Raw genomic sequence first — 230686 nt, 5'->3', positions numbered from 1 at the left:
GCCGTCATCCCAACACCCAGTTCCAGACTGTTGGGCAGGGTGTGTACTGGGCCATCGTGACCATGACCACGGTGGGTTATGGCGATTTTGTGCCGCAGACCGTGCTCGGTCGTCTGCTGGCGGCGGTGGTGATGCTGCTCGGTTTCGGCATCATTGCCATCCCCACAGGCATCGTCACGGTGGAATCGATTCAGCAGGCCCGGCAAGACAGGCGCCCCTGCAGCAGCTGTGGTCATCGCGACCATCGCCGCGAGGCCAGCCACTGCGATCAATGCGGGGCTGAACTGCAGGGCTCCGCTCAGCTGCCAGTGAGCTGATCTAGGGCGGCGCGCGCGGCTTGTTGTTCGGCGTCACGCCGTGAGCGGCCCCATCCTTCCGCTTTCAGCTGCGGCGGCAGGGTCACGCTGCAGCGAAAGCGGCGCGGGTCACCATGGCGTTGGCTCATCTCTTCGCTGCTGTAGGTGGGCAGGCCCAGGCCTTCACCCTGACTCCACTCCTGCAGGGAGGATTTGTAGTTGCCGCGGTGCGGGTCGGAGAGAACCGCCTCAGCGCTGCGCTGCCAGTGGGGTGTCAGCCATTGCTGCACTCCTACCAGACCGTTGATCCTGTACAGCGCGCCGATCAACGCTTCGCTGAGTTCTGCGCGGATGGTGGCTGCCGCAGTGGCGTCGCCACTGGCTTTGGGGCCGATCTGCCACCAGCGCTCGATCTCGATGTTGGCGCCCAGCTCTGCCAGCCAGCGATCGCTCACCAGCTGGGCCCTCAGGCTGGAGCGTTCGCCCACTTGCATCTGTGGATAGGCGGAGGCGATGAATTCACTGGCGCTGAGACGCAGCACCGCATCGCCGAGAAATTCCAGCTGCTCGTGATGAGGGTTCAGGCCACTGGAGGTGTGGGTGAGCGCTTCCTGCAACAAGGCAAGGTCGGCCTGCCCAAGGGTCTTGGCGGACTGATTGAACACGTCCCAGAGCTGCTGCAGTGGCCGTGGTTCTTGGCTCATGTGCCCTGAGCAGTTTCTTCGAAAATACTTTTCCTAAATCTAGGCTGATGGCTCGAATTGTGGTTCTTAAGTGTATGAACGTTAGCTGTAAGCCCGGTTCTGTCTATATAAAAAACTTAAGTAAGAAGATTGTTTCTTAGTTGGCAAATAGTTTATAGCGTTTGAAAAGTGATTGCTGATCAGCCCAAGCCAGTTGTTGCGTTGCTTTCAGCTATATTCAAGCCGTTGTTGCGCGAAATTTAGAGAGTTTCTGTCAGGAAATTGGCGATTTTCTATTCTGAGTCATTGGAGTCGTCAATGAGAAGAGGAACTGGGAAATCTTCTTCAAATTTTTTGCGCACATGTGAAACGCGGGCAACCCAATCATTAGCAGGACTGTTTTTCTCATATCAATAGTGCAAGCTGAAGCGTTGACAAAAGTCTTCCAAGTAAAAGAAAAGATTGATTGCTAACCAAGGCTAGGTCGGATTGGTGAATCACGCTAATTCGAATATTTGCGTTAAAGATGGGTTGAATCTTAATATATTTTCATAATTAATCAAAGCTGATTTATCCATGGGAACCCAGCATCAGGAATATTTCTGCCAGTAAATTCGCATAGCGGTCCCCATCCGAATGAATTGTCAAGGTCGATCTCTATAAAATTTTTTTTATCTCTAAAATATTCTCTGACGTCAGATTGATGCTTTAGGAAAACTGACTTAGCTATCTCAGCATTGAATACTGGCTGACCATAGATCAGCACGTGGTGCATTGCTATATTCGGCATCGATAAAAATTGGTTGTTGATTGCAAACAGCTTTTCGACGCTTCTGGTCCACTGATCGACATTACGGGAAGTGTAAATAAATTTAGAATTTGGGAAATATAGATCTAGCTTGTCGTAGAGTATAGAATAAGGAGTGTCGGCAAACATATCATATTGATTATAAATAGCATCCTTCATGGATAGGGAGCCAGGAAATCGGCCGTAGTCGCCGTGGCAAGACTTAAAGCCCAATAGTTCAAACGCCTTGCATAGGCTTGCCGTGCCTGTTCTCTGAAGCCCAATTCCAAAATATTTCATATCTTCAGCGCTAAAGAACTGCAGGTAGGTCTTTTGTATTTTATCAGAGCTTTAGCCTTTAATGTTGGACTAAAAGACTCAAGCGAATTGTATCCAGCTGTTTGTCGTAGATAGATTAGCGTCCTGGCCGAGTGTGTTGGATCAAGTTCAAATCCAAGATTTGGAGCAGTGTGGATAGAATGTGGATAGGCGGTAGCACTGAATTTTCGAAGGTCAGTCAGTGGAAATTCAGATTTTGGTCAAGTGATTGAATAATAAATAATTACAAGAATAGATGCGTGCAACACTTTCGATAATGAGCAAAGTGCCCTTCATGGGTTGATCATCCAGCCTTAGATTGCAAGATAAAAAAATCATCAAAAATATAATAACTCTTTTGTTTAGATGGTTTTTGAGGGGAGTGCCGCGGGGCAGGTATGAGCTTCAGCCAGCGATACGTCTTGTCTCATGGACGTAGTAGCTGCACAGCAGTGATGCGTCTTTCTTAGTCGCGAGTGATAACCAGATAGCCAGTCGTGTTGGCGAACCTTCCCGACCAGAGCTCCTGTAGAACGCGGGGGCTCGGGCAACTTCAGCCCCTTGGTCACGATCTTCGCACCCATCTGATGGATCTGCTTGTGTGTGAACCCTGTGCGGGTCAGATCAGCAGCGTCATCGGTGTGGAAGGACTGGCGCGCCAGCAGGGCAGAATGCCTGATGCCGGGCTTCGATGCTGGCTCTAGAGGGAGCTGGCGCTGTTACGACAGGTTTCGATGCTGGCGCTCGACATCGGGTGGTTTTCGCCCGCTCTGGCGCGAATGTATTCCAGAGGTCTCCACGCTTGTAGAGGGTCCAACCGCCGCCATCGGCTACGGAGATCGAATCAATTGTCCGGACTGAATCGCCCTAATTAAGCGCAGAGCAAAACCGCGTCGTCGCGTTTCGTCCGGCATCGACCTGATCTATCTATCTCCGCAGATCGGGCAGGGATTCCGCTTTTTTGTGGGAATCAGCTTGCCTGCGTTTTGCTTAGGCGGTTGACAGTTTGAATCTTTTTGAGCCCAGTCAGAGCCCTGGGACGTCACCACTGGCGTGGGTCTGAAAGACCCGACTCTTTGCGTGGTGGTTTGGTGAAAGCAGGTCGTAAGCCGGGTTCTGTTCTCCTTCCCGAGGGAAGGGGGCAATCATCTATCTGGGACCGTCGTCTCCGGCGGCCTCTAGCGGCTCACACATCGGAACGGGACAGATGGCCAGTCGTCGTTCCTTGGCCTTGCTCCCGGCCGGGGTTTACCTAGCCAGCACCTCTCGATGCTGCTGGTGCGCTCTTACCGCACCCTTGCACCCTTGCCTGTGCCGGCGAACCGGCCATCGGCGGTGTATTTCTGTGGCACTCTCCTCACGGTCACCCGCACTGGGCGTTACCCAGCAAGCCTGGCCATCGGGGAGCCCGGACTTTCCTCAACCGCAGCTCAGCACGAGGCTGGTCTTCGGTTGCGATCACCTCTCCTGCTTTCAAACCCCATAATGACTTTTGATGGGGCTGTAGCTCAGCTGGATAGAGCGACGGTTTCCTAAACCGTAGGTCGTGGGTTCGAGTCCCGCCAGCCCCGTGATTCAGCCATGCCTTGCTTGGTTTACGGATGCTCTCAGGCTTGTTGACGAGATCTTTGAGCGTTTTTAGTGCGTAAGTAGATTTTTGATGGCGGCTAAGGCGCTATCCCTGGGCTGGTGCAAACCCTTGAGGGTAGTTAACACTACATTTAGTGGGGTAGCCAGGCTCGACGCCCTCGCTAGCGTAGGAGTAGTGAAACCGGCTCCATGACCCAGCTTCACGATCTACGGCTTCAGCTTCTGGTTCAACAGGAAAGCGAGCGCATCGCTGACTCGCAGCCCACTGAGCTCGATCTGTCGGTGGTTCAGGCGCGCTGTCTTTGTTGGCTGGCTCTTCTTGCAGAAGCCCATGATGACCAGGCCAGTGACGCCGAACGTCGTGGTGATACGGAGCAGGCCATGGGCTGGTTTGCAGATTCCATGCGATTGAGAGATGTGATCCAGGTGGTGACCTCGATCGAAATCCCTTTGCCAGGTCTCACCGAGGGAGATGGAGACAACCGTTTTGATGGCGGTGGAGACAGTGACGGCGGATTTTCTTCCGAACCACCGCTTGCTGCCTGATTGGATGTCATGATGGTTCTCGAGCTTCGGGTTCCACGTGCCAGAAGAGCCCTGCCAATGTCCTGACTGTCAACGCTTTTACCGAGAGCACGACAGGCTGATTCGAGAGAATCCCACGCTTCGTCAGCAGCAGGAACTGAGTTGGGCAGCCCTTCAGGCATTTCGAACACTCTCTGGTCGCGTGCTTGAGGATCTGCAGAAGCAGCATGGTCCTCGTACGGGCGATGCACAGGTGCATGCCACACCAGTTGGCAGTGCTGACGAACCCGCCGATGCGCTCCAGCAGGCCATGGCTGACATGGAAAACATCAATGCGCACCTTTTCTCAATTGAGGCGTTGATGGAACGCATTTTCGACGTGCGTGTGCCTGAAGAGATCGAGCAGAAATTTCGTGAACTTGCCGGTGAGCTTGCGCCCGATCCCCTCAACGCCGATCGTTTGCGTCTGAACCGTCTGTTGCATCAAACCCCTGATCTTCCCGATCGAGGTTGATTCTTCAACCCAATTTCACTCTCAAGCTGATTTGAGGTTTCCGATTTTGATGGGCACCGGTGATGGCATCGGGGGCTTTTCGTTGGCCAGGTCTCAGCGAATGTCGCAGGTGATCTCCACAGGCATCGCCTCCACGTTCCAGATTTCGCGGCAGTAGTCGCGAATGGACCGGTCGGAGGAGAAGAAGCCAGTGCGGGCCACGTTCAGCACACTCATCCGGTTCCAGTGCATGCGATCCGTCCAGGCGCGGCTGACTGCATCCTGGGCCCGCAGATAGGCCGCGAAGTCGGCCATCACGAAGAAAGGATCGTTTCCGGTGAGATTGTCGAGCAGCGGTCTGAACAGTTCGCCGTCGCCATTGCTGAAGTGACCCATCTCGATCAGCCGGATCGCTTCTGCCAGCTCCGGAATCGCTCCGATCACTTCCCTGGGGCGATAGCCACTCTTTTTGAGTGCAGCGATCTCTTCCACCGTCTTGCCGAACAGGAAGAAGTTTTCCGAACCCACACGGTCGCGGATCTCCACATTGGCCCCATCGAGCGTGCCGATGGTGAGCGCCCCGTTCATGGCGAATTTCATGTTGCCGGTGCCGGAGGCTTCCTTGCCGGCCGTGGAGATCTGCTCGGAGAGATCAGAGGCTGGATACACCTGCTCGCCGAGCTTCACGTTGTAATCCGGCAGGAAGACCACCCGCAGGCGACCGTCCATATCGGGATCGGCGTTGATCGTTTCGGCGATGCCGTTGATGAAGCGGATGATCAGCTTGGCCATGTAGTAGCCGGGAGCTGCTTTGCCCCCGAAGATCACCGTGCGTGGAGCCAATCCGTCGGCCTGACCGTTTTTGATGCGCAGGTATTGGGTGATGATCTGAAGCGCATTCAGGTGCTGACGCTTGTATTCGTGGATGCGCTTCACCTGCACGTCAAACAGGCTGGAGGGATCCACCAGAACGCCGGTATTGCGGTGGATGTATCCAGAGAGCTTCCGCTTCACCGAAAGCTTGGTGTCACCCCATTGTTCGAGGAAACCGTGGTCATGCTGACGTTCCTCAAGGCAGCGCAGCCGATCCATGTCGGTGATCCAGTCGGGCCCAACGTGCTCATCGAGCAAGGCTGAGAGCTCGGGGTTGGAAAGGGCCACCCAGCGACGGGGCGTGACGCCATTGGTCACGTTCGTGAACTTCTCAGGCCAGAGCGCTGCGAATTCCGGCATCAGCTGGTTTTTGACCAGGTCGGAATGAAGAGCAGCCACGCCATTCACATGGTGCGCGCCGATGGTGGCCAGGTGGGCCATGCGCACAGCCTTGCCACCGTCTTCATCAATGATCGACAGTTTGCGCTGGATCGCGTCGTTGCCGGGGTAGCGCAGGCGCACCTGCTGCAGGAAGCGGCGGTTGATCTCATAAATCAGCTCGAGGTGGCGGGGCAGCAGGCTGCTGAACAGGTTCAGGTCCCACTTCTCCAGGGCCTCCGGCAGCAGGGTGTGGTTGGTGTAAGCCACAGACCGGCTGGTGATGTCCCAGGCTCTGTCCCACTCCAGGTGGCGATCGTCGATCAACAGACGCATCAGCTCGGCCACGGCGATGGCAGGGTGCGTGTCGTTCAGCTGAACGGTCCAGTGCAGGGGGAAGTCCTCCACGGGAAGGCCCCGGCTGTCGAGGCTGCGCAGCATGTCTTGCAGGGAGCAGGACACGAAGAAGTGCTGCTGCTTTAAGCGCAGGCGACGTCCTTCATCGGTGCCGTCGTTGGGGTAAAGCACCTTGGAGAGGGTTTCGCTGCCCACCTTCTCTTCCACGGCGCCGTAGTAGTCGCCAATGTTGAAGGCATAGAAGTCGAAGCTTTCGGTGGCATCCGCGCGCCACAGACGCAGACGATCGCAGGTATTCACGCGGTAGCCCAGCACCGGCACATCGTGAGGGACACCGATCGCATGTTCCGAGGGGATCCAGCGTGAGCGGTAGCTGCCCTTGTCGTCGATATAGCTCTCTGTGCGGCCGCCGAAGCCCACGAAGCAGGCTTCATCGGGTTGGGGCAGTTCCCAGGGCCAGCCTCCCTTCAGCCATTTATCGGTGACCTCCACCTGCCAGCCGTCGCGGATCAGTTGGTCGAAGATGCCGAACTCATAACGAATGCCGTAGCCCGTGGCGGGAATTTCAAGGCTGGCCAGCGATTCCATGTAGCAGGCCGCCAGACGGCCGAGCCCGCCATTGCCTAGGCCAGGTTCTTCCTCTACCTCAAGAATCGGCTGCAGCGATTCGATCCCGAAGCGCTTCAGGGCTTCCTCAGCTTCCTTTTCAATCCCCAGGTTGAGCAGATTGTTGGCCAGCTGCGGGCCGATTAGAAACTCAGCCGAGAGATAGGCCACGGTTTTCTGGGGCCGGGCGCGAATCGCTTCCTTACTAGCCAGAAAGCGCGTCATCAGCCGGTCACGCACCGCATAGCTCAGCGCCATGTAGAGGTCATGGGGGCTGGCTGAGGGAGCGAGTTTGCCGAGCGTGAAGAACAGGTGCTCGGTCATGCCGTCAAACACGGAATCGGCATCGAGACCCGAGCGTTCAGGGTCGACGGAGCATCCCGGAGTCGGTAAACGCAGGTCGAGGGGCTCGGAGGTGCTCATCGCTTATCGGGAGGTGACTTGAGGTTGGCTCGGATCGCACCAGGAATGCAGGAAATTCAGGGTTTCCAGTCAGACCGTGTAGCCGTTGCGGCGGACGTTTGCAGGCCGTTGGCGCCTTGCAGCTGTACTCTCAGGACCAGTTCACGCCGTGATGCTTCCGCCGAAGCGTCAGCTTGAGCATTGCGGAAACCCGTTTAGGGATAAGGTCCCACCGAGAGGAATCGACATTTCTGATGCTCGCTGCTGCGATGCCGCCCTTACTCATGCCGCTGCTGGCTGAGATCTCGGCTCACGACCTGGAGATGGCGGAAACCCTGATCGGGGTGGCCCGATTTGTGCTGATCTTTGTGGCAGCCCGCATTCTCGCGGAAGTGCTTGTGCGTCTGCAGTTGCCAACGATTCTTGGAGAGCTGCTGGCCGGCGTGCTGATCGGTGCCTCGGGCCTGCATCTGCTGGTGCCTCCGGAAACCCAGGTGCAGCTCAGTCAGGGGTTGGTGGCTTTGGTGAGTGGTCTGGTCAATGTCCCCCCGGAATCGGTTCCTGAGATCTACAGCGAAAGTTTTCCTTCGCTCGAGTCGGTGGCTGAGCTTGGTCTTTATGCATTGTTGTTCCTTACCGGCCTGGAGAGTGAGCTGGAGGAACTGATTGCTGTTGGCGCTCAGGCCTTCACAGTGGCCGTCGTTGGGGTGGTGCTGCCCTTCGCTCTGGGCACCTGGGGCCTGATGGCGATCTTCCATGTGGATGCGATTCCTGCGATTTTTGCCGGGGCCTCGATGACCGCCACCAGCATCGGCATCACCGCCAGCGTCTTCGGTGAGCTGGGATTCCTCAAGACTCGTGAAGGTCAGATCGTGATCGGGGCTGCCATTCTCGATGACATCCTCGGGATCGTGATTCTCGCCGTTGTGGTGGCTCTGGCCTCCGGCGGCTCTCTCGAGATTGGTCCGATCGTGAAGCTGGTGGCTGCTGCGGTTGTGTTTGTGGTGGCGGCCATTGGCCTCAGCCGCAGCGCTGCGCCAGCCTTTGACTGGTTGATCGACAAGCTGAAGGCTCCTGGGGAAGTGCTGGTGGGTTCTTTTGTGATCCTGGCCATTAGTTGCTTCACGGCGACGGCGATCGGCCTGGAAGCTGCCCTGGGCGCATTTGCTGCTGGTTTGATCCTCAGCAGTTCAAAACACAACCGCGCCATTCAGGAGGCGGTCCTGCCGATCGTGACCCTGTTTGCCACGGTGTTTTTTGTGCTGGTAGGCGCCGGGATGGATCTTTCTGTGATCAATCCCTCCGATCCCTCCAGCAAAACGGCTCTGATCGTTGCCGGCTTTCTGCTGGTGGTGTCGATCATCGGCAAGATCGCCTCGGGCTGGGCCTTTGTCAGCAAGCAACCCACCCGTCGCCTTGTGGTGGGCCTGGGCATGATGCCCCGCGGTGAAGTCGGCCTGATCTTCCTTGGTCTTGGAACCAGCGCCAAGTTGCTGTCTCCCTCCCTGGAGGCGGCAATTCTGTTGATGGTGATCGGCACCACCTTCCTGGCTCCCATCCTTCTGCGTCTGGTGATCGGTGACGACAAGCCAGACGACGACGACAAGGTTGATGATGAGGTCGCGGCTGATCCGGTGGGTCTGCTCTGAGCTGATTGGTTGTTTCGGCGCGTAATTCAGTCCTTCCGCGCCAGCGATAGAAACAGGCTCCAGCCGATGGTGATCAGCGCCAGGCTTGAAGCCCAGCCAGGCCCGAGAGCCCATCCCAGCAGCAGCTGAATCAGCACACCAACAGCGAGTGCTAGCAGCAGACTGCTGATCACCAAAGCGGCCTGACGCCATGGTGCGCTTAGGGGCCCGCTTTCAAGGCTTGCTTCAAAACGGCTGAGTGGTGCGCTGAGCGGCAGATAGAGGGCGATAGCCCAGAACAGGCCACCACTGAGTGTGCTGCTCTGCAGAAGCAGGCCTGTGGTCTGATCGAGCATCGCGGCGAAGTCGGCCCGGCAGGGCGGTGGTGAAAAAGGATGCTTAGCATCGCCGCCACAAGCGGAAGGTGTGGTGAGCGACGCACAGCAACCCTGGTGGCAGTTTCAAGGTCATGCAGTGCATGGTCTCTGTGTCGGGCCTCAATCGGATTCGGATGCGGTTGATCTGCAGCGTCCCGCTGTGCTTCTGGTGCATGGTTTTGGTGCTTCCACCGATCACTGGCGCCACAACATTCCTGTGCTGGCTAGCACCCATGAGGTTCATGCCATCGATCTGCTCGGTTTCGGCCGCAGTGCCAAGCCAGCTGATTTGGCTTATGGCGGTGCTCTCTGGAGGGATCAGCTGGTGGCCTACGTGCGCGAGCGCATCGGCAGGCCTACGGTGATCGCGGGCAATTCTCTGGGTGGTTTCGCCGCTCTTGCCGCTGGTGCTGAATTAGGGGATGAGGCGGCCGGTGTTGTGCTGCTGAATGCGGCCGGCCCTTTCAGCGACGAACAGTCCGCGAAGCCCAAAGGCTGGTGGCCGAGTGCACGTCGCTCGATCAGTTCGGCACTGCTGAAAAATCCTGTGTTGCAGCGCTTGCTGTTTGAGAACCTCAGGCGCCCCGCCACGATTCGACGCACCCTCAATCAGGTGTACATCGATAAGACCAACGTCGATGACTGGTTGGTCGAGGCGATCCGGCGCCCCTCCCTCGATGCCGGAGCCTTCGGAGTGTTTCGCACGGTCTTTGATATCCCCCGCGGACAGCCGCTGGATGAATTGTTCGCATGTCTGAAATCACCCTTGCTATTGCTATGGGGGATCCGTGACCCCTGGATCAATGCCGCCGGTCGTCGCGCCAGTTTCCAGCGTCATGCGCCTGAGGCCACCACGGAGGTGGTGCTTGAAGCAGGTCACTGTCCACACGATGAGGTCCCCGATCAGGTCAACGCAGCATTGCTGGAGTGGTTGACCACTCTTGCTGGTGAAAACAAGCAGGATCTGCAGCCTTCTCGGTAGTTTCTGGCCAATCTTGGGTGTCCCGGTCCTGTGGCCATGACCTTTCGCCAACAGTCCGCTCCCTATCCCCACTGGGAGTTTGTGAATCCCAGCAGAGGTGATCGCCTGCGGGTTGTGCCCGAGCGAGGTGGCCTGGTCACCGAGTGGTCGTGTAACGGGCGCGAGATGCTCTATTTCGACCAGGAGCGCTTCGCCGACCCAGCCAAGAGCATCCGCGGAGGCATTCCAGTGTTGTTTCCGATCTGCGGCAATCTGCCCAATGATTGCTTGCCGCTCGCCAGTGGTGACTTCACCCTCAAGCAACATGGATTTGCCCGTGACCTTCCCTGGCAGATCGCCTTGCTCGGCGATCAGAGTGGCGTGATGCTCACGTTGAGCGATGGTGCCGAAACCCGGAAGGTCTACCCCTTCGGATTCAGGATCCAGATGGAGATCAGGCCGCTCAGTGACGCGCTCGACATCATCATCACCATCAGCAATACCTCTGAGTCTGAGAGTGAGCCGATGCCATTCAGCTTCGGCCTCCATCCCTACTTCAACGTGAGTGATCCCTCGCGCACGGCCGTGGAAGGTTTGCCTGGCCGTTGCTTCAATCATCTGGAGATGGCCGAAGCGCAGACGGCCAACCAGTTGAATCGCCTGGCTCAGGGGGTCGATTTCCTCACCCACGCTGCCGGACCGGTGACGCTGGTTGATGAGCAGGCAGGCACCAGGTTGCAGCTCCGGCATCAAGAGCCCATGGATCTCACGGTGGTTTGGACCGACCCCCCTCGAGCCATGGTTTGCCTTGAGCCCTGGACCGGCCCTCGGCAGGCCCTGATCAGCGGCGATCGAAGGCTGGAGCTGGGCGTAGGTGAGAGCACCACCCTGTCCTGTCGCTACAGCGTCAGCTAACCCATGTTCATGCACAGGAACAGGCTTTGGACCAGCCCGAGTCCAATGGCCACTGGCAGAACACTGTTGTGAGCGGGGATCAAGCTGCAGAGGCTGAGGCTGCACGCAAGATTGTGGTGATCGACGACGATCCCACCGGTTCTCAGACGGTGCATAGCTGTCCGTTGCTGTTGCGCTGGGATGTGCAAACCCTGCGTCAGGGACTTCGGCACCCTTCTCCGCTGCTGTTCGTGTTGGCGAATACAAGGGCTCTGTCGCCGGAGGCTGCGGCGGAGCGTAATCGTGAGATCGTTGCTTCGCTTGAGCAAGCTCTTGCCGCAGAGGGGATCAGCGATCAGCAGTTGCTGCTGGTCAGCAGGGGAGACTCCACCCTTCGTGGTCATGGGGTGCTTGAGCCGGCGGTTCTGGCTGAAGAGCTGGGTGATCGTTTCGGTGTGGTGCACGCCACCCTGCACGTGCCAGCGTTTCTTCCCGGTGGACGCACCACGGTGAACGGGGTGCACCTGCTCCATGGTCAACCGGTCCACACGACCGCCTTCGCACGCGACCGCAGCTTTGGTTTCAGCACCAGCAGCCTGGATTCCTGGCTGGAGGAAAAAAGTGACGGTGCCATTCCAGCTGCTTCGGTGCTGCGCTTGACGGGGCAGCAGCTCGACCGCGCTGCTGCTCACAGCAAAGGTGATCAGTGTGCTGATGGCTCGAACGGTTTCACAGCGCTGCTGAGCTGGCTTGAGGCGCTGGATGGCAATCGAGCAGTGATCGTCGATGCCCAGAGGCAGGAGCAACTGGATGTTCTTGGTGGGGCTGTGCAACAGCTGCAGGGACGGCGACGCTTCCTGTTTCGCTCTGCTGCGAGCTTGATCAACGGGCTGGTTGATGGGGGCAGACAGCCACTCGGTCCTCAGCCCATCAAGGCCGAGGAGTTGGTAAGGCTTCGGCGCCGTAATCCAAAGGGCGATTGGCTTCCCGGGCTTGTCGTGGTGGGCTCCCATGTGCCTCTGGCAGACCAGCAGCTGGAGACCTTGCTTTCCGAACCAGGTTGTTCCGGACTTGAACTGCCGGTGGCCCGGATCGCCAGGGTGCTTGAGGGGAGTACCACGGATTGGTTGTTGGCTGACCTGGAGCTCGAATGGCTGCAATGGATGCAGGCGGTTTTGGCTAAGCAACAAACACCCGTGCTTTACACCAGTCGTGGGGAACTGCAGTTCGGTGAGGGGCCGGCTGCCGATCGTCGTCGTTTGCGTTTTGGCATGGCTCTTGCTGAGCTCACAGCACGGCTGGTTGCAACGATCGCACCACAGCTTGGCTACTTGATCAGCAAGGGGGGGATCACCACGGGCAGCGTGCTTGCTGATGGGCTGGGCCTGGGAACAGTGCTGCTCGAGGGTCAGCTGATGCCAGGGCTTTCGATGGTGCGGCCGATGCCTGGCGAGGGCATCTCAGGTGTGATGGATCTTCCTGTGATCACTTTCCCCGGCAATCTTGGTGATGTCCACACACTTGCGCAGGCCTGGAGATTGATGGAACACGTTGAAACTGGCTGAAGATGTTTAACTTCAACGTCATGTTGACCATCCATATCGAGGAGAAATCTCGCCAACAAACCGTTTGTTTAAACTAGAGCGAATCGTGGTGCTAATGGTTTCAAAATTATTGCTAGATGCCAAGAGCTTTTGCTTGATGTTGCTTGTTCAGCACTCCCAGGATTGAGGGGTTTGAATATAGGAACGATCAAGTTTATGAACTGAATTACAACCCAGTAATTTCATTGTTCTCACAATGTCTGTTTTCAAGATTTCAATGGCGCGTGCAACGCCAGGACCACCTCCGGCAGCGAGCCCGTAAGCATAAGCCCTGCCAATCAGTACCCCTTTTGCTCCCAGGCAATAGGCTTTGACAACATCACTGCCGCGGCGGATCCCACCATCCAGTAACACATCGATCTCGCCGTTCACAGCCTTAACAATTTCAGGTAGAACACGAATCGTTGGTGCAACACTGTCTAACTGTCGAGCCCCGTGATTAGAAACAACCACAGCGTCCACGCCAAGATCGACAGCTTTGCGGGCGTCATCACCAATATGAACCCCTTTGATAATTAATTTGCCTCCCCAGGCTTCACGAATCCACTTCAGATCATCCCAGGTGACAACCGATTGCTCCAGTGCCGGCCCAATCTCGGTGTATCCCATCGGTCCGTTCTCAAGCACCACATTCGGGAAATTCATCAACCCTCCGTCTCCAAACCATTGACTGAGCCAGCATGGCTTTGCCAACATCTGCGGCAGAAATGGCAACATTGTTAGAGGGTTTTGAGATAGCAGTTCTTTGGTCCCGTTACGGACATCGAGCTCACGCAAGCCAGAGACCGGGGTATCGATGGTGAGTACGATCGCTGAAAATCCCGCAGATTTTGCGCGTTCAATCGTTTTGAGAGCGACATCTCGGCCTCCGAGCAGATAAAGCTGATACCAGGCAGGACAATCAGTAGCCTGTTTCACATCTTCCAGTCGGCATCCTGAAAGTGTTGAAAGAGTGTATCCAGTGCCTGCCTTGCCTGCTTCTCTTGCGGCAACAACCTCTCCTTGGGGATAAAACATCCTGCTGCTGCCAACAGGACCAAGCAGGAACGGCAATTTAAAGTTCTGACCTAACACTGAAATATTTAACTCAACTTCAGGGGTCGCAACTGCACATCGAGGCCTGAACAATATTTCATTGTAAGCGCTGCAATTTTGCGCCAAGGTCTGTTCTCTGTCAGCACCGCTGTCGATGTAGCCAAGCACCATTTTTGGCAGACGCTTTTTGGCAAGATCACGAAGATCCGAGACGTTGACCACTCTCGGGGCGGAAACATTCTGATTCATCCCAGTTAGTGGATAACATTAATTCTCGTGATCCTAACCCTTCATGCGGTATTGGTCATTCTCAGATTAAGTTCTGCATATTTTGCTATTCGCGAGACTTGTTTTTTCCTCAAGGCTTATTGATAGTTTTTGAGCTTAGACATTTTCCCGATACCTGGGTTGAAGCTATTGGTTGGATCTATTTTCTTGTAAAAATTCGACAGGTCTGTTTCGGCCTTGTACAAGTGACCGACATTATGTTCAGCAGGGTATTTGGCACCGGATTGATCGAGCAGATCTAAAATTTGTTTTTTCAATTTATCGGCATCAATCCCTTTCTTTACCACAAAGTCCCAGTGAAACACCATGCAAAGGAAATGTGCCATTTGGAATGATTCGGCCATCTGGGAGAGGATTTCATCAGGAAGAATGGCGTGCCACGTCTCGCAGTTGCGCGGCAAGGCGACATCAAGTGGAAGCAGTTCTCCGGAGTTGTCTTTGTTTAAGATCTGGTATCGAGCTGGTGCATTTCCAGCAACGTAGCGATGCAGTAAGGCCGCTTTTCCTTCGGATTCGCTGCATTCAAAATAGGCTCGCTCATCTTTATCTTTCCAGCTTTTTTGCAGTAATTCCTGAGTTTCTTGGATGGATTTGTCGCTGGCTAAAATAATCATGTGGTGCTCATATTGATTCCGATAATGTCTCATTTTGGATGGAAGATGATCGGGTGCAAGCCGTGCGATGCAATGCAGAGACTTGTCTGAAAAGTGATCTGGAAATAATGAGCTAGGCCATTGTGAGACAACTCGATCAACGTTTCTCTTGATTCCGAACAGCTTGGGGATGAATCCTGTGCCGAAATATTTGATTGCAAGATAAGCATCCTTGCAGTAAAGATCAGCGCCATCAAAATAACTACGATGGAGATACTCACCCATGTCGGGTAGATTTGTAAAATCTTTGAGAATCTGTTTGCGTAGTTCGGTTAAGTGTTGCGGATTATTCGTTCCCAGGTAAAAGACTTTCTCTTGTTTGGGTTTTGGAAATGTGTCAAGCCGGACAGCGAATACGGCCAGTTTTCCTGCACAACCACTGGCTTCGCGTAAGCGTCGTTGATCAGCATTGAAGCGTGCTGGGATTGGAGAGGTGATCTCTCGGACGCGCTTCTGGTAGTCATGGTCAGATGCCAGTCGATCACAATCTGCTAATTCATTTGTGTTGAAATTAGCTTGTTGAAGAGTGGTCAAAATGTTTTCAGGGCATGTACCAAGCTCAATGCCGAGATGATTGACCAGCTCAAGGGTTCCGTCTTGATTGAGACGCGCAAACAGCGAGTATTCCGTATAGGCCGGACCACGGTTGACAAGATTTCCGCCTGAGTTATTGCAAATGCCTCCAACGACAGATGCACCAATGCATGATGAGCCGATTACCGAATGGGGCCCTCTCCCCAGGGGCGCTAATGTTTCTTCTAATTGATATAAACTTGATCCTGCAAATGCAACGATTTGATCACCACCTTTTAAGAGGATGACCTTGTTTAAATTCAACGTATTGATGATCACGACATCTCTGTCGTAGTCATTGCCGTCAGGCGTGGATCCCCCTGTCAGGCCAGTATTTGCCGCCTGAATAATAATGATTTTATCAAATTTGACGCACAATTCTAAGGTTTGCCAAAGCTGCAACAGGTTTTTGGGTAGGACCACTGCACAGGCCATGCCATGGCCAACACGAATTCCTGTTCTGTAGGGTTTTGTTTGTTCGCGGTCGGTCAAAATCTGCTGCTGCCCGACAAGGGCAACCAAGCTGTTCTCAAGCTCCTGTAAACGGTCCTGCCTCATTGCTTAGCGGCTTCAGGCTGCAATTTGAAACGTTCATGCATGAATCTATTGGATTGGGGTTGTCGTAGCCTTCGTCCAGACATCCCGTTTCAGAGAGATGTCTCAGGTGATCGCTGCATACAGCTGGATTGGGATGCCGTGCCAGTGCCCATCTGTGTCTGTCTTGCGTGCCGCACATTTGGTTGACTCCGATCTTGAGTGGCTTTGTCCACTCAGCACAACCATGTCAACGTTATGAGTTCGTCATGTTGTGCTGAACATCTTCCAACCCTTTCATGTCAGTTGATCTGGCGATTCTTATGGCTTAACTTTTGTAATTTCTAGGATCATTCCAGTTTGTTTGCTTGGGTTATGTCGATAAATCAACTTCGCCTCAACTCCCTCAAGGATTGGATTAATAAGATTAACGCTTTTGTCGAGATTTGCAATAATATCTCCTTCTTTGAGAGTATATGAATCGTTTTCGGTTTCCCCGTCTGTAGTGTTGAATGTGTTGGTTTTTGAATCATATTCAATCAACGAATGGTATGGGATTCTATAAAGAAGTCTTCTTTCTGAAAGCCTTGATTTCCTGTTTATGATGATGTTAATAGGCTTGCCTTGTTTGCGATACTCTTTTGCAATATCATAAAGCCTGTTGTAAGTTTTTTGATTTGAGTCTTGTTCAATTTTCATGTCCGCAATCGTTTTTGCAAAGGGTTGGTCTGATGCAATATGTTCGACTGAGATCAGCAATGCTGAGGCAGCTATTGATCCGCTGATCAGCTTGCTGCTTTTGAGTGAAGGACTGAATCGAGAGTCAACAGCTGTCATCCACAGCCAGCCAATATTGATGGCAATGATCAGATTGACTGGTAGAGTGAGATAGCTATTTGAGTTAAACTCATACACAAAAGAGAGCGTAATGGTATAGCAAATTGCCGACACGTTAATAGCATCGAGAAGGTTGTATTGAAGTCGCTCTGAGGCTATACCGATGACTCGCATTAGAATAATGAGTGTAAAAATGTAGAATCGAATATCTGGTATAAACCCCTCCGGGATATTGTCGTTGTAAGCCCCTTCCTGTGCATAGACACTTGGTAGCAGCGATAAAAATAGATAGCTTGTGATGAAGGCTAAGCCTATGATGCATAGCCACAGCTCTAGATGATGTTTATGTTGGAACTTCGCGATCGCTTCTTGATTAATCGGCTGTAGCTCTTGTCGTGATTTTGTTGCCGAGATCAGTAGATTCGTGATTGCTGGTATAACAAAAAGAATAATTGCAGTGTCTTTCGTGAAGACTCCTAATCCTGCCCATAGAAGCGAAAAATAAAAGTCTTCTCTGTGCTGATGTTGCTGATAATTGATGTACGCATTGATATGCAGCACGAAGAAAAGGCATAGCAGCCTTTCTGAATAAATAACCTGAAAGAAAGCCGTTCCCGTTGAAGGATGAATGAGTATCAATATTGCAAGTAGCAATATTGTGGATTGTTGAGCTGTTTTATATGCGCATAGTTTGTTTAAAAACCTTACGCTTAAAAGTACGATGCTAATCAGTTCCATGGAGCTAACAAGCATCCAGGTTTTGATGTTGATGCTGAACCAGCTCAGAATATGGATGTCTTGATGGGCTAGTGGGAAAAAGCGAAAGTCTGTCCGACGCATTGTTTCCTTGATCAAGCTTTGCTTGATTGAGAAGTTATTGAGAAAATGTCCATCGATTAAATCTGGATACCAGCCGATCATGTCTGCATATAGATAGGTTGTTCCGGAAATCATTGCAATCGTGTAAGCGATAAATAAGACTGTTGTTAGTCGATTTTTGTTAACAAAATAGATGCTCTGTTTCAGAGGGGTTTCCATTGTGTTCCACCCTTCTGATGACTGCTTGATTCTGATTCTGATGATTTTTTGAATCAGGTTTCCCAGTAAGACAATCAGTGCGATTAGCCAAAGTTGATGGGCAATTCTCAGATAGCTATTGAGCAGTGATTCTCCTGCTGAGGATTCGGGTGTTGGCAGGATGGCAGGGCTACTGCTGATCCATGCGCAGACTGCCAATCCGACGATGCAGGCAACGATGAGAGGGGTGACAACGTATCTCAGGCTGGCTTCGTGGGAAGCTTTTTCGCCTTTGGTGTTGGTTGGACGCATGCGTTGCCAGTGCTTAAAGAGTTGTTGGAGATAAAGCTCTTCCCATTGAGTTTCTTTTTAATGACGTGCACCAATTCTCAGTGCTTCATGATTCGCCGCCACTTCCATGTTTGATTCATTTTAGTTGCGCAAAAAGAATTTTTCTGTTGGTCAACGCTGCAGATCATGGTCACTGGGTTGATGTTGGTGTTGGTTGTTTGATTGCCTTGGGGCTCAGGAATGCACAGGAAATCAGTAAGAATGAAGCAAGCCAGATATAGTATTGTGCAAATATGACGGCGTTGAATTGCAAGAATATTAATAACGTAATTGTGCTTGCAAACCAGAAGTTAATCTTTTCTTTGATCTGAGCGATCCAATTCATGGCGATCAGTACAACCATCAAAAGTCGTGTTCCATCGACTCCGGTCAGGATCATTCTGGTGCCTGTTGCGTTGCCGTGATCTCTGAAGTCACGGGTGGTTGAGAACAGCACGTTGAGCAGGAATCCTGAGGGTTGATCCAACAGGAACGGTATGGAAATGATGAGAGGTATTGCCAGGGCAATTGCGCCGTAGGTGATCAGCTGCTTGCCCTTGAATTGTTTGTCGCTTGAGACGCGTTCAGGCTCCAGGCCTAGGAGAAAGCTAGGTAGAAGTATGATGCCAATATGCTTCACACTGAGAGAGAGTCCAAACATCAGGGCTGAGAATTTTGGTCTGCGGTTGAGTTGTTGGCCTGCGAGCAGGATTGGCAGAATTGCCGCAAATTCAAGATGCTGAACGTTAACGATGTAGGCGCTCCAGCGGCCTAAAAGCAGAATGCTGCAGGCGATGAGTCCGGATATCGGTTTTCGCTGCTGGTTGTAGGTGCTGAAGGTAACAATGGCGATTCCCAAGTGGCAAAAGACATTGAAAGGTCTCCAAACCCTTATAAAATCAAAAAAGCTTTGGAAGCCAATTCGATCAAGAATGGCCACAAAGTAATAGCTTAGAGGTAAGTATGTGGGGTATTTGTTATTGTCCCGAAGCGATTTTCCAATAATTCTTGCGTAGGGATTGACTCCATCTGCGATTGACTTCCCTTCTTCCCAGACGTAGTAAATGTCCTTGCTGGTGAGGCGCTCTGCTCCTCTTAGTCCCCACAGATGATGAATAACGATGGTTGCTATAACAAGAGCTATGCCCAGAAGTAAAAGGACAGTTCTCTGAGATTTCATCGTTGATCTGTCCTTTTCGTGATGTTTGTTGCTTGTTCCTAGAAATGTTGAATGACTGCATCAGCAAAACCACTGCAGCTCACAGGTTCGACCGGCGGGTCCATCAGTCGGGCCAGGTCATAGGTCACTTGCTGGTCAGCAATAGCTGCACTGAGTCCTTTGGTGATCAGGTCGGCGGCTTCTTGCCAACCAAGAAACTCCAGCATCATCACTCCACTCAGGATGACTGAGCCAGGGTTGATGCGGTCGAGGCCTGCATGTTTTGGTGCCGTGCCATGTGTTGCCTCGAAGATTGCTGCTGTTTCACCAATGTTTGCGCCCGGGGCCATCCCCAGGCCACCCACCATTGCGGCGGCTGCATCGGAGATGTAATCACCATTGAGATTGAGGGTGGCCAGGATCGAATATTCCTGAGGTCGTGTCTGGATCTGCTGGAAGATGCTGTCGGCGATTCGGTCATCGACCATCACCATTTGTTTCCATTTTCCGCCTCCATGACTCGGCCCGATTGTGTCGATCACGCTTTGAACTTCTGAGTCGACTTCCGTTTTCTTTTCGGGTGTGAGGCTGTCGTAGCCGGGCTCGATCATGCGCGCGTTGGATTGCGCACTTAAGTCAGGATTTTCATCCAGGTTTCCGAGGATCCAGCTTTCCCGCTCGGTGATGCAAACGTTGCGAAATTCGGTCGTCGCGAGCTCATAACCCCAGTCGCGGAAAGCCCCTTCGGTGAACTTCATGATGTTGCCCTTGTGCACCAGGGTGACGTGGCGTTTGTCGCCTTCCAGACGCAGGGCGTGTTGAATCGCTTTGCGGATGTGACGTTGGCTGCCGTGCTTGCTGACCGGTTTGATGCCGATGCCTGAGCCTTCTGGGATCTGCCGCTTGCCGAGTTTGCCATTGGCAGGAATTACCACTTCATTCAGGTGCTTGCGAAGCTCCTGACCCACAAGGTCATCGGCCTCCCACTCCACACCCATGTATATGTCTTCCGTGTTCTCCCGGTACACGATCACATCGAGATCCTGAGGTCGCTTGTGCGGACTTGGTGTGCCTTCGTAGTAACGGCAGGGACGTACGCACGAGTACAGATCAAAGATTTGGCGAAGGGCCACATTCAGTGATCGGATTCCTCCACCAATAGGTGTTGTGAGCGGGCCTTTAATGGCAACGCCGTAGCTGCGGATCGCTTCGAGGGTGTCTTCGGGCAGGTACTGGTAGGTGCCGTAACGATCACAGGCCTCATCACCGGCGTAGACCTTGAACCATTCGATCTTTTTCGCGCCTGCATAGGCCTTGGCCACGGCTGCATCAAGCACTTTCTGCGTCGCTGGCCAGATGTCTACGCCCGTTCCATCGCCTCGAATGAAGGGAATGATCGGGTTGTCGGCCACCACGGGATGACCATTCTCGAAGCGAATCGGGGTGCCCTCTGTGGGGGCTGTGAGCTTCTCGAACTGAGCCATGGCTGGGTTGCCGCAGGGCGATCACGTTGTCGCGAGCCTATGACTTGAAGGGTGATCTCTAAAGTCTCTTTCGATCCGACCTCCATCCCATGCCGAAGTCAGAGGGAGTCTGGGTCGTGGCGGCCTGTTTCAACGAACAGGATGTGATCACGCGTTTTGTGGAGCGTGTGCTGACAGTGCCTGGTGTGGACCATTTGGTGCTGATCGACGATGGATCGTCCGACGCAACGGTTGAACGTATCCGCGTCTGGATGGAGGGTCATGCGCGCTCGCCCGTGACGTTGCTGGAACTCACCCGCAACTTCGGCAAGGAAGCCGCGATGCTGGCTGGCCTTGACCACGTCAACGGCCGTTGCGGCGCAGCTGTGTTGATTGACTCAGATCTTCAGCACCCTCCTGAGCTGATTGAAGAGATGGTCCGCCATTGGCGGGACGGAGCGGAAGTGGTGACTGCGGTGCGCGATGACCAGGATCAGGAATCACGTCTGAAGGTGGCCAGCGCGCATTGGTTTTATCGGGTGTTCAACAAGGTGGTGGATTCGATCGAGCTCCAGGAGGGGGCTGGTGATTACCGCCTGCTGGATGCCGCTGTTCTGGATGCAGTCACCCAGTTGCGTGAGTCCAGTCGTTTCTCCAAAGGGCTTCTCCCCTGGACGGGCTATTCGAGCGTGGAGCTGCCTTATCAGCGGGTCAGTCGGGTTGGAGGCCAAACGTCATGGAGTCCGCTCAAGTTGTTTGGCTACGCCTTCGATGGGATCTTTTCCTTCTCTGTTCTCCCCCTCAAGATTTGGACAGGGATCGGTGTTTTGGTGTCCTCGCTCAGCCTGTTTTATGCCTTGGTGATCATCCTGCGCACAGCCCTCTTTGGAGTGGATGTCGAGGGTTATGCCTCCCTGATGGTGGCGGTGCTGTTCATCGGGGGGATTCAGCTGATCGGCATTGGTGTGCTTGGGGAATACGTCGGTCGTGTTTATGTGGAGGCGAAGTCACGACCCCATTACTTCATCCGTCGGGTTCACAGGTCCTGAAGAGCACGCCATTCGCGCTGTCGCCAGGTTGAAGCGGCAAAGCCCTGGGACAGTGAGAATCCTGCTTTCACCAGATCGATATTGAGAGGAGCACTGGGGTGGGCCAGCAGCAGCGGTGGAGTGGCTCCTGGTTGTGGTTCCACACTGCTGAGCTCCCTCCATGCAGCCAGGATGGGAGCTCCTGCCATTTGGCCGGTGAACAGCACGCCGGCGAAGCTTTGGTTGCTGGCAAGCCCGTAGCGCCGGATGGCGGGCCGAGCTTGGAGGCTCAGTAGCTGGAGCACCAGCCACTTCAGCAGGCCTGACTGACGGATGGCTGCCCTCCAATAGCGCAAGGGAAGACCAGTGGGTAGCGGTTCCTCCGTCAGGCGCATCCAGGTGATGCCGTTGTCGCCAGCTCTGGCCAGAGCTGCCTTCAGTACGACTGGTACCAGGTGAATGTGTTGATGGCCATCCAGATGAATGGGTGCATCACCGCAGAAGCTGCGGAAGCGTTTGATCTGGGCGTCTAATTCCAGCCCCAGTTGGTCTTCGACTCGACGTCGGCAGGGATGTTGGCGCGGTAGCAGTGACAGCATCAACCACTGTCCAAACGATCGCTTCAGATAGCCGTGTGAATCCACAAGGTCAGGTACTAAAGCTGGCTCAGCGCTGGAAGGTCCTTCGGTGAGACAGAGGTGCAGACAGATCTGCAGCTGAGGATGGGTCTGCGTCAGCTTCTGCCACGCGCGAATGCCGTCGGCTGCGACAGGGCCATTGACCAGCAGACTGCTGCTGTCGAGCTTTCCTTGACTGGCGAGTTCGAGAATGGCCTGGTTGGTGGCAGGACTGAGTCCGAGATCATCGGCATGGCGTCGTGGGGTGACGAGGCAATCCCTCCGCCGCTGGCTGAACCGTGCAGCCCGCGACCAGATCAAGGCATTCAGGGCTGTGGGGGTGAACACCAGGATGGCGACCCGCACTGGCTCGCCCAACGCGTTGGGCAGGGCGAGAGGCAAGACGCCGCTCACCGTGAGGTTGACCACGTATTGAATGACCAGCCAGCGTCGAGCGAAGCGCTGGCCACCGGTTTCCGGGCGGAAGGTGAATCGTGCGTGTCCCAGATAGCCGGCCAGTGATGCAGCAAGAAATGCCAGGGGATTCGCTAGCCATAGCGGCATCAATAGGCTCAGTGCCAGAAGCACCAGGGCATGCACGGCTGCGGCTACCACCCCCACCAGTCCGTAGAGGCTGAGTCGGGAGCTGAGAGTGCTCGGAATCATGGTCGCAACCGTAACGGCCACTGGCGCTTCGGGTCGGCAGCCTTCAACCTGTGGTCATCGACGATGAACTGGTGAACGCAGGAGAAGCGGTAGACAGCGTGCAGCTCGCCCAGGCTCTGGCTTCGGCCGTGACCTTGGTGAGAGACCGTTTTCCGGCCGCGAGTGTCAATCTCAATCCATGGCGGGATGATCCTCAGACGCGCCGCTGGCAGGAGGATCAGACCCTTGATCTGGCGTTTCACTTCCCCGGTTGGAGTCCACGTCTCGAGTGCCGCAGTTTGCTTCTGCAGTTACGGCTTCAGCAGAAGTCCAAGCAGGATGGTTCGATGGCCGCGCCGGATCTGCTGGGGGTGTTGATGCGCGGCATGACCTACGACGGTGAACGCTGGCGTCTGGTGACGATGGGCGATTGGCAGCCCGAGGGCTCGCACCTGCCACAACCCGAGCAGGTTCAGCAGTTGCGGGGAATCTGTCGGGACTTGTTTGATTTGTTCTCCAATCCGGCAGCGACGGGCACAGCGGCGTAACCCTTCGCAACCCTTCGGACTCTTCGGCGAAGTTCGATTTTATGGTTGCCTATACCGATCAAGTCCATCCCATGTCCGTAGCTCTGGCTGCTCAGCTCCGTGAAGGCACCAAGAAAGCTCACACGATGGCCGAGAACACCGGTTTCGTTAGTTGCTTCCTCAAGGGTGTCGTCGATAAATCCAGCTATCGCAAGCTCGTTGCTGACCTCTACTTCGTTTATTCCGCCATGGAGGAAGAGGTGGATCAACTCAAGGATCACCCTGTTGTGGGCCCGGTGGGGATGGAGCAGCTGAACCGACGCGAGTCCCTCGAGAAGGATCTTGTTTATTACTTCGGTGAAAACTGGAAAGATGAGATCCAGCCTTCACCTTCCGCCGTGGCTTACGTCGAGCGGATCCACGAAGTAGCGAAGCAGTCCCCCGAACTGCTTGTTGGTCATCACTACACCCGTTACATGGGTGACCTCTCTGGTGGTCAGATCCTGAAGAACATCGCTCAGAAAGCGATGAATATGGATGGAGACGACGGTTTGCGTTTCTACGTTTTCGATGAAATTGCAGACGAGAAGGCTTTCAAGACCACATACCGGGCCACCATGGATAAGCTGCCGATCGATCAGGACACCGCTGACCGCATTGTTGAGGAGGCGAACAACGCCTTTCACATGAACATGCACATGTTCAAGGAGCTTGAAGGAAATCTGGTGGCGGCCATCGGCAAGGTGCTGTTCGGTTTCTTGACCCGCCGTCAGCGCAGTGGCAGCACAGAAACCGCCGCTGCTTGATGTCATCCACTGAGCCTTCGCCAGGGGGGTTCAACTCCATTCGGGTTCTGGTGCCTGGCACCGGAACCCGTTTTCGTTGTGGCGGACTGAGTGTCGCTTTGCAGACCGCACGTCTGCTCTCAACTCTGCGTCCTACCGAGATAGTGACCTATAAGGAACGCAGTGATTGCCATCCATACCTGGATGATGTGCTGCAGGCAGAACAGTCTCCTGGTGGGTCTCTTTGGATTGTGAGCTGGGGCTTTGACGTGCCTCGTTCACTCTCCCGTCTCCGCGGACGACCGGTCGTCTATCAGGCGCATAGCAGTGGATACGGTTTTGGTCTTCCCCCAGGGGTACCAGTGGTGGCGGTGAGTCGTAACACGCTCGGTTACTGGGGTGACCGTGCTCCACGCAACCCGTTGTTCTGGGTGCCCAACGCATTAGAACCACAGTGGCTGGAGCGGGGTGCACGTCCATCGTCATCCGACCGGGATCCGGTTACCGAGAGGCCGATTGATGTGCTGGTGCAGAAGCGCAAGAGCAGTCCCTATGTGTTGAACCAGCTGGTGCCAGCCCTGCAGGCACAGGGTCTGAGCGTGGAGGTTCAGAGCGGCTGGGTCGATGACTTGGTTGATCTGTTCAATCGCTCCAAGGTCTATCTCTATGACTCGGCGGAGTACTGGCGAGGCCATGGTGTGAGTGAGGGATTCGGCTTGCCTCCACTGGAGGCTCTGGCCTGCGGTTGCGTGGTGTTTGGCAGTTTCAATCATGCTCTTGCCGACACACTGACGCCTGGTGTGACCGCCCATCAGATCGGCCAGGGCACTCTGGAGAATGATCTGGTGCGGATCTCTGCGGCCGTTGCCAGCCCCCAACAGTGGCTCCCAGCTGCTGCGACCATCGAGGAGCTTCTGGCGGAATCCAGTGAGGCCAGGTGGTGCGAGCGCTGGAGGGCAGTTCTGTCGCAGCTGGATGATCTGGTTGTGCACGACGCCATCGGTTTGTCGTCTGCGCGTCTTTTGCGATCGCCGTCCACGCGGCGGCTGCGCTGGACTTTGCGCTGGGATCGCTTGCGCGACAAGGTGGCCAATCGGTTGTCCGGCTGACCTTGGCGTCAAGGCTGACTGATGGGTGCGAATTAAGGTTTTAGGCACGTGGATAGCGCCTTGAACGCTCAAGGTTGAAAGCTGAGGGCTTCAATGCCGTTTCAAAGCCAGACCTTGACCAACCTGCGCAAGCTGCTGGCTTATCTGCCTCGCCGGCGCAATCAGCAGCTCCTGGTGGTGATGGTGGCTGCCTTCTTTCAGGGGGTGATGGATGTTTTTCTGGTTGCCTTGCTGGCACGCCTGGTTGGATTGCTTGCCGGTAACAATCTGCAGGACAAGATTCCTGGGATCAAGGTTTTTGGTGGAGCCCTGTTGGACCAGGCGGGTTGGATCGTTGCTCTGCTGATCCTCACGTTCTGGCTTGCCTCTGGAGTGCGCTTCGGCGTCTCGCTGATGCAGAGCCTGCTCAGTGCCGAAATCTGGAATGACCTCGTGAACCGCGTCTACCTCACGCTGATGCGTCAGGAGTATGAGTTCTTCGTGGGAGGGAGGTCCAAAGGAATTGCTCTGCAGTTCAATCGGATTTTTAACAATGTTTCCACTGGAGTAATTGCTCCTTTAATCACCAGCTCTGGAAATCTTGTTTCGATTCTCTCTCTCATCACGGGAATTGTTCTCGTGTTGGGTGTTAAGGCATTCATCATTTTCTCATTAATGGTGTTTTCTTATGTGGTCGCTTCAAGGCTGATTACTCCCTATCTGCGTTTAGCGACGAAACAAAAAATACGTTATCGAAAGCGCATTTCAATGATTCTGAGTGAATCGATAGGATCAATGCGTGAGGTTCAGTTGTATGGAGCTGAAGGTTTTTTTGGGTCTCGGTTTGCAAGGGACGGTGGAATAGCAAAGCGTTATGACCGCATCAGCAGGCTGTTGCCGGATATTCCTCGATTGGTGATTGAACCTGCGGGAATCACAATCTTGTTTGCTGTATTTATAACGCCTTCTCTTTGGAGTGGAAATCTTGACTCTTTCCAGGATACTTTGCCGGAAATATCAGCGATTTTGATCGCACTGTTGAGAATTTCAGGGCCTTTGCAATCTCTGTTTCGTAGTGTCAATAAGCTTCGGGGTGGCCTGCCGCAAATGGAAGAAGCTCTCGATCTACTGCAACTGAATCCCGACCGGTTGCTGCTTGATTCGGCGGATGTTCCTTCCCCAAATGGTCTGGTGCCGCAGAGGTTTATTCAGCTCAAAAAAGTGAGCTTTTCTTTTCGGCAATCAGATGTTGATGTGATCCACGATATTGATCTAACGATTCCCAGCGGATCTAGGATTGCATTTGTTGGTAAAACCGGAAGCGGCAAAACTACGCTTGCTCATTTAATTCTTGGTTTGTACAAACCTTCGAATGGATCATTGTGCATCGACGGAATTCCTGTCACAGCCCAGGAGCTTCCAGCGTGGCAGGCTAATTGTTCGTTTGTGCCTCAAAACGTAAGGCTGACGAGTGGCAGTGTGCGAGACAATGTTGCCTTCGGACAGCATTCGGATTCGATCGATGATGCCCGTGTCTGGACCTCTCTTGAAGCCGCACAGTTCGATGATGTGGTGGGTGGAATGCCCTATGGGCTTTACACCATGGTGGGCGATGATGGAGCCAAGCTTTCTGGAGGGCAGCGTCAGAGACTGGCACTCGCCCGCGCCTTTTATCGAGAGGCCAAAGTTCTTGTGCTTGACGAAGCCACCAGCGCTCTTGATAACAAAACTGAGCATGACGTTATGCAGGCTCTCGATATCGTCGGTCGTCGCTGCACGACGATTGTGATCGCCCATCGTCTGTCCACAGTGAAGAAGTGCGATCGCATTTACGAAATCGTCGACGGTCGGATTGTGGCCAGCGGCAGTTTTGACGAGCTGTGTGAACGATCCGAGAGTTTCCGTGAAATGACCCTATTTGGCGCCACCTGAACCAGGTATGGCAGATTTCGTCGTTCTTTCGACCGCCGACTGGGATCATCCGCTCTGGACCAACAAACAGCATGTGGCGGCGGCGCTCGCAGATCTCGGTCATCGCGTGCTCTACGTCGATTCACTTGGCGTGCGTGGACCGCGTGTGGATCGTTCCGACTCGGGAAGGATTCTCAGGCGGCTAAGGCGTGGATTGCGTCTCCCTAGGAAGGTGCGTTCTGGGGTTTGGGTGGTCTCACCACTTGTTCTGCCTGGACAAGTCCGCGGCCTGGCGGGTTTGTTGAACCGCTGGAGCCTCAATCTCAGTCTGTTTGTGGCCGATCTGGTTCTCGACCTCCGTCGTCCGCTGTTGTGGACGTTCAATCCCCAGACCCGGGCTTATCTGCGTTTGAGCAGGTTTCATGCTGTTGTCTATTTCTGTGTTGACCGGATTCAGGCCCAGCCCGGCATGCCAGTTGACGTGCTGGAGGCGGCCGAGCGCAATCTCTGCGCTGCTGCCAACGCTTTGTTCACGACATCCCCCCAGCTGCACGCTGCTCTGGGATCTCTGAATGCTGGCAGCCATCGTTTCGGCAACGTGGCTGATGCCGACCACTTCGGTCAGGCACTTGCTGAGCATCTGCCGCGACCCGCCGACTGGCCCGCCTCCACTGGTCCGGTTCTGATTTTCATCGGTGCCATCGATGCCTACAAGTTGGAGCTGGAGATGCTGGAAGCGCTGATGGGGCGTACTCCGCAGTGGACTTATCTGTTCATCGGGCCTGTCGGGGAAACAGATCCAAACACGGATGTGAGCAGTTGGAGGCAGCTGGCCAATGTGCACCTGCTCGGCACGAGGAACTACAGCACCCTGCCGGCTTACCTGGCCCATGCGGATGTGGCCTTGCTGCCGCTGCAACTCAACGACTACACCCGGCACATGTACCCGATGAAGTTTTTCGAGTACCTAGCCGCTGGTCGTCCAGTGGTGGCGACTGCCATCCCTGCCCTGGAGGATCAGGCTGATGTGGCCATGCTCTGCCCCCCTGATGCGGTGGCGTTTGAAGCTGCGATCCATCGAGCTCTCGCACAACAGGGTCCCGTCCTGGAGCTGCGATTGGAACGAGCGCGGCTTCACACCTACAGCACGCGCACAAGGGCAATGCTCGATTGTCTGGATCATCACGGCTTGATGCCTGATGAACCGCAGGCGCCGCAGGCTCCTCCTTACCACGCGGTGCGTCGTCAATGGAGCCGCTCTCGCCTGTCTGCACAGCTCTTACTCACAGGTCTCACAGTGCTGGATCGTTTTGGACAGCAGCATTTGTCCGAGCGGGTCTTGAAGGGATGGCTGGAAGGGCATTCGACCAATATCGCCTTGTTAAGTGATCTCGCCAGTCGACGCCTGGCAGTGGGTGACAACCTCGGAGGTTGTCGTTTGATCGAAAGGATCTGGCAGCAAGACGGCGTTGCCGAGATTCTTCATCAGCTGTTGTTTCGCCGCAGTTCCCGCCCTGGTAGTCGTATCGATCAACTACTGCTCTTTGATGTGCTGGCCTCCAGCACCGCTCTGCCCCTTCATTACTCAGGTTATTGCAGAGTTGTCAGAACCTATCGGGCGATCGATGCCAAGGATGGCGAGGCCTTGCGTCGTGGTGTTGAGGGGCTGGAGATGATCCTGACTGTTCTGGAGGGGGATCCCGACACTTATCGCTGTTTGAAGCCCAATCGTGAAAACCGGGCGAAATTACTAATTTCAGCCCAACTCACCCGACTTCGGGCCTTGATGGCCTTGAACGACACCCCAGCTCTCGAGCAAGCCTCCCGCGAACTGCTGGCCAGTGCGCGACGCTATGACCCATTCGCTATTGATCTCACCACTGCAACGCGCATGACCCGCAACATCATGCGCAGCCTCACGATTGCAGCCGTGATGGCCTGGCATGCCGAAGATGCTGTTCGTTTTGATGCGGTTGTCGTTGAGATGGAACGTTTGCGTCAGGCCTGTCATGCCGATCGTTTCGACCTGATCGCCAACGAGACCCATGAAGACCACCGCGGCTTTGCTGAAGCGGTGGTCACCATGCTTGAGAACTGCCGGTGGTTGCCGCAGGAACCTGAAGCTCGTCCAGATTTGGAGCGGTTGGTGGATCCTGTGCTGTTGGTTTACTTCCCCGACCTTCGCCGCCAGCGGGCCGAGAAAGCTCGGCGCTTTCTGCAGTCGCTTAAGCCACTCTGATGGCGGGCATCCGGGTTGCGTTCACGATTGATTCCCTCAAGCTCGGTGGTGCCGAAAGAGTTTTGCTGCAGTGGGCCCGCTGGTGCAGGGACGAGGGTTGGCAGGTGGTGGTGATCACTCGCCAGGGGCCAGAGTTGGATGCCTACCCCGTGCCGTTGGGAGTTCAGCGTTGGGTGGAGCCACCATTGGCGCCGTTGCTGCGTTGGCTTGGCTGGTTTGCCTTTCCTTTTCGAGTGCTGGCTTTGCGGCAGCTGCTGCGTCGCCACGGCAGTGATCTCGCTGTGGGGGTGACCACCCTGCCGGCAGTCAAGCTGCTGCTGGCCAGTGCCGGTCTGCCGTTGCGAACGTTGATCTCAGAACGCAACTACCCTCCTGCCAAACCGCCTGCGATCCCATGGCGCTGGTTGCGTCGCTGCACCTACCCCTGGGCGGATCTGCATTGGGTGCAGACACGGGTGACCGGTGACTGGCTGCGTCAGCACTGTGGAGTTCGCAGACAACAGCTTGTTCCCAATTCAGTCAGCTGGCCACTGCCTGATCGTGATCCCCTGCTGGAGCCCGACGACTGGCTGGCGCCCGGGAAGCCGCTGATTCTTGCTGCAGGTACTAAAGCGCGTCAGAAGGGGTTTGATTGCTTGATGCCTGTTTTCTCAATACTCGCTCGCCGAGATCCGAGTCTTCACCTGGCGCTGCTTGGCCTTGCTCCAGGGCTGTATCAAGGCCTTGATCAGCAGCAGTGGTTGCGCCAAATGCTCAGCAAAGACTCAGATCTGCAGCAGCGTTTGCTGATGCCAGGGGTCAGCGGCAGCATGGCGAGTTGGTATGCCAGGGCAACGGTGTTCGTCCTGCCGTCGCGTTTCGAAGGTTTCCCGAATGTGCTGCTGGAGGCCATGGCTGCCGGTTGTGCCTGTATCGCCAGCGACTGTCTGACGGGTCCTGCTGATCTGATCCGCCATGGAGAGAACGGGCTGCTGTTGCCGATGGGGGCCAGTGCTGACGAATGGGTCGAGACGATCTCGGGCTTATTGGAGGACCCTGATCGTCGCCGTTGGATGGGCGAGCGGGCCCTGCTGGTGCGGGAGCAGTACGCCGAGCAGCGTCTGCGACGTGATTGTCTAGAGGCCATGCGGCGGTTGTGCCATGGATGATCTCTGGGTGGTGCTGCCTCACCTCGGCGCAGGAGGAGCCCAGAAAGTAGGCCTGCTGGCGGCTGAGCACTTTGCTACTCAGGGATACAAGGTGCGGGTGCTCTCGCTGCGACATGGTCATCCGATCAAACACCGTTTGCCGGAAAACATCACGACATTTGACCTTGGCCCTGATGACGATCTCAATGTTCATCCCTGGCTGAGGGACGTCTGGAATCGATCGCTACTTGCCCGCGCTCGTCGGTTCTGCGTGGCGCAGTGCATCAAGGTGCGGCGCTTGTTGATTCGGGTGACGATGGCACTGGTGCTGCGCTTCATGCAATGGACCTGGCCCCTCATCGAGGCCAAGATTCAGCCTGGTTCCGATGCCCTTCCCATTCGCTTGCTCAACTGGTGCATGAGAGGGGCTGGAGGGGTGATCTACCGCCGACTGCGCGAGCTGATGTTGGAGCATCGCCCCCGCCGCGTGCTGGCGCTGCTCACCAAGACCAACATTCTCTGCTGCGCTGCGGTTTGGGATCTTCCAATTCATCTCGTGGTTTCGGAACGCAATGACCCCCGACTGCAGCGTCTGGATCGACTTTGGAATCGCCTGCGCTGCGTTTATTACCGTCGTGCTGATGTGGTTACGGCCAATACCGAAGGCGTTCTGCAGGCTCTGCAGGAGATGGGGCACTGGCAACGCTTAGACCTGTTGCCCAATCCACTCCCTGCGGGTCTCAGTCTGCGAGAAGGGGATGGATGCTCCTCTCGGCGGCAGCAGGAAGTGCTGGCTGTGGCGCGGTTGGTTCCGCAAAAAGGACTCGATGTACTGATCCGTGCCTTTGCCCTGCTTCCGCGATCCGTCCGGCAGGGCTGGCGATTGACCCTTGTGGGGGATGGGCCAGAGCGTGAGGCATTGGAAGACTTGGTGGATCAGCAACACTTGCGCTCTGAGGTCCGCTTCGAGGGATTTCGATCAGATCCCCTGGACTTTATGCAGCGGGCCTCGATTTTCGCCTTGCCATCCCGGTTTGAGGGGATGCCCAATGCCTTGTTGGAGGCGATGGCAGCCGGTTTGCCCTCAGTGGTGAGTAACGCTTCGCCGGGTCCACTGGAGATGGTTCGTGATGGCAGAGAGGGTCTTGTGGTGGGAACGGACGACGATGTTGCTTTTGCCGCGGCGTTGCGGCGATTAATGCAGGATGCCGAACTACGCCAGCGCTGTGGCGACGCGGCTCGAGAGACACTGCGGTCTCTTGACTGGGTGGTGGTTGAGCCCCACTGGCGTTCGGTGCTGGCTCTGCCTGCACCGTGATGAAAGGCAGAGCCATGACCGTGGCTAGTCAGCGCCGCGAGCTGGAGAGGGAACGGGTGTTGGTGCTGGCACCCACGGCGCGGGCCGCCAGCGAAACCTTTGTTCGCGCCAATCTGCAGGGCCTGCCGTTTGCGGTGACGGCCTACTTCGGCGATGAGCGACCCCTTCATGCACCTTGGCGACTGACCTATGGCACTGCGATTTGGCTCAGTAAGCTGTTCACCCGTCTGTCGTGGCTGCGTCTGGCTGGCTGGCCTGCGGCAGTGGTGGTGCGTGCTTTGATCCGACGCCATCAACCGGATGTGGTGATGGTCGAGTTCGGCTTCGAGGCGGTTCGGGTGATGGAGGCGTGTGCTTGGAGTGGTGTGCCGTTAGTGGTGCATTTCCGTGGTTCCGATGCCTCAGCGCAGGGTCGCTTGGGCCTTTTGCGCGAGCGTTACAGGCGACTGCTGGACATCGCTGCGGGCGTGATCGTTAAATCCAGGCCGATGGCCGACACCTTGCTGACGCTGGGTGCACGATCCGATCGACTGTTGATCAGTCCCTCCGGTGCAAACAGTGATCTCTTTCATGGCAGTGAACCGGCTCAGACACCGCCTCGGTTGTTGGCGGTTGGTCGCTTTGTTGCCAAAAAAGGCCCTCTGCAGACGATTCGATCCTTTGCCCAGATGTGCCAAAGCCTTGGGCCAGTCACTCCTCAACCGGCTCTCTGGATGGTGGGCGACGGACCTCTGCTGAAGCAGGCGCGCATTTTGGTGCGCGACTTGGAGCTGCAGGAGCATGTCCGCTTACTCGGTGAGTGCCCCCAGGCCCAAGTGGCCGATCTGATGCGGCAGGTGCGGGGTTTTGTTCAGCATTCGATGGTGGCGCCCGATGGCGACAGTGAAGGCAATCCCGTTGCGGTGATGGAGGCACAGCTCAGTGGACTTCCCGTGGTGGCAACCCGCCATGCCGGGATTCCTGAAGTGGTGATGGACGGACAGAGCGGTCTGCTTGTTGAGGAAGGTGATGAGACCGCTATGGCGCAGGCGATGGCTCGGCTGGTGCAGGATCCAGCTCTTGCTGCACGTCTGGGAGACTGCGGGCGCCAGCGTGTTCAGGAGCGCTTCACTATCGAGCATCACCTTCAGCAGGTCTCCCAGCTGTTGCATCAGGTCATGCAAGACCGGTCGGAGTCGCTGTGATGACCGCTGATGCGATCCCAAGGCGCAGGTTGCTGTTGATCCGTGGTCTTGGCCACAGCGGCACAACGATTCTGGATCTTTCCCTGGGAGCGCATCCTCAGCTGGTGGGCCTGGGGGAGGCTGCACGGATCCTCGAGCGGCCAGCGCCTGGGGATGAGTCTCGTGGTCCTGCCCAGCTACGCCGTGAACTGCGCTTCAAGCGCTGCTGCACCTGTGGTGCAATTGCTGCCCAGTGCCCCGTGTGGGGACCGATGCTGGAATGGCTGCCAGCACATGACGGACACTCACTGGCAGAGAAAACGTTGCGGCTTCTGGATGGCGTGAAGACGAATCATCCCGAGGCGGTCTGGGCGGTGGATTCGTACCAAGACGACATGGTGCTTCCTTTCTTGGAGGATCCTGACCTGGACATTCGGATTGTTCATCTCACCCGGGATATTCGCAGCTGGGTTCATTCCCGCACCCGTGACGGCCGTCGTCGCCGGCAATGGTTGCCTGGTCTGAAGCCTCTGCTGCGCTGGTGTCGCGTCAATGCGCGGCAGGCATCGAGACTGGACTCCACGGGTCGGCCTGTGTACCGGCTTGGCTATGAACAGCTGGCGCTCGATCCGGAAGCAAGCCTGAGAAGGTTGTGTCAGTGGTTGGAGATTGATTTTGATCCTCGGATGCTGGCGCCAGCACAGCATTCCAACAGTCACATCCTTTCTGGAAATCGGATGCGATTTGATGCCAGTCGTGGTCAATCCATTCGCTACGACGGTGCCTGGTTGCAGCAGCCATCCGGACTTGCGCAAGTGGCACTGCTGTTCCCTTGGGTTGCTCGGCTGAACCGCAGGCTTGTGCATTCAGACGATTAAAAAGCTTTCTAACGAGCGGTTGAATTGAACAGTCTGTCGCTCAGGATTTAGAGACTTATTAGACCTATAAGTAATCGATTAAGTCGGACTTGGATCAGAGATGGCGAAAAATTCTCCCATATTGGCGATTTGGCCGTTCTTGGTAAAGAAGTTCATATTGGCTCAGGTCAATTCCGTATCGCGTTAGCTTTTTGCCGGTATCAATGTCAATCAGGTAATCGCCCTTTTTGGGTGTGTAAAGCATTCCTTTGCCAGCACCTTCTTTAACTTTATATTCTCTCGTGTCAACATCGTAATAAACAAGCCTGTCATAGGGAAGGGATTTCATTTGATCAGAATGTTGAAACCAGCCTTTTGAATAAATCAGTGTGATGGACTCGCCTCTTCTCTTTGCTTTGACGGCGAGTTTTTCGGTTTTGTTAAACGTTTTTCGCCATGATCTTTGTTTCCTGATAATAAATTCAGTGCTTTGGCGAAATGTTTCGGATTGACGATCTTCGAATGTCAGTAGTAACGCAGTTGCTCCTAGAGCAATGGCCTGTGCTTGGCGGGGGTTGACCATCTTTTGTAGTCGAGGAGCGGCCAGGCTTTCCCAAATCATCAGGATGTCCAGAACGGCTACGAACTGGATCGGCAGTGTCATGTAATTGCTTCCTTCGAGGCCGACTAATCCGAAAAGTGCAAATCCATAGGTCAGTGCTGCAAGGTTGAGGCCATCCAAGACAGTCGCTTCGACCCTATTGCGTTGGATGAGCCAGAGGCGAGTGGCGATAAAGCCGATAAAAACAATGAGGCGTGTATCGAGTGCAAGAGATGAGAAGCCTAGATGTGAGTCATAGCGCTGAACTCCCACGGCAATGCTTGGCAGGGCACTCAAAATCACAAAAGATGCAAGAAAGAAGGGGATCAGGCTGCAGATCGCGATTTCCAGTGCATATGCTTTTGCCCACATCGAGAGACTAAGTGAGTTCCAGCGAGGATAATTCTTGATTTTTCCAAGGCTCCCTAGAGCGATTGTTGTGATTGCTGGAATGGCGACTAGGATGATCGCTGTATCCTTGAAGAAGGGAATAAAAAGTGCAAACAGTAGGGCGGCTCGTCCATTCTTTGTGCTGCCTTCTTGTTGATATATACAGTATTGATAAGCAAATAATGCAAGCAAGCAAGTTAGCACCCTCTCGCTATAAATAAATTGAAAATAATTGAATGCGGTTGCACTTGTGAAGAGGAATAGGAGTGCCCCCATGATCATTATTGAAGCGCTGCATTTTCCTTTGTTTGCAAGCTCGACAATTTTGCATCCGAAGATAATCGTCGCGATTAGCTCAACGGCGCTGACGAGTGACCAGACTTTTGTGTACGGTGTTATCCAGCTCAAGATGTGAAGATCTTGGTGAGACAAAGGGAAGAAACGAAAATCGTTTCTTCTCATTGTCTCGCTGATAAAACTTTCTCTTAAGCTGAAGTTATTGAGTAAATGATCCGTGTAGATATCGTCGTACCAGGTGAGAATTTCCTTGTAAAACCAGCTACTCTCTTGTACCATTAAGATAACATATGCAGTGAAAATAATGGTCAATGCTGGGTGGTTTTTGGCAGCGCTTACTAGGCTTGACCACCAGCTCTTTGTGCTTGATATTTTGGTTTTTTTGCCGTAGCCAAGGCGTATTGATTGCAGTAAGACTGCTGCTAAAACAACTAAAATAAAGATGAATATTGTGTGTGAAATATTGTTGTAATCTCTAGCACTGGTGGTGAAATAAGTGGAAATTGTTTGGTGGAGCTGGTTGGCGCTTTGGCTTGCGCGAAGCCATAGTGATAAGCCTGTTCCGATGATTAAGGCGATGCAAGAGAGGCCAGCCAGCCAGCAACTCCAGCGTTGTTCAAACACAACAGTTTTTGTTTGCATTGTTAGTGAATCACGAGCTCTGGCATGCTCTTGACAGCGTCATCAATTGCTTTGACTTGAGTGAGAAAGCTCTCGAGTTGTCCAAGCGGTAAGGCGCTAGGTCCATCGCAGCGTGCAAGATCAGGCTCAGGATGAGATTCAAGGAAAAGTCCGGCGAGTCCTACGGCTATGCCTGCTCTGGCGAGCTCGACGATCTGGCTGCGACGGCCACCGGAAGCTGCTCCGCCAGGATCTCGGCACTGGAGGGCGTGGGTGACATCAAAAATCAGAGGAAGTTCATCACAGCACCGCTTCATCACTCCGAAGCCGAGCATGTCCACCACAAGGTTGTCGTAACCGAAGTTGCTGCCCCGCTCGCAGATCAGCAGCTGTTCGTTGCCGCATTCACGGAATTTCTCTACAAGGTTGCCCATCTGGGACGGGCTAAGAAATTGTGGTTTTTTGATGTTGATCACTGCGCCGGTGCGGGCCATTGCTTCCACCAGATCGGTCTGACGGGCGAGAAAGGCCGGTAGCTGGATGATGTCGCAAATTGCGGCTGCAGGAGCTGCTTGCTCAGCACTGTGGACGTCTGTAATCACAGGGATCCGATGGACTTCCTTGACCGCGTCGAGGATCTTCAGTCCCTCGTCCAAGCCAGGGCCTCGGTAGGAATGGATCGATGACCGATTTGCCTTGTCGTAGGACGCTTTGAAGACCAGCGGAATGTTGAGCCTTTGGCAGATCTGCTTGTATTGCCCTGCGATCTCTAAGGCGAAGTCTTTTGACTCCAAGACGTTGACTCCGCCGATCAATACAAATGGAGCGTCGTTAGCGAACGTGATCGACTCGAGGGTGACCTGCCGTGCGGTCATGGTGTCTCTGCTGAGGGCGGCAGCTTAGGTCTCACTCTTGCGTTGGCCGTAACCTTCGCTCTAGCGAGAGCAACCTGTGGTGACGGAGAGTTCGATTCCGATCTTTATTGGTTATGACCCGCGAGAGCGAGCTGCCACCAACGTTTTAATCGACAGCCTCTACCAATCGAGTTCTGCTCCCTTGGCGATCACCCCTTTAGTGACTCCACAGCTTGAAGCTCAGGGTTTGTTTTGGCGGGAACGTGACCCAAAGCAAAGCACTGCTTTTTCATTCACGCGTTTTCTGGTCCCTTATCTAATGGGATACCAGGGCTGGGCTCTGTTCATGGACTGCGACATGCTCTGCCGTGGCGACATCAAGGCGCTCTGGGATCAACGTGACGATGGTTATGGGGCCATGTGTGTTCAGCATGAGCATGTGCCTGGAGAAACAGTGAAGTTCCTTGGCGAGGTGCAGAGCGCTTATCCCAAGAAGAATTGGAGCTCGCTGATGCTGCTCAACTGCAGTCGTTGTACTCAACTCACTGTGGATTACGTCAACACCGCAACTGGTTTGGAGTTGCATCGTTTCCATTGGCTTGACGGCGATCACATGATCGGAGCGCTTGATTCGAAATGGAATCATCTGGTCGATGTTCAGGAGGCCCCCGCTCGGGCAGTGGCGGAAGGTGGACCGCGACTGCTGCACTGGACGCTTGGTGGTCCCTGGTTCAGAGAACAGCGCTCGATGGGAGGTGCATTGGCGGCTGAGTGGTTTGGCGCTCGTGATGACGCCATGAAGCTCTGGGATTAGACGGCCATGGAGTCTTTGACCATTCAACGATCGGTGGTGGCGGTCCCAGCCCGGCTCGCTTCATCGCGTCTACCTGGCAAGGTGCTGGCTGAAATCGGTGGCTTGCCGATGATTCAGCGGGTTTTGGATCGGTGTGCGCAGGCGGATGGGCCTGATGCCGTTGTGCTCTGCACCGACAGCAATCGCTTGCACGACCTCGCCACAGGCTGGGGTTATTCCGTGCTGATGACCTCTCAGAACTGCAGTTCAGGTAGTGAGCGCATCGCTTCGGTTGCTGATCAGCTTGTGGCGCTGGCTTGGGGAGAGCATGCTGAGCATTGGAATGCATCTCATCGGCATCAACGCCTTCAAAGCACTGCTGTGATCAATGTGCAGGGGGACCAGCCTTTTCTTGATTCTGCTGTTGTGTCGCAGATGGTTGATGAGTTTGCACAGCGTGATCCAGTGCCGGCTGTTGTTACTCCGGTGTATCGGCTCAATCCCGACACCATCCATAACCCTGCTGTTGTGAAGACGCTGCTCGCTCATGATGGACGGGCCCTCTATTTTTCCCGTTCCGCGGTTCCTCATGTGAGGGATGTTGATCCATCTGATTGGCATCAGCACGCGGATTACTGGGGGCACGTAGGGATGTACGGGTTTCGCGGGGATGTTCTGGCTGGCTGGGATCAACTGCCAGTGTCTCCGCTGGAAGATCTGGAACGTTTGGAGCAGTTGCGTTTGATCGAAGCCGGTCACACGATTGCCACGTTTTCTGTCGAGGGAACATCCTTGTCGGTGGATACACCAGAACAGTTGGGAGAGGCCCGCCGTCTGGCGGTTGGTGCCGACTAAATCACCATGCCGAGAATGTTGACCCGCCACTTGTTCAGGCTTTCTGCAGTTGCAGTCGTTCTGCTGATTTTGTTTTTATTGATTCAGGACTTTTATCTGCTGGATGCAGAACCTATTGGCGGAGATGCGGTTCAGAATGTTCGATCAGGTTTGAATCTGGCTAAATATGGTGTTTACAGTGAATCTCGAATTTCTGAACTAGTTGTTCCAGGATACAGGCGAGAACCGTTTCCTAATGTTGTGCTTGCGGTTTATTTGAGGGTTGCTGAGGCTGTTCAGCCAGGTTTTTTGGATCAGGTTGGAGAGCCTTTCAGTCAGTCTTTTCTTCTGTTCTTGAAGACTATCAATTTGTTCTGGGCGGGTTCTCTGTTTCTTGCACTGTGGTTGAGCTCTCGATTGGTTTTTACGCCAATGTATGCAGCTAACTTCTTGGCAGCTGCGCAAATTGCTTTAGTGAATCATTTTTTTGTGATTGGACAGATTCGGCGAATGAACACTGAGCTGATTGCTGCAGCTATTCTTGTTTGGTTGGGTGTCGTTTTGTTGGTGGCCTCGCGCCAAAAATCCAGACGATGGCTTTTGGCTGCTGGATTAGTGCTGGGATCGATGGCATTGACCAAATCTTCGGTTGCGTATGTAGCAATTTTAGTTTTGCCACTTATTGCTTTTTTGATATCAGGATTGAGTCAACGTTTTTGGAGTTTGCTGATTACTTTTTCGCTAGGTTTCTTGCTGATTGTTGGTCCGTGGGCTGTTCGTAACCAGATTTATTTTTCTAAGTTCGCCATCGCCAAAGGTGGTGGAGACGTGTTGCTGATTAGATCTGTTTTCAATCAGATGAATCTGCAAGAATTTCGTGATTCTTTCTATGCTTTTTCGCCGAACGTTGTTCGCCGTGATCTGTTGGGCCCCTTGATGGGGCTTTCTGATGAGGAGCTGTCATGTGACGGAAGGTTGGCTGTGTTTGAGCGTTATTTGGAATGCGATCGTGTGGCTTTAAAGCAAGAACGCTATGGGGATGTTCGTTCTCTTTATCAAAGGGGCAAAAGGGCCCTTCCTTACGAGTTGTCTCTCAATGACAGTGAGCGGAAGGCGTATGCACTGCGGGAATTTAGTAGGAATCCACTCAATGTTTTAACAACAAGCATTCCCCTTTCTTGGAGGGGCTTCTGGGGTTTTCGTTCTCGGTATTGGAATGGGGTTCTTTTGAATGCATTCGCCTTTCCTGCGCTTTTCCTTTCTCCTATTTTGTCGATTGTTCAGCGACGCCTGTCGTGGTTGATGGTGTCTGTCGTACCCATTTCCCTTTTTGGATTTTATGCTTTAGTGAGTCACTTTTTGCCGAGGTATTCGCTGCCAATTGCTCCAATTTCAGTGCTTTGTCTCACGATGTTGATGGTGAGTATTTTTGGTTGTATTTTTACACGTTTCCGCCCAGGAGAGGCCCCTCCAGTCAGGTTGATTTAGGGATCGACTTCTAATTTGCTTTACTTTGCGCGCTTATCAATCATGTCAGCAAGCAGCGCAAACATGGCAATGTTCAGACTGGCAAATCCAAGAAGAACGGTTTTATCTGTGAGATTGTTTAGGATTGTTAGGTCGTAGGCTCCGCTGATGACGAACAAGGCTCCCAGGACCACGATAAGGGGTGACAGCAGACGCATTGGTGCGAAGTACATGCCTGTGCGTAGGATTAATTGGGTGAATCTCAACGTGTCTTTTACTGGTTTGATATGGCTTTTACCGACTCGTTTGGCATAACTGATGGGTGTGAATTCAACGGCGTATCGATTTCTGAGAAGGCAGATAGTGATGGTTGTTGTAAAGCTAAAACCATCAGGAAGCAGCTTAAGAAAATCCAGAGCTCGATCGCGTCTGAAAATTCTCAAGCCTGAGTTCATATCAGGTACGTCAGTGCCGCACAGGAATGACACCCATGGCACCAGAATCATTTTCGGAATCGATCGGATCTTGGAGTAATCAACATTGGCTCCTATGCGAGCACCAACAACCATATCGAGGTCTTTCTTTGTAATTCTCTCGATCAGTTCTGGAATGCGTTCATTGGGATAAGTTCCATCAGCATCAGTGATGCAGATATAGTCTTTTTGGCTGCGTCGGATGCCTGTTTTTAAAGCGGCTCCATAGCCCTGGTTGCGTTTGTGATGCACGACCAAGACGTTTCTATTCTCCTCTTCGGATGTCAGCGCATTGAGAACATGTTCGGATCCGTCTGAAGATCCGTCGTTGACGCAAATAATCTCAATATCTTCGGACTCTGATTGCTTAACTGATGAAAGAATCGATTCAATGGTTTCGCGAATTGCGTTTTTTTCGTTGTAACAAGGAATGATTATTGAAGTCGACATCGATCGTTCTCTCGTCTTTTCACAGTAATTCACAGCTGCTTGCCTGCTGCCTCGATCACCGATGCAGAAAACTTGTAGGCCCCTCAAAATTAATTTTGACTGGTTTCCATTCGAGAGGTGCTGTTTGATGGATGTGGGTTAAGGCTCTATTTGCAGGTCATTGTCATGACCATCCCATCCAGCGGTCAGCCACTTCGCCTTTGGCCGATGCCTGTCCTTGCAATCTTCCCCCGTCGCTGAGAACAGTGCTCATGAAGGTCGGAACGGGTTTGACACTGCCGGTGATCTACCAGCCTCTGCTCCAATCCCTGGCGAAACAGTTTCATGATCAGGGTGAAGGGCGCCTGGCGCTTGTTGGTGGTGCGGTTCGTGATGCACTTCTGCATCATCAACTTGGCGAACCTTGGCGAGTACCTCCTGATCTTGATCTCGTAGTTGAGGGGTCCACTGATGGGTTGTTGAGTCGTCTTCAGGACACCTTTGGTCCTAAGAGGGTGACGAACGTGCTCGTGCATCATCAATTCGGCACGGCGGAGTTGCGGATCGATGGTGTTCTGATCGACCTCGCTGCAGCACGCACCGAGACTTACACAGCGCCAGGGCAGAACCCCTGTGTTCAGCATGGCTCACTGGACGAGGATCTGGCTCGTCGGGACTTCACGATTAATGCCATGGCGCTGGTGCAGGATCCAGACGGCAGTCAGCTACTGATCGATCCTCACGGAGGTCAGGAGCATCTGGCCCTGAGCCATCTCGCTTTCCTGCATGGCCGCAGCGTGGAGGATGACCCCACCAGAGTGGTCAGGGCAGCGCGGTATGGCGCAAGGCTGGGTTTTCGCCTCGCCCCGGAAGCTTTGCGTCAGGTGGAGTTCACCCTCTCTGTCTGGCCTTGGGCCTGGCAATTTGGCGATGCTGCCGATGTTGTGCCGCCGGCGCTTGGAACTCGGTTGCGCATGGAGTTGGAACTTCTACTGGATCGGGAACCCTGGGCAGAGGCCTTGGCTCTACTACAGGCTTGGTCCGCCATGCCGCTACTGGACCCCTGGCTGCAAACAGAGCCGAAGCTGACACGGCGTCTGGGCTGGGCTTCCCGTCTCGGACTTCCAGCCATGGCTGCACTGGTCGCAGCAGCCTCTGATCCGATTGCTTTGGCCCAGCGCCTGCAGATGCCTCTTCAGCAGCGGCGCTGGCTGGAGGAGCTGCTTGAGCTGCGCAGCTGGTTGTTGCAGGAGGTGTTCTCGCACTCCTGGTCCGACTGGGACGCCCTGGAGTGGACCCGAAAAATTGAAGCCGGACGCTGGTCTGTTGAGGCGGTTGCGCTTGCTGTGGTGGATAACCCACCTTGCCGGCGACCGCTGCTGCGCTGGTGGGGGCGCTGGCGGCATGTGGTGTCTCCGATCAGTGCCCGGGAGCTGATGGCAGAGGGACTGCGTCCCGGTCCTGAGCTGGGGGAGGCTTTGCGTCAGGCGCGTGAGCAGGTTTTGGCAACGATGCGTTGAGATCTTTTGGCTGATGTCAAGCCGAGGTCACTTGCTTTGTGGTGTCAGTCGTTGCGATCCCGCCAACCGTTCTGACGCAGAGAGCTCCAGTCGCCACGGGCTTGCAGGATTCGTTCCGCCAGCTCGCGCACGGCTCCATGGCCACCACCGCGACGTAGCACCGCATCGGCCTGATGGCGTAAGGGGCGACAGGCGTCGCACGGTGCAATCAGCAGGCCAACACTGGGGCGTACTGCTAGGTCATTGAGATCGTCCCCGAGGAACGCAGTGCGCGCTTTGCTCACCCCTAGTTGTTGCTGCAGGTGCGTCAGCGCGGGCGGTTTGTCCTTGATGCCTACCAGGCAGTGCTGGATGTCCAGCTGGCGAGCGCGCACCTCGGTGGCTCCGCCCATGCCTCCGCTGAGGAAAGCAAGCTGCAGGCCCTTTTGCTGCAACAGACGCAGACCGAGTCCGTCGCGCACATCAAACCGTTTCTGCAGCTTTCCTTGAGCATCGAACCAGAGCCCACCATCGGTGAGCACACCATCCACATCCATTACCAGCAGTTCGAGTGCAGCAAGTGGCCTGCGATGCCTGTACCAGTTCCACTCACGCAGTAGTCGTCGCATCGGATGGTCTCTGTTCAGGCGAGCCCCGCCTGCACCAGGTCATGCAGACGTAGCAGGCCAAGCAGCACGTGATGCTGATCCACCACCGGCAGCACCGAGATCGGTTTACGCCTGTTGTGCTCCATTCGTTGGATGGCATCAACCGCTAGCAGGTCGGTGGAGACGGTGATCGGGTCAGACGTCATCAGATCTTGAGCGTTGAGATTCGGCCAGCGTTCAGGGCCGTGGTCGCGCAGAGCCCGACGCAGATCGCCATCGGTGATCAGGCCTAAAAGGCGTCTGGGAGTTTGCGGATCCTCCACCCAACTGCTGCCGATGGCTCCCTGGGTGAGTCGGCTGATCACTTCAGGTAGAGGAGTGTCTGGGGTGATCGGTTGCAGGTTCGACACCGGCACCATCAGATCGGCGACGGTCATGGTGAGCTGCTTGCCGAGTGATCCGGCTGGATGATTGATGGCGAAATCGGCTGGTGAGATGCCTCGCCTTTGCATCCAAACGGCTGCCAGGGCATCGCCGATGGCCATGGCAACTGCCGTACTGGCGGTTGGAGCCAGGTTTAGAGGACACACCTCACGATCCACGGATGCCTCCAGCACCACATCGCTGCCATGGGCCAGAGAAGAGTGAGCACTGCCCACCAGGGCAATGCGCGCAGAGCCGCGTCGCCTCAGATGTGGCATCAGTTCCAGCAACTCAGCGGTTTCGCCACTGTTTGAAAGCAGTAAACAGACATCATCCGGAGCCACAACTCCCAGGTCGCCATGGAGCGCATCCAGGGGGTTGAGGTAAAGGGCCATGAGCCCGATCGACGAAAACGTAGCGGCGATCTTTCGTGCCACGATCCCGCTCTTGCCAACACCGGTGATCACCAGCTTTGCTTTGCGGTCGGCGCAACGCGCCAGCAGGCTTAAAGCTCCCTCCACCTGAACAGCACTCAGACGCTCTGCAGCCGCTGCGATTGCAGCCGCTTCTTCCTGCAGGCAGCGGGTAAGGGCGGACACGCTCAAACCGTAAAACTTGAGGCATTCTCAATCACGAAAGGGCTTTGCTCATTTCAGTTCTGGCAATCTGAGTAATCTCACGACCCGTCTCTCTTGGCAGGATTGACTCCTCGTCTGGCATCCCCCTGGGTTGATCTGCTGCTTCCACTTTCGCTTTCCGGTCTGTTGTGGGAGCGAAGCGGAAATCCAGCCGGGATGGTTTTGATCCTGGCGATCTGGTGTGGTCTCAAATTTCTGCGCTGGTTGCCTTCAGAACCGGTGTATGGCGTGTTGATCGGCGTTTTGGTTGTGAGCCTCAGTGCCGTTATTCATCCCATCAGCGGGTCGGCCCCCACGGATCTCATCCTGGTGTTGCTGGCCTTCGCGGCTGGTCTGCAGCAGTCAAAAGCGCAATGGAGGGGAGGGCTTTGGTTTGTTCTGGCCACGGTGATCGTCTCGCTGCCCTTCGTGGAATTCGATCGGTTCAATAGCAATCTCGACGCCATTCCCTGGTCGGTTTTGCGTGATGCTTTGCCACAGGAGGCTGTCCGCATCCAGAGGATCACGATCAATCGCTCAGGTTATCTCTACGGACTGTTCGCTCTGGTTGGCTACGGGCTTTATCGGTCCGAAGTACGCCCCTGGCTGTCTCGGTTGGCCGTAGTTGTCGGGGTATTCAGTTTCGTTTTGGCCCTGGGGGCGGCATCGCGTGCGGCACTTCTGTTTCCTATCGCAGCCCAGATCTTCACTGAGTTGTGCTGGTGGAATCGACAGTGGGTGGCTAGGCGAGCGAAGTCATTGGCAGGAACCATCTTGGTGTTGTCTTTGCTGTTCAACCTGGCTCTGTATGCGCCTGGCAGTCCAATGGTCGCTGAGGAGCCAAGCGATGTTGGGCGCGCACAGGTGGCGCAGTGCTTTGTGAGCCAATCACTGCGTTCTCTGCCTGATTTGTTGATAGGACAGGGTTATGACCGAGTCTCGGATCACTGCGCAAGCAAGGTGTTTCTTCCTGATCGCACCAGCGGTATTCCCCATGCTCACAATGTGTTCTTGCATGCGCTGGCCGACCAGGGTGTGATCACGCTGATTCTGATGCTCGTTGCACTGAGCTTGGTCTTTCAGCGTCTGTTCTCGGGTCTCGCCGGTGATGCCGGATCACTCTGCAGGACAGGCCTGGCCTGTGCTTTGTTCATTCTGGCCTCCTCATTGGTGGAGTCCACGCTGCTCAAAACATCGCTGCAGCAGGTGATTAGCGGTTATTTGCTAGCCATTGCCTGGGTGGCTCCATTGCCGTTGAAACAGGAGAACTTCCGTACCATCGGCTCATGAGTTTTCTTGCCGGCCTCAACGACGCCCAGCGCCGGGCGGTGGATCACCATGAAGGGCCCTTGCTGGTGGTTGCCGGAGCAGGCAGCGGCAAGACCCGCGCCCTCACCCATCGCATCGCCCATCTGATCGGTGAACACGGAGCCGACCCATCCCAGATCCTTGCGGTGACGTTCACCAACAAGGCGGCCCGAGAGATGAAGGAGCGGCTGGAGCTGTTGCTGGCTCAGCGGCTGGCGCAGAGTCAGTTCGGGCAGCCCTGGAGCACGTTGCCGCCGGTGGAGCAGCGACAGCTGCGATCGCGCATCTACCGCGAGGTCACCAAGGAGCTATGGATCGGCACCTTTCATGCGTTGTTTGCGCGCATGCTGCGCTACGACATCGACAAGTTCAAAGACAAGGATGGGCTCACCTGGACGAAGCAGTTTTCGATCTACGACGAGGCCGATGCCCAGAGCCTCGTTAAGGAGATCGTGACCCAGGAGCTGCAGCTCGATCCGAAGCGCTTTGAGCCTAAGAAAGTGCGTTGGGCGATTAGCAACGCCAAAAATCAGGGCTGGCTGCCGGACCAGATGGAAGCTAATTCCGAAGGGCAGCGGGGCAAGCTTGCAGCGGATGTTTACCGGCGCTACCGCAAGGCACTGGCTGCTAACAACGCTCTCGATTTCGACGATCTGCTGCTGCTTCCCGTGCAGCTGCTGCAGCAGAACGAGCAGGTGCGTAGCTACTGGCATCGCCGCTTCGCGCACGTGCTGGTGGATGAATATCAAGACACCAACCGCACCCAGTACGACCTGATCAAGCTGCTGGTGACCGATGGCAAGGATCCCCAGGGTTACGAGAACTGGTCGGGTCGTTCGGTGTTCGTAGTGGGGGATGCCGACCAGAGCATTTACAGCTTCCGTGCCGCCGATTTCACGATCTTGATGGGCTTTCAGGACGACTTCGGCGACCAGGCGCCTGACGACGCCACCCGCACGATGGTGAAGCTGGAGGAGAACTACCGTTCCACCGCCACGATTTTGGAGGCGGCCAACGCGCTGATTGCCAACAACAGCGAGCGCATCGACAAGGTGCTGCGGCCCACGCGTGGCGAAGGCGAGCTGATTTCACTCACCCGCTGCGATGACGAGATTGCCGAGGCTGAAGCTGTGGTGCATCGGTTGCGCATGATGGAAGCGGCCAACCCCGAGCTCAGCTGGGGGGATATGGCCTGTCTGTATCGCACCAACGCCCAGTCGCGGGCTCTTGAGGAATCTCTGGTGCGCTGGCGTATCCCCTACGTGGTGGTGGGCGGTCTGCGCTTCTATGACCGGCGTGAGATCAAGGATGTGCTCGGTTATCTGCGCTTGATGATCAACCCGGCTGACACCGTCAGCCTGTTGCGAGTGATCAATGTCCCGAAGAGGGGCATCGGTAAAACCACCATCCAGCGGCTCACGGATGCAGCCAACCAGTTGGGCATCCCGCTCTGGGATGTGGTGAGTGACCCTGAAGCGGTGCGCTCCTTGGGAGGGCGATCGGCCAGAGGGCTGTTGCAGTTCTGTGAATTGATCAATGGTCTGCGAGAAAGCGTTCACAACACGGCGCCTTCGGAACTGATCCAGCAGGTGATGGAGCAGAGCGGCTACGTGAGCGAGCTGATCACTGAGGGCACCGATGAAGCGGAGGAGCGTCGTCGCAACCTGCAGGAACTGGTCAATGCCGGTCTGCAGTATCAGGAAGAGAATGATGAAGGCGATCTTGAGGGCTTTCTGGCATCGGCTGCCCTGGCCAGTGATGCCGACAGCAAGGACACGGCCGCTGACCGGGTGACCTTGATGACGCTGCACAGCAGCAAGGGTCTGGAGTTTCCTGTGGTTTGCCTGGTGGGCATGGAGCAGGGACTCTTTCCCAGCTACCGATCCTTGGACGACCCAGCCTCCTTGGAGGAAGAGCGCCGCCTTTGTTATGTAGGCATTACCCGGGCCAAAGAACGGCTGTTCCTTTCCCATGCCAGTGAGCGCCGTCTCTGGGGAGGGATGCGTGAACCGGCAGTGCCGAGTGTTTTTCTGTCCGAACTGCCGGAAGGGCTGGTACAGGGTGAAATTCCTCGCTCCGGCGGAGCAGCCATCCGCCGGGAACAGCGCTTGGATCGCCTCACTCGCGTGGATCGGGACAAGCCCAATGGCAGCAGTGCGCCCGCCAACGCCGTGCGCCGTCGTCAGGCGGGCCCTGCGCCTGGAAAGAGCTGGAGTGTGGGCGATCGAGTGATGCACAGCAGCTTCGGGGAAGGCGAAGTCACACACACCTTCGGGAGCGGCGAGAAGGTTTCGATCGCGGTGAAATTTGCCGGGATGGGCCCCAAGATCCTCGATCCTCGCCTGGCGCCGATTGAAGCCCTTGATCAATGAAGTCGGTCTGGATCAGCGTTGTTGCACGCTGCCGATTTCGGTCCAAGCCGTGTTGGGGTGAGACATCAGCTGCTGGGCGATATGGGCGTTCACGCTGATCAGCAATGGCCCGCAGGTTTGCGGATCCACCAGCAGCTCGAGCAAGGCTTGATGCTCCATGCTCCTTGGCTCGATGCTTGCCAGCTGCAGATCCACATCTCCGTTGTCCAGCAAGCTCCAGGCTCGTCGGTTGGCGGGGGCCAGGCTGCTTGCGTAGCCCTTGGCCAGTAATGAGAGAGCTTCAGGAACTGCAGGGATCTGGGAGCCATTGAGCACCACTTTCAGGCCCGGATTGCGCAACATTTCGCCCAGATGGCCCAGCAGTCCGAAGCCGGTGATGTCGGTCGCCGCATGGATGGCATTTGGATGCTCGCTTTGCAGCTCCAGAAGCTCCTCCAGCAAGACGTGCTGGCTCGTGCCCATTTGTTCGAGAGCTAAATCCAGAGCTGGAGCTGGAGCAGCACCGGTCATGGCCGCGGCAAACAGCACTCCTGTTCCCAGCGGACGACTGAGCAACAGTCGGTCTCCGGCCCGAAGCCCTGCCTTGGGCCAGAACAGATCAACGGCTTGGCCGCTGACACTTAGTGTCACCTGGACAGCCCGGCTGAGAGGTGGTTGGGCGAAGCCATCGCGGGTCTCCAGCGTGTGACCACCGATCAGTTGGGCGCCCTGGGGATCAAGGGCGGAGCGGATGCCCGCCAGGGTCTGGGCCAGCAGGGTCTCTTGGGTGGATTCTGTGGTTTGGGGCAGGGTGACCACGACCTGGGCAGCCAGCACGCGCGAACCGCAGGCCCAGAGGTCGGAGCAGGCATGCAGGGCAGTGAGTCGTCCGTTGAGCCAAGGGTCACTGACCAGGGCTGGAAAGCCATCCACGCTTTGCAGCACTGGAGCCATCCCCACGGCGGTGTTCAACGGCAGTACTGCGGCATCTTCGGGTTGCATTCCCAGCGTTGCGATGCCGGCGTGCTGCAGGGCACTTTCCAGGGGCCCAGCGGGAAGCTTTGCTGCGCAGCCCCTGCAGGCCATTGCTTCGGTGCTGTCCATGGATCTGCTGCGCCGAAACATCGCCATGAAGCGCGCATCAATGGCCGATTTGAGGCGCCATAGCAGGGGGTGAGGGCCGATCAGGCGTGATCCCCGTAGTCCCCAGGCAGTAGGTTGCCCTTTGTTGAACCCGCCCAGCAGTTGCAGCGCCTGGCGTTGAGGGCGCCAGCGTCGCAAAGGTCGACCTTCGCAAGCTGCTTCCAGGTTGCGGGCCAATGGCGCGGCGGCCCTCACGGCCCAGACTCCTGACGGGGCACGCGGCTGCGCATCGATCACAGCGCAGTCGCCTGCAGCGAAGAGCTTGGGGTGTCCAATCACCTGCAGGCTCGCCTCGGTGCGGATCCGGCCGCTGCTTGGGCAGCAAGGCAGGCCACTGGAGGCCAGCCAGTGGGGTGCTCGGCTGCCGGTGCAAACAAGTCCTGGAGTTGTCTTGAGCTCTTCTGTTGGATCCAGCTTGCTTGTTTCAAGGATCTGGATGGAGGCTTCCCGTAGAGCTCTGATCAAAGCGGGTTTCAGATGCCTAGGGCGGACCCGCAGCAGAAGAGGACGCCTGGGCCAGCGCTGCCTGAGAGCCAAGACCGTCTCCACTGCGGCCAGGCCGCTGCCCACCACCTGAAAACTTGAGGATGCAAAACCTGTGTCGACAATCAGCTGGTCCTGGTCGGTCAGGAAGGCCAGTGCTGGCTCCAGCGGCTTGATTGGCACTAGTCCGGAAGTTGGCGCTGGGCTTATTGAAGTTTCAGCACCCAGGTTGAGGCTGAGGCGCTCGTAGGACAGTGCTGGCCGCTGATCCAGCTGCAGCTGCTGGTTCTGAAGGTCTAGTCCGGTGATCTTGGCCACTACCAGTGCCACGCCGGCTTGATCGGCCAAGTCGCGCAGGTCGATGGCTACCTGCGAGCGTTGATAGATCCCTGCGATCAGGCCAGGCACCATGCCTGAATAAAGGGCGGTGCTGGTTCGGCTCACCAGCGTGATCAGTTCCTTGGGGCGCTTGCTGGGTTGCATGGCCCAGCGGCGCAACACCAGCGCGTGGCTATGTCCGCCACCGGCCAGCATAAGACCACTCATCCGGGGTCGTTGTAGCCAGCTGGATTGGCCGATTGCCAGGCCCAGCCATCGCGGCAGATGTCGTCGAGGTCGCGTTGCGTTTGCCAGCCGAGCCGTTGAAGAGCCAAAGCGGGATCGGCAACCGTGATGGCTGCGTCCCCATCGCGGCGGGCCACCAGGTCGTAGGGCACTTGGCGACCGCTGGCGCGTTCAAAGGCATGCACCACCTCCAGCACCGAAGCTCCCTGACCACTGCCCAGATTGAGGGTGAGCAGTTGAGTTGGTTCAGCAAGCAGGCAGTCGAGGGCAGCCTGGTGGCCTTCCGCCAGATCCATCACGTGGATGTAATCGCGGATGCAGGTGCCGTCGCTGGTGGGCCAGTCGCCTCCAAACACCTGGAGAGATTCGCGCCTGCCCACGGCCACCTGACTCAGAAACGGGAACAGGTTGTTGGGGGTACCCAGCGGATCTTCTCCAATCTTGCCGCTGGGGTGGGCTCCCACGGGATTGAAATAACGCAGGCAGGCAATGCGCCATTGATTGGCAGCGCTGGCGGCAAGGTCTTGCAGCAGCTGTTCAACCGCTGCCTTGGAGTGTCCATAGGGGTTGATCGGCTGAATGGGCGCTGTCTCCGGGATCGGTACGCGTTCCGGGTAGCCGTAAAGCGTGGCGCTGCTGCTGAACACCAGGGTGTGACAGCCATGGGCGTTCATGGCATCCAGCAGGCAGCGGCTGCCAGTCAGATTCACGTCCCAGTAGTGCAGCGGTTCACGCACCGATTCACCGACGGCTTTCAGTCCGGCGAAGTGGATCACAGCATCAATCGGTGCGCCTTCAGAAGCTGCCTTGGAAAACAGCGCGTCAAGGTAGGCCTGATCGCGGATGTCTCCTCGTCGAACCTGCAGGCGGACTTGGGATGACTGGGAGTCAAGCTGGGCGAGTGCAGACACCCGTTTCAGGGCAAGTGGGGTGCTGTTGCTGAAGTCGTCGAGCACCAGCAAGTTGTGACCTGCCTGTAAGAGCACGACACAGGTATGGCTACCAATGAATCCAGCCCCGCCTGTGATCAGCAGTCGTGCCATGGATCACGCCCCTCAACCAGTCGAATCTATTGGCCATGGATCAAGTGCACTGCGCGTATAAGGCACTGGATTTGACTCTGGCGGTGGTTCATCAGCCACAGACAACAAGCATGAGACCCTGATCGAATGAGGGTTTTGATTTTCACGTCGAGTGGTGGCACAGCCCATGACGCCGCTGCTTATGCGTTGGAGGCCTGGCTTAAGCAATGGGATCCAACCGGTGAGGTGTGGGTTGAGCATGTGCTGGAAAATGCCAGCGTTTTTACCCGCGCGGGAGTTGCTCTCTACAACTGGATTCAGCGCCATGGGCCCTGGATGCATCAGATCTATTGGCGTGTTGTGGAATGGGAAGACGTCACCAAGCCAGGAACCTTGCTCGCCGGGCGCTTTTATGTGATTCGTCTGTTGCGGCGTTTGCAGCCTGATCTGTTGATCTCCACCCACCCCCATATCAACCGCGGTCACTTCGATCTGGCGAAGCGGGTCGTGCCCGGTTTGCGCTGCATCACCTGCTGTACTGAGTTGGAAGGCGGTTTTGGTTTCAGTCGCAACTGGCTGACGCGAAGGGCCGAAGCGTTCTGGACCCTCTCCCAGGAAGTCAGCGATGATGTACGCAGGCGTGGTTATCGCGCCTTGCCGACGCCGGCTCTGGGGCCGTTGTTTGATCCCGCCTTTGAAGAGGAACTGGAGCGCGAGATTTCAGAGAGTGATGTCGAGCCTCTACCACTCCTGGTGCTGGGGGCTGGGGCCAACGGGGCCAACAACCACATTCGTTTGCTGGAGACGCTGCTGCCCTTGGCGGGGATGATCAGGGTTGTCGCCCTCTGCGGCCGTCGTCAGGCGGCATTTCGGCAGGTGCAGGAATGGGCGGCGCAGCATTCTCAGCTGAAGGTTGAGCCGTTGGCTTTTCAAGGCCCAGCAGCGATGGCATCGCTTTACAGAACAGCCTGGGCCATGGTGGCGCGGCCTGGTGCAAGAACATCCACTGAAGCTCTGGCCTCTGGCTGTGTGCTGATTTTCAATGGCTTTGGCACAACCATGCCTCAGGAATTATTGGCTCGCCGCTATTTCCAGGCCCGCGAGATTGATCGCTGTATCCGTCAGCCAAAGGATCTTGTCGCACTGTGTCGGAGCTGGCTTGAGCAGCCGCACCAGTATCAACAGCTGAAGGCACGCATGCAGCGTCACCGACTCAGCGCCGACAGAGACGCGATACGTCAGCTTCTCTTCCATGGTCCAAAGGCACTGGTCTGATGTGGGTTCAGTTTTTTCGCCAAGAGTTGGATGAGTTAGTGAAGTTGATTTATTCGCGCCTAAGAGGTGTGAATTTCTCCCTTAACTGTTCCTAGATCTGTCCAGTGGCCAAGAGATCCAGTCGCCTGTTTCGCTATCTCTGGGGCGGCCAGCTGATTTCCAATCTGGGAACTCAGACGAGTCTCTATGGAATCGGGCTTTGGTTGTTTGCTCAGTCGGGCCAACTCCTCGATTTTGGTTTGGTGGCCATGGTGGTGCAGGCGGCACGTTTGCTGGCGTTGCCGCTGTTTTTGCGCGTTTTCCCGGCATGGCGTCCAGGGCGTTTGATGGTGCTCTGCCATGCCACGGGAGCAGTGTGCACTGCTTTGTCGGCTGGTGTGTTGCTCGGCTCTTCCGCTGATGAGCCACCTTGGTTGCTCGGCGTTTTAGCGATTCAAGCTTTGGCCGCTGTGGCTGAAGCCTTGTTGGTGGTGCGTCTCTCCAGCCTGATTCCGCTGCTGATCTCCGATCAAGAGCGTTTACAGCGAGCCAATGGATTGTTCGCCACCGTGGATGGCTTAGTGATCACCATGGCTCCCTTCCTGGGGAGCTGGCTTGTCGCCAGTCAGGGCCTGGGAGGTGTGCTGCTGCTCGATGGCATCAGTTTTTTGTTTGCCCTGTTGAGCGTTGTGGTGGCTCCCTGGTTTCAGGCTGCGCAGCAGTTCGATTGGGTTGCACCGACGGCGTCGAATCAGCTCATGGCTCCTCGCACGTGGAATCGTTTGCTTGCGCTCTGGAAGCGCTCATTTCCAGCGCGCTCAGCTCTAGTGATCACTGCACTCACGGCATTTGTCTACGCCTCTTTAGAAGTGCTGTTTCCTGCTTGGGTGGCGCTGGCCTATGCGCCTGAGCGGATGGGTTGGGTCCTGATCACAGGCTGCTTGGGGTATTTGATCGGGTTTGCTGGCTGGCGATGGCGATTGGGGCAGCACTGGCGAACTGTCCTGCCTTTGAGCCTGATCATCCAGGCGCTGATCTTGATGGGTACTGGCTTGCAAGCCTTTGCGCATCGACCCGTGGTTTGGTTTGGAGCTGTCTTGGTGTTCAGTGCAGCCTTGCCCGTTGTGATGGCATCAATTCACCAAGCCTGGGTGACCCTGGCTCCCCGGGAAGCACTGCCTCGCTACTTTTCACTGCGCTACGGCTGCGAATGGTCAACCCGGTTGTTTGCCTTTCTGGGCGTACCACTGCTGGTTGACTACGGTTTGCGCCCGGCACTCGCATGGCCCGTGTGGCCAGCTTGGTTAACAGAGAGTCTTGGCACCGGGGAGGGTCGTGTGATGGCGATTGCCATCGGTGCTACGGGCTGGGTGATTGCCGCCGGCCTGTCTTGGAAACACCTTTGTTTGGGGGCAAACCCATCCAATGTCCAGGCGGAAGGTCTTTGAAGTTGATGCAGCATCTGCATCAGCCTGTGTAATGGCTCAAGGTTTTAGATCTCCCAAATCGCTCTCTGGATCGTCTGTTTTGGTTGTTGCTGAAGTTTCCTCGACCAAGCGCAGTGACCAAAGCAGGGGCTGCGGGGGGCGTGCTGGTTTTCAATGGGTTCGGATCTAACAGGCCCAAGGAACGTTGGCTCTTCAGTCTTTGTCAGTCAGTGGGATCGTTTGCTGCATTGGCAATGTCGAAGAACTCATTCTGGTCTCGCCTCGCTGGCTCGACCCACTGAATGGTTTGCGTGAGGATGTTCGTTCCATGCACCTGAACGGACAGCACGTCCCTGGCGCATGAATCAACAGATCCGTCCGGTTTCCTCAGTGCACGAGCCCATCGCTGTTTTGGGGATGGGCTGCCGTCTCCCTGGCGGGGTCGAGAGTCCTGAACAGTTCTGGCAACTTCTGGCTGAAGGACGGGAGGCGATCGCCGAAATTCCCTCAGATCGTTGGGATCTTCAGCTTCACCATCATCCTGATCCGCGCACGCCGTTGCACCAGCATGTGCGCCGGGCGGGCTTGGTGGATGGGATCGACCTGTTCGATCCAGCCTTGTTTGGCATTAGCGGCAGGGAAGCCCAATGCATGGACCCTCAGCAGCGCCTGTTGCTTGAGGTGTGCTGGAGGGCCATGGAGGCGGCTGCCCAGCCCCTTGACCAGTTGCGTGGACGCCCAGTGGGAGTGTTCATGGGCATTTCCAGCGCGGATTACCGAGCTCTGCTTTGGGCCTCTGAAGAGCAATACCTCACGCCGGACAACGAACCCTTCATTCTCACCGGCAACACCGGTTCCATTGCCGCCAACAGGATTTCTTACGCCTTTGATCTGAAAGGACCCAGCTTCACGGTGGACACGGCTTGTTCTTCGTCGTTGGTGGCTTTGCATCTGGCTTGCGAGAGCTTGAGGCGTGGTGAATCGGAACTGGCCTTGGCTGGCGGTGCTCAGGCTTTGATTCACCCCGCCATTCAGATGAGTTTCTGCAAAGCAGGCTTGCTGTCGCCCGAGGGGCGTTGCCGCAGCTTTGATGCTGCTGCTGATGGTTATGTGCGTTCTGAAGGGGCGGGGGCTGTGCTGCTTAAGCCCTTGGCGACGGCGTTGCGTGATGGTGATCCGATTGAAGCAGTGATTCGGGGCACGGCGGTCAATTCCGATGGGCGCAGTAAGGGCCTGGCCGCACCCAGCAAAAAAGCCCAGATCGCTTGTGTGCAAGCCGCCTATCAGGGCTCTGGCTTGTCCCCGGCTTCAGCGCAATTGGTTGAAGCCCACGGCACAGGGACGCGCCAGGGGGATCCCATTGAACTCAGGGCCCTTGGAGCGGTGTTGGGGGAGGAGCGGCCAAGCACTGACCCCTGTTTGGTTGGCTCGGTGAAAACCAATGTGGGTCATTCAGAAACCGCTGCAGGCATTACGGGTTTCATCAAAGCCGTGTTGTGCCTCAGGCAGCGCATGGTGCCTGCGAGCCTCCATTATTCGCGGCCTAATCCCAGTGTGGATCTGGCTGCTCTGGGCTTGAAGGTTGCGACAACGCTGCAACCTTTCCCAAGACCTGAGCAGGAACTGGTGGTCAGTGTCAGCTCGTTTGGATTCGGTGGCACCAACGCTCATGCCGTTCTGAGCAGTCCACCTCTTGAACTTTCTCAACCCGCGTCAACGTCGTTATCAGCTCCTTCATGGCACCTGCTCTGGTTGAGCGCGCGCAACGAGGAAGCTCTTGATTTGCTTCGTGCTCAAACAGCGGATTGGCTTGAGGATCATGCTGCTTTCCGCTTGCAGGACCTCTGCGCCAGCATTCATCTGCGACGCTCCCCATGTCCCCATGCGCTGGGGTTAATTGCGAGCAGTGTTCAAGACCTGGTACGCCAGTTGCGCGGGCAAGCCCCTGCGGCGTGGACCGGTGTCGTTGCTGCGCGTGGACCTGGTGGACTGCCAGAGACGTTGGGAGATCTGAAACAGCAAACTCTGTCTGAGGGTGCCGTTGGTTTTGAGCAGCTCCAGAAGCTTGTTCAGGCTTTGGCTCAAGGAGCTCCGATGGATTGGTTGGCATGGCATCAAGGTGCCTCATGGCATCAGCTGCGGCCTCCAGGTCATCCCTTTCTGCGTTCACGTTTTTGGTGGACGCCACGGGATCAGGGTCTGGACCAAGGCAAAGCCAGTCTTTGGTTGGATCACGTCGGCTTTGGCAGCAGTGTTACCGCTGAGCAGTCAGGTCTGGCTTTGCAGAAGTTGGACCTCCCAGGAGCGTCAGAGCATTGGCAGACCGTGTTGGATCCGGCTGATGCTCGCGACCTCCCTGACCATGCGTTGTGCGGCTATCCCCTGTTTGCGGCAGCGGGTTATCTCGCCCTGCTGCTGGATTGGTTGAACGATCAACAACAGCCACTTCAATGTGCTGATCTCAATCTCGATCGTCCGCTGTGGCTCAACGCCGGATCGGTACAGCTCCAGGCTGTACGAAACGGTGATGCGTTCAGCTTCCATTCCCGCGCTCCCCAGCTCGAAGACGGCGGCAGCTGGCAGCTCCATGGGCAGCTTCGGCTCACCACAGCTGCTGAACAACCCATTCAGCCCCTGCCGGCATTGGCGTTTGACCCTGCTGCTGGCCTTGATGTTGCCAATTTCTACCGTTCCCTGAAGCGTCTTGGGCTGGATTACGGCAACTGCTACCGGCCGCTTGTTGCTTTGCAAGCCAACGCCATAGGCGCCGAAGCACTGCTGCAGCGTCCGGAGGCGGCGCCTGATCGCAGCCTGATCGATGGTTGTTTTCAACTGGTGGCTGCGGTCCTTGCCCAAACGCACGCCGATGGCCACTTGCTACTCCCTGTGGGCGTGGAGCAGATGCAGATGTTGCGATGGCCCTTGCCCGACCAGCTGCGTTGTCGCTTGCAACTTCGACGAGACGATCACAGCCAGGGAGATGAGGTCAGTCGCGCCCATGTGACTGCTGACTTGGATGTTCTTGATCTCTCCGGGGACTTCCTCGGAGCGATCCGTGGCCTGCAGTTCCGGCGTCTGACGCGGACGTTGCTGGAGTTGATGCTGCCTGAGGGCCCTTCCAGACCTGCTGCGCAATTGCTGGAGGAGATCTGGCAACCCCTTGCGGCACACGCACTCAGCGACTGGAGCCCAGGAGCGGCTGAGCCCATCAGCCTGATTGCGATTGGGCCATTGCCAGATGCCGTGAGGGAATGGAGCGAGCAGCAGGCGATCACGCCTTTTGAACTGGATCCACAAGCGGATCCACAATCGGTGACTTCAGCGCTGGTGCAACAACTCCAGGCGCTTCCTCTCACTCAGCCGCGCCAGCTGCTGTTGTGGATGTCGGCTTTCTCCACCCCTGCTGCTGAGGCGGTCCAGGCGGCAGTACGTTCCCTGGCCCAGGACTGTTCCGCATGGCGTTGCAGCACGATCACAGCGTCCCCTTCTGCCCTTGCTGCAGGGCTGTCATCCGCTGAGTGGCAACAGCTTTTGGCTGCCACTGCCGGTGATGCGGAGATTCGCTGGTGTGGTTCTGATCGAATTGAAACCCGCAGTTTTCAGACCATTGATCAAGAACGGTTTCGCATGCTTTCCGATGGAACTGGTCGACTTGAGGGGTTGCTGAAGGCGCCCTTGCCGCTGGCGCGTCTTCTGCCAGGAGAGCTGGAGTTGGCGGTGGAGGCCACGGGGCTGAACTTTCGCGATGTTCTCAACGCTTTGGGGCTTCTGCAAAGTCACAATCAATCCCTCGGGCTGAGAGCCAATGCTCAATTGCCTTTCGGTGGCGAAGCCGTCGGGAGGGTGGTCGCTGTTGGTCCCGGGGTGGATTCCTCGTTGCTGGGCCAGCGAATGCTTGCCGCGCTCACCCTTGGAACCCTGGCAAGCCACGTAACTTGCAGAGCCGTCCTCTGCGTGCCCTGGCCAGACGAGTTGGATCCCGTGCTGGGGGCGAGCCTTTCAACGGCCTATCTCACGGCGGAGCATGGGCTCGAGCAGCTGGCCCGGCTTCAAGCTGGAGAAACGGTTTTGATTCATGCGGCTGCCGGTGGTGTGGGGCAGGCAGCTGTGCAGGTGGCCTTGCGCTGTGGTGCTCGCATCCTGGCCACCGCCAGTGAGGCCAAACAGGCTGGATTGTTGGAGCAAGGTGTGGAGGCGGTCTTCGATTCCCGCTCTACTGATTTCGCTGAACAGGTGCTCAAGCACACCGAAGGCCGCGGCGTTGATGTGGTTCTGAACAGCCTGAAAGGTGAGTGGGTGGATGCCAGTTTCCAGGCGCTGGCTTCTAGCGGGCGCTTTGTGGAGCTTGGCAAGTTGGAGATCTGGAGCGACCAGCAGGTGAGCGAACGACGGCCTGACGTGGGCTATTTCCGCTTTGACCTGCTGGAAGTGGCAGCTCGCGACCCACAACCCTTGAGGCAGCGATTGCTGCGATTGGTGGCGGGTTCCCAGGACCAAACCCTGCCCGCGTTGCCGGTCTCAGCCTTTGCTTTGGAGAAGTGCAAGGACGCTTTTCGGCGGATGGCGCAGGGCAAGCATGTGGGCAAGTTGGTGATCACCCTGCCCAGCCAAGCCCCTCCTTGTGCCATTCGCACCGACGGCACTTATCTGGTGGTGGGTGCTTTTGGAGGGATCGGGCAACGTTTGCAGTCCTGGTTGGTGGATCGGGGGGCGCGCTCGTTGTTGTTGGTGGGTCGACGTCTGCCAGCACCAAGCTCGGAAACGGCCGAGTGGTTGGACCGCATCCGTTCTCAGGGTGTGCAGGTTGAGGCGCTCTGCTGGGACGACCTTCCGCAAGCACTCGCTGAATTGCCTCAGGACATGCCGCTGCGTGGCGTCTTCCATGCTGCTGGAGTGCTGAAAGATCAGCGCGTTGGTGGGATTGAACGTTCCAGTCTCGATGCCGTGTTTGAGGCAAAACTTGGTCCCCAGCAGCAACTGGACAAGCTTCAAAGGCTGCAGCCAGCAGATTTTGAACACCTCGACTTCCAGGTGGTGTTCTCGTCCATCGCCGCGGCACTGGGTTCGCCTGGCCAGTTGGTCTATGCCGCTGCCAATGGGGCTGTTCAATCCAGCTGCCGCCATGCGGACTCTGATGGGCCAGTCCAGCTGGCGATTCAGTGGGGGCCTTGGGCTGGTTCGGGCATGGCTGCAGGGTTGGAGCGGCGCTTTGAATCCGTAGGTCTTCATCTTCTGGCGGAAGACGAAGCGTTGTCGGCTCTGGAGTCATTGCTGCAGCGAGGCCGCAGCGGAGTGGTCGCGGTGATGGCAGTCGATTGGCCGCAGTTCGTCAGTCAGGCCCTGCCCCGCCAGGCGGCTTGGTTCCGGTCCTTGATTCATGAACTTCCGGGCCGATCAGAAGCCCAGGTTCGCGCTCAGTTGGAGGCTTTGACAGCGGATCAGCGCAGGCCCTGGCTGCTGTCGACGCTTCAACAGCTTCTGGCCGCAGTGATGGAAGAACCGGAAGCTCAGCTCGATGCTCACGCCAGCCTGTTTGATTTAGGGCTCGATTCGCTGATGGCGGCAGAGTTTGCTGCCGAAGTGCAGCAAGCATTGGGCTGGCGCCTTGATCTGGCTGCGTTCAGCGACGCCCCCTGCCTGGATGATCTGGCCAGCATGGCTCTCGAGCGCTTGTTGCCCGATGGGTCTGCAGCGGCACAGGAGGGATTGGATCTTGGTCAGGAGGCTCAGCTGGACGACCGTTGGTCATTGCCGGAGGGCCCGTCCGTGGAGGCGCCTGGAGAACAGCTTCTGCTGACTGGCGCGAGTGGCTTCCTCGGTGCCTATCTCCTGGCGGGACAACTCAGCCAATGGCCGGATTTGCGGATTCGCTGTTTGGTGCGAGCGGCCTCTGAGCAGCAAGGCATGGAGCGGTTGGAGCAGAACCTCCGCCGTTATGGGCTTTGGCAGCAGGCCTGGCAGGAGCGATTGGAGGTGGTTCTTGGCGATCTCGCCCAGCCTCGGTTGGGCTTGGATGCCGGCCAGTTTGCTGCACTTGGCAAGGGCATTGGCGGCATCCTCCACAACGGTGCCCAGTTGAGCCAGATGGCGAGCTATGCCCAATTGGCGGCCACCAATGTGGGCGGAACGCGCGAGCTTCTGCGTCTAGCAGCTGCGGACACACCAAAACGATTCGCCTTGATCTCCAGCGTGGCGGTGTTTGAGGCCGATGCCTGCCGGGATCAGTTGATTCAGGAAGACGATCCGCTCGAGGATTGGCGAGGCATCCAGCTCGGCTACTCCCAAACCAAATGGGTCACGGACCGGATGGTGCGCCGCGCTTCAGCAGCCGGACTGCCTGTTTCGATCTACCGGCCCCCGTTGATTGCAGGTCCATCCTGCGGAAGTGCTTGGCACCAAGGCGACTTGCTTCAGCGCCTGCTCCAGGGCTGTTTGGTGTTGGGTGCTTCGCCTGATTTGGCCTGGGAATTGGATGTGGTGCCTGTTGATTACGTTGCTGATGCCGTGTCGGCTCTGGCCTGGAGTGACGAGGCACAAGGGCATGCTTTCCATCTCCAGCATCCTGAACCGCTCCTGCTCACCACTCTGTTGAGGCAACTCACCGATGGCATGGACGGTTGGCGCGTTTTGCCGATGCAGGAGTGGATTGTTGAGATTGAGCGGAGCCCAGGAAATCCTCTCCAGCCTTTGCTGCCCTTCCTGCAGCAGAGTTGGGGTGAAGATGGGCTGACCTATCCCGAGCGCAATTGCGTGGGTCAGCGGGCTCGCCCCAGCTGTGCCTACACGGCTCAGGTTTTGGAGACCCATGGTGTGCGCTGCCCCCCCTGGCATCAGTTGATTGGGCCCTGGGCCTCAGTGCTGCTTCAGCAGGAACAACTGGCTCGCTGATGCCAGCCTCGGTGTTGCTCTTGGCCCTATGGCTTGGGCAAGCCCTGCTTGTTTTTGCCTTCAGCCAGCGTTTGCGGGTTTTGCGTCGTTCGTCCGATCCAGCATCTCTTCCTGAAGGTGCTTGGCCTTCCTTGGAAGTGGTGTTGTGTTTGCGCGGTGTCGATGCCTGTTTGCCGCGGTTGCTGGAGGCGTTGGCTGATCAGAGCTATCCCGCTCCCTGGCGGTTGCAGGTGGTGGTGGACAGTGATCAGGATCCAGCCTGGGACTTGCTTAAGCCTTGGCGAGCTCGTGAGGATGTGGCCTGGACTGAGTTGCGCTGCTGCAGCCTTCTTCAGCGCCCTGACCAGGGGTCTTTGAAATGTGCAGCACTGAACCAGGCGTTGTCTCAGCTTCACCCCAGCAGCGCATTGGTTGTGCTGCTGGATGCCGATATTCGTTTCCCAGCGAACGGCTTGGAACATTGTGCGCGCTCTTGCCTCCAACCAGGGGTGGGTGCCATCTCTGGAAATCGTTGGTTTCGCCCCCATGCCCCCACCTTTGGAGCTTTGGGTTGGAGCAGCTGGACACGAGCCGTCTGGAATGCAGGGGCTGTGGTGCTGATGACGTTGTTGCAGATTCCCTGGGGCGGCACCCTTTGCGTTCGCCGTGAGCTGGTGGAGGCCGGTGATTGGAGCGAGCTGTTAAGGCGTGGTTTGTGTGAAGACACGGGTTTGCTCGGCCCATTGCGGCAGTTGGGATTGAGCTATCGCTTCGAACCCAACCTGCTCATGGTGGATCCTGATCCAGCCCAGCCCATGCTGCCGTTGGGCCGTTGGATTACTCGTCAATTGCTCACAGCTCGCCTGCACCACCCCGCTTGGCCACTTGTGGCCTTCCACGGCCTGGGCAGTGTGCTGCTGTTGCTGTTCGCGCTGTTTCAAGGTGCCTGGTTGGCAGTGCTGATCTATGAGCTGGGATGTGTTGGCCTGCTCTGCTGGATCCAAGTTTTGCTGCGCCCACAGGACCCTGTTCGGGTTTGGGGCTGGCTCGTAGGACTTCTCCCTGGCCAATTGGTGGATGGACTGGCCACCTTGTCGGCCTTGTTAACGCGCCATGTTTCATGGCGTGGTGTCGACTACGCCGTGCAGCTAAGGCCCTCGCGCGTGGTGCTCTGCAGGGATCGGGGTGTTGAGGTTTAGTTGTTGGCCTGCATCAGCCCACTGAGTCGTTGCATTGATTCACGCAAACTGTTGCGGGTGAGTTCAGCGAAGACCGGTTGCAGCATGCCTGGCAGCTCGGGAACCAGGGTGATGGTGTGGCGCAGACGAGTTCCCGTTGGTGTTGGCGTGAGCGTCCAGCTGCCATTGAGCTTGCGAATGCGATCGCCTTGAAGCATCTGAAAGCTGATCGCCGTTTTTGGGCTTTCTTGTACGGCCAGGGTTGCGCTGATCTTCAATCCAAAGGTGTACGGCGCTTGATAGGTCTGGCGCATGCGAATCAGGTTGCCTTCACGGCTCAGCAGCTGGACCTTGCTGATGTCAGGCATCGCCTCTCCCGTGGCGACATAGTTCGTGAGCACTCTCCAGGCATGTGCTTGTGACACGGGCAGTGTCATGACTGCCGTACGGGTGTTGCCTGATTGTTGGATCTGGATCGACGTTGCTTGCGCAGCGTCCGCTGGCGTTGCTGGTAGATGTGTCAGCACGATCCCCAGCCCGAGCAATGCAGATCGCAGGTGAAGCTGGATGGACATGGCTGTGAATCGAGCAGACGAGTTGAAGAAGACCGGATCATCGTGCAGACGACGCACGTACTTCCTCAGCGGGTTTGACCCCCGTGGTGTGGCGCATTATCAGCGCTTGTTTGCGCGGCTGATGAAACAGCGTGGTTGGCGTTTGGGGTCTCGCCAGGAAGGTGAAAGGATCACCCGCTGGCCTTTGTTGGATCCTGAGGTTGATCAACACTATGAGCTTGCTTTTTTGCATTGGGATGACATTGCCCGTGCGAACTGGCCAAAGCATCCCTGGCCGTTGCTGACCCAGTTGCTTGGATTTGCGCGGGCCTATCTGCTGCAGGGGGGAGTCCTGCGTACGGCGCGGTTATGCCCTGGTGTGGCGCTTTGCGGGCTTTACCCCGTCATGGTTTTGATTTTGGTCACGCTTGCAGCGATTGCCGCTGGGGTCTTGGCTTCCTTGCTCTGGCTTCCGTTGGCACCGTTGGTGGTGGCTGTTGTGCTCTGGCAGGGCTGGCGGCTGGCGGATCGTTTGGGTGTGGTGTGGCTCTGTCGCTCCATTTTGTTCACCCATCGCCTGGGCAGCCTGAGAGATACGATGCTGCGCCAGCGGGTGCAGGAGTTGGTGGGGGCATTGTTGTCTTTGGAAGACAAAATTCCTGCTGATGAAATCCTGTTAGTGGGTCACAGTTCCGGATCGTTTGTGTTGGCGATGGTGGCGGCTGAATTGCGACGCCATCCCAATTCGATCGCTATTACGTCCAAGGTGCGTTTGCTGAGCCTGGGGCAGAACCTGGCCAATCTGGGCTTGTATCCAGGTGCGGAGGCTTTTCTAGATGATCTCAAGACGCTGGCGATCGAACCCTGTTTGCCCTGGCTGGATGTCACCTCCTTCGATGATTTGATGTGTTTTGCCGGCGTGAATCCTTATCAAGCCTGCGGTTTGCCTGTGCCAAGGAGAGACAGCTGTGACTATCCGCGAATGCAGCTGTTGAACCTGCGTCAAGCCAACGGTTTACAGCGCAAGCGGCAATGGCTGGCCCAGCTGTTTGACCTCCATTTCGACTATTTGACCAATCCCGCTGCGGGTTTGGATCTCTGCGGGCTGATGACTGGAGAGAGCACGATCTGATGGCCATCACACCCCCTTGGCCAAAACCCTTGCCTTACACCGCCAACGTGCTGCGTCGCTTGAAGCGGGGATGGAGCAGTTGGTTTGGTTTGCTCAATGAATGGGATTTCCGCATCGCTCTCGGTGAGCTCAATCTGCTGGGCCTGAGGGTGTTTTTGGTGAATGATCGAACACTGCTGAGGCGAGTGCTCGTACAGGAGGTGGAGGCCTTTCCAAAGCACCCCTACACGCTTTGGATTCTTGAACCTCTGATTGGCCGAGCGATTTTTTCTGTCAATGGAGACGAATGGGCACGCCAGAGGCGCTTGGTTGATCAGGCGTTTCAGGTGGCTCAGTTGGAGCAGGTGTTTCCTGCGATGGAGGCTGCAAAAGACTCCATGTTGGAGCGGCTTGTGCAGCAGCTCTCCGAGCAAGGCGATTGCAGCCAGCAAGGAGTTGAAATCGATATCGAGGCTGCGATGACCTGGGTCACCGCTGATGTGATCGTGCGCACGATCCTCAGCAGACCGGTGCAGGAGGGAGAAGCGCGTGAGGTGTTTGAGGCATTTGGGCGCTATCAACGCAAGGCCGCCCGGGCACTGATCTTGCGTTTTGCTCGCTTGCCACGGCGTTGGGTGCAGCGCTCGCTCACGCGCGATGCGCTGGTGATTCGCCAGTGGATCCAAGGCGTGATTGAGGAGCGACTCGCGCAGCCTGAGGCTGGTGGGAAGGATCTGCTGGGTGCCCTGCTTGCCGCCGTGGATCCACAAACCGGTACTTCCTTCACGGCCGAGGAATTGGTTGATCAGATTTGCTTTCTGTTTCTGGCCGGTCATGAAACCTCAGCCAGTGCCTTGAGCAGTGCCTGTTGGCTGTTGGCTCTGGATCAAGAGGCTCAGGGCCAGTTGCATGCAGAGGTGGCATCTCTGCCTGAGGTGGTGACGCATCAAAGCTTGAGGCAGCTTCGTTTCGGGGCAGCAGTGTTTCAGGAAACCTTGCGCCTCTATCCGCCGGTGAGTTTCTTTATTCGTGAACGGGTTCATCAAGACACCGACCTGTCGGTTCCATCGATGGATTGCCCGCAGCAAGCACCAGCGATCAGCCGATGTCCGGTGGGATCGTTGTTGACTTTCTCTCCTTGGGTGATTCATCGCCATGACAACTATTGGCCGGAACCACACCAATTCCGCCCGGAGCGATTTGTAGATGGCACAGCAACGGATCAGGAGATCCTCTGTCGCAAAGAAGCTTGGCTTCCCTATGGCTTAGGACCGCGCAAATGCCCAGGAGCTGCGTTTGCCCAACAGGAAGCCTTATTGGTGCTGGCTGAACTCATCAAGCACTTTCAGCTTTTCCCTGGTGATGACAGCTCAAGCCCTGAATGGACCGGGCGTCTCACGTTGCGCAGTGCATCGGGTGTTCTGTTGAGGCTTGTTCCGAGATCGTTTACTAGAAGCCGATGAGTAATCGTCCGCCCCAGCGCACCTGTTCGGCGTTGATTAACTGACCAATGTCGAGCAGCGAGGCAGCAGTGCTTCCGTAGGCCTCAAGCGCCACGCTGTCCGTGGCGTGCCAACGAAGCCCCAGGGTGCCGTTGCTTTGGGATAGTTGATTGATCACGACATTGCCTTCGGGTACGAGCTCCCAGCCTGGGAAGAGTTGCAGATTGGAACTGATCCCTAATCCCCAGAGGTCGCCTGCACCGCTCAAGGCCACTTTCGGGTTGAAGTTGATCGCCAATCCCTTGGTTGCTTCCCAGGTGGCCATGGTTTCTGCGAACACATAGCCCTGGCCGCTGCTGCTCTCTTGATTACTTCTCCCAAGGGTGATACGCCCCCCTCCCCAGAAGGGAGCGCCACGAAGAGGGCTAAAGGCAACGGCTTTGCCGCCGATGCGCCAGTTCCAAGCACCATCGTTGGCGTACAGGCGCGCCTGGGGCGTGGTTTGGGGCACGTTGTTGTAAAGTCCACCGCTGAAAAGAGTCAGCTGGAAGATGTTGGAGAGGGAATAGCCAACGAATCCGTTGACGTTCCCTCCGCTATCAGCATTGATCCACGCCTCTGTGTTGGTGTCCGGTGGCACCAGGGCGGTGTTGACCGTGAGTCCCCCTTTGGCCAACGATTGCTGCCTTGGTGTGAGCGGCACCTGTGGTGTATCTGCAGTGCCAGGCGTGAACACGAAGCTTGCGGAATAGCCAATCCGGTTATCTGAGGGTAAAGCGAGCAGTGCCGTGGCAGGCGTTGCTCCGAAGCCATTGGTGATCAAGCCTTTCAGCCCGATTCGTGGATTGAGATCCCAGTTGATCCCGGCGGACAGAATGGGAACGCGAGAAAACACCAGATCTGCATCGAAGCTGTTAGTGCCGCTGCCGATCGGTTGGGCGATGCTGGCGGTGAAGCCCAGCTCCGGGAACGGTTGGAACAGAACTCCGCCACTGACGTAGGGGTTGGTTCCATAGAACGTTCCAGCTCCACCCTGGTCCGAGCCTTGCGTTGAAGGCAGGAAGCTCACACCCGGAGCAAAGCTGAATTGCCAATTTTCGCTGGCTTGCCAGCTCGCAGGAAGGCTTATGGATCCGACGAAATTACGTGTGAAGACTCGGCTGCCGGAGTCATTAAAAATATTGGGGCTGGCACTGTCTCCTGACGCGGAGAATGAGTCGTCTCCGCCACTTCCTACTTCCCAGGCTTCTAGTGAGCCACTGATGGCCAGCTTCCAGTTGTTTTGGTCGAGCACTTGCCAGCTGGCCGCGGCACCGTAGCTTTGCCAAAAATTGGCCGGTTGTACTGCGAAACCGGTGAGTGGTGCGTTGAGCGGGTCATCGGCCTGACTAATAAAAAATGACAGCATCAGGCTGTCGTTGAAACCAACGTCGAGATTGATCGAATAATTTTGATTGCCAGTGCCTGCAGCGCTTTTGAAGGGCGAAATGGTCCCAAACGAGATGCGCCACTGATCAGCGGGCAAGGTTTCTGCAGTGGGGACTGAAGGTGAAAGTCGCAGCAGGGGTAGGTAATCGCTGGGTTTCAGAGGGATGGTGCTGAGCAGCGCTTCGGCTTGTTCCACGCTGGCGGGTGGATTCACCTCAGTTGTCGACGCAGTCTCTGGGGTTGGGAGATTAGTCACCTCCTCAGCGTCCAGCAATTCCCAAGCCACAACCGTCGATGGTTGATCTGGTTGCTCCGATCCCGGCACAACCTGCCAAGAAACAGCCTTCATTGATGGAACTCGCTCGTCTGAGTCAGAGACGGGTTCCCAGATCACGGGAGGAGAGGTTACGACAGGCGAGTCGATGACCTCCCACACGATCTGTGCCTGTGTTGCTTGAGGCAGCCCACCTCCCACTCCGATTGTCAAAAAGGAACTGGAAATCAGAAGCCTGCGCACTCTGCTTTGAGATGGTGGTGTGTACTTCACCCCAGATCCAGTTCAGGATCAAGCAGCACCCAACCGGCAAGGGGAGCTCCCTGCAGCGCAAGTTTTTGGCTGAATTGTGAGAGCTGGGTGCGAGTGGCAACTCCGGGAGCAGCGAGTAAAAGCTGGGTGGCGCACTCGCTTGTTTTTCGCAGGTCGGCATTCACAACCAGCTCACGGCCTTTGAGAGCGCGACGTAGTTCTGCGCTAAAAGCTTCAACCTGGTCGTTTGGTACGTTGCCCACAGGGATTAGGGCGATGGCTTTGTTTCCCCCGGTTTCTGCCAAGGGGCCCGAGGCGAGCAGGTCTACTGCATCGGTCCATGTGTCCTGGGCCAGGGCAGGTAAGTGCTTGAGCAGCGGACATGGCAGCAGATTTTGCAGTTCATCAATGCTGAACACCAAGCCTTTGCGGCGATCCACAACAAGAGAAGCGCCGCCGCCAAGAACGATTCCAGCCAACAAACCAAGAGCCATAATTCTCTTTTTACTAGGGGCTACAGGGTTGTCGAGAAGCGTTGGTGTTGAGATCAGCTCCCAGGGTTCTTCGTTGCGTGCTTGCTCAAGAGCAAAAACCTGCCGTTCGGCTTCTAACCGGGTGAGGGTGGCCTCATCTCTGGCTGCAGTACGCAGGAGTTCTCGATATTTGATTAACACTCCCTTGGGTCTCTCTGCTGCAGCAAGTCGAGCCTTGGCTGCTGTTCGCTGGGCGTAGAGGTAGCCGTAGGTCTGACGTTTGAACACTTCAATTAGCAGTCGTCGCCGCTCTAAAAGCCGTCGAATCGAATCATCCTTGTCGGTGTATTTAGCCCTGAGAAGGGCTAATTGAGTATCGAGTTGATCAAGAGTTTGAGGAAGGCCCTGGGAGGCGAGCTCGGGGATATTACGCCCGAGGTACATCAAAGTTTCGGGATTGTCATCAAGTTGATTCAGTTGCTTGAGCTGCTCGTTAATGTTGCGGATTTGATTAGCGGCTTGTACTCGGATCGCTTCAATGTTGATTGCATTCTTGATTTCATTGTCGTTCTCACCATCGCCTGTCAAAGCAGTTAGGTCTTGCTCGATTGCAAAATTCTGAGCTGTTCTCAAAGAGGTAACGCTTTTTTTTTGATAAATCCCGATCTGCTCGTCGAGATAACTGATGGAATTACTAATCCCTTTTGCCCGATCCCGTCCCGAGTAACTCTGATAAGCCTTGGAAATACGATCGATTACTGGCAAAATTAGATCTTTGTCAGTGTCGCGGTATTCAAGGCTAAGAACTGAGGTGCCTTTCTTTAGCTCGATTGATAAATTATCTTTAACCCAGTCTGCATATCTCCACCTGCTTACGTTTTCACCTAGTTTTTCTTTTCGGTTTTTGACGAAATCAAAAATAGGTTTTAAAACTGAAGGACTTTCAAGAATCTGCACTTCTGTCTTCAGGTTGCTCGTATTTGGTCCAACTCCAATCATTTCTGCTAATCCTGGATTTGACTGAGCCAGAGACATAGCCCTATTCGATGCCTCGGTTTGGTTTTGAAGCACGATCTGAAATTGACCTTCCCAAACTGGTTTTCGTATAAACGCATAAAGCCCAGAAAGAATAAGAGTGGCCGCACTAATTTTAGCGATTAAAAATTTGTTGCGTAATAGAGCTCCTGCAACTTGCCTCAAATCAATTTCATTGTCAGCCTGGGCGTTTATGGCAAGACTTGTTTGATTCGAAGGAAGGTTCTTTGTCATTGCCCAGCCTCATTGAAAAGTGAATAAACGGAATAAAGGCCAACGAAGGGACCGGTTAACTCATTAAATACACTTATGCTCCCGCTCAAGATGGAATCCTGGACTCGAATTAAATCACCAGCTGCCAAAACTGGATTATTGGCTGCATCTGCAGCTGCACCGGGTTGATAGGCAAATATTCTTCTGTCGATAGTGCCTTCTCGGTTGAATCGCACAAATTCGACTTTACCTTTTAGTAATTTGACCCCGCCAGCCAACGAAATCGCTTGATTGAGTGAGCTGCCTTGAGGAATAGTTACACCTCCTGGATTATTGACCCTACCGGTAACAAAGACCTCCATGAATTGTGGGCTTAAATTTGATTTTCCAGCCATGAGTAGCTGGTTGCGAAGTACTACGGGACTTTTGGCTACGCTGATTACATCGCCATCAAAAAGTCTGATATTCTGTGACTCGTTACCTTCTGTAATTAGAGAAAGAAAGTCTAGATTTGTTCTTATGCGGCCTCCGCCAAGTCCATAGGCTTGTCTTCGAGTGACCTGTACTTCTGAAAGTTTGGAGTAGGGCGTTACGCCCTGAGCAGTGCGGATGGCGTCAAATACAGTTGGGAAGAGATTCCCGCTACTACTTCCACTAGTAAGTGTCGATCTTTTTGAGGTTACGCCTTGTCCTAGAGCATTTATTCCAGTGTCGACATCAGTTAAATTATTTGAAGTCACATCTTCGACGATATTCTGTACACCACTGAGGGTGTAGTACCCAGGTCGTCTTACTTCTCCTCCTACGAAGACGCGGATCGGCCGGTACGTAACGGGACGCACATACACCTGAGGGTTACGCACATAGGTTTTGAACTGCTGAGTGAGGAAGTACCGAAGTTCCTCAATGGTGAGTCCCTCCACGTATAATGCGCGTAAGCGGGGCAGATAGAGGGTCCCGTCGGGACCGATCGAAAACGTTCCGCTGAGCTCTGGCAGATCAAGCAACTCGATCTGAAGCCCGTCGCCTGGGCCAAGAATGTAGGTGTCGTAGGAGATCTGAGCTCGCTGTTCTAAAGGGAGAGGTTTTTGCCTAGTCGTTGACTCTTCTATTTCAATAATCTGCTGAGTATTCACTGCGACAGGTTGCAGGACTAGCAGGGCTCCCGAAGCGATGACGGTCAGGTAACGGATATTCAGCAATGCTGAACCAATCAGGTTGGTGGGAACTTATGTCATTCCGCTCCCTGATGTAAGCGGGTTGTAGCCAGGGTTGGAATTGGGTTGAGTGAAGGAGGTGATGCAGCCAGGCAAAATGGTTCCACCAAAGAGACAAATGTGTGAGTCAGTTGCAGCCCCTTCGTGGCATGGTCGACCTCTTGCCCGAACAGACTCACCGTTGGCAAGCGGTAGAGGCTGTAGCTCGTGCCCTTTTCCAGCGCTCTGGGGTCGAGGAGATTCGGACGCCTTTGCTTGAGCTGACTGATCTCTTTGCACGCGGGATTGGTCAAGCCACTGACGTGGTGGGCAAGGAGATGTATTCCTTTCTTGACCGTGGCGATCGCTCCTGCACCCTTCGCCCTGAGGGAACCGCCTCGGTTGTTCGTGCTGCCATACAACATGGCTTACTGAGTCAGGGAGCTCAGAAGCTTTGGTATTCAGGGCCCATGTTTCGCTATGAGCGTCCTCAGGCCGGCCGCCAGCGCCAGTTTCATCAGATCGGTGTTGAATTTCTTGGTGTGACTAGTGCCCGTAGTGATGTAGAGGTGATCGCCTTGGCTTGGGATTTTCTTGGTGAACTGGGTGTATCCGGTTTGGAACTCCAGATCAACAGCCTTGGCACTCTGGAAGATCGTCAGCGCTATAGGCACCAGTTAGTGAACTGGCTAGGTGCACGAGTGGACCAATTGGATGCTGATTCCCAGCAGCGACTGTCTACTAACCCTATGCGCATACTTGACAGCAAGAATCTCAAGACTCAGGACTTGCTCTCAGATGCACCCACATTGCAAGAGGCCTTGAGCGAGGAAAGTTCAGAGCGCTTTGAAGCTGTGCAGCTTCTTCTGAATAAGCTGTCGATTCCGTTCCAGCTCAACCCTCGACTTGTTCGTGGACTTGATTATTACTGTCATACTGCTTTCGAGATCACTAGCGATCAGCTCGGCGCTCAGTCAACGGTTTGCGGCGGTGGTCGATACGACGGTTTGGTTCAGCAGCTGGGCGGCCCTCCCACGCCTGCGGTGGGTTGGGCGTTGGGAATGGAGAGGTTGATGCTGGTGTTGGGGGCCGCGGCATTAGCGGACGCTGATGGGATTGCTGCGAGACTCACGTCTTATATCGCTCCGGACCTTTACCTCGTGAATCGCGGCAAACAAGCTGAGACTTTTGCTTTGAGGTTGGCTAGGGAATTGCGAGCTGCAGGGGTCTCAGTTGAGCTTGATACTTCAGGTGCTGCTTTCGTGAAGCAATTCAAACGTGCGGACCGAAGTGGTGCTGCATGGGCAGCAGTAATCGGTGAAGAAGAGGTTGAATCAGGTCAAATGAGCCTTAAGCCCTTGCTAAGCCAGGCTAAGGAACACCGTGTTGCTTTGAATGATCTGGCGGCAGTTTTGGTTATCTTGCAAGCCGCGATTTGAGAATTGTTAGTTTTGCAATCTTTGTCAAAAGAAAACAATTATTGACATTTGTCAATTAGACGCAAGATTAAGGGAGTTAAGTGTTTTGATCTGGTGTGCTATAAATATTTTTAGACAATCGCTTTTAATTCTATGCAGATTGACTATTTTAAGTCGGTTTAACAGTAATTGGGGAGTTAAAGCTTTTACCCATCCAGAAATTCTTGCTATCAGCAGATTTCAGGGATCTCTCAGAGTATGAGCTTGTTGCAAGAGTGCAGGTGGCAACCTCCATCGATGGCATTGGTGATCTAGATGTCTTTATTTCAAGCCTCTCTCGCTGACTTGGTAGGTTAATGAACAGTTGTTTCTATAGCACAGACCATATATAGAGACTTGTTCCTTGAATGTTTTTTGGTTTGAGTGATTTTAGTGAGGTCGCTTTGCTGAGAAGGCAATCGTGTGTAATGTGTTTGCTTTTGATTAAATCAATCAAGCTGTTGAAGATCTCTCAGTGATTATAGTTAATGGTTGACCTGGTCCCTCATTTGATCTCTAGTTTTGCATAATACAGACCGTCGCTAAAAGTTGATGTGACTAACTAAGTTCAGGCATGCACTATCCCGTACTTCAAGAACGTCCGTCGCATTTTGGTTGAGGAGAATCTGCCATATAGAAATTTTGATATGTCGACAGGCGTGACGAGTGTGTTATGACTTTTCAAAAACTGAACATAAGTCTATGCCTAGCATGGTGCTAAATGGAAATTCTTAAGCGATTTCTTCTTGACATGCACCACTAAGTATCAATATGAGAACCTCATTTTTGGTAGGACATTCAGGGAATCTGGGTAAAAAAAAGGGGGGGCGCGTCAGCTAAAATAAATATTGAAGCTTCTTCTTCAATTTAATATTGTTGAGTGCTTTTAACTGGTTGCAACTATGCATCTTAATGCAGAACTTATTAATGTTGGTCTAAATTTTTTGCTCATGAATGTTCGTTGACTAGGCTCCAATCGCTCTTTATTTTGTGCTTATTGATAGCACTATTTGCATGTACTACCACCATATTCTTCATATGAAACGTCTAAATTACAGGATAATGAATGCTCTCTTTTGATACTAAGTGTGTGATTTTTGGCCGGCTAAAAAGTTGCCGAACCATTTAAATCAGTTCTTTATTTCATGGATATTACATAGCCTTGTTGTATTGTTAAAAATGTATGCAGTTGTGAGTTTGCTTCAAGGTCTATGCTAATTATAATCCAACTCAAATCAGTAGAATGATGCCAAAATATCACATATGTATTGCAGGTAAAAACCAAATTGCAGTTGATGCATTGCTTTATCTGATTAGTAAAGGATGGGGTGAACGATTAATGGTTTGTCCTAATAAGAATGATACGGGAAATTCAAATTGGCAACCATCGCTAGCACGATTCGCCGGTGAATTTTCCATACCTATTGTTACTCTTGAAGAGGCTCAGAAAATTAATAATTTAGTGTTTATTTCACTTGAATTTGATCGAATAATAAGACCTGCACAGTTTGCATCTCAAAGACTTTACAATATACATTTTTCAGAATTGCCCGCTTATAAGGGTATGTATACATCAGCTCTTCCTTTACTTCATGGCTGCGAGCGCTCTGGTGTTACGCTACATGAAATAGATCCGGGTATTGACACTGGAAATATTGTTGCCCAGAAAAAATTCGATATCAACAATAATTGGAATTGTAGGGAGCTTTATTTCGCATATATGAGTCATGGCTTTACTCTTTTCTGCGGGAATTTCGATAAGTTAGTGGCAAACCATCCAGTAGCATCAATACCACAGCCATCTATAGGCTCGACATATTTTTCAAAAAATTCTATTAATTATCGAGATATTGTTATTGACACTAAAGATACCGCATTCGGAATTGTTCGGCAGTTAAAAGCATTCTCATTTCGTGAGTATCAAGTTCCTAAAATTGAAGGTATGTCTGTTGGCGCGTGGAGTATACTTCCTTCCAAGAGTTCTGAATATCCTGGAACTATCTTAGAAAAATCAGATAATAATTGTATTTTATCAACAATAGACTATGATCTTAAAGTATTGAGGTTTACAGATTGGGACTGGTTTAATCTTGTAGATTTCAATACACGAGATTGCGATCCATCTTCAATTAACATTCTAGATAAAATGGGTTGGTCACCATTAATTCGTGCAGTTTACAAGGGCGATATATCTTTGTGCAAACTTCTTTTAAGATGCGGGGCTGATCCCAATGTAACAAACTTGAATGGTACAACTCCGCTAATGTATTCATTTGCATGTAATAATAGAAGCGCTGCCGAAAAGACCTCGCAATTGTTAATTGCTCATGGAGCTAAAATCAACGAACAAGACAAATTTAACAAAGCCCTGCGTGATTACGACCCAGCCGCATTCCATTTTGCCGAATCCTGTCTAAACAGTATAAATAATAATTCTTGAGTAAATATAAATAATTTGCGTGTGCGCTTGCAGCCTATGGTTCTCTTTGATTGTTTATTAAGAGATTAATCTTAGCCGTCTAGTGCTTAAAACCATTAATAAATGTTTATTGTCTAAAAGGGCTGTTAATTGGCATTTCTGATTAAACTAGAACTATTCTCTCACGTATATAATGAACTTTATGTTTGTGGGCTTCTCGATGGACTATGCGAAATCCAATTGCTTTCTCACAATTAAGCCCATTCCCGTTAACCTAAATAGTCATTGAGTCCCCAAAAAATTATGAGTCAAGAGTCGAGTTATTCAGTAGGTACTGATTGCCTTATTTCAGATAAGGTCATAATTGAGCATGGGGCAATTATATGTGATCGTGTGATAATTGATGGTGAAAATATTATAATTCAATCTTTGGCAAGGATTGATGCTGGTTCCATCGTAAGCGGTGACTTAAGCATCGGCACTGGAGCCTGGGTTCGTGCTGGTTCCGTTGTACACGAATCAGTTCCTGCAAATGCAATTGTCGAGGGGAACCCCGCACAGATTGTGGGATATCAGGCTTCAGTACATGAGGGAAGTTTAACTCAAACAAAATTGGTTGACATTTTTTCGATTAATGATGACACTCGACCATTAGTGGTTAATTTAGGTGTTGAATTATGTGCATTATATTTAATGAGAAAGATTAAAGATTCGCGGGGTTCTTTGTCTGTTGGAGAAGTCCCTACTGAAGTACCTTTTTTCCCACAACGATATTTTATAGTTTATGATGTACCGTCAAGAGAGTTACGAGGCGAGCATGCGCATAGAGAATGTGAGCAATTTCTTATTTGTTTACATGGTTCTTGTCGTGTACTTCTCGATAACGGGAAAGATCGTTGTGAAGTTATCTTAGATAGGCCAGATATGGGAGTTTATATGCCAGCTATGATATGGGGCACACAGTATCGTTACAGTGAAAATGCAGTATTACTTGTTTTTGCATCTATGGCATACAATTCTGATGATTATATTAGATCCTATAACGAATTTGTTGCATTAAAAAACAACCATTTATTGAGACATTAAATTCTACTGCAACAATTAATTAATCCGTCTTGATTCTATCTTGTATGAGCAACTCATCATCCTTCGTTCCTTTTTTAAACTTAAAATCTTCATATGAAGAACTTAGATCTGAGATTGATTCTGCTATTCAACGTGTGCTGGATAGTGGTTGGTATGTTCTTGGTCCAGAAGTTGAAGCATTTGAGCTGGAATGGGCTCATTACTGTGGCTCTAAATACTCAGTTGGACTATCTTCTGGATTAGACGCCTTACATCTAGCAATCTCTGCTCTTGGAATTGGAGCCGGAGATGAAGTAATAGTCCCATCAAATACTTATATTGCAACTTGGCTCGCTGTCAGCTCTAATGGTGCAATACCCGTTCCAGTTGAGCCTAATCCTAAAACATATAATATTGATACTGAAAAAATTGAAGCTGCAATTTCTTCTCGTACTAAGGCGATTTTACCAGTTCACTTGTACGGTCAACCAGCTGATCTTGATCCGATCATAACTATTGCCAAAAAAAATAATTTATATGTTATTGAAGATGCAGCTCAAGCACACGGCGCTTTATATAAAGGCAAGAGAATTGGTACTCATGGTGATATCATTTGTTGGAGTTTTTATCCAGGTAAAAATCTTGGTGCTTTCGGTGACGCAGGTGCTATTACTACTAACAATATAAAATATGCGGATCGAATTAGAGTACTTAGAAACTACGGAAGCCGTGAAAAGTATAAAAATGAGATTTTAGGTTTCAATTCTCGTTTAGATCCCATTCAAGCGGCAATTTTGCGAGTAAAGCTTCGTGTTTTAGATGATTGGAATTCACGACGACATCTAATTGCCAAGCAGTACATAAAGCTTCTTGATAATACTGAATTCATAACACCATTAATTTCCTCATGCTCAAAATCTGCGTGGCATTTATTTGTGATTCGCCATCCTAATCGTAATGCTATTCAAGACAAACTTAGTCAAGCCGGTATTGGCTCGTTAATTCATTATCCAATACCTCCTCACTTGCAGGAATGTTATAAAGCTAACTATTCGTTAAAAAGCTATCCCATTGCGGAGTGTCTTTCTAATGAGATTTTAAGTTTACCTATTGGGCCTCATCTAACTAATTCTCAAGTTTCAGACATATGCCGGAATCTAGTACTAAACACCAATTAGAACTCTAGTCTTCAAGTAAGACACTTTTCAAGAGCAAATTAACCTCTACTAAGAGTTTTTGTTGCGGAGATCTGCTTTGACTTCAGTAATTGCCTTTGGTGTATTTTTAGCACTTGAGTTCAGATCTCGGCCTTCTAATCTCACTTATTGCTAGATGATTTTTGTGGTTATGCGTGATAGATACTTACTGTCCTTTCTTGATTTTCGTATTAATTGCTAAATGGTAATGACTAGCTAGAATAATATCTGCCCTGTCCCATTAAAATGTTAGATAGAAGTCACTATGATGGATTGATTACTGGCTGTTCCAAGGGGATCGGTCTTGCTGTTTTGTCAAATCAATTAAGACTCGGCCAAATTATAATTGGAATAAGTAGATCTGAAACAATGGAAATAAAGGAGCTCAGAGATGCATATCCAGATACTTTTATTTTTAAACAATATGATTTATGTCAAGCTCTTATTTCAAGTCCTTCGTTTTTCCTTAATGGAGTTGATAAACCCTCTTTCAATTATTGCGTGTTAAATGCAGGCATCAGATCTAGAGTTCCTATAGTTGAAGCTACTAATGAAACATATCAGCGTGTTATAGATGTTAACTCGCTATCACCGCTTCTAATGGCAAATCAGTTAGCTCAAATAAATATAAGTAAAAATAAGGGCCTAAACGTTTTATTTGTCAGCTCAATTGTTGGAAATTTGGGATTTTCAGAGCTGTCAACCTATGCCACTTCCAAAAGTGCATTAGATGGATTTATGAGATCTTTTGCCGTTGAGATGGCGCCTTTTAACATTAGAGCAAATTCAATTGCACCAGGTTTTGTTAAAACAAGTTACTATGAAAATTTTGTAAAAAATAAGCCCGATCTTTATGAATGGACCCTGAGCCGCACACCTATGAATCGGTGGGCTACTTCGGAAGAAATTGCAAAATGTGTACAATTTTTAGTGTCTTCTGATAATTCATATATGACTGGATCTACTGTATATTGTGATGGTGGATGGACAGCTTCATGAATAAATCAACATTAGCTTTGATTCCTTCACGACTAGCTTCAAGGAGATTGCCAGGAAAACCGTTATTAGAGATTTGTGGAATGCCTATGATTGTGCACGTGGCAAAGAGAGCTCAATTATCTAAGTCTATTGATAAAGTTTATGTTTGTACTGACAGTACTGAAATTGCTGAAGTATGCTCAAAATTTAACATATCTGTCAAAATTACGCGGGGAAGTTATAATAATGGTACAGAGAGAATTGCAGATGTTGCTAAAGAATTTCCTGACAGTTTTATTGTCGACGTTCAAGGAGATGAGCCCTTAATTAATCCGGACAATATCGACGAAGTAGTTGAATTTGCTAAATCTAGTAGCAAGAAGCCTGATATCGTAATTCCTACGATCCAAGAGCAATATTCTTCTGGTGATTCGGTGGTCAGAGTTATTTCTTCGACTAGTAATCGTGTGATGTACCTTACACGCGCTATGACTCCACACCCATTTAGAAACAGGCCTCAATTTATCCAAAAACACTTGTCAGTCATTTGTTTTAGGCCAACAATATTAGAAAAGTTTTCAGCTTTGCCAGTTTCAAAATTAGAGTCTTTTGAAGATGTTGAATTATTGAGAGCTATTGAAAATGACATGAATGTCTACTCCCTTCCTTTAGTTGCTAATTCATTTTCAGTAGATATTCATGATGATGTAGCTCGTGTAAAACTTGCAATGGTTAACGATCCAATCCTCTTAGAGTACCAGTAATGTCTGATGATTTAATTTGTACTTCATTTGAAGCTACTATTGGTTCCGATCGATATGAAGTAATAGTTTCCAATAGATCAGATGAAGCTGTACATTCATACCTCTCTGCATTTTCGCCGAAGTCTATATTTATTATAGCTGATTCTTATTTTAAAAATTCATCTGTCTTGCCAAGTCGGAGTTTCTGTGATCTCCTCTCCGATCATTGCACTTATTATGTTGATGGAGGCGTTGAGATGAAATCACTTAAATCTTTAGAGTTGATTTGTGACCAACTTTTCGAAAGCTCAATTCCTCGTGACGGAGTCATTGTTGCGCTTGGGGGTGGAGTTGTGGGCGATCTTGCTGCAATGGCCTCATCAATTTATCAACGAGGTATGAAATTAATTCATATACCGACAACGACTACTAGTATGCTTGACAGCTCTATAGGAGGCAAGACAGGAGTTAATCATAAAGGGCAAGTAAATCTTTTAGGAACATATCATAATCCTGATGCTTTATTTTGTGATAGCAGATTTTTGCGAACTTTGCCCCAGCGTGATCTTATAGCTGGTATTTGTGAGTCGATAAAAAAGTCGCTTATATCTGATTATTCTGCGGTTGACTTCTTTAGTTCTAATTCAAATAAGATATTAGCGTTGGATCCTGATGCCTTACATAAAATGATCTGCTGGAGCATTAAGCAAAAATTATTTTTCGTAAGTTCTGATTTCAAAGAATCTTCAACACGCCTTCTTCTCAATTATGGACATACCTTTGGACAAGCATTTGAGAGTTTCTATGGCTTATATCAAGATTATTTGAGACATGGTGAGGCTGTATCTCTAGGAATATGTTGTGCAGGTTACTTAACAGACAAAGTTTTTGATAACAGTCAACTCAATAATCTTCAAGCAAAACTATTGAGTATGTATGGTTTACCTTGTCGCATTTCGGAGCTATCATTACCCAGTCTTCCATTAATAAGTCAGCTTACCCCATTGCTGAAAAATGATAAAAAAAGGGTATCAACAGGGAATAGATTTGTTTTGCTCGAGGATATAGGCCGTCCTCATATACTTTCAGATGTTGAGGATGAGTTATTGTCTGAAGCTTTTGATGTGGTTCTTAATTAGATTTTTATAAGCTAAACTGATATTTATTTGTCATTTAACTTTTTCGTCAGTTCCATTCAACGCTTTTGGTACTTGTATTTTTAAAAAGTCTATTTTCACTTCGCGTCAATTTGGTAGCATGGGTAGGAAGTTGCTCAATCAGATCGGTTTAGTATGTCCTACTTTATCCACATCGTAAAATCATGAAAGTAGTAATATTCGCAGGTGGGCTTGGGACACGTTTATCAGAAGAAACGAATTTGATTCCTAAACCGATGATAGAAATTAATGGTAAACCAATACTGTGGCATATTATGAAAATCTATGAAAAATATAATCATACTGATTTTGTCATACTCGTTGGCTATAAGTCATATTTTATCAAGGAGTATTTTGTTAATTATTTCTTGCATCAAAGTGATGTTACTATCGATTTGGCGACAAACAACGTTAGTTACATATCCAACACCTCAGAACCTTGGCGAGTAACTTTGCTTGATACAGGATCTGATTCTCAAACAGGTACTAGACTACTTAAGGCTCAAAAGTATATTGAAAATGAGCCTTTCCTTCTTACATATGGAGATGGCTTATCAGATATTGATATGAATAAGCAGCTTGAATTTCATCACTCTAAAAATGCGCTTGTCACTATGACAGCTGTCCAACCAGCTGGTAGATTTGGTTCATTTCGAGCAGATGAGACAACTTCACAAGTATCAGATTTTGTTGAAAAGCCAGCCGGCGATGGATCTTGGATAAATGGTGGATTTTTTATATGTGAGCCCTCTATACTCAACCATATACCTGCAGATAAAAATGTTGCTTTCGAGGATTTTCCTCTTCAAAACATCGCAAAACTTGGCAAGCTTTATAGCTTTTATCACAATGGTTTTTGGAAGTGTATGGATACTTTACGAGATAAAAATGAACTCAATGAGCTGGCTATGTCTTCACCATGTTGGCTAAACAATGTTGTTTAAATAATATGTCATCATTCAGCGGCTTAAAAGTTTTCGTTACCGGGCATACTGGTTTTAAAGGTGCTTGGCTTGCTAGTTGGCTCTTAAGGCTTGGTGCAAACGTTGATGGTTATGCACTACCTCCGTGTTACGAGAACTCGCTGTTTGAGACTTTAGATTTAGAAAAAAAATTGCATCACACTGAAGGAGACATACGTGATTATGAGTGTCTATCTCAAGCAATTACTAAATCTCAACCAGACGTCATTTTTCATTTGGCAGCTCAGGCTATTGTTTCTACTTCATACTTAAAGCCTATTGAAACCATAAGCACGAATGTTATTGGTACAGCAAATTTATTGGACTGCATAAGAAAAATCAAAAAAAGCACACAAACGGTATTAATAACAAGTGATAAATCTTATTTCAATGCTGAATGGCCATGGGGTTATCGAGAAACAGATAGAATCGGAGGCAAGGATATTTATAGTGGATCAAAAGGTGCCGCTGAAATTATTATTCAATCTTATCTAGAGTCTTATTTTAAGAATCCAAAACCGCATTCGATAGCAGTAGCTCGAGCAGGGAATGTTATAGGAGGTGGTGATTGGGCCTCTGACCGCCTTATTCCAGATATTTATAGATCTTGGGCGTCCAACTTGCCAGTTGAGATTAGATGCCCTCAATCTACGCGGCCATGGCAGCACGTTTTAGAGCCTATCGGTGGTTATCTTAAACTCGCTTACTTATTGAGATCTAATACTTGTTTGCATGGTGAGGCATTTAATTTTGGGCCCTCCTTCCAAGAAAACAAAACAGTACTAAACCTTATCACTGATTTAGCGAACTTGAGCGACGTGTCCCCGCCAGGAGATCCTTATTTAATCAGTGATAATATACCGTTTGACGAATCATCATTATTAAAGTTGAATTGCGATAAAGCCCAAATGTTCCTTAAATGGAACGCGGTCTTGTCCTATTCGATGACTTTGAAGTATGTGCAAGAGTGGTATGATTGCTATATGAATGATCCCTCAGGTTGTGCATATCTTGTTGATAAGCAAATCTCAAATTACACATCTTTGATAAATGAAAAGTTCCTCTCTCCCTAGTGATATCTTAGTCACTCCTTTAAAACGTATTTCCCATCCGCAGGGAGATATTTTACATATTATCCAAATCGGATCGCCTGGTACTTCGCTCATAAAGGAAGTTTATGCATCTCATATCCATAAAAATGAGACCAAAGGCTGGAAGCGTCATCTTCAACTCCCTCTCAACATTGTTGTTATTGCTGGAAAGATAAACTTTTCCTTTGCTGATAATCGCAATAAGGATGTTGCTACCTCATATTCTAATCTGCTGTTATCACCATCTGAAAATCATTCTCGGATTACAATCCCCCCATTGATTTGGGTTTCGTTTACAGGACTTCATGATTTTAATATTTTAATCAACTCTATTCCAGAGCTTCATAATCCCGAGGAGGCGGAAAATTTGCCCCTATCTACATTCCCTTTCCACGATGTCGAATAATTCATGTAATTCTTTCTCATCATTATCGTTTAACACTCCTAGCACTCAGACTTGAAATGACAGTTTCTACAAATAGTTATCGACTAATATTGGATTTGTTTTCAATTTTGCCAAAAAAAATTAAACAAAAAATCGGTTTTTTAAGCATTCTGAGTTCTTTTATAGGATTTTTTGATTTCTTATTGCTCTTTCTTCTCTATCGAGCTATTAATACCCTTTCAAAAAATCAATCAGTCACAAGTGAATACCTCTCTGCAACACTTTCGTTGATCATTTTTTCTATTGCTTTAAGTTTAATACTGAAAACTTTTACAACTTCCTTCCAAGCAAAAATTGTGGCAAATATTGGTAATTATTTGTCGATCGAATTGCTTCGAAAAATACTAAATCTTCAATATATTGATTTTAAAAAATTACAAACGTCTGTTTTGCGTTCTACGTTAATAACAAAATTATTTGACACGGTAGATATTTTTTATTTTTGCATGCAAGCAGTATCGGCGTCTTTAATAGCTGTTCTTCTTTTTATATACGTTCTCTATATTCAATTTTTTGAAGCATTGTTTCTGTTTTCCTTTCTTTTTTGTTCTTATCTAATGATGAGTCGTTATATCTCCAAACGCATTAATAAGCTTAGTCTTGACGTTCGAATCGGCTTGGATAAACACTCTATTGCTATTCAAGAAATGTTGGGAAGTTTTCGAGAAATCAAATATGCCAATGCCGATAACTACTTTCTTGAACATTTTCAACCTTTAGACTATGACCTTAGAATTAATAAAACTAAAAGCCTCTTTTTTATTAGTTTACCTAGGTTTTATATTGAATATGCTGTTTATGCTTATGTAATCATAAGAACATCGATTGCAGTTGTTTTTTCCCCTCAAATTCTCCCTGGATTAGCAATATTATATTTTGCAGCTTTGAAACTCTTTTCTTTATTTCAAAATGTGTATATGGCCTATTTAAACTTAAAGTCGTTGCGTCAGTCTGCAGTATCAGTTTTACATCTTTTTCATCGATCAAGTTCTGAATGTTTCACTTATGAATACACTGAAAGTGTCAGTACAGCCTTAAATTCTGGTGGTAAGAATTTGATTATGTCATTTACAAATGCTTCTTTTTCTTACAATGATTCTAGTCATAATCTTATTGACACCTTTGATTTTTCTATTTGCCAGGGCGAGCATGTTTCATTATCTGGTGCATCCGGTTCTGGTAAGACCACATTCATAGACTTAATATTAGGATTACTTCCTCTTTCTACGGGTCAGCGCACTCTTTTTTCTCTACCAAAATCGAACCAATTGCGTTGTAGTCCTACTATTGCTCTCGTGGCGCAATCACCTTTTATATTTGACTCTTCACTGATTGAGAATATACTTGTTTTCAAATCTCCAGATTTGACGTCTGATTATTTAGAATTTATATTAGATATGTGCAGTATTTACACAATTTGTTCATCAGATTCTCTTAGTGTAGATATGTCTGTTGGAGAATTTGGCAATAAACTTAGTGGTGGCCAGAAACAACGAGTTGCCATAGCACGATCCTTATGTATGTTACCTGATTTATTAATCCTTGATGAGGCAACTTCTGCTTTGGATAGTTTTAGTGAAGCTTCAATACTTTCCAACTTATTTTCGCATAGGGACGATCTTGCAACCGTAACAATCGCGCATCACGCTTCTGCCATGAAATATTCAAATAAAAAGTATGAAATCAAGAACAATACCCTTATCCATATCATTTAATCAAGCTATTATTCTATTTCAATCAAAATCATCCCTCACTTACGGTTTTCCTTGTCCGATTTGACTTGCATGTTCCTTTGAAGAATAAGCGCTATAATAGATCTAGTAGAATATGTGTTTTGTAATGAGGTAAAACGGTATTGTGCTAAGATTAAAAAAAATAATTTCACTATGCTTGGCAAAATTAAAAATTCTTTTTCTTTGCTATCTTCCAAGCTATGCTCCCGACTTCTTAACTCTTTTGTTTATAGTATTAGAACCAATGACTTTAATTTTAGAATCTATATTAATACTCGTCACGAGCGCTTTCGTGCACGAACATTTGAAACGAAAGAACCCGATACATTGTCCTTTATTAGTTACTTTGGAAACATACATGATGTGAGTCTAATTGACATTGGTGCAAATATTGGCATTTATTCATTGGCATTTGCTTCCAAATCTAACTCACCCGTTTATGCATTTGAATTCGACCCTTCGTCTCAAGTTTCTTTGATAAAGAACCTTTCTCTCAATAACTTTAAAAATATTACCCCTGTACTTGCAGCTCTAGATTCTTCTAAGAATTTTTCTCTTTTGCCTACTTTCTATCAAATTTTTGAAGCTGGTGCTGGAGCAGGTGGTTTAAACAAGATATATGCCTCAGTGAAAAGCAGTAATGAGTGCTTACAAACTCTTACCCCTTCTCTTTCCCTTGATGTTTTTAATTCTATTCATCCTTTTCCTGGCGAATCTGTATTGAAAATTGATACCGATGGTCATGAACTAGATATATTGTTGGGTTCTAAGGATTTACTTCGTTCTGGCAAGATTTTGGCAATAATTTTAGAAATTAACTCGTTTGCTTATTCCGAAGCTGATGTTACTGACCTTCTCACAACTTTTGGCTATTGTCTTGTTGCTCGCTCTAAATGGTGTCAGCAATTGAGTGAAGGTAGTATTTACAATTGCGTATTTCTAAAAAGTGATTCCAGCAATGATGTCATAGATTATTTTAAGAATAACTGTCATTTCGAGATATAAATTATTTCCTTACTGCCCATTTAATCTATTACTTTGACCACGTTATTTAATTATTGCTATGCTATCTCTAGGTGCTATTGTTGACAGATTTCTAACGTTTTCTCTACTTCCGATAGCGACTTTCCGTGAGAAATTTCTTTTTACTAGGCAGGTCAAAGATAATCCGGACCTGCACGACTTGTTTATTGATGGTGTTTTAAATCTCTCTGATATTTTACCGTCTTCAGCTAGACATGATTTAGAAAGCTGGGCTGATGAGCTCTCATTTTCATATAGTCGTAATACCAATGGTAAAACCGTTCGGCACTATAATGTTCATTTAGAACACCCCGTTCCTTTATTGCCTTTGAAGCACCTTTCCAAAATACTAAATGTTTATTTTGATTATTCTCCTTGGATAGTTGATCAGACCCAATGGCAAATATCTTTTCCAAGTCCTAACTCTCTACCAGGTCAGGGCTTTCATGTAGATGCTTTTTATCCTTCCCTTAAGTTGTTTATATATAATGGACCTGTGAATGCACTAAATGGCCCAATGCTTTACATTAAGGGATCTCATCGCTGGCCCAAAAATATCTTTAAGCGCGCATTATGGTCGTTATTTCGTTCGCTTAGGCTCACTTATTTTCCCCAAGTAGATATTAACAAAGCTAGCACACTTCTGTCCGAAAACCCTTATTCCTTCTTTCTTTGTGATATGCGCTTATTTCACTCAAGTAGTAGACTTGAATTTGGTACAAGAACTGTTACTGTGATTAATTTTCGCAAACGCTATGTCTTCATGTGATTTTGACTCTAAGCCAATCTTAAATATTTACGGCCTTTATCAATCTGGAAAAAGTCTTTTGTATGACGCTTTTACTTCATCTCCTTCCTTCAAGACGTTTCATCGTGAAGAAGATTTTGATCTTCTAAGGTATCCGAACGGACTCTTTGAATTATATCTTTCGATTCTCACGTTAGATCCTCTAATAGCAGGACACAGGCTTTCGCGTTTTTCACATCTAGTCTCTTATAATTGTATTGCTCCTAAGAATAAATTAGATGCATTTTTATTTTATAGGCGTGATTTTTCATTGTTTTTACCTGGCTTTCATCATCAAACGAGTATTTATTTGAGCAAGTTACTGAAGCATACACGAACAACCTTTCACCCATTTTCACTTTTAACCGAAACCTTCCCTCTACTTCCTGTTTATCGTCTTTTTAACAAGTTTTTTAATACAAGCTTCCCTAAGTCTTTACTCTTAAGCATTTCGGAAAATGATTTTGTTCAATATACGCAAAATTATCTTGATTCACTATTCACTTACATGTTATGTTGTTCACCCCCTAATGCTCATGTTCCTTATGATGCTTTAATATTGAACAATGTTTGTTTCCCTGGCCAGGAAAAGCTGCTTAATAAATTATGTCCCAAAATAAATAATATACTTCTTATTAGAGACCCCATTGCCACTTACATTGACATATTAGACAGGTCGTCTTTTGCGTGGTATAGGAATCAGTCAAATGCTTTCTTCTCTGTCAATTCTTTTCGCTCTTATTTGGATTACTTTGAGTTAGCTTTAGGATCTGTTATTTCTTCTGGTAATTCTCTCATTTTGCGATTTGAGGATCTTGTGAATTCACCCTCCACTCAATTGTCGCTTATTGCAGAATATTCTGGTATTCCCATTAACGCCCTCTCTCAATTGTCAATAAAGCCACTATCTTCGCCAATACTTGAAGATTGCAGTCATCCACTCTATTCTCAATATTTGACTTATTCACGTTCAAGCTCTTACAATTCCATCTCATCTTTCTATACACGTTATGAATCTTAGAGCTTTGGTCACTGGTGGTGCTGGATTTATTGGTGGCCACATTGCTAGAGATCTCATCTCTCGTGGTTTTATCGTTGATATTATTGATAACCTAAAAACAGGAAATATTTTAAATATACCCGACTCTGCAAACTTTTTTTATATTGATTCTGCTAACTCTGATATATTTCGAATTTTGAATCAATCTTACGATATTATATATCATTTTGCAGGGCAAAGTTCTGTGGAGATTTCGTATAGAGATATTATGTATGATTTTAATTCAAACTTGGCATCAACGGTTAATATTCTTGAGTTTGCGAGAAAAGTTAAGCCAAGGCATTTAATTTATGCCAGTTCTATGTCCGTTTATGGCGGAGAGGATACATCAGCTCGTTCTGAAGATTCCGTACTTTTAGGTTCAAATCCATACGCGTTGGGTAAGATGACTAGTGAAAAATACCTTCAACTCTATAATAAATTTGGCATATCAAGTACTGCTGTTCGTTTATTTAATATTTATGGGCCTGGTCAAAATCTCGTTAACTTATCCCAAGGGATGCTTTCTATTTATTTAGCACAAGCTCTTAATTCTCCTAGTGTTCTTGTAAAAGGTTCTTTAGACAGATCACGTGATTTTGTTCATATTTATGATGTCTTAAAATTTCTTCGTAAGATCGAGTTCAATGAATTAGCCTTTAATCAATCAGTCAATATTTGTTCGGGCATTTCAACAACTGTTGGTTCTATTTTAAATGATATAGAATTTGTCCTGAATAAACAACTTGATATAACCGTGGCTGGATCGACCCCAGGCGATATTCCTCATATGCTTGGGGATACTTCTAAACTTTTCAATATTACTTCTCTTAAAGCAAGTACTACCATTCGCCGCGGTATTCAAACTATGGTTGAAGCTCTTACTTCAGAATCTTACTATAGATAGTTTTCCATATTTTTGAAATAGTCGAAATAATCTTCTTATTTTCCCTTTAAATTATTGACTTTCATTAATTTGACACTCACTTCTTTTCTTACATTTTACCGCTCACCTGTCTTTTTGCTCACAGCTTTTTTCCTTTTGCCTAAAGTCTATGGCATTATTGATTTATCAATCATTCCATTGCTGTGTATATTCATTTCTTCTATATTTGCTCCTTCTTGTCAAGCATATAGCTATAAATTAAAGTCATATTATATAGTACTACTATCATTGCTTGGTGTTTGCCTTCTCTATTCTTTATTTGGTGCTCTATTTGTATATGATTCCGCTCTTAACTTCCCCTTAAAATTTTTTCGCTACTCTCTAATTACATTTATCTCTTTATTTTCGCTTTCGCGATCCTTTCTTTCCCCTTTGGATATATTTAAATCTGCAGTCCTTGCCAGTGTCATTAACACATTGTTCTCTTTGGTTCAATACTTGGTTTTTATATTTGACTTTAAAAGTATCATGCCTTATATTTTTAATCCTTCATTTGACATCCTCCTGAGTTCTCCGTTTCGCCAGCCTGGTTTAATGGCTGGTTATCCTAACTCATCGTTGCTTTTGATATTAGGTTTATATTCTTATTATTTTATTTGTCACTATCATGTTCACTGTAAGCCTAAGTTATGGGTTGTATTGATATTCAGTACGCTAGCTTCGCTAGCAAGTAGAACTGGCCTCGTTATGTCAATACCATTAGTCTTGTATTATTTTTATTGTCAGCTCTACAACATTCACAGAGTTTCTTATAGATTTCGAATTTCAACTTTTGTTCGTTTCATCGTATCCCTGACAATTATTTTCCTATTGTTAGGTCTATTTTTTAATTCAGGCACTCGTATATTGAGTAATTCTACATATTTTCTAGAGCCATTTACAATTCTTTTCTCCGGTGATGTTTCATCCTCCCAAAGCCTGGATGCTCTTTTGGCTTCCTATCAAAACTATTTAAGCACTAGTCATTTTGTTTTTGGTAATCATCTTTGGATGCTTTCCACCGATTTAAATAATATCGATAATGGCTTTTTTATTGTTCTGGCTTCACAAGGAATTTTCATCTTGACGTTATGCATAATTTTTTATCTTTTTTTGATAGCCCAAGTTCCATCCTTGTATTCAAAAATTTTCCTTTTCTTTGTCTTTGTTGTTTTTAATTTCAAGGTTGATGTTATATTTGTCAGACAAGCTTCAGACCTTTTCTTTTTTCTTCTTCTTGCCTCTTCTTTCTTTTTCGATGCACACTCATCCTCTCGATTAACTTGTCGTAAACATTAATCTCTCGTCTTTTCCCTGTTTGTTCTACAGTGAAGCAAATTTATCAATTCCTCCTTTTCCTCACCAATGGCTCTTAATCTACCTCTGATTCGTTTGTCAAAAAGTACAGTAACTACTAGTGATATTAATTCAGTTTCTCAATGTCTTCGTGAGGAGTTTTTAGGTATTGGTTCCTACGTTCAGGAATTTGAAACTAAGATCTGTTCCTATGGCTATCAGTACGCTATCGCTACATCTTCAGGCACTTCCTCTCTTCAATTAGCCTTGCAAGCTCACGGAGTTGGTCCTGGAGATGAAGTGGTTCTACCGTCTCTTACATATGTAGCTACCTATCAGGCCGTCTCGGCAACAGGCGCAACTCCTATTTCATGTGATGTAAGGTTATCTGACTTATCTCTTTGCCCTGATTCTTTATTGTCCTTAATTTCTAATAAAACGAAGGCTGTTATTCATGTCCACTTCGCTAGTTTATTGGGGTCATTACATGAAGTACGATCTTTACTTCGTCATCATTCAATTCCTCTTATAGAAGATGCTGCTCATAGTTTTGGAGATTGGTCTATTAATCATGGTAATTATGATACTATATGCCACTCCTTTGATGGGATTAAAAACATTACCTGTGGGGAGGGCGGAGTCGTGTGTACTACGAATAAGCATATAGCAGATACTATTTCTGACTTGAGACTTTTAGCCGTTTCGAATGACTCTGTTCAACGATACAAAAATGCTCGTAGTTGGAATTTTGATGTTAAGTCCCAAGGTTGGAGGTATCATATGAGTAACATTAACGCTGCTCTTGGGTTATCTCAGCTTCAACGGATTGATTCCATTCGTGATAAGCGTAGAACATTATCTAACTATTACTATCAAGCTCTGCTTGCCTCACAATATTTCACTCCTCTCTTACCTCTTTTGAATAATGATACGTTGACAATCCCGCATATCTATCCTGTTTTAGCTGCATCTCAAGGTTTTGATACGAATTCTTTTCGTAATTTTATGTTGGACAATAATATACAGACCGGCTTACACTATTATCCCAATCATTTGTTGAGTTACTATTTATCAAGTGTAAAAGAACCACTGCCTAACACAATGGCAATCTATCCCCAAATGGTTACTCTTCCTTTGCATCTTGACTTGAATTACAATGATATCGATCGAATTGTAGAAACTATTGATACTTATTTTAAATTATGAGCCCATTTTATTCTATTGTCATTAATGTTCTCGATGGTGAAAATTATTTAGCAAGGTTATTCTCTTCTATTGCTTCACAAAATTTTTACGATTACGAGATAATCTTAATTGATAATTGTAGTTCTGATGCTACTGAATCAATTGTCAAATCTTACAGTTCTAAATTTCCCTTATTTACTATTCATAGAACTACTTCTACTGTTCCTTTGTATAGTGCTCGTAATATTGCCGTTCAACTAGCCTCTGGCAAATACATTGCTTTTCACGATGTTGATGATTTGTGGTCTTTTGACAAGCTTTCTAGTTATTATGCTTTACTCTGTAATGAGAAATACGATATAGCCTTCGGTTCATATAATGTAATAAAGCATAGAGCTAATATTACTCGTAAGCAAGAATTTAAATACAAAAACTCCTTAATTGTTTTAAATGATGATGTTTTTAAAGCATACAATATAGCAATGTCCAGTCTTGTTATATCTCGTAAATCCTTTGCAAATGGCTTGTTCAACCCAAAATATCTAATTATTGGTGAATTTGAATATATACTTCGCATGTTTTATCAAAAGCGTGCACTTGTTGTTCTTCGGCGCACGTGCACAGTACTCCAGGATGATAACTCAACCTCGGTAAAATATCCTCATCAATTTTCCCGTGAGCTTTATTCTCTCTCCTTCGACTATATAAACAACCGAAAAATTTATAAGTATCTTTTTAGTAACTCAATCTATAAATTGTATCAATCATATTTTTTGTCCAAGCCTTCTTATCGACTAGCTTTCTTCCTTATGATTCGATTGTTTATTAAATACAAGTTTCCCCTTCTTTCATTCCGGTTTTTACTTGTTAGCACTATTCTTTTACTTAAAGCTTAATGAGAACTATCTGTTTTTATTTTCCATTCATTAAGACTGGCGGAGTGTCGTCTCTTTTTGCTTTTATTTCTAGTATAATTTCACAAAAATATACCGTATATATTGTAGACTTTCCGAATGGTGCTCTAGCAAATTTATCTAAGACAACTCAAGTTACTTGCATCTCCCCTGATGAGTTAGTAGATTTGTCTTACAACATTGACCTAGTTATTGTTACCCAAGCACTGCCCCTTTGGCGCTTACCTAATATAAATATCATAAACTCTTCTACAAAACTTTTTTTTTGGTTTTTGCATCCTGATAATTTCGAAATTATCCCTAAGTATCGTCAATTTTTTAGTAAATTCAATTATTTTTTTCGAAAGCGTAACTTTAAACTCATTTCCCAATATAGCCTCATGCTTGAATTTCAATCACTATATTTTATGGATCATGCATGTTATTATGGTCTTCTTACTACGCTAAGTTTATCTACTACAAATCCTTCATATAATTGTCCTATCCTTAGGCTGGTTCATAACCCAATGCATACTATTTGTCCTGCTAGATCTTCTGTATTTAGTAAAAATTTTCTTACTATTACTTGGATTGGTCGTTTAGAAGATTTTAAATCACAATCTCTACTTTCTTTCGTTCAAGATTTGGTAAATTCAAACTGTTCATTAGATAATATCAAATTGCATATAGTTGGCGATGGAATCGACTTTTCGTCACTGAAGAGAAAATTTTCATGTATCCCAATTAATATTACGTTCCACGGTACCTTATCCTTTGATGAACTTGATGATTTGCTTGTCAGTACAGATATTGGCTTTGCAATGGGTCTTTCTCTTTTAGAATTTGCTTCAAGAGGTATACCTTGTTTAATTGCAGATTTTGGTTATAGGCAATCATTATCTGCCGGCTATTGTATTTTTGGAGAACAACGTCTCGATCTTGGGTCCCCACATGATTTGCTAATTAACATGCAGCATTTTAAACTCAAAACACTAGGTTGTGCTATTGACTATATTTTATCTGATTATAAAGAGATAAGTGCTAATACTTCCAATGTATATCTTACAACTTATTACTATAAATCCACGATCGATCTTTTTGAGTCAGCGATCTCCTCCTCACGACTTACTGTACGAGATGTTCTCTCTAGTGATTTACTTTTTCCTGATTTGCTTTCAATCTTAGTTTCTCTTCTTGCCTTGTCTCGTAATCAGTTTTACTCTGCCGCACAGCGTAATTCTATCTACGGCGGCTTTTCCTGGCTTTTATGAGTTTATAATCTTATCATGGTTCCTATAATTATTTTAAGATTTGCATCTAACTAATTATTTTATTGGTATGAAAATAGTTTTTGCTATCAAAAGATTAGATCGTGCCGTAGGTGGTGCAGAAAGAGTTTTATGCATGGTTGCATCCGAACTCTCTCGACGTGGCCATGATATTACGGTTGTTACTTGTGATTCCAATCAATCTACTCCGTTTTATCCTATCCATGATGGCATAAGGATTATCAACCTTTCTGTTGGTGAAACAGCTGAACCTGGTAGGTTTGTTGTAACACTTACTCGTATTATTGCTTTACGTCGAGCAATTATACGCATTAATCCCGATGTAGTCGTTGGATTTATGCACTCTATATTTATACCCTTATCCTTTGCCTTGGTTGGAGCTAACATTCCATTAGTTGCTAGTGAGCATATAGTGCCCGATCATTACAGATCCCGCCCTTTGCAATTTGCTTTATTATGGATATCCGCTTTCAATATCCAAAGAATCACCGTTTTATCTGAAAATATTAAGCGTAGTTACCCAAAATTGCTTAGAGATCGTATGCATGTTTTAAGAAACCCCGTTCTTCCTGTTGATAATTACGCTAATCCTGGTCGTTTAAAAGATTCATATATACTTCTTAATATTGGTCGACTTGATAATCAGAAAGATCAAAAGACTCTCATTAATGCATTTGCACTTATAGCCCATTCTTTTCCTAACTGGATCTTAAGGATCTATGGTGATGGTACTCTCAGGGATTCACTAGAGGGACTTATTATACATCTTGGTCTAGTAGATCAGGTGTTTTTATTAGGTAATACATCCTTGATTTCTGAGGAATATGCAAAAGCAGATATCTTTTGCCTTTCATCTTTATACGAGGCTTATCCACTTGTCGTGGTTGAGGCTCAATCCCACGGGCTTCCTGTCGTGGCCTTTGAAAATTGTCCTGGTGTTAATGAACTTGTTATCAATCGTAAAAACGGTCTCTTGGTCGAAAGTTCTTACAACCGTTCACAATCTTTAGCCAAAAGCCTGTCTCAATTGATGTGTGATTCTACTTTGAGATATGAGTATGGATCAGCTTCTAGAAAGGCAACTCACCAATATTCATCGCTTTGTGATATAGCTAATCATTGGGAAACTTTACTTACTCCTCTAACTACTTCATCTATTTAATATGTGTGGTATTGCTGGTCTTTGGAGCATATCTGATATTGACCAAGATTTTTTGCGCTGTAATGCCCAGTTAATGGGGGATTCAATTTCCTTTCGAGGGCCTGATGATTCTGGTGTATGGATTGATCCTTTTGTTCCTCTTGCTTTAGTACATAGGCGTCTTTCAATTTTAGATTTATCAAAAGCTGGTCATCAACCCATGGTCAGTTCATCTGGACGCTATGTTATATCTTTCAATGGCGAGATTTATAATCATCTATCGATACGTCGTGAACTTGAAACTTCTAATCTTATTGATAAGCCATGGTCCAGTTCCTGTGATACTGAAACTTTGCTCTGTGCAATCGAAGCGTGGGGTATATCTAGTACATTAAAAAGATGTTCTGGAATGTTTGCTATTGCCTTATGGGATACGTCGTACCAACGTTTAACTTTGATTAGGGATCGGTTTGGAGAGAAACCTCTTTATTGGGGTTGGCACTGTGTTGATGATATTCGCACTCTACTGTTTTGCTCTGATGTTGCGGCTCTTCGGTCTATTACTCGTACATCTCCATATTCCATCAATAAAGTAGCACTTACTGCTTATTTTAATCTCGGCTTTATTCCTGCACCTTTATGTATATATGAGGGTTTTCATCAGCTTATGCCGGGTCATCAGATTGACTTTGATTTATCTCGTCATGCCCATAATAATTTTCATTCTACTTCATGGTGGGATATTTCTAGTTCATCTTTGTCCTCACAATCTAAGCTTGAATATATTCCCAAGGACGTCTACCTTTCACAGTTGAAGGCATGTCTTACCCGTTCAGTTGTTATGCAATCTTCTTCTGATGTTCCCTTAGGCACTTTTCTTTCTGGGGGTATCGACTCTTCTTTAATTACTGCAATTCTTCAAGCTAACAGTAGTTCGTCCATTAGCACATTAACCGTATCTTTTCCTGGAAATTCTGTTGGTAATCTTGAATTCAATGAAGCTCCATATGCTCATGATATTGCTTCCTATTTAGGTACCAAACACACTGAAGTCAGTCTTTCATCACAGGATGCTCTTAGTTTAATCCCAGCCTTACCATACATTTATTCTGAGCCCTTTTCTGACGCCTCACAAATCCCAACTCATTTGGTGTGTCTATCTGCACGTCAAAACGGTTTGTCTGTCGCACTCACTGGTGATGGGGGTGACGAGCTCTTTGGCGGTTATAACCGTCATCGTCTAGCTCCCTTGATTTACAAGTATTTTCATTTTTACCCTCAATACTGCAAGAACTTTATTTCCTTTTTGATTAACATTCTACCGATTGCCTCTCGTGGTTTATCCAGAAACAAACAATATAAACTATCCTCAGCAGTTAGATCTAGTTCCAGTCTTTCTTCGATTTATGATTCATTGTTATCAGTATTTACCGATTCCAGTTGTCTTTTTGATTCAATCTTTTTGGAATCCATCATCACTGATTTTTCTACAACAGACTTTCTGAGCTTTAATCCATTCAGCACCTCTGTTTCTCCTGTTGAGTCTGTTATGGCTGCGGATACTATTGGTTATTTACCTAATGATATCCTTGTTAAGGTAGATCGCGCTTCAATGTATGTAGGCTTGGAAACACGTGCACCATTTCTAGATATTTCTGTAGCTGATTTCATGTTTTCTTCTCCACTACATTATAAAATCCCCGATTTGTCTGACAGAGATTGTACTAAGTGGGCTCTACGTCAAATACTTTATCAGTTTGTTCCTCCTTCCTTAATTGATCGTCCAAAGTCAGGGTTTTCTACACCTATTTGTTATTGGCTTCGTGGACCATTGCGTCAATGGGCTGAAGATCTTCTTTCACCATCTCGCATAGAATCACAAGGAATACTAAACTCTTACTACATCGATCAATTATGGAGGCAGCATTTAGGTGGTCGTGATAATTCATCCCAGCTATGGACCGTTTTGATGTGGCAAGCTTGGGCTGATATATGGTTGTAATTTTTCTCTGCGTATTATTCAACATTGGTTTTTAGCATACTAATTGAACCTTTCGCTTCCATGCTATCATTATCCAAGATTATCTATTCTTGTGTTCTTCCTAGGTTTATTTGAGGGCCATGCAGATCCAGCAGCTTGTCTTGTTAGAGATGGAAAAGTCATTGCCTACGCTGAAGAAGAGCGTTTCTTACGTAATAAACATGCCTTTGGTCTTTACCCTATTAACGCGATTAAATATTGTCTAAATTGTGTTGATATTTCTTTATCTGACATCTCTGCTGTTGGTATTCACTGGGATATAGCTTCTTTTGACAACGGTACTATCGCTTCCTATTTTGATGAATTAAATTCTTTATTTGATGTTGATGAAGGTACTTCAAGATGGCAACAATCCATGTTGTCATCATTTACCTCCAAGGCAGTTTTCAATAGACATCACTTTCATTGGACTAAGCACTTTGGATCCATTGATTTCCCTCCAATAGTGGGTATTCCTCATCACTATGCGCATGCTTTTCAGGCATGTTTCCAATCTCCCTTCTCTTCTGCAACCTGTATTGTAATGGATGGTTCTGGAGATGTTGATTGCACCAGTATTTGGAAATATGAAAATAATGCAATAACTAAACTTTTTTCTAGAAAAATTCCGCACTCTCTCGGTTGGTTCTATGCAGCTTTTACAGAGTTTTTAGGTTTTGAAGCTTATGACGGAGAATACAAAGTTATGGGTTTGGCTTCTTACGGGAATTGCAATGAAAATGTTCGCTCTAAACTTAATGCTATTTTGTCTCCATGCGACTCAAATCTTTATTCTTTAGATCCGAAGTATATTCATTATGGCCCTCACACATATTCAAAACGGTTCACCGATCATCTTGTTGAATTGATGGGTATACAACCCAGAACACCCGATCAATCTTTGTCTCAAATTCACAAAGATATTGCATATGAGGTTCAATATCTGCTTGAAAGTGTTGTCACTCATATTTCAGATTATGCAATTCAACTTACCGGTATTGACAACTTGTGTATAGGTGGTGGAGTTGGACTTAATATAAAAATGAACTCAGCACTCCATCGTTCAACTTTAGTATCTGATTTTTTCGCCCATCCTCTTTGTAGTGATGGAGGCGCCGCACAAGCAGCTGCTCTGGTTCTTGGACATCGTGATAACGGTAATGAAGTTGAACGCTTATCTACGCTTGCTTTAGGCCCTGAGTATTCCGATGAATCAATCCGTAAAGCACTTGATATCTGCAAATTACCTTATCAATTATCTAATAATATCTCCCTAACTGCAGCTCAATTCATATCCGGTGGTATGGTCGTGGGTTGGTTTCAAGGGCGTATGGAAGCTGGTCCAAGGGCTCTTGGTCAAAGAAGTATCCTTGCTGATCCACGTTGTGTCAGCTCACGCGATAAGGTTAATGCTGTCATCAAGTTTCGTGAGGATTGGCGACCATTTTGCCCGTCTATTGCTGAAGAATTTCTTGATGAATATTTCGATAATTACTACAATAGTCCTTTTATGAATAATTCTTTTTTTGCAACACAGAAGTTAAAAGAAATTGCTCCTGCAATCGTTCATGTTGATGGTACATCCCGAATTCAAGCTGTTAGTAAGATTCACAATCCCTTGTATCATTCCTTACTTATGTCGATGAATTCAATTGCTGATTTGCCTATTCTCCTCAACACTTCATTTAATGTTAAAGGTGAGCCCATTGTGATGTCTCCTGTAGATGCTTTAAGAACCTTTTCTGCATCAGGCATGGATTGTCTCTGTATAGGTAATTATTTTCTTCTTAAAAATCACAATATCTCTCAAAATGGTTAAGTCCGTTCTTATAGTTGCACCACATCCTGATGATGAGGTTCTTGGATGTGGTGGTGCGATATCATATTTTAGTCAAAAAAACTATGAAATTACCGTGCTTACTGTTGCTGCTCATATGCCCCCTCTTTATTCTAAAGAGGTTCATGAGATAACAGTTTCAGAAGCACAAAAGGCGCATCAGCTGTTGGGTGTTGAAAACTCTATTTTCTTGGATTTTCCAGCAGTTATGTTGTCTCAAATTGACATTGCATCATTCAATAAATCTATTTGTGATGTTGTTGTCAAAGTAGACCCTCAAATACTGTTTATTCCTTTCTATGATCGCCATATAGATCACCGCTTAATATTTGACTCCTGTCTTGTTGCATCTCGTCCTATTAGGCCTAATGCTAATCTTCAACTTCTTGCATGCTATGAAACTATTTCTGAAAGTTTTTGGAATGCGCCTGGAATTGAGCCTCAATTTACTCCAAATTGGTTCTTAGATATTACTGCTCACATTGATTCTAAATGTAATGCAATGCTTTGTTATCAATCGCAGGTTAGTCTTTACCCAGGACCTCGATCTGTTGAGGCTCTGCGGTCTCTTGCCCTGTTCAGGGGATCTCAACATGGCTTTGCATACGCTGAAGCTTTTCACATTATTAGAATGCATAATATTCTTTAATATCTTAGAACTTAATAAAGCTTCGTTTTTTAGTTCTTAAAATATGAAACTCTTCTTTGTTGTTAATGTTGATTGGTTTTTGTTCTCACATCGTTTGCCTGTTGTTGAGGCTGCCTTACGTGCTGGTTATGATGTTCACATAGCTACAACATTCACTGATTTTAAATATAAGTCATATCTTCTTGATCGTGGTTTCATAGTTCATGACCTTTACATAGATCGGAAAGGCTCAAACTTTTTTTCCATCATAGCCACCTTTTTTAGGCTTTTCGTGCTCTTTAAATCTGTTTCGCCTCATATTGCTCATTTAGTTACTATCCAGCCAGTTCTGCTAGGAGGGTTGGCCGCACGTTTGACAGGGGTAAAAAATGTAGTTTTCGCAATTTCTGGCTTTGGTCATTCTCAAATTATTACTTCCCTCTACAGCAGATTACGTCTGGTTTTAATTCAATTATTCTATAAAATTTCATTAAAAGCTCCATGTCGCGTTGTTATGTTTCAAAACCCCGATGATATGTATAAACTTAAATCATTATGTACCTTGCAAGATCATGAATGCCATTTAATTCACGGATCTGGAGTGGATATTGCCAAATTTGCTTTCTCTCCTATTCCTTATGGAATTCCTATAGTATTTATGGCTTCTCGTTTGCTTGCAACTAAAGGAGTTCGAGAATTTATATTCGCTGAAAAACTTCTTCGTGAAAGTAACGTAAAATGCATTTTCCAATTGGCTGGTTGTCCTGATTATTCTAATCCTACTTCTTTAATATCCTCTGATCTTCAAGCTCTTTCTCTTTCTTCCAACGTTCAATTCTTAGGCCATCGAGATGATCTAGAAACTCTAATGCGTCAAGCTTCTGTTGTTTGCCTGCCCTCTTATTATCCTGAGGGTCTACCAAAGGTTCTTTGTGAAGCATCTTCTTGCGGAAGACCTATAGTAACAACTGATCATCCTGGTTGTAGAGATGCTATCGTGCCTGATTCCACCGGTATATTAATCCCTATACGAGACTCACATGCATTAGCCGAGGCAATTAATACTTTGCTTTCTAATAGGTTGTTGATGTCCAATATGGGCATTGCTGCTAGAAAACATGCTGAATCATATTTTGACATTGATATTATAGTCGAACATCATCTTTTCATTTACTCAACACTTTCTGCATAAGGTTTTCAATTGAATATTTTTGTTTCTGGTTCTAATGGTTTTATTGGTCAGAAATTCTGTCCACGCTTAGCTTCTCAGGGTTTTTCTGTTACTGCTTTTTCTCGGTCCGAATATGCTTGGCAGTCAGATATCGTTCCTGCTGTTCACTCTTCACTAAAATCTTTTTGTCGAGTCAAATCTCTTAGTCGATATGACTGTGTTGTGCACTTAGCTGGTCGCGCCCATGTTTTAAATGAATACTCTTCAGATCCGTTAGCTTCATATAGAGCATCAAATGTTGATGATACTCTTTTACTTGCTAAACATGCAGCTTTCTCTGGCGTGAAGCGATTTGTTTATCTCAGCTCAATTAAGGTTAATGGACAATCAACTTCTCGTGATTCACCTTTTACAGAGCTGGACATACCTCACCCTGTTGATGATTACGCTCTGTCGAAGCTCGAAGCCGAAAATGCTCTTTTTGCACTTTCAGCTCAAACTGGTATGGAAATTGTTATTATTAGACCCCCACTAATTTATGGGCCAAAGGTTAAAGGCAATCTTAACACCGTGCTAAAACTATTGTCTTTACGAGTTCCTCTTCCTTTTGGTGCCGTTACTGACAATCTTAGAAGTTTCATTTTTTTAGAAAATCTTATTGACCTCATTATTATTTGTATTCAACATCCCTCAGCCGCTAATCGTGTCTTTTTAGCTAGTGACCAAGACGATGTTTCTACATTTGACTTTTTAAATCTTGTCGGTCTTAGCTGTAATTATTCTGCATTTCTTTTCCCCGTTCCACGTCGCTTTTTGAAGTATATGTGCATTCTGTTTGGTAAGTATTATTTATTTGATCGTTTATGTAATTCACTTGTAGTAGATTCAAGTTTGGCAACTACTTTACTTGGTTGGAATCCAAGGTTTTCCCTTCGTCTGGGTTTGCAAAAATCTTTATCTGACCTCTGATTTCTTCCTGCCAGATGTTTTTTTATTTTAGTTTGGCTTCTTATGTTTGACTTTTCATTGTTTTTTGCTTTTACAGCATCATTTTTCATTTCGTATTTCGCTCTTAAATTATTTCTTCCATTTTTTTCTGGAAAGATCATTGCGCATCCCAATAAACGTAGTGCTCACACTTTCGCAATCCCTAGAGGCGGCGGATTGGTTTTTGTAACTATAAGTTTTGTTTCTTCGCTTTTACATTTAATTTTGACTGATTCTCTGTATTATCAACTCTCATCTTCTTCTTTCCTTTCACCCTTTTTGCTAATAATATGTCTTCCGCTTGGACTTGTCGGTTTTTTAGATGACTATATAGAGCTGGCAATGTTTCCTAGGTTTATTTTTCAATTTATTACTTGTTTTGCTATTGTTTATCTTAGTCCATTGTTTTTCAAGTATATATTTTCTCAACAACTTTTCTCGTCCTCGCTTTTATTGTCTTTATCTTCCTTTTTTTTATTATCTATTTTCTTCGTTGGTATTACAAATTTCTCTAATTTTATGGATGGATTGGATGGTCTTCTTGCAGGCTGCATGTTAGTAATTTTGGGTACCGCCTTTATCTCTCTCAATGGGTCATGGCCTTATTGGTGTCTTTTGGGTTCACTCATTGGTTTTCTTGCCTTTAATTGGAGTCCAGCAAGTATATTTATGGGAGACGTTGGTTCTAATTATTTAGGTGCTGTATTTTGTGGTGTTTTAGCCTTTACTCCAGACTGGCATCACTTTTTAGCTCTCATATTAGTATCTACTCCCTTACTTGTAGATCCTTTTTTCTGCTTGTTAAGACGCTTTTTAGCAGGTGTTCCTTTACTTCCTCCTCATAACCTTCACCTTTATCAACGACTCCATCAATCTGGCAAGAGTCATTCTTATGTATCGTGTATTTATGTATCCTTTACATTATTACTTTCGATTTCTTATTTACTAGGTGGATTGTTTTCGGTCGCTTGTTGTTCTGTTTTTGTTTTGTTCGGTATGGTTTATCTAGATTTCTGGATTGCTGTTCCTTTTAATAAAGCAGCGCAGCCATTCATCCGATAGTCTCTTAATTAGATTAGGCATCTTACTTTGTATTATTCTGTGAATTCACATTGTTACTATTGATTCATCATTTTGACAGGATTCATCTTTCATCTCTATCACCCTCTATGACTCCTCCATATAATTTTTAAGTATATTCGTCGTCTTGCATGCCTTGTTTTTCTTCTGTTCTTTGATGTAGGATGATTGTATATAATTTCATTTATTGATGAATTTGCACCTCGATATTTCTTGGTTTTTTGCACTGTCTTATCGTAGTCGTAGATTCGTTTTGATCTCTTTAGATATTTTTTTATTACTTTTAGCTGTTTGGTTTAGTTTCTGGTTGCGCCTTGCCGAACCGTTCCATCCTCTTTTTCTCACCTCAGGAATATGGGTTCTTATATTTTCTGTTTTAATTGGTATACCTCTTTACTCTTATACTGGCCAATATTTAAGCCTCACTAGATACGTCGGCAGTTTTGTATTCTATCAACTCGCATTTCGTAATGGCTTGTTAGTACTTTGTCTGTTCTCAGTCGGTAATATATTTAATTTACCATTACCTCCAAGAAGTAGTTGGATTTTGCTTTGGCTGCTTCTTACTGTTTTTACTGGGTCAATAAGGTTTGTTTTACGCGATATTCTTTTGAGTATCCGTTCATCACCTAGTAAACTTCAGCTTCGTGTTGTTATATACGGTGCAGGTGAGGCTGGTGCACAGCTTGCAGCTGCCCTTCATCTTGCTGGTAATCATCAAATCGTAGCTTTTCTCGATGATGATTCTAATCTTTGGGGTAGATCAATCAATGGCATTCCTATCCAGGCTCCGCAAACTATTACCGAGATTAAGTCTAGTATTGACCAAATTTTATTGGCCATTCCCTCATTAGGTAAGCGTGAACGTCGCTCCATCATTGCTCAATTTCAGCAACAATCTTTACCAGTTCTTAGCATCCCTTCTGTTGACGATTTGACCTCTGGGCGAGCTCGTATTGATTCTCTTCATCCTGTTTCTATTGAAGATCTCCTTGGCAGAGATGTTGTCTCACCTAATCTTTCGCTTCTTTCTTACGAAATTACTGATTCTGTTGTTTGCGTAACTGGTGCTGGTGGTTCAATTGGATCCGAACTATGTGTTCAACTTGTCAAATTTAATCCAAAATGTCTCTTACTTCTCGAAAGAAGTGAGCCCTCTCTTTATGCTATTGAACAAAAATTACTTTCACTTGGCTGCAAAAAAGTTAATTTAGTACCAGTACTTGGGTCGGCTTGTGATATTATTATGCTTAATAAGTTGTTCGCAGATTTTTCAATTGATGTAGTTTTTCATGCTGCAGCTTACAAGCATGTCCCCTTGGTTGAGTCGAACCCTGTTTCAGGCATTTCCAATAATGTTTTTTCTACACTTTCGCTCTGCAATGTTTGTGCCAAATTTAGTGTTCGTAGATTTGTCCTTATTTCCTCTGACAAGGCTGTTCGCCCTACAAATGTAATGGGAGCTACAAAAAGGGTTGCAGAGCTCATTGTTCAGGCCTTTGCCCAAGAGGCTTCCTGTATAGATGACTTTGAGCTTTCTTCAACACGTTTTGCAATTGTTCGGTTCGGTAATGTTCTTGCGTCCTCAGGCTCTGTTGTCCCACTCTTTCGCAGTCAAATTGCTTCTGGTGGTCCCATCACTGTTACTCATCCTGAGATAATTCGTTATTTTATGACTATTCCTGAAGCTGCTCAATTGGTTATACAGGCTTCAGCTCTTGCAAAGGGTGGCGATCTCTTTTTGTTAGATATGGGAGAGCCAGTAAGGATCACAGATCTTGCTGTACAAATGATTCTTCTTAGTGGTTTGTCAGTACGTGATGGATCTAATCCAGATGGCGACATAGAAATCATTTTTACTGGCTTGCGACCCGGTGAAAAGCTGTATGAAGAACTTTTGATTGATGCAAAGTCTGAGGTTACTGAGCATCCACTTATCTTTCGAGCCAATGAAAAGTCAATTTCACCTAATGCACTATGGTCAAGTCTCGATAGTCTGGAATCATCCGTGCAAAATCAGCGCTCTGACGAAGCTTTGGCTATACTTTCAGAGTTAGTACCTGAATGGGAGCGTTATAAGCTTCCGGTTTCATAATTCTTTCGGATTGAATTCCACTGGCTAAATTCACTAGCTATTAATAGCTGTCTGTTTGGCTTTTGCGGATTACTCGTTTTTTGGCTCATCCCTACTTTTTACGGCATCCTGATTGTTCGATTTCCATCTATTGGTTTCTGTGGTTATTTTTTTGTGCCTTTTGCATACGAATTAATTGTAATCGATTAAAATTTGTATATTGGTTTGCTTTCTTCGGTGTTTTCACCCTTTCGCAAAAGTATATCCTCTTGCATCCTTAATAGGCTACATCTATGAGTTATTCAGTAGCTACTCAGATGTTAGTGATTTTTCTTCTTCCGCTTTGGATGCTTTCTTCCCCTTTTCACGGCCTTGGCTTTGGAGTTTAACTTCCTGTTGTGAGTTCTTTTTTCAGCGATGTCGAGGTGATTGCCTTGGCTTGTGTTTATATATAAGCACTTGTTGTTGATGGTATTTATTGCTACTTAATACCCTGCTCCTACTCACTGGCGTGTCCTTTTCGGCTTTGTGAGCTGCCTTGTGCCGGCAGTGCATCAGTTAGACATAAATTCTAAGTGGCGTTTCATCACCAAACTTCTTCGTGTTCTCGATAGTAACCACTTATCTATCATGTTGCGTTGCGCGTTTGCTCCATAGTTGTTGCCTTTTGATGAGTAGGCCTCTGGTCTTTTTGTATTGTTCCAGATTTTATTTAGTATATGGGTGAATGCTTTCCGGCTTGATTCTAATTTTTGCATGACTTTGATTCTTTCGTTTATTCCGAATTTGCAACCATCAGTGATCAACTTGCAGCTTTGTTTATCTTGTTTTCTGCTCGTATCTTCGATAGGGAGATCCATCTAGTGTTGCACTGCGCTGGCAGTCGGGATGAAGTTGTCGTTCCTGCTTGTTGAAACACTGTTAACCTTTGTTTCTTCTTTGAGCGGCACATAGGTTGACGGCAACCTTTAGTTCGGCCTTGTATTTAGTCAACCGTGGTGCAGCTGTAATTCACAGCTTCAGTTCTTGTTAGGTAGTTGCGGGGTCAATGTTTGTCGAATTGGACTTTTCCTCTTCTGCTTTCGAAAAGCAGTTCTAACCCTTGCTCGAAGCGGCGTAGTTATGTTGCGATGATCGGATAGGAGGAAATTGAAGGTCGCCTAGTGCTTCTTAAACCTTTTCTGGCTGCAGGCGTCGAGCAATGGTTTGATTTAAATTCCTGCGCTGCATTTGTGTCCGTCTCAGAGACCACCACGAAGTTCCATCTAAAAGTAGCCAATCAGCGATAGCCTTCGTGCGTTTGATCGCGTAGACCGCACTACTGGATGCCTGTTGCTTCAATTCGTTCTATCTGTTGCATTGGTGCTGGTTACGTGGGCGGGCCGACCATGGCTGTCATAGCCGACCGTTGTCCTGAAGTTCAAGTCACCGTTGTCGACATCAATCAGACCCGCATCGATGCTTGGAATGACAATGATTTGAGCCAGCTGCCGGTGTACGAACCAGGGCTTGATTCTGTGGTGGGACGAGCGCGCGGCCGCAACTTGCATTTCTCAACTGCGGTGGATGATGCGATCGCAGCTGCTGACATGGTGTTCATCTCTGTGAACACACCCACAAAGACCAAGGGCCTTGGAGCTGGTCAGGCCAGCGACCTTCGCTGGGTAGAGGCTTGTGCTCGCCAGGTGGCCAAGTCGGCAAGAGGTCACACGATCGTCGTGGAGAAGAGCACACTCCCAGTACGCACGGCAGAAGCGGTCAAAGCCATCCTTTCTGCTGCTGAACAGTCCAGCGAAGAACCACAGAAAACCTTTGCGGTTTTGTCTAATCCAGAATTTTTGGCGGAAGGCACCGCGATACCGGATCTTGAATCGCCGGACAGGGTGCTCATTGGTGGTGAACATCCTCAGGCCATCGATGCTTTGGCATCGGTGTATGGCCATTGGGTTCCTCAGGAGCGAATTTTGCGCACCAACCTTTGGAGCAGCGAACTGTCCAAGCTCACGGCGAATGCTTTTCTCGCACAGCGGATTAGCTCAATCAATTCTGTTGCGGCTCTCTGTGAAGCCACAGGCGCTGATGTGCGCGAGGTGGCCCGCGCAATCGGCACTGACAGCCGTATTGGTTCGAAATTTCTCCAGGTCGGTCCAGGCTTCGGGGGCAGTTGCTTCCAGAAAGACATCCTCAACCTTGTCTACCTCTGTAGGCATTTTGGGCTTCCCGATGTGGCCAACTATTGGGAATCGGTGGTGCAGCTGAACAGTTGGCAGCAACACCGCATTGCTCGCACGGTGGTGCAGAAACTGTTCGGCACCGTCACAGGCAAACGCTTGGCCATTCTTGGTTTTGCCTTCAAGGCCGACACCAACGACACCCGTGAAGCTCCGGCTATTCGCATTGCCAAGGATCTCTTGGAAGAGGGCGCTCAGCTCGCCATCCATGATCCCAAGGTGGATTCGGATCAAATTGCCCGTGATCTGAACTTGCCAGCCAGCACCGCACCCGATGCCGAGTCAGGTCCTACTCGGGCTGCACTCAGCGGCGAGGGCACTTGGTGGCCGAGTGACGACATCGCCTCGGCTTTGAAGGGAGCGGATGCCGTGCTCATCCTCACGGAGTGGAACCACTATCGAGAGCTCGATTGGTCGGCACTGGCTCCGTTGATGCGTCAGCCCGCCTGGGTGTTTGATGCCCGATCGGTGGTCACGCCGGCTGAAGTTCAGGCCGCCTGTCTAAACCTCTGGCGTGTGGGTGAGGGGCAGCCATGACACACCCTGTTTTAGTTACCGGTGCTGCTGGTTTTATTGGTGCAGCTCTGAGCCTGCGTTTGTTGGAACGTGGTGGGCGGGTAGTCGGTATCGACAACCTCAACAACTATTACGACCCGGCTCTCAAGCGTGCCCGACTCCAACGCATTGAAGCTGCTGCTCAAGCCGGAGCTTGGCGGTTTGAACAGCTAGCGCTGGAGGATGGGGAAGATTTGATGTCTCTTTTTGCTGCAGAGCAACCGCGGGTGGTGGTGAACCTGGCGGCGCAAGCCGGTGTTCGCTACTCACTGGAGAATCCAGCGGCTTACATCCAGAGCAATCTGGTGGGTTTTGGGCACATCCTTCAGGGCTGTCGCCATCACGGCGTTGAGAACCTTGTCTATGCCTCCAGTAGTTCGGTGTATGGCGGCAATCGCAACCTGCCGTTCCACGAGCAGCAACCTGTCAATCATCCGGTGAGCCTCTACGCCGCCAGCAAGAAAGCCAACGAGCTGATGGCCCACACCTACAGCCACCTCTATGGATTGCCTGCAACCGGTTTGCGGTTTTTTACCGTCTATGGCCCCTGGGGTCGGCCGGATATGGCGCCGATGCTGTTTGCCAAAGCGATTCTGGCCGGTGATCCGATCAAGGTGTTCAACCACGGCAAGATGCAGCGTGATTTCACCTACATCGATGACATTGTTGAAGGGGTGCTTCGCTGCTGCGATAAACCTGCGACGGCTAATACGGAATTTGATCCTCTGCAGCCCGATCCAGCAACGGCCGCCGCTCCGCATCGAGTGTTCAATATTGGCAACAGCCAGCCCACTGAACTGCTGCGCTTCATTGCAGTGATGGAGCAGGCGCTCGGCAAAGACGCGATCAAGGATTTCCAGCCAATGCAGCCTGGTGATGTGGTGGCGACTGCTGCGGATACCCACGCTCTTGAGGAGTGGGTTGGATTCCGTCCCAGCATGCCGATAGAGGAGGGTGTCGATCGCTTTGCTAGTTGGTATCGCGAGTTTTACGGCGTCTGAGTGTTACAGCCACTGGGCTGAATCTTCCCTATGGCCTACTGGCTGAGCAAAATTCTGCCCCTGGCTGTGTTGCCCCTTGGCCTCAGTCTGATTCTGCTGCTGGTGGGTTTGATCGGTCGCTGGCGCTGGCCGGTTATCACTGCAGTGGTGCTGCTTTGGGTTTTTTCTCTGGGTTTGGTGAGCCAAATCCTTTGGCGGTGGTTGGAGAATCCTTGGCGTCGCCAATCCGCAGCCAAGGTTCCCTCGGTTGATGCGATCGTTGTGCTCAGTGGCGGACGTCACCCCGCGCCAGGAGCAGCGCGCGTTAGCGAGTGGTATGACCCTGATCGCTTCTTCGCTGGGCTTGATCTCTATCGTCATGGCAAAGCACAGCGATTGCTTTTTACAGGCGGTTCCAGTCCGTTCAGGCCGGGCCAGCCTCCGGAGGGGCAGCGTTACATAGAGGAAGCGCAACAGCTGGGCATCCCTGCTGCGGCGATGCAGAGCACGCCGCCTGTGGTCAATACAGCCGAGGAAGCCGTCGCGATTCGCCAGCTGTTGCAGCCATCTGATCGCTCAACCATAAGTCCGCGCATTCTTCTGGTGACCAGTGCATTTCATATGCGCCGAGCTCAACGATTGTTTGAACGGCAGGGTCTGAAGGTCGTGCCATTCCCGGTGGATTTCCAGGCCCGTGGCCAATGGGCGGGTTCAATCTGGCGAGATCCCACCCAGTGGCTTCCGAGCGCTGGCGCTTTTGATAGCAGCTCCCGGGCTTTACGTGAATTGCTTGGGCGTCTCGTCTATCAAACTTGGTAGGTCTAACAATCTTTTCGATCAATCAATTTCATTAGAAATTGATTGATCGAAAATTAGCCCACAAAAAAACCGGGCTTAAACCCGGTATTTTTTTTGGAAGGCTGAGACTTGAAAGATCAAGCCGAACCAACGCCCGTGTAAGAGCCGTAGAAGAACAAGCCAACAACGAAAATTGCAGCCATGCCACCAGCTGTTGCGACCAGCCAGAGGGGAAGAGCACCTTCTGTCCAGCGTGAGCGCCATTTGACCGCTGGAGTGCCATCAGGAAGTCGATCAGGAATACGACCGTCGGGTAGTCCGGATTTCTTTCCGCTCATGATTTCGGATCCTCAGTTAAAGAAGTAGCTGGAAAACAGGATGCCTGTGACAAACACAAACAGCAGACCTAAATAAAGGCTGGTCCTGTTGAGTTCAACAGGCAATGTGTTGGGGTTTTTGTTGCGCTCCATGATGTGTCAGGTCTGTTGAAATCAGCGACGGATGAACTGCATGGCTGCCAGAGCACCCAGGAAAAAGACAGTTGGGACGCCCAGAGTGTGGAGCGCAAGCCAGCGGACCGTGAAGATCGGGTATACGCGTGGTTTAGAGGTGGTTGGAGACTGAGTCATGGATGGGAATTACTTATTCAAGCGGACATCGAGGTCTGACTTGCCTTCGAATCGCTGGCTCAGAACGGGTGCTTTGCCTTCATTGACCTGGAAGTAGGCATCCGGTCGGGGAGTTCCAAAGGCGTCGTAGGCAAGACCTGTCGATACGAAAAGGAAGCCTGCAAGGAAGATGGAAGGCAGCGTGATGGCATGGATCACCCAGTAGCGGATGCTGGTGATGATCTCGAAAAACGGGCGTTCACCCGTAGAGCCTCCAGCCATGAAAAAGATCCTCTGTCTTGCGAGATCCTAAGTGCATAGGGCTCGCGTCCGCGCATGTGCCTCCTAGTTGGTTACGAAGAGTTGTTGGTCGGCGGGAAAAAAATTCAAGTCAGCGCGGACCAACGCAGCATTAATCCCCTCTCGCCCAGTAGGAAGGCATGCTGTTGGCGCTCAGTGTCGTCGAAAACAAAGCGCGTGAAATTGGTTGGCGCCTGCACGCTTTCAGGATCGCGCTCCCAACTGTTGCCTTCGTCTCGGCTAACAAGAAGGGTGCCGTTGCCACCGCTGGCCCAGATCGCGCCGTCATCCGACCAGGCCATATCGAGGTAGCCGTAACCGTTGGTGATGGGGATGATTGGCTTGCTCCAGTTTTCGTTGTCAGAGGGGTCCTCGTTGAAGCGAATCTGAGCGCCGCGAGCCACCATCCAGAGTCGGCCATCGGGCTGGTAGCCGATGCTCTGAAGACGTTGGCTGCTGACCCGTTGGTGAACCTGCCAGACCGGTTGTCCGGGATCCCAGGTGGCATAGAAGTTGCCCAGGCTGCTCACGCTCACGTAGGCACCGTCAGGGCTACGACGCAGGTCACGGGTTGCACCGGCTGCATCGCTCACCTCGGCATCCCAGCTGCCACCACCGTCGCTGGTTCTGTACACAGCCCCCACGTTGGTGGCCAGTTCGGCGCTATTGGGACCAAGGGCCGTGATTAGGTATGGCTCGCCTGGCAGCTTGGTGTCCAGGAACAATCGCGTCCAGTTCTGCCCAGCGTCGGTGGTGTGCATCAGTAGGCCGGGCTGACCGGCGATCCAGCCATCATCCCCATCAAAAGCGATGCTGATCAGGCGAAAGTTCTCTTCCTCCGGCAGATCCAGACTGCGCTCGTTCCAGCTCGCACCACCATCGTTGCTCTCCAGGATCAGGCGGTTGCTGCCCACCAGGAAGCCATGGTTGGCGCTGGTGAAAGCAATATCAAGCGGATTGGCCTGGGTATTGAGATCAATCACCTGCCAGGGGCTGGCAGTTGCTGTCGGAACTTTGGTGGTGACGCAACCACCGAGACCGAAGCCGATGCAGACCACGAGTGCCAACTTGGCCAGGGATTTGATCAGGGAATTCATGCCGGATTGAGAAGGAAGGCAGGCTTGGAGCAATTAGAGTGATTCAGCGCAGAACATTCTGCGCAGACTATTCAGTTGTTAACGCAGGGAATACAACGAGAGGAAGAAGGCAAATCCAAGAGCCAAACTGCCGAAGATCAGCACATTCTTCTGTCCTGGTGTCAAACGGTTGACTCCCAGACCGAAATCGAGATTCTCTTCAAAACCACTGGCCTTGGAGCGTGGTCCGATGTCGCGGAAGGCACCGACTCTGCTGCGGCAGACCGGACAGCGGAAGCTGTATGCATCCAGCTGCTGAAAAGCTGTTCCTGATTCGATGCGCAATTTTTTGACGCCTTCTTCTGGGTCGTAAACGAATCCGCAGCTTCTGCATTCGAAACGGTGCGTGAGTGGATCACTGGCTTGTTCAGCCAGAGTTTTTTCTGGGGCGCGCACCTTGGCCTCTGCAGAAATTTCTTCTGAGGAATCCACATCTGAGCTTTTCGGCTCGTCGTCAGTCGTGCTCTGACTCGCAGGGTCCTGCGGTGCCTGTATTTCGTCGCTCACCGCTGACTGACCGAAGGGGTGGACACTCTATCTGCGTTACCTGGCCAAACGTCAGCCAGAGGCTGCAAATGCCAGACTGAATTGAACATTGGTGCTGCCCAGATGTTTGTGCTCCAGGGGTATGACGCTTTTCTGGGCTTCCTTCTGATTGCGGGAGCTGTGCCGGTGCTGGCTTTGGTGACCAACAAGCTTGTTTCGCCGCGCAGTCAGGTCGGTGAGCGCGAGCTCACCTATGAATCGGGCATGGAGCCGATCGGTGGAGCTTGGATCCAGTTCAACATCCGCTACTACATGTTTGCGCTGGTTTTCGTGATCTTTGATGTGGAGACGGTATTTCTCTACCCCTGGGCCGTGGCATTCCACCGACTAGGTATTTTGGCTTTCATAGAAGCGTTGGTGTTCATTGCCATCCTCGTGGTGGCTTTGGCCTATGCCTGGCGTAAGGGCGCCCTGGAGTGGAGCTGATCCCATGACCTCATCCATTGAACGAGCTGCAACAACTGGAGAAGCCCCCTCGATCCAGGCCGTCCGCGATCTGAGGGAATCAAGTTGTGCCCCAGTGGCTGGTGCCGCTGATGGGGTGCCGACCGTCACCCAGGACCTCAGTGAAAACATCATCCTCACCAGCCTTGATGATCTTCACAACTGGGCCCGACTGAGCAGTCTCTGGCCTCTTCTCTACGGAACGGCTTGCTGTTTCATCGAATTTGCTGCCTTGCTTGGCTCGCGATTCGATTTCGATCGTTTCGGTCTCGTGCCGAGAAGTTCACCTCGCCAAGCAGACCTGTTGCTCGTTGCTGGCACAGTCACCATGAAAATGGCGCCTGCATTGGTGCGTTTGTATGAGCAGATGCCCGAACCTAAATATGTGATCGCCATGGGTGCCTGCACCATCACCGGTGGCATGTTCAGTGCAGACTCGACAACCGCTGTCCGTGGTGTGGACAAGCTGATTCCCGTTGACCTTTATCTTCCCGGCTGTCCGCCAAGGCCTGAAGCGATCTTCGATGCTGTGATCAAACTCCGCAAGAAAGTGGCCAACGAATCCGTTGCCGATCGCCGTCTGTTGATGCAAACCCACCGCTACTGCACGGTGGAGCATGCGATGACTCCTGTGGAGCCAATCGTGACCGGTGCCTACTTGCGTGCTGAAACACAGGTCGCTGCTCTGAAGCCTGGTGCAGGGATGCCGATGCCCGCCCTGGAGACTGCCCAAGCCGAGAGGGTCGAAGCGGAGACCGTCACCATCCCTGAAGAGTCATGAGCGCCACCCCTGAAAAGGACAACAAACCCGAGAAGGTCAAAAAACCCGAAAAGGTCAGCGAAGCTGAGAACAACCCCAAATCTGAGAAGGAGGTCAAGAAGGATGCTCCAGTGGCAACAGGTCCAGAGCCAGGTCCCGTTAGTGAATGGCTGACTGAGCAAGGCTTTGAACATGTGGTTCTGGATCCTGACCATGTCGGGGTTGAGCAGATTGGCGTTGAGGGGTTGTTCCTCCCCGTGATTGCCGCGGCTCTCAAAAGCCATGGATTTGATCATCTGCAGTGCCAGGGTGGTTACGACGAAGGGCCCGGGCAGCAACTGGTCAGCTTCTACCACTTCATTGCCATGGCTGAGGTTGCCGATGGAGTTGTTGATCAGTTGCGCGAAGTGCGCCTGAAAGTGTTTCTCCCCAGAGAAGGAGAGCCGAGTGTTCCCAGCCTCTACGGGCTGTTTCGCGGGTCTGATTGGCAAGAGCGCGAAACATACGACATGTTCGGTATTACCTTTAAAGGTCACCCCCATCCCAAGCGGTTGCTGATGCCTGAGGACTGGACCGGTTGGCCTTTGCGTAAAGACTATGTGCAGCCTGACTTTTATGAGATGCAGGACGCGTATTGACCTCCAAAAAAGATTTTGTTTCTTGAATTGAAGATTTAGTTGGAATGATTTAACTCGCTACAGAAGATTTATCAGTTTTGTGTTTTCTGTAAAAGCGCATCACTCCCAGCGCCAGACTGCGAGGGTCATGACGCAGGGTTGCTGTTGGCCTGCTGCCTTGCAGTGGTGCTTCCATCACGTCGTATCCCTCGGCCTCTAGCTCGCGGCGATTGCAGGTCACCGGCTCAGCTCCGCGTGAGCGGTAATGCTTGATCAGTGGTGAGTCTCCGATCGGCTCTTGAGCGAGCACGGCATCAAAGAGTCGGTGGTTGATGCCTAGAGAGGCCAGTTGCGCTTCGATGGCCCTCAGATGTCCACTCACATCCAGTCCGTCAGTTTCACCGGGCTGTGTCATCAGATTGCAGATGTAGAGCTTCGGCGCACGGCTGCGCTGAATGGCACTTACCAGTTCAGGAACCAGCAGATTGGGCAGCAGTGAGGTGTAGAGGCTGCCAGGGCCCAGCAGAATCAGATCCGCCTGTGCGATGGCCTCCAAAGCCCTCGGCAGCGCTGGGGGGCGTTCCGGCAGACATCCCAGACGAACGATTGGGCTCGGTGCTTTCCCGATCGCCGATTCCCCTTCGATGCGGCGACCGTCCTCCAGTTCAGCCCAAAGCCGCACATCCACATTCGTGGCAGGCACCACCTGACCCTGTACGGCCAGCACTCGGCTTGAGGCGGTGATCGCCGTTTCTAGGCTGCCGGTGATAGCGGTGAGCGCTGAAAGAAAAAGATTGCCGAAGCTGTGACCCTCAAGGCCCCCTCCTGCTGAGAAGCGGTACTGGAACAGACGGGTCAGCAGCGGTTCTTCGGTGGATAACGCTGCCAGACAGTTGCGGATGTCGCCGGGTGGTTGAACGCCTAGCTCTCGCCGCAGCACGCCGCTGCTGCCGCCATCGTCAGCCACGGTGACGACGGCCGTGATGTGGCTGCTGTAACGCTTGAGGCCACTCAGCAGCGTGGAAAGCCCGGTGCCGCCGCCGATGGCGACGATGTTTGGACCACGGTTGAGGCGGCTTTTTGCGCGCAGTGCATCCACCAAAACGGTGTCTTTTTCAGGGGCCAGGGCCTGTTGGATGGAACCGAAGCTGCGGCTCTGCCCCCAGAGCAGCAGGCCGACGCCCACAAGTAGAACCAACGGCCCGGTAATTCCCCTCGGCAACACTCGAGTGATCCAGCTCAATGATTCCTGGATGGCCCAGAGCATCCAGTAGATCGGCTGTAAATCGGCCCAGACCGCAGCGCCCAGCAGGGCCAACATCAGTCCAATTCCTGAGGTGAGCAACCAACGCTTTACCACCAGACCTGGTTGGAGCCAACGCACCGCCCGGCGGGAGCGCATCATCAGATCACGCTGCCGTGCGGCCTGCATGGCTCGGATGCGTTGACGGCGTCCGCGGTGGCTGGGGCTGGTCAAGTGCAATCCGGGGCCGAGGTCGTCGCTTCCCTTGCGATGAGGGAACTGTACGGAAGTTGTTCTTGATGGCCATCCCCTTCAGTGCAAAGGAGGCAATATGGGCCTCTAATGCGTAGAAACCCCGTGCAGACCAGGCTGGATCCGACCTCTCCAGCAACCCAGACGCCTGTGGTGGAGATGCGTGACCTCACGATGCAGTGGGGGGCCAAGCCGGTGCTGGACAATGTGAAGCTCTCCATGCAGCCGGGAGAGCGTATTGCGGTGGTTGGGCCTTCAGGGGCGGGGAAGTCAACGGTCCTGCGGCTGTTGGCTGGTCTGCAGTTGCCCACTGCCGGTGAACTGCGCCTGTTTGGAGAACTGCAGGATTACTTGCGCCTTGATCAGCGCCGTCCGCCGGATGTGCGACTGGTGTTTCAGAACCCTGCCTTGCTGGCCTCACTCACCGTTGAGGAAAACGTTGGCTTTCTTTTAATGCGCCTCGGGCGACTGAAACCTGCCCAGATTCGTGAGCGGGTTCAGCAGTGTCTTGAGGCCGTTGGCCTGAATGATGTGGCAGATAAGTATCCCGGCCAGCTCAGTGGAGGTATGCAGAAACGGGTGAGCTTCGCCAGGGCTTTGATTGACGATCCCGACCGCGAAGAGGGGGCGATGCCACTGTTGCTTTACGACGAGCCGACGGCAGGCCTTGATCCGGTTGCCTCAACTCGCATCGAGGATCTGATCGTGAAGACCACGACCGTGGCCCGTGGCTGCTCAGTTGTGGTGAGTCATGTGCAGAGCACAATCGAGCGTTCTGCGGAACGCATCGTGATGCTCTACGGAGGCCGTTTTCAGTGGGACGGCAGCGTCGATGAGTATCGCTCCACCGACAACCCCTACGTCGTTCAGTTCAGGACGGGTAACCTGCGCGGACCGATGCAGCCCTCCGACCAATGAGCCATGCGCCGTAGTGTCCGCGAAGCCCTGGTTGGCTTTTCGATCGTCGGAGCGATCGCAGCATTTGCCGGCACCATGCTGTGGCTCAGAGGTGTCCGTCTTGGGTCGGAGACCTGGACTGTGACGGCAGACTTCGCCAACGCTGGCGGACTTGCAGCCCGCTCACCCGTTACGTTTCGGGGAATCATGGTCGGTACGGTTCGATCCGTCAAAGTCACCCCGATGGCTGTGAAGGCCATGTTGGAGATCCATGCCGATGATCTCAAGCTGCCTTTGCCCGTGAAGGCTTCCGTCTCCTCGGCATCACTTCTTGGAGGTGATTCGCAGGTTGAACTGGTCACAACAGGAGCGCCACTTCCGAAGAATGCGCCCACGCCGAAATCAGGCCGTTGTCGCAACAGCGGAATCCTTTGCAACGGTGCAACCGTCCCTGGCGAGTCGGCCGCGAGTCTTTCCACCGTGACAGCCACCCTCGAGCAGCTGCTCAATGAGGCACAGAAGTCGAACCTGATCCCCGAACTGGTGGAGTCAACCAAGCAGTTCGGGATCACCAGTCAGGACGCTTCAAAGTTCCTGAATACGGCAGATGTGGCGGCTGAAAATGTCGACGAGCTGGTCAACCAGCTGCGCGCTGAAGTGGCCAGAGCCAAGCCCACCATTGAAAATCTGAACAGGGCCACCGCTGAGGCTGCCGATGCTGCAGCCCATATCAACAATTTGGCAGGGGCGATCGACAACCCTGAAACGGTGAGTGATCTCAAGCAGACGGTGACCAATGCCCGTGATCTCACGGCTCGCATCGATCAGGTCGGTGGTGATATCGAACAGCTCACTGATGATCCCCGTTTCATGAAGAGCCTGCGCAGCGTGATGATCGGGCTCGGGACCTTGTTTGAGGAGGTCTATCCCGCGCAGACCGGTACATCGAACTAGTGCTGCAAAGTCAGGTCACTGCATTGATGGCATCCATGGCCATGGCCGCGATCGCCTGATCGCTGGCTTTTGGCAACTGAACATATTTGCCCCCTGCGGCTTCGGCCAGGTCTTTGCCCATGCCACTACCGATGAATTTGCGCTCGGTGTCGATCACCAGCAGCTTGATGCCCAGCATCCGGTAGCGCGTTGCCACATCCAGCACTTCCTGTTTGAGGTCTGGCTTTTCTTCGCCTTCCAATTCCGGCTGGCCTAGGGATGTGCTGAGGGGCACGTTGCCACGCCCATCGGTGATGGCCACCACCACAACCTGGCCCAGATCGCCTGTTGCCAGAGCATTAGCGCCAACCCGTGCTGCCTGGGTCAGTCCATGGGCCAGTGGTGAGCCTCCGCCACAGGGCATCGATTCCAGACGCCGTCGTGCTGCGGTGATCGAGCGCGTGGGAGGCAGCAGCACCTCGGCCTGATCGCCTCGGAAGGGGATCAACGACACTTCGTCGCGGTTTTCGTAGGCCTCGGTGAGCAGCCGAATCACAGCGCCTTTGGCGCTCTGCATGCGGTTCAGGGCCATGGAGCCGCTGGCATCCACCAGGAAGATCACCAGGGCTCCGGCCTGGCGCTGCAGCAGCTTGGCGCGTAGATCGCCTTCCTCAACGATCACACTGCGCTCGGGCTGGCGTTCGCGCCTTGCTTTCTGGTAGGGCGCCGCAGCGCGCAGCGTGGCATCCACGGCGATGCGTCGCACTGGGCCTCTGGGCAGCACCGGTTTGACGTAGCGGCCGCGGCTGTCGCTGAGCACGACCGAACGACTGCCGCTGCTACCACTCTTGCTCTTGGCAGCATTGAACAGCAGCAGGTCGGGATCGATGGAGACTGCCTCCGGATCGAGCATGAATTCCTCGGGGACTGAGGGCGGTGCCTCGTCCTGCTCCGACTCGTCGTCGTCGTTGTTGTCGTCTTCTTCGTTGTCGTTGGAGTCCTGCTCGGGCGGGTCGTTCTGATCTGGATCCGAGCCTTCCGGCGGCGGGGGCTGGTTCTCCGGGTTCTGCTCGCCTGCCTCCGGTGGTGGGGGGTTCTGGTCTTGAGGGGGTTCCGGCGGCGGTGGTGGCTCCATCTGCTGATCCGGCGGCGGCAGTTGTGACGCACGTGGTGCGATCACCAGGGCCACAGCTACCTGAAGGTCGTCTGCTTCCACCTGTTCTCGGCCACTCAGGGCTGCATGGGCTCTGGCGACGCGCACGGCGTAGAGCTCGGATCGGTGCCCCTCTACGCCTCCGCGGATTGCTTCGGTGACGAGGTACTCGATCTGCTCACCACTGATGCGCACGTCTGGCAGCCACTGACGGGCCAGCAGCAGCTGGGTGGCCAGAGCATCGGTTTCCTCTTTCCAGCGCTCTGCAAAGCTGCGGCTGCACTGGCCGTGGCTCAACACCGCATTGGTGATTTCCACGCGCTCCTCCGTGCTCACCAGCTGATTGGCTGAGAGGGCGATCGCAAACCGGTCGAGCAGGTGGTCGCGGACGTTGCCTTCCTCGGGGTTGTAGGTGGCGATCAGCAGCGGCCTGCAGGGGTGGCTGAGGCTCAGGCCTTCCCGCTCCACCAGGTTCTCGCCGGCGCCCACGGCTGCCAGCAGAAGGTTGATGATGCCGTCATCAAGCAGATTGAGCTCATCGACGTACAGCACTCCGCGGTGAGCTTCTGCCAGCAATCCCGGCTGGAACACAGGGCTTCCACTGGCCAGTGATGCGGCCACGTCCACGGCACCGACCAGTCGGTCTTCGGTGATGCCGAGAGGCACCTGCACGAAGGGAGCGGGAATTACCTTGGAGGGCGGATCCTGGCTCAGCCGCTCGCGCCAGCTGGCATCCCATTCCTCCGGCCTGGTTGGGTCGAGGTTGAGCCCCGGTCCGGCAGAGAGACCCGCGCTCTCCTGATCCAGCACCTCGATCGGTGGCAGCAGGGCATGCAGGCCTCTTGCCAGAACCGACTTGCCGGTGCCTCTGCCCCCGGCGATGATCACGCCTCCCAGAGCGGGGTCCACCGCTGCCAGCATCAGCGACAGTTTCAGCGTTCCATGGCCTGTGATGGCTGCCAAAGGGAAGGCACGGCTTGCCTGTTCCTGAGCAGCTGTGCTGGCCATAGCGCTGGCGACCCCTCCACCTGAAACCATGAATGTTTGCCGGCCCTGCGCGTGAGCCCCAGTCTCGCTGATCAGGCTCATTCGCTTGCCATCGCCCTTGGGGCAAACCTGCCCAGTCGCGCCGGTGAGCCTCGTCAGACCCTGATCACGGTTCGTCCTCAGTTGGAGCGGCTTGTGAGCCACTGGGCCAGAGATGTTCCAGAAGAGCTGCTCTGCTCCTGGTCGCCACTGTTCGAGACGGCTCCAGTGGGTGGGCCTCCACTGCAGCCGATGTACTGCAATGCCGTGGTGCTGTTCGAAGGAGTGCAGCGCCCTGCCGCCGAGGCTGCGGCGTTGGACTTGCTCACGCAGCTGCATCAGCTGGAGCGCCGTTTCGGTCGTGATCGAAACAAGGAGCTGCCATGGGGTCCTCGCAGCCTCGATCTGGATCTCCTCTTCTGGGGGGAATGGCGACTGGACCATCCGCGGCTTGTGTTGCCTCACCCACGGCTGCACCTGCGCCAATTTGTTCTCGAGCCTTTGCTGGCAGCCATGCAGCGATCAGTCGACTGGCATTCCTGAATCAGATCTTTAGCAATGAAGAGGTCAGGTCGATCACCACATCAGCTTCTTGGATCAGATTCGGATCGTGGCTGCTGAACAAAACCAGTCGCTCCCTGGACCGTTCGAGGATCACTTCCCGCACCCGCTGGCTGGCGCTGGCATCAAGAAAGGCCGTGGGCTCATCCAGAACATCCACCGGTCGGTTCCGAAGCCAGGCTCTCAACAACCCGAGGCGATGGATCTCACCGCCTGAGAAGGGTGTCTGGGCAAGTGACATGGGGGTATCCAGGCCGTCATGTCTGTCCAATAGGTGCTCCAGTCCCAGGCGATGCAGCCATTCCTCAATGGTCTGGTCGGCAAGATCAGTGCCAAGCAGCAGGTTGTCGCGCAGGCTGGCTTCGAACAGCACGGCATGTTGTGGTGCGCAGGCCATCAGTCCGCGCAACTGCCGAGCAGCGGCCAGCCCTGACAACTGAAACGTTGTGTCTTGGCAGTGGATCGTCCAACAGCTGTTCTCTTCGTCCTGGAGTCCGCTGATGCGATCTAGAAGGTTGGTCTTGCCGCAGCCTGAAGCCCCAGTGATCGCAACCAGTCGATTGGGTTGAAGGCTGATGGATCTCGGTGCAGCTGTGCTGGGATCTGTGCTTTGCCAGTGAAACTGGCTCCAGCGTTCCAAAGCGAGCCTTTGCAGGGTGTGTTCGCCCAGATTTGTGCCGCTGGCCTGCTGCGGGTTTCCCCGCAGTTGATGGCGGCGCTCACGCAGCGCCTCGTATCCAGGCAGGCTGCCGAGGCACAGGCGTCGGGCCTGCACCACAGCACTTAGGGATGTACCGGCTCGGTAGGCCAGCACCAACGTTGTGGCCAGCACCTCAGCTGTGAGCGCTTCCCCTTGCATCAGCATCCAGAGGCCAGCAATGGCCACTACAAGCGTGTCGCGCCAGGCGTTGTAGCCCACGCGTCTGCGTACGCGTTCCCTCAGCAGCCAGCGTCCTTTGGCGGTTTCCCGTGCGAAGCGGTTCAGCAGCCAGTCTTCAGCGGCAGCGGCACGCAAGGCTTTGAGTCCGTGTAGGCCATCCCCCACTGTGCGTTGCAGGGCTGCATTCAGGCGGCTCTGGATCCGGCCCAGTCCCCAACTGCCGGAACGCTTCAGCAGGGCTGCGCTCGCGGTTGCCGCCAGCGCCAGCAGCAGCGGCCAGGCTGCAGAGCGCCCCACCAATAGAACGCTGATCAGGTAGATCAGCATCGCCAGCAGCGCCTGAACCATCCGCAAGGCCTGATCCAGGCTCATGGCCGAGCGAGTGATGTCGGCCATCAGCAGTGCCAGCAGATCACCCCGGCCAATCTGATCCAGTTGTCGGGATGAGGCGGAGAACACCTCATGCAGCAACTGTTGCCGAAGTCGGTCGGTGAAGCCTGAGCGCAGCCATTCCCTGCTTACGGCCACTCGGGCCTGGATCAGACCTCGAGCAAGGATGAGGCCCACCAGCAGCACCATGCTGGACGACAGTGGTAGGCCTTTGAGCAGATCCGCTGATGCGGCGGATTCTGTTCCCGAGCCCAGTAAGAGGCTGATGGCCAACCCAAGTCCAGCGATGTCGAGCAGGCTGCTCACCACGCTCAGCAAGGACTGCAAGCTGAGATGACGCCAGCCCGCCTCCCGTGACAAGTCTTTCAGCAGCTGCATCTGCTGCAGCCGGGGAAGCACTTTGGGTGGTGAAGACTTCAAGGCTTGACCAGTCGGTGCTTGATCAATGAGCGCGATGCTGAAAGAAGCGAAAGTTGTCCGTCGATCCTGACGCTCACCCGCCATGCTGGTGCCCATCGTCCTGAGAAGCCATGGCCCCGCTGCCGGCTCCAGAGCCCTATGAGCTGCTGGAGACCATCGATGCCCTGGATGCGCGCAAGGTGCGCTTCGAGCGCAACCGCATCCGGTTGCCCATGGGGGTGGAGGGCAGCTTCGGGATCATCAAGCATCCGGGAGCATCCCTGGCTGTGCCGATCACCAATGAGGGACAGGTGGTGGTGCTGCGTCAGTACCGCTTTGCTGTTCAGGCCAGGCTGCTGGAGTTCCCGGCCGGCACGCTTGAGGAGGGAGAAGATCCTTTGGAGTCGATGCAGCGGGAGCTCGGGGAGGAAGCGGGCTACAGCGCCGCCCGCTGGGATGCCCTCGGTCCAATGTTGCCTTGTCCTGGGTATTCCGACGAGGTGATCCATTGCTTCCTGGCCAGGGATCTCACAGTCCTGGAGAACCCTCCGGCAGGTGACGACGATGAGGATCTCGAGGTTCTGCAGATGAGTCCTGCCGAACTGGATGCTCGCTTGGGCTCAGGCGAGGAGTGGCTGGATGGCAAAAGCGTGACCGCTTGGTATCGGGCCAAGCAGTTGCTCGGTCTCTGAATCTCAACCAAGGATGAGCACCCCCCGCACGCTGTTCTGGCACCGCCGCGATCTGCGCTTGGCGGACAATTCAGGTCTTGAGGCGGCCGTGGCAATGGGCCCGGCTGTCACGGGCGTTTATGTGCTCGATCCGGCTCTGATCACGCCGCCACCCCAGCTGCCGCCGATGGCACCCGCTCGGTTGTGGTTTCTGGTGGAGAGCCTGGTCGAACTGCAACAGCGCTGGCTGCAGGCTGGTAGCCGCCTGCTGGTACTGGCCGGTGATCCGGTTGTGCTGCTGCCGCAGTTGGCGGCCTTTCTGGACGCACCCACCGTGGTTTGGAGTCGCGATGTGGAGCCCTATGCCCGTGAGCGCGACCGTCAGGTGGCCAAGGCCCTGCAAACCGATGGGCGCAAGCTGCTGGTCGACTGGGACCAGCTGCTGGTGGCGCCGGAGTCACTCAAAACCGGCGGAGGTGACCCTTACCGCGTGTATGGACCTTTTCTGCGCAATTGGCGTGGTCAGGTTGAGCGACTTGCCCCAAGCACCACAGACGCTCCCCTAGGCCTGCAGGATCTGAACCAATCCCAGCTCCAGCAGATCAGCTCTGCGGAGGGAGATCTCGGCCGGCTTTGTTCCCAGGGACAGTCTGAGCTTGAGCGATTGCGCAGCAGTCATGGATTTGCTGGTACGGACGTGTGTCCTTGCAGGCCGGGAGAAGCTGCGGCGGCGGATCAGTTGATGACCTTCGCTGATGGGCCCCTGCTTGGCTATGAGCCGGATCGCAATTTCCCTGGTCAGCAGGGCACTTCTTCGTTGAGTGCGGCTCTGAGTGTCGGCACGATCAGTCCCAGGCAGGCCTGGTGTGCGGCCCAGAGCGCCAAGCAGATCGTGCGCAGTGATGAACAGCAGCATGCGATCACGGTGTGGGAGCAGGAGCTGGGCTGGCGTGAGTTTTACCAGCAGGCGTTGTTCCATTTCCCTGAACTGGCTGATGGCCCTTACCGCGAGCAATGGACACGCTTCCCTTGGCAGAACAACGAAGAGTGGTTTGCCTGTTGGAGACAGGGCCAAACCGGGATGCCGATCATCGATGCAGCGATGCGCCAGCTCAATCAGAGCGGTTGGATGCACAATCGCTGTCGCATGATCGTCGCTTCTTTTCTGGTCAAAGACCTGATTTGCGACTGGCGTTGGGGCGAGCGGGCCTTTATGGAGCTGGAGGTTGATGGTGATCTTGCGGCCAACAATGGCGGCTGGCAGTGGAGTGCCAGCAGCGGCATGGATCCCAAGCCCTTGCGAATCTTCAATCCTGCGACGCAGGCATCAAAGTTCGATGCCGAGGGTGATTACATCCGTTACTGGTTGCCTGAGCTGCGCCATGTGAACACCAAGGATCTGCTCAGCGGTGAGATTGGTGCACTTGAGCGTCGCGGATATCCCGAGCTTTTGATCGATCACAAGAAGCAGCAGGCCTACTTCAAGGGGCTTTACGCCACGATCCGATCCTGAGCTCAGGCCGCCACGCTGCAGGTTTGTGAATCCAGCGGGGCGGTCTGGATGAGCAACGAACGCAGCACGGAAATCACCTGCTCCTGCTGCTCGCTGGAGAGCTCCGGGAAGATCGGCAAACTCAGCACTTCACTACAGAGCTGCTCGGTTACTGGTAGACGGGTGTTTTGATGCTGATCGGCGTAAGCCGGTTGGCAATGAATGGGAATGGGGTAGTAGATGATCGTGCTGACGCCTCGATCCTGCAGGCTCTGTTTCAGCCAGTCGCGACAATGACTGCTGGGTAGTCCGAACTCACTGGGGCGATGACTGCCACTGGAGGAGATGTCAGTTGGGCAGACTGTGACACGCACCACAAACTGATTCCAGCCGTGGCCATTTCCTGTGGATGGATCGGGGAGTAGCAAGCCTGGTACATCTTTTAGAGCTTCGCGGTAGCGCTGGGCGATCTCCCGGCGGCGTTCCACCCATTGGGTCAGCCGGGGCAGTTTCACGTTGAGCACAGCGGCTTGCATCGCATCAAGCCGGCTGTTGTATCCGAGCTCGGTGTGCAGGTAACGGCGGGGCATGCCGTGCACGGCCAGTTCGCGCATGCGTTGAGCAAGAGCTGCGTCGTGGCAGGTCACGGCGCCGGCATCACCAGCCGCTCCAAGGTTTTTGGTGGGAAAGAAGCTGAAGCAGCCCATATCCCCCCAGCTGCCGACTGGTCGTCCATTCCAGCTCGCACCAGTGGCTTGAGCACAGTCTTCAACAACGCAAAGATTGTGATCTTTGGCGATCGCCATCAACCGGGTCATGTCCACGGGCCGACCGAACAGATGTACAGGAATCAGGGCTTTGGTCGCGGGAGTGATCGCAGCAGTGATCTGATCGAGATCGATCAGGTAGGTGAGTGGATCCACATCCACGAAAACGGGCGTCGCACCCACTGCGCTGACGGCTTCAGCTGTGGCAAAGAAGCTGAAGGAGGCTGTGATCACCTCATCACCGGCACCGATGCCGAGGGCTCTCAAGGCCAGGATCAGGGCATCGGTGCCGCTGTTGCAACCAACGGCGTGGGCCGTGCCGACCACAGCCGCGAAGCCGGTTTCAAAGCTTTTGATTTCAGTGCCGCCGATGTACTGACCGCTGCGCAACACACGCAGCGCGGCTTCATCGAGTTCCGGCCCCAGGTCGGCGAGCTGCTGACTGAGACTGAAGGGAGGCACCTGCATGGGTGGCACCTTAAGCCGGTGCCCCGAACCACGGTGGCTCTTGTCCGGGATGCCACTTGATATTGCAGCCGACGGATGGGTGCTGGTCCTCGTTGACAGGTTGGCCATGGAGGACCGCATCGAGTGCTCTGCGCAGATCGCGACCATCCAGTGGCACCTCATTGCCTGGGCGGCTGCCGTCCAGCTGGCCGCGATAGCGCAAGGTTTGAAGGTCTGCACCATTGGGGCTGAACAAGTAGAACTCCGGCGTGCATGCACCCTTGAGGGCTTTGGCCAGGTTCTGCTGCTCATCCAGGAGATAGGGGAAACTCCACTGCCGCTGCTCTGCCTGATGGCGCAGGCCCTCGGGACCATCCTGTGGATGGGTGGTGAGGCTGTTGCTGGAGACGGCCAGCAGGGTGACGGCTGGGCCGTAGTGCTCAGCGAGCCTGCTCAGCTCGGGTTCCACATGCTTCACAAAGGGGCAGTGTGCACAGATCAGCATCACCAGGAGTGGTTGTGCAGGTAGATCGGTGTTGCTGAGAGTTGCTGCGGCAGCGGAATCCCTCAAGCTTCCGCTCACCACGGGCAACTTGAAGTCGGGTAACGCTTCGCCAAGGGGCAGCATGGTTGAGGGAGTGAGAGCCATGGCGAACGAGCAACAAATGGTGCATCACTCTTCATCCTGGTTCAGACTCCGCTCCTCCGGTGTAGAGAACGCGTGCTCAGGCGTGCCCAGGCAGGTCGGATCTCAGTCGTAACACTGGCTTTGGTGCTCACGGCCTGTTCAAAACCTCAGCCCTCCACCTGGAAAGTGTTCCCGCTGCAGCGGCGGATGCCCCATGACGGCCTTGCTGTGGTGAGTCAGCCCGACGGCTACGGTCTTCACCTCTTCCTGGAAACCAACACGGACGATCCAGCGGAGTGCACGCCGCGCTGGTTCCCAGATGCGGCACGTCTGTTTAATGGCAACGGCACAGCACCTTTCAGTGCAGGCCTGGCGCCGCGAGAAGAATTCTTTGCTGTCGTGCGTCGCAGCGATGTTCTCCAGGCTCTGCAGACGCAGTTGAAGGCTCTCTGTCAGCAGCGGGCTCCTCAGGCTCGCTGGCGCTGGACTCCTCCGCCAACCGATGCATCGGAGCTGATGCCTGTCCAGCTGCCGGCTTATCAGCGGAGAGATCTGCTGAGGGATCCCGCTGAAGAGAAGCGGCTTGAGAACGAGTTGCTCGATGATGCTCAGAAGCGTTCCCAGACCAACGGTTCAGCCTCTCGCCAGTAGCGACTGAAGCGTCCGAGCCTCGGGGGCCGAGGCATATCGACGAATGGTTCCTGTGCCAGCAGTTCCAGCGGGCAGTGCTGTTCGATGGACGCAGCGATGCGTTGTAGGCGGGGGTCGACGGGCAGGCTGCTCAGGACGCCATCGGCATGGTGACGTTCAGCGAAGGCAATCACCTCCTTGTCCACATCACCCTTGCGCAAGGTGATGGGTAGATCCAGGGCGCTTTCGTACAGAAAGCCGAGTCGTTTGCGGCTGATGCAGGCTTCTCGGATCCATTGGGTGTCAAAGACAAAAATGGCGGGGTGATCCGGCCGCTCAAGCAGCGCTGGGTTGTTAGCGCCGAGTGCTTCCTCGTGCACCCAGATCACTGGTCGTTGAAGAGACATGGCTTATCGCTTTGGTCGGGCCATGGCCGCATGACCGATTCCGTTCAGGTTCTGTTCTCGGCCTGAGCGCTGCCTGCGATTGCGGCTGCGTCTGGGGGGGACGTCTCGAATGGCGCCCTGGTTGGCGAACAGCTGATCTTCCAGTTGCTCGTAACTGCCCTCGAAGGGGCAGTGCTCGCTGCTGGAGCAGGTCCTGCAGAACTGTCCATCGCTGAACCGCTCCAGATTGCCTTTGTTGAAGAAATAGGGCTTGTGGCTGAAGCTGCTGGCCACCCACTGCCAACTCAGATGGTTGCTGGAGGGGTCTCCGTCCAACAGATGCTCCAGAAACCAGTCCGCGCCGGCCTTCCAGTGCACCTTGCGCCAATGCACCACATAAGCAGCCATCCACATGCGTGCGTGATTGTGCAGCCAGCCTCGGGTGATGAGCTCGCTCTGGAATCCGTCCATGCATGCCAGACCTGTTGTTCCCTGGCGGATGTCCTCAGGGAGCTCTCTGGCGTAGGAGGCGGGATCGTGCCCGGTTTTCAGCGCTTCCTGGCTGTCGTGGATGCCATCACCAAGATCCCGCCACATCCGCTGCCAGAAGTCCCGCCATCCCAGCTCATTGATCAGTTTGCTTCCCTCATTCCGGCTGCGAATGCGCTGGAACACGGCATCCCGCACCTCGGCGAGGCTGAGCACACCGTGGCGGATGTAAGGCGATAAACCCGTGACTGCACCTCTGAGGTGATTGCGGCTTTTGGTGTAGCGCCGTGGGTCGATACGACTCAGCGTTTGTTCTGCAGCGTCTCGACCTCCGCGCAATGGGCTGAGCGCTCCGCCCGCCTCCGGGAACTCCTCTTCCAGCAGGCGTTCGAGCGCACCGCGGTCCGGGAGATCCCTGGAAAGGTCTCCAGGCCGTTCAGACCATGACAGCGATGTTGGGCTGGGTTGCGGGGGCACCGAACAATGAATTTCTGGGTGTCATCCTGTCGATCCAGGGGCTCAAACGCGACCGCTGCTGGGAGTTCGGGTCGGGGATGGTGGAGAATCCCCCAACAGTTCAGCCAAGACCGGTCCGATGCTTCTCGATCTCACGGGCAAGAAGATCCTCGTTACCGGTATCGCCAACAATCGATCGATTGCCTGGGGCATCGCCCAGCAGCTCAAAGCGGCGGGTGCTGAATTGGGCATCACCTATCTCCCTGACGAGAAAGGTCGCTTTGAGACCAAGGTTCGTGAGCTCACCGCTCCCCTTGAACCTTCGTTGTTCCTACCTCTGAATGTTCAGGATGCCGTTCAAATGGAAATGGTCTTCGCAGAGATCAAGCAGAAGTGGGGCGTGCTGGATGGATTGGTGCATTGCCTTGCTTTCGCGGGCAAGGAGGAACTGATCGGTGATTACAGCGCCACAACCTCTGAGGGTTTTGCCCGAGCTCTCGAGATCAGTGCTTATTCCCTGGCTCCCCTGTGTCGTCATGCCAAGCCGCTGTTCAGCGAGAAAGCTGGGGTGGTCACGCTCACTTACCTGGGCGCTGAACGCGCGATTCCCAATTACAACGTGATGGGTGTGGCCAAGGCCGCTCTGGAAGCATCCGTTCGCTATCTCTCCGCCGAGCTCGGTCCCGACAAGCAGGTTCGGGTGAACGCCATCAGTGCAGGACCGATCCGCACGCTGGCCAGCTCTGCCATTGGTGGCATCCTCGACATGATTCACAACGTGGAGGAAAAGGCACCGCTGCGCCGCACCGTCACCCAGACGGAAGTGGGCAACACTGCTGCGTTCCTGCTCAGTGAGCTATCAAGCGGTATTTCCGGCCAAACCATCTACGTGGATGCCGGCTACTGCATCAATGGCATGTGATTCAGTTGTGCTGTGAGATTGGGTCCGACGAATTCAGGGCTGGGTTGTTGAAGGCAACATCACTGATCTGAGCAGACTTCTGACGAACTGTTCGGCGGTGCGATCGATTCCCGCGAGCATGTTGTCCATTTCCTTGAAGCTTCTTTGCCACTCAACCCGCCGACTTTCAAGGTTGCTCTCATAGGTGTGTGTGATCGTTTCAACAGTGCAGCCGGTTTGAAATCCTTTGCTCAGGATCTGGCCGGCCAGCTCTCCGCTGTGAATGGCGCGGTCGATCCCATGCCCGATCATGGGGTCGACCAGTGAGGCCGCATCACCCGTGAGCAAAATCCCCGAGGGGGATTGGGGCAGGGGGTCGTCGTTTAAAACCGGAATTCCCCAGGTTCTGATGGCGTCACCTCTTGGAGCATGCTGACGGGTGAGCGCCAGGAGATCGCGACCGCTGAGTGGTGGAATGTCGCGGTGATGACACCAGTAGATGCCAGCGTTGGTTCCGCCATTCACTGAAAACCGCCAGGCGTAGGAGGGGTTGCGAGGCCACTGATAATCCATCAGTGAAACGTCCGGAGTGTCAACTTCGTCGCGCTTGGAATATCTTCGGCTCGCCAATGCAATCGGTCGCGCAGCGTGTTGTTCACGCGTCAGGTTCTGCACAACTGAGGAAACCCCATCACACCCCACCACCACCTCGGCGGTGATTTCGAATTTCCCTTGCACCTGACCCTTGCGGCTGCGAATTGTGCCTGCGACGCACCAGGGATCAGAGGCTGAGTGACGGTGGAGCGTTTGCACCTGCCAACCGAATTCCATGGGCAATCCAGCTCTCGCGCAGCACTCAACCAGCCAGTTGTCGAGGTCGATACGGCGAATGCTGTGAAAGGACGCTTCCCTCGTGCGCAGGCCAGTGCCCTGAAGGGAGTAGCCACTGGCTTCCGCGAGGGTGGGCGTCAGCTCCGCATAGCTGGGTTTGCGTGTCTCACTGACAGATCTCTGGATGATCGTGGAGGGGATCTTGTTCTCTCTCAGGAAACGGAGCGCATCGCCTGTCAGGGCATCACCGCAGATCTTGTCTCTCGGGAAGTGGGCACGATCAATCGCCAGCACTTCAAGACCACTTTTCGCTAGCCCCATTCCGCAGGCTGTGCCTGCGGGGCCGAGACCCACGATCAGAACCTGAACCCTTCCTTTGACTGGCGCACTGCTCTTCTTTACGTCGGTGTCAAGGTCGGGGAATTCCATGGTTGTGGTTTCTGATTGCTTGCTCGTGCGGCACGATGAAGTCACTGAAAGCAATGGGATGACGCGACAAGGCGAGATCCATCGAGTGACCGGTGAAACCGATGTCAAGGTGTGCCTGGATCTTGACGGCAGTGGCAAGTGTCAGGCCAGCACCGGCGTGCCCTTCCTGGATCACATGCTCCATCAGATCAGCAGCCATGGCTTGATTGATCTTGAGATCAATGCGGTGGGTGATACCCACATTGATGACCACCACTCCAATGAAGACGTGGGCATTGCCGTCGGACAGGCTCTGGCGCAGGCCCTGGGTGATCGGCGCGGCATCGTGCGTTTCGGTCACTTCGTCGCTCCGTTGGATGAAGCGCTGGTGCAGGTCGTGCTGGATTGTTCCGGGCGCCCACATCTCTCCTACAGCCTCAGCATTCCAAATCAGAAGATCGGTCGCTACGACACAGAGCTGGTCAAGGAATTTTTCGTGGCGGTGGTCAACAACAGCGGGCTCACCCTCCATATCCGTCAGCTGGATGGAACCAATTCCCATCACATCGTTGAAGCCTGTTTCAAGGCCTTTGCCCGGGCCTTGCGTATGGCAACGGAGATTGACCCGCGGCGTGCAGGTGCGGTTCCCAGCAGTAAAGGTGTGCTTGAGCAAGCAGGGGCGACCTGAGTCTTCGCCGCGCTTCACAGTCCGTTACGAGAAGATGGAGATCGCCGCTGTTGTTCTCCGTGACCGTCGCTCCCGCCGCTGAACGTTTCAACCGGTCGGAATGGGCCAGCGCCTTCCGCAATGTGGAGCAGGAGCTCACTGACGTTGCGCTACAGCCGGTGAGGGGCAAGGTGCCATCAGAGCTGCTGGGAACCCTCTATCGCAATGGCCCTGGGCTACTGGAGCGTGACGGCCAGCGCGTCCACCATCCCTTTGATGGTGACGGCATGATCACCGCGATTCAGTTCAATGCTGAGGGGGTTTCTCTCACCAATCGTTTTGTGCGCACTGCTGGCTGGCAGGCCGAGGAAGCGGCGGGCAAGGTGCTGTATCGAGGTGTTTTCGGAAGCCAGAAGCCTGGAGGCCCGCTGGCCAATGCCTTTGATCTGAGGTTGAAAAATATTGCCAACACTGGCGTTGTTCAGCTTGGTGACCAGCTGCTCGCGCTCTGGGAAGCGGCCGAACCCCATGCGCTCGATCCTCGAACCCTCGACACCCACGGCATCAGCCTGCTGGGAGGTGTTCTGAAGAAAGGTGAGGCCTTCAGTGCCCATCCTCGCTTCGATCCCGGACATCACGATCGCCCGCGCATGGTTACCTTCGGGGTCAATACCGGGCCACGCAGCACCATCCGTTTGATGGAATTCGCCACCGAAGATGACTCCGCCGCCGGGATCAAGGCAGGAGATCTTCTCAGCGACCGACGTGACAGCTTCAACGGCTTCGCCTTCCTGCACGATTTCGCCATCACACCCAACTGGGCGGTGTTTCTCCAAAACGCGATCGACTTCAACCCTCTTCCGTTCGTGTTTGGCAGAAAGGGTGCGGCCCAGTGCCTGCAATCCAAGCAGGATGGTCAGGCCAAGTTCTGGCTGATTCCACGCGACAGCGGTGCCTTTGCAGGCCAATCCCCGCGAATTGTGGATGCGCCCGAGGGCTTTGTGTTTCATCACCTCAACGCCTGGGAACAGGAGGGTGATGTGGTGGTGGAGAGCATCTACTACAGCGATTTCCCCTCGATCGGCCCTGATGTCGACTTTGCGGCGGTTGACTTCGATCTAATTCCCGAGGGGTTGCTCGAGCAGTGCCGCATCAACTTGCAGAGCGCCACGGTTCAGACCACGCGTCTGAGTGAACGCTGCTGTGAGTTCGCGATGGTGAACCCTGAGAAGGAAGGTCTTCACTGCCGCTTCGCCTGGATGGCAGCCGCAGCGCGCGAGCAGGGTAATGATCCGCTTCAGGTGGTCAAAAAGCTTGATCTGGTTAGCGGTGAGCGCCAGATTTGGAGTGCCGTGCCCCACGGCTTTGTGAGTGAGCCATTGATGGTTCCCAGGCATGGGGCAAGCGCTGAAGATGATGGCTGGGTGCTGGAACTGGTGTGGAACGGTGATCGTGAGGGTTCTGATCTTGTGATCCTCGACGCGGCTGATCTGCGTGAGCTGGCGGTGTTCGAGCTGCCGTTGGCGATACCCCATGGCCTGCATGGCAGTTGGGTTGATGCCAGTTGACTCAGTCTGATTCGGTGGTGTCTGAAGCAGCGCCGGTCACGGTTCTGCAATCTTTCTAGGCGCCGCCTGACTTAGACAGCGACTCAGGTTCCTTTCGCTGTTTCGCTCGTGATGCCTTCTGAGCTGAATCCCCCCTTGATCTCCTTGGCAGCAGCAGTGCTGCTCGCTCCAGCCGTCTCGCTGCTGCCGCATGCGGCCAAAGCCGAGATTCAGGGTCCTGTTTGCCGTGGCACTCTTTTGCAGCTGAATCTGCGCGAGAGCGGTGAAAGCCGCACGGATCGTTTCCGTTTCAACCTGCGGCTCGAGGCGGAAGCTTCAACGAGTGCGGCTGCGCTGGAACAACTCAGTGCCCGTCAATCCAGGCTGCGCGATCAGTTGGAGCCCTTGGTCGTCGGACGGCTTGTGATTCCGGCACCCAATACCTTTGCCATGGCCGGTTCTCAGCCATCAAAGGGCTACCGGGCCTCAACAACCATCACCGGAACGGTTGGCCGCAGCAACTACGAACCCCTGATCCAGCGCGCAGGCCGTTTGCCGGGTGTCCGTCTCCAGGGCATGACCTCCCTGCCATCTGCCGAGGGGCAGGATCGGATCCAAGACCAACTGCTTGAGAGGGCTCTTGAGCGCGGTCGTAGGCAGGCTGAGCGGACGGCAGCTGCTCTCAGACTTCGTCGAGTTGCGTTGCTGCGCATTGATCAACGCAGTCATGCCTCGGTTCGTCCTGCCGCGATGGCGGTCAGTGCGGCGCCACGGTTTAGGCCTGAGGAAGCGCCTCTGCCCACAGCCAGCCTCACTCTTGCGCTTGATTACTGCCTCAGCTGAGCCATTCCCCCACACTGATCTTCAGCTGGCGGCAGAGAGTCATGGTGGGGAGACGCAGCGATCGGCTGCTCTGGGTCACGAGCCTTCTGTTCGTGGTCTGGCTGGTCTGGGTGGAAACCAGCTTTCAGTATTTCGAGAGTTCCCTGGGATCGGAGCTGCGTTTGCACTCCGCGGGGGTGGCCCTGGTGGCCGGCAGTTTTTTGTTGCCATACGGCTTGGTACAAGTGCCCGTTGGTCGCCTGATTGACCGGGGCAAGGTCGAGCTCTGGCTGCTGCTGGCTGCGTTGGCTGCAGCGTGTTGCAGCCTGGTGTTTGCCAGCAGCGACAGCCTGCAGGGGCTGCTGTTGTCTCGCATCGGCATCGGCATGGCCTGTGCTGTGGCTTTCCCTGCATCCGCGTTGTTGGCGCGACGCAGCCTGCCAGCGGATCGCTTCGCCCTGGCCATGGGCTTCACCGATGGTTTGCTGGGAATCGGTGCTGCTTTGGCGGCCGTGGTGCCCCTGTTGCTGGGCCCTTCCGGTTGGCGGGATCTAGTGCTGCTTCAGGGCCTTTCACTGGCTTTGATAGTGGCGTTGCCGATGCTTCTGCTCGGGGCCAGCCGTCGCTCGCCGGCCATGGCGCCAGCTGCCGAGCAAAACATTCCTGTGCAGCGCTGGACCAGGACTGGATTGAACCGCCTGATTCAGTGCTGTCTGCTTTATGCGTGGGGGCTTGGCTTTGTGTTCGGGATGGCTCAGTACGGCCTGCTTTCCAGCCTGAGGGGCTGGTCTAGTCCACTGATGGAGAGTCTCACCCTGATCATGTCGATCGGTCTGGTGGTGGGGATGGTTGGCAGCGGGGCTCTTGGCGGACGCCCTCAGCAGCGTGGACGCCTGCTGCTGGCCGGCACTGTGATCACCTTGCTATCGCTCTTGCTGCTGATCATGCCCTCGCTGCCGCGTGGGGTCTTGATGCTGCCCGCCTTCAGCTTCGGTGTCAGCATCGGTACATCCGTTTTGGCGTTCCCGATCGCGGAAGCTGCTGCGCCTTCAGGTCAAACGGCCCTGACGGTTTCGATCGTCAACACCTCCGGAACGGTGATGGGCGGATTGATGACGATCGTTTCAGGGCTGATTCTTCAGGCGTCTCCACAGGGAGACCTGTCGTTGGTGCTTCTGATCTATGGCGCACTGGCCCTGTTTGGTGTGGCAATGGCCAGCTGGATCAGTTTCAGCCCTGAGCCGGCTGGCGCTGACGCCATTCCTTCCAGGCCAGGCGCGGTGCAGTCCAGAGACTGAGCAGAACCAGAGGGGTGACAGGCACGGCAGTGATCACAATGAAGGCCTGCAGAGCGTTGATCGAGGTGTTGTCGCCCAGACTGGTGCCGATGCGCAGCAAAACCAGGGTGAGGCTGCCGATCATCAGTGCCCAGAACAAACGCAGCAGGGCTGGTGGCGTGCTCTGAGCACTCACCACCATGGCTGCGGCGTAACTCATCGAGTCGGCACTGGTGGCCATGAACAGCACCACCAACACGAGGCCGACAGGAATCAGAAGCCATGACAGGGGAAGCTGGCCAAGAATCGCCAGCAGTGCTCCCGACTCTCCGCTTGCTGTGAGCGGGCCGCTGATCGAGCCGGGGTTGGCGAGCTCCAGCTGCATGCCGGAGCCGCCGAGCAATGTGAACCAGATGTTGGTCATGATCGGGCAGAGGATGGCAACCGCCAAGACCAGTTCGCGCAGAGTGCGGCCGCGGCTGACTCCGGCCGTGAACAGACCCATCAGCGGTGCGTAGCCGAGGAACCAGCCCCAGTAAAAAACAGTCCAGCCATTCACCCAATTGCCAGGGCTGCTGTTGGGTGCCAGGGCCATGCGCGGCAGATTGGTGAGGTATAGGCCGAATGCGCTGATGAAGTGCTGAATCAGCCACAGCCCTGGGCCTAGCAGCAGCAGAGCAGCGGCAAGAGCGAGGGTCAGCCAGACGTTCAGCTCAGAGAGCCATTTGATGCCGCGTTGAATTCCACTCACAGTGGAAGTGGCGAACACTGCTGTGAGCAGGACCACCACCAAAGATTGCAGTCCGGCGCTGTCTGTGAAAGCCGGCAGCATCCCTGCAGCGTTACTGAGTTGGAGAGAGAGAAAACCCAGAGGTCCCACGGTTCCTGCAATGGCCGCCACCACAGAGAGTCCGTCAGCGAGATCTCCCAGGGGACCTTCCACCCAGCGGCTGGGAAGGATGCCCACCAACAGCGTGCGCGGCCTTAGAGGTTCGCCCCGTTGCTCTTGGATCGAGAGTGTGATGGTCACCGTTGTTGCGACCAGGGCCCAGGCCAGGAATCCCCAGTGCAGGAAGCTCACGGCCAGGGAGGGATCGACTGCAGCTGCAGTCGATCCCTCAACTCCGGCGAAGTAGGGCGCTGGATTTCCGAAGTGAAACAGGGGTTCGGCCGCAGACCAGAACACGCCGCCGCCGGCCAGCAGCGTGCAGATCAGCACAGCGCACCAGTCGAAGAATTTCAGGCTTGGTTTGGCATCAGCTCCTCCAAGGCGCAACTTGCCGATCGGGCTGACCGCCAGCACGATGGCAATCACAAACAGCAGCAGCACCATCCACTGCCATAGACCGCCGAGAGCATTGCTGACAATGGCTTTGCCGGAGCTCGTGAAATGCTTTGCAAGTTTGAGGTCAAGGGCTGCGACTACGAGAAAAACCAGCAGTGGCCCTGCTCCGATCAACAGGGGTCTGCGTCGCCACCACGGGTTAGTTTCAGGCGCGCCGTCCTGGAGGGTTGATGGGTCGGGCAAGGGAGATGTTTTCGCGAGAGGGTCTTCAGGCGCTGACGGCTTCGCGCTGGTGACTCCAGCAGGAAAGATCCACAGCAGGGGCTTCACCGCTGGCCAGTCGTGCCAGCGAGTCGCCGATTAGGGGAGCGAATTTGAAGGCTTGGCCAGAGCCGCCGGCAAACAGGCTCAGTTTGGGGCTCAGACGGTCCAGTACGAAATTGACATCACTGGCCATCGAGTAGGGACTGATCACCGTTTCGACCCGTTCTTGGACCCCGTCAACTTCGTTGAACAGGAACGTATCGAGCAATTCGACCAGCCTTGCGGGTGGCTCGGTGGTCATGGCATTGGGTTCTGCGACACGCAGCTCTTTGGGTGCCCAGTCGATTCCCGCCTTGATTCGCGGCCGGCCGTCGTTGGTGTGGCTCAGCACCGGGAAGCCGTAATAAAGACCGCCGTCATCGCCGCGCTCCTTCTGGAAGCAGAACCATTGCGGATAACGATCTGCTAAAGCAGGGTCCACGGTGTAGTGAGCCCAGAGCATGGGCCATACCTCGAGTTTCGGCGCGAGACCCAGTGGAGCCAGCATCAGTTGGCTCCAGATGCCACAAGCTACGACCAATTGTTCGGCGGCAATGTGATGTCCGCTCTCAAGCGTGACCCCACCTCCGTCGGCATCCAGGTTGGCCACCGGGCAGTGCTCGATCAGTTGATGTCCAGCGTTGCGGGCCGTGCGGATCCAGTGGGCAACCACTTTGTCGCTACGAACCGCACCAGCGGTGGGTTCAAACAGTCCAGTGAAATCGCTCTTTGGTTTCAGAGGAAAACGCGTTGAGATCTGATCGGCATTGAGGGCTTCATAGGGGATGCCCTGTTCGTCCATGACCAGGCGGGCTCCTGGAATCGAGCCTTCGATTGTCTCCTCATCCCAGCTTTCGCCGTAAAAAAGCAGTCCATGGGTTTCGCGCAGCTGTTCTCCTGCGTGAATCTCTTCCTCACGCCAGAGCCTGTTCGCCTCTTGCGCCAGACGGCAGAGAACGGGATCTGAATACATCTCCCGGAACATCCGGGTTTCGCCAAAACTGCTGGCTTTGGCGTGTGCCAGGGTTTTGGCCTCGAGCAGCACCACGTCAGTGATCCCAAGACGGGCCAGGGACGCGGCACAGCTAAGACCGGCCATGCCACCGCCGACAATCACCACTGCGGCCTTGGCAGGAAGAGAAGCTGAGCTCATGCCATCTCTCCGAAGCTGAGGCCGATTGGGTCGGTCTCCCGTTCGGCGGTCACTTCACCCAGAGCAGCTCCAACTGAAAGGCCTTGATCACGCTGATTTAGGTAGTCAGTGGCTCTTTGGCGCACCTCACCACGCACGAAATCGTAGACATCATCAGCACCTGCATCTTTCCAGGCGTCGGGTGAGAAGCGCTCAATTGAGTCAGCGATCACGGCACCTGCATTGACCAGTGGATCCGGCAACACTCGGATGCCGCTGCGACGTAAGTCGTCGGCTAGTTGCGAATTCTGGAACGGTGCATTGGCGGCTGGAACCACGGATTTGACCCTCAGAGCCGAGGCGATTTCAGCATTGATCAGACCTGAGATCGAACAGGGCAGCAGCAAATCCAGCTTCAGCTCCCACCAGGGACAGTCCTGAGGCAGAGGAGTGGCACCAGGAAAGCCTGCACGGTCCTGGCTGAGATCCACAGTGAACACGGTCCAGCCATGCTGAACCAAGACGCGAGCCACCGTGCCGCCGACGGCGCCACATCCATGCACCAGTGCTCGACCCGGTTTCGCGTCAGCCAGGGATGATTCGAGCACCGCTTCAACAGCGCCGAGAGTGCCATGAGCCGTTGCTGCGCTGGCATCAACAGGACTGCCGACGGCTGCCAGCACATGGGGAGTGAGCTCGGTCAGGCGCTCCATATCCTCCAGGCTGGTATTGAGATCACAGCCTGTGATCATGGCTCCGTCGAGAGACTCAAGAAGCCCCGCGGTGATGCTGATCAGTTCGTCCTTCACCGCGTCTGGTTCGGCGGCGCGCGCCACGATCTTGCCGCCTGCAAAACCAGTGCCGTAGAGGTCGTGTTTGTGGGTCATCAGACCAGCAAGTCGCTGACCATCAGCAATGCAGGCCTCATCGCTTGGGTAATTGAGCAGACGCAGGCCGCCGTTGGCCGGGCGGCGTGCATCAGTGTTCTCGGCCACCACGAATACCGATAGATGGTCTGAGACATGCTCAGCTAGCACCGAAACGTCCGGCGCGGGTCGGGTTGTTGTTGTCATCAGGCCACTTTCTCCATCATTTGGTGGTGCTCCACGTAATCCAGGCTCCAATCGGAGGGGGCTTCCGCGATGCGTTGCTCCAGGCGGCGGTACACCTCATCTGCCGCTGCATCCCCAGCAGCGCTGGCGAAGCTATGGCGGCTCCAACTGCGGATCGTGGCCATGAGTCCAGCCGCGAAGGCTGCCGTATCGCGATTCTCCTCCCAGCGGCGGCGGTAGGGGCACTTGACGTACACCGTGCGCTCATCCACCAGGCGCAGACCATTGCAGTAAGGCGCTGAGCTCTGATCTTTCAGAGGCGCCATGAACTCATCGGGTGACTTGTAGAAGTTCAGCACCGTTCCCTTGCGGTATTGCTCCTCGGAGATCACGCCTTCGTCGGCAAGGCCCTTCCAAATCTGATGCAGTTGGTCGTGCACATTGCGGGTTTCGCCGCCGTTGTGGCCGAGGTAACGACCCTGTTCATCCCGTGAGAGGTTCACCGTCAGCAGGCGACCCCCAACCTTGAGCTCTTTGCTGCGCAATTCCAGAATGTCAGTCCAGTCTTTGAGCGCCTGTGCGGTGAAGCGTTGCAGAGCATCGGCATCGCTGGATGCCAGCACATGGGTGTGGGTGTTCAGCGGACCTGGCGACTCACTCAGCCAGTGCATGGCGGTGGCGGAAAAGCCAAAACTCACCGTGTTGGGACCTACAGATGGCTCGTAGAAGCTGCGGGCACTCACCAGCACCGTGGGTTTGGGAGTGCGCGGAATTTGCAGTGCCAGATTCTCGGCCAGGGCAACGTTGTCGTTGCTGGGCAGGTCATTGCCGATCAGGGTCAGGTGGGCCTGGGGCTGGTTGGCATGCAGGCGGTCCAGCACCTGGTGCCATAGACCTACGGCAGTGCCTCCATCAGCGGCGCCGTAATCGATCAGGACATAGCTGTCAGCAGCAGCCAGTTGGTCAACACAAGTCAGGGCCCAGTCCGAGGCGGCTTCGATGCAAAGCAGAGCGCCTTCAGTCTGTGCGCTGTAACCGGTGGTCATGGCGATGGCCATCGACCTCGTCAGCGACAGATCACACCGTACAGGAGCTATTTGTTAGAGCCTCGTCACAATCAGTGCATCCCTGGGTTTCACTGCTGAGACAGCAATTGTCGCAGGCGTGGTTCCAACAGTGCGAAAGCCCGACCACGATGACCGTGGGATTTTTTTTCCTGCAGAGACATTTCAGCGAAGGTTTTCTGAGTGCCTTCAACTTCAAAAATCGGGTCGTAACCGAAGCCCTGATCTCCCCTCGGTGATCGAGTAATTGATCCCTTGCACTGCCCCTCCACCTCGAGCAGCACCGTGCCGTCAGGAGCTGCCACGCAGAGAGCTGCACAGAAGCTGGCGTTGCGATTGTCTTCACACTTAAGCGCCTGCAGGAGTCGAGCGATCCTTTCCGGATCGCTCGGGGCATAGCGGGCGGAGTGAACACCTGGAGCTCCATCAAGAGCATCCACGCTCAGACCTGAGTCGTCCGCGAGAGCCCACTCCCCTGTCTTGGACGCCACGGCAACGGCTTTGATACGGGCGTTAGCGGTAAAGGTGCTGCCTGTTTCCTCAACGTCCAAACCCTCTGGTTGGGCTTTCACCTTCAGCGGCAGTCCTCTCAGCAGGCCTTGAAATTCCCGCACCTTGCCCTGGTTGCCGCTGGCAATCACCAGTGTTTGTGTGCCCATGCTTAAGCGCTCTCCGCATAGCTGCGGGCCCAGGCGAGCACGGCCGCCACTTGATCGCTGTCGGGTGCTTCGCAATACAACCGCAGCAGTGGTTCAGTGCCGGAGAAGCGCAGCATCAACCAGTGGCTGGGGCCAAGTCTGAGTTTCACGCCGTCGGTTGTGATCACCTCCGACACGGTTTGTCCTGCCACGTTCTCCGGAGGCTGGGTCGCCAACAGATGCTCCAGGCGTCGGCGTGACTCCATATCGGGAAGGCGCAGATCGAGCCGGTCGTAGTGACTCGAGCCACCGCAGCGCTGACGCAGAGCCTGCATGCGGGCTCCTAGCGGCATTCCGCCCTGAACCAGGGCCTCCAGCACGAGCATGGCCGCGAACAGCGCATCACGTTCAGGTAGGTGCATGCCGAAGCCGACACCTCCCGACTCCTCTCCGCCGATCAGCACATCACCCGCCAGCATCTCTGCAGCGATGTATTTGAAGCCCACAGGAAGTTCAAGGACCTCCCTGCCCAGGTCCTCAGCCACCAGGCGCATCAGGTCCGAACCGCTGACCGTCTTGACCACGCTTCCCGGCAACTGCCTGGCTCCAGCGAGATGGTCGATCAGCAGAGGCATCAGTTGCTGGGTGCTGCAGAAACAACCGTGCTCATCCACCGCCGCGATGCGGTCACCATCGCCATCGAAAACAAGGCCCACTGCAGGCTGCCCATGACGACTCGAGGTTTGAACCGCTGCGATTAGATCCTGCAAGTGAGAGGCAAGCGGTTCTGGAGGGCAGCCACCGAAGAGAGGATCACGCTGGCTGCGGATCTCAGAGACAAGACCTTTGGCATCCGAGCCGAACAGATCAGACACACAACCTGCCGCAGAGCCATGCATTGGGTCCACGATTACCCGCAAGCCCATGGCCTTTAGCCCAGAACTGATGGCGCCCAGATTCAGCTTGGTTCGCAGGCCTTCAAGGTGTTCGTTGCGCGCGTCAAAGCGTTGCAGCTCCCCAGCAACAGGAACGCTGGTACTGCCTGCGGCCAACCGCCGCTCCACCGCGGCAGTAAACGTGCCGTCCACCGATCCCCCGAAGGGTCCTTTGATTTTCAAACCCAGCCATTCAGGCGGGTTGTGGCTGGCGGTGATGACAAGGGCTCCCAGCGCTCGGCGCTGCACTACGGTCCAGCTGCATGCCGGTGTGGGAACAGGAGTGCTTGTGAGCAGTGGTTCCAAGCCAACTCCGCGCACTGAGGTGGCGATCGCTTCAGCAAGCTCAGGTGCCAGGAACCTCCGGTCGTAGCCGATCACCACGGTTTTGCTGTTGTGCTGATCCGGTGCTTGATGGGCGAGTTCCTGTGCAGCTGCTGCTGCCACCGGCAGTAACCGTTCAACGGTGATGTCCACCCCGAGGACACCCCGCCATCCATCGGTGCCGAAACGGATCGGAGCTGCGCATAGAGGGAGGGGGGCCGACGCCATGGCATGCCTGTAGTCCATCTGGATTTAGCAGTTGGCCGCCTTAACCTCAGGCCATGGGTGACACCCCTTCTGCTGACAAGCCGCTGACCGACCGACTGCTGCGCAGCTGGACCCGCTGCCGGCGCCGGGCATGGCTCGATCGCCATGGTGATCAGAACAAAAGGGTTTATACCGCCCATCGCACACTGCAGCTTGATGATCAGCAACGCAGTTTTGTGGCGTTGCTGCCTCATAAGCCTGCACATGGGCTCGCGGCCTGCGAGCGGGGTGAAGTCGGTGTGGTGGGCCTGAGACTGCGCGGGCAGACCGCAGAGGGTTACAGCATCGAGGCCCATCCAGCTCTGCTGCAGCGTCAGCCCGGTCGCAGTCGCTGGGGCGATTACATCTACCGTCCCGTGTTGGCCAGGCAGGGACGACGACTTACCCGGGAGCATCGGCTTCAGCTGGCGTTATCAGCCCGGCTGCTCGCACAACTTCAACAGGCTCCTGTGATCGATGGCCTGGCTCTTGCGGGAGCAGGCCGCTACCTCGAGAAGGAGAAGGTTGCTCTCGGTGAAAATCTGCAGCGTCAGCTGGATGAGGCTCTGCGCAAACTGGCGGCTGATCTGGAGCGGAGCGAGCCACCCCCGCTCGCGTCTGACCGGCGAAAGTGCTCGTTGTGCAGCTGGCGAGGTGTCTGCAACGCCGAAGCACGCCGGATTGGGCATCTCAGTGAGGTCAGTGGTATCGGTGCCAAGCGGCGGGAGATGCTTCTCGAGCTGGGGATTGATGGTTTGCAAGCACTTGCCGATGCCGATCCCCATCGCCTGGCCGAGCAGCTGCAGCGATTTGGAGACCAGCACGGCGCCGTGGCGGCTCCCCTTGTGGCTCAGGCTCGAGCCCAGCGGGACGGGCAGGCGGAGACTCTGGCCGATTCACCGGCGCTGCCTGAACTGATCAAGGCGCCTGGGGTGCTGCTCTATGACATCGAATCAGACCCGGATGCCCGTGATGACTTTCTGCATGGATTTGTCTCTCTGCCTCGGGATCCCGACGGCCGCTGGGCTCTTGAGCGAGCCAGTTATCACCCATTACTCATGCTTCAGGAACATGGTGAAGGTCGTTGCTGGCAACGCATCGAGCGATTCCTGAATCGTTATGAGGGCTGGCCAGTCCTCCACTATGGCGAGACGGAGTCACTGGCTCTGTGCAAGATGGCCCAACGTCAGGGCGCTAGTGATAAAGATCGGCATGCCCTGCAGCGCAGGCTTGTCGATGTGCATGCTCGCTTGCGCAGTCACTGGCGACTTCCCCTCAACAGCTATGGGTTGAAGACAGTGGCCAATTGGCTTGGATTCAGCTGGAGTCAGGCAGGGGTGGACGGTGCAAGGGCTCTGCTCTGGTGGAGGCAGTGGCGTGGCACCGGACCGCTGGACCGTGGTCATGTCCAGGCTCTGCGCTGGATCTTCACTTACAACCGTGATGACGGCTTGGCAACCTGGACAGTGGCTGCATGGATGCTGGCAGCCGACAGCCGCTCTCAACCTCGGGCTGGTGGGTCGCAGAAGGCACTGGGTCGTGCGATGGAGACCTCTACATCACTGTTTCCTGCTTGCAGTATTTCCGCATCAAGCGCCTGACGTCTGACCAGAGCGAGTCCGAAACTGCTCCTTGTTACAGGGTCGTTGCACACGCTGGTGATGATCCCGGCACGCGAGTCATTCAGCTTGAGCTGATCTCCGCTTTGCAGGATATTTTGAGTTTCAGAGGTGCTTTGCCAGCAGCGCAGCTGCTGTTTCACACCGCCGCGGGATGCCAGCTTGGCCACGGTTTCCTGTCCGAGATAACAGCCTTTGTTGAGCTCTACCCAATCGGATAAACCCAGTTCAAAGGGATTGGTGTCGCCAGTGAGCTCTTGATCTCCCAGGGGCCAGCCTTGCTTATTCCGCCAGCTCTCCAGTTCTGAGGCGTTGCAGGGTGAGAGATCTGCCCATGAGTTCTGAGGTTCGCTGCTGTCACTCAGCCACACCACCTGGTTCCAGTCGGGTGCCTTGCCCGCCTCAAGGCGTTGCAGCCTGCGCTGCTGGCGCTGCTCTCCTAGTCGAACCTGGTCTGCAGGAAAGATCACCCGATCAAACCCGCCAGCGACGCTGTTGCTGTCTCCGTTGAGAACGAGCACATCGGCCCCAGCGGAATCCAGGCGGATTTCAAGCAGGGCCTGCACGCGGCCTGTCGCATTGAGCCAACAGGCCTGGACCAGAACGCCTTGGGCGCAGCCATCCACCTTGGCGCTGGTTTGGCCATGCAGAAAGCTGCTGCATCCTTGGCCCTCGAGACGGATGAGCGGGAATCGCGCATCCCAGATCAATGCTTTGACGTCCTGATCCCTGCTCATCACTGTTCAAGCTCCTTGGCTCTGGCAGCCACCTCGCTCAATCGAAACAGGCTGACCAGTTCCAAGCCCGCTTCATCCATGGCCTCCTGACCACCTTCTTCACGATCCACGATGGTGATCACACGCCGAACGGCATATCCGGCTTCTTTCAGCTGGTTAACAGCCTGGATCGATGACCCACCTGTGGTGACGACGTCCTCCAGCACCGTCACGAGGGCACCAGCCTCAGGCAGTGGGCCTTCCAGCCAAGCACTGGTGCCATGGCCTTTGGCCTGTTTGCGCACAATCAGTGCATTGAGATCACGGCCCTGCTGCGCCGCTGCCATGGCCACACCGCTCACCAGGGGATCGGCCCCAAGCGTGAGCCCTCCAACGGCTACGGCATTGTTGTCCACCAGGGCGAGCATGGCGGGACTGAGCAACGCCAGGCCGCTGCCGCTCAGGGCCACCGGTTTGCAGTTCACATAGTGTTCGCTGCTGCGACCCGATGCGAGGGTGAACTGCCCGTGCCGGTAAGCCTCCCGGGCCAGTCGGTCCAGCAGGACCTCGCGATCCATCAACGGCTCGGAATTGACGGGCATGGGGGCTGGTGCTTCGCGGATCCTCTGCCTAGTTTGCGCGCAGTGGTGCCTCTTCCCTTGGACAGGCTGCGATTGAGATCATTGCTTCTGCTTCTTTCACTGAGTTCATTGCAGGTCGCTGCAGTGGCTCGACCGGTGGTCTGCTCCACCACGTTGGAGGCCCCATCGATCCTGCTCATGGAAGGAGGCGTGCCGGCTTCACCGGTTGAAGTCACCCGTTGCGCCAAGGTGCAGAGCACCCCAGCGCTGATTGAGGAGCGCTTTTACAGCTGGACAGCCCCATTCGCTAGCGGTGTGAATATCCGGCATCAAGCAGCTGACATGTTTGGATTCGCTGTGGCTGGTCCCGATGGCGACCGCTGGGTTGGCTTTGGTTTCCCCGACCAAACGATTGTCTGGGATTCAGTAGCTCTTGAAAACACCTACGAGATGCTGCTTGAGAACCAGAGTGATCCGATCCCCTGGCGCACCGTTGACATTCCCAACGGCTTCAGCGGCAGCCTGGCTGATGACATGTTCTCCCCTGGTCCTGGTGAGTATCAGAACGAGGAAGCCTTTCCGCCCGTGCGTGCCCTGTGGTAAACCCACCGACCAAGGGGGTCTAGCAATCTGGTGAATGCAGCGAACTCATAATTCGCCTAAGGCGGGTTCGATCCCCGCGACCCCCATTGTTTTGTTCCAATGCGCACCCTGCTGCTGATCGCGCTGCTGGTTCTGCCGGCTCTGTTTTCAGCAGCTGAGGTGGCGCTGCTCCGACTGAGGCCCAGTCAGGTGCAGGCTCTCACTGAGGAGGGCCGCCCCGGCGCCCAGTCTGTGCAGAGACTTCAGCGGCATCTGCGCATTGCTTTGCTGATGACACAGTTCGGGGCTTGCCTTTCGCTGGTGGCCCTGGGCTGGATCGGTCGTGGATTCGGTCAGCGCTGGTGGCCACTGGAGATGCCTGCAGGCCGCTGGTGGGATCTCGCCTGGTTTTTGCTGCTGGTCGTGCTGGCCACCCTGGTTGCTGGCCTCTTGCCACGTGCCTGGGTGCTGAGTCGTCCCGAGTTTGCTGCCCTGCAGCTTGGGCCTGTTCTCGAGGGAGCGATCCGGGTGCTGAGTCCACTGCTGTCGGCTCTCGACAGCTTGGCTTCGCTGTTGTTGCGCTTGGCAGGCCTTACCACCCAGCGCTGGGATGCCCCTGTTCCGGCTCTTACCGCAGGCGAGCTGGAGACTCTGATCGAGAGTGGCGCCGTCACCGGTCTCAAACCCGACGAACGCAACATTCTTGAGGGTGTGTTTGCATTGCGGGACACCCAGGTTCGTGAGGTGATGGTGCCGCGATCAGGAATGGTCACCCTTCCTGTTGAGGTCCGTTTTGCAGAGTTGATGGAGGCGGTTCATCGCACCCGTCATGCGCGCTTCCCCGTGATCGGTCAGTCGCTCGATGATGTTCGGGGAGTCCTTGATCTGAGGCGTCTCGCCGAGCCCATCGCCCGCGGAGAGTTGCGCGAGGACTCCTGGCTTGAGCCCTACCTGATGCCTGCACAGACGGTGCTGGAGACCAGCAACCTGGCTGATCTACTGGCCATCATCCGTTCAGGGAATCCCCTGCTGTTGGTGGTCGATGAACATGGTGGAACGGAGGGTCTCGTCACCGCAGCAGACCTCACTGGAGAAATCGTTGGCGATGAACCTGACGACGAAACAGATGAACCGGACCTGGTGCCTATGGAGGATCAGCCTGGAACATGGCTTGTGGCAGGAGATTTAGAGATTGTCGAGCTGAATCGTCAGCTTCAGCTTGATCTCCCAGAAGCTAGTGACCATCACACCTTGGCTGGTTTCTTATTGGAACGGCTTCAGCACATTCCTTCACCAGGCGAGGCACTGCGCCATCACAACATCCAATTCGAGATCGTTGCCATGGCCGGTCCCCGCATTGTGCGGGTGCTTCTAGTTCTCATCGAAGAACCGGATTCGCCGGTCGACTCCATTAATCAAGAACAGGGATTGGTGTGATTCCCCCCCCGTTGCATTGATCACCGATAATCAGCCGGTTCGCACAGTCCCACTGATGACCGACGCCATGCTTCCGGTGAAGGTCGGCGTGATCGGGATTGGCAACATGGGATGGCATCACGCGCGCGTGCTCAGCCTGCTCAAAGACGCGGATTTGGTTGGTGTCGCGGACCCGGACGCGCAGCGGGGAGCATTGGCCACTGCGCAGTTCGGCTGTCGCTGGTTTTCCGATTACCGCACCATGCTTCAGGAGGTTGAGGCGGTCTGCATTGCAGTGCCGACCCTGCTTCATCACTCCGTGGGCCTGGCTTGCCTTGAGGCGGGTTCACACGTGCTGATCGAGAAGCCGATCGCAGCCAGTCAGGAGGAGGCCGCTGCCTTGATTGATGCCGCCAGCCGAGTAGGCCGCTTGCTTCAGGTGGGCCATATCGAACGCTTCAATCCCGCGTTCCGTGAGCTCACCAAGGTGGTGGCCAATGAAGAGGTGGTGGTGCTCGAAGCCCGTCGTCACAGTCCTCACGCTGATCGTGCCAACGATGTGTCTGTAGTGCTCGATCTGATGATTCACGATCTGGATCTGGTGCTCGAGCTGGCCAGTTCTTCGGTGGTGCAACTGGCAGCTGCGGGTGGTCGCAGCTCGGATGGGCCGATCGATTACGTCAACGCCACGCTCGGATTTGAAAACGGCGTGGTGGCCAGTCTCACGGCCAGCAAGATGAGTCATCGCAAGATCCGGACGCTGAGTGCACACTGCAGGGCCAGCTTGGTTGAGACCGACTTCCTCAATCACAACCTGCACATTCATCGCAGGGCTCATGAGTGGTACTCCGCGGATCATGGAGAGTTGCTCTACCGCAACGATGGTTTCATTGAGGAGGTGAGCACCACCTCGATCGAGCCCCTCTATGCCGAACTCGAACACTTCCTGCAGTGTGTACGAGGACGCGAAACTCCTGCAGTGGACGGCCAACAAGCTTCGAGGGCCTTGCGCTTGGCTGATTTGATTGAACAGGCCGTGGAGCAGCCCGGCGTAGGTGTTCCGATCGAGACTCCGATCTGATTTGGATCAGCCCCTTCCTGATCAGCGGAGCCCTTCCTGATCGGCGAGCTCCCTGAGGGCTTCAATCTGCCAATGCCGGCATTCGGCTGGAGACGACCGGTAGAACTGAGCCCAGGCAGCTGCTTTGTGCTGGGAATAATCGTTGCTGTTCTGCTCCGGATGGCGATTTCTCCAGCCCACCCGCACGGCATGGCCGATGACCACATCAAGGGCGATGTCGTCGTCAAAGCGCATGTTGGGATTGGCGGTTGCAAAGGCCATCAACGAGAGCAGGCTTTCGGTGCAGAGCTGACGGTATTCAGGAGCTCTAATCCGACTGAGCAGATGCTCCACCTGAATGGCGAAGTTGCGTTCGCCAGGGGTTTTCTCCCGAAGCAGGGCGCTGGTTAGACGGTTGCGGCGTTCCAGTTTGTCGCCAATCACCAGTCCACGGCAGTGGTGGAGCAGTGACCAGATTCCTGCATAGAACTCTTTGGGAACCTGTTGCAGTGAGCCCAGGCGAATCCGGTGCTGGAGCCAGTCACTTCCGCTGGGGCTTTCATCGAGGGGCTCGGGAATGTTCCACTGCACCTTGCCGCTCAGGTGCAGCAGTTCCCGCCGTTGCAGGGCTGCTCTGGCGTGGTCGACGTCGGCCAGCACGGTGCGCAGCCGCAGGCTGATGCAGTGCGGAGGTTGATCGCACAGGGCTTCGAAGGCCTCGTCTTGGCCGCACTGCTGCTCGGCGGCCAGCTCTGAGGTCAGTAACAGCAGCAGCTGCCCGAGCTGGAAGGTCAGGGAGCCTCTGATCATGCTCGGTTCGCGCCTGGCGATCCCGTCCAGTGCCAGCAGCAACTCCTGCTGCAGCATCCGTTCTCGGCCGTCACTGCCGCAGGTGCGCTCGATCAGGGCTGCGATCGATTGGCTGGAGACAGGACTGGTCAGTCGCGAGTCGCTGCTGTAGTTCCTGCCGATCACAACCTGTTTCTGACGGCTCAGCAGGTCTGTGAGTGCATCCTCCAGCTGAGGATGAATCAGACCCATGGCGCCGGCGCAGCGTCTGGCCACATTCCAGTCCTCCTGGCTGAGACCGCGTCGGTAGATCTCCTGCAGCAGAGTGGCTAGCTCAACTGGAGTTCCCTTGGGACCGCTGAGAATGGCCTGCTGACCGAGTTGTTGTGTTAACAGCTCCAGGACCTCCGCTTGTTCCCGCAGCGAGTGGCTGCTCCACAACCTCTGCCGTAGCTCTTCCAGGGGGATGTCATCCAGTTCCTGCTCTTGTGCAGCTGTGAGGTCGCTCAGATCGGTGGAGGCCTGCAGTAGTTCAGCTGCTTGCTCTGCTTTATCGAGTTGTCTGTTGCCCTCGTTTTCATCCGGCAGCGTTAACCACTGGGCTTTGCTGGCCAGGGTCCCAAGATCAGCGAAGTCCACAGAAACTTCTTCGATGCTGCCGCTTTGTAGGCGTTGGGTCAGTTCCAGGAGAAGCGTCTCGTGCCTCTCCAGCAGAGCGGCCTGTATGGGGATCAGCAGCAGTGGTGCTCCCTGCCCCTGCCAGTGCCGTTGGAGCAGATGCAGCTCATTCACGATGCTTTCGACCAGCTGTCGTGGGTCATGGCTGAGAAAGAACGTGCCTTCTTCAAGCACTGCAGGTAAAAAAGCCAGTTGTTGTCCGCCCTGGCGATAGAGGCGAGCCGTGACCGCTGTTTCTGGTCGAAGTGGTGGCTGGCCGCTGAGACCAAGGGCGGTGTCGGCGCCAATGTTGCTCAACCGTTCTCGCAGAGCCTCAGATGGCAGCACCGGTAAATCAGCGGATTCGGGATCGCTGACCGGCAACCCCAGTTTTTCCAATTTGCGCGCGACGGCGGCATCGCCGGGAACCAGCGAAACCAGCACTTTTTGCGCTCCCAGTGTGGCGGGCATTCGCCGTCCGCAGGGGTCAAGATCCTCTGCCTTGATCAGTCCATCCAGGAGCATCTCTCCAATCCAGGCGAGGCTCTGGGTCCAGAGCAACGGCACGTTCTCGTTGGCGATGCGTCGCTGACTTCCGGGCGCACGCCGTTCCAGCTCCAGCTGCTCAGCGGGCACGAGGTACAGCTCTGGGAACAGCCGTTCTCCATCGCGTTCCACCAGCAGTGCTTGCAGGCGTTCACGCCAGAGGTTGGCCTCGTCCCAGCGCTGCTCGAAACAGGCGGTGACCAATTCATAGGCCAGGAACAGCGGCCATTCCGATTCGATTCCTTCAAAGGTGGCCAGCTCTTCACGCTCGTAGTGCAGCCGGGTGATGTCTTCCACCACCGTCTGATGACCATCCCTGCGAAAGCGCTTGTAGCCATAGGGACCTCCCAGCTCGCGCCTGATCCGCCTGTTGGTGCGCTCCACCAGCGCTCGATCTTCCACAGCCCAGGCGGGGTAGCCGATCACTGAGAGGCAAGCGCTATCAACTTCTTTGCTTGCCGACTCACGCGGCAGCAACCCAGTCAGAGCTCGTCTCAGTCGCACCACAGCACCGTGTGGAATGAGCACCTGCATGCTTCCGTCTCCGTGGGAAGCAAAAAGGTCAACCCCGTCCAGTGCCTCTAGTGCGGCCTTGGCCATACCGATCGAACTGGCATTTCTTTCGGGCAGGCCGTGATTGCCCTTGTCGCCCCGCTCCCAGATTCCGTAATCGGCAACGCGGTAGGCCCTGGCCACGTAATAAACCAGGTTCTGGATGAAGGATGCTTCGTGGCTGTTGTGAATGACAGCCAAGCCGCCGGAGCTCAGCTGGGCCAGCTGCAACAGAAACAGAGATGTGGCATCCAGCTGCAGATGACCCCATCCATCATCGGCAACGACCGGAGATCCACTGGCACTGTCGTACTTCGCATGCAGGGCATCCAGGGGGTCGAGGCTGCTTTTGAAGCGCTCCACTTTTTCGGCCTGACGCATCATGGCGTTCAGCAATCCGCGCATCAGGTCGATGACGCGCTGTTCGAGCTCCCAGCAGCGTTGACAGCTGCCCTTTTGGCGCCGGTGGGCGATCGCCAGACCCCAGACGCACTGGATCGAATAAATGCAGTCGCGAACCCAGGCGTCACCGTAATTGCCATGCACGGTGTGGGCTGTGCTAGCGGGCAGTAGCCCACTGATCGGGTTCTGTCGCTGCAGCACCACGCGCTCGATGGAGCGGTCGAGCTGCGTCAGCCGCTGCGCACGCAGCTGATCCTCTTCACGGGTCGGGTGCGACAGAACCATGGTGGCTAACGCGACCGGATCTAGATTCTCTCGTGCAGCGGACGCGCGGATGGAAGCACTGACAACCGGTCCGCGCGATCAACGTCGTTGCCAAGTTCTCGACATCCCCGTTGATGCCTGCCGAGATGTAACTTCCGCAGCCATCGGCCTGCATGCAGAGGGTGGAGGGCAGGTCGTCACGCTGAACGCTGAGATGACGATGCTTGCTCGCCGCAACACGGACCTGGGTGCTGTGATCCGAACTGCTGATCTGGTGATTCCTGATGGTGCAGGTGTGGTCTGGGCTCTCGCGCGCCAAGGGATCAAGGTGCAGCGCAGTCCAGGAATTGAGCTTGCAAGGTCCTTGCTCACGTATGCGGAAGCCCATGGTTGGCGCGTCGCACTTGTCGGGGCGTCGCCTGAAGTGATGGACAGGTTGTCTGACCGTCTGGCTCAGCAGAGTCCAGCACTGCAACTGGTTTTTGCAGAACACGGATATCAAGATGCCAGTGCCTGGCCGGAGCTTGAAACGAGGTTGCGGCGACTCAGTCCCGATCTGGTTCTTGTGGCTCTTGGGGTGCCCCTCCAGGAGATCTGGATCCAGCGAATGCGCGACAAGCTCCCCGGTCTCTGGATGGGAGTCGGCGGCAGCTTCGATGTCTGGTCAGGTTTGAAGCAACGTGCCCCGAGCTGGACCAGTCGTTTGCAGCTGGAGTGGCTTTACAGACTGTTGCAGGATCCAAGCCGCTGGAGGCGCTATCTCGTTCTGCCTCAATTTGCTTGGTCGGTGCTGCGCTGCGGTAAGCGGTAGCGATGAGAGCTTCAGCGGAAACCGACGGATGCTTGCCAGACGAAGGCCAGCAACAGGAAAAACAGAGGAATGATCGGGAGGATGTCGATCAGCGGACCGAAAGCCTGATAAGCCTCTGGAAGTTGAGCCAGCAGATCGAGGGAGAAAGCAGCCATCCCGGCGGAATACGGTCAGTGTGCGGACGCTACCACGTGTGATGAGCCGGGGACTCCTCTTGCCAGGGAGCGAAATCCTCTGAAAAACAGCCGTCCTTGATCGCCTGCCCTATGGCGGTGGTGAAGCGGATCAGGTGGGTGAGGTTGTGCAGGCTGAGCAGGGTCAGCCCTAACAGCTCATCACTGCGGATCAGATGGTGCAGATAGGAGCGGCTGTGCTGCCGGCAGGCCTGACACGGACAGGTCGGGTCTAGAGGCGTGTGGTCATGCCGGAAACGGGCGTTGCGCAGATTCCAGCGTTCACCACCGACAAGAGCTGTGCCGTGCCGGCCCAGCCGTGTTGGCAGGACGCAGTCGAACAGATCGATGCCGTTGGCGACGGCAACGCTCATTTCCCTCAGGGTGCCGATCCCCATCAGATAACGGGGGCGATCGTTCGGTAGCAGTGGAGTGACCTGGCGCACGATCCGATGCATCTCTTCCACGGGTTCGCCCACACTCACTCCACCAATGGCGATTCCCGGTAGATCAAAGCTGGCGACCGCGCGGGCGCTGGCGTCACGCAGGTGGGGAAAGCAGCCTCCTTGCACAATGCCGAACAGAGCCTGATCGGACTTCTGATGGGCGCTCACGCAGCGCTCCAGCCAGGCGTGGGTTCGACGACTGGCCTCCTCCACATCGTTCTCTGTTGCCGGATAAGGGGGGCATTGATCGAAGGCCATGGCCACGTCCGCCCCGAGTGCCATCTGGATCTCCATCGATCGCTCCGGGGTGAGCAGGATGCGATTGCCGTTGCGTGGATTGCGAAAATCAACGCCCTGGTCATCGATGCGATTGAGATCACCAAGGCTGAAAACCTGAAATCCACCGGAATCGGTGAGCATTGGCCCGTTCCAGCCCATGAACCGATGCAGTCCGCCTGCGGCCTCCACGACCGTCTCGCCGGGTTGCAGATGCAGGTGGTAGGTGTTGGACAGGACCATCTGGGCCCCGGTGGTTGCCAGCTGATCCGCACTGACCCCCTTCACTGTGGCCAGGGTCCCCACCGGCATGAACCGCGGCGTATCCACAACTCCATGCGGGGTCGAGAACGCTCCGCAGCGTGCATCCGTGCGGCAACAGTGAGCGCTGATCTTGAAGTCGAACACGCGCATCTCCGCCCGACCTCTGACCCTACGGTGAGTGGACTCCGTGATCTGCCCTGCTCTGCGGTCTGCCTCTCCCCCTTGGTTGCGTGACCTGGCCGGCGCCTGGGTGTTTTATTCGGTGCTGCCCGGCTGGCCATGGCCAACTCCTCGTTTCGAGCGCATTGCCCGCTTTGCTCCCTGGATCGGAGCAGTGATCGGCGGGCTGATGGCAGCTCTCTGGTTGCTGCTCAGTGCTCTGAACTGGCCATCTGTGGCGATCGCTCCTGCCGCATTGGCTCTTGGCCTCTGGCTCACAGGTGGTCTCCATCTGGATGGACTGATGGACACGGCCGACGGTCTGGCTGCAGGCAGCAGTCGTTGTCTTGAGGCGATGGATGACAGTCGTGTCGGCGCCAGTGGTGTACAAGCGGCGTTCATCGTGCTGCTGCTCCAGTTTTCAGCTTTGGTCCAGCTCGGTGGGTTCGCTCCTGCTGCCCTGGTGTTTGCAGCGGCCTTGGCGAGGGTCTCGCCGCTATGGGCCATGGGGCGCTTCGGTTATCTGCGCAAGCAGGACACGGGAACTGCGGCGTTCCACCGCCGCAACTGGTGTGGTTGGCGTGAAGGCAACCCCACCCTGTTGTTGTTGCTTGCCACTGGGTTGCTGGTGTGGGGCCTCCAGCCTCGGCGATTCATTGCTTGGATTGGCATTGCTTTGTTGGGGACCTTGGCAGCTCTGCTTCCGGCTGAGTGGTTGGGCAGGCGCCTTGGGGGCCATACCGGCGACAGTTACGGCGCCACTTTGATGATCTGCGAAACGTTCACTCTTCTGGCTGCTGCGTTGCTTGCTCCCGTTCTGTTTCCGGCAGCGTGAGCAGAAAGGCATTGCCCTGTGCAGGCAATTCCGGATCCAGGGCAGTGGGTTCGGTGTGAAGGTTCAGTGAGCCGCCTCGATTTTCCGCCAAGCGACGAGCCAGGGACAGACCCAGTCCAGAGCCTGGGCGATCGATGCTGCTGCTGCCACGCTCTCCTTGCTGGAAAATGCGCTGATGCTCCGTGGCGGGAATGCTGGGGCCTGCGTCCCAGACGCAGATTGCATGGTCGAGAAGTTTTAGGCCCAGTGCGCATCCGGCCGGGCTGTAGCGGAAGGCGTTTTCCAGCAGATTGGCCACGATTTCAGCCACCACGGCATCGGCGGCCGGGCGAGCGGCCTGGGTCCAGGCAGCCCAATGATCAGGGCCATGCCATGGCCTGTTTTGCAGGGTCGCTGTGGCAGAAGCCCTCTGGATCAGAGGATGGAGCAGATCTGCCACGGTTAGGTCAGGAGCATCCACGGGAACAGGAGGCAGCAACAGAGGTGTGGAAGCATCTGCCTCCAACCTCAGATCGCCCCGGCCGATCCGGTCGAGGGACTGGAGATAACGATCCAGTTGATCCTGTTCCTGAATCAGGCTTTCCACCAATGAGCGCTGCTGATCGTCGGGGCCGATGCGACGCAGCAGAAGTTGGGCGTAGGTGCGCAGAGCTGTGAGGGGATTGCGTAGCTGGTGCACCACCAAATTCAGTTGCTGGCGCTGTTCATCCAGCTGGTGATGCAGCTTTCGGCGATCTTGTTCAAGGCCGAGAATGCATGCGAGCGTTTCCGCGCAGATCTGAAGGCGAGGGTCATGGTCGACAGGCCTGCCTGGCAGCGGTTGTTGCTCAGCACGCAACACGCCCAGAAGCATGTTCTCGTGCCGTAAGGGATACCAGCGACGTTCCTGGGCCACGCTGCGCAGGCTGGGGTCTTCGGCGATGGCGGGTGGCAGAGCTGAGTCGAGAGGCCACTGAGCCACAAGCGTCAGGGTCGGTGTGGAGCCCTGTTCACGATCGGTGACATACAGGGCAAGACGCGCCATGGCTGTATCGACCGCCAGAGACTGCAGCTGCTGCTGCGCTAGCTCGAGGAACCGATCGGACAGTTGCATCAGCCGAACTGCATCACGGAATACAGACGGTCGTGCGGTAACGCATTTGGACTGCTTGCCAAATTAGGAAAAAGTCTTAAGATCGGAGGTGCGACCGACAGCATGGCCCCTGGGAGGCCTTGCTCCTTCGTTGCTCCGATTGAGGTTGCACTTTCCGTGCCACCAAGGTTACAGCAGAGGTTGATGAATCCCCTGTTGACGTCGACATTCGTCGTTGTAAGCAATGGAGTGTGTCTTATTGCGAGCCGGCCTTCTCCGGATTTCCGCAGTCCGAACGCTGATGACCTGAATTCTCCCCTTGTGGATCGATCAGGGCATTGCTCAACCAACGGCTCAGCCCAACAGCTCCCTTCCGTCCACCTCTCAGCTCCCGTCTGCGGGAGGCAACCTTATGTCTAAGAAGCGCAAGCGGATTAGCCGCCGCCGTCTTGCCGGTCAGCGTGTTCTGGCCCACGTGCCCACGTTCCATCTGGAAACCGGGGAACACAAGCCCGTGACAGCGGCCCGCCGCTTCATCGCTGAAGGCTGTCTTGTACCTCCAGCGTTGCTAAACGTGCGGCGAAACGAACACACCACAGACCGTTTCTTCTGGGGTGAAAAGGGCCTGTTCAGTGCTCAGTATGCAGAGGAAAATCACTTTCTCTTCCCTTCGCTGCGCACCATTGTCGACCGCGTTGGTGAAGAGGTGATCTTCGAAGGCCTGGAGCTTTCTTCCGACGACTGGGAAGAGATGGAAGAGTACGAATACGCCTTCGTTTGAATCAGGCGAAATGTTGTCCTGGCCGAGTTATTTCAGCCAGGACATGATCGATTCAGCCATGGCCTCCTGAGCTGCCAGGGGAATGGAATGTCCACCGGCAAAAGTTTTCAAGCTGCATTCACTGGATCCCGATCCCAGGAGTTCAAGCAGTTTCTCTGCTGCCGCAGCCGGGACGACATCGTCATTCCGACCGTGTAGCAGCAGCACAGGTGGTCGGTTCGATGGAGGTTGCCACCCTGGATGGGGGTAGCCGCTGCAGCTGATTACTCCCGCCAGTGGCAGGTTGCAACCTACATGCAGGGCCATGGCCCCACCCTGGGAGAAACCGATCAGAACCGTTTTAGAGAGCGGAATGGTCTCTAGATCGAGTTTTTCAATGCGATGGCGCAACTGTTGCGTGGCTGATGGCACGGCCTGCCAGTCAGATGGGAACAGTCCATACCACTGACGTCCCTGGCCGCCTGGGTGAGGTTCGGGTGCCTGCAGTCCGATGCATTCCGCAGGAACCGTTGCTGCTGCAGCCAGCCCATCGCCGAGGGGTAGTAAATCCTCTGCATCAGCCCCCCAGCCATGGAGAAGCACCAGGCGAATGTGTCCCGGTTCCAGACCGGTATGAATCACTGAATCAGGCATCAGCTGCTTGACCTGCTGCTGCGTAGGTTGGCCCAAGGTCTCATTCCTGTCCTGCTGCCATGGCTCCCACTGCGCTGCTGAGCGTGTCCGATAAGCGCGGACTGGTGCCTCTCGCTGAGGCTTTGCATCATCGCTACGGCTACCAGTTGCTCTCCAGCGGTGGGACAGCCAAGGTCCTCAAGCAGGCTGGTCTGCCTGTCACTCCTGTGGCGGATTACACCGGCGCTCCGGAGATTCTTGGCGGACGGGTGAAGACGCTGCACCCCCGCATTCACGGCGGCATCCTTGCCCGGCGTGGCGATGCCAGCCATGAAGCCGATCTGATCGCTCAGGAGATCGCACCCATCGATGTTGTTGTCGTCAATCTGTATCCATTTCGAGAAACGGTTGCTGACCCCACGGTGAGCTGGGACACCGCAATCGAGAACATTGATATCGGCGGTCCGACGATGGTGCGGTCCGCAGCCAAGAACCACGCGCATGTTGCAGTGCTGACCGCTCCGAATCAGTACGACCGTTTTTTGGCTGCGCTGGATGCGTCGGGGGGAGCACTAACGGATGCAGTGCGACGTGAGCTTGCCGTGGAAGCTTTCGCTCATACGGCGGCTTACGACGCCGCGATCACCCGATGGATGCAGGCCAGACCAGAGGTGAGCACAGCTGATCCAACGGAGGCAGATCTCCCCTGGCTCGAGGCTTTGCCGTTGCGTCAACGCTTGCGATACGGAGAAAATCCCCATCAACACGCCAGTTGGTACAGCGCTGCCAAGGCAGGCTGGGGCGGAGCCATTCAGTTGCAAGGCAAAGAGCTCAGCACTAATAACCTGTTGGACCTAGAGGCTGCTTTGGCAACGGTCCGAGAATTCGGCTATGGCACCAATGGCAGCCACCCCGCCAGTCGCGCTGCAGCGGTTGTGGTGAAACACACCAACCCTTGCGGGGTGGCGATCGGTGATGGCACTGCTGCCGCACTGAGTCGGGCTTTGGATGCAGATCGCGTCAGCGCTTTTGGAGGCATCGTGGCCCTGAACGGTTGTGTTGATGCAACGGCTGCACGTGAACTCACGAGCCTCTTCCTGGAATGTGTCGTTGCACCAGGGTTTGCACCTGAAGCGCGGGAGATCCTCGCTGCCAAAGCCAATTTGCGCTTGCTTGAACTGTCTCCGGATTCCATTGACGCCGCCGGTCAGGACCATGTGCGCAGCATTCTTGGTGGAGTTCTCGTGCAGGATCTTGATGACCAGCGCGTGACGCCGGATGATTGGACCGTGGCAACCGAGCGAGTTCCCACCGCGAGCGAACGTGAAGATCTCTGTTTCGCCTGGCAGTTAGTGCGCCACGTTCGCTCCAATGCGATCGTCGTTGCTAGGGAAGGCCAGAGCCTCGGCGTGGGAGCTGGCCAGATGAATAGGGTGGGTTCGGCGCAGATCGCCCTGGAGGCCGCCGGTGATCGCAGCCGTGGTGCTGTGCTGGCCAGCGATGGCTTTTTTCCTTTCGACGACACGGTCCGCCTTGCTGCCGACCATGGAATTACGGCTGTGATCCATCCAGGTGGCAGCAAACGTGATGGGGATTCCATTCAGGCTTGCAATGAACTCGGCTTGTCAATGCTTCTGACAGGACGCCGTCACTTCCTGCACTGATCGTCAAGAGGGCGCAGGACTCCACGAGTTGGGGGCTGCAGTTTTAGCCTTCGTTCAATCGTGTGATTTTTGATGCCGACGGACCTGTCTTTTGGTCTCAACTTCCTTCATCCGCTGATGATGTGGCTGTTGCTGGCTGCGGGTGCTTACGCGACGTACCTCGGCATCAAGGCCAAGAAAGTGCGTACGGGGACATCCGAGCAGCGCAAGGCCTTGATCCCTGGAAAATTTGCCCAGAGACACTACCTCTGGGGCAGCGGTTTGATGGCCGTCATGGTGTTTGGAACACTTGGTGGTATGGCAGTCACCTATCTGAACAACGGCAAGCTGTTCGTTGGCCCGCACTTGGTGGTTGGTCTGGTCATGACCGGAATGATCGCTGCAGCCTCATCTCTTTCACCTTTGATGCAGCGTGGAAACCTATTGGCACGAAAAGTCCATGTGGGGCTGAACATGGGAATGCTCAGTTTGTTTCTTTGGCAAGCAGTCAGTGGAATGCAAATTATGAACAGAATATGGCTCAACCGCTAAAGCAATTGAGCGAACTTGACTGTATTAACGATAAAAATCTTCCCTGGTCAGAGGAGTTTTTCTGTCGTTACTTCTAACGTAAAAGAACACAGTTGCGGCGACTGCTAAAACGGGAATTGCCGTTAAGAGCAAGATCGCAATTGCTGTGAAGTCTTGATACATCGAAGCCTGTGAAAATAATTGTTTGATTATACAATAACCGGGGAATGTAGCTTATGCTATTCAGCTGAGTTACTTATATTGCATTAACCACCGAATTCTTTTTCGCTTGCAAGGGAGTTGGGAGTTTTGTGGGCTGCCTTGAGCGCTGCTTCTGAACAGGCTCACTCCTGTTTTGCTTGTGCTCGACCTTCTCGAAACGCATCGAGATCACGCTTGGCGGACCAGTACGCGCTGAGTTGCTCGCAGGTTTTGTATTGCATCCAGTTGGCTTCTGCTGCCACAACTCTGGCGTGGAGGGCTCTCTCTGTTTTCGTTTCAAATCGAATGGTTCCTTGATCCAGTGGAGCGTTGATGAAATAATCCCAATTCGGTTCAACCATTGGCCGATTTAAACTAATCAATCTTCGCCAATGCTTCGCTTTAAAGTTGTCCATTCTTTATGGCTGAAGGAGTAATTCGCTGCTTTAATCTCTCCAAAGTGATTGAGCTGAAAGCACTTTTGATGGCGGCCTGCGTGTAGTTCCGCTGGCTTTATTAAAGTTAACTTTCGCCCCTGATCTCGAAGTCGACATTGGTTGTGCCATTCACCGGGCCTGGCAATTGTTCGTTAAGGATTTAAGATTGGCGCCATCTCAGATTCTGACCTGGCTGTCATAGAATATTTTGTCATTGAAACAATGTTCAGGTGCTAAAGCCCTTTTTGATATCGCTGTTGTATGTGAGCAGTTGCGTTCTCGCTTTGCTCCAGGCGACGCGAGAATCAACTCCACAACCGATAGGACTTCTGATCGTTGCCATGGTTATGACCCCTGTATTAGTGAGTATCATCGCTGGACTTCCAGTGAATTGTATGTCTTTTCAGAATAAGCAAACTGATTAATCTCTGTATATTTCTTGAATCAATAAATGTAGGGTCTTGAAGCGTGAGCGGAATAATATAAATACTTGCCTGTTTTTTGATTGATATGTGAGATATTATAATTTTGACTCTTCTAAAATTGTTTTGCACCAGGCTTCTAAACGATCTTGCGTTTTTTCTGACTCATTGTCTTCGTCAATCGGGAGCCCGCAAAACATCCCGTTGATCATGCTTTTTGAATCATCGAAAATATAGTCTTCACCTGACACATGTCCAATCAAATTGCCACCAGCTTTCTGAAAGGCTGTGTAAAGCTCTTCCATCGCGTCACAGAAAAATTTACTAAAAGCTGCTGAATCTCCAAGGCCAACGATGGCCACAGGTTTTCCTGAGCAATTGAGGGTCGGGATCTGCTCAATGTGCTCATCCCAAACGGTTCCTGACCTTTTGACGTCTGACCCGGTATTCCAGGTTGGAGTGCAACAGATCAGTGCCTCACAGGCTTCAATGTCCTTGATGTCCTGAAAATCACTGAGCTCTTTGAGTTCAGAATCGGGAAGGAGCTGGTCGAGCCTCTCGGCGATGTCTTCCGTATGACCGGTTGCTGATGCAAAGACAATCGTAAATTTCATAGAGAAACCTATCAACTCTATTTTTTCTCGCCCTGAGGCATTGATCAAATAGTATTTAACAATCTATTGTCACTTACTATACGTCCAAATCCTGTTGCGGGATGCCCTTCAATCAGCTTCTAGTCCGTTGAATAATTCTTTATGTACTGCAAAAGTGTGATACAGCGAGGTTTTGTTTTCGGGTTGTAATTTAGTGCCGTCGCATGTGTATGCGATTGCACAAACTAAATTTCCTTGCCAGGCGATGTTGTCGTCGCTTTGGTCTTCTGACCAAGTCATCATCATTTTGAATTGATCAGGGAGTTGACTGCCAATTTTTTCGCATGCTTTGCACAATCGATATAAAGCAGGCGGCTTGGATGGCATGGACAATGCCTTTTTCAAGCTGAGTTCATTGAAAACCCCGATATATCGTATGTATTCAATGATTTCGCCTTCAATCTCGCTCAGATCAGCCTGGCTAATGGCGTTATCGATCTCATCTGGATTGAGAGTTGGTCTCACGTTGGATTTTGCGTTGTTCATTGATCGACATGCATCAGTTCATTGGGTATGACCAGTATTTCTCAAGGCCTTAGCCAGAGCTTATCGGTATCCTGTGATGGCCTGTTCCAAGTTGAATGCAATGATTCAATCAAGATGTTGTTGATCAATAGAAGCTCGAACGAGATCAGTTCAGTTGCTGATCTTTGATAAAAAGCTTGGCTTAAGTCTCGTTTGGTAATTAATATCTTCGATCATTTTTTGAACACTTGTGTGAACAACGACGCTGATATCTTGGGTTGTATTATGAATTTTCCATAGGCCGATTCGAATCTCTGATCTTGCGCAGGTCACTTGCCATGCATCAGGAGTAGGAGTGCCAATTTGTTTCACGGTGATTTTTGTCCAATAAGAGTCTCGCCGATGTCCAGGGGTAAGCGTATAAGAGATCGAGCCGTCAGCTTTTTTTTCTTTTTGGAAATTCAGCTTCAGGAGCTGCTGACTCCAGTCACCCATGATTGTTAATCATTGCTCTTTAACTGTAGTCGTCAATGAATTGATTCATGCATCTTTTTTGTCAGTTGTGTAGTCTAATGATCACATTTAAATTGCGGAAGATTGTATCATTCCTGATGAGCCCGATATCTATTTGTAGGCAACCACCATTAACTCAAGTCATTGTCTTGATGGATTGATTTTTAATTGAGATGGGCTGAATAAACAGCGTTTAGCTCTCTGTGGAAGCGGCTTTTTGATCAGCGGCGGATGGAGTTTTCTTGTCAGCAGTAGGAGCGGCTTTTTGATCAGTGGCGGGAGCAGCTTTCTTGTCAGCAGCAGGAGTGGCTTTTTGATCAGCGGCGGGTGGAGCTTTCTTGTCAGCAGTAGGAGCGGCTTTTTGATCAGCGGCGGGAGCAGCTTTCTTGGCAGCAGCAGGAGCGGCTTTTTTGCCGGCGGCGGGTGGAGCTTTCTTGTCAGCGGCGGGAGCAGCTTTCTTCTCAGCAGCAGGAGCGGCTTTCTTCTCAGCGGCTGCTGGTTTTTTGGGTTTCAGCTTCGATGTGTCAAGATTTTTTTCGCCGAAAACTTTGTATCCGATCAAAACCAGGCCGCCCAGCACTGGAATTGAAGCGATGCCGCCTACGGCAATCTCAAACCCTGACAATGCCATTGCTGATTGGCCGAGAAGTAAAAAAGATAACATATGGCCATCCTCACATCTTGCAACAAATCTGATGGACTGCGCTAAGGATTTTCTGGATTGATCTAGGCCATTGATGACATTGCTTGTTTTGGCGGCTTGAGCCGCTCAGCCTGTGATCACATCTGATCGTTGAAGTCGAAGATTGACCAGTTTTTTAGGATTTATGCCCTTCAGCCTGTGTTTCCACGTTGCAAGCTTTGGATCCAAGTTTCAAGCATGCGGCAAACATTATCTGAGCAGTTTCTGTCTGCGGCTGATTCCGATCTTCGAGCAACTGTCAGAAAGCCGCCCTCCGTCGTGGAGGGCATGCCAGTGCATGGCTTGCGTGGAAATCCTCCTGAACTTTCCAGGTCAGTCTGCGTGAAATCTGGCGCACGATCTGGCGCAGCAGGTGGTCGCCACTGGATTGAACCAGGCCATTGGGGAGCATGGTGATCACTCGGGGAAGTGCAATCCACACCGTTAAATCAAGTGTCCAACTGACCCAGCTGTGATCATGCTCCACGCTGTTCTCAGGGAGGTCCACCAGAATTAAATTGGCTTGGAAATCAACGTCGTAGAGCTTTGCCAAAGTTGGATCGTGATCTGGAAGGGTGACGGTTTCGATCGCGTAGCTCTTTGCTTGGCGAGGGAGGAGTCGTAGGCCGATCGTCGGCTCCACTTCAAAGCCGAAATTTCCAAAGCGTCCGAGAGTCAGCGCGTAGGCCTGGGGATCGAGAGCTTCGACCTCCATGGGTGAAGCACACCTGTGGAACCAACCTTGATGTTGATCAAGATAAGTTGCAATCGTGTCGGGATCCGCCCGCATCTCCATGCGATCACTGAAGTGGCTGCGATAGCACCGCACCTGTTCGTTCACGTCCTCGCAGTGACGCAGCGCTTCGTCGGATGGTCTCGACAAGATCAGGACGGACGAGCTCTGATCAGGGGAATTGCTGTGCTGAATCAATGTAAAGCTTCGCGGCGATCAATCTGCGTCGCTGATGGCGATCATGCGCTGAATCACGTGCTCCACTACGCGATCTGGTGTTGAAGCTCCGGACGTGATGCCAACAGTGATCGGTCCGCTGGGCAAAAAGTTCGTGTCACGGGTTAAATCCTCGCCAAGTGGTTTGTGCTCAATGCTGTTGTCTTCACTGATCCGTTCCGGTGTGTCGATATGGAATGAACGAATGCCACGACTAATGGCAATTTCCTGAAGGTGGGTGGTGTTGGAGGAGTTGTACCCACCAATCACGACCATGAGATCAAGCGGTTCGTCGACCAGTGAGAACATCGCGTCCTGTCTCTCCTGGGTTGCGTCGCAGATGGTGTTGAACGCCAGAAAATGTTCGTTCAATTGCATGGGGCCGAACTTGCTCAGCATCGTGCGTTCGAACAGCCGGCCGATCTCCTCTGTTTCGCTTTTAAGCATGGTGGTCTGGTTGGCGACACCGACACGCTCCAAGTCGCGGTCCGGGTCGAAGCCTGGAGAGCAAGCATTGGCAAAACGTGTCATAAAGCTGTCTCGATCACCATTGCCGAGGATGTAATCCGCGACAAACTGAGCCTCCTCTAGATCCAGTAGCACGAGATAAGTGCCTGCAAAGGAACTGGTGGCCAGGGTTTCTTCATGTTTCACCTTCCCGTGAATAATCGATGTGAACACATGTTTTTTGTGCTTTTCCACTGTGTTCCAAACTTTGGAAACCCATGGGCATGTGGTGTCAACAATGTGGCAGCCACGATCATTGAGTAATTGCATTTCCTGCACGGTGGCCCCGAAGGCAGGAAGAATCACTACGTCGCCATATTCCACACCCGAGAAATCCTTCACCCCCTGGTCTACAGGGATGAAATGGACATTCATCTTGCGTAGATGATCGTTCACTGAAGGGTTATGGATGATCTCATTGGTGATCCACAAGCGCTCACTTGGATAGTGCTTGCGCGTTTCGTAAGCCATCGCAACGGCGCGCTCCACTCCCCAGCAGAAACCAAAGGCTTCAGCAAGTCGAACGTTCAGGCGTCCATGGCTGAGTTGATAACCGTTTTCACGGATGGATCCAATCAGGCTGCTCTGATAGGCCTGCTCCAGACTTCCAGCCACCTCATCAGCGCGTCCGAAGCCACGACGGTTGTAGCGGTCGGAATTATGAAGAGAGCGCTTGAAGGCGTGGGTATCCATGGCCGCTGCGACAGTGGTATGACTCTATGGGCTGTGGGAGGGAGCTGTCTCTTGCCGATCAGCTGTGCTGAGTAAACCAAGAAAAAACCCCGGTCCCTGTGGGCCGGGGTTCTACGTCCTTGATTAGGACTTCAGTTACCAGCAGAGGCGAAATCGGGATACGCCTCCATGCCGTGTTCACCGATATCGAGGCCATTGATTTCCTCTTCCTCGGTGACGCGGATGCCGCCGAACAGGGCACCAATCACGCTCCAGGCGATCCAGCAAGTCACCAGAGCCCAGATGGCGTAAGCCGCGCATCCAAGGGCCTGAATGCCGAGTTGTTCGATGCCACCACCCACGAACAGGCCCAGAGGGGACCCATCGCCTTGGATGTCAAAACCCCAGAGACCGACCACGAGTGTTCCCCAGACACCACAAACGCCGTGGACTGAGAAGGCTCCGACTGGATCGTCGATTCCAGACGCGTCAAGAGCTGCAACAGAGAAGACAACAATGACGCCACCAATCAGACCTGCAACCCAGGAACCCACCAAGGTCAGATTGCCGCATCCAGCAGTGATGCTGACAAGGCCGGCAAGAATGCCATTGATGATCATTGTCAGGTCCGGCTTGCCGGAAGTCATCGTGGAGATGATTGTTGCTCCAATAGCTCCACCAGCTGCCGCGAGCGTTGTTGTTACGGCCACGTAGGGAACCCATTGGTCCATCGCCAGCTGGGAGCCAGGATTGAAGCCGTACCAGCCGATCCAGAGGATCAGAGCACCGAGGGTGGCAATCGACATGTTGTGGCCGGGAACAGCCTGAGTTTGGCCGTTCACAAACTTTCCGATCCTGGGTCCGAGCAGTATCGCTCCAACCAGGCCGGCCCAGGCGCCAACGGAGTGAACAATTGACGAACCTGCGAAATCAATGAATTCCTTGTTTCCAACGCTGTTCAACCAGCCACCATTCCATTCCCAGCTGCCAGAAATTGGGTAGATGAAGGCAGTTAGAACGAGGGAGAAAACAACGAACTCACCAAACTTCACGCGCTCTGCGACCAGTCCGGAAACGATGGTTGCAGCTGTACCAGCAAAGGCTGCCTGGAAAAGGAAGTCGACGGTGGGGACAAGGCCTCCCTCGCTGATGGTTTCAGCGGTGACTGCAGGATCAAAGAACAGACCTTTGAAGTAGAGCCAACCATCAATGACGGATCCGCCGTACATCAGCGAATAACCGATGACCCAGTAAGCCGTCACTGCCAGAGCGAAGACAAACAGGTTTTTGGCGAGGATATTGACCGCATTTTTTTGACGGCACATGCCTGCTTCGACCATGGCGAAGCCGGCATTCATGAAGATCACGAGGATGGTCGCGACCAAAAGCCAGAGATTATTCGCTAGGAAAGCTGCATTCAGTTCAGGCAGCTCCTGCGCATGGGCAGAAAGATTGAAAATTCCTAAGCCAAAGAGGGCTAAGGGTGCACAAGCCAACCAAAGCATCGCGCGGTTGGATTTGAAGCCCCGAATGCTCTGAAGGAGAAGCATTGGTCCTTCGATCAGGCTTGCCTCTTGGAGGCGCGCTTTGCGCCGCCGCGATGGCGGATGCAGAGCAGTTGTCATGGAAAGAAAGCGAAACTGCAAGTTGGACGGTCTTGTAACAGACCATCACTCGCCCACAAATTGCTCAACGATGAACATTCTTCGCGTCGCCGTTGCTACCGAATTACTGATTGGCTTGGCTTGACTGGCCGTTGGCCTTCCCAAAGAATTCGGTCGATCTGGAAGCTGAAGGCACAGGGCAACACCTCAACACCTGCTTTTGAGGCCTCCCGGAACAGTTCGCCATAGCGTGGATCAGCACTATCTCCAGGGGCGAAGTACGACACATCGGGGCGGCTCAGGCAGGGCACCAGCACTCCACGTGCATCAGGAAGTACGCCCATCAGCTCCTGCAGGTGTTTTTGTCCCCGTTCGGTCACTGTGTCGGGGAACAGAGCCATCGGCCCGTCGCACCAGGTGGTGTTTTTTACCTCCAGGTAGATCGGGCGTTGGTCAGAGGCCCCCTGTTCCGGAGTGAGCAGTAGATCAATGCGGCTGCGGCGGTTCGCTCCGTAGGGCACCTCAGCACGGATCGCGCCGATGGGTCCCAGCGCAAAATTGAGGTGACCGGCCTCAATGGCTGCTCTGATCAGCCGATTGGGGAGAGCTGTGTTGATTCCGACCCAGCAGGAAGTTCCATCAGCGCTCGGCACTTCCGCCTGTTCCCAGGTCCAGGCCAATTTGCGCTTGGGGGAAGGGGCATAGCGCATCCTCACTCGTCCTCCAGGGTGGAGCACACCGGTCATCGGTCCGGTGTTGGCACAATGAGCTGTGACTACTGAGCCATCCGTGAGTTCCACGTCAGCCAGAAAGCGTTTGTAGCGCTTGATCAGCACGCCCTCTGTCAGAGGGGTGAACTCAAGTAGAGGGGTGCCGGTCATGGAGGCGGGCTTGCTGGCGCCATGGTGCCTGGCGATGGACCGAAGATCTCTTTCAGTGATGGCAAGGTTCAGCGGGCATCGATGGGGAGATCTCTCAAGCGCATTGCTCTGGTGGTCACCTATGGCACCTTGCTCAGCAAAGCGGGAGGTCTGATCCGTCAGCTGGTGATCGCTGCGGCCTTCGGCGTGGGCGCGGCCTACGACGCCTACAACTACGCCTACATCCTTCCCGGTTTCCTGCTGATTCTGCTGGGGGGGATCAACGGCCCCTTTCACAGCGCGATGGTCAGTGTGCTCAGCCGCCGGCCGCGGGAGGAAGGAGCCCATATCCTCACCACACTGAACACCACCGTGAGTGCCTTGTTGCTCGTGGTGACAGTGACGTTGGTCCTGGCCGCCGATCCTTTGATCACGCTCGTGGGTCCCGGGCTGACTCCAGAACTGCACCGTATTGCGGTGGCCCAGTTGCAGGTGATGGCCCCCATGGCCCTGCTGGCAGGTCTGATCGGGCTTGGCTTCGGATCGCTGAACGCCGCTGATGAGTTCTGGATCCCCGCCATCTCACCGCTGATGTCGAGCGTGGCTCTGGTTCTTGGTGTGGGTTTGTTGTGGTGGCAGCTCGGCGCTGAGATCGCACTGCCCCTGAATGCCCTCTGGGGGGGCGTGGTTCTGGCGCTCTCCACGCTTGTTGGGGCTCTTCTGCAGTGGCTGCTTCAGCTTCCTGCCCTGGCCCGCCAGGGGATGGCGCGCTTTCGTCTTTCCTGGGACTGGAGTCATCCCGGAGTCCGTGAGGTCTGGCGGGTGATGGGCCCCGCCACGCTGTCGTCGGGAATGCTTCAGATCAATGTGTTCACCGATATGTTCTTTGCCTCGGGCATCCTCGGTGCTGCGGCAGGCCTGAGCTACTCGAATCTGTTGGTGCAGACGCCTTTGGGTCTGATCTCCAATGCGCTGCTGGTGCCTTTGCTGCCAACGTTCTCCCGGCTCACGGCTCCGGAGGACCGCCAGCCGCTGATCGCACGAATCCGGCAGGGACTGATGCTGTCGACGGCTTCGATGCTTCCGCTTGGTGCGTTGTTTCTGGCCCTGTCGACGCCGATCGTTGCCCTTGTCTACGAACGCGGCGCTTTTGATCAGAAGGCTGTGCAGTTGGTGACGGGCCTGCTGATGGCCTATGGGATCGGCATGCCCGCTTATCTGGGCCGGGATGTTCTTGTGCGTGTTTTTTATGCCCTTGGTGATGGAACAACCCCTTTCCGCCTCTCGATGGCGGGGATCGGCCTCAATGTGATCTTTGACTGGGCACTGGTGGGTGGTCCTTCCCCGTGGGGACCTCAGTTCCCAATCAACCTCGGGGCCCCCGGACTGGTGCTGGCGACAGTTCTGATCAATCTGCTCACATGCCTTGCTCTACTGCTGGCTCTGCAGAAGCGACTGGGGGGACTGCCGCTGCGTGACTGGGGACTCGACTCACTCAAGCTCACCCTTGCGGCTGTCGCTGCGGGATTGGCGGCTTGGGCGCTCAGTGTCGGCGTTGCCTGGAATGAGGACTTCGTTGGCAGACTCTTCCAGGTTGGGCTTTCTGGTGCCTTGGGATTATTGGTGTTTGTGCTTTGCGCGCAGGCCTTCGCCGTCCCAGAGGTCAGCGAAATCACTGCAGGTATCGCCAGGCGTTTCAGGCGTCGTTGAGCCGAACTTCGCGCTCTTCCCGTACCTGGATCGGTAGCTCAAGGTGCTGGCGACCCACCAGCTGAGGGCCTTGCACGGAGAGGATTCTTGCTTCGATTCCAAATTCTCGAAAAGCCGTGTCGATTTCCTGGATCAGGGCTTTTTCCACCTGTGCTTCGGGATCGACCACCTTGCCGATCAGCCGCTCACCCAGGCGACCGAGGCGTTGACGCACTACGTCGCGAGCATTGGTGACCTCGATGATGAGCACGAGCACTCCCTGAAGGTCAGCAACCTTATCGGCAGTGGTCCTCGAGAATCTGCTCCAACTCCGAAAGTTGAGAGGACGGCAACAAGCGTGAAAGTGGCAGTCGACTGCTTCCAGCGCCGATGGGGACCTGCACTGCCTCCAGTGCTCGCCGAGCACAGACGGCTGGCCCTTGGTCCAGCAGAGCACTGCATTCAATGGCGAGCGTCTCAGCTAGGCCGGCATCACCGAGGTAAAGATGCCAGCCAGCGATCTGAAGATAGAGCCGGTCACTCAGTGCTGCAGTGAGGTCTTTCAGGTCAGCCGCATCCAGAGTCATGGTGAGAGGGCGTCTTGAACCATCGTGCCGTCAGGATTCAGGGCTGTCCGCATCCTCAATGGGACGTTGCTTCAAAACCACACCTAGGTGAATCAAGAGGGCGGCAAACCAGATTTCAGTGAAGAGATCCAGGTGATTCCATGGCTGCCGCATCGACTGGACAAACCAAAGACCGCTATTCACAGCAGCGAAAGCCCCCGCATGCAGTGTGAAATTCACAATCCGGCTGAAGTGCCGATACCTGGGATCCGTGTTGTCACCGGTGCCATACCAGCGGATGGGCATTGGGAAGTGTCGTTGCAGTGCAACGATTCTGGCGCGCTGATGTGCCCCAGTTGACGAACGGCACCTTCGTGGGGTCAGATGGTGTGACGCCAGCGCTTGTAGCTCAGCGGATTAGAGCATCTGACTACGGATCAGAGGGTCGGGAGTTCGAATCTCTCCAGGCGCGTTTGCGAAACTGCCTTAGGGCAGTTTTTTTTTGCTCACGTCCTTTCACATCACGTCACTGCAGGGCTCGTTGCTTACGATTCGGGCAAAGCAATACGTAACGCATGGCAGATTTCGCTTCGGCCCCGATCAATGCCTCTCTGGCATCGTCCGACCTGGCTATTGCTGGTCTGATTGATCAGGAGCAGAAGCGCCAGGAAACTCATTTGGAGCTGATTGCCTCCGAGAACTTCGCATCCAGGGCAGTGATGGAAGCTCAGGGTTCCGTGCTAACCAACAAGTATGCAGAAGGGCTGCCAAGCAAGCGCTATTACGGCGGTTGTGAGCATGTCGATGCGATTGAAGAGCTTGCGATCGAGCGTGCCAAGCAGTTGTTCGGTGCAGCCTGGGCCAATGTTCAGCCTCATAGCGGTGCTCAGGCGAACTTTGCCGTCTTCTTGGCACTGCTTCAGCCCGGCGACACGATCATGGGTCTTGACCTCTCCCATGGAGGCCATCTCACCCACGGCTCTCCTGTCAACGTCAGCGGCAAGTGGTTCAACGTTGTCCAGTACGGCGTCGACAAGCAAACCCAGCGCCTTGATATGGAGGCGATCCGCGCATTAGCGCTCGAGCAGAAGCCGAAGCTGATCGTGTGTGGTTATTCCGCTTATCCCCGCATCATCGATTTCGCAGCGTTCCGCGCGATCGCTGATGAGGTGGGTGCCTACCTACTGGCAGACATGGCTCATATCGCCGGGCTTGTGGCTGCTGGTGTTCATCCAAGCCCTGTCCCCCACTGCGATGTTGTAACCACCACCACGCATAAAACATTGCGCGGTCCCCGAGGCGGCCTGATCCTTTGCCGCGATGCGGAGTTTGCCAAAAAATTTGACAAAGCAGTGTTTCCCGGTAGTCAGGGCGGCCCTTTGGAGCATGTCATCGCTGCTAAGGCGGTCGCTTTTGGAGAGGCTCTGCAGCCCTCGTTTAAGACGTACAGCCAGCAGGTGGTGACCAATGCTTCCGCTCTGGCGGAGCGCCTGATTGAGCGGGGCATTGATGTGGTGAGCGGTGGCACCGAGAACCATGTGGTGCTACTCGATCTCAGGGGGATCGGCATGACCGGAAAGGTCGCAGATCTGCTCGTGAGTGATGTTCACATCACGGCCAACAAAAACACCGTTCCCTTTGACCCTGAATCTCCCTTTGTGACCAGCGGCCTGCGTCTCGGCACCGCTGCTCTCACCACGCGTGGGTTTGATGCTGCAGCCTTCCGTGAAGTGGCGGATGTGATTGCTGACCGCTTGCTCAATCCTGAAGACGACACCATTCAGGGTCGCTGCCTAGAGAGGGTTGCCAGCCTTTGCAGGCGTTTTCCCCTCTACGCCACCGCCGCGGAGCCGGCGCTTGCCTGACTGGACCAAGGTCCACTGGATCCTGCACAGAGGTCTGCCTAGGATTATCTTGTTTCTCCCTCTTTAGGGTCGCCACCTCCGGAGTTTTTTTTGACTCTCGCGAGTTCTCCCCTCGCAGTTGCTGTCGGGATCTTCGTCACGTCGACGTTGATCACCACAGCGATTGCGCCTTTGGTGAGGAGACTCGGACTCAGGCACGGCTTCACCGACACCCCCGACGATCGCAAGCAGCACAGTATTCCGATGGTCCGTCTCGGCGGCGTCGCGATGGTGCTCGGGTTTTGTTTTGCGCTCGGCTTGACGTGGTTACTGGGCGGGTTTGGCCTGTTGAGCGCTGCACGCGATCAACTCATCTGGACAACCCTGGCGGGATCACTTTGCTTTTTTGTGATCGGCCTGGCTGATGATCTCTTCTCCCTCTCCCCCTGGCCGAGATTGGCTGGTCAGGTGGCAGTGGCTGTGGTGGTCTGGTCACAGGGAGTTCAAATTGGTGCGATTGACCTCCCTTGGCTCTCCAGCAGCGCCGAAGCCGTCATTCTGCCGGATGTGATCAGTCTTCTGGCCACCGTGATTTGGCTTGTCGGCATCACCAATGCGATCAACTGGCTGGATGGGCTTGACGGGTTGGCTGCCGGCGTCGCCGGGATCGCTGCGATCGGTCTGGTGTCAGTCAGTTTTTCCCTGCATCAGGTGGCAGCCGCTTTCTTGGCAGCATCTCTTGCTGGATGTTGTCTTGGATTTCTCAGACATAACTTCAACCCCGCCCGTATCTTCATGGGCGATGGAGGTTCCTATTTCCTGGGATTCAGCCTCGCGGCGATCAGCATCGTTGGGCCTGCTAAGGGACTCACCACGGTCAGCTTGCTTTTGCCGCTGCTGATCCTTTCCCTTCCTCTGGCAGACATGTCAGCGGTGATCATGGGGCGCTTGCGCTCCGGCCGTTCACCTTTTTATCCCGATCGTCGTCATCTTCACCACCGTTTACTACGTGCAGGATTCAGTCATCGCAGAACTGTTCTACTGATTTACGTGTTCACGCAGTGGTTGGCGTCCATCGCCATGGTGGTGGCCAATGTGGAGATGCGGTTCCTTTGGCTGGCTTTGGCCACAGCGATTCTGGTGGGAACCGTGATGGTGATGCAGCGCCATCGCCAAAGTGATATTGCGCTTGAGGAGTCTGAGCAGGAACCTCAAGAAAAGTGTGCCCAGTCGTGCTGTTCGGATTCCCGTGGCTGAAGCACCACCTCCCTCTGGGGTGGAGATTCTGTGCATCGGAACCGAGCTGCTGCTCGGCAACATTCTTAACGGCAATGCACGCTGGCTTGCAGAGCAATTGGCAACTCTTGGGTTGCCTCATTACCGCCAAACCGTTGTGGGGGACAACCGTGAACGTTTGATCGCTGAGGTGCAGGCCATCTCCCGTCGTTCACGGGTGCTGATCACCACCGGTGGTCTGGGTCCGACGCCCGATGACCTCACCACCGAAGCAATTGCAGCTGCATTCTCCACACCGTTGGAAGAACGCCCTGAGGTCTGGGACGACATCACCGCCAAAGCACGCAGTCGCGGCAGGGAGGCAGGACCCGAGACACGCCGCCAGGCTTTATTGCCGCTCGGTGCGGCTCTTCTTCCCAACACCACTGGAACGGCTCCAGGAATGATTTGGTCCCCGATACAAGGATTCACGGTGCTCACGTTCCCTGGGGTGCCCAGCGAGATGCGGGCGATGTGGCAGCACACTGCTGTGCCCTGGTTTCAACAATCTGGGCTGTCCAAAGGAGTGTTCAGCAGTCGATTGATGCGGTTCTGGGGTATCGGTGAGTCCACCTTGGCTGAGCAGCTGCATGATCTGCTTGATCAGACCAATCCCACGGTGGCTCCCTATGCCGGTGGTGGTGAGGTCAAGCTGCGAATCACGGCCCATGCCCCAGCCGAAGTTGAGGCTTTGCGGCTGCTGGACACCACAGAATCTGAGCTGCGACAGCGCACCGGCAAGCTCTGTTTTGGCTGTGATGAGCAGTCGCTGGCTTGCGTGGTCCTCGAACAGCTACGCCAGCGGAAGCAAACGCTTGCGGTCGCCGAATCTTGCACCGGCGGTGGGCTGGGGGCTGAACTCACCGCGATCCCAGGATCCTCAGATGTTCTGCTGGGAGGAGTGATCGCTTACTCGAATGCTGTGAAACAGCATTTGCTCGGTGTTTCAGCCGAGCTGCTTGAGCAGTTCGGAGCGGTCAGTGATCCTGTGGCTCAAGCTATGGCGGAGGGTGCACGACGTGTCACAGGGAGCGACTGGTCGATGGCAATCACGGGTGTCGCCGGCCCCGGCGGTGGTTCAACAGAGAAGCCAGTCGGGTTGGTCTACATCGCCGTTGCCGGCCCCGATGGTTGTGCCAGTCAGCCCATCCGTTTGGGCGAAAGTCGTGGCCGGGACTGGATCCGCACCGTGAGCGTTGGTGAGGCACTCAATCGATTGCGGTTGCGTCTGATGCCGATGGTGTGATGGATGTCGGCCGTTAGGGTTAACAGTTGACGGCTGGCATCGAATGAGCAGCGGAACCCTCTACGACAAGGTTTGGGATCTGCATTGCGTCGCGGATCTTCCTGGAGGTGCTACACAGCTGTTCATCGGTCTGCATCTGATTCACGAGGTCACCAGTCCTCAGGCCTTTGCCGCTCTGGATGACAAGGGCCTTGCAGTGCGCTGCCCTGAGCGCACAGTGGCCACTGTGGATCACATCGTTCCGACCATCAGCCAGGAGCGACCGTTTTCTGATCCGCTGGCTGAGGAGATGCTCAGCACCCTTGAGCGTAATTGCGCGCGTCATGGCATCACCCTGAATGGGCTTGGGAGCGGTCGTCAGGGAATCGTGCATGTGATTGCACCTGAATTAGGTCTCACCCAGCCGGGCATGACGGTTGCCTGCGGTGATTCCCATACCTCCACTCATGGAGCTTTTGGCGCGATTGCCTTCGGTATCGGCACGAGCCAGGTGCGCGATGTGCTCGCCAGTCAGAGCCTTGCCATGAGCAAGCTCAAGGTGCGTCGCATTTGGGTGGAGAACCGCCTCAGTGATGGAGTTTTCGCCAAGGACCTGATCCTGCATGTGATTCGCACCCTGGGTGTGAAGGCTGGTGTTGGTTACGCCTATGAATTCGCAGGGCCTGCGATTGAGGTTTTGTCGATGGAAGAGCGGATGACTCTCTGCAACATGGCAATTGAGGGAGGTGCACGCTGCGGGTATGTCAATCCAGATCAGATCACCTTTGATTATCTGAAGGGTCGCGCCGAGGCTCCAGCCCCGGAGAGTTGGGACCGTGCTGTCGCCTGGTGGCTTTCACTTGCGTCCAATGATGATGCGAGTTTCGATGATGAAATTCGCTTCGATGCTGCTGCTATCGCTCCCACGGTGACCTGGGGCATCACACCTGGACAGGGCATCGGGGTCGATGAGCGCGTACCGATTTCCGAGCAGCTTGACCCGGCCGACCGTCCGATTGCCGAAGAGGCCTATCGCTACATGGATCTGGCTCCTGGTCAGCCCATTGAAGGAGTGCCTGTTGATGTCTGTTTCATCGGCAGTTGTACCAATGGTCGCCTCAGTGATCTTCAGGCCGCCGCTGCTGTAGCTCGTGGTCGGCATGTTGCCGACGGCATCAAGGCTTTTGTGGTGCCAGGTTCGGAACAGGTGGCTCGTGCCGCGATCAAAGAAGGACTTGATCAGGTGTTTCGCGACGCAGGTTTTGAGTGGCGTGAGCCTGGCTGTTCGATGTGTCTAGCCATGAACCCTGACCGTCTTGAAGGCAGCCAGATCAGTGCGAGTTCAAGCAACCGCAATTTCAAGGGACGTCAGGGTTCCGCCAGTGGGCGGACGTTGTTGATGAGTCCGGCCATGGTTGCAGCAGCTGCCATCGCCGGACGGGTGAGCGATGTGCGTCAGTTGCGCTGAGAACGCACTGCATGCCGTCCCATTCAGCTTTTGACCACTTATCCCCACACTGATTGTTCTGTGATGACTGAGACCATCGCGTTCCCTCAGGGCCCGATCGACCGTGTGTCGGGGCGTGGACTGGTGCTGCGGGGTGATGACATCGATACCGACCGGATCATTCCAGCAAGGTTTCTCAAATGTGTGAGCTTTGAAGCTCTGGGGGAACAGGCCTTTGCCGATGACCGCAAGGAATTGGCGGGTGCACACCCGTTTGACCAGGCGGATCATCAGGGGGCATCGATCCTGGTCGTTAATGACAATTTCGGCTGTGGTTCAAGTCGTGAACATGCGCCGCAGGCACTGATGCGCTGGGGAATCCGTGCCGTTCTGGGCGTTAGTTATGCCGAGATCTTTCATGGCAATTGCCTCGCCCTGGGAATTCCTTGTGCCACGGGCACAGTTGATCAGATCCAGGCTCTTCAGGATGCTGTAGCGGCGGATCCCTCTGCTGAATGGACGCTCGATCTTCAGGCGCTCACCTTCAGTGATGGATCAACGTCTCAGACCATTTCTCTGGCTTCAGGTGCTCTGGACATGCTTCGCACCGGCCAGTGGGATGCCACAGGGCAGCTCGTGGCGAGAGATGCGGAGCTGACCCGCACGATGGCGGCACTGCCCTATTTGCACGGTTTCTGAGTTTGGCGGGCTATTCACATAAACGGCCCACGGCAAACAGCGACCAGATTGTCTAAGACTGAGACAGAGGCACTGCTGCCATGAATCAGTTCCGACCTGTTCCGCTAGCTGCTGTCCTTCTGGTCAGCGCACTGACCCCCGTCGTTGCGAAGGCTCAACCTGTTCAGTCATTGCTTGTGCAGCCTCATGGATCTGCCAGGGAGCGATTGCTGAATAGTGGGGCCTGTTTCGGCTGTGATCTGCGCTCGGCTCGTTTGCAGGGTGCCCACCTGATCGGCGCTGACCTTCGTGATGCCGACCTCCGCAACGCCGATCTGCGTGAAGCCAACCTTGAGGGTGCTGACCTGAGTGGAGCCCGTCTCGATGGTGCCGATCTGCAGGGAGCGCAACTCAGTAATGCGGATCTCTCGGGAACTGATCTACGCCGTGCTGATCTCCGTGGAGCTGTGGTGATCAATGCCTATGCGCCGGATGTACTCACCGATGGAATGCGTTTTGCAGGCGCAGACCTAACCGGCAGCCATCTGATTTATGGGGGTGGACCGAACTAAAGCGGGTTCTGCTCAGAATGGTCGCCTTTCAAGTTCGTTAGGCAGATTGCGTGGTGTGTAAGGGATGAAGGGCAGGCCGGTCCCTGTGAAGTTGAAGTCATTCAGACGGAAGCGGAACCCGCCGATGCCTTCATAGGGGTTGAAGTAAAAACCAAGGTCATAACTGCGCCGCTGCCAGCGCAGCTCAATGTTGGAATTGATCACACTGCCGTAGAAGGGGGAATTGGGATCAATGTTCACGCCGACTCCGGCATTCAGAAGCAGCGGCCCAGCAATCTGCTGAGTGATGCCGATGCCGAGAGTTGCGAGGTCTACCGCTTGGTCAAATTCAAACGGACTGTCTCCGTTTTTAAGGGTGCCGCCACCGGCGATGGACAGTTGGGTGTAGTCAAGAAAAGGCTTGCTGAATGTGCCCAGCGTGAGCGTTGGTCCGCCGGTAAGGCTGAGCGTGCTCTGATTCTTCCCATTACCGAAAGCAGCAAGAGAAGTGTTGATATTGGTGCGCAGTGTGAGACCGGGCACGATGGCTACTGGTGAGTAGCGATAAGCCGCTTCTGGGGTGAGCGCAGCAGGTTTGCCGCGCCAGAGTGGATAGCTGCTGTTCAGCGACCCATAGAAATTGGCGCGAGTGGTATCGATGAGGTTGGTGCTCGTGAAGCTCTCCGCTTGGTAATTGCCGAGGCCAAAACGCCAGATGTAGTTATTGGAGAGCTTGCCCCATGTCCAGTCGCCCTTCTGCTCCGCGAAGGCGCCGTAGGCGCTGTAGACGTCGGTCTCACCAAGTGAGCCGTTCCAGGTTCGGTATCGATAGGCGCCGAACAAGCGGGTCTCCACTTCGCCAAGCAAGGGCAGCTTGATGAAGCGATTGATGTCCCCCCAGAAACGGCTGCCGTTCATGAAATTGCTTGGATTCAACGTGCTGATATCCGCTTCTGCTGTGGCGTCCCAGCCCAGTACTTCAGCCCTGAGTTCGGCCTCCAGGCCAAACAGGTCACCGATGGTGTTGTCCTGTGTGACCTTGGAGCTGTCGATGGATGTCCCTGGAGCGACGTAGCTGTTGTTTTTTCCGTCAATGGCTCGCTGAGCCAGGAACTGAGGTTGCAGATCGAGGCTGATGTTGTCTGTCAGTTCGATGGACTGAAGCTCACGGCCAATGAAGAAACCACTGCGATCTTCGTTGTCGATGCCCAGTACCCACCGGTTCACAACCTCCTCTTCTTTCTGAATTCTCTGTGTTCTGGAGACAGGAATGGGGAGCCGTTCTTCAACAATCAGGCGGTTGCGTTGGCTCTTGATCAAGATGTCTCCGTTTTCCTCTTCCGTGGCCACCACATCCTCAGCATCGATACGGGTCTGAGCCGGTGTATAGGGGTCATTGGTGAAGCTCATTCGGTTGGCTGTCCATCCCTCGGGGGTGAGGCGCACCTGGGCTGCCTGAATTCGCCAGCGACTAATTTCTCCCGTGAGTAACTTCGACTTTCCGCGAGTTTTGAGCTGCGAAGGTTTCACTCCGCCGTAGCGATTGGCGGACAGCACTTCGCTGTTGCGCACGTTGTCACTGACGCCCTCGTTTCGTTCGATCACCAACCGCTGCTGCAGCTGGATACTGCTGATCCGTTGGTCGATAGCAGCGATGGCCGCGCTGCGAAGCTTCTCTTGTTCCTTTAGCGAGAGATTCGAGTTTTCAGGCTTCGCAGAAAGTTGTGCCACATCTGCAGCGGCAGAGTTGGCCTCTGCTTCACGCAAAGGATTCCCTAGGGTGATGTTTTCGAGTTGTGCGCTCAGGCTTTCTGATTGGGCTCTTGCTGCGCGCTCGGAATCAGGGCAACCCAGCGGTGGGGGGGCTTCGGGAGCCAGTGGCTCAGGTTCATCCTGCCCCCAGCGGTAGCGCAGGCCGATCAAGTAAGCGTTGCTGCCTTCCTTCACGCCGCTGAAAGTCCCGAAGGCTCCGGAGCGGTGGTGGATCCGTCCCACCATGGAAAGCTCCGGAGACACAGCTGCTTCCAGTTCGAAAGCGAGGTAGTTGAGCAGATTGGCGTAATTCTCGCGGTAAGTGCGCTCGTAATTGCTGACCGCAGAGTTGTAGCTGATGCCTTCGACGAAGCCGAAGCTGAGCCAGGGTTGCACCCACAGGCGAGCACCAATGCCGAGGATGCCCTCGCCGAAGGTCTGGGCCGGGGTATTCGCGTTGGGAATGGTCTGATTGAACGGGCCCCCTTGCTGTTCATAGGCCTGGTGGGCAAACAGATCAGCCTCTAGCTCCAGTTGCAGCGGACCTGCTCGCCAGATGCGCTTCTGCATGCTGACGCCAAGCAGATACTCAGGACGCATCCGACCGTTGAACAGGAATGTATCGCCGAAGTTGGAATCAATCATTTGTCCGCCCCAGGCTGTTACAGCCCAGGGGTGGGGGTGCCAGTTGGGAATCGGTGGGATGGCTGGCGGGCAAGCCATTCCCTCGTCGGCCTCTCTTTCTGGACCACTGGGCATCGGAACCAGCCATTCTTCGCTGGGGAGCGGCTGCTCAACGGTCCAGAAGCTCTCATCATCTCCCTGAGGGCTAACGCGATTGGCAGTGGATGATTCCAGCTCAATGTCGATGGCTGATGGGAATCCCAGGCCAGTGCTTTCAATGACAGGCAGCAGCCTGGTTTGGCCTGGATCCTCTGCAGGGACTTGACCTGATGGCGGAGCGTTGGCAGGCGGGGCTTTTGGGTTGCTTGCCATTGGGTTGAACTCAACAGCAGCGGTATCCAGATCGAGAACGCCATAGACGTCCTCCATCGAACCGCTGCCCTGGATCAAGCTGAATCGCAGGCTGCTGGCCTGAAAATACTGAGCACCCTTGCGGTAACGAACACTGCCGCGAGCGAACAGGCTGTTGAAATTCGTGTCGAACTCCAAGCGATCCGCTTGCAGCTCTCCTCCATTGAGCACAGCAGTCACGTTGCCTTCGGCTACGAAAAGCTGACGCCTGGCGTCGTAGGTCTGGCGGTCGGCCCTGAGGCGTAATTCAGGTGGAGGCTGTACGACTGAACCAGGCTCTTCAACCTCGGCTGCCTCTGCCGCTGCCTTTGCCTCGGTTGTCAACGCTTCAATATCGCCATCTGTATCGACGGATGATTCCACCCGCGCGGGTGGAATCACTCCGAAGTCGATCAGGTCTTCAATACCTTCGGATCGCGCTGGACTGCCTAGGACTGCAGCCACAGCCAGAAGTCCCGTGATCGTGATAGGAGATCGGGAAGCTGGCAAATCCGCTTAGGAGTGGCCGGTGATCCTCACACGATCATCCTCAGCATTGGTCCTGGAATGACCAGTGTTCGTCGTGACCCCTGAACGGTGTTCGCTCAGATCACGTCAGCACTCAATCTTCCAGGTCCTTACGACTCGGGGTGCGGCTGGGATCACTCGCCAAAAATCCAAAGACGAAGATCCCGATAAAAAAGAAGACGACCGAGTAAACGGAAATCTTGAGGGCGAGCATGGAGACCGACCGGCGTCTGGGATAGCGCCATCATCTTATGGCTCAAGGTTGTGAGATCACGATGCAGCCCCCTCTACAGACCCGGCGATTGGCGTGGATTGAAACGTTTCGAAGTCGCAGCCGCCTCGATCTGCTGCCTTTTTGGCATCGTTGCGCCGATTTCCACAGGAATTCCGTCCTTGAAGAGCCCTGGGGGGCGCAGCATCGACCTGACTGGGCGAAGCGAGGACTGTTGATCTGGCCAAGAGGGGGCGTTTGGTTGCGAATTGAGCAGACCATGACCTGGCCAGAGCACTGGCAACACAGTGAAAACAGCCTTGAACGGCTCGTGCTCAGTTGGTGGGCAGACCAGGTGCGGCTCTGGGTGGATGGGGTTCTTGTGCATGAAGGCGACTTGTTCGACACCCGTTGCCGTTGGAAGCTGCCTGTTCACTGGAGGCATGGGGCAGGGCTGAGGTTGCTTCTTGAGCTGCGCAGTCCTTGTCATGACGATGGAGCACTGATTAGCAGTGATCTGGTCCGGGAGCCCGCGTTGCCCGCTGTTGATCCCCAGGGGTGTTTGCTTCCCCAGGCCCTTGAACTTGCCGGTACCAACGCAGACTCTCTGCCTGACTCATGGCTCGACTGCGATCCGCTCTCCAACAAGGCGGCAGCCCAGGTTGATCAACACCTCGCAAAGCAGGCTCGTGCCACCGGTGGACTGCACTGGGTGGGTCATGCCCATCTTGATCTGGCCTGGTTGTGGCCAGTTGCTGACACCTGGCAGGCGGCGGAACGCACCTTTCGCTCTGCTTTGCAGCTGATGGAGCTCTTCCCGGAGCTGCATTTCGCCCACTCCACTCCGGCCCTATACGAGTGGATGGAACGGCACCGCCCTGCGCTGTTTACACGCATCCAGCAGGCCAGTCGCCTGGGACGTTGGGAGCCCATTAACGGTCCCTGGGTTGAGACCGACTGTGTTCTTGTGAGCACGGCTTCTCTCTGGCGGCAATTTGCAATGGGTCAGGAGACCAGTCAGAGACAGTTCCCTGAGTGGACACATGATCTGGCTTGGTTGCCGGACAGTTTCGGATTTGCGTCCGGGCTGCCGGCCGTTGCACGCGCCACCGGCGTTCGCTGGTTCTGCACGCACAAACTGGCGTGGAATGCCACCAACGTTTTCCCGCACCGTCTGTTTCGCTGGCAAAGCCGCGGCGGCGCTGAGTTGCTGGCCTTGATGCTGCCAGGCATCGGCACCGATGCCGATCCTCTGGCCATGCAGCAGGAACAGCAGCGCTTCCAGCTCAAGACAGGAGTGGATCAGGCGTTGTGGTTGCCCGGGGTTGGTGATCACGGCGGTGGACCGACCAGAGAAATGCTGGAAGAAATGCAGCTCTGGCAAGATCATCCAAAGAGCTCCCCACGCAGAGCAGGCACGGTGCGTGAGTACCTAGGCCAGCTTGAGCCGCTCAGCTCTTCGTTACCTGTGTGGAGGGATGAGCTGTACTTGGAACTGCATCGGGGCTGTGCCACATCACGCCCCGATCAGAAACGACACAACCGCACCTTGGAGAGATTGTTGCGAGAGGCTGATCTGGTCGAGGCTCTTGGGGCTGAATCCAAGCAGCGGCAAGACTGGCAGGTGCTTCTGTTCCAGCAGTTTCACGACATCCTCCCTGGAACATCCATTCCTGAGGTGTTTGATCAGGCGGAGCATCAATGGCGAGGGGCCCGCCGTCGTGCAGCAATGGCGCGGACTGCCGGTCTCCATCAGTTGCTCAGTCGTGCATCGTCCGATGACTCAAGGCCTAAGCAAAGCTGTCAACGCTGGGCCTGGTGCGGCCTTCAGCCTCTGCAGCGCTGGACTCCCCTGGTTCGTCTGCCGCGCGGTGGCTGGTGTTGTGAGGGCAAGAACCTCCCATCACAGGCGGCTCCGGGCGGGGATTTGTGGGTGCAGTTGCCGGAGGCAAAGGGGATTACGGCCTTGCCTCTGGAGTGTTATTCAGACCCCCCAGCGGTTGCCACAGCTGCTTCTGCTGTGCGGAATCCGGTGCGTGTCCAGCTCATTGCTGAGCAGAGCTGGCGCCTTTGCAACGGTCTACTGACGCTTGAGCTGGACCACAGAGGATTGACCCGACTGCAGGATCAGCAGGGTGTTGATCAGCTTTCAGAGCCACTGCATTTCAGGCGCTACCGCGACCAGGGTGAGTTCTGGGATGCCTGGGACCTGGCGGCGGATTATCCGCAGCACCAACTGCCGATGGCTGCTGAATGGCAGGTGGAACTAGTGGAGCAGGGCCCTCTGGTGGCCAGGATCGTGCTGCGCAGCTCAATCGAGAGCAGTGCGATGCGTATGGATGTGTTGCTGCGAGCTGATAGTCCTGCCGTTGAACTGCAAGTGACCATCGACTGGCGTCAGACCCATGAACTGCTTCGCATGGTCTGTCCCTTGGTCAGACCAGCTGTTCGCTGGGCGGCGGACACCAGTGGCGGTGTGATCGAACGACCCGCTGTTGCCTTGACACCCTGGGAACAAGCCCGTTGGGAGCTTCCTGTGATCTCCTGGTTGGCGAGTGAGGAAGCTGCCTCCGGTGGTGGGCTTGGCGTTTTACTCGACGGTCCTCAGGGCGTTGATGCAGGCCCGCATCATCTGGGTGTGTCCTTGTTGCGCGGGCCGACCTGGCCTGATCCATCAGCTGACCAGCGATTGCATCGTCATCGACTGGCCCTGATGCCTGTTCCTCGGGGGTGGTATCGGGATGGCCTCACACAGGCAGCCATTCAATTCCGCGAACCCGGTTGGATGGGTCCGATCGAACTCTTTAAGCGTTGGCAGGGGCTACCTGCACTACCCAACACATTGGTGCCGGTTTCGATTCGAGCTGATCAATCCCCTGACGCTGTGAGAGGCGCTGTTCTCATCCAGCTGCTGAACCCAGGCAGCGCAAGGGTGAACTGGTCGCCTGGAGATGAGGGCTGGTGGATTCAGGATCAACAGCACTCAGTGGTGATCTCCCCTGGAGCACTCCAAGAGCTTCGCTTGACCCCTCAGTCGTCATGATCGTCAAAGGGATCGTCCAGGCGCTTCGACGGTGGTCCGAAGGCTGTGTAAACGCCAAAACCGGTGAGCCCAAAGAGGGCAGTAAGCACGGCAATCGACACCGACAGCGCCGGGGAGGAGCTTTCCATCACATCTCTCGACAGGATCGACCCTGTTACGGGTCGGGACCCTTACAGTATCGGAACTGAACTTCACCCGAGACCTCAGGGCCGCTATGGCACAACGCACTCGTTTGGGCGATCTGCTCCGTCCACTCAACTCCGAGTACGGCAAGGTTGTCCCTGGTTGGGGAACAACTCCTGTCATGGGCATCTTTATGGTGCTGTTTCTGGTTTTCCTGCTGGTGATCCTTCAGCTCTACAACCAGTCTCTGATCCTCGAGGGAATCAACGTGAACTGGAACGGCGGCGCCTGATTCGGCCCGTTCATCCCCTTCCATGAACATCTTCGGCATCGGACTCCCTGAAATGGCCGTCATCGGAGCTGTGGCGCTCCTGGTGTTCGGCCCAAAGCGGCTACCTGAATTCGGCCGGACGCTTGGCAAAACTTTGAAAGGTTTTCAGACTGCTTCGAAGGAGTTCGAGCGGGAAATCAGTAAGGCTATGGCAGATCCAGAGGAACTTCCACATTCCTCCCCAACGGATTCAGCGTCATCACCCAAGGGTTCTGAGGACTGATCGGTGATCAAGCGTGGTGACCTCCGTCTGGTGGTCGGACTGGGCAATCCCGGCGAAAAATATGCATCGACCCGCCACAATGTTGGGTTCATGGCTCTTGAGCTGCTCACAAACCGTGAAGGTGGGCGTTTTAAGCCAATGTCAAAGCTTCAGGGTGATCTCGCTGATGTGGGTTCAGGTTGCGCTCGACTCAGGCTGCTGATGCCACAGACTTACATGAACGACAGTGGGCGTTCGATCCGTGCAGCGCTGGATTGGTTTGATCTAGGGATTCACCAGTTGATCGTGCTCGTCGATGACATGGACCTGCCGCTCGGACGGTTGCGTCTGCGCGCGCGGGGTGGTGCAGGTGGACATAACGGTTTGAAGAGCACCATTCAGCACCTCGGCACACAGGAATTCGCCCGACTTCGCATTGGTATCGGCGCTCCCGGTCGTAATCCAGAGGAACGTCGTGCTCGCACGGTCTCCCATGTTCTCGGTCAGTTCAACCGTGCTGAGGAACCTCTGCTCCAGGACGTGCTTCGGGAAGTGTTGTCCGGCCTCGATCACATTCAGCGACAAGGCCTGGATCGGGCTGGAAACGCCATCAATGCAGTGAATCTGGCGCCTGCTGCTGATGGCGAACCGGCCTGATGGCGCGCCTGCCTGTCACCACAGCTCATCTCCGGGTGCACCAGCACAGCTTCCGAGACAAATGTCTGCAGGGAGAGGTTCAGGCCGGCGGTTTTACTTGGACATTTCACTGGTTGTTTGACCGGGGTGAGCTGAGCGTGGAGCCTTCCCTGGGCAGAGCGCTGATTCAGGACGCGTTGCTTCGTTTCCTTGTGAAATCCGACTACAGGCTGGAAGCCGGCGGCGACTACAGCTTTACCGTGAGAGCTCGTTTCTAAGTGGTGCTGGTCCAGGCCAAAGGATCTCGCGACCGAGCTCGGATTCAAGAATCACCAGGGCTGCCAGAGCATCCAGTTCGGTGGGCGGTAGCAGCAGGCCTTGGGGGATCAATCGCCGCCATCCCTTTGGAGGCCAGAGCTGCCAGTACCGCTTGCGTGCCCGAAGTGTGGTGCCGCGCTCATCCACCAGCTTCACGGGAAGATCTTGAGGAAGCTGTTCTCTCAAGCCGTCGCTGGCTGTGCCATTCCCCAGCACCATGCCTTCAATAGGTGCGATCTGCTTCCAGCACTGAAGGGTGTCCAGCACATCCTCTGTTGCCACCACTCGCCCTTCGATGACGCAGTCCCTGTCGCAATCAACCAAGACCAGGCCGCATTTGTTGCGTCCAGGGTCAACCGAGACGATCCGGCTCATGGGGTGACGTCCTGGCGCGTCGATGTTGGGCGCAGCCGGCGGCTCGGACGCAGCTCGATGGCAATGGGATCGGCGGTTTCACTGCGCCGCACGGCCACCGCTTCGAGTTCAACCCGTCCACCACTGCGTTCGGTCAGCTCCCGGGCAAGCGAGTTGACGCCATTGGCATTGAATTGAAGTCCTTGGCTGAGCGATCCCCGTCGGCGTACCTCTGCAAGGGTGGACGCCAGCAGCAGGTTGATGCGGTTTCGCACCGCTTCAGGACTGGTGTCCTGGCTGGCAAGAGTGGTTTTGGCCAGAACTTCTCCCTCAATGGTGATGGCCACATTGGGTCGAACATCCGGGAAGGCGTAAACCACGCGCTCACCACGCAGCACATTGGCCGCTGAGCGCAGCAGCACCACCCAGGTGCCTGGTTTTCGGATGGCTGTTTCCAGCCTTTCAATGTCCTGGCGGGGCACGAGGATGATCTGGCGATCAGGCGCCTGTCCAGGCAGAACTTTCTGATAGGCCTGCAGATTGGCTTCCCGCAGCACCTGGTCAATCACTTGGCGGGCTTGATCAGGACGATCCAGCTTGAGCGTGACGGTGGCCAGTGGCTGGCCACTGCTGATGGCCACATCGCCACGCCGTAGTGCCAGCAGGTTTTCCTCTAGTTGCTGGAGCTCCGCTTCGCCGGAGCTGATGCGTTCGCGCACCGCCCGAAGTTCATCGTCCGTGCGCTGGATTTCCGCATCGCGGTTGCGCACGTCTTGGCTGAGTCTCTGTCGTTCCGCCTCAAGTCGGCGCGTCTGTTCCTGCAGCGGTTGAAGTGTGCTGCGCAGCTCACCGGCCCGTGCCTGGGCATCAGCCAGGATCTTCCTGGCTTTGATTTCATCGGCGCGAGCCTGCTCGAGTTGTTGACGGGCCTTTTGTTGAGCCCTGCGGCTTCCTTTCAGATCGGAGCGGCTGCTGCGCAGTCGTGCTTCCAAGTCGTTGAGTTCAAAGAGGCCAACGCGCAGCTGACGGCTCACCAGCAGCATCAGACCCAGCGATAGGGCACTGATCAGGCTCCCCGTTAGCACTGTGATCACCACAGCGGTTTGACGTGGGCGAAGCCCAAAAAGGCTCAGCCGAGCCTTGCCGACCCTTGAGCCCAGTCGATCACCAAGGGTCGAGAGCACTCCCCCAAGGATCAACAGGGACAGCAGCAGAAGCCACCCGGTCACGGACGTTCAAACATGCGGCAGGCCGCTGAGGTGCTGCCCATCTTCACCTGTCGAGGAATTAACTGAAACGTTTGGCCAGCGCAATCGGATCCAGAACGGTGATTTTCTTGCGGTCAATTTCGACCAGACCTGAATTGCGCAAATCGCCAAGCAGTCGCGTGATCGTGACACGCGTGGATCCGATCGCTTCAGCGATGGCCTGGTGAGACAAACGCAGGTCAATGGTGATGCCCTGGGCCCCAGGCATGCCGAAGTCTCTGCAGAGGACAAGCAGAAAGCTCACCAACCGGGAGGACATATCCCGGTGTGTGAGGGTTTCGATCATGGTCTCGGTCTGCAGAATTCGGCTGGAGAGACCCTGCAGTAGAAGCAGTCCCACGCTGGTGTCCGCTTCGATTGCCTGGCGCACTGAGCTCGCCGGTGCTGTCACCATCTCGACTCTGGTGAATGCCACGGAGTGATAAAAGCGATCGGAGCGATGCCCGGTGAGTAGTGAGAGCACGCCGAACAGGCTGTTCTCTCTCAGCAGGGCAACGGTGATCTCTTCTCCCGACTCGTACACCCTCGACAGACGCACGGCCCCTCGTCGGATCAGATAAACGCGCTCGGCGGGGTCGCCAGGGAAAAAGATCGTCTTGTTCCGCTCCACCATTTCGGTGCTGGCGCCATCCAGATCACGGATCACTTCCAGCAGGGTTCGGCTGGCGGGGTTGGGCGCATTGGTCAGGCTTGTCTCTGTGGATCGCCCAGGTTGGGGAGCAGTCCGACTGAAGCCGCGCATTACTTCGGCCATGACCAACGCATCAATTCCGGGAAGTTACGGAGCGATGCGTTGTCACCCTGTAGCAACGCACACGGTTCTCCTGGCTCAGTCTTTATGGAGTGCATTCAGCTGTGCAGCCATGAGTTGCTTGAGCCCTGGTTCGGCAAGGTCCAGAAGGCTGTTGAGCTGCTGGCGACTGAATGGCGCACCCTCCGCAGTGCCTTGCAGCTCCAGCAGATCGCCAGCGTTGTTCATCACCACATTGAGATCCACATCGGCCCGACTGTCTTCGCTGTAGTCCAGATCGAGCAGGGGATGCCCCTCGATCAGGCCCACAGAGACCGCTGCCACTTGGTTGACAACAGGATTGCTGCTGATGCGGCCTTGTGCAAGCAGCCGTTCGCAGGCCTTCTGCAGGGCGAGCCATGCACCAGTGATTGCCGCAGTCCGAGTTCCAGCATCCGCTTGAATCACATCGCAGTCGATTAGCAGTGTGTTTTCTCCCAGAGCCTCCATGTCGATTGCGGCTCGCAGGCTGCGGCCGATCAGGCGTTGGATCTCCTGGGTTCGTCCTGACAATTTCATGAGTTCCCTGCGCTGACGATCAGGGGTGGATCCCGGCAGAAGACGGTATTCAGCACTGAGCCAGCCCAGGCCCTGATCACGTCGCCAGCGTGGGACGCCATCTTCCTGGCAGATGCTGCAAAGCACGGTGGTGCGTCCGGTGCGAACGATGACGGAGCTCAGAGCGAAGCCCATGGGATCCCAGTCGACGGAGAAGGTCCTGAGATCGGCGGGTTGGCGACCATCGTTGCGCTGGGTCTCGCTCATGGGGCAAAGGATCGGGATCTTGAGCCTGCCAGTTGGCGTAGAGACACCAGGGATGGTGTCAAAGGGATTGTGATTTGCATTTTCGCCGCTAGATTCGAATTCCGCTGGGTCGATTGGATTCAGTTACGACGGAAGCGACTGAGATGACAGCCAGCCTGAGCCCCAGCCATCGCTCCAGCGAACAGAGCGATGCCGATCAACGGGCTCTCAATCGTGCAGGCTTGCATCCCTTGCCCTCGCTCCAGCCTCATCAGCCCCTGCATCTGGTGGCCCCTGAAGGGCAGTTGCAGGTGCATACAGCCCCCTATCGAGGCAGTTTTGGCACGGTGCTTAGTCAGGCCCTGCGTTCCGCTGGGCTTGGCAGCCGTGTTGCAGTGATGCAGTTTCTCAAGGGTGGAGTTGCTCAGGGGCCTGATGCGGCAATTACCCTCTGTGATCGCATGGTCTGGATGAGGCCGGCGGTGATGGGTTGTCTTTCGGACCCGGCCAGCTCATCTGAATCCACGACAGTGGATGCTGTTCAGGCGGTCTGGCAGATCTGTCGCCGCCACCTGGCTAGTGGGGATCTCGATCAGTTGGTTCTAGATGAACTCGGTTTGGCCATTGCACTCGGCTATCTGAACGAAGCTGACGTGCGTGACAGCCTTGATGCACGCCCTGGTTCTATGGATGTGATCATCACAGGACCGTCGATTCCGGAATCTCTTATGGGCCTGGCAGATCAAGTGACGGAACTGCGTAGGGGTTTCTGATGCTTAAGAACGATCGTTGGATCACTGAACAGGCTGCAGCCGGCATGCTTGAACCCTTTCAGAGGGGCTTGATTCGTCATCTGGACCCTGAACAGAAGCTTGCACCTGTTCTCAGCTTTGGATGTTCCTCCTACGGCTATGACCTGCGTTTATCGCCTCGGGAATTTCTGATTTTTAAGCATGTTCCTGGAACAGTGATGAACCCCAAACGGTTCAATCCTGGAAACCTTGAACCCACAGAGCTTCACCATGATGACGATGGTGACTACTTCATCCTTCCGGCCCATTCCTATGGCTTGGGCGTGGCTCTAGAAAAGATGAAGGTACCGCCGAACATCACTGTGATCTGTCTCGGCAAGAGCACTTATGCACGACTAGGGATCATCGTGAACACCACACCTGCTGAGGCCAGCTGGGAGGGGCATCTCACGCTTGAATTCAGCAATAGCTCAGGAGCTGACTGCCGCATCTATGCCAATGAAGGCATCTGCCAGCTGCTGTTCTTTGAAGGTGATCCTTGTGACACCACCTACAGCGATCGCCAGGGCAAATATCAGCATCAACCTGAACAAGTGACATTAGCCAAGGTTTAAGGCCGACAAGATATGGATATCGCCTCTTCGTCAGGGCGCCAATCGCGCCTTGTGTAGGCGGTTTTTTTCGTACCAGTCAGCAAACTCAGGTGCCCAGCTCTGGAGATGCGGCCACATCAGGTCACAGAGCTCTCTGATTTCCTGTTGCGCATCAAGTTTGGAACGCAGATCCAGGAAGTGAAGGAAGGCTCGCAGACTGAAACTGACAACAAAGTGCTGTCGGTAGTCAAACGGCAGGATGCCTCGGGCATGCTCTTCAGAAAAGCCTTCGCGTAACAGATCGCGATAGCGCTCCGCTGCCTGTTGGCAGAGTTTCAGATCGATCAATCTGTGTTCGAATGCATAGGTGTATTTCTTGCCAAGCCGGTCTCGATACTCCCCCACCGGACGCAGATAGAACACTTCCTCAAGATCCAGTTCCCCATCAGCAGCTCGGCAGATGCGCTCGCCGGTATAACGCATCGATTGCACATCGAAGCTCACGCCCACCCGGTGCGTTCTGGCTTGCTGCATCACCGAGTGAGGAAACCAGCCCACGTTCAGCACGATCTGGGCATGTTCCAGTGGTCCGTAATGTCCTTTCATGCCACCCAGCAATCGTTTGATGCAAATTTCCCCAGCTCTCGTTTCGTTCGGCCACTGATCGCGTTCCATCACCACGAATCCCTCGCTGTAGTCCTGGTGCATGCCGGCATACACGCTCTGCTGGGGATTGGGCGTGGCGGCGATCAGTTCGACCCGGAAGCGGGAATCCATGAGGTTTTGAGGTTTCGGGTACGGGGTGTCGGTCGATCATCGCCTCCCCAGTCAGTATTGACCGGAGTTATGAGTGGCTTCGTGGACCGGCGGAATCCACCGAGGCAGCCTCCGGAAGAGGACTTGTGCTGCCTACGCCGGACAGAGCTGGAAGTGGGCCGCCGTCCAACAAGGCATTGGCGATCGAATCCAGCTCGGCTTCACTACGCCCTCCGAGCGAGCGGCCTCGCATTGTGCCGTCTGAAGAGAACAGGTTGAGCTGAGGAATTCCAGTCACGTCGTAGCGAGCCGTCAGGTCAAGCCAGCGCGGATTGTCGATGTTGACGAGAACCACGTCCAGATCGGCACTGTGGCGTTGCTCAACCTCCAGCATCGCTGGAGCCATCTCCCGGCAGACCTCGCACCAGTCGGCATAGAACTCGAGGATCGTGGGTCGACCGTTGCTGAGAGCCACTTCCGGAGACAGTGAACGTCGGGCGAGCTGATCAAGCGGCGATTCGATCGAACCGCCGTTGCGCACCAGGAAAAGGCCGACAGCCAACACCAGGGCTGAAACCAGCAACAGAATTTTCTGAAGTGTGGTGAGGCTGGAGTTTGAAGCGCTGTCGGTCATCCTGGACTGACATCAATGACACCACTCTGACAGGACAAACCGCTTGCTGTTGCTAGCGTCTGACCGCAGATGATCGCGTCGTTAATCGACGTTTGTCCGCCGCGAATCTGCCCCAAGCCGATGCCCGTCTTGCGTTTTCTCTTGCTACCGCTTCGGGCCCCGCTGCTGATCGTTCTGTTCGTGGTGTCGCTGTTCCTCGGCCATCACTGGGCGATCCAGGAGGCCTGGCTGGCCGAGGCCCATTCGATTTCGGTGAGCACGTTCTGGGCTCTCGAGCTGATCCAGGCGGTGGTGGTGGTTGTGATTTGCACCATGCCCGATCTACTGCTCCGTCAGCTTTCAATGCTGATGGCGTCCAGTCGAGTGCTCAGTTTGGTGGTCACTCTCACACTGTTGATCACTGTTGGCCTCTACGTTCTCAGTCTGAGTCTGTTGTCGGATGTGCTGATTCTGGGGTCCGCCACCCTGCTGGCACGCCTTGACCTGAGCCGCATCAAAGTGGTTCCCCCTCCGCAGTTGATGGCGTTCTGGCTTGCGGTAATCGTGATCGCCGGCATCTGGATCGGGCATGACCTGCCCAACCCCCCGACTTCACTCGGTGCAGCCATCAGTGCTGAGATCGTTGCCTGAGCTGTTGTTCAGATAAGCCCAGAGATTGCCGAGCACTTTCTTGGTGTAAAGACGGGTTTCAGGGTATGGAATGCGTTCGACCCACAACTCAGGGTCTTGATCGAGTTCAGGGCTCACCCACGATCCTGCTGCGCCCGGCCCAGCGTTGTAGCTGGCCACTGTCAGCCATGGGTTGCCTTGCCAAAGCTCCAGGAGACCTTCTAGGTAGCGGGCTCCGAGAATGGCATTCCGTTCTGGTTCGCGCAGGTCATCGGCATTGAGCTGTTCTCCCGCAACTTCGGCGGCAGTGGTCGGCATCAGTTGCAAGAGCCCCACTGCACCAACTGGTGAAGACACACTGGGGGAAAATCGGGATTCTTGGCGGGCAACAGCCAGAAGTAACTCCAATCGCACCTTTTCCTGCGCTGAAGCTTTCAGGAACAGGGGCAGCAATGGTTGGGGGTGAAGGCTGTTGTGCAGCAGCTGACGGGTGTTGCAGGTTGGTGACACCAGGCGCAGGCTGGCTCGCCACAGCCGACTTAGACCGGTCCAGTGGTCATTCATCCCCAGCCGAAGTCGCCCTTCCACTAGGAGCTGTTGCGGCGATGGTTCGGCGTTGCCTGCATCGCTGCGCCAGGTCTCCCAGGCCTCCTGATTCATGCCAAGGCGCCAGAGCTGGTCAATCAAGGGATTGCCGCTATTGAGAGGGCTCCAGGTCTGGACAGAGTTCAGGCGGTCAGTCTCTGTGGCATTGATGACCTTGTCTCCTGAGAGCTCAGGCAAGTTGCCAGATCCAAGCCTGGCCTGAGCTCGCCAGGTGTAATAGCCGGGTGGCTGCTCACGCGTCAGTGTCTGCCAAATCTTTTTGGCACCGTTGTTGTCTCCGAGTTTGTCCAGGCTCATCCCCAGCCAGAACTGCTGGCGAGCACGCAGGGGGTCAGGCAGACGTTCAGCTGGGATCGCAGCCAACCATGACCGTGCCAGGTCCCATTGACCGGTCAGTAGCGCGTCACGAGCCAGGTCCCATTGCAGTTGCCAGCTTGCTGGATGGCCTGGCCATCGTTTCAGCACGACCAGCCCTCCATCGCCCCCTGACAGACGGACCCGGGCTGCGGCCACATCGGCTGATCGTTTCTGTAGGGATTCAGGCAAAGCGTCGATGAGGGCCTGTTTCGGACGCAAGGGCTCGCTCAGCAGCGCTGCTGACTCCAGTGCCTCTTCGCTGTCTGGATGATCCTTGGCCAGCTGCAACAACATCGCTTCACCGCGCTGCTGTTGATCCTTGTTGCCTCGAAGCAATGTGCGCCCGATCGTCAGCGCCTGCGACGGCGCCAGCGGTGTTCCTTGCAGACAAAGTTCAGCGGATCGGCCATCACCAAGCTCTGCCAGGGCGGCGGCGAGTTGCAGACGCTGTTGCTGCTCAAGTCCTTGGCCTGTTACGTCGCCACAGGCCTGGCGAAGCAGACGCTGCGCTCCTGGCCAGCTGGCTCCCCAACGGGCCAGATGAAGGGCATTGGTTTGGACCAAAGCCTGATCGGCGTCGTCCGGTAATTCGGCGGCAGCCGCTAGAGCAGCGGGATGGGCAGGTTGAAGTCTGAGCAACTCCTCCTTCAGTTGCTGCTGGCGATCAGCAAGGTGATAGCGGGCATCGGCACTGGCCACGGAAGTGGGAAAACGTCGGAGCAGATCGCTCCAGTGCTGTCGCTCCTCCTCATTGCGGCCCAGCGACTTTGCCGCCAGAGCTTGTTGTTTGAGGGCGACTGCGGCCAGTGGGTCTGGCCCCCAGCCCTGTCCGCTGAGCAGGTGCCTGCGTCTTTGCGGAGAATCGCCGCTACGGCCGCCCAGCATCAAGGCCGCTTCTCGCCGCTGCTCAGGGTTCGCGGACCAGCGGTAGTGCCTCCAGAGCTGGGCATCACTCAACTCTGGCGTGATCGGAGTGTGCTGACTGCGCAACATGGCGCGACCCCCCAGGATCGCCAGAACAGTCAGAAGCGTGGTGCCACCGAGAAGCAGCGGTCCGCGGGTCTCTCGAGTGTTCAAGCCATGGCTGGAAACTGCTGGCATTCTGTGCCCAGCAGGATCGAACTGGATGGTTGCTCAGCGTCGGCAACCCAGGCCTGGCCAGCGCCAACGCTTGCGTCTGGTTATGGCTTTAGGGCTGGCTTTTTTGGTTTGGGGCCTGCGCTGGCTGTGGCCGTTGCAGTGGCTGCCTGGCTGGGTCGTGCTGCTGGTGGGTTTATGGGCTCTGCTCGAGCTGGCAGCACTGCTGCTTGTGCCTCAGCGATGGAATTGATTGGCATCGTGCGGCTGAGGGCCTGTCACTGGTTCAGGGATCGGTTGTCTCAAGGCTCTTAAGGTTCAGTCCACAAATGAGACCATATGGCCTCTCCTGCTGCCCATCCGCTTGGCTCACTCCAGTCCCCCGAGGTCAGTTTCGGGACAGATGGTTTGCGGGGGCGCGTCGGTTCGGCGATCACTCCTGCTCTGGCATTGCAGGTGGGTTTCTGGTGCGGGCGAGTCTTGCCACCGGATGGTCCCGTCCTGATCGGGATGGATTCCCGCTGCAGCGGTTCGATGGTTGTGGCAGCACTGACCGCAGGCCTAACTGCTGCAGGTCGCGAGGTCTGGACTCTTGGCCTTTGTCCCACACCGGCGGTTCCAGGCCTCATCCGTCGCTTTCAGGCATCGGGTGGGCTGATGGTTTCTGCAAGTCACAACCCGCCTGAAGACAATGGCATCAAAGTGTTCGGGCCTGACGGCAGCAAGCTGGGTTCTGCGTTGCAAAGCCGCATCGAATCCGGTCTGCGTGGAGAAACTGATGCTGCTGGGCCGGTGAGCGCCTGTGGAGCTGCAAGCCACCGCGCTGAATTGCTGGAGCACTATCGCGACAGTCTGCTGAGCAGCGTTCAGCATCAGCGTCTGGATGGCGTACCGATCGTGCTCGATCTGTGTTGGGGTTCTGCCACCGCCTGCGGTGCAGAGGTCTTCCGCTCACTTGGGGCCGACCTCACCCTGCTGCATGCAGTCGCTGACGGCGAACGCATCAACGTGGGTTGTGGATCCACCCATCTTGGCCCTCTGCGTAAGGCGGTGATCGAACGTGGCGCGGCCATGGGCTTCGCTTTCGATGGTGATGCCGATCGGATGCTTGCAGTCGACGGTCGTGGCCGCGTGGTTGATGGTGACCACGTCCTCTATCTCTGGGGATCTGTGCTTCAAGACAGCGGTGCTCTGCCTGATCAGCGCCTGGTCGCCACGGTGATGTCCAACCTTGGATTTGAGCGGGCCTGGCAGGCGAGAGGTGGGCAGCTGGAGCGGACTCCGGTGGGAGACCAGCATGTGCACGCGGCCATGGTGAGTAGTGGTGCAGCTCTTGGAGGTGAACAGTCCGGACACATCCTTTCTTCAGCCCATGGACTCGCCGGGGATGGGGTTCTTACTGCCCTTCAGCTCGCCACTCTCTGCCATGGCCAGCAGATGACTCTCGAGGATTGGCTTGACCGCAGCTTCCAGGCCTATCCCCAGAAGCTGGTGAATGTACGAGTCACAGACTTAGCCCGTCGCAAGGGTTGGGCCGAGTGCGCCCCGCTGCGAGAGCTGGTCGACGAAGCAAAACGTTCGATGGCCGACGACGGCAGGGTTTTGGTGCGCGCAAGCGGCACCGAACCTCTGTTGCGGGTGATGGTGGAAGCGGCTGAAGCGGATGTGGTGGAACTCTGGACCGGTCGCCTGGCTGAGGCCGCAGACCGCCATCTCAATGTGGCTTGAGGGCAGATCGTTCCAGGGCGCAGGCCAGCGCACCATCACAGGCATCCCCCGACGCTGACTGCCAAGTGCTCTCCGGCAGCAGCTCGAAGATTGCTTTGTTGACGAGTTGACGGAACTCTGACAAATGCTCCAGTGCTCCCCCGCGGGCGCCTAGTGATTGCGTCTTCAGATCGAGTGCCTGAGCAGTGGCACCTACTGCCAGAGCGAGCGCTGAGGCCGACTGCTGGAGGATTGCCCGAGCGGCTGCATCTCCTTCTGCGGCTGCAGCGTCGACCAGCGGCGCTAACTTTGCCTGATCGGCGACTTCATGGAAGGGGCTCACCACGAGAGATTTGAGTTCGGCGGCGCTGCGACAGTTCAGTGCATCCCAGAGCCGATGGCGCAGGGGCCCATCAGCAGCACGGCCGTCGGCCATCTTCACGCTCAGTTGAAGTGCATGATGGCCAATGTCAAAGGCAGATCCCGCGCCATCCAGACGCCAGCCCCAGCCCCCGCAACGATGCTCGCGGCCATTGGAATCCCGACCAACCACAATCATTCCGGTACCACTGATCAGCACGATGCCCGCCTGGTCGGGGAATGCGCCCCGCAAGGCGGTGCGTTCGTCGCCGGTTGCCAGACAGCGAGCTTCGGGTAGCTGTAGCTCTGAAGCGAGAAGCGCTCCGCCCCTCGCCTGCACGGGAGTCCCAACCTCAATGCCGCTCGCTCCGATTGCAGCAGCACTGATCGGTTCTGCCTCATCGGGATTGAGTCCCAATCGCTGGGTCCAGTCGAGTCGGGCACTGTTGAGGCTGGCGCGGATGGCAGAGCGAAAGCGCTCTTCGCCGTCATCGGCATCCAGATGACTCACTCCAGGCCCTGAACCGTCAGCGACTCTCTTCAGCTTCCCGTTCTCCCAGACACTGAGCCGGCAGCGGCAATTGGTTTGACCGGCATCAAAACCAGCCAGGATGGGCAAGGGCTTGTTCAAGAGTTCCGGGGCATCTGGCTCAGGGTGGCGAGGCAGAACCATCCGCTGATTTGCACTTCCGGGCGGAAGAAGATCGTGTCGGCTGCGCCCTGGATGAGCAATCCGGCAATGGCCGCCAGGCAGCCCAGGCAGGGAAGAGCAAGTTCTGAGTTTGCGGTGAGTGCTCGTAAGCCATTGCGGATGCTGGCAACCCCGAGCCCCAGGCAGGCGATTAGGCCAGGGATGCCCGTTTCAACGAGGATTTCAAGCGGTACTGAATAGGCGCTGAGGGCGTTGAACTTCGGTTGCTGGTAGAGAGGGTAAACGCTGTTGAAGGCTGCATTCCCTGGGCCGATGCCCAGCCAGGGACGGTCCTGGATCATGTCGATGGCTGCCAGCCAGACGTTGATGCGGAAATTGTTGGAACTGTCGCCTCGACCTGCCAGCAGGCTGGCGACTCTGGTGCGGATCGGTTCCAGCTGAGTGGCAGCAATGGCGAGCACCACCCCCGTGACCACAAGCAGCGCCAGGGGCAGAAGCCGTCGCCAGAACGCTGGCCAGTGGCGGATGTAGCGGAGCAGCAGCAGTAGCAGCAGTGCACCCACTGAGGCCACCATGCCGAGCCAGCCTCCGCGGCTATAGCTGAACAGTGTTGAAGCACAGCCAAGAGTCAGTGCTGTAGCGGCGTAGAGCCTGGATCCCCAGCCACGCCATCGGATCATGGCCACCATGGCGATGGGCAGGATGGGAACGAGGTACCCCGCCAGCAGGTTGGGGTTGCCCAGTGGCCCGTAAATGCGGATGGTGCCCTCCGCCACCGAGTTGGGATCGGCCCAGCGAGCGAGCTCCTCTGTGGGGGCATAAAGCTGACGTAATGCCAGCAAGCTGCTGAGCAGAGATCCTCCCAGCAAGGCCGCGACTAAACGGTCCCACCATTCAGGCTTCACACTCAGCAGCTGGCGCATCAGTGCATACACGCCGAGGTAGCTGACCAATTTCAGGAGCCCTTTGGCGGCGGCGCTCGGTACGGGTGAAAAACCGCTGGCCAGTAACGCCACTGCCAGGAATAGCAGCAGCCAGCCACTGATCGTGCCAATGCGAGCGGGAGTCCGAGTAAGTGACCAGAGCAGCCAGAGGGCTCCGCAGGCCAGCATGATCAACCCCAGGCCTGTACGCGTAAGCACTGGCAGTCCGGCCATCAGCAGGATCAGCACAATCCCCGCCAGGTCGCTAATGCGCTTCTGCTGTGCCGCGGAACCTGGCAGGAGTCCTTGCCAGCGCAGCAGCCAGGGGGTCGGGGCCGAAGCCTCAGCCATCAGTGATTGAGAGGAACATCAGCAGGATTATCGACCCGTTGCCAGGCGATCTCCAGTTCTTCCCGCTCCGGTAGTGGCTGTTTGTTGCGGCGGTATAGCACCCTGTAGGCGGGCAGCCCCTGCTCCTCCGCGTAGCGCTCGCGTTCCGTCGGCACCGGCAGGGGATTGTCGGCTCGCCAGGGACGGCTGTCTTCGCTGGGACGCTCAAAGCAACCGCTCAGTTCCACAAGGGTCACCATGGGTTCCACCACCTCCAAGACATCGCTTTGCAAAAACAGTTCGCGATTGGGGCTGAGCGCTGCCGCGATTGCTAGCAGCAGAGAGGGCTGCATCACCCGGCGTTTGCGGTGGCGACGCTTGAACCAGGGATCTGGGAATTGGATGCTCACCAGCTGCAACTGATCTCTGGACAGCTCCGCAAGCCAGCCTTCCAGGCTGATGTTGGCGTTGCAAAAGAGGTAATGGAGGTTATGTCGCTCCAGTCGGTCGCGGTCACGCTGGGCTGCCAGCACGAGCGGACGTCTGATTTCCACTCCTAAATGATTCCAATCGGGTTTCAGTGCTGACAGTTCTAAAAGACAGACGCCTCGGGCGCAGCCGATATCCAGATGAAGGGGGCGATGTGCTGAGTCGAACAGCTGATCGGGCCCGGGCAGCTCTAAGGGCAGTTGAAAGAAGCGGCTGAGGGGATTGACGTGCTGCCGCATCAGGACCGCGGTACAGCCTCAGATTCGGGCGGATCGCAGCGCAACAGACCCCAGCAGGCGGTGTAACCGTGCAGATGTGTGGCACCCCCAAGAGGTCCGATCTCGCCATTGCAGAAGCTGCCAGCAACCGGAAGTTGCGGAAAGACCTCGCGAGCGATGGTCACATCGCCATCAGGGTTGCCGAACAGGCCTTTGCCCCGGCCCATACAGGCGAATAGGACTCCCATCAGTGGTGCTGACTCGCTGCTTTGATCCCGCCGGCTCTGCAACAGCTGTCGGGCTTCCAGTCTGGATGCCTGCGCTTCACGCAGCTGGAACTGCACGTTTTGTCCAGCACGGACGCGATCGGCAACTGCAACAGCGCCGTTGCGGGGATCAACGCCGATCAGATTGCGCACCAGAAAGGCTCTTTCGGGGCGATCGGCTGATACGCCGCCCTGATTCAGCCCAGCCAGCATGGCGTCCGCAACCAATTCCTCCCGCTCCACACCCAGGAACAGTGAGTGCTGTACCAGCTCCCTGTCCTCGGCGCTGAGATCGGCGAGCACACGCTGCAGGCAGGCCACCGGACTGGCGCGGCGGTCGCCGTCACTCAGTTCGAGCAGAACGTTGCGTTGAGCCTGTTCGATGGCGAAGACCGGTCCGATCGGTCGGCATCCCTGGGCGACCACTGGATCCAGGCTCCAGGTTCCGCCGATGCTGAGCCCAATTGCTCCCCCGACAACCTGATTGTCGTAGAGCAGTGAGCCATGATCAGCGTTGTGAGGGACAGCGATGCCTCCGACTTTGGCGATACCGGGGTAGGCGTAATCCAGTCCGCTGACCAGATCGTTGATGGAATTACATCCCGGATCGAGCAGCAGCAACATCGAACGACTGTGGGCAGGGTTCACCCCCACCCAGTCCTGCCAGTTCTTGGCGGCTCCATCAAGATCGGGCAGTTGGGTGCTGTCGAGACTGAAGCTGCTCAGTTCAGCCCCTGGAAGGTTGAGGAGAGTGATGCTGAGTGCTGGAGTGCGTTCCAGCTCATGGGCTTCCCCTGCGGTTGTGGTGCCAACGACCCCACCTCCCAGACAACCCAGCCAGTGTTTGGCGTTGAGGCGTTGTTGCAGCAGGGGTAGAAGGCGGGTCAGATCGCTCGCGAAGTGACTCGAGATAAAGACCAACGCTAGATCGGCCTCATTTGAGCCCAGAGCAGTGGTCACGTCCCGTGCAGCGTCCTCAAGAGAAGGCTTGCTGGAAAGGGCATGTCGGCATCGGGCCTGCAGCCCGCGGCTCCGGAACCAGTCGAGAGGATTAAACGGAACCATGGATTGGACCTTACCAATCCTTTCGACCTGCTGGATGACCGTGATAATGGCCCTCTGATGTCCCTGGCCGGTGTCCGATTTCACAACACGCACCCTGGTGTGGCTGACCTATCGCCTGGGGGCAACGATTGCTCTCGGGATTCCGCTGGTGCTTCTGATCTGGTCGGGGCTGCGACGTGACCCTGCCCTAGTGAGGTTGCTCGGGATCTACTGGAAAGTGGCGAGCCTGCTGGCCATCAGCGTGCTGTTGCTTACTGATCAACGGCCGATCGGTTATCTCACGGCATTCCTCGCTCCTCTGCTGATGGCTGCGTCTCTGTGGTTCTGGGTTGACCTTAATGAGGAGCTGGCCGACAGCCCTCCTGGTCGTGCGCTGCCGTTCACGGTGCGGGTCTGGCGATGGTCCCTCACAGTTTTCGCTGTGTTCGCTGCCGTGATGTCCGGTTCGGCACTGGGCTGCACCCGTCAGCTTGGGACTGATGCCTGTCGGGTGTGGCTGGAGGCACCCCAGGGGCTGCATCGGGTCGCTGAGCGGGTGTTTGACTTCGTCTTCGGCGGTGAGTGGACGATGGCCGTTGCCGCGTTCATTGGATACGTGGCGCTGGTGGCTTATGTCGTGGGTCTGTTGCAGTGGGCTCTGGTGCGTCTTCCTAAGCAGGGAAGGGTCGCAGGGGATTTCTGATCATGGACTCCATCGCTCTGGTTCAGGGTCTGGAAGAGCGCACGCGTCTGAGCCCTGATCGGGTGGTGAGGTTGCACGGATTTGTACTGGATGAGCCGTTTGAACTGTTGATTTTTCGTGGCTTCAGCAGCAGCACAACCCATCCAACAGCCTTCGATCCAGACGCCTCGGTGATCCCCGAGGGAACGCGCCTGGACTGGGCGGAACTGCTTCAGGGCCCTCTGGATCCTGCCGGCGAAACACGTCTTGTCGGTCCTCTGAAACCGGACGACCTGCTGGCTCAGGCCAGCTGGTGATCACGTCGATTTAGAACACTGCAGCAGCGTCCGCAGAGTGCCGGATGCTGGCTGTGCTGTCCGACATCGCTTTCGTAGTGCCAGCAGCGTTCGCATTTGATTCCACGCGCTCTGCTCACCTCAATGATCGCGGTGTCGTCGGTCTGGTTGGCCAAGAGTTCGGCCCAGGGCTCTCCTCCTAGTTGCAGTTGTGAGACCAGTAGCCAGTCGCGCAGGCCATCGGCTTCCGCGTTGCCGTTCTCGTTTAACCAGTTAAGGGCTGATTCCAGCTCGGGCTTGCGGGTTTCGATTCTGACGGCTGCCTCCAGCGATGCCCCTAGTTCCTGTCGGCTGCGGCAGTCTTCAAGAACTCTGTTCACCGCAGCACGCAGCTCGCGCAATCGCTGAATGGGTTCGCTAAGGCTGGGATCGCGCCACTCGGGCGGAACTGTCGGCCAGCCGCGGTTGAAAATTGATCTCTCCTCGACCTCGTAGGGCAGGTTCTGCCAGATGTCCTCGGCCATGTGGCAAAGCACTGGAGCAATCAGGCCGGCCAGGCGTTCGATGATCAAAGACATCACGGTCTGGCAGCTCCGCCGTCGATGGTCGCAAGGGGCACTCACATAGAGCCTGTCTTTGGCGATGTCGAGATAGAAGTTCGACAGATCGGTGACGCAAAAGTTCTGCAGCAACTGAAAGAAGCGGAAGAACTCATAGCTCTCGAACGCTTCCGTGATTTCATCCATCACCTCCGCAGTGCGCTGCAGCATCCAGCGGTCCAGCAGTGGCAGCTCAGCCACAGGAACCGCGTCGCCGGCAGGATTGAAGTCGTGGAGGTTGCCAAGCAGGTAGCGGCTGGTGTTGCGAACCTTGCGGTAAACATCCGCGAGCTGACGCAAGATCCCGGCACCAATCGGCACATCAGCGGAGTAGTCAACCGAGCTCACCCACAGGCGCAGCACATCTGCGCCGTAGGCAGGCTCCTGCTTCTGATTCTTGCCGCCCTCGATGATCACCATCGGGTCAACAACGTTGCCCAGCGATTTGCTCATCTTGCGACCCTTCTCATCGAGGGCGAAACCGTGGGTGAGCACCCGTTGGTAAGGGGCATGGCCATTGACTGCTACCGATGTGAGCAGTGAGCTCTGGAACCAGCCGCGATGTTGGTCGGAGCCCTCTAGGTAGAGATCGGCGGGGTAGCTGAGGGTCTCTTTCTGGCTGGAGACTGCTGCCCAGCTGGAGCCGGAGTCGAACCAGACGTCCATCGTGTCGGTGCCCTTGCGCCACTGATCCGCTTGATCGGCATAGGCGGGCGGCAGTAGATCGGCCTCGTCCTTTTCCCACCACACGTCTGCACCGTGTTCGCCGATCAGCGCTTCGATGTGAGCAAGCGTGTCGGCGTTGAGCAGAACGTCGCCTCCACTGCGGTTGTAGAAGACTGGGATCGGCACACCCCAGGTGCGCTGACGTGAGATGCACCAGTCGCCCCGTTCCTTCACCATCGCTTCGATGCGGTTGCGCCCTGAAGTGGGAGTCCACTCGACTTGATCAATGGCATCGAGGGCCTGCTGGCGGAAGCCGTCCACGGAGGCGAACCATTGTTCAGTAGCGCGGAAAATCGTGGGCTTTTTCGTGCGCCAGTCATAGGGGTAGCGGTGCCCGTAGGCCTCCTGCTTGAGCAGCGCTCTCGCCGTCTCAAGCGCCTCGATGATTGCTGGGTTGGCGTCCTTCAGGACGTTGAGGCCGGCGAAGGGTCCCGCCTCCTCCGTGAGGTTTCCTGCTGCATCGACAGGGCAGAGAACCGGCAGTCCGTTTTTCTGTCCCGTGTGAAAGTCATCAACACCGTGTCCGGGAGCGGTATGCACCAGGCCTGTGCCTGATTCCGTGGTGATGTATTCACCGCCAATCACAACGGGACTGGTGCGATCCAGTAGGGGATGGCGATACGTCAGTCCAGCGAGCAGAGCTCCTTTGACTGTTGCTTTGCGGACGAGTGGTAACTCGAGTGTTGTGGCGAGGGAGTCGATCAGGTCAGCGGCAACCAAAAGCAATCGCCCCTTGCCATCGTCGGCCAGGGCGTAGTCCAGCCGTTCGTTGACCGAGACCGCCAGGTTGGCCGGAAGCGTCCAGGGAGTTGTGGTCCAGATCGCCACCTGAAAAGCCTGGCCGAGGGCATCGGCATCGCTTGGCAAGGCGATTCCCGCTGCTGTCAGGGCGTCACGCAGGACCGGGGGCAATTCAACGGCTGGGAAGGCCACGTAAACGCTGGGGCTGGTGTGGTCATCGGGATATTCGAGCTCAGCCTCAGCCAGCGCTGTTTGCGAACTGGGGCTCCAATGCACTGGTTTGAGGCCCCGGTAGATGTGCCCTTTGAGAACCATGTCGCCGAAAACCCTGATCTGGGCTGCTTCATAGTCCTTCTGAAGAGTGAGGTAGGGCTGCTGCCAGTCGGCCCAGATGCCCCAGCGTTGAAACCCCTTCATTTGGCTGTCGACCTGCTTGCTGGCGTAGGCGGCAGCCTTTTTGCGCAGCTTGATGGGAGTGAGTGCTTGGCGCTGTTCCTGATCCATCGACTGCAGCACCTTCAGCTCGATCGGCAGGCCATGGCAGTCCCATCCAGGGATGTACCGAACCTTGCGTCCCCGCAGGATTTGATACTTGTTGATCACATCCTTGAGAACCTTGTTCAAGGCGTGGCCCATGTGCAGGGGGCCGTTGGCGTAGGGCGGTCCGTCGTGCAGCGTGAAGACTCCCCCAGGATTGTTGAGGCCGAGCTTCAGGTCGATTCCTTGTTCGGCCCAGAACGCCTGCAGCTCCGGTTCTCGCTTCACAGCATTGGCGCGCATGCCGAAGCCGGTTTGCAGCAGGTTGAGCGTGTCCTTGTAGGAGGGGCGTCCTTCGGCGTTGGCGTCGCGCGTCTCCTTGCTCACGGTTGGGCAGCTGCAGACGGAATTATCCGTCTTCGCTGGCCGACTTGGGTGCCTTTGCCTCCTTGGGCTTCTCCAGGGCTGTTTTAAGAGCTTGCTCCGGGCTGCCTTGCTGGTTGGAGTTCTCTGGGCGAACCCAGCGTTTGCCGCTGCGGTTACTGCCTTCTTCACGATTGGCAGCGGGTGGCTCAGGTTTCAGGTTGCCGACAGCAGCACCGATATTGCCTAGAAGGGTGGTGACGGAAGTTCCGAGTTGTTGCACGCTCGTCGCCCAACGTTCTTTGGATTGCAGGCGCTGTTGCTCGTCCTGGCTGAGATGTTGCCAGCGTGATTGGGCCACTTCTGCGCCCAGTCGACTGATGAGCAATGCACTGCAAATGACGGCCAGCATCGGTGCGCCGCGAAGGCGGTCACTGCTGGTAACCAAAACCAGGCCGAGTAACAGCACAACGCCTCCCCAAACCCCATCCCTGGGCCGGCTCAGCTCAGTGGCGAGCAAGGGCAGCAGCAGTACCGCCAGGCCCATCAGCAGACAGAGGTCTCCGGCGATTGTGGCCAGCATCAAGGCGTCCGCGTGTCTGAGTGCATTCTGGTTCTCTGCCTAAAGTTGCAACTTGCCCATCTGGCGGAATTGGTAGACGCGCTGGTTTTAGGTACCAGTGGCTTCGGTCGTGGGGGTTCAAGTCCCCCGGTGGGCATCCATTTCCCTAATTTGGTTCAACTCTCTGCGATCAGCCAATCTCCCCTCGCTGATGACACAGGCCATCACCAAACCTGCAACGCAAGGTTCCGAGACGCGCTTGCGCTCTGTTCCGAGGGAATTCCTTGCACCACCTGCAGCTTTGAACCTCACTGTGGGGTTATTCATCGGTGGTTATGTGCTGGCCGCACTCACGATCTGGGGCTGGTTTTCAGCGGGGTGGCCTCTGCCAGTGCTCTTGAGCACAGGTTTTCTGGCTCTGCACCTGGAAGGCACCGTCATCCATGACGCTTGCCATAAATCGGCGCATCCGGTCCCCTGGATCAATCAGGCCATGGGTCATGGCTCAGCCCTGCTGCTCGGTTTCAGTTTCCCAGTGTTCACGAGGGTTCATCTTGAGCATCACGCCCATGTGAACGATCCGAAAAATGATCCGGATCACATCGTGAGCACCTTTGGACCTCTTTGGCTGATCGCTCCAAGATTTTTCTATCACGAGTGGTTTTTCTTTCAGCGAAGGTTGTGGAAGCGCTGGGAATTGATGCAGTGGGGGCTCGAGCGCAGTGTGTTTCTGGTGATTGTTCTTGCTGCTGCCAAGTTTCAATTTCTGCCTTTCATCTTCAACTGCTGGTTTGCTCCAGCACTGATGGTGGGGGTAACTCTGGGACTCTTTTTTGATTACCTCCCTCACCGACCTTTTACATCTCGCAATCGCTGGAAAAACTCCAGAATCTACCCAGGCAGGCTGATGAATTGGTTGATCATGGGGCAGAATTATCACCTGATTCATCATCTCTGGCCATCAATTCCCTGGTTTGATTACAAACCTGCTTATGAAGCTACAAAGCCTTTGCTTGACTCGAAAGGCTCACCTCAGCGCCTGGGGATTTTTGAAACACAGCGTGATGGATATAACTTCCTTTACGACATTCTTGTCGGTGTTCGCAGCCATAAACGCCGTAGGGGAAAAATGCGTCGCGTGGCCAGGTTCATGCCAGTGCGTCGATTGAGACGTTCATGGCTTGGGTTCGTCAACCAAATTACGATCAAAACCGAGCAAAAGAGACACTCTTCTCGCTGAATTATTCAGCCAGAATTTTGGGTACGCGGAAGAAGTCTCCCTCTCTTTGAGGTGCCTGTTCCAGCAGTTCCTCCCGCACCTGGGTAGCTTCCACCCTGTCATCTCTGGTGGCATTCACCACTTCCACCGCACGGGTGGTAGGAGGAACGCCTTCGGTGCTCACGCCCTGGAGCTGATCCACATAATCGAGAATTCGCTCGAGCTGACCTGTGTAGGTCGTGATTTTCTCTTCGGGCAGATCGAGGCGGGCTAGATGGGCCACCTTGCGCACGTCGTCGGCAGTGATCTTGCTCATGAAGCGGCGAGAAAATTTTCAAGATCCTCGCGCAATGCCTTAGCGGCTGTGTTTAACAGCTCATGGCCATGTTCCGGTCTGGCCAGAAAGGGGTCTGATCCCATGCGTCCGTCCGGGTAGCGGCGCCGGAAGTCTGCTGGTCCATGAATTGATCCGCAGGGAGCTGGCTCCGGTAGTGATCTCTGCTTGTTGATCAAGCTGTCATGGAGATGCAGGGTGACAGCAATCTCGCTGGGGGTGGCGTGCTGTCCCTCACGGTCGCCATAGAGCTCACGTGCGCGCCTCATCACGGGACCGGCCATAAACCAGTTCGCAAGCCTGCAGCGCAAACGTGGGGCGACTTCCAGGCCGCGGCTTGCGGCGGTGCCATAGGCCTGAGCAAAGGCTGCCTTGGTTGTCGCGATGTTGCCGCCGTGGCCATTGACCACCAGGATTCGCTCGAAGCCGTGGGTGGCCAGTGACATCACGAGGTCATGCATCACAGCCAGTAAGGTCGCGGGCTGCAGGCTCATGGTGCCCGCAAATCCAAGATGGTGTTCGGCCATGCCGAAGGCCTGCACAGGTGTGACCAATACACCGCTCAGCTGTCCCAGCTCGAGTGCCACGGCTTCGGCGGTCAGGGCATCGGTGCCGATAGCGCCTGTTGGGCCATGTTGTTCAGTGGATCCAAGGGGCACGATGATTCCCTTGCAACTCTGCAGGTACCGATCAACGTCGGGCCAGCTCTGCAGAGCCAGGCGAATGGCGTCTTTGCTGGCCGCCGGGCCGGGGAGGATGGAAGGCATGCCGAGCGTGGCGTGGGCTTGAGGATTGATCTTGCGAGCTGGCTTTAGTGAGCTGTGCCGTTGCCGTCGTACTGATCGGTGTTGTAGTAGCCGCCGAGAGTTCCGAAGAACAGGGTGGCGGTCACAAACAGACCGCAGCTGAACAACAGCACGGTGCCCAGGTTGAAGCCGGAGAGAGCAGCATCCATGGCGCTAATTCTGCTGCTCCAAGCCTGGCAGCGGATTGGTGCTTGTCATCACTTGCATGCAGGGATCGTCATCGCCTCCGATCTCACTACCGCTGCTTGGGATCTCCAGCCAATGTCTCAGCCAACCCGTGATCCAGATGAAGGGAAGGGTGTCCGCCAGTGCAGCGAAGGATTTGAACAGATAGCCACTGGCGATGAACGAGATCAGTTGCGGAGCCACGGGTTCAGCGGGTCGCACAGGCAATACTCCAGAGGCGTAATGGCTGATCAGCACAACAGCGCTTGTGTCCACCAGCTGGCTCACCAGCGTGGAGCCGTTGTTGCGCAGCCAGAGTGCCTTGCCATTGCTCACCCTTTTCCAGAAATGGAACATGCGCACATCCACAAACTGGGCCGCGAGATAGGCGGCCATAGAGGCGATCACTGATCCGAAGGCCAGGCGTTGGATTTCGAAGAAGGTGTTGTCAGGTGCACCCTCCACTCCAGGCAAGATTCCTCCAAGCCAGAGGATCAGCACCACCCAACCATTGAGCAGCAGGCCAACCCATACAACCTGGGCCGCTCTCTGCTCTCCCCACAGTTCGCTGATCAGGTCTGTGCAGAGAAAGGTGATCGGGTAGGGCAGGGCGCCAACGGCCACCACAATCGGCCAGGAGCCGATGTGGCCTAGTTCGAGAAAACGGGTCAGGCCCAAGATGTTGAGCATGCCCAGGGTCCCTAGAAATAGCCCGGCCAGCACCAGAAAGCAGAATTCTCGCCGTTGCTGCAGCGCTGGATTCATCTTTAACGGCTGGCAATAGTTTCAGACTGGCGGTTATTCATCGCGAGTGCTGTTTTTTTTAAATGTTGAAAAGCCCGCTGTCTCGTAAAACGGCTTCTGCAGGCTTCAAAAGATCTTTGTAATTGTTCCAACCCCCTACAGATTTGTTGCTGATGGGCTGACGGGCTTGTATGACACTTGCGGTCTTGATAATTCTTTTGCTCTGCTCTGGGTGTAGGTAATCTTCGTTCCACTGTAGGCCTATCCATTCAATTAATTCTCTGGCATGCCTTTCCGGCTTATTTGTGAAATTGTCATAGTCAAATGTGAAGATTTGACTGTCATATTTCTTTTTCAGTGGGGATAGTATCTGCTCTTGATGAATTAGAAATTTCGCTGAGTCCAAGGGATCCGCGGTGTAGTTGTTCCCGGCTCGCAGATTGCTTCTGAGCATCGACAAGATATTGTCAAGTGGGTTCCTGCGGCAGTGAATAATCTTTGCGGCAGGCATAGAGCATTTTATTGCGTCAGCAAATCTAAAGTTGTACAGGTTTTTGTCTACGCTATGAGTAAAGTTTGTTAAAGCTTCTTTTGATGCCTTTGCATAGGCTTTGGCTAATTCAGATCGTTCTATTCCCATCCCATTCCCTGGCTTAATGTGAGCAAAGGCTTGGGCGATTGCTTTTGACTCCCCTAGATCTTTGATGTTGGGATTCGTTGCTAAAACTGACTCCAGTAATGTTGAGCCACAGCGAGGCGCTCCAATGATAAAAATTCTTCCCGTTCCGTCGCATGGGTGGCCAGGCTGAATTTGTTCGGACAGCGATAAAATCCGCATCGTCTCTTGTATCTGCAGGTCAAGATCTGAATTCATGTGAATTAGCTTCCGCCTGTTTGCGTTGGCTAGGTGTTGAGCGGCTTTTGCGTAGTCAAGTGTTTTATGAAAACAGTTCGCCAATGCAAACTCTAAAAATGAAGCCTCTCTGTCGTTGAATTCGCTTTTGTCTAGCTTGCTTAAATCTTCAGCTAATCCGATGGCTTCCTGGTTGGTTGTGATGCTTTTGCTCAGCTGGAAAAGTGCTTTCGTATGTTGAGGGTTGATGTTTATAACTTGATGGAAGTAGAGAACGCCTTCTTTGATATCTCCTCTTTTCTGTTGGGCTCGACCAATGGCGTACAAAACATCTGAGTTTGCCGGGTCAATCTCAATTGCTTTTTGATAGTTCTCAATGGCATCTGTGAGTTGGCCCTGCTCCTGGAGCGCATTGCCCAGGTTGTAATAAATGCTTGGGTCTTCAGGCTGGAGTTGGAGTGCGGTGTTGTAAGAGGCAATGGCAGCGGTGAGCTGGCCTTGCTGCTGGAGAGCATTGCCCAGGCTGAAATGAGCCCCTGGGTAGTTGGGCTGGAGTTGAAGAGCAGTGTTGTAGGAGGCTATGGCAGCTGTGAGCTTGCCTTGCTCCTGTAAAGCATCACCAAGGTTGTAGTGGGCGTCTGGGTAGTTGGGCTGGAGTTGGAGAGCAGTGTTGAAGGAGGCTATGGCTGATGTGAGGTCGCCCTGCTCCTGGAGCGCAACTCCCAGGTTGTTATGAGCGTCTGGGTAGTTGGGCTGGAGTTGGAGAGCAGTGTTGTAAGAGCTGATGGCTGCTGTGAGCTCGCCTTGCTGTTGGAGAGCATTGCCCAGGTTGTAGTGGGCGTCTGGATAGTTGGGTTGGAGTTGGAGAGCAGTGTTGTAGGAGGTGATGGCGGCTGTGAGGTCGCCCTGCTTCTTGAGGGCATTACCCAGGTTGTTGTGAGCGTCTGGGTAATTGGGCTCTAACTCAATTGTTTTTCTGAGAAGATCTATAAGTTCATCAAATTTGCCCTGCATTCCCAAGATTGCAGCCAGGTTTCCATAGACAATGTGATTTGTTGTTCCTGATTTAATTAAGTCTCTATAAATACGCTCTGCTTCTTGTGGTTTCCCCTGATTAATTAGCTCGATGGCTTGCTGCTCTTTGTGGGTGTGATCTGCAAATCTTCTTCTAGCAGAACTGATTTTTTTCGATTCGCTTTTGGGGGTGTTGGAGAATCCAGAGCTCTTTCTTCTGGGCTTACTCACGATTGATCAGGAGGGTTCAGTCAAGGCTAGGGACGTTTTTAAGCCACATCCATAGCTACCAAGCCCATCACCATGGATTCTCATGCTCTGCCAAGGAGCTTCTGCTTTCGCTTTTTAGAGGTGTTGGAGCCTGAGCTGGCGGGCTGCAGGTTTGTGAGACGTCAATCGTATGGAAATGGGAGTGTGCTCTTGGCCGTGATTGTGGACATAGAGGGGGTTTTTCAGGATGACCCGGCTTGCTGCAGCTATCGCCGCCGCTCGCCGCAAAATGAAACTCTGTTTTGCGAGCCAGGGCGGTTTTATGTTGATGAGAGCTATCGCATTCACCATTGCGTGAAAGATGCCGTGACGCAGAAGAGCTCAGGCTGGTCTTGAAGTTTGAGGGTTGGCAGCAAAGGAGCCAGCCAAGGTTGAGGCCTGCGAAGGCGATTTACTTGAGAGTTTCTTGCTTGCAGATGCTCGTAGGCTAAGGAGGGCGATGACCTTGGACGTCACAGTTGGCTAAGGCAGCGGTGGAGTCGCAGCCCTGGTGGCAGCAGCAATCCAGCTCCTTGCTCAAGCCGCCATCGCTCCGAACCACAATGGCACTCTCCAGTTGCGTGTTTGTGTTGGTGGGAGAGCTGCGTTCATCAACTGTTTGGGTCGTTGGATTGTTCCAGTGGCAGTTGCTGATGCCATCGTCGCTTACATATGGAGCGGCTTAACAACCGACTGCCGAGAAGGCAATTTCAGCTCAGTCGTAGAAGAGATTTTCAGAGCGCTGACTGGGTATTTACTGCTTGGTTCGACATCACCATCAGTCAAAAAAATAATCTCAAGCATCCGAACCACGCCTGGCTCTGAATTTTGATGGTGAGAATATTATCACTGAGATGATGAAATACTCTTATACGGCTTCAATAAGCACCACGTTAGAGACATCGCGGCGGCTGTAATATATGCGTTGAGAAAAAGTATTGATTTTTAATCGCGTACCGGCTCGCTTGACAACGGAGTAGATCATTTATAGAAAGAAAGAATAGCGACTCACTAAGCGAATGGCTTTCACTTCGGAAACAGAAACTTTATATTCTGACGCCATCAAAATAATGCTGGAACCTGTTTGCTTAGGTGATCTTGATTTGTCCAACAGATTTGTGATGGCATCCTTAACACGTGGACGCTGCGGGCAAAACGGCGTGCCTGATCAGATCAACGCCGAATATTATCGCCAACGCTCAAGTTTCGGACTGATCATTAGTGAAGCGACCGCAATCAGTCCAATGGCCGAAGGATGGTTTGGAGCGCCAGGAATCTACACAAACGCTCAGATCGATGGCTGGAAACAAGTCACGGATCTGGTTCATCAACAAGGCGGGAAAATCATTTGTCAGCTTTGGTTTGTGGGAAGAGGAAGTCATAGTTCTTTTTTGCCGGCTGGTGAGCGTGTGGTGGCACCCAGTGCTATTTCAATTATTCCCGGCTCACCAGGAGTGAGACCCGGTGTGACCTTGGCCTCTGGAGAGGTTGCAGATTATGAGGTTCCTCGAGAGCTGAGCAAAAGTGAAATCGCTACGATTGTCGAAGATTGGGGGGTGGCGGCAGCGAATTGTAAATTAGCTGGGTTTGATGGCATTGAAATTCATGCAGCCAACGGTTATTTAATATCAACCTTTCTTGAGTCTTGCTCAAACCAGAGAACAGATGAATATGGCGGCACTTTTGCCAATCGCTTTCGGTTCCTCAAAGAGATTCTGGAGAGAGTATCAAAAGAGTTTTCTAGCCGTCGAATAGGAATCAAGATTTCGCCAAATAACGCCTATGGAGGCATGGGCAGCCCAGATAACAATGAATTATTCCGTTATGTGCTGTCTGAATTGAATCAATATGATCTTGCCTACATTCAGATCATGGATCAAGTCAATGAAAGGATGGGTTATCACGGCAAATGCCCAGTCCAAGGTCTTGACGACCTGCGCAAATATTACAACGGAAATTTAGTTGCAAACTCAGGATATACAGCTGAAACAGGAGGAAGGCGTGTACTTGAAGGTCTTGCCGAAGCCGTAGCCTATGGCAGAGTCAGTCTCAGCAACCCTGATTTCGTAGAGAGGATTCGGAATGGCTTGCCACTAGCCAATCCAATGCAACCCACCGAATACTATCCAAAAGATCTTAGACACCATCAAGATCACTCTATCGGCTATACCGACCAGCCGACTGCGAATTTGTCTTGAAAAAATAGTATCTCTCTTGCTCAAATTATTTTCCTTGCCCTTCCTCTGAATCCTTTTTGTTATATTTTTGTTTATGCATGATGCGGTTGTTGGATCATCCTTAAGGGCGGTGTTAATAATGATTAAATTGCAATAACTCCTTGATGTGTTTCGTGAAAGTATAATCTTGTCTTGTGTCGGATATTCCGTCAACGATGTCATCCTTCGGCGAAGCTTTGAAGGAGTATTTAATGATGATTAGCCCCGCGACCACCCGCACGATATGCTGCTGGATATTGGATTGTTGTTTATCGTCTCGGCTCATTCAATCTCTCTTGTAATTAATTGATGAGCCATTCTCTCATTGTGCAAATCCGGTATCGCCCATAAAATAGATCATCAAAGTGAACCCAGCGTCTATAAATAAATGGGCAAATTCAGAGGTGCAACCCCGCAAATAGCAGCTCGAAATTTTCTTCCAGTACGCCAACGAAAAAGCCTGTCGTAAGAGCCGCTTTGCGATATATTCGAGCACTGCTAAATCTGTGAGTCTTCTCTGATCCAATGAAATCTGTGCTGTGCCAAACCGCACTGAGGATTTTGCTACTAATTTCAAGTAATTGGGACCTAAAAGTTGTTTCAGGAGTAGACCTGCATTCAAAATTTTTTTGATCTGCTTGAAGAGCTGCCACAGCATTGTTGTTTCTTTTCAGCATTTGGTTGGGTCTTTTAACTGGGAAAACAACTTGTACAGGGCTCTACGATTCAGCTCAATGTCGGCGTGGCATCCAAGCTTTCTGCAACTGGCATCAAGCCTGAAGGGATGCTCCAGGCGATATGAGCGGTTCTGCCAGAAGTATCGCCATCACGCCAAGGGAGGAGCGAAGTGCCATTGGGGCTCAAGGATGCTGAGGCGATTGGTTGGGAGCAGTAGAAGCAAGAAGAAACGGGTCTCACCAGGACAGCAGCAACTCCCTTTTGCTTTTGATGTTCGGCTCAATCAAATCCCAGAGGAGTGGTATCAAGTTGCGGCGAGATTTCGCAAGGCGAATGGCATCCGTGATGGTGATAGGGAGCGAAGGTTTTGGCAGTTGCGTTGAGGGAATAAGGGTAGATGTAGGACTAAAGAAAGCTGAGGCTTTATTTGCTCTGCCTTGTATTTTTTGTGGATGGATTAGGCGGTTGGGCGTGTGAAAGCTTTGACTGTTTTGTTGTCAGTGGTGCCAGGTATCGGATGCTATTTGGGTCTGATTGATGGTGGGTATGGGGTGATTGAAGAAATAAAAACCCCTGCGGCGGCAGGGGCTTTTGCCCCTGTAGCCGGATAGTTATGATGCACAGACCCAGTCAATACCGATAGTCGTTTTCCAGCCGCAGTCAGTACAGGCCCATGACCCGGTCGTGCCACCAGCCGCGCCTTCCAGCTCCCCGTTAGAAATCTCTGATTGAGCGTTCTTCAAGTCGTCAACAGAAACACTAAACCCAGCCTCTTTCGCAATCGCAAGAACTGCATCAGCATCAGCAGCTGCTTTGAGCTTCTCCTGCAGGCTGGTGTCTGCTTTGACTTTTTCCAAGAAGGCTTTGAGTTGTTCTTCTGACATAGGACAAGGGCTTCGTTTATTTCATTATCTCTTCTGAAAGCAGCGTTGTCAGACTTGGGTGAAGAAGGTTGTTGCTCCAGCCACGCCCATAGCCACCACTTCCATCGCCAAGGATTTCCCCGCTCTACCTCAATCCTTCTTCTGCCGTCCTGCAGAGGTGGTGGGACCTGAGCTGGTGGGCTGCAGGTTGGTGAAACGCCAAGCGGATGGAAGTTTGCTGTGGGGCGTGATTGTGGAAACAGAGGCGTATTCGCAGGATGAACCTGCCTGCCACGGCTACCGGCGTCGGTCTCCGCAGAACGAAACCCTGTTTGGAGAACCAGGGCGGTTTTATGTGTATGTGAGCTATGGCATCCACCACTGCGTGAATGTGGTGACCGATCGCCCTGAATGGGCCAATGGCGTGTTGCTGCGTGCTGTGGCGCTCCCGGATGAACCCGAACGGGTGGCTGCTGGACCGGGTTTGCTGGCCCGTCGGTTCGGGATCGATCGCCGTTGTGATGGCCTGTCGGTCTGCGCTGACGCTGACCTCTGGATTGCACCCCGCCCGGTCGAGCTGATCCACCCTGCTTTGGTCACCACCACCCGGATCGGGATCAATCAGGGCGAAGATCTGCCTCTGCGCTGGTATCTGCAGAGCAGTCGCAGCGTCAGCAAACGCGCTCGTGGGGATCGCTCCCCGAAGCCCGCAGAAGCTTTCTGCGCTGGTTTGCTGTGCAGCTGAACACTGCGGATCTACGATCCAACCAGGTGAGCTGACGTTCAGTTGAGCACCTGGACACACCGACACATTCTTGATCTCGCGGCTTTTTCCCGGGAAGACTTCGCGACTGTGTTGGAGTTGGCTCATCGTTTCCGGTCGATGCCGGCCACCGGTGCCCGTCGTCTGCCGGCGTTGCAGGGCCGCTTGGTGGCCACCCTGTTTTTCGAGCCCAGCACACGCACCCGTAGCAGTTTCGAGCTGGCGGCCAAGCGTCTTTCTGCAGACGTGTCCACTTTTTCGCCTTCCAGCAGTTCGCTCAGCAAGGGGGAGTCACTGCTGGATACCGCACGCACCTATGTGGCGATGGGAGCCGACATGCTGGTGGTGCGTCACCGCTGTACCGGTGTGCCTCGCCAGTTGGCAGATGCCTTGGAACGTACGGGTGAACGCACCGTGATTCTCAATGCCGGTGATGGCCTGCACAGCCATCCCAGCCAGGGACTGCTCGATCTCTACACCCTGGCCTATCACTTTGATGCCTCTAATCCTCTGCCAGAGGCTTTGCAGGGGCGGCGTGTCGTGATCGTGGGTGACATCCTGCATTCACGTGTGGCCCGCTCCAATCTCTGGGCCCTGACCGCCTGTGGCGCAGATGTCGTGCTGTGTGGTCCGCCCACTTTGGTTCCGGATGCTTTCGCCGACTTTTTAGCTGCGCCCCCTCCGGGCCAGACCATGGACCCTGTGGCGCAACGCGGTTCGCTGACCATCTACCGCGATCTTGATGCTGCGCTCAAGGGGGCTGATGCTGTGATGACCCTTCGACTGCAGAAGGAACGCATGCGCCAGCACTTGCTCAGCGATCTGGACCGCTACCACCGTGATTACGGTATCAGTCACGAGCGCTTGGCTCGATCTGGAGCCTCGATACCGGTGCTGCACCCTGGCCCGGTGAACCGGGGGATTGAGATGAGTGGCGCTTTGCTCGATGACCTGGGCTCCAACCTGGTGGAGAGTCAGGTGAGCAATGGCATCCCGATCAGGATGGCCTTGCTTTATTTGATGGCAGCAGCTGAATCCTCTGTGGACTCACCTCCTTTGGGTTGAGGCACAAGACCGGAAACCTGATTGGAGTAGTAGTCCATTGCTGCTCGCAGCGCTGCACCAGGTTCGGAGATGGAGGGACCTGCCCCTGGTGCCATCGGAAAGGCCGCATCAGGCGAATCCAATCCCATGTGCTGACTTGGCATGCCTGTTAGGAGCATCGATGCTCTGGCCTGAGAGACCACGGCAAAGATCCACTTCACCAGCAAAGAGAAGCGATTCTCATCATTGGGCATGAAGGCGAGGTGTGCAGCGGCCCACAGCAGCCAGCCAAGACCGCCTTTGAACTTGAAGCCTCGTAAGTCTGCGACCGCGTCGACGCGATCCAGTACGGCCATGCTGCCGAAATCAAACCAGCTGAAGTTTGGACGCGATCCGCCGGCCACAATCGCAGCAATGTCTTTGCCTACAAACCCCCCGGCCTGGGTGGCCGGCCCTGCCATGCCGGGCAGCTGGTTTCCGTCTCGAGTGTGTTTGTAGCAGCAGAGGTCGCCCACCACCCGAATTTCGGGATGCCCCTTGACCGAGAAGTCAGGCTCCACAATCACGCGGCCGCCGCGGTCTGTTTCGCAGTTGACAGTATCCGCCAGCTTGCGGCCCAGATGAGAGGGGCGCACGCCAGCGGTCCAGATCACGGTGGCTGCCTGCAGCCGGCGCTCACCATCAGGGGTTCCCACAATCACTTCACCGGGTTGCATGCTCTGTACACGTCCCTTGAACAGAAACTCCACGCCGAGAGCCGAAAGGGATTTCTGAGCAGCCTCAGAAAGCTCCTCCGGCATGGCTCTGAGGACGCGGTCACCTGGGTCGACCAGCACGATCCTGGTCTCCTCCGGATTCAGCTGGCGGAATTCCTTGCGCATGGCATTGCGCATCAGTTCGGAGGCGGCCCCTGCCATTTCGCATCCTGAGGGCCCTCCTCCCACAATCACCACGGTCTGCAGAAAGCGGCGTGCCTCAGGATCAGGGGTCTGTTCGGCCTGTTCCATGGCCATCAGCAGCCGCCTCCGAATCTCTTCGGCGTGCTCCAGGATCTTCATTGGCGGAGCAAAGGTCCGCCATTCTTCGTGGCCGAAGAAGGTGCTGCCGGACCCTGTCGCCAGAACTAGGTGGTCGTAGCTGTAAGCCTTGCCGCTGAAGATGATCTGCTTGTCTTTCGCCCTGATCTCGGTGACTTCACCAAGCAGGACTTGCACATTGCTTTGGCGTCCAACCAGTTGTCGCAGCGGAGTGGCCACATCACCACTGGAAACGAGCCCTGTTGCAACCTGATAAAGCAGAGGCTGGAACAGGTTGAAGTTGCGTTTGTCGATCAGGGTGATGCGAACATCTGCCTTGGCAAGTGCCTTGCAGGCACGCACACCTGCAAATCCTCCGCCCACAATCACGACGTGGGGAGCGTGTCGCAGACGCTCTTCAGGTGGATCCAGCTCGAGGTAGTAATGCTCTCCAGCCATGGATGCAAGGTTGACAATCTCAATTCAGCGTATGGATGCCGAAGGGTTTTGTCTGCGCTTTCAATAACATGAAGCCGGTTAAAGCAACTTGAATCCCTCCAGGAGCAGGCCGTAAAGCAGCCCAAACCGCGTCATGTCGAGCAACTGTCGGCCTAAGTGACTATCGCGATCTTTGGCCCAGTGCCTTCTCACCCGGACCATCACTTCCATCAATCCCACGCTGAGCATTGCCGCCACAGGATCCATCAGATTGAGAGCACCGGAGACGGAAGCAACGCCGTTCCCGATCATGAAACTTCCTGTCAGAGCGATCAGCAGGAGTGAAAAACGTCTCCAAGGATTGGTGGCCCACAAGTCAAGCCTGGCCGTTGCTTCTCCAATCGTTCGCTGCAGGCGTGTTGTTTGGAGACGCGCTGTCAACTTGGCGACCTCTTAAAAGAGAGGCAGGGGCAACAACCGATGATCCCCATCACCCGGCCCGAACCCTGCCATCTAATGTATACACCATTTGTGGGGTGATTGCCTCTATCAACCGCTACATATTGCGGCTTTTGATGCAAAAAGCCTGAAATTGTCAGGTCCAGAGACTGAATTACTTCCAAAGAAAAGCCTGAACAAGGCTGCTTGGCAAGAGCTGGCTTCTGGATTAGTCGGATTCAGCTTTTGCTTTGCGAGAGCTTTTGCCTTCGAGAAGTTCTAGTAGCGCTTCCATTTGGGCCATCACTCCCCGCACTTCACCAGCTTCTGGAAGTAGACCGTCTTCCATGACGCCCTGATGCATTTCCCGTAATTCCTGGCGGATGTAGCGCAGATGGCTCACTACCTGTTCCCGTTTCGACTGAGACATCAATCGTGGCTTTCTCAGCCTCTCTTTTACCGCATGGCCTGAATGAAACGCTCCTATTAGCGTGAATCAGCGCCGGCAAAGGCCACCTGCCAGAAGAATCAGACCGTAGGTCAAAACAGCGGAAGGTCTGACCAGCACTGATAGATAGGTCGTAACGCTAAGGGCGATTAGCAGCGATGCCCTGATCGCGTGCCGGTCGCCAAGAGTGGGTCTGATCATGGTTCAGCGCTTCGCAAACTTCGCCCTGGCTTCGGCGTAAAACGTTGAATCGATGCTTTCAAGCTGGCACTCCTGGGCCATCGATTCAATTCTGCGGCGAACGGCCGGTCGCACAAAGAAAGGAACTTCCTTGAGCGACTGTTCTGCTTCAGCACTCCAGTTCAACCTTGATCTCTTAAGACCTCGATGGAGAATAGGGGATTCGAACCCCTGACCTCTGCGGTGCGATCGCAGCGCTCTACCAGCTGAGCTAATTCCCCGGGCTGAGCAACTTAGCGCCGGTTTTCAAACGCACTCGAAGGCAAAATGAATATCAGTGCTTCGTGCCTGCATGCTGATCACTCCGGAGCGACTGGCTTCTTTTGATGAGGCATCCGTTGCGACGCTGGCGCGCCGTTTGGAGTACGACGACTACCCAACTCCCTTTGAAGGCTTGAGTGACTGGCATCTCTTAAGAGCCCTTGCCATTCATCGACCGGAACTCACCGCTCCTTACGCCCATCTGATCGATCAGGAACCCTTCGACGAGGACTGAGCCAATGCCGGGGCTGCTGAAGGGAAGACGGGTGCTGGTGGCTGCCTCGGGAAGCATTGCGGCAGTCAAGACTCCGCTGCTGGTCAGTGCTCTTGTACAGGCAGGGGCTCAGGTTCGCTGTGTGCTCACCGCAAGCGCTGCCCGCTTGGTGAGCCCAGTGGCGTTGGCAACGCTCAGTCGCGAACCTTGCTTGCAGGATGCTGACCAGTGGGATCCTGCGCGTCCGCGACCACTGCATATCGAGCTGGCCGAATGGGCAGATCTCGTGGTGGTGGCCCCGCTCAGTGCAACATCGCTCTCCCGCTGGGTTCAGGGTGATGGCGAAGGGCTATTGGCCAGTCTTTTGCTGGCTTGTGAGTGCCCAATCCTGGCGGCGCCAGCGATGAATACAGCCATGTGGAACCATCCAGCCGTGCAGCGCAACTGGGGTTTGCTGGTTGACGACCCTCGAGTGCTGCCGCTGGCGCCTCAGGGCGGTCTGCTCGCCTGTGACCGACTCGGCACCGGACGCATGGCAGACCCCGTCAGGATTGAACTGGCTGCAGCCAGTGCCCTGTTGCAGGCCGATGCGGACGGTCTGATCAAATCCGACTGGCGCGGGAGGCATGTGCTGGTCAGCGCCGGTCCAACCCTGGAAGCTCTGGATTGTGTCCGCGTTCTCTCCAACCGCAGCAGCGGCCGCATGGGTGTTCTGCTGGCCCAGGCCGCTCATCTGCGAGGTGCCACCGTTGATTTGGTGCATGGCCCGCTGCAGGTTCCGCCGTCCTGGCTGGAAGGTTTGCGCTGTCATCCCGTGGTCGGAAGTGCTGCTATGGACAACACGCTCGAACAACTTCAGCCGCAAGCGCATGCGGTGTTGATGTGCGCGGCTGTGGCCGATTTACGCCGAACCAGTTCTGCTGATGTTGAGAAGCTGCCGAAAGACCAGCTGATTGGCTCGATTGAGGCTGGTTGGGAACTGGTGCCTGATCTGCTTCAGGCGCTGGTGAGGAGACGTCCTCTGGGGCAGTCTGTTCTGGGATTTGCCGCCCTCACAGGCTCCGAAGAGCAACTTCTTGAGCACGGCCGCCGAAAGCTCCAGGCCAAGGGCTGTGACCTGTTGATGGTCAATCCCGTCGACCGTCCTGGTCAGGGGCTGGACAGTGATCAGAACGGCGGCTGGCTTCTGGGTCCAGGCGATCATCATCAGATCTGTCCCCTCGAGGACAAGCTCGTGTTGTCTCACTGGTTGCTGGATCGATTGTTGGAGATCAATCGGATGACTTGAATCATTCAGCCGTGTTGATTAAGCAGCCATATCAGCAGGATCCTGCTCAAATAGGTCGATGAAGGTGCGCAGTTGCAGGCGGGGGATGTAGGGCCAGCCGCCGCTGCTTTCCATCGTTTTGAGCAGAGCGAACAGCTTTTGGCGGTCTTCGGGAAGGCTTTCGCGAAAGGCATCTTCCTGAATGTCTCTGTGCAGGGCTTCCAGATCACGCAGGAGCACCAGCAGAGACGCCGGATCGTCTCGATGCAGTTCCGATAGTTCTCGGAGTGTTTTTAGCGCCGGCTTCAGCTTCTCCTGGATGGTTTCTCGGCCGTCGTGCTGCATCGAGAACACTTCACCTTGTTGAGACGTGCAAAAGGCTAGCCGGTGCGACCGTTTGACACCTGTAGGATCCGCCTGTCCGGTGGACATCGTCAACAGCCGGCGTTTCGGCTTCTCCTCCATGCGCATCCGTCCTCTGCTGGCCCTTGTGCTGGCTTTCTGTCTGACCTTCGTCACTGCCTGCAGCGGAGATGCTCAGGCTGTTGATCGTTCGAACATCACGTACGACGACATCCGTAACACCGGCAAGGCGAATGATTGCCCCACGCTCCCTGAATCCGCCCGAGGCTCGATTCCGCTCACCCCCGGTAATGACTATCAGCTGAGTGCCATCTGCATGCACCCCAGCCAGGTCTTCGTGAAGGGTGAGCCTGCCAACAAGCGTCAGGAAGCCCAGTTCATTGAGGGCAAGATCCTCACCCGTTACACCTCCAGTCTTGACCAGGTCTACGGAGACCTCGTTGTGGGTGAGAAAGGCCTTTCCTTCACTGAGGAGGGTGGCATTGACTTCCAGGCCATCACCGTTCTGGTTCCAGGCGGTGAGGAGTTCCCTTTCACGTTCTCCAGCAAAAACCTGAAGGCCGAGGCTGAAGGTGCAGCCATCACCACCAGCACAGACTTTGAAGGCGAGTACCGCACTCCCAGCTACCGCACCAGCAACTTCATTGACCCCAAAGGACGTTCACTCACAACCGGTGTGGACTACCCGCAGGGTCTGATCGGTCTGGGTGGTGATTACCAGGAGCTCGAGCAAGAGAACAAGAAGCAGTACATCGACGGACAGGGTGTGATGAGCCTGTCGATCACTCGTGTTGATCCTTCCACGGGTGAATTCGCAGGAGTTTTCACCGCTATCCAGCCCTCAGACTCTGATATGGGCAGTCGACAAACTGTGGACGTCAAGATCACTGGGGAGCTCTACGGCCAGCTTGAGGAAGCCTGAATTCCTTCAACACACTTCGATCAGCAACAAGGGGCTTCGGCCCCTTTTTTGTTGTGAACCCTTTTCGCTGAAGCCGCCGGCTGTCGTCTGGGAGAATCGCGCCGTCTTCCCAATCCACTCCGGCCTGTCATGACCGCCAGCTCCCCTTCCTCTCAGACCGGTGTGATCGCTCCCTACGGCGGCACCCTTGTGGATTTGATGGTGCCTGAGGGTGACAAAGCCGCTGTGAAGGCCTCAGCCGTGAGCAGCATCGAGTGCTCCGACCGCAATGCCTGTGATGTTGAGCTGCTGGTGGTCGGTGGCTTCTCCCCTGAAAGGGGCTTCATGCTCCAGGCCGATTACGACGCCGTGGTGGCAGGCAATCGCACCACAACGGGTTATCTGTTCGGACTGCCGATCGTGATGGACACCGACCGTGAGGACATCACGGTGGGGCAGAAGATTCTGCTCACCTACAAGGGTCAGGATCTCGCGGTGCTCACCGTTGAGGACAAGTGGGAGCCCAACAAGGTCGTCGAGGCCAAGGGCTGCTACGGCACCACGTCGCTGGAACATCCCGCTGTGCGCATGATCGCCACCGAGCGCCGCCGTTTCTATCTCGGTGGTCTGATTCAGGGCTTAGAGCTGCCGTCTCGCGTGTTCCCCTGCAAAACCCCACTGGAGGTTCGCGCAGGCTTACCTGAAGGGGAAGACGTTGTGGCTTTCCAGTGCCGCAATCCCATTCACAGAGCTCACTACGAGTTGTTCACCCGAGCCTTGCATGCCAGCAATGTCAGTGAGAACGCTGTGGTGCTAGTGCATCCCACCTGCGGTCCTACCCAGCAGGATGACATTCCTGGAGCCGTGAGATTTCAGACCTACGAGCGACTTGCCGCTGAGGTGGATAACGCTCGGATCCGTTGGGCCTATCTGCCCTACGCAATGCACATGGCAGGCCCCCGTGAGGCCCTTCAGCACATGATCATTCGCCGTAACTATGGATGCACCCATTTCATTATCGGACGCGATATGGCCGGCTGTAAGTCGTCCTTGAGCGGTGACGACTTTTATGGTCCCTACGACGCTCAGAACTTTGCCAAGGAATGCGCTCCTGAGCTCACCATGGAAACCGTGCCCTCTCTGAACCTCGTTTACACGGAAGAAGAGGGTTACGTCACTGCTGAACATGCAGAGGCCAGAGGTCTGCACGTGAAGAAGCTGAGCGGCACTCAGTTCCGCAAGATGCTGCGCAGCGGTGAAGAGATCCCCGAGTGGTTCGCTTTCAAAAGCGTCGTGGATGTACTTCGGTCCACCTGAGCTCTCAGCTTCCTATTAACATTCCTTCATCAGAGGCGGAAGACCCTTGAACAAACGTTGGCGAAACATCGGGCTTGGGGCCCTCCTAGTGCTCGCGATCGTAGTGATCGCACCGGCTTTCTTTGGAGGCGCCGGTGGCCCTCAGCCCGAGGCACGCTCTCTTCGTTACAGCGATTTTGTTGAGAGAGTCCAGGAAGATCAGGTCAGCCGTGTGCTTCTCTCTCCCGATCGTGGTACGGCTCAGGTCGTCGAGACCGATGGCCGTCGTGCCGAGGTCAATCTCGCTCCCGACAAAGACCTGCTCAAGCTGCTCACCGATCACAACGTTGACATTGCGGTTCAGCCCTCCCGCCAGCCCGGCGCCTGGCAGCAGGCCGCATCAAGTCTGATCTTTCCCTTGTTGCTGCTCGGCGGGCTGTTCTTCCTTTTCCGTCGTGCCCAGTCCGGCGGCGGTGGTGGCAATCCCGCCATGAATTTCGGTAAGAGCAAGGCGCGTGTCCAGATGGAGCCTTCCACGCAAATCACCTTTGGTGATGTAGCTGGGATTGAGGGGGCCAAACTTGAACTCACCGAGGTGGTCGATTTCCTCAAGAACCCTGATCGCTTCACCGCTGTTGGAGCCAAAATTCCCAAGGGTGTTCTGCTTGTAGGCCCTCCAGGTACTGGCAAAACCCTTCTGGCTAAAGCTGTTGCTGGCGAGGCCAACGTTCCCTTCTTCTCGATCTCCGGTTCCGAGTTTGTCGAGATGTTCGTGGGCGTTGGTGCAAGTCGTGTTCGCGATTTGTTTGAGCAGGCCAAGAAAAACGCACCCTGCATCGTGTTCATCGATGAGATTGATGCGGTTGGTCGTCAGCGCGGGGCTGGCATGGGTGGTGGAAATGATGAGCGTGAACAGACGCTTAATCAGCTGCTCACCGAGATGGATGGTTTTGAGGGCAACACCGGCATCATCATTGTCGCGGCCACTAACCGTCCGGATGTTCTTGACTCAGCGCTGATGAGACCGGGCCGTTTCGACCGTCAGGTCACGGTGGATCGTCCCGACTACGCAGGTCGTCTACAGATCCTCGGAGTGCATGCCCGTGGCAAGACGCTCTCTAAGGATGTTGATCTCGACAAGGTGGCACGACGCACCCCCGGCTATACGGGGGCTGATCTGTCCAACCTGCTCAACGAAGCGGCAATTCTTGCCGCCCGTCGCGACTTGAGCGAAGTCAGCAACGACGAGATCAGCGATGCCATCGAACGCGTCATGGCAGGTCCTGAGAAAAAAGACAGTGTGATGAGTGATCGCCGTAAGCGTCTCGTCGCCTACCACGAAGCTGGCCATGCTCTGGTCGGCGCTCTGATGCCTGATTACGACCCGGTTCAGAAAATTTCGATCATTCCGCGTGGAAATGCTGGTGGACTGACCTTCTTTACTCCCAGCGAAGAGCGGATGGAGTCGGGCCTTTATTCCCGCACTTATCTCCAGAACCAGATGGCCGTTGCGCTTGGCGGCCGTGTCGCCGAAGAGATCGTCTACGGAGAGGATGAAGTCACAACAGGCGCATCCAACGACCTCCAGCAGGTGGCTTCGACAGCAAGACAAATGATCACCCGCTTCGGCATGAGCGACAAACTCGGCCCAGTGGCTCTTGGTCGTTCTCAGGGAGGCATGTTCCTTGGCCGAGATATCGCTGCTGAACGCGACTTCTCGGAAGACACCGCGGCCACCATCGACGAAGAAGTCTCTGATCTTGTGGCTCTCGCCTACAGGCGTGCCACGAAGGTTCTTGTCGACAATCGACCTGTCCTCGACGAGCTCGCTGACATGCTCGTGGACCAAGAAACTGTGGATGCCGAAGAGTTCCAAGAACTGCTGATCCGCAGTGATGTCCGTATTGCTGAATACGTCTGATCTTGAGGAGGGCTTGATCCGCTCCTTGCGGATCCAGCCCCTTCTGGTTGTTTTGCGCCCACAGAGCACTGACTTGGAGGCGCCCTTTTCAATTACATGTCTTAGTCGTCAGCTTGATCAGCTGGTTGAGGCAGGTGTTCAGCACGTTGAAATCGCTTGGATTGATCATCCGCGCTGGCCTGACCTTGTGATGGCAGCGATGTCTCGTCATCCACGTTTATCTCTGGGTGCGGCATCGATCACGCAGCTGTCGGCTTTGCGGCAGGTGGCTGAGCTTGGATTCAGCTATGCCATGTCACCGCTCTTGGACAAACGGTTACAGCAAAGGGCAAAGCAGCGCGACTTTTTATTGGTGCCAGGGGTGATGACACCTTCTGAGATCAGGCAGGCTTGCGATTTGGATTGTCGTTTAGTGAAGTTGTTCCCGGCCAATGTGCTGGGTCGCGGTTTCTATCGACAGATCGCTGCGCCAATGGGCAATCTCCCTTTCATGATTGCTGCTGGAGGCTTGCGAGCCGGTGACCTCTACTCCTGGCTGGAAGCTGGATATGACGCCATCGCTCTTGGTCGGACGGTGTTCGAAAACGATGGTTTTGATCCATGCCTGGCCGCCTGGATTGGCGCATGAGTGGTAGCGATGAGACCCATCTGCTACAGATAAGAGAGATGTTTCGGTAACGATGTCTCAGCTATCCATCAAGTTGAGCGACAAAGCTGATGCTTTGATCGCTCAGTTGCAGAAGGAAATTTTCAATCGACGTCGCAAGAAGGTCAGCGCCTCCGGGGTTGTAGAGACCCTGGTAGAAAGCGGGGCTCGCTCGCAGTCGGACAAGCGTTTTTCAACCTCCTGGGTCAATCTGATTCAGGACATCGAAAAGGCCGCCAAGCTGGCCAATGCCCATGGCAGCAAGCCCTCTTCACTGAGTGATGAAGAGTGGGTGATGGTCTTGAGCCATCGCAACCGTCAGTCCACCGGGAAGACGGTTCGCCAGTCGACTGCCAAAAAATCAGCTGCCAAAAAATCAGCTGCCAAAAAGCCAGCTGCCAAAAAGCCAGCTGCCAAAAAGCGTGCTGCAGTCAAGGCTGCCACTGCAAAGACACCTGCAGCGAAAGCGTCAGTCGTCAAGGCTTCCGTGAAGAAACCCGCTTCCCGTAAGCCAACCACGACCAGAGCCGCCAAAAAGACGACGACAACCTCGACGACCGTGAGCACTGCGAGCAAGCCACGCGCAGCTCGACGTGCCCGCAAGGCCACCAACTCATCGCCTGCTGGCTCGGTGGCCGGACGTATGGCCAAGGCTGCAGCTCAGCTGGGAAGCGGCAGCGGCATCACCTCTCCGGCTCGCAGCTGACCACCAAGCTGATCCACACAGTGCGGTCTCACCAGAGGCTGCACTGACCCTGCTGCCTGAGTAGGTGATCGGCCAGAACCAGATTCACCATGGCCTCCACCATCGGCACGGCCCTAGGCAGCACACATGGGTCATGCCGGCCTTTGGCGGCGAGGGTGGTGGCTTGCCCGCGGTCGTTGATCGTTGTTTGCTCTTTTCGGATTGTTGCTGTTGGCTTGAATGCCACCCGGATCACAATCGGCTCGCCGTTGCTGATGCCTCCTTGAATTCCGCCAGAGTTGTTGGTGGCTGTACGCAATCGGCCTTCTTCGCTTGGAAGAAAAGCATCATTGTGCTCGCTCCCTTTCAGCCGTGTGCCGGCAAAACCTGAGCCAATTTCGAAGCCTTTAGTGGCGGGTAGTGACATCACCGCCTTGGCCAGATCCGCTTCGAGCTTGTCGAACACAGGCATTCCCAGACCCACGGGAGGTCTGCGTACAACGCATTCGATTAGTCCTCCACAGGAGTCTCCGTCACGGCCGATGGCCTCAATCCGTTCGATCATCCGATCGGCCATTGCAGCATCGGGACATCGCACGATGTTGGCTTCTACGGACTCGCGGTTCACGGCGTTGATGTCCACCGTGGCTTCGAGGTCATGAATGCGTCGGACCCAGGCCATCACCTCGGTGCCATGGGCTTTGCTCAGCAACTGTCGGGCGATAGCACCAGCCGCCACCCTGCCGATCGTTTCTCGGGCCGATGCTCTGCCTCCGCCGCTGCGGGCTTGAATGCCGTACTTCGCTTGATAGGTGGCATCGGCGTGGGAGGGTCGAAAGGCAACCTCCATCTCTCGATAATCCTGAGGCCGCTGATCTTTGTTGCGCACCACCATGGCGATCGGTGTGCCCAGGGTTATGCCATCCATGACACCGCTCAGGATCTCCACCTGATCGGCCTCCTTGCGCGGTGTGGTGATCCTGCTTTGACCTGGCTTGCGCCGGTCCAGTTCGGCCTGAATCGCTGGCAAATCGAGTTCCATTCGCGGCGGGCAACCCTCTAGGACCACGCCGACACCGCCGCCATGGGATTCGCCGAAGGTGCTGATGCGGAACAGGGTGCCGAAACTGCTGCCCAATGGAATGCCTTCTCTCGTCCGAGCGTAAGAGAGCTCAGATCAGCTCGCTCAGTGCCCCTGGCGGATGTTCAGGCGCCGGCCGGTCTCGAAGCATCTCGAAGTCTGCAAAGTCAAAACCTGGTCCGACACAGCAGCTCACCAAGGAGTACTGCCCCTCCGAGCGTGCTGCCATCCAGTGGCCTGCGGGCACGACGTGAACAGGATTGTGCATCGAGAGCACGTGCTGCACGGCCTGGCCTCCCTGCGGTTCAAGCGTCCAGAGACTCAGTGGTGTTCCTTGCAGATGGGTCCAGACCTCATCGGCTTGATGAACTGCATGCCAGCGGCTTCTGGACCCTGCATCGAGCAGATAGAGGATGCTGGTGATTGCGGCCCGTTGCTGGCCATCGGCACGGGTGACCCACGATGAGCTTCGATACAGCTCACGGAACCAACCACCCTCTGGATGTGGTTCGAGGCTCCATTCCCGAATCAATTGATTCACGACCTCCATCGGCGAGCGATTTGATGATGGGGATTCCTCTGGCATTGGCTCCATCAGTTCAGGGGTTTGTTGAAACGCATCAAGCCCCAACTGAGCTTTCCTGACTGTCCACCATCAACCCAATGGCCACGCTCGGCGTCCATTCGCTCCAGAGAAACGGGAGTGATGCTGCATTCCAGATCCTGCCGACGTCGTCGCAATTCCAGGCGCACTTTGCCGTAGTGCTCGATCAGCATTGGTGTGTGGTCATGCCAAGCAGTCCTTGTTAGTCCCACTTTGCTTGCCCAGCGGTGATAACGCTCGGGTGATCCGAGATCAGCAAGGTGAATGCGATCGAGAATTGCCGTGAGTTACTCAGTCTGTACGCCATCGGCTGCCATGGGGTCGGTCATCACCATCACACCGCCTGGTTTCAGCAAACGGGCTGCTTCCCTCATCACCATTCGACGCTCATCGGAGTTGAGAATCGCGTCCTGACTCCAGACCACATCGGCGCAGCCATCGGCGAGAGGCACCGCCTCGAAGGATGCGTCATGAACAGTGATCCGCTCAGAGAGGCCGGCCTCTTGATTGAGCAGCCGATGTCGGTTGTTCTCAACCGCGGAGGTGTTGATGGCGTCCACCCGGATCCCAGGGCTGCCACGGAGTCGTTTGGCTGCACCTCCGCAACCGGACCCGAAGTCCACAACCTGCAGTGTGGTTGCTTCGTTTGAGGGTAGAGGCTGCCCCATCAGTGCGATCAGCGCGTCGACAGTGCGACGGCTTGCAGTTGCGATCGGCTCCTCTGGGCTCTCATAGAGGCCGATATGAATGTCCTTGCCGCCCCAGATGCCTGCGTAAAACCGATTGGCATCGTCACTGTCGTCGTAGTGCGCTGCAGTGCTGGCTGCTGCGGAATAGGTGCTCGTCATCGCTCAGATCGCTGTGATTTCCGTGTCGAACAGATAGTCCTCCTCAGCCACATGCATGTAGAAGTCGGGATCATCGTGGCCGCGTAGTACTCGGCCAAAGCCTTGCGACGATCTCGCTCGCGGAAGAGATGGGTGAATGAGTTGCCCAGGCAAATCACGGCGTTGAACCCCTCGCGCAGAAGTCTGACGGAATGGAATCCTGTTCTTCTGGCCACATCCAGCACCGAGCGGGCGCCATGTTTGTGCAGTAGCCGAACAAAGAAGTTGCCCTCAGCTTCTTCTCTGGCATCCCAATCAATCAGGCGATCCCAGCGGTCCGCAAACTGTTCGATGGATTCCTGTTGATAATGACCTGTTTCTTTAACGCGTTCGGGTCGCTGCCCGAAGCGTTGCGCATCACCGGATTCCGCTAACGGGTGGTTTCTGAGTGTGGTCATGCCGCTCAGATCGTCAATGCGCGGGTACGTGCGAAAGACAGCAGCGGCGCTGTCTGGCAGCTCGTCACCGACTCTCTGAGCTACGTCGACGTTACGAAATGGGCTCAATTGGCAACCTAATCTCGGCGTTTAGAGCCGTCAGCTACGCGGACGAAGCCTTTGTGGCAAACGGATGGCTCCTGACCGCTGATCAGAGATCAGGCCACTGCTATAAGCAGCTCAGGCTTGGAGGGAGGCTCTGAAGTGCAATCAGAGATCTCTATCGAGTCGGTTTGGAAGCTTTTTGGCAGATCTTCCTCTGAGTTGATTAAGCAGCTGCGTTCAGGCGTGGATCCTGAGCATCTCTATGCCAGTCGTGGCGTGCGGGCTGCTGTCCAGGATGTCTCGATGGAGATTCTCGCCGGCGAGATCTTTGTGGTGATGGGTCTTTCCGGTTCAGGTAAATCCACTCTGCTGAGAATGTTGAATGGTCTGATCTCTCCCTGCGAGGGAGAGGTGACTGTCCAGGGCTTTTCGCTGAGCGCGATGACGACACAGCAGCTGGCGGAGCTGCGCCGTCATCAGATGGCGATGGTTTTTCAGTCGTTCGCGCTCTTCCCCCATCGCAGCGTGCTTGAAAATGCTGCTTTTGGACTCGAGGTTGCGGGCATGCCCCGCAAGCCGAGGATCGATCGTGCCATGAAGGCGCTTGAGCGTGTAGGGCTGGCCGCAGAGGCCCGAAAACGCCCACGCGAGTTGTCTGGGGGAATGCAGCAGAGGGTTGGTCTGGCCAGAGCCCTGGCCCTTGACCCGCCGATTTTGCTGATGGATGAGGCCTTCTCCGCACTGGACCCCTTGATCCGTAAAGACATGCAGGATCTGTTGCTGGAGCTACAGGCAGAGCAGCGTCGCACGGTGGTATTCATTTCCCATGATCTCGATGAGGCGATCAGGATCGGTGACCGGATCGCCTTGATGCAGGACGGGCGACTTCTGCAGTGCGATACCGCGCAGCGGTTGCTGCATCACCCAGCCAATGATGAGGTCAAACGCTTTTTTCGCGACGTCGATGTGGCGTCGGTTCTGACAGTGGAGTCGATTGCGCAGCCTCCTCTCCATCAGCGGGTGTGTGATCTGGACGAACTCCTGCCTGACCAAGGAGACATCACCGTGTATGTGACCGATCGTCAGCAGCATTTGCGTGGTGTTTTGCGAGCAGGCCGCGGCTGGTTCGACATATCAGCCATCAAGACGTTGTCAGCCGGAACATCTGTGAAAGAAGCCATTGATGTGGTGGCGAACAGTTCTGAGCCAGTGCCAGTGCTGGATGACGAGAAGCGGCTGCTGGGCGTGATCAGCCCGCGTCAATTGCTGCTCGCAATGGAGGCAAGCGCGTGACGCTGATCCTGGCTGCTGCCCATCAAGCCGGTTGGCTTGGTCAGGCGATTGATTTCTTTGTTGAGTGGCTGTTGGCCAATGCCCAGGGATTGTTTGATGTGATCAAGGCTTCGGTCTTGGCCCTGGTCTCCGTCACCCAGTGGTTGCTGGAGTGGCCGCCAGCCTGGTTGTTCGCTCTGATCACCGCGGCGCTTGGGCTCTGGCGAGTCAATGGGGGTTTTGCTCTGTTTGTTTTGCTCGGTTTCAACCTTGTGCTCTCGATGGCGTTGTGGAGCGAGATGATCACCACCCTCTCGCTTGTGCTGACTGCGTCAGGCCTTGCTCTGCTGATCGGCCTCCCTCTGGGCATTCTTTCGGCACGCTTCCGACTGGTCTGGAGGCTGGTGCGTCCTTGCCTGGATCTGATGCAGACCATGCCGGCTTTTGTCTATCTGATTCCAGCTGTGATGTTGTTCAGCACGGGTGCGGTTCCTTCGATCCTGGCCACCCTGATTTTTGCCATGCCGCCGGTGGTCCGTCTGACGCACCTGGGAATCGTTCAGGTTCCTGATGACCTCATCGAAGCCGGTCGCTCCTTTGGTTGTAGTGATCGCCAGTTGCTCTGGAAGGTGCAGATGCCCAATGCCGTTCCCACCGTGATGACTGGGGTCAACCAAACCATCATGTTGTCACTTTCCATGGTCGTGATCGCTTCGATGATCGGGGGTGGCGGTCTCGGTGATGTCGTGTTGCGTGGAATTCAGCAGCTTGATGTGGGGATGGGCTTTGAAGGAGGGATCGCCGTGGTGATTTTGGCGGTGATCCTCGACCGTCTCAGTCAGAGCTTTGCCGGTCGTCGTGGATCATCACTTCAAGAGCGATTGCGCGCCTGGATGTCTCTGTGGAGGGCTTCATGAGCGCTCGACAGATCCGACGACGAGCTTTTCTGCTCGGAGGCCTTGGGGTCGCGGGGATCTCCGCTGCAAGTCTGGTCAAGCTCAGTGCTCCTTCCCCCCGCTGAGTTCTTCAGCCTCCTCGGGGGAGGAAGGTGTGGAGGCCCCTCGCCGTTCACTGCCCGGTTCGGCATCCGCACGACCCACACTGCGCCTTGGTTGGTCACCCTGGGCTGATGCTGAGGTGGTGAGCCTCATCGCTCAGACCGTGATCCAGCAGGCTTACGACGTGAGGGTCGAGCGTGTTCTTGCCGATATCGGCATTCAGTACGCCTCACTGGCCCGTGGTGATCTGGATCTGATGCTGATGGCGTGGTTGCCGTTGACGCATCGTGACTATTACAGGCGGGTGCGTGATCGGGTCGTCGACTTTGGCTCGATGTATTCAGGCCGTCTGGGCTGGGTGGTTCCGGATTATGTGCCTGCTGCGGATCTCACCTCCATTGCTGATTTACGCGATCGTTCCCTGGCGGCCCGCTTCGACAATCGCGTGCAGGGGATCGATCCCGGTTCGGGTCTGAATCAGGCCTCGGTCGAAGCACTCAAGAGTTATCGCCTCAATGATCTGGAGCTGGTGGCGTCCAGCAGTGTTGCAATGACGGCGGTGCTGGATCAGGCCATGCGTCAGCAACGCTGGGTCGTGGTCACCAGCTGGACACCCCACTGGATGTTCGCTCGTTACAAGTTGCGTTTTCTGCAGGATCCGCAACGCGTGTTCGGCGGTATCGAGTGGATTCATGCGCTTGGTCGTCCTGAGCTGGATCTGGAGATGCAGGATGTGGCCGGTTTCCTCACGCGTTTCCATCTGCCTGATCAGGAGATGTCGGACCTGCTGCTGCAGGCCAATGAGCAGACGGCCGAGGCCGCTGTTGACGACTACATCACATCGCATCCGGCGCGTGTTCGTTACTGGAGCACCGGCGAGATCGCCTCAGGCTGATGCCTCTCGGGAATCAAAGGTTTCGGCGCAATGGCTGCTGCAGAACCATGCATGCACTTGACCTCTTTGTCGATGTGGCGTGGAGGGCTTGATGTGGACCTGCATCCCGCAGATCGGATCTATTGTCTCCTCCACGTACTTCGCGGGCTCTGCGTCGAAATGCTGCGCGCAGCGTGAGCTACAGAACAGAATCGTCTCCTTGGCGTGTTCACGCCGGCTCCCCGGCTTCTCAGGGTTAACAGCCATACCGCAGATCGGATCTCTGTATGGCTTGGAAGCGTTTTTAGAGTTGTCCTGGCCGACCTCAGAGGTGGTTTTCGGTTCTGGCTCGCCTTGCTGATCGAAGTGCTCAGCGCAGTGATCGGAGCAGAACCAGAATTGCTTGCCGTCGCGTTGTCGCGTCGCGGGTGCATTGGCTTTTTCCACCTGCATTCCGCAGATGGGATCGAGGGCATATCCGGCACCGCCTCCGAAGCGTTCCTTGTTGTGAGCCAGCCACCATGCCATCGCCAGAATGCTGAGGGCGACCAGATTGAGCCATGTGGTGCTGTTCCAGCCGATCGAGAGGGTTTGCCCAGCATTGATTCGTGTCAAGGGAATCAGTCCTGTGACCCGGAACAGACCCTCAACGACCAGGCCGCTGATGGACATCAAGAGCCAAAGACCGAGCAGCATGCGCAGAGCCAGCCGCGGTCCGTAGTACTTCCTGTAGATCAACAGCAGCGGCAACGTAATCAGATCCGCAAAGATGAACGCGATCACACCACCGAAGGACACGCCACCCGTCCATAAAGCTGCAGCCATGGCGACGTTGCCGACCGAGCAGACGAAGCTGATGATGGCGATTAGAGGGGCAATCAAGGCGTTCTGGACTGACGTCCAGACCCCCTGGTTCTGCATGAACACAATCCGCCAGAGAGTGTCCGGCACCAGGGCGCTCAGCATGCCGGCGACGACAAAGCCGATCAGCAGCTCTTTGCGCAGCATGGTCAGATCGGCCAGCGCATAACTGGCGGCGTTGGCCCAGGTCGCTGGTGAGCGAAGCCTGCTGCCAAGACGCTCCGGTTTGGACAACCCGTCGTCCGCGGCATTGGCGATGGCGCTTTCTCGAAGCCTCTCCTGGGCCGGACGCGTGAGGCGAACAGGGAACAGATGGGTTCCCCACCACGTCAGCAGAATGATCATCAGTGGACCGCCGATGAACTCAGCTGCGGCAAACTGCCAGCCCAGCAGCACGATCAGCACGAGTCCGAGCTCAAGCACCAGATTGGTGGAGGCCACCATGAACACCTGGGCCGTGATGAAGTCGGCACCTCTGGCGAAGAGGTTTTTGCTCATGGCCGAGGCGGCGTAAGAGCATGACGACGACACCATGCCCAGCCCTGAGGCGCGCAGAATCGCTCCCGGCTTGTGTGATCCCATCACGCGTTCCATGGCCTTGCGGCTTGCACTGGCCTGCACCAAGCCCGAGAGGCAGAAGCCGAGCACCAGAGGCCACAGCGTTGCCCAAAACATGAGCCATCCGCTCCAGAGCGATTGGCCGATCAGCTGCGGCGCCACCTGGTTGATGTCCATGAATGGCTCAATGGGTCTGGTTTCTTGATAGGCACGTTTGGGTTGTCGCCCCACATCACCTGGTGGCTTCTCCTGGCGACGCAACGTGTTGCTGAACTGAGCAGAAGGCAACAAAAAGCCCCTTCTTAGAGGGGGCGTTACAAGAAATCGCAGCGAAGCGTCAGGCCTGAGACCAGGCGATCATCAACATTGAGCAAAAAAATATCAACAAGGGGGATAGGCAACCCTGAAGTAAGCGGTCAATAATCGAGTCAAAACATAGGCTTGTCAGAAAAAACTGTTATCGAGGAGTAGTTCAGACCCATCCTGCTTCATGTTGTCGACGACTTGAACATAAATATTCTGGAAAATCGTTTCTTGATCCGACAAAGCTTTAACAGCAAGCTTATAGATATTGTTTTTGTCGGCGTCACTAGGTCGATCAAAGTCAGGCGCAGATTCAAACAGCAGACGGCCGCTATGCGAATCCAAGCTGAAGTTATCGGAATCATCTCCTTCAATGAGCATCCATGTTGCATATTGATTGGCTGCTAAATCACCCACAAGCTGATCCCCCTCCAGAACAGAGACATATAGGTTCTCATCATCAAACGAGCCAGGCTCTGGAGCCCAATTTGTCAACATATCAGCCTCAAAGTCTTGGCTTTCAAATTGAATAGACACGAGCTCATTAGATGGCAATACATACTTTCCATCATCATCCGGATCGACTTCCGAAAAACCACCAAAAGCATCGGGAAGCGTGAGAATCTGAACTGACGAAGGAGCAAGACCAAACTTCTTGGCCATTGCCTTTGTATCAACGATAATTTCCTGAGGGTCATCAGAATCGACGGGTAAGTAAGTGGACAACACACGTAGATCTGAACCCTTTTCACCTGATTGCAATCCACCCAACACATAAAGTCCATTCTCACCAGGCTGTGACGAGTAGAACGAATCAAGATCAACATTCTCACGCCGTGCCAAATCAGCCCAAGATTGGTAGGCATAGGCGCTGGCCTTGAAAGACGCATCCGACGTCATGAGGCCGACGCCATAATCACCAAAATTATTTTGATATGGAGAAGCCCCTTCGCTGTCAATCCAAATCGGGAATCCGTTGCCGTCAGGAACAAACGGACCATCAGCGCCACGGTAAAAATGGGCATTGGCGATAGACGGTGCATCATTTTGAAGGGCCATCCAAATGGCACTGGCCTGAGCAGCCCCCAAGGGCGTTGAGGCATTGCCAGAGTCAAATGATGTGTTCCATTCAGACAAAATCTGTTCAGTATCGCTATATCCATACTCAACCAAAAGTTGATGAGCTTTGTCGTGCATCGCAATATAATCTTGCGGGTCTGTGCCGTAGTAATGCCAACTAAAGAAGTCCAGTTCAACTTCTCTTTCCTTTAGATACTGTAGAAAATTTTCAGTCCACTCAACACCGATCGTATTCATATATTCTGAATCCGTCGTCCAAGGAAGACCCAAGCCGACATTGTGAATACCAGGACCACCTATTTTAATTTCCGGGTGTAATTCCTTGAGTCTTATCGCTGTGTCAGCAAAGAATTCATAAAACTCCTCTGGCGTTCCATCCCATGAGTAACTTGGGAACTCTTCTGTATATTCAAATTCGCTCTTATTGTATGGCGTGGGAGAATCAACCCCCTGCATCTCAGTGTTAATGCCAATAATCTGCGGCTCATTCCAGATTTCAAAATAACCATGCTCTAAAGGATTAAATCCCCACAGGTCTTCATCTGTGTAGCGCTCAAGGAGTTTTTCAAAAATTTCGACGCCTTTGTCCAACATTGTTGTCGAAAGCGGCCTTTCACCTGACCAGAAGGGGCCATATCCGGGGTAACCGGTTGGCTCGTTCAATCCATACGCTCCCCAGCTGACCATGTTGCGCCAGCTCAGGCCTCCGCGAACAAAAGGATCCATTCCTAGATCAATAATATCCCGAAAATTTTCGTCAGTTTGCCTCCACTGATAAGACAAAGGGTCGTCAGGATTAGCTTGTTGATCTGGGAAAAAGTACATCACATCGAAAGTTCCATTCGACAGGTCTTCTATGCGGATGCTTTCAATCCCTAATTGCTGATACTGCTTGGAGACATTGGCAAAATTAGGTTCTCCTTGACCAAACGGAGTTGGGCCTGAATTGATGCCAAGCAAAGGCTTGATTTGATTGGATATCGGTTTTTTAAATCCAAGGACCTTCAGCACTGACTTTCTTCCTCTGAACTCAAGCTAGCCCAAAAATATTCAAAGTAACCTTTTGTGAGATTTCATGATTAAACATTGCAATCAATTATCCAGTCTCAGGATCTCAATCCAAACAAGCCAACAGACTTGGAGAAACGAACAAGCATGGCTTGCATGCGCCCTGGAAGGAGTAGCCAACAAAAAGCCCCCTCGTGAGAGGGGGCTTTCCGATTCAGCTCAAGCTGAATCTCTTAGAGACTTCAGCCTCAGGCTGTCTCG

214 protein-coding genes, 5 tRNA genes, 1 other RNA gene and 1 pseudogene (1 of these 221 cut by a window edge) are annotated in these 230686 nt (G+C 54.2%); 122 read left to right on the top strand and 99 right to left on the bottom strand.

All coding sequences use genetic code 11. The features are described from left to right. Positions 1-317: the 3' portion of an ion transporter gene (locus tag DXY31_RS10010; RefSeq protein ID WP_114993613.1), read on the top strand. It extends 511 nt beyond the left edge of the window; the window shows 317 of its 828 coding nt (coding positions 512-828); its start codon lies beyond the left edge, outside the window; its stop codon occupies positions 315-317. Here DXY31_RS10010 and rnc read toward each other — a convergent pair. Both rnc and DXY31_RS10000 read right to left on the bottom strand, forming a co-directional pair. Then, the gene (rnc, locus tag DXY31_RS10005) at positions 299-1000 is read right to left on the bottom strand and encodes a ribonuclease III (RefSeq protein ID WP_114993612.1); all 702 of its coding nucleotides are present in this window, start codon (positions 998-1000) and stop codon (positions 299-301) included. The two genes, DXY31_RS10010 and rnc, sit on opposite strands and share 19 nt — an antisense overlap. A gap of 538 nt (positions 1001-1538) precedes the next feature. Beyond that, positions 1539-2066: a sulfotransferase family protein gene (locus DXY31_RS10000; RefSeq protein WP_114993611.1), complete on the bottom strand. Its 528-nt coding sequence runs from the start codon at positions 2064-2066 to the stop codon at positions 1539-1541. A gap of 518 nt (positions 2067-2584) precedes the next feature. On the opposite strand from DXY31_RS10000, the gene DXY31_RS16460 reads away from it, so the two are divergent. Next, a complete protein-coding gene (locus DXY31_RS16460) occupies positions 2585-2788 on the top strand; it encodes a hypothetical protein (protein ID WP_137024954.1) in 204 nt (67 codons plus the stop codon). Beyond that, positions 2763-2945, top strand: a complete 183-nt coding sequence (locus DXY31_RS17405) for a hypothetical protein (RefSeq protein WP_137024953.1) — start codon at positions 2763-2765, stop codon at positions 2943-2945. The genes DXY31_RS16460 and DXY31_RS17405 overlap by 26 nt, the downstream gene beginning before the upstream one ends. 228 nt (positions 2946-3173) lie before the next feature. On the opposite strand, the gene rnpB is transcribed toward DXY31_RS17405, so the two are convergent. After that, an RNA gene (rnpB, locus tag DXY31_RS09995) (RNase P RNA component class A) lies at positions 3174-3559 on the bottom strand. A gap of 22 nt (positions 3560-3581) precedes the next feature. Between rnpB and DXY31_RS09990 the strand changes: the two genes are divergently transcribed. From DXY31_RS09990 to DXY31_RS09980, 3 genes are all read left to right on the top strand, one after another. After that, positions 3582-3655: transfer RNA gene (locus tag DXY31_RS09990), tRNA-Arg, on the top strand. 208 nt (positions 3656-3863) lie between these two features. Next, positions 3864-4220 (top strand): hypothetical protein, encoded by a 357-nt coding sequence (locus DXY31_RS09985; RefSeq protein ID WP_114993610.1) that lies wholly within the window; start codon positions 3864-3866, stop codon positions 4218-4220. 37 nt (positions 4221-4257) lie between these two features. Next, positions 4258-4713 carry a hypothetical protein gene (locus DXY31_RS09980; protein WP_114993609.1) on the top strand — a complete coding sequence of 152 codons (456 nt, stop codon included), beginning with the start codon at positions 4258-4260 and terminating at the stop codon, positions 4711-4713. 93 nt (positions 4714-4806) lie between these two features. On the opposite strand, the gene DXY31_RS09975 is transcribed toward DXY31_RS09980, so the two are convergent. Beyond that, on the bottom strand, positions 4807-7329 hold the full coding sequence (locus DXY31_RS09975; RefSeq protein ID WP_114993608.1) for a glycogen/starch/alpha-glucan phosphorylase: 2523 nt from the start codon (positions 7327-7329) through the stop codon (positions 4807-4809). 233 nt (positions 7330-7562) lie between these two features. Here DXY31_RS09975 and DXY31_RS09970 point away from each other — a divergent pair, with 233 nt between their 5' ends. Continuing rightward, the gene (locus DXY31_RS09970; RefSeq protein WP_170953648.1) at positions 7563-8957 is read left to right on the top strand and encodes a cation:proton antiporter; all 1395 of its coding nucleotides are present in this window, start codon (positions 7563-7565) and stop codon (positions 8955-8957) included. Positions 8958-8983: 26 nt separating this feature from the next. Here the strand turns inward: DXY31_RS09970 and DXY31_RS09965 are convergent, their stop codons facing one another. Then, positions 8984-9292: a hypothetical protein gene (locus DXY31_RS09965; protein ID WP_114993606.1), complete on the bottom strand. Its 309-nt coding sequence runs from the start codon at positions 9290-9292 to the stop codon at positions 8984-8986. A gap of 70 nt (positions 9293-9362) precedes the next feature. Between DXY31_RS09965 and DXY31_RS09960 the strand changes: the two genes are divergently transcribed. From DXY31_RS09960 to DXY31_RS09950, 3 genes are all read left to right on the top strand, one after another. Then, the gene (locus DXY31_RS09960) at positions 9363-10295 is read left to right on the top strand and encodes an alpha/beta fold hydrolase (protein ID WP_114993605.1); all 933 of its coding nucleotides are present in this window, start codon (positions 9363-9365) and stop codon (positions 10293-10295) included. Between the two features lie 36 nt (positions 10296-10331). Further along, entirely contained in the window at positions 10332-11189 is an 858-nt protein-coding gene (locus DXY31_RS09955) for a galactose mutarotase (RefSeq protein ID WP_170953647.1), read from the top strand. 68 nt (positions 11190-11257) lie between these two features. Beyond that, the gene (locus tag DXY31_RS09950; protein WP_114993673.1) at positions 11258-12733 is read left to right on the top strand and encodes a four-carbon acid sugar kinase family protein; all 1476 of its coding nucleotides are present in this window, start codon (positions 11258-11260) and stop codon (positions 12731-12733) included. 147 nt (positions 12734-12880) lie between these two features. Here the strand turns inward: DXY31_RS09950 and DXY31_RS09945 are convergent, their stop codons facing one another. The 5 genes from DXY31_RS09945 to DXY31_RS09925 form a co-directional block, all read right to left on the bottom strand. Beyond that, on the bottom strand, positions 12881-14056 hold the full coding sequence (locus DXY31_RS09945; protein WP_114993603.1) for an alpha-hydroxy acid oxidase: 1176 nt from the start codon (positions 14054-14056) through the stop codon (positions 12881-12883). A 116-nt stretch (positions 14057-14172) separates the two neighbouring features. Next, positions 14173-15879 (bottom strand): D-lactate dehydrogenase, encoded by a 1707-nt coding sequence (dld, locus tag DXY31_RS09940; RefSeq protein ID WP_114993602.1) that lies wholly within the window; start codon positions 15877-15879, stop codon positions 14173-14175. Positions 15880-16176: 297 nt separating this feature from the next. Next, a complete protein-coding gene (locus tag DXY31_RS09935) occupies positions 16177-18021 on the bottom strand; it encodes a hypothetical protein (protein ID WP_114993601.1) in 1845 nt (614 codons plus the stop codon). A gap of 169 nt (positions 18022-18190) precedes the next feature. Then, positions 18191-19219, bottom strand: coding sequence for a hypothetical protein (locus tag DXY31_RS09930; RefSeq protein WP_114993600.1), 1029 nt, complete (start codon positions 19217-19219; stop codon positions 18191-18193). 38 nt (positions 19220-19257) lie between these two features. After that, positions 19258-20682, bottom strand: a complete 1425-nt coding sequence (locus tag DXY31_RS09925) for an NADP-dependent isocitrate dehydrogenase (protein WP_114993599.1) — start codon at positions 20680-20682, stop codon at positions 19258-19260. Positions 20683-20771: 89 nt separating this feature from the next. On the opposite strand from DXY31_RS09925, the gene DXY31_RS09920 reads away from it, so the two are divergent. Continuing rightward, positions 20772-21710 (top strand): glycosyltransferase family 2 protein, encoded by a 939-nt coding sequence (locus tag DXY31_RS09920; RefSeq protein ID WP_114993598.1) that lies wholly within the window; start codon positions 20772-20774, stop codon positions 21708-21710. Here DXY31_RS09920 and DXY31_RS09915 read toward each other — a convergent pair. Next, a complete protein-coding gene (locus DXY31_RS09915) occupies positions 21698-22993 on the bottom strand; it encodes a ChbG/HpnK family deacetylase (protein WP_371639304.1) in 1296 nt (431 codons plus the stop codon). The two genes, DXY31_RS09920 and DXY31_RS09915, sit on opposite strands and share 13 nt — an antisense overlap. 50 nt (positions 22994-23043) lie before the next feature. Between DXY31_RS09915 and DXY31_RS09910 the strand changes: the two genes are divergently transcribed. The 9 genes from DXY31_RS09910 (at position 23044) to DXY31_RS09870 (ending at position 33987) form a co-directional block, all read left to right on the top strand. Further along, entirely contained in the window at positions 23044-23499 is a 456-nt protein-coding gene (locus tag DXY31_RS09910) for a hypothetical protein (RefSeq protein WP_114993671.1), read from the top strand. 71 nt (positions 23500-23570) lie between these two features. Continuing rightward, positions 23571-24284: a heme oxygenase (biliverdin-producing) gene (locus DXY31_RS09905; RefSeq protein ID WP_114993670.1), complete on the top strand. Its 714-nt coding sequence runs from the start codon at positions 23571-23573 to the stop codon at positions 24282-24284. Continuing rightward, positions 24284-25372 (top strand): glycosyltransferase, encoded by a 1089-nt coding sequence (locus tag DXY31_RS09900; RefSeq protein ID WP_114993597.1) that lies wholly within the window; start codon positions 24284-24286, stop codon positions 25370-25372. The genes DXY31_RS09905 and DXY31_RS09900 overlap by 1 nt, the downstream gene beginning before the upstream one ends. 93 nt (positions 25373-25465) lie before the next feature. After that, complete coding sequence (locus DXY31_RS09895) at positions 25466-27283, top strand: ABC transporter ATP-binding protein (protein WP_114993596.1); 1818 nt, start codon at positions 25466-25468, stop codon at positions 27281-27283. A 7-nt stretch (positions 27284-27290) separates the two neighbouring features. Further along, positions 27291-29501, top strand: coding sequence for a glycosyltransferase (locus DXY31_RS09890; RefSeq protein WP_114993595.1), 2211 nt, complete (start codon positions 27291-27293; stop codon positions 29499-29501). Next, positions 29501-30649 (top strand): glycosyltransferase, encoded by a 1149-nt coding sequence (locus DXY31_RS09885; RefSeq protein ID WP_114993594.1) that lies wholly within the window; start codon positions 29501-29503, stop codon positions 30647-30649. Before DXY31_RS09890 ends, DXY31_RS09885 begins: the two co-directional genes overlap by 1 nt. Then, entirely contained in the window at positions 30642-31946 is a 1305-nt protein-coding gene (locus DXY31_RS09880; protein WP_114993593.1) for a glycosyltransferase, read from the top strand. The genes DXY31_RS09885 and DXY31_RS09880 overlap by 8 nt, the downstream gene beginning before the upstream one ends. Before the next feature lie 14 nt (positions 31947-31960). After that, positions 31961-33130, top strand: a complete 1170-nt coding sequence (locus tag DXY31_RS09875; protein WP_114993669.1) for a glycosyltransferase — start codon at positions 31961-31963, stop codon at positions 33128-33130. Further along, positions 33130-33987, top strand: a complete 858-nt coding sequence (locus DXY31_RS09870; RefSeq protein ID WP_114993592.1) for a sulfotransferase — start codon at positions 33130-33132, stop codon at positions 33985-33987. The genes DXY31_RS09875 and DXY31_RS09870 overlap by 1 nt, the downstream gene beginning before the upstream one ends. Positions 33988-34081: 94 nt before the next feature. Here DXY31_RS09870 and DXY31_RS09865 read toward each other — a convergent pair whose 3' ends face one another. Then, positions 34082-35896 (bottom strand): hypothetical protein, encoded by a 1815-nt coding sequence (locus DXY31_RS09865; RefSeq protein ID WP_114993591.1) that lies wholly within the window; start codon positions 35894-35896, stop codon positions 34082-34084. A gap of 2 nt (positions 35897-35898) precedes the next feature. Beyond that, complete coding sequence (gene kdsA / locus DXY31_RS09860) at positions 35899-36750, bottom strand: 3-deoxy-8-phosphooctulonate synthase (protein WP_114993590.1); 852 nt, start codon at positions 36748-36750, stop codon at positions 35899-35901. Between the two features lie 79 nt (positions 36751-36829). Here kdsA and DXY31_RS09855 point away from each other — a divergent pair, with 79 nt between their 5' ends. From DXY31_RS09855 to DXY31_RS09845, 3 genes are read left to right on the top strand one after another with little or no spacing between them, the layout of a single operon-like run. Next, entirely contained in the window at positions 36830-37543 is a 714-nt protein-coding gene (locus tag DXY31_RS09855) for a hypothetical protein (protein ID WP_371639300.1), read from the top strand. A 15-nt stretch (positions 37544-37558) separates the two neighbouring features. After that, positions 37559-38377, top strand: a complete 819-nt coding sequence (gene kdsB / locus DXY31_RS09850) for a 3-deoxy-manno-octulosonate cytidylyltransferase (protein ID WP_114993668.1) — start codon at positions 37559-37561, stop codon at positions 38375-38377. Positions 38378-38395: 18 nt separating this feature from the next. Continuing rightward, on the top strand, positions 38396-39844 hold the full coding sequence (locus tag DXY31_RS09845) for a hypothetical protein (protein ID WP_206749810.1): 1449 nt from the start codon (positions 38396-38398) through the stop codon (positions 39842-39844). 20 nt (positions 39845-39864) lie between these two features. Here DXY31_RS09845 and DXY31_RS09840 read toward each other — a convergent pair whose 3' ends face one another. Further along, on the bottom strand, positions 39865-40746 hold the full coding sequence (locus tag DXY31_RS09840; protein ID WP_114993587.1) for a glycosyltransferase family 2 protein: 882 nt from the start codon (positions 40744-40746) through the stop codon (positions 39865-39867). A 251-nt stretch (positions 40747-40997) separates the two neighbouring features. Between DXY31_RS09840 and DXY31_RS09835 the strand changes: the two genes are divergently transcribed. Continuing rightward, entirely contained in the window at positions 40998-42245 is a 1248-nt protein-coding gene (locus DXY31_RS09835) for a CCA tRNA nucleotidyltransferase (RefSeq protein ID WP_114993667.1), read from the top strand. A 44-nt stretch (positions 42246-42289) separates the two neighbouring features. Here DXY31_RS09835 and DXY31_RS09830 read toward each other — a convergent pair whose 3' ends face one another. Both DXY31_RS09830 and DXY31_RS09825 read right to left on the bottom strand, forming a co-directional pair. Continuing rightward, positions 42290-42853 carry an HAD family hydrolase gene (locus tag DXY31_RS09830; RefSeq protein WP_114993586.1) on the bottom strand — a complete coding sequence of 188 codons (564 nt, stop codon included), beginning with the start codon at positions 42851-42853 and terminating at the stop codon, positions 42290-42292. Positions 42854-42867: 14 nt separating this feature from the next. Further along, the gene (locus DXY31_RS09825; RefSeq protein ID WP_114993585.1) at positions 42868-43854 is read right to left on the bottom strand and encodes an SIS domain-containing protein; all 987 of its coding nucleotides are present in this window, start codon (positions 43852-43854) and stop codon (positions 42868-42870) included. A gap of 102 nt (positions 43855-43956) precedes the next feature. Here DXY31_RS09825 and DXY31_RS09820 point away from each other — a divergent pair, with 102 nt between their 5' ends. Together DXY31_RS09820 and DXY31_RS09815 are read left to right on the top strand one after the other, a co-directional pair. Further along, entirely contained in the window at positions 43957-45162 is a 1206-nt protein-coding gene (locus DXY31_RS09820) for an O-antigen ligase (protein WP_244279685.1), read from the top strand. After that, positions 45159-47552: a UvrD-helicase domain-containing protein gene (locus DXY31_RS09815; protein ID WP_114993583.1), complete on the top strand. Its 2394-nt coding sequence runs from the start codon at positions 45159-45161 to the stop codon at positions 47550-47552. The genes DXY31_RS09820 and DXY31_RS09815 overlap by 4 nt, the downstream gene beginning before the upstream one ends. Before the next feature lie 12 nt (positions 47553-47564). On the opposite strand, the gene selD is transcribed toward DXY31_RS09815, so the two are convergent. After that, complete coding sequence (gene selD, locus DXY31_RS09810; RefSeq protein ID WP_114993582.1) at positions 47565-49703, bottom strand: selenide, water dikinase SelD; 2139 nt, start codon at positions 49701-49703, stop codon at positions 47565-47567. Beyond that, positions 49700-50764, bottom strand: coding sequence for a UDP-glucose 4-epimerase GalE (gene galE, locus DXY31_RS09805; protein WP_114993581.1), 1065 nt, complete (start codon positions 50762-50764; stop codon positions 49700-49702). Before galE ends, selD begins: the two co-directional genes overlap by 4 nt. 126 nt (positions 50765-50890) lie before the next feature. On the opposite strand from galE, the gene DXY31_RS09800 reads away from it, so the two are divergent. The 4 genes from DXY31_RS09800 (at position 50891) to DXY31_RS09785 (ending at position 61490) form a co-directional block, all read left to right on the top strand. Continuing rightward, positions 50891-52018 carry a hypothetical protein gene (locus DXY31_RS09800; protein ID WP_114993580.1) on the top strand — a complete coding sequence of 376 codons (1128 nt, stop codon included), beginning with the start codon at positions 50891-50893 and terminating at the stop codon, positions 52016-52018. Between the two features lie 104 nt (positions 52019-52122). Then, positions 52123-53445: an MFS transporter gene (locus tag DXY31_RS09795; protein WP_114993579.1), complete on the top strand. Its 1323-nt coding sequence runs from the start codon at positions 52123-52125 to the stop codon at positions 53443-53445. 339 nt (positions 53446-53784) lie between these two features. Then, complete coding sequence (locus DXY31_RS09790; RefSeq protein ID WP_114993578.1) at positions 53785-60312, top strand: thioester reductase domain-containing protein; 6528 nt, start codon at positions 53785-53787, stop codon at positions 60310-60312. After that, the gene (locus tag DXY31_RS09785) at positions 60312-61490 is read left to right on the top strand and encodes a glycosyltransferase family 2 protein (protein WP_114993577.1); all 1179 of its coding nucleotides are present in this window, start codon (positions 60312-60314) and stop codon (positions 61488-61490) included. Before DXY31_RS09790 ends, DXY31_RS09785 begins: the two co-directional genes overlap by 1 nt. Here DXY31_RS09785 and DXY31_RS09780 read toward each other — a convergent pair. Next, positions 61487-62044 carry an SRPBCC family protein gene (locus DXY31_RS09780; RefSeq protein WP_137024950.1) on the bottom strand — a complete coding sequence of 186 codons (558 nt, stop codon included), beginning with the start codon at positions 62042-62044 and terminating at the stop codon, positions 61487-61489. The two genes, DXY31_RS09785 and DXY31_RS09780, sit on opposite strands and share 4 nt — an antisense overlap. Between DXY31_RS09780 and DXY31_RS09775 the strand changes: the two genes are divergently transcribed. After that, on the top strand, positions 62043-63155 hold the full coding sequence (locus DXY31_RS09775) for a hypothetical protein (protein WP_137024949.1): 1113 nt from the start codon (positions 62043-62045) through the stop codon (positions 63153-63155). The two genes, DXY31_RS09780 and DXY31_RS09775, sit on opposite strands and share 2 nt — an antisense overlap. Then, a complete protein-coding gene (locus DXY31_RS09770) occupies positions 63155-64597 on the top strand; it encodes a cytochrome P450 (RefSeq protein WP_114993574.1) in 1443 nt (480 codons plus the stop codon). The genes DXY31_RS09775 and DXY31_RS09770 overlap by 1 nt, the downstream gene beginning before the upstream one ends. On the opposite strand, the gene DXY31_RS09765 is transcribed toward DXY31_RS09770, so the two are convergent. The 3 genes from DXY31_RS09765 to DXY31_RS09755 form a co-directional block, all read right to left on the bottom strand. Continuing rightward, positions 64584-66353: a hypothetical protein gene (locus DXY31_RS09765; protein ID WP_170953646.1), complete on the bottom strand. Its 1770-nt coding sequence runs from the start codon at positions 66351-66353 to the stop codon at positions 64584-64586. The two genes, DXY31_RS09770 and DXY31_RS09765, sit on opposite strands and share 14 nt — an antisense overlap. Before the next feature lie 194 nt (positions 66354-66547). Further along, positions 66548-68272, bottom strand: a complete 1725-nt coding sequence (locus DXY31_RS09760) for a Wzz/FepE/Etk N-terminal domain-containing protein (protein WP_114993572.1) — start codon at positions 68270-68272, stop codon at positions 66548-66550. Continuing rightward, entirely contained in the window at positions 68269-69453 is a 1185-nt protein-coding gene (locus tag DXY31_RS09755) for a polysaccharide biosynthesis/export family protein (RefSeq protein WP_244279684.1), read from the bottom strand. Before DXY31_RS09755 ends, DXY31_RS09760 begins: the two co-directional genes overlap by 4 nt. Positions 69454-69590: 137 nt before the next feature. Here DXY31_RS09755 and hisS point away from each other — a divergent pair, with 137 nt between their 5' ends. The 25 genes from hisS (at position 69591) to DXY31_RS09645 (ending at position 102089) form a co-directional block, all read left to right on the top strand. Continuing rightward, positions 69591-70886 carry a histidine--tRNA ligase gene (hisS, locus tag DXY31_RS09750; RefSeq protein WP_114993571.1) on the top strand — a complete coding sequence of 432 codons (1296 nt, stop codon included), beginning with the start codon at positions 69591-69593 and terminating at the stop codon, positions 70884-70886. 1264 nt (positions 70887-72150) lie between these two features. Further along, complete coding sequence (locus DXY31_RS09745; RefSeq protein ID WP_170953645.1) at positions 72151-73344, top strand: formyltransferase family protein; 1194 nt, start codon at positions 72151-72153, stop codon at positions 73342-73344. A gap of 282 nt (positions 73345-73626) precedes the next feature. Continuing rightward, positions 73627-74409, top strand: a complete 783-nt coding sequence (locus tag DXY31_RS09740; RefSeq protein ID WP_114993569.1) for a WxcM-like domain-containing protein — start codon at positions 73627-73629, stop codon at positions 74407-74409. Between the two features lie 44 nt (positions 74410-74453). Next, complete coding sequence (locus tag DXY31_RS09735) at positions 74454-75566, top strand: DegT/DnrJ/EryC1/StrS aminotransferase family protein (RefSeq protein WP_114993568.1); 1113 nt, start codon at positions 74454-74456, stop codon at positions 75564-75566. A 291-nt stretch (positions 75567-75857) separates the two neighbouring features. After that, positions 75858-76583: an SDR family NAD(P)-dependent oxidoreductase gene (locus tag DXY31_RS09730; protein ID WP_170953644.1), complete on the top strand. Its 726-nt coding sequence runs from the start codon at positions 75858-75860 to the stop codon at positions 76581-76583. Further along, positions 76568-77326 carry a 3-deoxy-manno-octulosonate cytidylyltransferase gene (gene kdsB, locus DXY31_RS09725; RefSeq protein WP_114993566.1) on the top strand — a complete coding sequence of 253 codons (759 nt, stop codon included), beginning with the start codon at positions 76568-76570 and terminating at the stop codon, positions 77324-77326. Before DXY31_RS09730 ends, kdsB (DXY31_RS09725) begins: the two co-directional genes overlap by 16 nt. After that, on the top strand, positions 77326-78444 hold the full coding sequence (locus DXY31_RS09720) for a 3-dehydroquinate synthase family protein (protein ID WP_114993565.1): 1119 nt from the start codon (positions 77326-77328) through the stop codon (positions 78442-78444). The genes kdsB (DXY31_RS09725) and DXY31_RS09720 overlap by 1 nt, the downstream gene beginning before the upstream one ends. A 182-nt stretch (positions 78445-78626) precedes the next feature. Then, entirely contained in the window at positions 78627-79406 is a 780-nt protein-coding gene (gene rfbF / locus DXY31_RS09715; protein WP_114993564.1) for a glucose-1-phosphate cytidylyltransferase, read from the top strand. A 5-nt stretch (positions 79407-79411) separates the two neighbouring features. Beyond that, entirely contained in the window at positions 79412-80497 is a 1086-nt protein-coding gene (gene rfbG, locus DXY31_RS09710) for a CDP-glucose 4,6-dehydratase (protein ID WP_114993563.1), read from the top strand. Continuing rightward, entirely contained in the window at positions 80475-80921 is a 447-nt protein-coding gene (locus tag DXY31_RS16450) for a dTDP-4-dehydrorhamnose 3,5-epimerase (RefSeq protein ID WP_137024947.1), read from the top strand. Before rfbG ends, DXY31_RS16450 begins: the two co-directional genes overlap by 23 nt. Positions 80922-80977: 56 nt before the next feature. Next, the gene (locus DXY31_RS09705) at positions 80978-82675 is read left to right on the top strand and encodes an ABC transporter ATP-binding protein (RefSeq protein WP_114993562.1); all 1698 of its coding nucleotides are present in this window, start codon (positions 80978-80980) and stop codon (positions 82673-82675) included. 381 nt (positions 82676-83056) lie between these two features. Then, positions 83057-83698, top strand: coding sequence for an FkbM family methyltransferase (locus DXY31_RS09700; RefSeq protein ID WP_170953642.1), 642 nt, complete (start codon positions 83057-83059; stop codon positions 83696-83698). A 58-nt stretch (positions 83699-83756) separates the two neighbouring features. Continuing rightward, positions 83757-84485 carry a hypothetical protein gene (locus DXY31_RS16445; RefSeq protein WP_137024945.1) on the top strand — a complete coding sequence of 243 codons (729 nt, stop codon included), beginning with the start codon at positions 83757-83759 and terminating at the stop codon, positions 84483-84485. 1028 nt (positions 84486-85513) lie between these two features. Continuing rightward, complete coding sequence (locus DXY31_RS09695) at positions 85514-86449, top strand: NAD-dependent epimerase/dehydratase family protein (RefSeq protein WP_114993560.1); 936 nt, start codon at positions 85514-85516, stop codon at positions 86447-86449. Between the two features lie 1383 nt (positions 86450-87832). After that, positions 87833-88969 (top strand): DegT/DnrJ/EryC1/StrS aminotransferase family protein, encoded by a 1137-nt coding sequence (locus tag DXY31_RS09690; protein WP_114993559.1) that lies wholly within the window; start codon positions 87833-87835, stop codon positions 88967-88969. After that, positions 88966-89844: a glycosyltransferase family A protein gene (locus DXY31_RS09685; RefSeq protein ID WP_114993558.1), complete on the top strand. Its 879-nt coding sequence runs from the start codon at positions 88966-88968 to the stop codon at positions 89842-89844. The genes DXY31_RS09690 and DXY31_RS09685 overlap by 4 nt, the downstream gene beginning before the upstream one ends. Before the next feature lie 44 nt (positions 89845-89888). Beyond that, on the top strand, positions 89889-91112 hold the full coding sequence (locus DXY31_RS16435; RefSeq protein ID WP_137024943.1) for a glycosyltransferase family 4 protein: 1224 nt from the start codon (positions 89889-89891) through the stop codon (positions 91110-91112). A 40-nt stretch (positions 91113-91152) separates the two neighbouring features. Beyond that, the gene (locus DXY31_RS09680; RefSeq protein ID WP_137024942.1) at positions 91153-92292 is read left to right on the top strand and encodes a glycosyltransferase family 4 protein; all 1140 of its coding nucleotides are present in this window, start codon (positions 91153-91155) and stop codon (positions 92290-92292) included. Between the two features lies 1 nt (position 92293). Next, the gene (gene asnB, locus DXY31_RS09675; RefSeq protein ID WP_114993556.1) at positions 92294-94273 is read left to right on the top strand and encodes an asparagine synthase (glutamine-hydrolyzing); all 1980 of its coding nucleotides are present in this window, start codon (positions 92294-92296) and stop codon (positions 94271-94273) included. Positions 94274-94316: 43 nt separating this feature from the next. After that, positions 94317-96110 carry a carbamoyltransferase C-terminal domain-containing protein gene (locus DXY31_RS09670; RefSeq protein ID WP_114993555.1) on the top strand — a complete coding sequence of 598 codons (1794 nt, stop codon included), beginning with the start codon at positions 94317-94319 and terminating at the stop codon, positions 96108-96110. Continuing rightward, on the top strand, positions 96103-96777 hold the full coding sequence (locus DXY31_RS09665; RefSeq protein WP_114993554.1) for a PIG-L deacetylase family protein: 675 nt from the start codon (positions 96103-96105) through the stop codon (positions 96775-96777). The genes DXY31_RS09670 and DXY31_RS09665 overlap by 8 nt, the downstream gene beginning before the upstream one ends. A 43-nt stretch (positions 96778-96820) precedes the next feature. Then, positions 96821-97948: a glycosyltransferase family 4 protein gene (locus DXY31_RS09660; RefSeq protein WP_114993553.1), complete on the top strand. Its 1128-nt coding sequence runs from the start codon at positions 96821-96823 to the stop codon at positions 97946-97948. A 9-nt stretch (positions 97949-97957) separates the two neighbouring features. Then, on the top strand, positions 97958-98896 hold the full coding sequence (locus DXY31_RS09655; RefSeq protein WP_114993552.1) for an NAD-dependent epimerase/dehydratase family protein: 939 nt from the start codon (positions 97958-97960) through the stop codon (positions 98894-98896). Positions 98897-98938: 42 nt separating this feature from the next. Further along, positions 98939-99976 carry a glycosyl transferase gene (locus DXY31_RS09650; RefSeq protein ID WP_114993551.1) on the top strand — a complete coding sequence of 346 codons (1038 nt, stop codon included), beginning with the start codon at positions 98939-98941 and terminating at the stop codon, positions 99974-99976. Positions 99977-100184: 208 nt separating this feature from the next. Then, complete coding sequence (locus DXY31_RS09645; RefSeq protein WP_114993550.1) at positions 100185-102089, top strand: nucleoside-diphosphate sugar epimerase/dehydratase; 1905 nt, start codon at positions 100185-100187, stop codon at positions 102087-102089. 533 nt (positions 102090-102622) lie between these two features. Here the strand turns inward: DXY31_RS09645 and DXY31_RS17400 are convergent. Beyond that, positions 102623-102928, bottom strand: a complete 306-nt coding sequence (locus DXY31_RS17400; protein ID WP_114993549.1) for a hypothetical protein — start codon at positions 102926-102928, stop codon at positions 102623-102625. Between the two features lie 465 nt (positions 102929-103393). Here DXY31_RS17400 and DXY31_RS09635 point away from each other — a divergent pair, with 465 nt between their 5' ends. The 3 genes from DXY31_RS09635 to DXY31_RS09625 are packed head-to-tail and all read left to right on the top strand — an operon-like array spanning position 103394 to position 106653. Beyond that, positions 103394-104836, top strand: coding sequence for a nucleotide sugar dehydrogenase (locus DXY31_RS09635; RefSeq protein ID WP_114993548.1), 1443 nt, complete (start codon positions 103394-103396; stop codon positions 104834-104836). Beyond that, positions 104833-105855, top strand: coding sequence for an NAD-dependent epimerase (locus tag DXY31_RS09630; protein ID WP_114993547.1), 1023 nt, complete (start codon positions 104833-104835; stop codon positions 105853-105855). The genes DXY31_RS09635 and DXY31_RS09630 overlap by 4 nt, the downstream gene beginning before the upstream one ends. Before the next feature lie 30 nt (positions 105856-105885). Continuing rightward, entirely contained in the window at positions 105886-106653 is a 768-nt protein-coding gene (locus DXY31_RS09625) for a YdcF family protein (RefSeq protein WP_114993546.1), read from the top strand. A 116-nt stretch (positions 106654-106769) separates the two neighbouring features. Here the strand turns inward: DXY31_RS09625 and DXY31_RS09620 are convergent, their stop codons facing one another. From DXY31_RS09620 to DXY31_RS09595, 6 genes are all read right to left on the bottom strand, one after another. Then, positions 106770-106970 (bottom strand): photosystem II reaction center protein J, encoded by a 201-nt coding sequence (locus DXY31_RS09620; RefSeq protein ID WP_114993545.1) that lies wholly within the window; start codon positions 106968-106970, stop codon positions 106770-106772. Positions 106971-106982: 12 nt separating this feature from the next. Then, positions 106983-107102, bottom strand: a complete 120-nt coding sequence (locus DXY31_RS09615) for a photosystem II reaction center protein L (protein ID WP_066904825.1) — start codon at positions 107100-107102, stop codon at positions 106983-106985. A gap of 21 nt (positions 107103-107123) precedes the next feature. Next, the gene (gene psbF, locus DXY31_RS09610; RefSeq protein WP_067326446.1) at positions 107124-107261 is read right to left on the bottom strand and encodes a cytochrome b559 subunit beta; all 138 of its coding nucleotides are present in this window, start codon (positions 107259-107261) and stop codon (positions 107124-107126) included. A gap of 9 nt (positions 107262-107270) precedes the next feature. Continuing rightward, entirely contained in the window at positions 107271-107522 is a 252-nt protein-coding gene (gene psbE, locus DXY31_RS09605; RefSeq protein WP_066904822.1) for a cytochrome b559 subunit alpha, read from the bottom strand. 104 nt (positions 107523-107626) lie between these two features. Further along, entirely contained in the window at positions 107627-108637 is a 1011-nt protein-coding gene (locus DXY31_RS09600; RefSeq protein WP_114993544.1) for a photosynthesis system II assembly factor Ycf48, read from the bottom strand. Between the two features lie 78 nt (positions 108638-108715). Continuing rightward, entirely contained in the window at positions 108716-109090 is a 375-nt protein-coding gene (locus DXY31_RS09595; RefSeq protein WP_244279689.1) for a rubredoxin, read from the bottom strand. A gap of 195 nt (positions 109091-109285) precedes the next feature. Between DXY31_RS09595 and DXY31_RS09590 the strand changes: the two genes are divergently transcribed. The 3 genes from DXY31_RS09590 to DXY31_RS09580 are packed head-to-tail and all read left to right on the top strand — an operon-like array spanning position 109286 to position 111064. After that, the gene (locus DXY31_RS09590) at positions 109286-109648 is read left to right on the top strand and encodes an NAD(P)H-quinone oxidoreductase subunit 3 (RefSeq protein ID WP_114993542.1); all 363 of its coding nucleotides are present in this window, start codon (positions 109286-109288) and stop codon (positions 109646-109648) included. Between the two features lie 4 nt (positions 109649-109652). After that, positions 109653-110447 carry an NADH-quinone oxidoreductase subunit NuoB gene (gene nuoB, locus DXY31_RS09585; RefSeq protein ID WP_114993541.1) on the top strand — a complete coding sequence of 265 codons (795 nt, stop codon included), beginning with the start codon at positions 109653-109655 and terminating at the stop codon, positions 110445-110447. Next, positions 110444-111064: an NAD(P)H-quinone oxidoreductase subunit J gene (locus tag DXY31_RS09580; RefSeq protein ID WP_114993540.1), complete on the top strand. Its 621-nt coding sequence runs from the start codon at positions 110444-110446 to the stop codon at positions 111062-111064. Before nuoB ends, DXY31_RS09580 begins: the two co-directional genes overlap by 4 nt. 49 nt (positions 111065-111113) lie before the next feature. Here the strand turns inward: DXY31_RS09580 and yvcK are convergent, their stop codons facing one another. Further along, entirely contained in the window at positions 111114-112475 is a 1362-nt protein-coding gene (yvcK, locus tag DXY31_RS09575) for a gluconeogenesis factor YvcK family protein (RefSeq protein ID WP_114993665.1), read from the bottom strand. A gap of 237 nt (positions 112476-112712) precedes the next feature. On the opposite strand from yvcK, the gene DXY31_RS09570 reads away from it, so the two are divergent. Further along, positions 112713-113456, top strand: coding sequence for an ABC transporter ATP-binding protein (locus DXY31_RS09570; protein ID WP_114993664.1), 744 nt, complete (start codon positions 112713-112715; stop codon positions 113454-113456). 3 nt (positions 113457-113459) lie between these two features. Next, positions 113460-114389 carry an MlaD family protein gene (locus tag DXY31_RS09565; protein WP_114993539.1) on the top strand — a complete coding sequence of 310 codons (930 nt, stop codon included), beginning with the start codon at positions 113460-113462 and terminating at the stop codon, positions 114387-114389. Positions 114390-114399: 10 nt separating this feature from the next. On the opposite strand, the gene DXY31_RS09560 is transcribed toward DXY31_RS09565, so the two are convergent. After that, the gene (locus DXY31_RS09560) at positions 114400-116559 is read right to left on the bottom strand and encodes a magnesium chelatase subunit D family protein (protein WP_114993538.1); all 2160 of its coding nucleotides are present in this window, start codon (positions 116557-116559) and stop codon (positions 114400-114402) included. Positions 116560-116574: 15 nt separating this feature from the next. Between DXY31_RS09560 and folK the strand changes: the two genes are divergently transcribed. Further along, on the top strand, positions 116575-117090 hold the full coding sequence (gene folK, locus DXY31_RS09555) for a 2-amino-4-hydroxy-6-hydroxymethyldihydropteridine diphosphokinase (RefSeq protein ID WP_371639322.1): 516 nt from the start codon (positions 116575-116577) through the stop codon (positions 117088-117090). Between the two features lies 1 nt (position 117091). Here the strand turns inward: folK and DXY31_RS09550 are convergent, their stop codons facing one another. Next, positions 117092-118894 carry an ABC transporter ATP-binding protein gene (locus DXY31_RS09550; RefSeq protein WP_244279682.1) on the bottom strand — a complete coding sequence of 601 codons (1803 nt, stop codon included), beginning with the start codon at positions 118892-118894 and terminating at the stop codon, positions 117092-117094. Between the two features lie 14 nt (positions 118895-118908). On the opposite strand from DXY31_RS09550, the gene DXY31_RS09545 reads away from it, so the two are divergent. Continuing rightward, positions 118909-119469 (top strand): NUDIX hydrolase, encoded by a 561-nt coding sequence (locus tag DXY31_RS09545; RefSeq protein WP_114993537.1) that lies wholly within the window; start codon positions 118909-118911, stop codon positions 119467-119469. Between the two features lie 13 nt (positions 119470-119482). Further along, positions 119483-120961 (top strand): FAD-binding domain-containing protein, encoded by a 1479-nt coding sequence (locus tag DXY31_RS09540; protein WP_114993536.1) that lies wholly within the window; start codon positions 119483-119485, stop codon positions 120959-120961. Between the two features lie 2 nt (positions 120962-120963). Here DXY31_RS09540 and DXY31_RS09535 read toward each other — a convergent pair whose 3' ends face one another. Next, positions 120964-122175 (bottom strand): DegT/DnrJ/EryC1/StrS aminotransferase family protein, encoded by a 1212-nt coding sequence (locus DXY31_RS09535; RefSeq protein WP_114993535.1) that lies wholly within the window; start codon positions 122173-122175, stop codon positions 120964-120966. Positions 122176-122185: 10 nt separating this feature from the next. After that, complete coding sequence (locus DXY31_RS09530) at positions 122186-122803, bottom strand: thioredoxin family protein (RefSeq protein WP_114993534.1); 618 nt, start codon at positions 122801-122803, stop codon at positions 122186-122188. Positions 122804-122875: 72 nt separating this feature from the next. Between DXY31_RS09530 and DXY31_RS09525 the strand changes: the two genes are divergently transcribed. Next, the gene (locus DXY31_RS09525) at positions 122876-123433 is read left to right on the top strand and encodes a hypothetical protein (protein ID WP_244279680.1); all 558 of its coding nucleotides are present in this window, start codon (positions 122876-122878) and stop codon (positions 123431-123433) included. Here DXY31_RS09525 and DXY31_RS09520 read toward each other — a convergent pair. Both DXY31_RS09520 and DXY31_RS09515 read right to left on the bottom strand, forming a co-directional pair. Next, positions 123391-123819 (bottom strand): hypothetical protein, encoded by a 429-nt coding sequence (locus tag DXY31_RS09520; RefSeq protein WP_114993533.1) that lies wholly within the window; start codon positions 123817-123819, stop codon positions 123391-123393. The two genes, DXY31_RS09525 and DXY31_RS09520, sit on opposite strands and share 43 nt — an antisense overlap. 3 nt (positions 123820-123822) lie before the next feature. After that, the gene (locus DXY31_RS09515) at positions 123823-124764 is read right to left on the bottom strand and encodes an FAD-binding domain-containing protein (RefSeq protein ID WP_114993532.1); all 942 of its coding nucleotides are present in this window, start codon (positions 124762-124764) and stop codon (positions 123823-123825) included. A gap of 118 nt (positions 124765-124882) precedes the next feature. Between DXY31_RS09515 and fabI the strand changes: the two genes are divergently transcribed. Beyond that, on the top strand, positions 124883-125665 hold the full coding sequence (gene fabI / locus DXY31_RS09510) for an enoyl-ACP reductase FabI (RefSeq protein ID WP_114993531.1): 783 nt from the start codon (positions 124883-124885) through the stop codon (positions 125663-125665). Between the two features lie 33 nt (positions 125666-125698). Here fabI and DXY31_RS09505 read toward each other — a convergent pair whose 3' ends face one another. Beyond that, positions 125699-126904: an NAD(P)/FAD-dependent oxidoreductase gene (locus DXY31_RS09505; protein ID WP_114993530.1), complete on the bottom strand. Its 1206-nt coding sequence runs from the start codon at positions 126902-126904 to the stop codon at positions 125699-125701. A gap of 58 nt (positions 126905-126962) precedes the next feature. Here DXY31_RS09505 and hisB point away from each other — a divergent pair, with 58 nt between their 5' ends. The 4 genes from hisB to DXY31_RS09485 all read left to right on the top strand — a co-directional run bounded on the left by hisB (position 126963) and on the right by DXY31_RS09485 (position 131217). Beyond that, on the top strand, positions 126963-127571 hold the full coding sequence (gene hisB / locus DXY31_RS09500; RefSeq protein ID WP_066905059.1) for an imidazoleglycerol-phosphate dehydratase HisB: 609 nt from the start codon (positions 126963-126965) through the stop codon (positions 127569-127571). Positions 127572-127630: 59 nt separating this feature from the next. Then, positions 127631-129118: a carotenoid oxygenase family protein gene (locus tag DXY31_RS09495; RefSeq protein WP_114993660.1), complete on the top strand. Its 1488-nt coding sequence runs from the start codon at positions 127631-127633 to the stop codon at positions 129116-129118. A 111-nt stretch (positions 129119-129229) separates the two neighbouring features. Beyond that, the gene (locus DXY31_RS09490; RefSeq protein ID WP_114993529.1) at positions 129230-129940 is read left to right on the top strand and encodes an SIMPL domain-containing protein; all 711 of its coding nucleotides are present in this window, start codon (positions 129230-129232) and stop codon (positions 129938-129940) included. A 41-nt stretch (positions 129941-129981) separates the two neighbouring features. Next, complete coding sequence (locus DXY31_RS09485; RefSeq protein ID WP_114993528.1) at positions 129982-131217, top strand: MFS transporter; 1236 nt, start codon at positions 129982-129984, stop codon at positions 131215-131217. Here the strand turns inward: DXY31_RS09485 and DXY31_RS09480 are convergent. From DXY31_RS09480 to DXY31_RS09455, 6 genes are all read right to left on the bottom strand, one after another. After that, positions 131150-132724 carry a BCCT family transporter gene (locus DXY31_RS09480; protein WP_114993527.1) on the bottom strand — a complete coding sequence of 525 codons (1575 nt, stop codon included), beginning with the start codon at positions 132722-132724 and terminating at the stop codon, positions 131150-131152. The two genes, DXY31_RS09485 and DXY31_RS09480, sit on opposite strands and share 68 nt — an antisense overlap. Positions 132725-132749: 25 nt before the next feature. After that, positions 132750-133937, bottom strand: a complete 1188-nt coding sequence (locus tag DXY31_RS09475; protein WP_114993526.1) for an FAD-dependent oxidoreductase — start codon at positions 133935-133937, stop codon at positions 132750-132752. After that, entirely contained in the window at positions 133934-134989 is a 1056-nt protein-coding gene (locus DXY31_RS09470; protein ID WP_114993525.1) for a Glu/Leu/Phe/Val dehydrogenase dimerization domain-containing protein, read from the bottom strand. The genes DXY31_RS09475 and DXY31_RS09470 overlap by 4 nt, the downstream gene beginning before the upstream one ends. After that, complete coding sequence (locus tag DXY31_RS09465; protein WP_114993524.1) at positions 134989-136026, bottom strand: SAM-dependent methyltransferase; 1038 nt, start codon at positions 136024-136026, stop codon at positions 134989-134991. The genes DXY31_RS09470 and DXY31_RS09465 overlap by 1 nt, the downstream gene beginning before the upstream one ends. A 77-nt stretch (positions 136027-136103) precedes the next feature. Next, entirely contained in the window at positions 136104-136691 is a 588-nt protein-coding gene (rdgB, locus tag DXY31_RS09460) for an RdgB/HAM1 family non-canonical purine NTP pyrophosphatase (RefSeq protein ID WP_114993523.1), read from the bottom strand. Positions 136692-136693: 2 nt separating this feature from the next. Beyond that, positions 136694-138157 carry a phosphoglucomutase/phosphomannomutase family protein gene (locus DXY31_RS09455; protein ID WP_114993659.1) on the bottom strand — a complete coding sequence of 488 codons (1464 nt, stop codon included), beginning with the start codon at positions 138155-138157 and terminating at the stop codon, positions 136694-136696. Between the two features lie 53 nt (positions 138158-138210). Here DXY31_RS09455 and DXY31_RS09450 point away from each other — a divergent pair, with 53 nt between their 5' ends. Next, positions 138211-139776: a TM0106 family RecB-like putative nuclease gene (locus tag DXY31_RS09450; protein ID WP_114993522.1), complete on the top strand. Its 1566-nt coding sequence runs from the start codon at positions 138211-138213 to the stop codon at positions 139774-139776. On the opposite strand, the gene DXY31_RS09445 is transcribed toward DXY31_RS09450, so the two are convergent. Together DXY31_RS09445 and pyrE are read right to left on the bottom strand one after the other, a co-directional pair. Beyond that, the gene (locus DXY31_RS09445) at positions 139677-140531 is read right to left on the bottom strand and encodes a folate-binding protein YgfZ (protein ID WP_114993521.1); all 855 of its coding nucleotides are present in this window, start codon (positions 140529-140531) and stop codon (positions 139677-139679) included. The two genes, DXY31_RS09450 and DXY31_RS09445, sit on opposite strands and share 100 nt — an antisense overlap. Then, entirely contained in the window at positions 140531-141112 is a 582-nt protein-coding gene (gene pyrE, locus DXY31_RS09440) for an orotate phosphoribosyltransferase (RefSeq protein ID WP_170953640.1), read from the bottom strand. The genes DXY31_RS09445 and pyrE overlap by 1 nt, the downstream gene beginning before the upstream one ends. A gap of 81 nt (positions 141113-141193) precedes the next feature. Here pyrE and DXY31_RS09435 point away from each other — a divergent pair, with 81 nt between their 5' ends. The 4 genes from DXY31_RS09435 to DXY31_RS09420 all read left to right on the top strand — a co-directional run bounded on the left by DXY31_RS09435 (position 141194) and on the right by DXY31_RS09420 (position 144170). Then, positions 141194-141694 carry a hypothetical protein gene (locus DXY31_RS09435; protein ID WP_244279678.1) on the top strand — a complete coding sequence of 167 codons (501 nt, stop codon included), beginning with the start codon at positions 141194-141196 and terminating at the stop codon, positions 141692-141694. Positions 141695-141707: 13 nt separating this feature from the next. After that, positions 141708-141780, top strand: a tRNA-Ile gene (locus DXY31_RS09430). A gap of 13 nt (positions 141781-141793) precedes the next feature. Then, entirely contained in the window at positions 141794-143110 is a 1317-nt protein-coding gene (locus DXY31_RS09425) for a hemolysin family protein (protein WP_114993520.1), read from the top strand. 55 nt (positions 143111-143165) lie between these two features. Continuing rightward, positions 143166-144170, top strand: coding sequence for a Gfo/Idh/MocA family protein (locus tag DXY31_RS09420; protein ID WP_114993519.1), 1005 nt, complete (start codon positions 143166-143168; stop codon positions 144168-144170). Positions 144171-144191: 21 nt separating this feature from the next. Here the strand turns inward: DXY31_RS09420 and DXY31_RS09415 are convergent, their stop codons facing one another. Beyond that, entirely contained in the window at positions 144192-147380 is a 3189-nt protein-coding gene (locus DXY31_RS09415; protein ID WP_114993518.1) for a glycoside hydrolase family 15 protein, read from the bottom strand. Positions 147381-147429: 49 nt separating this feature from the next. Between DXY31_RS09415 and DXY31_RS09410 the strand changes: the two genes are divergently transcribed. Then, complete coding sequence (locus DXY31_RS09410) at positions 147430-148170, top strand: WecB/TagA/CpsF family glycosyltransferase (RefSeq protein WP_114993517.1); 741 nt, start codon at positions 147430-147432, stop codon at positions 148168-148170. Between the two features lie 11 nt (positions 148171-148181). Here DXY31_RS09410 and DXY31_RS09405 read toward each other — a convergent pair whose 3' ends face one another. After that, positions 148182-148325 (bottom strand): photosystem II reaction center protein K, encoded by a 144-nt coding sequence (locus DXY31_RS09405; RefSeq protein WP_066904771.1) that lies wholly within the window; start codon positions 148323-148325, stop codon positions 148182-148184. A gap of 29 nt (positions 148326-148354) precedes the next feature. Beyond that, the gene (gene tgt, locus DXY31_RS09400; protein ID WP_114993656.1) at positions 148355-149473 is read right to left on the bottom strand and encodes a tRNA guanosine(34) transglycosylase Tgt; all 1119 of its coding nucleotides are present in this window, start codon (positions 149471-149473) and stop codon (positions 148355-148357) included. 43 nt (positions 149474-149516) lie between these two features. On the opposite strand from tgt, the gene DXY31_RS09395 reads away from it, so the two are divergent. Continuing rightward, positions 149517-150323 carry an adenosylcobinamide-GDP ribazoletransferase gene (locus tag DXY31_RS09395; protein ID WP_244279676.1) on the top strand — a complete coding sequence of 269 codons (807 nt, stop codon included), beginning with the start codon at positions 149517-149519 and terminating at the stop codon, positions 150321-150323. Here DXY31_RS09395 and DXY31_RS09390 read toward each other — a convergent pair. Then, the gene (locus tag DXY31_RS09390; protein WP_114993516.1) at positions 150271-151416 is read right to left on the bottom strand and encodes a sensor histidine kinase KdpD; all 1146 of its coding nucleotides are present in this window, start codon (positions 151414-151416) and stop codon (positions 150271-150273) included. The two genes, DXY31_RS09395 and DXY31_RS09390, sit on opposite strands and share 53 nt — an antisense overlap. A gap of 391 nt (positions 151417-151807) precedes the next feature. Between DXY31_RS09390 and DXY31_RS09385 the strand changes: the two genes are divergently transcribed. Then, the gene (locus DXY31_RS09385; RefSeq protein WP_066905043.1) at positions 151808-152176 is read left to right on the top strand and encodes a DUF3155 domain-containing protein; all 369 of its coding nucleotides are present in this window, start codon (positions 151808-151810) and stop codon (positions 152174-152176) included. Between the two features lie 27 nt (positions 152177-152203). On the opposite strand, the gene DXY31_RS09380 is transcribed toward DXY31_RS09385, so the two are convergent. After that, the gene (locus DXY31_RS09380; protein ID WP_371639286.1) at positions 152204-152845 is read right to left on the bottom strand and encodes an alpha/beta hydrolase; all 642 of its coding nucleotides are present in this window, start codon (positions 152843-152845) and stop codon (positions 152204-152206) included. A gap of 23 nt (positions 152846-152868) precedes the next feature. On the opposite strand from DXY31_RS09380, the gene purH reads away from it, so the two are divergent. Together purH and DXY31_RS09370 are read left to right on the top strand one after the other, a co-directional pair. Then, a complete protein-coding gene (purH, locus tag DXY31_RS09375) occupies positions 152869-154452 on the top strand; it encodes a bifunctional phosphoribosylaminoimidazolecarboxamide formyltransferase/IMP cyclohydrolase (RefSeq protein WP_114993515.1) in 1584 nt (527 codons plus the stop codon). Positions 154453-154524: 72 nt separating this feature from the next. Continuing rightward, a complete protein-coding gene (locus DXY31_RS09370; protein WP_114993514.1) occupies positions 154525-154983 on the top strand; it encodes a DUF4079 domain-containing protein in 459 nt (152 codons plus the stop codon). A gap of 323 nt (positions 154984-155306) precedes the next feature. Here the strand turns inward: DXY31_RS09370 and DXY31_RS09365 are convergent, their stop codons facing one another. The 9 genes from DXY31_RS09365 to sfsA form a co-directional block, all read right to left on the bottom strand. Continuing rightward, positions 155307-155525: a hypothetical protein gene (locus DXY31_RS09365; RefSeq protein ID WP_114993513.1), complete on the bottom strand. Its 219-nt coding sequence runs from the start codon at positions 155523-155525 to the stop codon at positions 155307-155309. 595 nt (positions 155526-156120) lie between these two features. Continuing rightward, entirely contained in the window at positions 156121-156684 is a 564-nt protein-coding gene (gene fldA, locus DXY31_RS09360; protein WP_371639283.1) for a flavodoxin FldA, read from the bottom strand. Positions 156685-156744: 60 nt separating this feature from the next. Next, positions 156745-157161: a hypothetical protein gene (locus DXY31_RS09355; RefSeq protein WP_114993511.1), complete on the bottom strand. Its 417-nt coding sequence runs from the start codon at positions 157159-157161 to the stop codon at positions 156745-156747. Between the two features lie 150 nt (positions 157162-157311). Then, complete coding sequence (locus DXY31_RS09350) at positions 157312-157635, bottom strand: hypothetical protein (RefSeq protein ID WP_114993510.1); 324 nt, start codon at positions 157633-157635, stop codon at positions 157312-157314. Between the two features lie 211 nt (positions 157636-157846). After that, positions 157847-158284 (bottom strand): hypothetical protein, encoded by a 438-nt coding sequence (locus DXY31_RS09345; protein ID WP_179949439.1) that lies wholly within the window; start codon positions 158282-158284, stop codon positions 157847-157849. Positions 158285-158594: 310 nt separating this feature from the next. Beyond that, positions 158595-159218: a DUF1997 domain-containing protein gene (locus DXY31_RS09340; protein ID WP_244279674.1), complete on the bottom strand. Its 624-nt coding sequence runs from the start codon at positions 159216-159218 to the stop codon at positions 158595-158597. Positions 159219-159284: 66 nt separating this feature from the next. Beyond that, entirely contained in the window at positions 159285-160484 is a 1200-nt protein-coding gene (locus tag DXY31_RS09335; RefSeq protein ID WP_114993508.1) for a 4-hydroxy-3-methylbut-2-enyl diphosphate reductase, read from the bottom strand. 131 nt (positions 160485-160615) lie between these two features. Further along, positions 160616-162088 (bottom strand): ammonium transporter, encoded by a 1473-nt coding sequence (locus tag DXY31_RS09330; protein ID WP_114993507.1) that lies wholly within the window; start codon positions 162086-162088, stop codon positions 160616-160618. A 95-nt stretch (positions 162089-162183) separates the two neighbouring features. Then, complete coding sequence (gene sfsA / locus DXY31_RS09325) at positions 162184-162948, bottom strand: DNA/RNA nuclease SfsA (RefSeq protein ID WP_114993506.1); 765 nt, start codon at positions 162946-162948, stop codon at positions 162184-162186. An 81-nt stretch (positions 162949-163029) separates the two neighbouring features. Here sfsA and murJ point away from each other — a divergent pair, with 81 nt between their 5' ends. After that, a complete protein-coding gene (gene murJ / locus DXY31_RS09320) occupies positions 163030-164637 on the top strand; it encodes a murein biosynthesis integral membrane protein MurJ (RefSeq protein ID WP_114993652.1) in 1608 nt (535 codons plus the stop codon). Here the strand turns inward: murJ and DXY31_RS09315 are convergent. The 3 genes from DXY31_RS09315 to DXY31_RS09305 are packed head-to-tail and all read right to left on the bottom strand — an operon-like array spanning position 164624 to position 165488. Further along, positions 164624-164887: a cytochrome-c oxidase gene (locus DXY31_RS09315; protein WP_066905031.1), complete on the bottom strand. Its 264-nt coding sequence runs from the start codon at positions 164885-164887 to the stop codon at positions 164624-164626. The two genes, murJ and DXY31_RS09315, sit on opposite strands and share 14 nt — an antisense overlap. Before the next feature lie 25 nt (positions 164888-164912). After that, positions 164913-165203 (bottom strand): DUF3181 family protein, encoded by a 291-nt coding sequence (locus DXY31_RS09310; protein WP_114993505.1) that lies wholly within the window; start codon positions 165201-165203, stop codon positions 164913-164915. Positions 165204-165233: 30 nt separating this feature from the next. Next, positions 165234-165488 (bottom strand): hypothetical protein, encoded by a 255-nt coding sequence (locus DXY31_RS09305; protein ID WP_114993504.1) that lies wholly within the window; start codon positions 165486-165488, stop codon positions 165234-165236. A 92-nt stretch (positions 165489-165580) separates the two neighbouring features. On the opposite strand from DXY31_RS09305, the gene DXY31_RS09300 reads away from it, so the two are divergent. From DXY31_RS09300 to DXY31_RS09270, 7 genes are all read left to right on the top strand, one after another. After that, positions 165581-165654 (top strand) — tRNA-Arg (locus tag DXY31_RS09300). Positions 165655-165757: 103 nt separating this feature from the next. Continuing rightward, positions 165758-167047 (top strand): serine hydroxymethyltransferase, encoded by a 1290-nt coding sequence (gene glyA, locus DXY31_RS09295; protein WP_114993503.1) that lies wholly within the window; start codon positions 165758-165760, stop codon positions 167045-167047. 90 nt (positions 167048-167137) lie between these two features. Beyond that, positions 167138-168283: an MraY family glycosyltransferase gene (locus tag DXY31_RS09290; RefSeq protein WP_114993502.1), complete on the top strand. Its 1146-nt coding sequence runs from the start codon at positions 167138-167140 to the stop codon at positions 168281-168283. Continuing rightward, positions 168249-169547: a competence/damage-inducible protein A gene (locus tag DXY31_RS09285; protein ID WP_371639279.1), complete on the top strand. Its 1299-nt coding sequence runs from the start codon at positions 168249-168251 to the stop codon at positions 169545-169547. The genes DXY31_RS09290 and DXY31_RS09285 overlap by 35 nt, the downstream gene beginning before the upstream one ends. 43 nt (positions 169548-169590) lie before the next feature. Then, positions 169591-170994: a 3-isopropylmalate dehydratase large subunit gene (gene leuC, locus DXY31_RS09280; protein WP_114993501.1), complete on the top strand. Its 1404-nt coding sequence runs from the start codon at positions 169591-169593 to the stop codon at positions 170992-170994. Between the two features lie 63 nt (positions 170995-171057). Then, the gene (locus DXY31_RS09275; RefSeq protein WP_114993500.1) at positions 171058-171672 is read left to right on the top strand and encodes a 3-isopropylmalate dehydratase small subunit 2; all 615 of its coding nucleotides are present in this window, start codon (positions 171058-171060) and stop codon (positions 171670-171672) included. A gap of 80 nt (positions 171673-171752) precedes the next feature. Then, positions 171753-172223 carry a pentapeptide repeat-containing protein gene (locus DXY31_RS09270; protein ID WP_114993499.1) on the top strand — a complete coding sequence of 157 codons (471 nt, stop codon included), beginning with the start codon at positions 171753-171755 and terminating at the stop codon, positions 172221-172223. A 12-nt stretch (positions 172224-172235) separates the two neighbouring features. On the opposite strand, the gene DXY31_RS09265 is transcribed toward DXY31_RS09270, so the two are convergent. Next, positions 172236-175478 (bottom strand): DUF3769 domain-containing protein, encoded by a 3243-nt coding sequence (locus DXY31_RS09265; protein WP_114993498.1) that lies wholly within the window; start codon positions 175476-175478, stop codon positions 172236-172238. A gap of 112 nt (positions 175479-175590) precedes the next feature. Further along, positions 175591-175710, bottom strand: coding sequence for a photosystem II reaction center protein I (locus DXY31_RS09260; RefSeq protein WP_006172424.1), 120 nt, complete (start codon positions 175708-175710; stop codon positions 175591-175593). 61 nt (positions 175711-175771) lie between these two features. On the opposite strand from DXY31_RS09260, the gene DXY31_RS09255 reads away from it, so the two are divergent. After that, the gene (locus DXY31_RS09255) at positions 175772-178750 is read left to right on the top strand and encodes an alpha-mannosidase (protein ID WP_114993650.1); all 2979 of its coding nucleotides are present in this window, start codon (positions 175772-175774) and stop codon (positions 178748-178750) included. On the opposite strand, the gene psbN is transcribed toward DXY31_RS09255, so the two are convergent. Further along, positions 178738-178878, bottom strand: coding sequence for a photosystem II reaction center protein PsbN (gene psbN / locus DXY31_RS09250; protein WP_066904736.1), 141 nt, complete (start codon positions 178876-178878; stop codon positions 178738-178740). The genes DXY31_RS09255 and psbN overlap by 13 nt on opposite strands. 86 nt (positions 178879-178964) lie before the next feature. On the opposite strand from psbN, the gene psbH reads away from it, so the two are divergent. The 4 genes from psbH to DXY31_RS09230 are packed head-to-tail and all read left to right on the top strand — an operon-like array spanning position 178965 to position 180320. Next, the gene (psbH, locus tag DXY31_RS09245) at positions 178965-179165 is read left to right on the top strand and encodes a photosystem II reaction center phosphoprotein PsbH (protein ID WP_066904734.1); all 201 of its coding nucleotides are present in this window, start codon (positions 178965-178967) and stop codon (positions 179163-179165) included. A gap of 22 nt (positions 179166-179187) precedes the next feature. Further along, positions 179188-179427 carry a TatA/E family twin arginine-targeting protein translocase gene (locus DXY31_RS09240; protein ID WP_114993497.1) on the top strand — a complete coding sequence of 80 codons (240 nt, stop codon included), beginning with the start codon at positions 179188-179190 and terminating at the stop codon, positions 179425-179427. 6 nt (positions 179428-179433) lie between these two features. After that, positions 179434-180063, top strand: coding sequence for an aminoacyl-tRNA hydrolase (pth, locus tag DXY31_RS09235; protein ID WP_114993649.1), 630 nt, complete (start codon positions 179434-179436; stop codon positions 180061-180063). Then, on the top strand, positions 180063-180320 hold the full coding sequence (locus tag DXY31_RS09230; protein WP_114993496.1) for a DUF3146 family protein: 258 nt from the start codon (positions 180063-180065) through the stop codon (positions 180318-180320). Before pth ends, DXY31_RS09230 begins: the two co-directional genes overlap by 1 nt. Here DXY31_RS09230 and DXY31_RS09225 read toward each other — a convergent pair. From DXY31_RS09225 to rph, 4 genes are all read right to left on the bottom strand, one after another. Next, entirely contained in the window at positions 180298-180735 is a 438-nt protein-coding gene (locus tag DXY31_RS09225; protein WP_114993495.1) for a resolvase, read from the bottom strand. The two genes, DXY31_RS09230 and DXY31_RS09225, sit on opposite strands and share 23 nt — an antisense overlap. Next, on the bottom strand, positions 180732-181943 hold the full coding sequence (locus tag DXY31_RS09220; protein WP_114993494.1) for a DUF3084 domain-containing protein: 1212 nt from the start codon (positions 181941-181943) through the stop codon (positions 180732-180734). Before DXY31_RS09220 ends, DXY31_RS09225 begins: the two co-directional genes overlap by 4 nt. Positions 181944-182001: 58 nt before the next feature. After that, entirely contained in the window at positions 182002-182736 is a 735-nt protein-coding gene (gene ntcA / locus DXY31_RS09215) for a global nitrogen regulator NtcA (protein WP_114993493.1), read from the bottom strand. A 75-nt stretch (positions 182737-182811) separates the two neighbouring features. Next, the gene (gene rph / locus DXY31_RS09210; RefSeq protein ID WP_114993492.1) at positions 182812-183537 is read right to left on the bottom strand and encodes a ribonuclease PH; all 726 of its coding nucleotides are present in this window, start codon (positions 183535-183537) and stop codon (positions 182812-182814) included. A gap of 143 nt (positions 183538-183680) precedes the next feature. On the opposite strand from rph, the gene DXY31_RS09205 reads away from it, so the two are divergent. Next, positions 183681-184289 (top strand): cob(I)yrinic acid a,c-diamide adenosyltransferase, encoded by a 609-nt coding sequence (locus DXY31_RS09205; RefSeq protein ID WP_114993491.1) that lies wholly within the window; start codon positions 183681-183683, stop codon positions 184287-184289. After that, positions 184289-184882, top strand: coding sequence for a dCTP deaminase (gene dcd / locus DXY31_RS09200; protein WP_114993490.1), 594 nt, complete (start codon positions 184289-184291; stop codon positions 184880-184882). The genes DXY31_RS09205 and dcd overlap by 1 nt, the downstream gene beginning before the upstream one ends. Positions 184883-184912: 30 nt before the next feature. Here the strand turns inward: dcd and thyX are convergent, their stop codons facing one another. Then, positions 184913-185638, bottom strand: coding sequence for an FAD-dependent thymidylate synthase (gene thyX / locus DXY31_RS09195; protein WP_114993489.1), 726 nt, complete (start codon positions 185636-185638; stop codon positions 184913-184915). 67 nt (positions 185639-185705) lie between these two features. After that, positions 185706-186251 (bottom strand): thioredoxin domain-containing protein, encoded by a 546-nt coding sequence (locus tag DXY31_RS09190; RefSeq protein WP_114993488.1) that lies wholly within the window; start codon positions 186249-186251, stop codon positions 185706-185708. 120 nt (positions 186252-186371) lie between these two features. Here DXY31_RS09190 and DXY31_RS09185 point away from each other — a divergent pair, with 120 nt between their 5' ends. Beyond that, the gene (locus DXY31_RS09185; protein ID WP_114993487.1) at positions 186372-186881 is read left to right on the top strand and encodes a hypothetical protein; all 510 of its coding nucleotides are present in this window, start codon (positions 186372-186374) and stop codon (positions 186879-186881) included. Here the strand turns inward: DXY31_RS09185 and DXY31_RS09180 are convergent. Then, positions 186843-188900, bottom strand: coding sequence for a transglycosylase SLT domain-containing protein (locus tag DXY31_RS09180; RefSeq protein ID WP_371639275.1), 2058 nt, complete (start codon positions 188898-188900; stop codon positions 186843-186845). The two genes, DXY31_RS09185 and DXY31_RS09180, sit on opposite strands and share 39 nt — an antisense overlap. A 49-nt stretch (positions 188901-188949) precedes the next feature. On the opposite strand from DXY31_RS09180, the gene DXY31_RS09175 reads away from it, so the two are divergent. After that, positions 188950-189153: a hypothetical protein gene (locus DXY31_RS09175; RefSeq protein ID WP_114993485.1), complete on the top strand. Its 204-nt coding sequence runs from the start codon at positions 188950-188952 to the stop codon at positions 189151-189153. A gap of 86 nt (positions 189154-189239) precedes the next feature. Next, positions 189240-190628, top strand: coding sequence for a phosphoglucosamine mutase (glmM, locus tag DXY31_RS09170; RefSeq protein ID WP_114993484.1), 1389 nt, complete (start codon positions 189240-189242; stop codon positions 190626-190628). Here the strand turns inward: glmM and DXY31_RS09165 are convergent. From DXY31_RS09165 to DXY31_RS09150, 4 genes are read right to left on the bottom strand one after another with little or no spacing between them, the layout of a single operon-like run. Then, positions 190615-191640, bottom strand: a complete 1026-nt coding sequence (locus tag DXY31_RS09165; protein ID WP_114993648.1) for a BadF/BadG/BcrA/BcrD ATPase family protein — start codon at positions 191638-191640, stop codon at positions 190615-190617. The genes glmM and DXY31_RS09165 overlap by 14 nt on opposite strands. Beyond that, positions 191595-192893, bottom strand: a complete 1299-nt coding sequence (locus DXY31_RS09160) for an IctB family putative bicarbonate transporter (protein ID WP_114993483.1) — start codon at positions 192891-192893, stop codon at positions 191595-191597. Before DXY31_RS09160 ends, DXY31_RS09165 begins: the two co-directional genes overlap by 46 nt. Next, on the bottom strand, positions 192893-193600 hold the full coding sequence (trmB, locus tag DXY31_RS09155) for a tRNA (guanosine(46)-N7)-methyltransferase TrmB (protein ID WP_114993482.1): 708 nt from the start codon (positions 193598-193600) through the stop codon (positions 192893-192895). The genes DXY31_RS09160 and trmB overlap by 1 nt, the downstream gene beginning before the upstream one ends. Further along, the gene (locus DXY31_RS09150) at positions 193600-194910 is read right to left on the bottom strand and encodes an FIST N-terminal domain-containing protein (protein ID WP_114993647.1); all 1311 of its coding nucleotides are present in this window, start codon (positions 194908-194910) and stop codon (positions 193600-193602) included. The genes trmB and DXY31_RS09150 overlap by 1 nt, the downstream gene beginning before the upstream one ends. A 70-nt stretch (positions 194911-194980) precedes the next feature. Between DXY31_RS09150 and DXY31_RS09145 the strand changes: the two genes are divergently transcribed. Further along, the gene (locus tag DXY31_RS09145; protein ID WP_114993481.1) at positions 194981-195592 is read left to right on the top strand and encodes a DUF3177 family protein; all 612 of its coding nucleotides are present in this window, start codon (positions 194981-194983) and stop codon (positions 195590-195592) included. A 2-nt stretch (positions 195593-195594) separates the two neighbouring features. Continuing rightward, positions 195595-195888, top strand: coding sequence for a hypothetical protein (locus DXY31_RS09140; protein ID WP_066904693.1), 294 nt, complete (start codon positions 195595-195597; stop codon positions 195886-195888). Here the strand turns inward: DXY31_RS09140 and ileS are convergent. Together ileS and DXY31_RS09130 are read right to left on the bottom strand one after the other, a co-directional pair. Beyond that, positions 195873-198797 carry an isoleucine--tRNA ligase gene (ileS, locus tag DXY31_RS09135; protein ID WP_114993480.1) on the bottom strand — a complete coding sequence of 975 codons (2925 nt, stop codon included), beginning with the start codon at positions 198795-198797 and terminating at the stop codon, positions 195873-195875. The two genes, DXY31_RS09140 and ileS, sit on opposite strands and share 16 nt — an antisense overlap. A 22-nt stretch (positions 198798-198819) precedes the next feature. Next, the gene (locus DXY31_RS09130) at positions 198820-199356 is read right to left on the bottom strand and encodes a Ycf66 family protein (RefSeq protein ID WP_114993479.1); all 537 of its coding nucleotides are present in this window, start codon (positions 199354-199356) and stop codon (positions 198820-198822) included. A gap of 54 nt (positions 199357-199410) precedes the next feature. Here DXY31_RS09130 and DXY31_RS09125 point away from each other — a divergent pair. Next, positions 199411-199492: transfer RNA gene (locus DXY31_RS09125), tRNA-Leu, on the top strand. A gap of 54 nt (positions 199493-199546) precedes the next feature. Further along, positions 199547-200575 carry a beta-carotene hydroxylase gene (gene crtR / locus DXY31_RS09120; protein WP_114993478.1) on the top strand — a complete coding sequence of 343 codons (1029 nt, stop codon included), beginning with the start codon at positions 199547-199549 and terminating at the stop codon, positions 200573-200575. Position 200576: 1 nt separating this feature from the next. Here the strand turns inward: crtR and gatC are convergent, their stop codons facing one another. The 5 genes from gatC to DXY31_RS09100 are packed head-to-tail and all read right to left on the bottom strand — an operon-like array spanning position 200577 to position 204701. Continuing rightward, positions 200577-200870 carry an Asp-tRNA(Asn)/Glu-tRNA(Gln) amidotransferase subunit GatC gene (gatC, locus tag DXY31_RS09115; protein WP_114993477.1) on the bottom strand — a complete coding sequence of 98 codons (294 nt, stop codon included), beginning with the start codon at positions 200868-200870 and terminating at the stop codon, positions 200577-200579. Next, positions 200867-201655: a creatininase family protein gene (locus DXY31_RS09110; RefSeq protein ID WP_114993476.1), complete on the bottom strand. Its 789-nt coding sequence runs from the start codon at positions 201653-201655 to the stop codon at positions 200867-200869. The genes gatC and DXY31_RS09110 overlap by 4 nt, the downstream gene beginning before the upstream one ends. Positions 201656-201699: 44 nt before the next feature. Beyond that, positions 201700-201843 (bottom strand): hypothetical protein, encoded by a 144-nt coding sequence (locus DXY31_RS16990; protein WP_170953638.1) that lies wholly within the window; start codon positions 201841-201843, stop codon positions 201700-201702. A 4-nt stretch (positions 201844-201847) separates the two neighbouring features. Then, the gene (locus DXY31_RS09105; protein WP_114993475.1) at positions 201848-202624 is read right to left on the bottom strand and encodes a queuosine precursor transporter; all 777 of its coding nucleotides are present in this window, start codon (positions 202622-202624) and stop codon (positions 201848-201850) included. 58 nt (positions 202625-202682) lie between these two features. Beyond that, positions 202683-204701, bottom strand: coding sequence for a tetratricopeptide repeat-containing sulfotransferase family protein (locus DXY31_RS09100; protein WP_114993474.1), 2019 nt, complete (start codon positions 204699-204701; stop codon positions 202683-202685). Between the two features lie 72 nt (positions 204702-204773). Between DXY31_RS09100 and DXY31_RS09095 the strand changes: the two genes are divergently transcribed. From DXY31_RS09095 to DXY31_RS09085, 3 genes are all read left to right on the top strand, one after another. Beyond that, on the top strand, positions 204774-205076 hold the full coding sequence (locus tag DXY31_RS09095) for a DNA-3-methyladenine glycosylase (protein ID WP_114993473.1): 303 nt from the start codon (positions 204774-204776) through the stop codon (positions 205074-205076). Positions 205077-205230: 154 nt separating this feature from the next. Further along, on the top strand, positions 205231-205551 hold the full coding sequence (locus DXY31_RS17395) for a hypothetical protein (RefSeq protein WP_137024941.1): 321 nt from the start codon (positions 205231-205233) through the stop codon (positions 205549-205551). A gap of 187 nt (positions 205552-205738) precedes the next feature. Beyond that, positions 205739-206917 carry an alkene reductase gene (locus DXY31_RS09085; protein WP_114993471.1) on the top strand — a complete coding sequence of 393 codons (1179 nt, stop codon included), beginning with the start codon at positions 205739-205741 and terminating at the stop codon, positions 206915-206917. A 340-nt stretch (positions 206918-207257) separates the two neighbouring features. On the opposite strand, the gene DXY31_RS17390 is transcribed toward DXY31_RS09085, so the two are convergent. Next, a complete protein-coding gene (locus DXY31_RS17390; protein ID WP_114993469.1) occupies positions 207258-207593 on the bottom strand; it encodes a hypothetical protein in 336 nt (111 codons plus the stop codon). Positions 207594-207672: 79 nt separating this feature from the next. On the opposite strand from DXY31_RS17390, the pseudogene DXY31_RS09070 reads away from it, so the two are divergent. Beyond that, a pseudogene (locus tag DXY31_RS09070) lies at positions 207673-207996 on the top strand (hypothetical protein); the annotation flags it as partial. A gap of 228 nt (positions 207997-208224) precedes the next feature. Here DXY31_RS09070 and DXY31_RS09065 read toward each other — a convergent pair. Beyond that, entirely contained in the window at positions 208225-208497 is a 273-nt protein-coding gene (locus tag DXY31_RS09065) for a Nif11-like leader peptide family natural product precursor (protein WP_114993468.1), read from the bottom strand. A gap of 58 nt (positions 208498-208555) precedes the next feature. Here DXY31_RS09065 and DXY31_RS09060 point away from each other — a divergent pair, with 58 nt between their 5' ends. Both DXY31_RS09060 and DXY31_RS09055 read left to right on the top strand, forming a co-directional pair. Continuing rightward, positions 208556-209221, top strand: a complete 666-nt coding sequence (locus DXY31_RS09060; RefSeq protein WP_114993467.1) for a DNA-3-methyladenine glycosylase — start codon at positions 208556-208558, stop codon at positions 209219-209221. 42 nt (positions 209222-209263) lie between these two features. Beyond that, positions 209264-210304, top strand: a complete 1041-nt coding sequence (locus DXY31_RS09055) for an aspartate carbamoyltransferase catalytic subunit (protein ID WP_114993466.1) — start codon at positions 209264-209266, stop codon at positions 210302-210304. Here the strand turns inward: DXY31_RS09055 and DXY31_RS09050 are convergent. From DXY31_RS09050 to DXY31_RS09030, 6 genes are all read right to left on the bottom strand, one after another. After that, on the bottom strand, positions 210253-211758 hold the full coding sequence (locus DXY31_RS09050) for an NAD(P)/FAD-dependent oxidoreductase (RefSeq protein ID WP_114993465.1): 1506 nt from the start codon (positions 211756-211758) through the stop codon (positions 210253-210255). The genes DXY31_RS09055 and DXY31_RS09050 overlap by 52 nt on opposite strands. Positions 211759-211836: 78 nt before the next feature. Beyond that, positions 211837-212178, bottom strand: coding sequence for a DUF565 domain-containing protein (locus DXY31_RS09045; protein ID WP_114993464.1), 342 nt, complete (start codon positions 212176-212178; stop codon positions 211837-211839). A gap of 226 nt (positions 212179-212404) precedes the next feature. Further along, positions 212405-212605, bottom strand: a complete 201-nt coding sequence (locus tag DXY31_RS09040; RefSeq protein WP_006042295.1) for a hypothetical protein — start codon at positions 212603-212605, stop codon at positions 212405-212407. 66 nt (positions 212606-212671) lie between these two features. After that, a complete protein-coding gene (locus DXY31_RS16980) occupies positions 212672-212824 on the bottom strand; it encodes a hypothetical protein (protein ID WP_170953635.1) in 153 nt (50 codons plus the stop codon). Positions 212825-212827: 3 nt separating this feature from the next. Next, positions 212828-212989: a PCP reductase family protein gene (locus DXY31_RS09035; RefSeq protein WP_170953636.1), complete on the bottom strand. Its 162-nt coding sequence runs from the start codon at positions 212987-212989 to the stop codon at positions 212828-212830. Positions 212990-213011: 22 nt separating this feature from the next. Then, positions 213012-213084: transfer RNA gene (locus DXY31_RS09030), tRNA-Ala, on the bottom strand. Positions 213085-213155: 71 nt separating this feature from the next. Here DXY31_RS09030 and DXY31_RS09025 point away from each other — a divergent pair. Both DXY31_RS09025 and coaBC read left to right on the top strand, forming a co-directional pair. Then, the gene (locus DXY31_RS09025; protein ID WP_066905019.1) at positions 213156-213359 is read left to right on the top strand and encodes a DUF2555 domain-containing protein; all 204 of its coding nucleotides are present in this window, start codon (positions 213156-213158) and stop codon (positions 213357-213359) included. Between the two features lie 4 nt (positions 213360-213363). After that, the gene (coaBC, locus tag DXY31_RS09020; RefSeq protein WP_114993462.1) at positions 213364-214626 is read left to right on the top strand and encodes a bifunctional phosphopantothenoylcysteine decarboxylase/phosphopantothenate--cysteine ligase CoaBC; all 1263 of its coding nucleotides are present in this window, start codon (positions 213364-213366) and stop codon (positions 214624-214626) included. An 18-nt stretch (positions 214627-214644) separates the two neighbouring features. Here coaBC and DXY31_RS09015 read toward each other — a convergent pair whose 3' ends face one another. Continuing rightward, complete coding sequence (locus DXY31_RS09015) at positions 214645-215037, bottom strand: hypothetical protein (RefSeq protein WP_371639271.1); 393 nt, start codon at positions 215035-215037, stop codon at positions 214645-214647. A gap of 31 nt (positions 215038-215068) precedes the next feature. Between DXY31_RS09015 and psbO the strand changes: the two genes are divergently transcribed. The 5 genes from psbO (at position 215069) to DXY31_RS08990 (ending at position 220438) form a co-directional block, all read left to right on the top strand. Then, positions 215069-215890: a photosystem II manganese-stabilizing polypeptide gene (gene psbO / locus DXY31_RS09010; protein ID WP_066905011.1), complete on the top strand. Its 822-nt coding sequence runs from the start codon at positions 215069-215071 to the stop codon at positions 215888-215890. A 129-nt stretch (positions 215891-216019) separates the two neighbouring features. Next, positions 216020-217186, top strand: a complete 1167-nt coding sequence (sat, locus tag DXY31_RS09005; RefSeq protein WP_114993460.1) for a sulfate adenylyltransferase — start codon at positions 216020-216022, stop codon at positions 217184-217186. 46 nt (positions 217187-217232) lie between these two features. Beyond that, on the top strand, positions 217233-219086 hold the full coding sequence (ftsH3, locus tag DXY31_RS09000; RefSeq protein WP_114993459.1) for an ATP-dependent zinc metalloprotease FtsH3: 1854 nt from the start codon (positions 217233-217235) through the stop codon (positions 219084-219086). Further along, entirely contained in the window at positions 219061-219714 is a 654-nt protein-coding gene (locus DXY31_RS08995) for a bifunctional 4-hydroxy-2-oxoglutarate aldolase/2-dehydro-3-deoxy-phosphogluconate aldolase (protein ID WP_114993458.1), read from the top strand. The genes ftsH3 and DXY31_RS08995 overlap by 26 nt, the downstream gene beginning before the upstream one ends. 52 nt (positions 219715-219766) lie before the next feature. After that, positions 219767-220438 (top strand): hypothetical protein, encoded by a 672-nt coding sequence (locus DXY31_RS08990; protein WP_114993457.1) that lies wholly within the window; start codon positions 219767-219769, stop codon positions 220436-220438. A 28-nt stretch (positions 220439-220466) separates the two neighbouring features. On the opposite strand, the gene aroC is transcribed toward DXY31_RS08990, so the two are convergent. The 5 genes from aroC to DXY31_RS08970 form a co-directional block, all read right to left on the bottom strand. Continuing rightward, positions 220467-221555 carry a chorismate synthase gene (gene aroC, locus DXY31_RS08985; RefSeq protein ID WP_114993456.1) on the bottom strand — a complete coding sequence of 363 codons (1089 nt, stop codon included), beginning with the start codon at positions 221553-221555 and terminating at the stop codon, positions 220467-220469. A gap of 34 nt (positions 221556-221589) precedes the next feature. Next, positions 221590-222084: a cupin domain-containing protein gene (locus DXY31_RS08980; RefSeq protein ID WP_244279671.1), complete on the bottom strand. Its 495-nt coding sequence runs from the start codon at positions 222082-222084 to the stop codon at positions 221590-221592. Between the two features lie 8 nt (positions 222085-222092). Next, positions 222093-222275 carry a hypothetical protein gene (locus DXY31_RS17780; protein WP_305791089.1) on the bottom strand — a complete coding sequence of 61 codons (183 nt, stop codon included), beginning with the start codon at positions 222273-222275 and terminating at the stop codon, positions 222093-222095. A gap of 114 nt (positions 222276-222389) precedes the next feature. Continuing rightward, positions 222390-222950 carry a cyclopropane-fatty-acyl-phospholipid synthase family protein gene (locus DXY31_RS08975; RefSeq protein WP_305791088.1) on the bottom strand — a complete coding sequence of 187 codons (561 nt, stop codon included), beginning with the start codon at positions 222948-222950 and terminating at the stop codon, positions 222390-222392. Continuing rightward, positions 222947-223495, bottom strand: coding sequence for a hypothetical protein (locus DXY31_RS08970; protein ID WP_244279669.1), 549 nt, complete (start codon positions 223493-223495; stop codon positions 222947-222949). The genes DXY31_RS08975 and DXY31_RS08970 overlap by 4 nt, the downstream gene beginning before the upstream one ends. A gap of 219 nt (positions 223496-223714) precedes the next feature. Between DXY31_RS08970 and DXY31_RS08965 the strand changes: the two genes are divergently transcribed. From DXY31_RS08965 to DXY31_RS08955, 3 genes are all read left to right on the top strand, one after another. Further along, complete coding sequence (locus DXY31_RS08965) at positions 223715-224764, top strand: glycine betaine/L-proline ABC transporter ATP-binding protein (RefSeq protein ID WP_371639269.1); 1050 nt, start codon at positions 223715-223717, stop codon at positions 224762-224764. Next, positions 224761-225660 (top strand): ABC transporter permease subunit, encoded by a 900-nt coding sequence (locus tag DXY31_RS08960; RefSeq protein ID WP_198410871.1) that lies wholly within the window; start codon positions 224761-224763, stop codon positions 225658-225660. The genes DXY31_RS08965 and DXY31_RS08960 overlap by 4 nt, the downstream gene beginning before the upstream one ends. A gap of 133 nt (positions 225661-225793) precedes the next feature. Continuing rightward, positions 225794-226636 carry a glycine betaine ABC transporter substrate-binding protein gene (locus tag DXY31_RS08955; protein ID WP_244279667.1) on the top strand — a complete coding sequence of 281 codons (843 nt, stop codon included), beginning with the start codon at positions 225794-225796 and terminating at the stop codon, positions 226634-226636. On the opposite strand, the gene DXY31_RS08950 is transcribed toward DXY31_RS08955, so the two are convergent. After that, positions 226628-228322, bottom strand: coding sequence for a permease (locus tag DXY31_RS08950; protein ID WP_137024940.1), 1695 nt, complete (start codon positions 228320-228322; stop codon positions 226628-226630). The genes DXY31_RS08955 and DXY31_RS08950 overlap by 9 nt on opposite strands. A 156-nt stretch (positions 228323-228478) precedes the next feature. After that, a complete protein-coding gene (locus DXY31_RS08945; protein WP_114993454.1) occupies positions 228479-230428 on the bottom strand; it encodes a hypothetical protein in 1950 nt (649 codons plus the stop codon). Positions 230429-230686 lie beyond the last annotated feature (258 nt).

The organism is Synechococcus sp. UW179A, assembly GCF_900473965.1.
GTDB lineage: Bacteria > Cyanobacteriota > Cyanobacteriia > PCC-6307 > Cyanobiaceae > Synechococcus_C.
Note: the sequence above shows the minus strand (reverse complement) of the source record. Positions and strands in the feature narration are given on the sequence as shown.

What these genes read in the sequence shown, in the direction of transcription:
- DXY31_RS09535 (WP_114993535.1), bottom strand. Translation starts at nt 122,175, where the DNA reads ATGCAGGTGCCTCCCTTCAGTCTCAGTCAGCAGCTCGCCGACCTGGGG.
- DXY31_RS09830 (WP_114993586.1), bottom strand. Translation starts at nt 42,853, where the DNA reads ATGCGACGACTACTGCGTGAGTGGAACTGGTACAGGCATCGCAGGCCA.
- DXY31_RS10000 (WP_114993611.1), bottom strand. Translation starts at nt 2,066, where the DNA reads ATGAAATATTTTGGAATTGGGCTTCAGAGAACAGGCACGGCAAGCCTA.
- DXY31_RS09365 (WP_114993513.1), bottom strand. Translation starts at nt 155,525, where the DNA reads ATGGTTGAACCGAATTGGGATTATTTCATCAACGCTCCACTGGATCAA.
- DXY31_RS16450 (WP_137024947.1), top strand. Translation starts at nt 80,475, where the DNA reads ATGAAAAGTTCCTCTCTCCCTAGTGATATCTTAGTCACTCCTTTAAAA.
- rfbF (WP_114993564.1), top strand. Translation starts at nt 78,627, where the DNA reads ATGAAAGTAGTAATATTCGCAGGTGGGCTTGGGACACGTTTATCAGAA.
- DXY31_RS09945 (WP_114993603.1), bottom strand. Translation starts at nt 14,056, where the DNA reads ATGAATCAGAATGTTTCCGCCCCGAGAGTGGTCAACGTCTCGGATCTT.
- DXY31_RS09275 (WP_114993500.1), top strand. Translation starts at nt 171,058, where the DNA reads ATGACTGAGACCATCGCGTTCCCTCAGGGCCCGATCGACCGTGTGTCG.
- DXY31_RS09835 (WP_114993667.1), top strand. Translation starts at nt 40,998, where the DNA reads ATGAAGGTCGGAACGGGTTTGACACTGCCGGTGATCTACCAGCCTCTG.
- DXY31_RS09050 (WP_114993465.1), bottom strand. Translation starts at nt 211,758, where the DNA reads ATGGCTGGAGAGCATTACTACCTCGAGCTGGATCCACCTGAAGAGCGT.
- purH (WP_114993515.1), top strand. Translation starts at nt 152,869, where the DNA reads ATGGCTCCCACTGCGCTGCTGAGCGTGTCCGATAAGCGCGGACTGGTG.
- DXY31_RS09775 (WP_137024949.1), top strand. Translation starts at nt 62,043, where the DNA reads ATGGCTGTGAATCGAGCAGACGAGTTGAAGAAGACCGGATCATCGTGC.
- DXY31_RS08980 (WP_244279671.1), bottom strand. Translation starts at nt 222,084, where the DNA reads ATGCCAGAGGAATCCCCATCATCAAATCGCTCGCCGATGGAGGTCGTG.
- crtR (WP_114993478.1), top strand. Translation starts at nt 199,547, where the DNA reads ATGACACAGGCCATCACCAAACCTGCAACGCAAGGTTCCGAGACGCGC.
- DXY31_RS09630 (WP_114993547.1), top strand. Translation starts at nt 104,833, where the DNA reads ATGACACACCCTGTTTTAGTTACCGGTGCTGCTGGTTTTATTGGTGCA.
- rnc (WP_114993612.1), bottom strand. Translation starts at nt 1,000, where the DNA reads ATGAGCCAAGAACCACGGCCACTGCAGCAGCTCTGGGACGTGTTCAAT.
- nuoB (WP_114993541.1), top strand. Translation starts at nt 109,653, where the DNA reads ATGACCTCATCCATTGAACGAGCTGCAACAACTGGAGAAGCCCCCTCG.
- DXY31_RS09935 (WP_114993601.1), bottom strand. Translation starts at nt 18,021, where the DNA reads ATGCGTCCAACCAACACCAAAGGCGAAAAAGCTTCCCACGAAGCCAGC.
- asnB (WP_114993556.1), top strand. Translation starts at nt 92,294, where the DNA reads ATGTGTGGTATTGCTGGTCTTTGGAGCATATCTGATATTGACCAAGAT.
- glyA (WP_114993503.1), top strand. Translation starts at nt 165,758, where the DNA reads ATGGCAGATTTCGCTTCGGCCCCGATCAATGCCTCTCTGGCATCGTCC.
- DXY31_RS09150 (WP_114993647.1), bottom strand. Translation starts at nt 194,910, where the DNA reads ATGGTTCCGTTTAATCCTCTCGACTGGTTCCGGAGCCGCGGGCTGCAG.
- DXY31_RS09415 (WP_114993518.1), bottom strand. Translation starts at nt 147,380, where the DNA reads ATGGTTCTGTCGCACCCGACCCGTGAAGAGGATCAGCTGCGTGCGCAG.
- fabI (WP_114993531.1), top strand. Translation starts at nt 124,883, where the DNA reads ATGCTTCTCGATCTCACGGGCAAGAAGATCCTCGTTACCGGTATCGCC.
- DXY31_RS09770 (WP_114993574.1), top strand. Translation starts at nt 63,155, where the DNA reads ATGGCCATCACACCCCCTTGGCCAAAACCCTTGCCTTACACCGCCAAC.
- leuC (WP_114993501.1), top strand. Translation starts at nt 169,591, where the DNA reads ATGAGCAGCGGAACCCTCTACGACAAGGTTTGGGATCTGCATTGCGTC.
- DXY31_RS09620 (WP_114993545.1), bottom strand. Translation starts at nt 106,970, where the DNA reads ATGAGCGGAAAGAAATCCGGACTACCCGACGGTCGTATTCCTGATCGA.
- trmB (WP_114993482.1), bottom strand. Translation starts at nt 193,600, where the DNA reads ATGCGGCAGCACGTCAATCCCCTCAGCCGCTTCTTTCAACTGCCCTTA.
- dcd (WP_114993490.1), top strand. Translation starts at nt 184,289, where the DNA reads ATGCTTAAGAACGATCGTTGGATCACTGAACAGGCTGCAGCCGGCATG.
- DXY31_RS09815 (WP_114993583.1), top strand. Translation starts at nt 45,159, where the DNA reads ATGAGTTTTCTTGCCGGCCTCAACGACGCCCAGCGCCGGGCGGTGGAT.
- DXY31_RS09885 (WP_114993594.1), top strand. Translation starts at nt 29,501, where the DNA reads ATGGCGGGCATCCGGGTTGCGTTCACGATTGATTCCCTCAAGCTCGGT.
- DXY31_RS09570 (WP_114993664.1), top strand. Translation starts at nt 112,713, where the DNA reads ATGCAGTGGGGGGCCAAGCCGGTGCTGGACAATGTGAAGCTCTCCATG.
- DXY31_RS09590 (WP_114993542.1), top strand. Translation starts at nt 109,286, where the DNA reads ATGTTTGTGCTCCAGGGGTATGACGCTTTTCTGGGCTTCCTTCTGATT.
- DXY31_RS09785 (WP_114993577.1), top strand. Translation starts at nt 60,312, where the DNA reads ATGCCAGCCTCGGTGTTGCTCTTGGCCCTATGGCTTGGGCAAGCCCTG.
- DXY31_RS16990 (WP_170953638.1), bottom strand. Translation starts at nt 201,843, where the DNA reads ATGGATGCTGCTCTCTCCGGCTTCAACCTGGGCACCGTGCTGTTGTTC.
- DXY31_RS09255 (WP_114993650.1), top strand. Translation starts at nt 175,772, where the DNA reads ATGCAGCCCCCTCTACAGACCCGGCGATTGGCGTGGATTGAAACGTTT.
- DXY31_RS09335 (WP_114993508.1), bottom strand. Translation starts at nt 160,484, where the DNA reads ATGGATACCCACGCCTTCAAGCGCTCTCTTCATAATTCCGACCGCTAC.
- DXY31_RS09930 (WP_114993600.1), bottom strand. Translation starts at nt 19,219, where the DNA reads ATGAAATCTCAGAGAACTGTCCTTTTACTTCTGGGCATAGCTCTTGTT.
- DXY31_RS09230 (WP_114993496.1), top strand. Translation starts at nt 180,063, where the DNA reads ATGGCGCGCCTGCCTGTCACCACAGCTCATCTCCGGGTGCACCAGCAC.
- kdsA (WP_114993590.1), bottom strand. Translation starts at nt 36,750, where the DNA reads ATGACCGCACGGCAGGTCACCCTCGAGTCGATCACGTTCGCTAACGAC.
- DXY31_RS09085 (WP_114993471.1), top strand. Translation starts at nt 205,739, where the DNA reads ATGGCTTTCACTTCGGAAACAGAAACTTTATATTCTGACGCCATCAAA.
- ntcA (WP_114993493.1), bottom strand. Translation starts at nt 182,736, where the DNA reads ATGGCCGAAGTAATGCGCGGCTTCAGTCGGACTGCTCCCCAACCTGGG.
- DXY31_RS09140 (WP_066904693.1), top strand. Translation starts at nt 195,595, where the DNA reads ATGGACTCCATCGCTCTGGTTCAGGGTCTGGAAGAGCGCACGCGTCTG.
- DXY31_RS09890 (WP_114993595.1), top strand. Translation starts at nt 27,291, where the DNA reads ATGGCAGATTTCGTCGTTCTTTCGACCGCCGACTGGGATCATCCGCTC.
- DXY31_RS09345 (WP_179949439.1), bottom strand. Translation starts at nt 158,284, where the DNA reads ATGGCATTGTCAGGGTTTGAGATTGCCGTAGGCGGCATCGCTTCAATT.
- DXY31_RS09530 (WP_114993534.1), bottom strand. Translation starts at nt 122,803, where the DNA reads ATGGCTCTCACTCCCTCAACCATGCTGCCCCTTGGCGAAGCGTTACCC.
- DXY31_RS09015 (WP_371639271.1), bottom strand. Translation starts at nt 215,037, where the DNA reads ATGTCCACCGGACAGGCGGATCCTACAGGTGTCAAACGGTCGCACCGG.
- DXY31_RS09780 (WP_137024950.1), bottom strand. Translation starts at nt 62,044, where the DNA reads ATGTCCATCCAGCTTCACCTGCGATCTGCATTGCTCGGGCTGGGGATC.
- DXY31_RS09040 (WP_006042295.1), bottom strand. Translation starts at nt 212,605, where the DNA reads ATGTCTCAGTCGAAACGGGAACAGGTAGTGAGCCATCTGCGCTACATC.
- DXY31_RS09615 (WP_066904825.1), bottom strand. Translation starts at nt 107,102, where the DNA reads ATGGAGCGCAACAAAAACCCCAACACATTGCCTGTTGAACTCAACAGG.
- DXY31_RS09540 (WP_114993536.1), top strand. Translation starts at nt 119,483, where the DNA reads ATGAGCACCCCCCGCACGCTGTTCTGGCACCGCCGCGATCTGCGCTTG.
- DXY31_RS09895 (WP_114993596.1), top strand. Translation starts at nt 25,466, where the DNA reads ATGCCGTTTCAAAGCCAGACCTTGACCAACCTGCGCAAGCTGCTGGCT.
- DXY31_RS09905 (WP_114993670.1), top strand. Translation starts at nt 23,571, where the DNA reads ATGTCCGTAGCTCTGGCTGCTCAGCTCCGTGAAGGCACCAAGAAAGCT.
- DXY31_RS16445 (WP_137024945.1), top strand. Translation starts at nt 83,757, where the DNA reads ATGCTATCTCTAGGTGCTATTGTTGACAGATTTCTAACGTTTTCTCTA.
- psbO (WP_066905011.1), top strand. Translation starts at nt 215,069, where the DNA reads ATGCGCATCCGTCCTCTGCTGGCCCTTGTGCTGGCTTTCTGTCTGACC.
- DXY31_RS09695 (WP_114993560.1), top strand. Translation starts at nt 85,514, where the DNA reads ATGAATCTTAGAGCTTTGGTCACTGGTGGTGCTGGATTTATTGGTGGC.
- DXY31_RS09490 (WP_114993529.1), top strand. Translation starts at nt 129,230, where the DNA reads ATGCCTTCTGAGCTGAATCCCCCCTTGATCTCCTTGGCAGCAGCAGTG.
- DXY31_RS09445 (WP_114993521.1), bottom strand. Translation starts at nt 140,531, where the DNA reads ATGAGCAGGGATCAGGACGTCAAAGCATTGATCTGGGATGCGCGATTC.
- DXY31_RS09470 (WP_114993525.1), bottom strand. Translation starts at nt 134,989, where the DNA reads ATGACAACAACAACCCGACCCGCGCCGGACGTTTCGGTGCTAGCTGAG.
- DXY31_RS09475 (WP_114993526.1), bottom strand. Translation starts at nt 133,937, where the DNA reads ATGAGCTCAGCTTCTCTTCCTGCCAAGGCCGCAGTGGTGATTGTCGGC.
- galE (WP_114993581.1), bottom strand. Translation starts at nt 50,764, where the DNA reads ATGGCACGACTGCTGATCACAGGCGGGGCTGGATTCATTGGTAGCCAT.
- DXY31_RS09390 (WP_114993516.1), bottom strand. Translation starts at nt 151,416, where the DNA reads ATGCAACTGTCCGATCGGTTCCTCGAGCTAGCGCAGCAGCAGCTGCAG.
- DXY31_RS09405 (WP_066904771.1), bottom strand. Translation starts at nt 148,325, where the DNA reads ATGGCTGCTTTCTCCCTCGATCTGCTGGCTCAACTTCCAGAGGCTTAT.
- DXY31_RS09735 (WP_114993568.1), top strand. Translation starts at nt 74,454, where the DNA reads ATGAGCAACTCATCATCCTTCGTTCCTTTTTTAAACTTAAAATCTTCA.
- DXY31_RS09165 (WP_114993648.1), bottom strand. Translation starts at nt 191,640, where the DNA reads ATGGTTCTGCCTCGCCACCCTGAGCCAGATGCCCCGGAACTCTTGAAC.
- DXY31_RS09260 (WP_006172424.1), bottom strand. Translation starts at nt 175,710, where the DNA reads ATGCTCGCCCTCAAGATTTCCGTTTACTCGGTCGTCTTCTTTTTTATC.
- DXY31_RS09410 (WP_114993517.1), top strand. Translation starts at nt 147,430, where the DNA reads ATGGAAGCACTGACAACCGGTCCGCGCGATCAACGTCGTTGCCAAGTT.
- DXY31_RS09840 (WP_114993587.1), bottom strand. Translation starts at nt 40,746, where the DNA reads ATGTCGACTTCAATAATCATTCCTTGTTACAACGAAAAAAACGCAATT.
- DXY31_RS09745 (WP_170953645.1), top strand. Translation starts at nt 72,151, where the DNA reads ATGCCAAAATATCACATATGTATTGCAGGTAAAAACCAAATTGCAGTT.
- yvcK (WP_114993665.1), bottom strand. Translation starts at nt 112,475, where the DNA reads ATGCAGGCCGCACGGCAGCGTGATCTGATGATGCGCTCCCGCCGGGCG.
- DXY31_RS09130 (WP_114993479.1), bottom strand. Translation starts at nt 199,356, where the DNA reads ATGCTGGCCACAATCGCCGGAGACCTCTGTCTGCTGATGGGCCTGGCG.
- DXY31_RS09450 (WP_114993522.1), top strand. Translation starts at nt 138,211, where the DNA reads ATGGGTGACACCCCTTCTGCTGACAAGCCGCTGACCGACCGACTGCTG.
- DXY31_RS08990 (WP_114993457.1), top strand. Translation starts at nt 219,767, where the DNA reads ATGTCTCAGCTATCCATCAAGTTGAGCGACAAAGCTGATGCTTTGATC.
- murJ (WP_114993652.1), top strand. Translation starts at nt 163,030, where the DNA reads ATGGGGAGATCTCTCAAGCGCATTGCTCTGGTGGTCACCTATGGCACC.
- DXY31_RS09740 (WP_114993569.1), top strand. Translation starts at nt 73,627, where the DNA reads ATGAGTCAAGAGTCGAGTTATTCAGTAGGTACTGATTGCCTTATTTCA.
- DXY31_RS08995 (WP_114993458.1), top strand. Translation starts at nt 219,061, where the DNA reads ATGTCCGTATTGCTGAATACGTCTGATCTTGAGGAGGGCTTGATCCGC.
- DXY31_RS09240 (WP_114993497.1), top strand. Translation starts at nt 179,188, where the DNA reads ATGAACATCTTCGGCATCGGACTCCCTGAAATGGCCGTCATCGGAGCT.
- DXY31_RS09625 (WP_114993546.1), top strand. Translation starts at nt 105,886, where the DNA reads ATGGCCTACTGGCTGAGCAAAATTCTGCCCCTGGCTGTGTTGCCCCTT.
- DXY31_RS09485 (WP_114993528.1), top strand. Translation starts at nt 129,982, where the DNA reads ATGGTGGGGAGACGCAGCGATCGGCTGCTCTGGGTCACGAGCCTTCTG.
- rdgB (WP_114993523.1), bottom strand. Translation starts at nt 136,691, where the DNA reads ATGGGCACACAAACACTGGTGATTGCCAGCGGCAACCAGGGCAAGGTG.
- DXY31_RS09455 (WP_114993659.1), bottom strand. Translation starts at nt 138,157, where the DNA reads ATGGCGTCGGCCCCCCTCCCTCTATGCGCAGCTCCGATCCGTTTCGGC.
- psbN (WP_066904736.1), bottom strand. Translation starts at nt 178,878, where the DNA reads ATGGAAAGCTCCTCCCCGGCGCTGTCGGTGTCGATTGCCGTGCTTACT.
- coaBC (WP_114993462.1), top strand. Translation starts at nt 213,364, where the DNA reads ATGCCGGGGCTGCTGAAGGGAAGACGGGTGCTGGTGGCTGCCTCGGGA.
- DXY31_RS09355 (WP_114993511.1), bottom strand. Translation starts at nt 157,161, where the DNA reads ATGAACAACGCAAAATCCAACGTGAGACCAACTCTCAATCCAGATGAG.
- DXY31_RS09520 (WP_114993533.1), bottom strand. Translation starts at nt 123,819, where the DNA reads ATGTCTCTTCAACGACCAGTGATCTGGGTGCACGAGGAAGCACTCGGC.
- thyX (WP_114993489.1), bottom strand. Translation starts at nt 185,638, where the DNA reads ATGGATTCCCGCTTCCGGGTCGAACTGATCGCCGCCACGCCCAATCCC.
- DXY31_RS09350 (WP_114993510.1), bottom strand. Translation starts at nt 157,635, where the DNA reads ATGGGTGACTGGAGTCAGCAGCTCCTGAAGCTGAATTTCCAAAAAGAA.
- DXY31_RS09880 (WP_114993593.1), top strand. Translation starts at nt 30,642, where the DNA reads ATGGATGATCTCTGGGTGGTGCTGCCTCACCTCGGCGCAGGAGGAGCC.
- selD (WP_114993582.1), bottom strand. Translation starts at nt 49,703, where the DNA reads ATGAGTGGTCTTATGCTGGCCGGTGGCGGACATAGCCACGCGCTGGTG.
- DXY31_RS09190 (WP_114993488.1), bottom strand. Translation starts at nt 186,251, where the DNA reads ATGACCGACAGCGCTTCAAACTCCAGCCTCACCACACTTCAGAAAATT.
- kdsB (WP_114993566.1), top strand. Translation starts at nt 76,568, where the DNA reads ATGGACAGCTTCATGAATAAATCAACATTAGCTTTGATTCCTTCACGA.
- DXY31_RS09870 (WP_114993592.1), top strand. Translation starts at nt 33,130, where the DNA reads ATGACCGCTGATGCGATCCCAAGGCGCAGGTTGCTGTTGATCCGTGGT.
- DXY31_RS09425 (WP_114993520.1), top strand. Translation starts at nt 141,794, where the DNA reads ATGCGCACCCTGCTGCTGATCGCGCTGCTGGTTCTGCCGGCTCTGTTT.
- DXY31_RS09650 (WP_114993551.1), top strand. Translation starts at nt 98,939, where the DNA reads ATGTTTGACTTTTCATTGTTTTTTGCTTTTACAGCATCATTTTTCATT.
- DXY31_RS09225 (WP_114993495.1), bottom strand. Translation starts at nt 180,735, where the DNA reads ATGAGCCGGATCGTCTCGGTTGACCCTGGACGCAACAAATGCGGCCTG.
- DXY31_RS09310 (WP_114993505.1), bottom strand. Translation starts at nt 165,203, where the DNA reads ATGACTCTGGATGCGGCTGACCTGAAAGACCTCACTGCAGCACTGAGT.
- DXY31_RS09955 (WP_170953647.1), top strand. Translation starts at nt 10,332, where the DNA reads ATGACCTTTCGCCAACAGTCCGCTCCCTATCCCCACTGGGAGTTTGTG.
- DXY31_RS09690 (WP_114993559.1), top strand. Translation starts at nt 87,833, where the DNA reads ATGGCTCTTAATCTACCTCTGATTCGTTTGTCAAAAAGTACAGTAACT.
- DXY31_RS09330 (WP_114993507.1), bottom strand. Translation starts at nt 162,088, where the DNA reads ATGACAACTGCTCTGCATCCGCCATCGCGGCGGCGCAAAGCGCGCCTC.
- DXY31_RS09065 (WP_114993468.1), bottom strand. Translation starts at nt 208,497, where the DNA reads ATGTCAGAAGAACAACTCAAAGCCTTCTTGGAAAAAGTCAAAGCAGAC.
- gatC (WP_114993477.1), bottom strand. Translation starts at nt 200,870, where the DNA reads ATGAGCAAGATCACTGCCGACGACGTGCGCAAGGTGGCCCATCTAGCC.
- DXY31_RS09465 (WP_114993524.1), bottom strand. Translation starts at nt 136,026, where the DNA reads ATGGCCATCGCCATGACCACCGGTTACAGCGCACAGACTGAAGGCGCT.
- DXY31_RS09720 (WP_114993565.1), top strand. Translation starts at nt 77,326, where the DNA reads ATGTCTGATGATTTAATTTGTACTTCATTTGAAGCTACTATTGGTTCC.
- DXY31_RS09095 (WP_114993473.1), top strand. Translation starts at nt 204,774, where the DNA reads ATGGATTCTCATGCTCTGCCAAGGAGCTTCTGCTTTCGCTTTTTAGAG.
- DXY31_RS09765 (WP_170953646.1), bottom strand. Translation starts at nt 66,353, where the DNA reads ATGAAGGCTGTTTCTTGGCAGGTTGTGCCGGGATCGGAGCAACCAGAT.
- DXY31_RS09185 (WP_114993487.1), top strand. Translation starts at nt 186,372, where the DNA reads ATGCCCGTCTTGCGTTTTCTCTTGCTACCGCTTCGGGCCCCGCTGCTG.
- DXY31_RS09760 (WP_114993572.1), bottom strand. Translation starts at nt 68,272, where the DNA reads ATGACAAAGAACCTTCCTTCGAATCAAACAAGTCTTGCCATAAACGCC.
- psbH (WP_066904734.1), top strand. Translation starts at nt 178,965, where the DNA reads ATGGCACAACGCACTCGTTTGGGCGATCTGCTCCGTCCACTCAACTCC.
- DXY31_RS09600 (WP_114993544.1), bottom strand. Translation starts at nt 108,637, where the DNA reads ATGAATTCCCTGATCAAATCCCTGGCCAAGTTGGCACTCGTGGTCTGC.
- DXY31_RS09305 (WP_114993504.1), bottom strand. Translation starts at nt 165,488, where the DNA reads ATGCCCATCCGCTGGTATGGCACCGGTGACAACACGGATCCCAGGTAT.
- rfbG (WP_114993563.1), top strand. Translation starts at nt 79,412, where the DNA reads ATGTCATCATTCAGCGGCTTAAAAGTTTTCGTTACCGGGCATACTGGT.
- DXY31_RS09645 (WP_114993550.1), top strand. Translation starts at nt 100,185, where the DNA reads ATGAATTTGCACCTCGATATTTCTTGGTTTTTTGCACTGTCTTATCGT.
- DXY31_RS09925 (WP_114993599.1), bottom strand. Translation starts at nt 20,682, where the DNA reads ATGGCTCAGTTCGAGAAGCTCACAGCCCCCACAGAGGGCACCCCGATT.
- psbE (WP_066904822.1), bottom strand. Translation starts at nt 107,522, where the DNA reads ATGGCTGGAGGCTCTACGGGTGAACGCCCGTTTTTCGAGATCATCACC.
- DXY31_RS09665 (WP_114993554.1), top strand. Translation starts at nt 96,103, where the DNA reads ATGGTTAAGTCCGTTCTTATAGTTGCACCACATCCTGATGATGAGGTT.
- DXY31_RS16980 (WP_170953635.1), bottom strand. Translation starts at nt 212,824, where the DNA reads ATGATCAGACCCACTCTTGGCGACCGGCACGCGATCAGGGCATCGCTG.
- sfsA (WP_114993506.1), bottom strand. Translation starts at nt 162,948, where the DNA reads ATGACCGGCACCCCTCTACTTGAGTTCACCCCTCTGACAGAGGGCGTG.
- DXY31_RS09875 (WP_114993669.1), top strand. Translation starts at nt 31,961, where the DNA reads ATGACCGTGGCTAGTCAGCGCCGCGAGCTGGAGAGGGAACGGGTGTTG.
- DXY31_RS09385 (WP_066905043.1), top strand. Translation starts at nt 151,808, where the DNA reads ATGTCTAAGAAGCGCAAGCGGATTAGCCGCCGCCGTCTTGCCGGTCAG.
- DXY31_RS09790 (WP_114993578.1), top strand. Translation starts at nt 53,785, where the DNA reads ATGAATCAACAGATCCGTCCGGTTTCCTCAGTGCACGAGCCCATCGCT.
- DXY31_RS09160 (WP_114993483.1), bottom strand. Translation starts at nt 192,893, where the DNA reads ATGGCTGAGGCTTCGGCCCCGACCCCCTGGCTGCTGCGCTGGCAAGGA.
- DXY31_RS09025 (WP_066905019.1), top strand. Translation starts at nt 213,156, where the DNA reads ATGCTGATCACTCCGGAGCGACTGGCTTCTTTTGATGAGGCATCCGTT.
- dld (WP_114993602.1), bottom strand. Translation starts at nt 15,879, where the DNA reads ATGAGGCAGGACCGTTTACAGGAGCTTGAGAACAGCTTGGTTGCCCTT.
- DXY31_RS09580 (WP_114993540.1), top strand. Translation starts at nt 110,444, where the DNA reads ATGAGCGCCACCCCTGAAAAGGACAACAAACCCGAGAAGGTCAAAAAA.
- hisB (WP_066905059.1), top strand. Translation starts at nt 126,963, where the DNA reads ATGACGCGACAAGGCGAGATCCATCGAGTGACCGGTGAAACCGATGTC.
- DXY31_RS09505 (WP_114993530.1), bottom strand. Translation starts at nt 126,904, where the DNA reads ATGGAATTCCCCGACCTTGACACCGACGTAAAGAAGAGCAGTGCGCCA.
- DXY31_RS09685 (WP_114993558.1), top strand. Translation starts at nt 88,966, where the DNA reads ATGAGCCCATTTTATTCTATTGTCATTAATGTTCTCGATGGTGAAAAT.
- DXY31_RS09550 (WP_244279682.1), bottom strand. Translation starts at nt 118,894, where the DNA reads ATGGGCACCAGCATGGCGGGTGAGCGTCAGGATCGACGGACAACTTTC.
- DXY31_RS09920 (WP_114993598.1), top strand. Translation starts at nt 20,772, where the DNA reads ATGCCGAAGTCAGAGGGAGTCTGGGTCGTGGCGGCCTGTTTCAACGAA.
- DXY31_RS09635 (WP_114993548.1), top strand. Translation starts at nt 103,394, where the DNA reads ATGCCTGTTGCTTCAATTCGTTCTATCTGTTGCATTGGTGCTGGTTAC.
- DXY31_RS09900 (WP_114993597.1), top strand. Translation starts at nt 24,284, where the DNA reads ATGTCATCCACTGAGCCTTCGCCAGGGGGGTTCAACTCCATTCGGGTT.
- DXY31_RS09175 (WP_114993485.1), top strand. Translation starts at nt 188,950, where the DNA reads ATGGTTGCTCAGCGTCGGCAACCCAGGCCTGGCCAGCGCCAACGCTTG.
- DXY31_RS17405 (WP_137024953.1), top strand. Translation starts at nt 2,763, where the DNA reads ATGCCGGGCTTCGATGCTGGCTCTAGAGGGAGCTGGCGCTGTTACGAC.
- DXY31_RS09560 (WP_114993538.1), bottom strand. Translation starts at nt 116,559, where the DNA reads ATGGTTTCAGGTGGAGGGGTCGCCAGCGCTATGGCCAGCACAGCTGCT.
- DXY31_RS09660 (WP_114993553.1), top strand. Translation starts at nt 96,821, where the DNA reads ATGAAACTCTTCTTTGTTGTTAATGTTGATTGGTTTTTGTTCTCACAT.
- DXY31_RS09545 (WP_114993537.1), top strand. Translation starts at nt 118,909, where the DNA reads ATGGCCCCGCTGCCGGCTCCAGAGCCCTATGAGCTGCTGGAGACCATC.
- DXY31_RS17390 (WP_114993469.1), bottom strand. Translation starts at nt 207,593, where the DNA reads ATGCTGTGGCAGCTCTTCAAGCAGATCAAAAAAATTTTGAATGCAGGT.
- DXY31_RS09800 (WP_114993580.1), top strand. Translation starts at nt 50,891, where the DNA reads ATGAGGGTTTTGATTTTCACGTCGAGTGGTGGCACAGCCCATGACGCC.
- DXY31_RS09985 (WP_114993610.1), top strand. Translation starts at nt 3,864, where the DNA reads ATGACCCAGCTTCACGATCTACGGCTTCAGCTTCTGGTTCAACAGGAA.
- DXY31_RS09705 (WP_114993562.1), top strand. Translation starts at nt 80,978, where the DNA reads ATGACAGTTTCTACAAATAGTTATCGACTAATATTGGATTTGTTTTCA.
- DXY31_RS09270 (WP_114993499.1), top strand. Translation starts at nt 171,753, where the DNA reads ATGAATCAGTTCCGACCTGTTCCGCTAGCTGCTGTCCTTCTGGTCAGC.
- DXY31_RS08975 (WP_305791088.1), bottom strand. Translation starts at nt 222,950, where the DNA reads ATGACGAGCACCTATTCCGCAGCAGCCAGCACTGCAGCGCACTACGAC.
- DXY31_RS09565 (WP_114993539.1), top strand. Translation starts at nt 113,460, where the DNA reads ATGCGCCGTAGTGTCCGCGAAGCCCTGGTTGGCTTTTCGATCGTCGGA.
- DXY31_RS17400 (WP_114993549.1), bottom strand. Translation starts at nt 102,928, where the DNA reads ATGGATCTCCCTATCGAAGATACGAGCAGAAAACAAGATAAACAAAGC.
- DXY31_RS09205 (WP_114993491.1), top strand. Translation starts at nt 183,681, where the DNA reads ATGACAGCCAGCCTGAGCCCCAGCCATCGCTCCAGCGAACAGAGCGAT.
- DXY31_RS09420 (WP_114993519.1), top strand. Translation starts at nt 143,166, where the DNA reads ATGACCGACGCCATGCTTCCGGTGAAGGTCGGCGTGATCGGGATTGGC.
- DXY31_RS09975 (WP_114993608.1), bottom strand. Translation starts at nt 7,329, where the DNA reads ATGAGCACCTCCGAGCCCCTCGACCTGCGTTTACCGACTCCGGGATGC.
- pyrE (WP_170953640.1), bottom strand. Translation starts at nt 141,112, where the DNA reads ATGCCCGTCAATTCCGAGCCGTTGATGGATCGCGAGGTCCTGCTGGAC.
- DXY31_RS09110 (WP_114993476.1), bottom strand. Translation starts at nt 201,655, where the DNA reads ATGCCTTCCATCCTCCCCGGCCCGGCGGCCAGCAAAGACGCCATTCGC.
- psbF (WP_067326446.1), bottom strand. Translation starts at nt 107,261, where the DNA reads ATGACTCAGTCTCCAACCACCTCTAAACCACGCGTATACCCGATCTTC.
- glmM (WP_114993484.1), top strand. Translation starts at nt 189,240, where the DNA reads ATGGCCTCTCCTGCTGCCCATCCGCTTGGCTCACTCCAGTCCCCCGAG.
- DXY31_RS09105 (WP_114993475.1), bottom strand. Translation starts at nt 202,624, where the DNA reads ATGAATCCAGCGCTGCAGCAACGGCGAGAATTCTGCTTTCTGGTGCTG.
- rph (WP_114993492.1), bottom strand. Translation starts at nt 183,537, where the DNA reads ATGAGCGAGACCCAGCGCAACGATGGTCGCCAACCCGCCGATCTCAGG.
- DXY31_RS17780 (WP_305791089.1), bottom strand. Translation starts at nt 222,275, where the DNA reads ATGCTGATCGAGCACTACGGCAAAGTGCGCCTGGAATTGCGACGACGT.
- DXY31_RS09965 (WP_114993606.1), bottom strand. Translation starts at nt 9,292, where the DNA reads ATGCTCGATCAGACCACAGGCCTGCTTCTGCAGAGCAGCACACTCAGT.
- DXY31_RS09370 (WP_114993514.1), top strand. Translation starts at nt 154,525, where the DNA reads ATGCCGACGGACCTGTCTTTTGGTCTCAACTTCCTTCATCCGCTGATG.
- DXY31_RS09970 (WP_170953648.1), top strand. Translation starts at nt 7,563, where the DNA reads ATGCTCGCTGCTGCGATGCCGCCCTTACTCATGCCGCTGCTGGCTGAG.
- sat (WP_114993460.1), top strand. Translation starts at nt 216,020, where the DNA reads ATGACCGCCAGCTCCCCTTCCTCTCAGACCGGTGTGATCGCTCCCTAC.
- DXY31_RS09865 (WP_114993591.1), bottom strand. Translation starts at nt 35,896, where the DNA reads ATGCAAACAAAAACTGTTGTGTTTGAACAACGCTGGAGTTGCTGGCTG.